Annotated in this window: 202 protein-coding genes, 2 tRNA genes, 1 pseudogene and 1 riboswitch (2 of these 206 cut by a window edge); of the genes and pseudogenes, 103 read left to right on the top strand and 102 right to left on the bottom strand. The window is 64.7% G+C overall.

Annotation, left to right across the window (positions count from 1 at the left end; translation table 11 throughout):
- The 8 genes from TO66_RS02470 to TO66_RS02505 all read left to right on the top strand — a co-directional run.
- Positions 1-1047, top strand: partial view of a lipopolysaccharide kinase InaA family protein gene (locus tag TO66_RS02470; protein ID WP_044460830.1) — the 3' portion only. 408 nt of this gene lie to the left of the window's left edge; the window shows 1047 of its 1455 coding nt (coding positions 409-1455); its start codon lies beyond the left edge, outside the window; the stop codon is at positions 1045-1047.
- A gap of 207 nt (positions 1048-1254) precedes the next feature.
- Complete coding sequence (locus tag TO66_RS02475) at positions 1255-3012, top strand: carbamoyltransferase (RefSeq protein WP_044460831.1); 1758 nt, start codon at positions 1255-1257, stop codon at positions 3010-3012.
- Positions 2996-4126 carry a glycosyltransferase gene (locus TO66_RS02480; protein ID WP_044460832.1) on the top strand — a complete coding sequence of 377 codons (1131 nt, stop codon included), beginning with the start codon at positions 2996-2998 and terminating at the stop codon, positions 4124-4126. The genes TO66_RS02475 and TO66_RS02480 overlap by 17 nt, the downstream gene beginning before the upstream one ends.
- Positions 4126-5022 carry a GNAT family N-acetyltransferase gene (locus TO66_RS02485; protein ID WP_044460833.1) on the top strand — a complete coding sequence of 299 codons (897 nt, stop codon included), beginning with the start codon at positions 4126-4128 and terminating at the stop codon, positions 5020-5022. Before TO66_RS02480 ends, TO66_RS02485 begins: the two co-directional genes overlap by 1 nt.
- Positions 5019-6425: a PIG-L deacetylase family protein gene (locus TO66_RS02490; RefSeq protein WP_044460834.1), complete on the top strand. Its 1407-nt coding sequence runs from the start codon at positions 5019-5021 to the stop codon at positions 6423-6425. Before TO66_RS02485 ends, TO66_RS02490 begins: the two co-directional genes overlap by 4 nt.
- An 84-nt stretch (positions 6426-6509) precedes the next feature.
- Entirely contained in the window at positions 6510-7466 is a 957-nt protein-coding gene (locus TO66_RS02495; protein ID WP_044460835.1) for a glycosyltransferase, read from the top strand.
- A gap of 54 nt (positions 7467-7520) precedes the next feature.
- Positions 7521-8282 carry a hypothetical protein gene (locus TO66_RS02500; RefSeq protein WP_044465928.1) on the top strand — a complete coding sequence of 254 codons (762 nt, stop codon included), beginning with the start codon at positions 7521-7523 and terminating at the stop codon, positions 8280-8282.
- A 48-nt stretch (positions 8283-8330) separates the two neighbouring features.
- Entirely contained in the window at positions 8331-9428 is a 1098-nt protein-coding gene (locus TO66_RS02505; RefSeq protein WP_044460836.1) for a glycosyltransferase, read from the top strand.
- Here TO66_RS02505 and TO66_RS02510 read toward each other — a convergent pair.
- Positions 9420-10025, bottom strand: a complete 606-nt coding sequence (locus TO66_RS02510; RefSeq protein WP_044460837.1) for a toluene tolerance protein — start codon at positions 10023-10025, stop codon at positions 9420-9422. The two genes, TO66_RS02505 and TO66_RS02510, sit on opposite strands and share 9 nt — an antisense overlap.
- A gap of 108 nt (positions 10026-10133) precedes the next feature.
- Here TO66_RS02510 and TO66_RS02515 point away from each other — a divergent pair, with 108 nt between their 5' ends.
- The 5 genes from TO66_RS02515 (at position 10134) to hldE (ending at position 16167) form a co-directional block, all read left to right on the top strand.
- A complete protein-coding gene (locus TO66_RS02515; protein WP_044460838.1) occupies positions 10134-11306 on the top strand; it encodes an O-antigen ligase in 1173 nt (390 codons plus the stop codon).
- A gap of 15 nt (positions 11307-11321) precedes the next feature.
- Positions 11322-13130: a lipid A export permease/ATP-binding protein MsbA gene (msbA, locus tag TO66_RS02520; protein WP_044460839.1), complete on the top strand. Its 1809-nt coding sequence runs from the start codon at positions 11322-11324 to the stop codon at positions 13128-13130.
- Between the two features lie 202 nt (positions 13131-13332).
- The gene (locus TO66_RS02525; protein ID WP_044460840.1) at positions 13333-14037 is read left to right on the top strand and encodes a sulfotransferase family 2 domain-containing protein; all 705 of its coding nucleotides are present in this window, start codon (positions 13333-13335) and stop codon (positions 14035-14037) included.
- The gene (gene cysC, locus TO66_RS02530) at positions 14030-14641 is read left to right on the top strand and encodes an adenylyl-sulfate kinase (protein WP_044460841.1); all 612 of its coding nucleotides are present in this window, start codon (positions 14030-14032) and stop codon (positions 14639-14641) included. Before TO66_RS02525 ends, cysC begins: the two co-directional genes overlap by 8 nt.
- 101 nt (positions 14642-14742) lie before the next feature.
- Positions 14743-16167 carry a bifunctional D-glycero-beta-D-manno-heptose-7-phosphate kinase/D-glycero-beta-D-manno-heptose 1-phosphate adenylyltransferase HldE gene (gene hldE / locus TO66_RS02535; RefSeq protein ID WP_044460842.1) on the top strand — a complete coding sequence of 475 codons (1425 nt, stop codon included), beginning with the start codon at positions 14743-14745 and terminating at the stop codon, positions 16165-16167.
- Positions 16168-16221: 54 nt separating this feature from the next.
- Here hldE and TO66_RS02540 read toward each other — a convergent pair whose 3' ends face one another.
- The 4 genes from TO66_RS02540 to TO66_RS02555 all read right to left on the bottom strand — a co-directional run bounded on the left by TO66_RS02540 (position 16222) and on the right by TO66_RS02555 (position 19663).
- Positions 16222-17193, bottom strand: a complete 972-nt coding sequence (locus TO66_RS02540; RefSeq protein WP_044460843.1) for a hypothetical protein — start codon at positions 17191-17193, stop codon at positions 16222-16224.
- Between the two features lie 41 nt (positions 17194-17234).
- Positions 17235-18047, bottom strand: a complete 813-nt coding sequence (locus TO66_RS02545; protein WP_044460844.1) for an aldo/keto reductase — start codon at positions 18045-18047, stop codon at positions 17235-17237.
- Positions 18044-19219, bottom strand: coding sequence for an FAD-binding oxidoreductase (locus tag TO66_RS02550; RefSeq protein ID WP_044460845.1), 1176 nt, complete (start codon positions 19217-19219; stop codon positions 18044-18046). The genes TO66_RS02545 and TO66_RS02550 overlap by 4 nt, the downstream gene beginning before the upstream one ends.
- 111 nt (positions 19220-19330) lie before the next feature.
- Positions 19331-19663, bottom strand: a complete 333-nt coding sequence (locus tag TO66_RS02555) for a multidrug efflux SMR transporter (protein WP_007921448.1) — start codon at positions 19661-19663, stop codon at positions 19331-19333.
- 103 nt (positions 19664-19766) lie between these two features.
- Between TO66_RS02555 and TO66_RS02560 the strand changes: the two genes are divergently transcribed.
- Both TO66_RS02560 and waaA read left to right on the top strand, forming a co-directional pair.
- Positions 19767-20657, top strand: coding sequence for a LysR family transcriptional regulator (locus tag TO66_RS02560; RefSeq protein WP_044460846.1), 891 nt, complete (start codon positions 19767-19769; stop codon positions 20655-20657).
- 23 nt (positions 20658-20680) lie between these two features.
- Positions 20681-21958: a lipid IV(A) 3-deoxy-D-manno-octulosonic acid transferase gene (gene waaA, locus TO66_RS02565; RefSeq protein WP_044460847.1), complete on the top strand. Its 1278-nt coding sequence runs from the start codon at positions 20681-20683 to the stop codon at positions 21956-21958.
- Between the two features lie 131 nt (positions 21959-22089).
- Here the strand turns inward: waaA and TO66_RS02570 are convergent, their stop codons facing one another.
- Positions 22090-23529 (bottom strand): TolC family outer membrane protein, encoded by a 1440-nt coding sequence (locus tag TO66_RS02570; RefSeq protein ID WP_044460848.1) that lies wholly within the window; start codon positions 23527-23529, stop codon positions 22090-22092.
- A 197-nt stretch (positions 23530-23726) separates the two neighbouring features.
- Positions 23727-23831: riboswitch (TPP riboswitch) on the top strand.
- A gap of 174 nt (positions 23832-24005) precedes the next feature.
- On the opposite strand from TO66_RS02570, the gene thiC reads away from it, so the two are divergent.
- Together thiC and cytX are read left to right on the top strand one after the other, a co-directional pair.
- Positions 24006-25895: a phosphomethylpyrimidine synthase ThiC gene (gene thiC / locus TO66_RS02575; RefSeq protein WP_044460849.1), complete on the top strand. Its 1890-nt coding sequence runs from the start codon at positions 24006-24008 to the stop codon at positions 25893-25895.
- Positions 25896-26070: 175 nt separating this feature from the next.
- A complete protein-coding gene (gene cytX / locus TO66_RS02580) occupies positions 26071-27363 on the top strand; it encodes a putative hydroxymethylpyrimidine transporter CytX (protein ID WP_044460850.1) in 1293 nt (430 codons plus the stop codon).
- Here cytX and TO66_RS02585 read toward each other — a convergent pair.
- The gene (locus TO66_RS02585; RefSeq protein ID WP_044460851.1) at positions 27332-28078 is read right to left on the bottom strand and encodes an RsiV family protein; all 747 of its coding nucleotides are present in this window, start codon (positions 28076-28078) and stop codon (positions 27332-27334) included. The two genes, cytX and TO66_RS02585, sit on opposite strands and share 32 nt — an antisense overlap.
- 224 nt (positions 28079-28302) lie before the next feature.
- Between TO66_RS02585 and TO66_RS02590 the strand changes: the two genes are divergently transcribed.
- The 9 genes from TO66_RS02590 to TO66_RS02630 all read left to right on the top strand — a co-directional run bounded on the left by TO66_RS02590 (position 28303) and on the right by TO66_RS02630 (position 37614).
- Positions 28303-28920: an NUDIX domain-containing protein gene (locus TO66_RS02590; RefSeq protein ID WP_044460852.1), complete on the top strand. Its 618-nt coding sequence runs from the start codon at positions 28303-28305 to the stop codon at positions 28918-28920.
- Entirely contained in the window at positions 28911-29363 is a 453-nt protein-coding gene (locus tag TO66_RS02595) for a DUF1249 domain-containing protein (protein WP_044460853.1), read from the top strand. Before TO66_RS02590 ends, TO66_RS02595 begins: the two co-directional genes overlap by 10 nt.
- A gap of 99 nt (positions 29364-29462) precedes the next feature.
- Entirely contained in the window at positions 29463-30278 is an 816-nt protein-coding gene (gene cpdA / locus TO66_RS02600; protein WP_044460854.1) for a 3',5'-cyclic-AMP phosphodiesterase, read from the top strand.
- 116 nt (positions 30279-30394) lie between these two features.
- The gene (locus TO66_RS02605) at positions 30395-31003 is read left to right on the top strand and encodes a YqiA/YcfP family alpha/beta fold hydrolase (protein ID WP_044460855.1); all 609 of its coding nucleotides are present in this window, start codon (positions 30395-30397) and stop codon (positions 31001-31003) included.
- A gap of 42 nt (positions 31004-31045) precedes the next feature.
- A complete protein-coding gene (parE, locus tag TO66_RS02610; RefSeq protein WP_044460856.1) occupies positions 31046-32953 on the top strand; it encodes a DNA topoisomerase IV subunit B in 1908 nt (635 codons plus the stop codon).
- Positions 32953-33936 carry an esterase-like activity of phytase family protein gene (locus TO66_RS02615; protein ID WP_044460857.1) on the top strand — a complete coding sequence of 328 codons (984 nt, stop codon included), beginning with the start codon at positions 32953-32955 and terminating at the stop codon, positions 33934-33936. The genes parE and TO66_RS02615 overlap by 1 nt, the downstream gene beginning before the upstream one ends.
- Positions 33933-34451, top strand: a complete 519-nt coding sequence (locus tag TO66_RS02620) for a TIGR02281 family clan AA aspartic protease (RefSeq protein ID WP_044460858.1) — start codon at positions 33933-33935, stop codon at positions 34449-34451. Before TO66_RS02615 ends, TO66_RS02620 begins: the two co-directional genes overlap by 4 nt.
- A gap of 10 nt (positions 34452-34461) precedes the next feature.
- On the top strand, positions 34462-36720 hold the full coding sequence (gene parC / locus TO66_RS02625; RefSeq protein WP_044460859.1) for a DNA topoisomerase IV subunit A: 2259 nt from the start codon (positions 34462-34464) through the stop codon (positions 36718-36720).
- 180 nt (positions 36721-36900) lie between these two features.
- Positions 36901-37614 carry a membrane integrity-associated transporter subunit PqiC gene (locus TO66_RS02630; protein ID WP_044460860.1) on the top strand — a complete coding sequence of 238 codons (714 nt, stop codon included), beginning with the start codon at positions 36901-36903 and terminating at the stop codon, positions 37612-37614.
- A 207-nt stretch (positions 37615-37821) separates the two neighbouring features.
- Here TO66_RS02630 and TO66_RS02635 read toward each other — a convergent pair whose 3' ends face one another.
- Positions 37822-39360 (bottom strand): AhpA/YtjB family protein, encoded by a 1539-nt coding sequence (locus TO66_RS02635; protein WP_044460861.1) that lies wholly within the window; start codon positions 39358-39360, stop codon positions 37822-37824.
- A 134-nt stretch (positions 39361-39494) separates the two neighbouring features.
- Here TO66_RS02635 and serB point away from each other — a divergent pair, with 134 nt between their 5' ends.
- Positions 39495-40709: a phosphoserine phosphatase SerB gene (gene serB, locus TO66_RS02640; RefSeq protein ID WP_044460862.1), complete on the top strand. Its 1215-nt coding sequence runs from the start codon at positions 39495-39497 to the stop codon at positions 40707-40709.
- A 70-nt stretch (positions 40710-40779) separates the two neighbouring features.
- Here the strand turns inward: serB and asd are convergent, their stop codons facing one another.
- The 3 genes from asd to TO66_RS02655 are packed head-to-tail and all read right to left on the bottom strand — an operon-like array spanning position 40780 to position 44054.
- Complete coding sequence (gene asd, locus TO66_RS02645; RefSeq protein WP_044460863.1) at positions 40780-41640, bottom strand: archaetidylserine decarboxylase; 861 nt, start codon at positions 41638-41640, stop codon at positions 40780-40782.
- 16 nt (positions 41641-41656) lie between these two features.
- On the bottom strand, positions 41657-42472 hold the full coding sequence (gene rhdA, locus TO66_RS02650; protein ID WP_044460864.1) for a thiosulfate sulfurtransferase: 816 nt from the start codon (positions 42470-42472) through the stop codon (positions 41657-41659).
- Between the two features lie 43 nt (positions 42473-42515).
- Positions 42516-44054 (bottom strand): HDOD domain-containing protein, encoded by a 1539-nt coding sequence (locus TO66_RS02655; protein ID WP_044460865.1) that lies wholly within the window; start codon positions 44052-44054, stop codon positions 42516-42518.
- Positions 44055-44220: 166 nt separating this feature from the next.
- Here TO66_RS02655 and motA point away from each other — a divergent pair, with 166 nt between their 5' ends.
- Together motA and motB are read left to right on the top strand one after the other, a co-directional pair.
- On the top strand, positions 44221-45072 hold the full coding sequence (gene motA / locus TO66_RS02660; protein ID WP_044460866.1) for a flagellar motor stator protein MotA: 852 nt from the start codon (positions 44221-44223) through the stop codon (positions 45070-45072).
- 3 nt (positions 45073-45075) lie between these two features.
- Positions 45076-46116, top strand: coding sequence for a flagellar motor protein MotB (motB, locus tag TO66_RS02665; RefSeq protein WP_044460867.1), 1041 nt, complete (start codon positions 45076-45078; stop codon positions 46114-46116).
- Positions 46117-46189: 73 nt separating this feature from the next.
- On the opposite strand, the gene rsgA is transcribed toward motB, so the two are convergent.
- Positions 46190-47221, bottom strand: coding sequence for a small ribosomal subunit biogenesis GTPase RsgA (gene rsgA / locus TO66_RS02670; RefSeq protein WP_044460868.1), 1032 nt, complete (start codon positions 47219-47221; stop codon positions 46190-46192).
- 107 nt (positions 47222-47328) lie between these two features.
- Between rsgA and orn the strand changes: the two genes are divergently transcribed.
- Both orn and TO66_RS02680 read left to right on the top strand, forming a co-directional pair.
- Entirely contained in the window at positions 47329-47871 is a 543-nt protein-coding gene (gene orn, locus TO66_RS02675) for an oligoribonuclease (protein ID WP_044460869.1), read from the top strand.
- A gap of 174 nt (positions 47872-48045) precedes the next feature.
- Entirely contained in the window at positions 48046-48660 is a 615-nt protein-coding gene (locus TO66_RS02680) for a trimeric intracellular cation channel family protein (RefSeq protein ID WP_171820144.1), read from the top strand.
- Here TO66_RS02680 and queG read toward each other — a convergent pair.
- Complete coding sequence (gene queG, locus TO66_RS02685) at positions 48642-49721, bottom strand: tRNA epoxyqueuosine(34) reductase QueG (RefSeq protein WP_044460871.1); 1080 nt, start codon at positions 49719-49721, stop codon at positions 48642-48644. The genes TO66_RS02680 and queG overlap by 19 nt on opposite strands.
- A gap of 63 nt (positions 49722-49784) precedes the next feature.
- Between queG and TO66_RS02690 the strand changes: the two genes are divergently transcribed.
- From TO66_RS02690 to TO66_RS02745, 12 genes are all read left to right on the top strand, one after another.
- Complete coding sequence (locus tag TO66_RS02690) at positions 49785-50645, top strand: NAD(P)H-hydrate dehydratase (RefSeq protein ID WP_044460872.1); 861 nt, start codon at positions 49785-49787, stop codon at positions 50643-50645.
- Complete coding sequence (tsaE, locus tag TO66_RS02695) at positions 50633-51103, top strand: tRNA (adenosine(37)-N6)-threonylcarbamoyltransferase complex ATPase subunit type 1 TsaE (RefSeq protein ID WP_044460873.1); 471 nt, start codon at positions 50633-50635, stop codon at positions 51101-51103. Before TO66_RS02690 ends, tsaE begins: the two co-directional genes overlap by 13 nt.
- 3 nt (positions 51104-51106) lie before the next feature.
- Positions 51107-52534 (top strand): N-acetylmuramoyl-L-alanine amidase, encoded by a 1428-nt coding sequence (locus TO66_RS02700; RefSeq protein WP_218187728.1) that lies wholly within the window; start codon positions 51107-51109, stop codon positions 52532-52534.
- Positions 52531-54441, top strand: a complete 1911-nt coding sequence (gene mutL / locus TO66_RS02705; RefSeq protein ID WP_044460875.1) for a DNA mismatch repair endonuclease MutL — start codon at positions 52531-52533, stop codon at positions 54439-54441. The genes TO66_RS02700 and mutL overlap by 4 nt, the downstream gene beginning before the upstream one ends.
- On the top strand, positions 54441-55412 hold the full coding sequence (miaA, locus tag TO66_RS02710; protein ID WP_044460876.1) for a tRNA (adenosine(37)-N6)-dimethylallyltransferase MiaA: 972 nt from the start codon (positions 54441-54443) through the stop codon (positions 55410-55412). The genes mutL and miaA overlap by 1 nt, the downstream gene beginning before the upstream one ends.
- Positions 55413-55505: 93 nt before the next feature.
- Positions 55506-55766, top strand: coding sequence for an RNA chaperone Hfq (gene hfq, locus TO66_RS02715; RefSeq protein WP_007921378.1), 261 nt, complete (start codon positions 55506-55508; stop codon positions 55764-55766).
- Between the two features lie 12 nt (positions 55767-55778).
- Entirely contained in the window at positions 55779-57080 is a 1302-nt protein-coding gene (hflX, locus tag TO66_RS02720) for a ribosome rescue GTPase HflX (RefSeq protein WP_044460877.1), read from the top strand.
- Positions 57081-57176: 96 nt separating this feature from the next.
- Entirely contained in the window at positions 57177-58346 is a 1170-nt protein-coding gene (gene hflK / locus TO66_RS02725) for an FtsH protease activity modulator HflK (protein WP_044460878.1), read from the top strand.
- The gene (hflC, locus tag TO66_RS02730) at positions 58346-59215 is read left to right on the top strand and encodes a protease modulator HflC (protein WP_044460879.1); all 870 of its coding nucleotides are present in this window, start codon (positions 58346-58348) and stop codon (positions 59213-59215) included. Before hflK ends, hflC begins: the two co-directional genes overlap by 1 nt.
- Before the next feature lie 314 nt (positions 59216-59529).
- Positions 59530-60717 carry an ATP phosphoribosyltransferase regulatory subunit gene (locus TO66_RS02735; RefSeq protein WP_044460880.1) on the top strand — a complete coding sequence of 396 codons (1188 nt, stop codon included), beginning with the start codon at positions 59530-59532 and terminating at the stop codon, positions 60715-60717.
- Positions 60718-60771: 54 nt separating this feature from the next.
- Positions 60772-62064 carry an adenylosuccinate synthase gene (locus TO66_RS02740; protein ID WP_044460881.1) on the top strand — a complete coding sequence of 431 codons (1293 nt, stop codon included), beginning with the start codon at positions 60772-60774 and terminating at the stop codon, positions 62062-62064.
- Between the two features lie 139 nt (positions 62065-62203).
- Positions 62204-64138, top strand: a complete 1935-nt coding sequence (locus tag TO66_RS02745) for a methyl-accepting chemotaxis protein (RefSeq protein ID WP_044460882.1) — start codon at positions 62204-62206, stop codon at positions 64136-64138.
- A gap of 60 nt (positions 64139-64198) precedes the next feature.
- On the opposite strand, the gene TO66_RS02750 is transcribed toward TO66_RS02745, so the two are convergent.
- The 4 genes from TO66_RS02750 to TO66_RS02765 all read right to left on the bottom strand — a co-directional run bounded on the left by TO66_RS02750 (position 64199) and on the right by TO66_RS02765 (position 67332).
- Entirely contained in the window at positions 64199-65764 is a 1566-nt protein-coding gene (locus TO66_RS02750; protein WP_044460883.1) for an iron ABC transporter permease, read from the bottom strand.
- Entirely contained in the window at positions 65764-66789 is a 1026-nt protein-coding gene (locus tag TO66_RS02755; protein ID WP_044460884.1) for an extracellular solute-binding protein, read from the bottom strand. Before TO66_RS02755 ends, TO66_RS02750 begins: the two co-directional genes overlap by 1 nt.
- A gap of 203 nt (positions 66790-66992) precedes the next feature.
- Positions 66993-67079: transfer RNA gene (locus TO66_RS02760), tRNA-Leu, on the bottom strand.
- A 166-nt stretch (positions 67080-67245) separates the two neighbouring features.
- A tRNA-Leu gene (locus tag TO66_RS02765) sits at positions 67246-67332 on the bottom strand.
- 225 nt (positions 67333-67557) lie between these two features.
- Here TO66_RS02765 and rnr point away from each other — a divergent pair.
- The 12 genes from rnr to TO66_RS02825 all read left to right on the top strand — a co-directional run bounded on the left by rnr (position 67558) and on the right by TO66_RS02825 (position 81938).
- Positions 67558-70164, top strand: coding sequence for a ribonuclease R (gene rnr / locus TO66_RS02770; protein ID WP_044460885.1), 2607 nt, complete (start codon positions 67558-67560; stop codon positions 70162-70164).
- Positions 70161-70928, top strand: coding sequence for a 23S rRNA (guanosine(2251)-2'-O)-methyltransferase RlmB (gene rlmB / locus TO66_RS02775; protein ID WP_044460886.1), 768 nt, complete (start codon positions 70161-70163; stop codon positions 70926-70928). Before rnr ends, rlmB begins: the two co-directional genes overlap by 4 nt.
- A 234-nt stretch (positions 70929-71162) precedes the next feature.
- Complete coding sequence (rpsF, locus tag TO66_RS02780) at positions 71163-71588, top strand: 30S ribosomal protein S6 (protein WP_022641809.1); 426 nt, start codon at positions 71163-71165, stop codon at positions 71586-71588.
- Between the two features lie 28 nt (positions 71589-71616).
- On the top strand, positions 71617-71847 hold the full coding sequence (gene rpsR / locus TO66_RS02785; protein WP_002551829.1) for a 30S ribosomal protein S18: 231 nt from the start codon (positions 71617-71619) through the stop codon (positions 71845-71847).
- Between the two features lie 36 nt (positions 71848-71883).
- A complete protein-coding gene (locus TO66_RS02790; RefSeq protein ID WP_044460887.1) occupies positions 71884-72783 on the top strand; it encodes a hypothetical protein in 900 nt (299 codons plus the stop codon).
- A 21-nt stretch (positions 72784-72804) separates the two neighbouring features.
- Complete coding sequence (gene rplI / locus TO66_RS02795; protein ID WP_044460888.1) at positions 72805-73251, top strand: 50S ribosomal protein L9; 447 nt, start codon at positions 72805-72807, stop codon at positions 73249-73251.
- 133 nt (positions 73252-73384) lie between these two features.
- Positions 73385-74782 (top strand): replicative DNA helicase, encoded by a 1398-nt coding sequence (gene dnaB / locus TO66_RS02800; RefSeq protein WP_044460889.1) that lies wholly within the window; start codon positions 73385-73387, stop codon positions 74780-74782.
- A gap of 177 nt (positions 74783-74959) precedes the next feature.
- The gene (locus TO66_RS02805) at positions 74960-77260 is read left to right on the top strand and encodes a YgiQ family radical SAM protein (RefSeq protein WP_044460890.1); all 2301 of its coding nucleotides are present in this window, start codon (positions 74960-74962) and stop codon (positions 77258-77260) included.
- A gap of 107 nt (positions 77261-77367) precedes the next feature.
- A complete protein-coding gene (locus TO66_RS02810) occupies positions 77368-77886 on the top strand; it encodes a hypothetical protein (RefSeq protein ID WP_044460891.1) in 519 nt (172 codons plus the stop codon).
- A 252-nt stretch (positions 77887-78138) separates the two neighbouring features.
- Positions 78139-80625, top strand: coding sequence for a circularly permuted type 2 ATP-grasp protein (locus TO66_RS02815; protein ID WP_044460892.1), 2487 nt, complete (start codon positions 78139-78141; stop codon positions 80623-80625).
- Complete coding sequence (locus TO66_RS02820; protein WP_044460893.1) at positions 80625-81530, top strand: transglutaminase family protein; 906 nt, start codon at positions 80625-80627, stop codon at positions 81528-81530. The genes TO66_RS02815 and TO66_RS02820 overlap by 1 nt, the downstream gene beginning before the upstream one ends.
- A 30-nt stretch (positions 81531-81560) precedes the next feature.
- Positions 81561-81938: an NUDIX domain-containing protein gene (locus TO66_RS02825; RefSeq protein ID WP_044460894.1), complete on the top strand. Its 378-nt coding sequence runs from the start codon at positions 81561-81563 to the stop codon at positions 81936-81938.
- Between the two features lie 27 nt (positions 81939-81965).
- On the opposite strand, the gene TO66_RS02830 is transcribed toward TO66_RS02825, so the two are convergent.
- Positions 81966-82553 carry a TIGR00730 family Rossman fold protein gene (locus TO66_RS02830; RefSeq protein WP_044460895.1) on the bottom strand — a complete coding sequence of 196 codons (588 nt, stop codon included), beginning with the start codon at positions 82551-82553 and terminating at the stop codon, positions 81966-81968.
- 351 nt (positions 82554-82904) lie between these two features.
- On the opposite strand from TO66_RS02830, the gene azu reads away from it, so the two are divergent.
- The gene (azu, locus tag TO66_RS02835) at positions 82905-83351 is read left to right on the top strand and encodes an azurin (RefSeq protein WP_044460896.1); all 447 of its coding nucleotides are present in this window, start codon (positions 82905-82907) and stop codon (positions 83349-83351) included.
- Positions 83352-83510: 159 nt separating this feature from the next.
- Here azu and nadE read toward each other — a convergent pair whose 3' ends face one another.
- The 3 genes from nadE to TO66_RS02850 all read right to left on the bottom strand — a co-directional run bounded on the left by nadE (position 83511) and on the right by TO66_RS02850 (position 86707).
- Positions 83511-84338 carry an ammonia-dependent NAD(+) synthetase gene (nadE, locus tag TO66_RS02840; protein ID WP_044460897.1) on the bottom strand — a complete coding sequence of 276 codons (828 nt, stop codon included), beginning with the start codon at positions 84336-84338 and terminating at the stop codon, positions 83511-83513.
- Positions 84339-84341: 3 nt separating this feature from the next.
- A complete protein-coding gene (gene pncB, locus TO66_RS02845; protein WP_044460898.1) occupies positions 84342-85568 on the bottom strand; it encodes a nicotinate phosphoribosyltransferase in 1227 nt (408 codons plus the stop codon).
- A 233-nt stretch (positions 85569-85801) separates the two neighbouring features.
- Positions 85802-86707 carry a LysR family transcriptional regulator gene (locus tag TO66_RS02850; protein WP_044460899.1) on the bottom strand — a complete coding sequence of 302 codons (906 nt, stop codon included), beginning with the start codon at positions 86705-86707 and terminating at the stop codon, positions 85802-85804.
- A gap of 163 nt (positions 86708-86870) precedes the next feature.
- Here TO66_RS02850 and TO66_RS02855 point away from each other — a divergent pair, with 163 nt between their 5' ends.
- The 9 genes from TO66_RS02855 (at position 86871) to TO66_RS02895 (ending at position 98035) form a co-directional block, all read left to right on the top strand.
- The gene (locus TO66_RS02855) at positions 86871-88361 is read left to right on the top strand and encodes an aldehyde dehydrogenase family protein (RefSeq protein ID WP_044460900.1); all 1491 of its coding nucleotides are present in this window, start codon (positions 86871-86873) and stop codon (positions 88359-88361) included.
- 126 nt (positions 88362-88487) lie between these two features.
- Positions 88488-89771 (top strand): FAD-binding oxidoreductase, encoded by a 1284-nt coding sequence (locus TO66_RS02860; RefSeq protein ID WP_044460901.1) that lies wholly within the window; start codon positions 88488-88490, stop codon positions 89769-89771.
- A gap of 362 nt (positions 89772-90133) precedes the next feature.
- Positions 90134-91270: a branched-chain amino acid ABC transporter substrate-binding protein gene (locus TO66_RS02865; RefSeq protein ID WP_044460902.1), complete on the top strand. Its 1137-nt coding sequence runs from the start codon at positions 90134-90136 to the stop codon at positions 91268-91270.
- A gap of 182 nt (positions 91271-91452) precedes the next feature.
- Positions 91453-92367 (top strand): ABC transporter permease subunit, encoded by a 915-nt coding sequence (locus TO66_RS02870; RefSeq protein WP_044460903.1) that lies wholly within the window; start codon positions 91453-91455, stop codon positions 92365-92367.
- A gap of 2 nt (positions 92368-92369) precedes the next feature.
- Positions 92370-93665: a high-affinity branched-chain amino acid ABC transporter permease LivM gene (livM, locus tag TO66_RS02875; RefSeq protein WP_044460904.1), complete on the top strand. Its 1296-nt coding sequence runs from the start codon at positions 92370-92372 to the stop codon at positions 93663-93665.
- Positions 93662-94537 carry an ABC transporter ATP-binding protein gene (locus TO66_RS02880; RefSeq protein WP_044460905.1) on the top strand — a complete coding sequence of 292 codons (876 nt, stop codon included), beginning with the start codon at positions 93662-93664 and terminating at the stop codon, positions 94535-94537. Before livM ends, TO66_RS02880 begins: the two co-directional genes overlap by 4 nt.
- Entirely contained in the window at positions 94534-95253 is a 720-nt protein-coding gene (locus TO66_RS02885; RefSeq protein ID WP_044460906.1) for an ABC transporter ATP-binding protein, read from the top strand. The genes TO66_RS02880 and TO66_RS02885 overlap by 4 nt, the downstream gene beginning before the upstream one ends.
- Positions 95254-96117: 864 nt before the next feature.
- Positions 96118-96885: an SDR family oxidoreductase gene (locus TO66_RS02890; RefSeq protein WP_044460907.1), complete on the top strand. Its 768-nt coding sequence runs from the start codon at positions 96118-96120 to the stop codon at positions 96883-96885.
- A 244-nt stretch (positions 96886-97129) separates the two neighbouring features.
- The gene (locus TO66_RS02895) at positions 97130-98035 is read left to right on the top strand and encodes a cation diffusion facilitator family transporter (protein ID WP_044460908.1); all 906 of its coding nucleotides are present in this window, start codon (positions 97130-97132) and stop codon (positions 98033-98035) included.
- A gap of 111 nt (positions 98036-98146) precedes the next feature.
- On the opposite strand, the gene TO66_RS02900 is transcribed toward TO66_RS02895, so the two are convergent.
- The 7 genes from TO66_RS02900 to TO66_RS02930 form a co-directional block, all read right to left on the bottom strand.
- A complete protein-coding gene (locus TO66_RS02900; RefSeq protein ID WP_044460909.1) occupies positions 98147-99280 on the bottom strand; it encodes an AGE family epimerase/isomerase in 1134 nt (377 codons plus the stop codon).
- A gap of 187 nt (positions 99281-99467) precedes the next feature.
- Positions 99468-100040: a HupE/UreJ family protein gene (locus TO66_RS02905; protein ID WP_044460910.1), complete on the bottom strand. Its 573-nt coding sequence runs from the start codon at positions 100038-100040 to the stop codon at positions 99468-99470.
- Positions 100041-100077: 37 nt separating this feature from the next.
- A complete protein-coding gene (ureG, locus tag TO66_RS02910) occupies positions 100078-100692 on the bottom strand; it encodes an urease accessory protein UreG (RefSeq protein WP_044460911.1) in 615 nt (204 codons plus the stop codon).
- Positions 100693-100730: 38 nt separating this feature from the next.
- A complete protein-coding gene (locus TO66_RS02915) occupies positions 100731-101405 on the bottom strand; it encodes an urease accessory protein UreF (protein ID WP_044460912.1) in 675 nt (224 codons plus the stop codon).
- Positions 101402-101902: an urease accessory protein UreE gene (ureE, locus tag TO66_RS02920; RefSeq protein ID WP_044460913.1), complete on the bottom strand. Its 501-nt coding sequence runs from the start codon at positions 101900-101902 to the stop codon at positions 101402-101404. Before ureE ends, TO66_RS02915 begins: the two co-directional genes overlap by 4 nt.
- Positions 101903-102163: 261 nt before the next feature.
- Positions 102164-102796 (bottom strand): TetR family transcriptional regulator, encoded by a 633-nt coding sequence (locus TO66_RS02925; RefSeq protein ID WP_044460914.1) that lies wholly within the window; start codon positions 102794-102796, stop codon positions 102164-102166.
- A 217-nt stretch (positions 102797-103013) separates the two neighbouring features.
- Entirely contained in the window at positions 103014-103436 is a 423-nt protein-coding gene (locus tag TO66_RS02930) for a hypothetical protein (protein ID WP_044460915.1), read from the bottom strand.
- Between the two features lie 389 nt (positions 103437-103825).
- On the opposite strand from TO66_RS02930, the gene TO66_RS02935 reads away from it, so the two are divergent.
- Entirely contained in the window at positions 103826-105901 is a 2076-nt protein-coding gene (locus TO66_RS02935) for an AsmA family protein (protein WP_044460916.1), read from the top strand.
- 119 nt (positions 105902-106020) lie between these two features.
- On the opposite strand, the gene TO66_RS02940 is transcribed toward TO66_RS02935, so the two are convergent.
- Positions 106021-106932 carry a LysR substrate-binding domain-containing protein gene (locus TO66_RS02940; protein ID WP_044460917.1) on the bottom strand — a complete coding sequence of 304 codons (912 nt, stop codon included), beginning with the start codon at positions 106930-106932 and terminating at the stop codon, positions 106021-106023.
- A gap of 142 nt (positions 106933-107074) precedes the next feature.
- On the opposite strand from TO66_RS02940, the gene TO66_RS02945 reads away from it, so the two are divergent.
- The 3 genes from TO66_RS02945 (at position 107075) to TO66_RS02955 (ending at position 109198) form a co-directional block, all read left to right on the top strand.
- Positions 107075-107713 (top strand): FMN-dependent NADH-azoreductase, encoded by a 639-nt coding sequence (locus tag TO66_RS02945; protein WP_044460918.1) that lies wholly within the window; start codon positions 107075-107077, stop codon positions 107711-107713.
- Positions 107714-107722: 9 nt separating this feature from the next.
- Positions 107723-108028 carry a multidrug efflux SMR transporter gene (locus TO66_RS02950; RefSeq protein WP_044460919.1) on the top strand — a complete coding sequence of 102 codons (306 nt, stop codon included), beginning with the start codon at positions 107723-107725 and terminating at the stop codon, positions 108026-108028.
- Positions 108029-108307: 279 nt separating this feature from the next.
- Positions 108308-109198 carry a triacylglycerol lipase gene (locus TO66_RS02955; RefSeq protein WP_044460920.1) on the top strand — a complete coding sequence of 297 codons (891 nt, stop codon included), beginning with the start codon at positions 108308-108310 and terminating at the stop codon, positions 109196-109198.
- Positions 109199-109256: 58 nt separating this feature from the next.
- Here the strand turns inward: TO66_RS02955 and TO66_RS02960 are convergent, their stop codons facing one another.
- Positions 109257-110144 carry a DMT family transporter gene (locus tag TO66_RS02960; protein ID WP_044460921.1) on the bottom strand — a complete coding sequence of 296 codons (888 nt, stop codon included), beginning with the start codon at positions 110142-110144 and terminating at the stop codon, positions 109257-109259.
- Between the two features lie 95 nt (positions 110145-110239).
- Between TO66_RS02960 and TO66_RS02965 the strand changes: the two genes are divergently transcribed.
- The 3 genes from TO66_RS02965 to TO66_RS02975 all read left to right on the top strand — a co-directional run bounded on the left by TO66_RS02965 (position 110240) and on the right by TO66_RS02975 (position 112584).
- Positions 110240-111028: a helix-turn-helix transcriptional regulator gene (locus TO66_RS02965; protein ID WP_044460922.1), complete on the top strand. Its 789-nt coding sequence runs from the start codon at positions 110240-110242 to the stop codon at positions 111026-111028.
- A 71-nt stretch (positions 111029-111099) separates the two neighbouring features.
- A complete protein-coding gene (locus TO66_RS02970; protein WP_044460923.1) occupies positions 111100-111411 on the top strand; it encodes a PsiF family protein in 312 nt (103 codons plus the stop codon).
- Positions 111412-111573: 162 nt separating this feature from the next.
- Complete coding sequence (locus TO66_RS02975; RefSeq protein ID WP_044460924.1) at positions 111574-112584, top strand: AI-2E family transporter; 1011 nt, start codon at positions 111574-111576, stop codon at positions 112582-112584.
- Positions 112585-112691: 107 nt separating this feature from the next.
- Here TO66_RS02975 and TO66_RS02980 read toward each other — a convergent pair whose 3' ends face one another.
- Positions 112692-113957 (bottom strand): Hsp70 family protein, encoded by a 1266-nt coding sequence (locus TO66_RS02980; RefSeq protein ID WP_044460925.1) that lies wholly within the window; start codon positions 113955-113957, stop codon positions 112692-112694.
- Positions 113958-114255: 298 nt separating this feature from the next.
- Here TO66_RS02980 and TO66_RS02985 point away from each other — a divergent pair, with 298 nt between their 5' ends.
- Positions 114256-115194 carry a DnaJ C-terminal domain-containing protein gene (locus TO66_RS02985; RefSeq protein ID WP_044460926.1) on the top strand — a complete coding sequence of 313 codons (939 nt, stop codon included), beginning with the start codon at positions 114256-114258 and terminating at the stop codon, positions 115192-115194.
- Positions 115195-115249: 55 nt separating this feature from the next.
- Complete coding sequence (locus tag TO66_RS02990) at positions 115250-115552, top strand: chaperone modulator CbpM (protein ID WP_044460927.1); 303 nt, start codon at positions 115250-115252, stop codon at positions 115550-115552.
- A 92-nt stretch (positions 115553-115644) separates the two neighbouring features.
- On the opposite strand, the gene TO66_RS02995 is transcribed toward TO66_RS02990, so the two are convergent.
- The 26 genes from TO66_RS02995 to TO66_RS03120 all read right to left on the bottom strand — a co-directional run bounded on the left by TO66_RS02995 (position 115645) and on the right by TO66_RS03120 (position 141814).
- Entirely contained in the window at positions 115645-116787 is a 1143-nt protein-coding gene (locus TO66_RS02995; protein WP_044460928.1) for a sensor histidine kinase KdpD, read from the bottom strand.
- Positions 116788-116936: 149 nt separating this feature from the next.
- A complete protein-coding gene (ureC, locus tag TO66_RS03000; protein WP_044460929.1) occupies positions 116937-118637 on the bottom strand; it encodes an urease subunit alpha in 1701 nt (566 codons plus the stop codon).
- Positions 118638-118774: 137 nt separating this feature from the next.
- The gene (locus TO66_RS03005; RefSeq protein WP_044460930.1) at positions 118775-119080 is read right to left on the bottom strand and encodes an urease subunit beta; all 306 of its coding nucleotides are present in this window, start codon (positions 119078-119080) and stop codon (positions 118775-118777) included.
- Positions 119077-119610 carry an N-acetyltransferase gene (locus TO66_RS03010; RefSeq protein ID WP_044460931.1) on the bottom strand — a complete coding sequence of 178 codons (534 nt, stop codon included), beginning with the start codon at positions 119608-119610 and terminating at the stop codon, positions 119077-119079. The genes TO66_RS03005 and TO66_RS03010 overlap by 4 nt, the downstream gene beginning before the upstream one ends.
- Before the next feature lie 2 nt (positions 119611-119612).
- Positions 119613-120149: a GNAT family N-acetyltransferase gene (locus TO66_RS03015; protein WP_044460932.1), complete on the bottom strand. Its 537-nt coding sequence runs from the start codon at positions 120147-120149 to the stop codon at positions 119613-119615.
- 9 nt (positions 120150-120158) lie between these two features.
- Positions 120159-120461 carry an urease subunit gamma gene (ureA, locus tag TO66_RS03020; protein WP_044460933.1) on the bottom strand — a complete coding sequence of 101 codons (303 nt, stop codon included), beginning with the start codon at positions 120459-120461 and terminating at the stop codon, positions 120159-120161.
- A 138-nt stretch (positions 120462-120599) separates the two neighbouring features.
- A complete protein-coding gene (locus tag TO66_RS03025; protein WP_044460934.1) occupies positions 120600-121439 on the bottom strand; it encodes an urease accessory protein UreD in 840 nt (279 codons plus the stop codon).
- Positions 121440-121481: 42 nt separating this feature from the next.
- Entirely contained in the window at positions 121482-122180 is a 699-nt protein-coding gene (urtE, locus tag TO66_RS03030; protein WP_044460935.1) for an urea ABC transporter ATP-binding subunit UrtE, read from the bottom strand.
- A 146-nt stretch (positions 122181-122326) separates the two neighbouring features.
- Positions 122327-123187, bottom strand: coding sequence for an urea ABC transporter ATP-binding protein UrtD (gene urtD, locus TO66_RS03035; RefSeq protein ID WP_044460936.1), 861 nt, complete (start codon positions 123185-123187; stop codon positions 122327-122329).
- Positions 123184-124263: an urea ABC transporter permease subunit UrtC gene (gene urtC, locus TO66_RS03040; RefSeq protein ID WP_044460937.1), complete on the bottom strand. Its 1080-nt coding sequence runs from the start codon at positions 124261-124263 to the stop codon at positions 123184-123186. Before urtC ends, urtD begins: the two co-directional genes overlap by 4 nt.
- Positions 124263-125765 (bottom strand): urea ABC transporter permease subunit UrtB, encoded by a 1503-nt coding sequence (gene urtB, locus TO66_RS03045; protein WP_156162034.1) that lies wholly within the window; start codon positions 125763-125765, stop codon positions 124263-124265. Before urtB ends, urtC begins: the two co-directional genes overlap by 1 nt.
- Before the next feature lie 112 nt (positions 125766-125877).
- Positions 125878-127143, bottom strand: a complete 1266-nt coding sequence (gene urtA, locus TO66_RS03050) for an urea ABC transporter substrate-binding protein (protein ID WP_044460939.1) — start codon at positions 127141-127143, stop codon at positions 125878-125880.
- Positions 127144-127451: 308 nt separating this feature from the next.
- Positions 127452-128462 carry an iron ABC transporter permease gene (locus TO66_RS03055; protein ID WP_044460940.1) on the bottom strand — a complete coding sequence of 337 codons (1011 nt, stop codon included), beginning with the start codon at positions 128460-128462 and terminating at the stop codon, positions 127452-127454.
- The gene (locus TO66_RS03060; protein ID WP_044460941.1) at positions 128459-129430 is read right to left on the bottom strand and encodes an ABC transporter substrate-binding protein; all 972 of its coding nucleotides are present in this window, start codon (positions 129428-129430) and stop codon (positions 128459-128461) included. The genes TO66_RS03055 and TO66_RS03060 overlap by 4 nt, the downstream gene beginning before the upstream one ends.
- Entirely contained in the window at positions 129427-130215 is a 789-nt protein-coding gene (locus TO66_RS03065; protein WP_044460942.1) for an ABC transporter ATP-binding protein, read from the bottom strand. The genes TO66_RS03060 and TO66_RS03065 overlap by 4 nt, the downstream gene beginning before the upstream one ends.
- 131 nt (positions 130216-130346) lie before the next feature.
- Entirely contained in the window at positions 130347-132476 is a 2130-nt protein-coding gene (locus TO66_RS03070) for a TonB-dependent siderophore receptor (protein ID WP_044460943.1), read from the bottom strand.
- Positions 132477-132632: 156 nt separating this feature from the next.
- On the bottom strand, positions 132633-134015 hold the full coding sequence (locus tag TO66_RS03075) for a PepSY domain-containing protein (protein ID WP_044460944.1): 1383 nt from the start codon (positions 134013-134015) through the stop codon (positions 132633-132635).
- A gap of 134 nt (positions 134016-134149) precedes the next feature.
- A complete protein-coding gene (locus TO66_RS03080) occupies positions 134150-136285 on the bottom strand; it encodes a TonB-dependent copper receptor (protein WP_044460945.1) in 2136 nt (711 codons plus the stop codon).
- A gap of 94 nt (positions 136286-136379) precedes the next feature.
- A complete protein-coding gene (locus TO66_RS03085; protein ID WP_044465929.1) occupies positions 136380-136733 on the bottom strand; it encodes a DUF2946 domain-containing protein in 354 nt (117 codons plus the stop codon).
- Between the two features lie 105 nt (positions 136734-136838).
- A complete protein-coding gene (locus TO66_RS03090) occupies positions 136839-137333 on the bottom strand; it encodes a copper chaperone PCu(A)C (RefSeq protein WP_044460946.1) in 495 nt (164 codons plus the stop codon).
- Between the two features lie 48 nt (positions 137334-137381).
- Positions 137382-137780 carry a DUF2946 domain-containing protein gene (locus TO66_RS03095; protein ID WP_044460947.1) on the bottom strand — a complete coding sequence of 133 codons (399 nt, stop codon included), beginning with the start codon at positions 137778-137780 and terminating at the stop codon, positions 137382-137384.
- A 113-nt stretch (positions 137781-137893) separates the two neighbouring features.
- Positions 137894-138217 (bottom strand): DNA-binding protein, encoded by a 324-nt coding sequence (locus TO66_RS03100; RefSeq protein ID WP_044460948.1) that lies wholly within the window; start codon positions 138215-138217, stop codon positions 137894-137896.
- 4 nt (positions 138218-138221) lie between these two features.
- Positions 138222-138557 carry a type II toxin-antitoxin system RelE/ParE family toxin gene (locus tag TO66_RS03105; protein ID WP_044460949.1) on the bottom strand — a complete coding sequence of 112 codons (336 nt, stop codon included), beginning with the start codon at positions 138555-138557 and terminating at the stop codon, positions 138222-138224.
- 207 nt (positions 138558-138764) lie between these two features.
- Positions 138765-139478: a cobalt-precorrin-6A reductase gene (locus TO66_RS03110; RefSeq protein WP_044460950.1), complete on the bottom strand. Its 714-nt coding sequence runs from the start codon at positions 139476-139478 to the stop codon at positions 138765-138767.
- The gene (locus TO66_RS03115; RefSeq protein WP_044460951.1) at positions 139475-140572 is read right to left on the bottom strand and encodes a cobalt-precorrin-5B (C(1))-methyltransferase; all 1098 of its coding nucleotides are present in this window, start codon (positions 140570-140572) and stop codon (positions 139475-139477) included. The genes TO66_RS03110 and TO66_RS03115 overlap by 4 nt, the downstream gene beginning before the upstream one ends.
- Before the next feature lie 36 nt (positions 140573-140608).
- Positions 140609-141814 (bottom strand): bifunctional cobalt-precorrin-7 (C(5))-methyltransferase/cobalt-precorrin-6B (C(15))-methyltransferase, encoded by a 1206-nt coding sequence (locus TO66_RS03120; protein WP_044460952.1) that lies wholly within the window; start codon positions 141812-141814, stop codon positions 140609-140611.
- A 137-nt stretch (positions 141815-141951) separates the two neighbouring features.
- Here TO66_RS03120 and cobG point away from each other — a divergent pair, with 137 nt between their 5' ends.
- The 5 genes from cobG to TO66_RS03145 all read left to right on the top strand — a co-directional run bounded on the left by cobG (position 141952) and on the right by TO66_RS03145 (position 147300).
- Complete coding sequence (gene cobG, locus TO66_RS03125; RefSeq protein WP_044460953.1) at positions 141952-143265, top strand: precorrin-3B synthase; 1314 nt, start codon at positions 141952-141954, stop codon at positions 143263-143265.
- Positions 143258-143884, top strand: a complete 627-nt coding sequence (locus TO66_RS03130; protein WP_044460954.1) for a precorrin-8X methylmutase — start codon at positions 143258-143260, stop codon at positions 143882-143884. Before cobG ends, TO66_RS03130 begins: the two co-directional genes overlap by 8 nt.
- On the top strand, positions 143884-144615 hold the full coding sequence (locus tag TO66_RS03135; protein ID WP_044460955.1) for a precorrin-2 C(20)-methyltransferase: 732 nt from the start codon (positions 143884-143886) through the stop codon (positions 144613-144615). The genes TO66_RS03130 and TO66_RS03135 overlap by 1 nt, the downstream gene beginning before the upstream one ends.
- Positions 144615-146312: a precorrin-3B C(17)-methyltransferase gene (cobJ, locus tag TO66_RS03140; protein ID WP_044460956.1), complete on the top strand. Its 1698-nt coding sequence runs from the start codon at positions 144615-144617 to the stop codon at positions 146310-146312. The genes TO66_RS03135 and cobJ overlap by 1 nt, the downstream gene beginning before the upstream one ends.
- Positions 146313-147039: 727 nt before the next feature.
- Entirely contained in the window at positions 147040-147300 is a 261-nt protein-coding gene (locus TO66_RS03145) for a hypothetical protein (RefSeq protein WP_044460957.1), read from the top strand.
- Between the two features lie 56 nt (positions 147301-147356).
- On the opposite strand, the gene TO66_RS03150 is transcribed toward TO66_RS03145, so the two are convergent.
- The 16 genes from TO66_RS03150 to TO66_RS03225 all read right to left on the bottom strand — a co-directional run bounded on the left by TO66_RS03150 (position 147357) and on the right by TO66_RS03225 (position 166553).
- Entirely contained in the window at positions 147357-147944 is a 588-nt protein-coding gene (locus tag TO66_RS03150) for a CPCC family cysteine-rich protein (RefSeq protein WP_044460958.1), read from the bottom strand.
- Between the two features lie 98 nt (positions 147945-148042).
- Positions 148043-148720 carry a hypothetical protein gene (locus tag TO66_RS03155; RefSeq protein WP_044460959.1) on the bottom strand — a complete coding sequence of 226 codons (678 nt, stop codon included), beginning with the start codon at positions 148718-148720 and terminating at the stop codon, positions 148043-148045.
- A 3-nt stretch (positions 148721-148723) separates the two neighbouring features.
- Positions 148724-149524, bottom strand: a complete 801-nt coding sequence (locus TO66_RS03160; RefSeq protein ID WP_256242433.1) for a hypothetical protein — start codon at positions 149522-149524, stop codon at positions 148724-148726.
- Positions 149525-149681: 157 nt separating this feature from the next.
- Entirely contained in the window at positions 149682-150278 is a 597-nt protein-coding gene (locus tag TO66_RS03165) for a MarC family protein (protein WP_044460961.1), read from the bottom strand.
- A 63-nt stretch (positions 150279-150341) separates the two neighbouring features.
- Positions 150342-153125 carry a hybrid sensor histidine kinase/response regulator gene (locus TO66_RS03170; protein ID WP_044460962.1) on the bottom strand — a complete coding sequence of 928 codons (2784 nt, stop codon included), beginning with the start codon at positions 153123-153125 and terminating at the stop codon, positions 150342-150344.
- A 100-nt stretch (positions 153126-153225) separates the two neighbouring features.
- A complete protein-coding gene (gene purD, locus TO66_RS03175) occupies positions 153226-154521 on the bottom strand; it encodes a phosphoribosylamine--glycine ligase (RefSeq protein WP_044460963.1) in 1296 nt (431 codons plus the stop codon).
- A gap of 189 nt (positions 154522-154710) precedes the next feature.
- Entirely contained in the window at positions 154711-156318 is a 1608-nt protein-coding gene (gene purH, locus TO66_RS03180) for a bifunctional phosphoribosylaminoimidazolecarboxamide formyltransferase/IMP cyclohydrolase (protein ID WP_044460964.1), read from the bottom strand.
- Positions 156319-156400: 82 nt separating this feature from the next.
- Positions 156401-156721 (bottom strand): DNA-binding transcriptional regulator Fis, encoded by a 321-nt coding sequence (gene fis, locus TO66_RS03185; RefSeq protein ID WP_007921650.1) that lies wholly within the window; start codon positions 156719-156721, stop codon positions 156401-156403.
- Complete coding sequence (dusB, locus tag TO66_RS03190; RefSeq protein WP_044460965.1) at positions 156718-157731, bottom strand: tRNA dihydrouridine synthase DusB; 1014 nt, start codon at positions 157729-157731, stop codon at positions 156718-156720. Before dusB ends, fis begins: the two co-directional genes overlap by 4 nt.
- A 196-nt stretch (positions 157732-157927) precedes the next feature.
- A complete protein-coding gene (locus TO66_RS03195; RefSeq protein ID WP_044460966.1) occupies positions 157928-159157 on the bottom strand; it encodes a DUF3426 domain-containing protein in 1230 nt (409 codons plus the stop codon).
- A 30-nt stretch (positions 159158-159187) separates the two neighbouring features.
- Complete coding sequence (gene prmA / locus TO66_RS03200) at positions 159188-160066, bottom strand: 50S ribosomal protein L11 methyltransferase (protein WP_044460967.1); 879 nt, start codon at positions 160064-160066, stop codon at positions 159188-159190.
- Positions 160067-160312: 246 nt separating this feature from the next.
- Positions 160313-161668: an acetyl-CoA carboxylase biotin carboxylase subunit gene (gene accC, locus TO66_RS03205; RefSeq protein WP_044460968.1), complete on the bottom strand. Its 1356-nt coding sequence runs from the start codon at positions 161666-161668 to the stop codon at positions 160313-160315.
- Between the two features lie 17 nt (positions 161669-161685).
- On the bottom strand, positions 161686-162147 hold the full coding sequence (accB, locus tag TO66_RS03210) for an acetyl-CoA carboxylase biotin carboxyl carrier protein (RefSeq protein ID WP_044460969.1): 462 nt from the start codon (positions 162145-162147) through the stop codon (positions 161686-161688).
- Positions 162148-162194: 47 nt separating this feature from the next.
- Positions 162195-162647, bottom strand: coding sequence for a type II 3-dehydroquinate dehydratase (aroQ, locus tag TO66_RS03215; protein WP_044460970.1), 453 nt, complete (start codon positions 162645-162647; stop codon positions 162195-162197).
- A gap of 225 nt (positions 162648-162872) precedes the next feature.
- On the bottom strand, positions 162873-164837 hold the full coding sequence (locus TO66_RS03220) for a methyl-accepting chemotaxis protein (RefSeq protein WP_044460971.1): 1965 nt from the start codon (positions 164835-164837) through the stop codon (positions 162873-162875).
- Between the two features lie 51 nt (positions 164838-164888).
- Entirely contained in the window at positions 164889-166553 is a 1665-nt protein-coding gene (locus TO66_RS03225) for a PleD family two-component system response regulator (protein WP_044460972.1), read from the bottom strand.
- Positions 166554-166846: 293 nt separating this feature from the next.
- Between TO66_RS03225 and TO66_RS03230 the strand changes: the two genes are divergently transcribed.
- From TO66_RS03230 to speA, 4 genes are all read left to right on the top strand, one after another.
- Positions 166847-167914, top strand: coding sequence for a DUF2333 family protein (locus tag TO66_RS03230; protein WP_044460973.1), 1068 nt, complete (start codon positions 166847-166849; stop codon positions 167912-167914).
- Positions 167915-167917: 3 nt separating this feature from the next.
- On the top strand, positions 167918-168454 hold the full coding sequence (locus TO66_RS03235; RefSeq protein ID WP_044460974.1) for an NUDIX hydrolase: 537 nt from the start codon (positions 167918-167920) through the stop codon (positions 168452-168454).
- A 200-nt stretch (positions 168455-168654) separates the two neighbouring features.
- Positions 168655-169026, top strand: a complete 372-nt coding sequence (locus tag TO66_RS03240) for a translation initiation factor Sui1 (RefSeq protein ID WP_015634001.1) — start codon at positions 168655-168657, stop codon at positions 169024-169026.
- 222 nt (positions 169027-169248) lie between these two features.
- A complete protein-coding gene (speA, locus tag TO66_RS03245) occupies positions 169249-171162 on the top strand; it encodes an arginine decarboxylase (RefSeq protein ID WP_044460975.1) in 1914 nt (637 codons plus the stop codon).
- A 63-nt stretch (positions 171163-171225) separates the two neighbouring features.
- Here the strand turns inward: speA and TO66_RS03250 are convergent, their stop codons facing one another.
- Positions 171226-172572, bottom strand: coding sequence for an MATE family efflux transporter (locus TO66_RS03250; RefSeq protein WP_044460976.1), 1347 nt, complete (start codon positions 172570-172572; stop codon positions 171226-171228).
- Positions 172573-172876: 304 nt separating this feature from the next.
- On the opposite strand from TO66_RS03250, the gene TO66_RS03255 reads away from it, so the two are divergent.
- Positions 172877-177781 carry an alpha-2-macroglobulin gene (locus TO66_RS03255; RefSeq protein ID WP_044460977.1) on the top strand — a complete coding sequence of 1635 codons (4905 nt, stop codon included), beginning with the start codon at positions 172877-172879 and terminating at the stop codon, positions 177779-177781.
- 54 nt (positions 177782-177835) lie between these two features.
- Here the strand turns inward: TO66_RS03255 and TO66_RS03260 are convergent, their stop codons facing one another.
- Positions 177836-178129, bottom strand: a complete 294-nt coding sequence (locus TO66_RS03260) for a hypothetical protein (protein ID WP_044460978.1) — start codon at positions 178127-178129, stop codon at positions 177836-177838.
- A 219-nt stretch (positions 178130-178348) separates the two neighbouring features.
- On the opposite strand from TO66_RS03260, the gene pbpC reads away from it, so the two are divergent.
- From pbpC to TO66_RS03290, 6 genes are all read left to right on the top strand, one after another.
- Positions 178349-180661, top strand: coding sequence for a peptidoglycan glycosyltransferase PbpC (pbpC, locus tag TO66_RS03265; RefSeq protein ID WP_409077179.1), 2313 nt, complete (start codon positions 178349-178351; stop codon positions 180659-180661).
- A gap of 78 nt (positions 180662-180739) precedes the next feature.
- Entirely contained in the window at positions 180740-181042 is a 303-nt protein-coding gene (locus TO66_RS03270) for a MazG-like family protein (RefSeq protein ID WP_044460979.1), read from the top strand.
- Complete coding sequence (locus TO66_RS03275; protein WP_044460980.1) at positions 181042-181791, top strand: methyltransferase domain-containing protein; 750 nt, start codon at positions 181042-181044, stop codon at positions 181789-181791. Before TO66_RS03270 ends, TO66_RS03275 begins: the two co-directional genes overlap by 1 nt.
- A gap of 12 nt (positions 181792-181803) precedes the next feature.
- Complete coding sequence (locus TO66_RS03280; RefSeq protein ID WP_044460981.1) at positions 181804-182415, top strand: DUF4136 domain-containing protein; 612 nt, start codon at positions 181804-181806, stop codon at positions 182413-182415.
- A 41-nt stretch (positions 182416-182456) separates the two neighbouring features.
- Entirely contained in the window at positions 182457-183014 is a 558-nt protein-coding gene (locus TO66_RS03285) for a DUF4136 domain-containing protein (protein ID WP_044460982.1), read from the top strand.
- 165 nt (positions 183015-183179) lie between these two features.
- Positions 183180-185105, top strand: coding sequence for a pilus assembly protein TadG-related protein (locus tag TO66_RS03290; protein ID WP_044460983.1), 1926 nt, complete (start codon positions 183180-183182; stop codon positions 185103-185105).
- On the opposite strand, the gene TO66_RS03295 is transcribed toward TO66_RS03290, so the two are convergent.
- Together TO66_RS03295 and TO66_RS03300 are read right to left on the bottom strand one after the other, a co-directional pair.
- Complete coding sequence (locus TO66_RS03295; protein ID WP_044460984.1) at positions 185090-187855, bottom strand: PAS domain-containing sensor histidine kinase; 2766 nt, start codon at positions 187853-187855, stop codon at positions 185090-185092. The two genes, TO66_RS03290 and TO66_RS03295, sit on opposite strands and share 16 nt — an antisense overlap.
- A complete protein-coding gene (locus tag TO66_RS03300; RefSeq protein ID WP_044460985.1) occupies positions 187852-188292 on the bottom strand; it encodes a TadE/TadG family type IV pilus assembly protein in 441 nt (146 codons plus the stop codon). Before TO66_RS03300 ends, TO66_RS03295 begins: the two co-directional genes overlap by 4 nt.
- A 74-nt stretch (positions 188293-188366) precedes the next feature.
- Here TO66_RS03300 and TO66_RS03305 point away from each other — a divergent pair, with 74 nt between their 5' ends.
- Positions 188367-188837 carry a prepilin peptidase gene (locus TO66_RS03305; RefSeq protein WP_044460986.1) on the top strand — a complete coding sequence of 157 codons (471 nt, stop codon included), beginning with the start codon at positions 188367-188369 and terminating at the stop codon, positions 188835-188837.
- A 109-nt stretch (positions 188838-188946) separates the two neighbouring features.
- Positions 188947-189750 (top strand): response regulator, encoded by an 804-nt coding sequence (locus tag TO66_RS03310; protein WP_409077180.1) that lies wholly within the window; start codon positions 188947-188949, stop codon positions 189748-189750.
- Positions 189751-189846: 96 nt separating this feature from the next.
- On the opposite strand, the gene TO66_RS03315 is transcribed toward TO66_RS03310, so the two are convergent.
- From TO66_RS03315 to cpaB, 5 genes are all read right to left on the bottom strand, one after another.
- The gene (locus TO66_RS03315) at positions 189847-190731 is read right to left on the bottom strand and encodes a type II secretion system F family protein (RefSeq protein ID WP_044460987.1); all 885 of its coding nucleotides are present in this window, start codon (positions 190729-190731) and stop codon (positions 189847-189849) included.
- Between the two features lies 1 nt (position 190732).
- Positions 190733-191617, bottom strand: coding sequence for a type II secretion system F family protein (locus TO66_RS03320; protein ID WP_044460988.1), 885 nt, complete (start codon positions 191615-191617; stop codon positions 190733-190735).
- 13 nt (positions 191618-191630) lie between these two features.
- Entirely contained in the window at positions 191631-192902 is a 1272-nt protein-coding gene (locus tag TO66_RS03325) for a CpaF family protein (RefSeq protein WP_044460989.1), read from the bottom strand.
- Positions 192899-194092: a pilus assembly protein gene (locus tag TO66_RS03330; RefSeq protein WP_044460990.1), complete on the bottom strand. Its 1194-nt coding sequence runs from the start codon at positions 194090-194092 to the stop codon at positions 192899-192901. The genes TO66_RS03325 and TO66_RS03330 overlap by 4 nt, the downstream gene beginning before the upstream one ends.
- Positions 194093-194210: 118 nt before the next feature.
- A complete protein-coding gene (gene cpaB / locus TO66_RS03335; protein ID WP_044460991.1) occupies positions 194211-195155 on the bottom strand; it encodes a Flp pilus assembly protein CpaB in 945 nt (314 codons plus the stop codon).
- Positions 195156-195481: 326 nt separating this feature from the next.
- Here cpaB and TO66_RS03340 point away from each other — a divergent pair, with 326 nt between their 5' ends.
- Both TO66_RS03340 and TO66_RS03345 read left to right on the top strand, forming a co-directional pair.
- Positions 195482-195688 carry a Flp family type IVb pilin gene (locus TO66_RS03340; RefSeq protein ID WP_044460992.1) on the top strand — a complete coding sequence of 69 codons (207 nt, stop codon included), beginning with the start codon at positions 195482-195484 and terminating at the stop codon, positions 195686-195688.
- Positions 195689-195768: 80 nt separating this feature from the next.
- Positions 195769-196182 (top strand): response regulator, encoded by a 414-nt coding sequence (locus TO66_RS03345; RefSeq protein ID WP_044460993.1) that lies wholly within the window; start codon positions 195769-195771, stop codon positions 196180-196182.
- A 108-nt stretch (positions 196183-196290) separates the two neighbouring features.
- Here TO66_RS03345 and TO66_RS03350 read toward each other — a convergent pair whose 3' ends face one another.
- A complete protein-coding gene (locus tag TO66_RS03350) occupies positions 196291-197958 on the bottom strand; it encodes a ShlB/FhaC/HecB family hemolysin secretion/activation protein (RefSeq protein WP_044460994.1) in 1668 nt (555 codons plus the stop codon).
- 197 nt (positions 197959-198155) lie between these two features.
- Positions 198156-199832 carry a collagen-like triple helix repeat-containing protein gene (locus TO66_RS03355; RefSeq protein WP_044460995.1) on the bottom strand — a complete coding sequence of 559 codons (1677 nt, stop codon included), beginning with the start codon at positions 199830-199832 and terminating at the stop codon, positions 198156-198158.
- Between the two features lie 369 nt (positions 199833-200201).
- Between TO66_RS03355 and TO66_RS03360 the strand changes: the two genes are divergently transcribed.
- Positions 200202-200651 carry a DMT family transporter gene (locus TO66_RS03360; RefSeq protein ID WP_044460996.1) on the top strand — a complete coding sequence of 150 codons (450 nt, stop codon included), beginning with the start codon at positions 200202-200204 and terminating at the stop codon, positions 200649-200651.
- Between the two features lie 3 nt (positions 200652-200654).
- On the opposite strand, the gene TO66_RS03365 is transcribed toward TO66_RS03360, so the two are convergent.
- Both TO66_RS03365 and TO66_RS03370 read right to left on the bottom strand, forming a co-directional pair.
- The gene (locus TO66_RS03365; RefSeq protein WP_044460997.1) at positions 200655-201509 is read right to left on the bottom strand and encodes a MaoC/PaaZ C-terminal domain-containing protein; all 855 of its coding nucleotides are present in this window, start codon (positions 201507-201509) and stop codon (positions 200655-200657) included.
- Between the two features lie 2 nt (positions 201510-201511).
- On the bottom strand, positions 201512-202864 hold the full coding sequence (locus TO66_RS03370) for a 3-oxoacyl-ACP reductase (RefSeq protein ID WP_044460998.1): 1353 nt from the start codon (positions 202862-202864) through the stop codon (positions 201512-201514).
- Positions 202865-203096: 232 nt separating this feature from the next.
- On the opposite strand from TO66_RS03370, the gene TO66_RS03375 reads away from it, so the two are divergent.
- Positions 203097-204374, top strand: coding sequence for an acetyl-CoA C-acetyltransferase (locus TO66_RS03375; protein WP_044460999.1), 1278 nt, complete (start codon positions 203097-203099; stop codon positions 204372-204374).
- A gap of 78 nt (positions 204375-204452) precedes the next feature.
- Here TO66_RS03375 and TO66_RS34220 read toward each other — a convergent pair whose 3' ends face one another.
- Positions 204453-205220, bottom strand: a complete 768-nt coding sequence (locus TO66_RS34220) for a methyl-accepting chemotaxis protein (protein WP_409077181.1) — start codon at positions 205218-205220, stop codon at positions 204453-204455.
- A 90-nt stretch (positions 205221-205310) separates the two neighbouring features.
- Positions 205311-206399, bottom strand: a pseudogene (locus TO66_RS34225) (cache domain-containing protein); the annotation flags it as partial.
- Between the two features lie 468 nt (positions 206400-206867).
- On the opposite strand from TO66_RS34225, the gene TO66_RS03385 reads away from it, so the two are divergent.
- Positions 206868-207764, top strand: a complete 897-nt coding sequence (locus TO66_RS03385; RefSeq protein ID WP_044461001.1) for a PA4780 family RIO1-like protein kinase — start codon at positions 206868-206870, stop codon at positions 207762-207764.
- Between the two features lie 51 nt (positions 207765-207815).
- Here the strand turns inward: TO66_RS03385 and cueR are convergent, their stop codons facing one another.
- The 3 genes from cueR to TO66_RS03400 form a co-directional block, all read right to left on the bottom strand.
- Positions 207816-208217 carry a Cu(I)-responsive transcriptional regulator gene (cueR, locus tag TO66_RS03390; protein WP_044461002.1) on the bottom strand — a complete coding sequence of 134 codons (402 nt, stop codon included), beginning with the start codon at positions 208215-208217 and terminating at the stop codon, positions 207816-207818.
- Entirely contained in the window at positions 208214-210610 is a 2397-nt protein-coding gene (locus TO66_RS03395; protein ID WP_044461003.1) for a heavy metal translocating P-type ATPase, read from the bottom strand. The genes cueR and TO66_RS03395 overlap by 4 nt, the downstream gene beginning before the upstream one ends.
- 153 nt (positions 210611-210763) lie before the next feature.
- Positions 210764-211147 (bottom strand): hypothetical protein, encoded by a 384-nt coding sequence (locus TO66_RS03400; RefSeq protein ID WP_044461004.1) that lies wholly within the window; start codon positions 211145-211147, stop codon positions 210764-210766.
- Between the two features lie 146 nt (positions 211148-211293).
- On the opposite strand from TO66_RS03400, the gene TO66_RS03405 reads away from it, so the two are divergent.
- Entirely contained in the window at positions 211294-211491 is a 198-nt protein-coding gene (locus TO66_RS03405) for a heavy-metal-associated domain-containing protein (RefSeq protein ID WP_044461005.1), read from the top strand.
- A gap of 107 nt (positions 211492-211598) precedes the next feature.
- A complete protein-coding gene (locus tag TO66_RS03410; RefSeq protein WP_044461006.1) occupies positions 211599-212795 on the top strand; it encodes a multidrug effflux MFS transporter in 1197 nt (398 codons plus the stop codon).
- On the opposite strand, the gene TO66_RS03415 is transcribed toward TO66_RS03410, so the two are convergent.
- From TO66_RS03415 to TO66_RS03425, 3 genes are all read right to left on the bottom strand, one after another.
- A complete protein-coding gene (locus TO66_RS03415; RefSeq protein ID WP_044461007.1) occupies positions 212796-212975 on the bottom strand; it encodes a hypothetical protein in 180 nt (59 codons plus the stop codon).
- 144 nt (positions 212976-213119) lie between these two features.
- A complete protein-coding gene (locus tag TO66_RS03420; protein ID WP_044461008.1) occupies positions 213120-214133 on the bottom strand; it encodes a zinc-binding alcohol dehydrogenase family protein in 1014 nt (337 codons plus the stop codon).
- A 31-nt stretch (positions 214134-214164) separates the two neighbouring features.
- Positions 214165-214458: a putative quinol monooxygenase gene (locus TO66_RS03425; protein WP_044461009.1), complete on the bottom strand. Its 294-nt coding sequence runs from the start codon at positions 214456-214458 to the stop codon at positions 214165-214167.
- A 120-nt stretch (positions 214459-214578) separates the two neighbouring features.
- Here TO66_RS03425 and TO66_RS03430 point away from each other — a divergent pair, with 120 nt between their 5' ends.
- Entirely contained in the window at positions 214579-215508 is a 930-nt protein-coding gene (locus tag TO66_RS03430) for a LysR family transcriptional regulator (RefSeq protein ID WP_044461010.1), read from the top strand.
- A 110-nt stretch (positions 215509-215618) separates the two neighbouring features.
- The gene (locus TO66_RS03435; RefSeq protein ID WP_044461011.1) at positions 215619-216995 is read left to right on the top strand and encodes an MFS transporter; all 1377 of its coding nucleotides are present in this window, start codon (positions 215619-215621) and stop codon (positions 216993-216995) included.
- Between the two features lie 53 nt (positions 216996-217048).
- Here the strand turns inward: TO66_RS03435 and TO66_RS03440 are convergent, their stop codons facing one another.
- The 3 genes from TO66_RS03440 to TO66_RS03450 form a co-directional block, all read right to left on the bottom strand.
- Positions 217049-218002: an adenosine deaminase gene (locus TO66_RS03440; protein WP_044461012.1), complete on the bottom strand. Its 954-nt coding sequence runs from the start codon at positions 218000-218002 to the stop codon at positions 217049-217051.
- Between the two features lie 206 nt (positions 218003-218208).
- A complete protein-coding gene (locus TO66_RS03445; RefSeq protein WP_044461013.1) occupies positions 218209-219174 on the bottom strand; it encodes a 2-oxoglutarate and iron-dependent oxygenase domain-containing protein in 966 nt (321 codons plus the stop codon).
- A gap of 60 nt (positions 219175-219234) precedes the next feature.
- The gene (locus TO66_RS03450; protein ID WP_044461014.1) at positions 219235-220317 is read right to left on the bottom strand and encodes a BMP family ABC transporter substrate-binding protein; all 1083 of its coding nucleotides are present in this window, start codon (positions 220315-220317) and stop codon (positions 219235-219237) included.
- 360 nt (positions 220318-220677) lie between these two features.
- On the opposite strand from TO66_RS03450, the gene TO66_RS03455 reads away from it, so the two are divergent.
- Positions 220678-221769 carry a calcium:proton antiporter gene (locus tag TO66_RS03455; protein WP_044461015.1) on the top strand — a complete coding sequence of 364 codons (1092 nt, stop codon included), beginning with the start codon at positions 220678-220680 and terminating at the stop codon, positions 221767-221769.
- Here TO66_RS03455 and TO66_RS03460 read toward each other — a convergent pair.
- From TO66_RS03460 to TO66_RS03470, 3 genes are all read right to left on the bottom strand, one after another.
- The gene (locus TO66_RS03460; protein WP_044461016.1) at positions 221766-222773 is read right to left on the bottom strand and encodes an SUMF1/EgtB/PvdO family nonheme iron enzyme; all 1008 of its coding nucleotides are present in this window, start codon (positions 222771-222773) and stop codon (positions 221766-221768) included. The two genes, TO66_RS03455 and TO66_RS03460, sit on opposite strands and share 4 nt — an antisense overlap.
- A gap of 114 nt (positions 222774-222887) precedes the next feature.
- Entirely contained in the window at positions 222888-224246 is a 1359-nt protein-coding gene (locus TO66_RS03465; protein ID WP_044461017.1) for an 8-oxoguanine deaminase, read from the bottom strand.
- A 213-nt stretch (positions 224247-224459) separates the two neighbouring features.
- The gene (locus tag TO66_RS03470) at positions 224460-225143 is read right to left on the bottom strand and encodes an SDR family oxidoreductase (protein ID WP_044461018.1); all 684 of its coding nucleotides are present in this window, start codon (positions 225141-225143) and stop codon (positions 224460-224462) included.
- A 185-nt stretch (positions 225144-225328) separates the two neighbouring features.
- Here TO66_RS03470 and TO66_RS03475 point away from each other — a divergent pair, with 185 nt between their 5' ends.
- Positions 225329-225766: a hypothetical protein gene (locus TO66_RS03475; protein WP_044461019.1), complete on the top strand. Its 438-nt coding sequence runs from the start codon at positions 225329-225331 to the stop codon at positions 225764-225766.
- Here TO66_RS03475 and TO66_RS03480 read toward each other — a convergent pair.
- A complete protein-coding gene (locus TO66_RS03480; RefSeq protein ID WP_044461020.1) occupies positions 225763-226689 on the bottom strand; it encodes an ABC transporter permease in 927 nt (308 codons plus the stop codon). The two genes, TO66_RS03475 and TO66_RS03480, sit on opposite strands and share 4 nt — an antisense overlap.
- Positions 226689-226892, bottom strand: the 3' portion of a protein-coding gene (locus tag TO66_RS03485; protein ID WP_044461021.1) for an ABC transporter permease. 903 nt of this gene lie beyond the right edge of the window; 204 of the gene's 1107 nt are visible here — the last part of the coding sequence; its start codon lies off the right edge, out of view — the gene reads right to left on this strand; the stop codon is at positions 226689-226691. Before TO66_RS03485 ends, TO66_RS03480 begins: the two co-directional genes overlap by 1 nt.

Here is a 226892-nt window from a genome sequence, read left to right on the forward strand (position 1 = left end):
GCCTTGGCGGCCATCGCCGAATTGCACAGCAAGGGCTTGTGGCAAGAGGATCTGCACCTGGACAACCTGCTGCGCCACGCGGGCAAGCTGTACCTGATCGATGGTGCCGGGATCTGCGTGGAAGAGGCGGGCAAGCCGCTGTCCCGGCAGAAGGTGCTGGAAAATCTCGGGGTGTTTTTCGCCCAGTTGCCCAAGAGCCTGGAGCCCTTCACCGAAGAGTTGCTGGTGCATTACCTGCTGGGCAACGCCGAACATGCCCTGCCGCTGGAAGCCTTGCAAAAGCAGGTGGACAAGGTGCGTGGCTGGCGCTTGAAGGACTTTCTCAACAAGGTCGGTCGCGAGTGCACGCTGTTCAGTGTGCAGCGCGGCCCCTTTGCCCTGCGGGCGATTCGGCGCGAGGAAGAGGCCGCGATGCTGCCGGTGCTGGAGCAGGCCGATGCACTGCTCGACCAGGGGCACCTGTACAAGACCGGTGGCGCTGCCAGCGTCGGCCGTGTCGAGGTCGCGGGCCGCAGCCTGGTGGTCAAGCGTTACAACATCAAGGGCTTCGCCCATTGGCTCAAGCGCTTCTGGCGCCCCAGCCGGGCCTGGCATTCGTGGCGCGAGGGTAATCGCCTGGCCTTCCTCGGCATTGCCACGCCCAAGCCGCTGGCGGTGCTGGAGAAGCGCTTCCTCTGGCTGCGCAGCCGGGCCTACCTGGTGACCGAGCACCTGGCCGGGCCGGACATCATCGAGCGCTTCGCGCCCTATATCGACAGCGGCGCGGCGCCGGAGGTCGAACTCAAGGCGCTGGACCAGCTGTTCGCCGAGTTGATCCGCGAGCGCATCAGCCATGGCGATTTCAAGGGGCATAACCTGTTCTGGCAGCAGGATCGCTGGGCGCTGATCGATCTGGATTCCATGTGCCAGCACCCAAGCCTCGGCAGCTTCGCCCCGGCCTACGCCCGCGATCGGGCGCGCTTCATGCGCAACTGGCCGCAGGATTGCGCCTTGTATCGGGTGATCGACCAGCGCCTGCCGAAAACCGCCGAATCCATCCCGGGCTGATCGGCGGCCGCTACCGCAGGCGACAACGAGCGCGGCAAGCTCCCCTGGGGCCGGTCGCCGCCTGCGGCATCGGCGACAAATCCCAGGGATCATCCCGCGGCAGGTTTACGCTATAATCCCGCCCTTTAGCTGTTTCCCGCCCCTGGCGGAAGCACATTAATTCCAGGCGCACGTCGCCTGCATGCAGACTTAAGAGGCTAGACCCCTGTGGCATTGACGATTCTTGGCCTGTCCGGCGCCCTTAGCCATGATCCTTCCGCAGCGCTGTATATCGACGGCAAGCTGGTGGCGGCTGCCGAAGAAGAGCGCTTCGTACGCGATAAACATGCAAAGAACCGCATGCCCTACGAATCGGCGAAGTTCTGCCTGGAACAGGCCGGCATCAAGCCTTCCGACGTTGACGTGGTGGCGATTCCGTTCGCCCCGATCAGCCTGTTCGGCAAGGCCCGCTGGCACTACGCCAAGCGTTACTGGTACGCCCCGGACCGCGCCTTCGATGCGATCCTGATGGGCAACCGCCGCTACAAGCGCTATCGCAAGAAGATCGTCTGGTGCCTGGAGCAACTGGGCTTCGATCCGAAGAAGATCAAGATCGAGCCGGTCGAACACCACTTGGCCCACGCTTCCAGCGCCTACCACTGCTCCGGCTTCAAGGAGAAGACCGCGATCCTGGGGATCGACGGCAAGGGCGAGTACGCCACGACCTTCTTCGGCTACGGCGAAAACGGCAAGATCCACAAGATCAAGGAATTCTACGACCCGGACTCCCTGGGCGGCCTGTACGGCGCGATCACCGAGTTCCTCGGCTTCGAAATGCTCGACGGCGAGTTCAAGGTCATGGGCATGGCGCCTTACGGCGATGCCAGCAAATACGATTTCTCGCGCCTGGCCAGCTTTGAAAACGGCGAGCTGGTGATCAACACCGACTACGCCAACGTCATCGGCCTGCGCCGCTATAAAGAGAAGGGCAAGGGGTTCTACTTCTCGCCGAAGCTCATCGAGTGGCTGGGTCCGAAGCGCGAAGGCGATATCGCCGACGAGCCGTACATCCATTACGCGGCCAGTATGCAGGCGCTGTTCGAGAAGCTGGCGCTGCAGATGATCGACCACTACCTGGGCGACATCCTCAAGGAAACCGGCAAGCTGGCCTTCGCCGGCGGCTGTGCGCTGAACGTCAAGCTGAACCAGAAGATCATCGCCCGTCCGGAAGTCAAGGAGCTGTTCGTGCAGCCGGCTTCCGGCGACGCCGGGACCGCGGTCGGTGCCGCGGCCTATGTATCCCACGCGCGCGGCGTGCCGGTGGAGAAGATGGAACACGTCTATCTCGGCCCGTCCTACAGCAACGAAGACGTGATCGCCGCCTGTGCCCGGCATCCGAACAAGCCGGCCTGGCGCCAGATCGACAACACCCCCGAGCGTATCGCCAAGATCATGGTCGACGGCAACCCGGTGGCCTGGTTCCAGGGGCGCATGGAGTTCGGCCCGCGGGCCCTGGGCGGCCGTTCGATCATTGGCTGCCCGAGCGCGACCGGCGTGGCCGACCGCATCAACGAGCAGATCAAGTTCCGCGAGCGCTGGAGGCCTTTCTGCCCGTCGATGCTCGACACCGTCGGCCCGCAGATGATCAAGGTCGATCACCCGGCGCCGTTCATGACCTTCACCTTCGAAGTGGCGGAAGAGTGGAAGACCCGCGTGCCGGAAGTGGTCCACGAGGACGGCACGTCCCGGGCCCAGGTGCTCAAGCGCGAATACAACCCGCGCTACTACGACATGATGAAGGCCCTGGAAGTCCTGACCGGCAACGGCGTGTCCCTGAACACCTCGCTCAACCGCCGTGGCGAGCCGATGATCTGCTCCCCGACCGACGCCCTGAACATGTTCTTCGGCTCCGACCTGCAGTACCTGATCATGGAAGACATCCTGGTGGTCAAAGACGGCGTGGACCCTTATGACACGCTCGGCTGAGCGCCGCGTCCTGCAGTTCTGCCACGGCTATGACGGGCCGTTCCTGGACTGTGCCCGGCAATACGCCAGCCTGTTCGCCGGCAGCGGTTATCGCGTGACCACGGTGTTCCTCACCGGGGTCGCGGATGCCGAAGTCGCCGCCGGCTGCGCCAGCGACGAAGTGCTGTTCATGGAGTACAGCTCCAAGGCCATCCGCGGCCTGAAGCTGGGGGCGATTCGCGACCTGCGCAGGATCGCCGCCTCGCGCAACTTCAGCTTCTGTATCGCCCATCGCTTCAAACCGATCTACATCGCCCTGCTGGGCACTTCGTTGCCGGTGATCGGCGTGCATCATGCGTTTGGCGACTATCGGCGCGGCAGTCGCCGGCTGTTTGCCAAGCTGTTCCGCCAGCGCCTGAGCCTGCTCGGCGTGTCCGACGCGGTGCGCGACGACATGCGCGCCTGCCTGCCGCAATGGCCGGCGCAGCGGATCCAGACGCTGTACAACCGGATCGATGTCGAAGCCTTGCAAGCCACCCAGTTGCCCAAGAATGCCGCGCGCCAGGAGCTGGGGCTTTCGGCGTCCGCCTGGATCGTCGGCAATGTCGGGCGCCTGCACCCGGACAAGGACCAGGCCACCCTGTTGCGCGGCTTTGCCGCGGCATTGCCGGGCCTGCCCCGCGATAGCCAGTTGGCGATCATGGGCAGCGGGCGCCTGGAGCAGAAGCTCAAGGACCTTTCCCGCGAGCTGGGCATCGCCGATCGTGTGCTGTTCCTGGGCCAGGTGGCAGAGGCGCGGCGTTATTTCCGCGCCTTCGATGCCTTTGCCCTGAGTTCCGACCATGAGCCGTTCGGCATGGTGCTGCTGGAGGCCATGGCCGCTGGCGTGCCGCTGTTGGCTACCGCCTGTGGCGGGGCCAAGGAAGTGGTCGAAGGCGTCGGCATCCTGTTTCCGCTGGGCGATGCCGAGCATATGGCCCAGGGGCTGCAACACCTGGCCGCGATGGACGAGAACCAGCGCCTGCTGTGCGCCGAGCTGATGTTCGAGCGGCTGCGCGAGCGTTTCTCCGACCGCGCCGTACGCGATGCTTTCTGGCGTCTGCCGCAAGTCACCGACCTGACCGCGAGGCCCTGATGCTCAATCGATTCCAAGGCTGGCGCGAGCGTGGCTGGTCGGTCGTCGACGCCTCGACTTATGCCGAAGCCTGGCAGCGTTTTGGCGGCAGCGTCGCGACCCATCCGCTGGTGGTGGAGCGCCTGGCGAACCTGGCAGGCATCCCGGTGCGTTACCTGGCCTGGGAGCAGGCCGGCGAAGTCCGCGCGGCAATCCCGACCTGGGGGCGCGACCTGGCGCTGTCCAAGGATGTGCTCAAGCGCCGAGGCAAGAAAGGCCTGTTCGACCTGGGCAACGCCGAGCTGATCCTGCCGGCCGCGCCTGAGGCCGCTGCGCCACTGCGTCATCGCGGGCGTTATCTGTCGGCCTTGAGCGAGGGGCGTTTCAGTACCCTCAAGCCCCAGGCCGAACAGCTGGCCATGGCCCGCACGCCGGAAGAATTGTCGAAGAAGTTCCGCTACAACCAGCGCCGCGAACTGCGTCTGCTGGAAGAGGCGGGTGGCGTGGTACGGCCGGTCGGCGAATTCTCCAGCCAGGAGCTGGCGGCCACTTATTGCGATCTGTTCCAGCGCCGCTGGGGCTTTGCCGCCACGGGCGCCGAGCGCATGGCCGAGGTCCTCGAACTGCTGCGCGAATTGTTGATCGGTTCAGTGATTTTTCTCAACGATGCGCCGATTGCCATTCAACTGGTGTATCGGGTCGAAGCGCCGGAATGGATCAGCGTCGAATACATCAACGGTGGCGTCGACCCCGAGACCCGTGAGTTCAGCCCCGGCAGCGTGTTGAGTTTCCTCAATACGCAAAGTGCCTGGGAGCAGGCGCGGGCCCTCGACAAACCGCTGCGCTTCTCCTTCGGTCGCGCCGATCGCGAATACAAGGACCGCTGGTGCAACCCCGTTCCGGTGTTCACGGTATGAATCAGCCACCGAGCCGCAAGCAGCAGTTGCTCAAACGCCATCGTCGGCGCAAGCGCCTCGGCCTGCTGATCGGCCTGCTGGTGCTGGTCGCCGTCGGCGTGCTGGTGGCCTGGTGGCTGCCGCTGCTGCTCGCGCTGCTGGCCTGGGTAGCGCATGAGGCCTGGTTTGCCGACCATCTGTTCTATTCGCCCCGCGACGATTATCAGTACAGCTTCCCGTTCGGCACCGAGCAGCCCAAGGTCCGCCTGGACAAGGAGCGCCTGGTGCTGGACCAGGCCATCGACCTGGCGGGCGACGAAACCCTGATCCTGGCCGTCCAGGTCAAAAGCTCCTGGCTGGGGCGTTTTTTCGACCCTTCCATCGCTTTGGCGGGGCAGGACCGGCAGACGTTCGAGCGTGGCGTTAACGGCCTGCGTTATCTCAATCTCAGCGGGCTGGCACGGCCTCTGGCCGGCGGCGAGCTGCAACTGCGCGGACGTTTCTGCCGGGTGCGCGGCGAGCCGTTGCTGTCGGTGTTCCGTGAACCGGACTATCGCCGCCAGCGGGTGATGGTCATCGCTCCGCACGCCGACGATGCCGAACTGGCGGCGTTCGGCCTGTACAGCCAGGCCGACGAGGCCTGGATCGTCACGCTGACCGCCGGCGAGATCGAGGCCGAGCATTACCGGCAGATGGGCATGAATGAGGCTGACGCGGCGCGGATCAAAGGTCGTCTGCGGGCCTGGGACAGCATTGCGGTGCCACGTTGGGCCGGGGTTGCCGAAACACGCTGCGTGCAACTGGGGTATTTCTGCCTGCAATTGCCGGCCATGCAGGCTGCGCCGAACCGGCCCGTAGCGTCCCGCGAGGCGCAGTTGTCGGATATTCGCCTGTTCCGCCAGTTCAACCCGTTCCCCCTGCCAGCGGATACCGATGGCGCGCCCACCTGGAACAATCTCCTGGCCGACCTGCGGGCGCTACTGCTCAAGGCTCGTCCGGAAGTGATCGTACTGCCGCACCCGACGCTCGACCCGCACCCCGACCATATCTGCGCCAGTCAGGCGGTGATGGAAGCCTTGCAGGGGCTGGAGTGGCAGCCGACCACCTTGCTCGGTTATGCCAACCACCTGCACGACAACGACCGCTGGCCAATGGGCGACTCCGGCGCGGGCATCGCCCTGCCACCGGTGTTCGACGCGGCCCAGGTGCTCAGGCCCTGCAGCCTGCCGCTGACGCTCGAGCAACAGCGTGACAAGGCGATGGCCCTGGGCATGATGCACGACTTGCAGCCGCGTCCGCCGTTCAAGCGGCGCTTGCGCCGGGCCTTGCAACGGGTGCTGGCCGGTCGCGCCGATTCGCCTTATGGCGAGAACGAGTTTTTCCGCAAGGCGGTACGCCGGCATGAATTGTTCTGGCGTTTGTAAATTGGTATTGCCTGACACCCTTTCGCCTGCCGATCAGGGTAGTTTCGCTCTTTTGTCGGGTTGCTCACGGCTGCAAGGAAGATGATGAAGGTTCTATTTCTGGTGCAGAAAGAACAGCGGGCCATCCTGGACCGTCTGTACGAAGGCGTTGCCGCCCATTGCGAATGCGACCTGCGGTGGTTGAGCAGCGAGGAGCAGCGCAACCTGCGTGGCTATTTCCGCCGCGAGGTGGACGTGTCGCGTTATGACCGCATTGTGTTCTTCCTGCGCTTCAAGCAGGAAATCCGCCAGGCGAGTTTTATCCGCAGCATTCCCAACCTGGTGATCCTCGAGCACGACGCCTACCAGAACTACATCCCCTGCAAATACACCGGCAAGTTCAGCGCACATTACCGCCGCCTGCCGTGGGTACGGGTGATCAGTTCGGGGTTCATGGTCAGCGAGCGCCTGCGCCAGGAGGGATTCGACGCGGTTTTCGTGCCCAAGGGCTACGACCAGAGCCTGTTGCAGGACCAGAGCCGCGAGCGGGATATCGAGCTGGCGTTCGTCGGCAGCACCAACAGCGTGGCCTACAGCGGTCGCAAGGCGTTGCTCGACGAACTCGGCCAGGTCGAGCCGCTGGTCGTGACGCGGACCAAGTCGGGCGAAGAATATTGCGACACCCTCAACCGCATCCGTTTCTTCGTCAGTGCCGATGTCGGCATGGGCGAATACATGATCAAGAATTTCGAGGCCATGGCCTGTGGCTGCGTATTGCTGGCATTCGACCAGGGCGAGGCAGAAAATCGCGCCCTGGGCCTGCAGGACATGCACAACGTCGTGTTTTACCAGAACATCCCGCAACTGCAGGAGAAGCTCGCCCAGTTGCGCGCCGATCCGGCCCTGGCCCAGAGCATTGCGCAGAACGGGCGCGACCTGGCCGTTTCGCAGTTCAGCTTTGCGCGAATCGGTGAGCGTATTGTCGAGGAGCTGCAACCGGCACTGCGCCCGCGTGCCCCCCTGAGTTTTATCGAGCGCCTGCGTTCAAGGCTGGGTGTTTGACAGCTGTTGTCCAGCCATTGATAGTTGGCGCACTTTTGCATGGATGAGAATCAAGTGCAGTTTAGTCAGGAAAGCGACATCACCCTGGTGGTTACCAGTTGTGGCCGTCTGGATCTGCTCAAGCTTACGCTGGAGAGTTTCGATCGCTTCAACACGGCCCCGATCCGTGAAGTCTTCATTACCGAGGATGCCGGCGACGAGCGGGTGCGTGCTGCGGTGCCCGCGCACTGGAAGGATCACTGCACCTTCTTCGTCAACCGGCCCAAGCTCGGGCAGTTGGCTTCGATCGACCTTGCCTACGAACAGGTCAAGACCCCCTACGTCTTTCATTGCGAAGACGACTGGGAGTTCTACCGCCCGGGTTTTGTCGAGGACTCGAAGACGATTCTCGAACAGCGCCCGGACATCCTGCAGGTCTGGCTGCGCAGTTATGCCCATGACTTGCGGGTCCACAGCCCGTACATCCATCTCGGAGCCCGCGAGCTGATCGGCGGCGTGCCGTGCTACCCGCTGATTTCCGACAAGCCCGAGTGGCAAAGTTTCTCGCTGAACCCCGGTTTGCGCCGCATGGAGCAATATCGACTGTGCGCGCCCTTTGCCGGGCACGGTGGCGAAAAAGCGCTGTCCAAGCGCTATGCCGAGCTGAATCTGACGGCTGTCAGCCTTGAAGGCGACGCAGTGCTGCACACTGGTTTTGGCCTGCATGTGGAGACGTCTGTGGAGCGCGAGCGCAAGGCGCGCCGCAGTCGTCGCGAGCAGATCAAGCTTGTTCTCGTCCTGTTGCTTGGAGTCGCTATTGGCTGGTTCATCAATTAACCGTACCGATTCCATGTTCCCGGAGCTTGCGAAAGGGCTGTGTGCCCAATGAGCATTCTCAACGTCATGTGGGCGGGGGGCAGCGCCTTCGCCTCTGTCCACAAGGTCCATCAGCAGATCCTTTCCCAGGCCGCGCCGGGTACGGTGATCAAGACCTGGCTGCTGCGGGGGCCCGCCACCGGCTGTGTCGCCGAAGTGGGAGAGTGCCGGGAGTGGAACCTGTCGTCGGCGCGCCTGAAGGGCAAGCATGCCTGGCGCCTGCTTTCCCCCTGGCTACGGGCCAGTTTTCGCAAGGCGTTGCAAGACAGCGATGCCCAGGTGCTGTTGCTTGATGGCCTGGGAGTGGCGCGTACCCTGCTGCCGGTGCTCAAGTCCCTGCCGCATATTCGCGCGGTGGTGGTGATCCATGGGTCCACACGCCTGCATCGCCAGGACCGAAAACTGTTCCTTCAGCTCCCCGCCTCGCAACTGACCCTCGCTGCCGTGTCGCAGACACTGGCAGCCTGCCTCGAAGACGATTTGCAAATGCCGGTAACCACCCTGCGCAGTGCGTTCGATCCGCAGGCCTTCAACGCCAGGTTGCTGCCGCGCGCCGAGGCCCGCGCCGCCCTGGGCTTGCCCGCGAGCGATGTGCCGGTGTTCGGGGCGGTCGGCCGTCTGGTGGATGACAAGGGGTTTGCCTGCCTGCTGGAGGCCTTCGCCAAGGCCCTCGCCAGCCAGCCGGACATGCGCCTGGTGATTATCGGCGAAGGCGCGAATCGGGCGGCGCTCGAAGCGCGCGTCGATCTGCTGGGCTTGCGAGACAAAGTGTCGCTGCCTGGGCACCTGAAGCATGCCGCGACGCTTTACAAGGCGTTCGACTGGGTGGCCATTCCCTCCCTGGATGAGGGCCTGGGGCTGATTCTCCAGGAGGCGGTGATGTCCGGCGTGCCGGTGTTGACGAGCGACCTGCAGGTCTTCCGCGAACAACTGGCCGATACCGGGCGTTATGCCCCGGTGAATGACATCGACGCCTGGCAGCACGCCATTCTCCAGGCGTTGGACCTGCCTGCTCGGGACATCGCGGCCGAGCAATACGTTGCGCTGGCGCCTGACCTGGCCTGGCAACGCTTCAGTCGGGCGGCCGCCAGCCTGCTGTCATGCTGACAGCAGGGCTTGCTCCAGGGCCTGCATCGGAAAGCTCCCGTTCAGCTTCTCCCGGGCAATATAGCGGGCGAAGTGTTGCAGGTTGCGTTTGACCAGATGGCGCGGTAGCGGCCCACGGAAGAAGCGCATGTCAGCCACGTCGATCAGGCCGAAGCGGTGGTCCGGGGTGATGACGATATTGCCCAGGTGCAGCGAGCGGAAATAAATCCCCGAGGCGTGCAGATTGCGGATCAACCCGATCAGGTCCGGCAGGGTCTGTTGCCAGTCGAAGCCGTCCTTGCCGGCCACCTGGCGCAGGGTTTCGCCTGGCAGCGGCTGGTAGAGCACCGCGGTCATGCCGGGTTGTTCCAGGCGATAGAACTTGAGGACCTGCAGGGTCGGAACGCCGAGCTGTTCCAGGCGCGCGGCATTGTCGATGAAGCGCTTTGAATAAGGCCGAAACAATGCGGATGAAAAAAGACGCTTGCGCCGGAACAGTTTCAGGATATTCCCGTCCTGCAACAGGTAGACTTTCGGGCCGTAACTGTCGGCCTCCAGAATCCTGGCGCCTTCAATCATCTGATTCAAAGTGGCTTGGGGAAGCCGGGAGCATTGCATCGTAGGAAGCCTTGTCGAAGTGGCGGGCACAGTGGCGGGCAATGATGCCGAAAAGTTGTCGTTTTAACCATGCCGGGTTGGCTGGGTGAATAAATTAGGAGCGAATGAATGCACGCCACACGCTGGGCGCAAGTATGGATGACGATCGGATTGCTATGGTTTTTGCTGGCCATCGCCCTGGCACCCACCAACAAGCTCTATCAGCAGGGGCTGGTCGCCTTCCTGTGGTTGCCGGCGATGGTCCTGGCCTGGTCCGCGCGCGAGCGCCTGGTGCAATGGTGGCAAGCCCAGCGCTGGCTTGGGCTGGCCCTGCTCGGGTTGGCGGTCTGGGGACTGATCAGCCTGTTCTGGACCCAGGCCGAGGATCCGTCGCGCGAGGCCAAGCGCCTGTTGTATATAGCGGTGTTCCTGCTGTTCTTCCCGATTTACGCCAATGCCCGGCCCGAGCGGATCATCAAGGTCATGCAATGGGGCGGATTGGGGCTGGCGGTGATCGCGTTGCTGGCCATCATCCAGTTCTACGGGATCAAGGGAAATGTCTGGTGGGCGCGCCTGGAGGGCTTGGGTGAGTTGGCTCATCCCATCCTCGGTGGTTATGTCATCGGCCTGACTGCTATCTGGCTGCTTCACTGGGCGCCCGATACCCGTCCTCTCCAGGCGGTATGGCTGGTCGCGTTGGTGTTGCTCGGCGGGTTCGTCGTGCTGTGTCAGAGCCGGGGTGCAGCGTTGGCCCTGTTCCTGACGGTGGTGGCGATGCCGATCTGGTGCCGGGACCGGCGCAGCCGGATCTTTGCTGCAGCGGCGCTACTGGTGGCGATGCTGATCTTCTGGTTTCTCGAACCCCTGGTGCTGGAACGCGGTGTTTCCTATCGACCACAGATTCTCATGGCCAGCCTGCAAATGATTGCCGAGCATCCATGGACAGGCCTGGGGCTGGGCTCGGGTTATAGAGTGGCGGCCGCAGGAGAGGTGTTCGACCATGCCCATAACCTGTTCAGCCACGTTGCCATCGAGCTGGGGATTCCCGGATTGCTGCTGTGGGGAGCGGTCTGGTTGATGGTCCTGCGCGAAGCCTGGCGCGCCCGCGAGACGCTCTATGGCCGCGGTGTCATCGGAATCTGGCTGTTTTCCTTCCTGGCCATGGAATTCGATGCCGCGAGCCTGACCGGGACCCCTCGGGCCGAATGGTTCATCAGCTGGCTGCCCATCGGCCTGGCGACTGTTTTGGTCTGGGCACGGGGCAGTCATACAGGCTGTGATAAAATCCCGCGTTCCTCCTAACCAGTGAGCTCTACGATGAGTGAAGCACCGCCCAAAGCGGACCAGGATTCCAGCCTGAAGATCTATTTCCGGCTGTTGGGGTATGTGAAACCCTACATAGGCATTTTCCTGCTGAGTATCGTGGGCTTCGTGATATTTGCTTCCACCCAGCCGATGCTGGCGGGCATTCTCAAATATTTCGTCGACGGCTTGAGCAACCCCGAAGCGGTGCTCTTCCCCAACGTTCCCTATCTGCGCGACTTGCAGCTGTTGATGGCGGTGCCGCTGCTGATCATCCTGATCGCGGCCTGGCAGGGGCTTGGCTCCTTCCTCGGCAACTACTACCTGGCGAAGGTTTCCCTGGGGCTGGTGCACGACCTGCGGGTCGAGCTGTTCAACAAACTGCTGGTATTGCCCAACCGCTATTTCGATACGCATAACTCCGGGCACCTGATTTCCCGCATTACCTTCAACGTCACCATGGTCACCGGCGCCGCCACCGATGCGATCAAGGTGGTGATCCGCGAAGGCCTGACGGTGGTGTTCCTGTTCGTCTACCTGCTGTGGATGAACTGGAAGCTGACCCTGGTGATGCTGGCGATCCTGCCGTTGATCGCAATGATGGTCGGCAACACCAGCAAGAAATTCCGCAAGCAGAGCAAGAAGATCCAGGTGGCCATGGGCGATGTGACGCACGTCGCCTCCGAGACCATCCAGGGCTATCGCGTAGTGCGCAGTTTCGGCGGCGAAAGCTACGAACAGCAGCGTTTCGTCGACGCCAGCCAGAGCAACACCGACAAACAGCTGCGCATGACCAAGACGGGCGCGGTCTACACGCCGATGCTGCAGCTGGTGATCTATTCCGCCATGGCGGTGCTGATGTTCCTGGTGCTGTTCCTGCGGGGCGATGCCACGGCGGGCGACCTGGTGGCCTACATCACCGCCGCCGGCCTGCTGCCCAAGCCGATTCGCCAGCTCTCGGAAGTCAGTTCGACCATCCAGAAGGGCGTGGCGGGCGCGGAAAGCATTTTCGAACAGCTGGATGTCGAGCCCGAAGTCGACCTGGGCCAGGTCGAGCGCGAGCGTATCGACGGTCGCCTGGAAGTGCGCAACCTGAGCTTCACCTATCCGGGCACGGACCGCGAAGTGTTGAAGGACATCAATTTCACTGCCGCGCCGGGGCAGATGATTGCGCTGGTCGGTCGTTCCGGCAGCGGCAAGTCGACCCTGGCCAGCCTGATTCCACGCTTCTATCACCACGAAACCGGGCAGATCCTTCTCGACGACGTGGAGATCGAGGACTACCGCCTGCGCAATCTGCGCCGGCATGTGGCCCAGGTGACCCAGCACGTGACCCTGTTCAACGACAGCGTGGCCGCCAACATCGCCTATGGCGACCTGGCCGGCGCGCCGCGGGAAGACATCGAGAAGGCGGCGACGGATGCCTACGCCATGGACTTCATCTCGCAGCTGCCCGAAGGCCTGGACACCCAGGTCGGCGAGAACGGCGTGCTGCTCTCCGGTGGCCAGCGTCAACGCCTGGCGATTGCCCGGGCCCTGTTGAAGAATGCGCCGCTGCTGATTCTCGACGAGGCTACCTCGGCCCTGGACACCGAGTCCGAGCGGCATATCCAGGCGGCCCTGGACAAGGTCATGAAGGGCCGCACCACCCTGGTGATCGCGCACCGCCTGTCGACCATCGAGAAGGCCGACCTGATCCTGGTCATGGATCAGGGGCGGATCGTCGAGCGGGGCACCCATGTCGACCTGCTGGCGCAGAACGGCTACTACTCGCGCCTGCATGCCATGGGCCTGGACGAGCCTGCCTCCGAAGGCATCGCCTGAACCACGCACCAGGATGGGCGCCTGCCCATCCTGGTGCGGTCCCCGGCGTGCAAGGCGCCGGGCTCGTTGTATCAGCCTTTTTGTATCCAGCCTCTTACCATCTTGACCAAGCCTAAATAATCCAGCGTTTCGCCCTTGTTATGGTGCCAGCCTCAATCGTCGGCGGAATCGAGGGGGGCAACCCCGTCGCGCGGGTGCTGGAATGTTGCAACGTTATCTGTGGAAATTGCTGCCCAAGTCGCAGCGGGCATTCTTGCTGGGGCGTCTGCCGGTGGTGGACCGCCAGGTGGTGAACAAGTCGATGTCCGCCAACGTGCGTTTTCCGACGCCGTTCCGCGAGCATGGCTGTGTGTTCATCCATGTGCCCAAGTGTGCAGGAAGCAGCCTGTGTGCGGCCTTGTTCGACGGTTGGACGCCCGGGCACTTGCCGCTGTACTGGTACGAGCAACAGTTTCCCCGGCAATTCGCCAGCAGTTTCAAGTTCGCGGTGGTCCGCGACCCTCTGGAGCGGGCCTATTCGGCCTATGCCTTTTTGCGCGGCAACCAACTCAGCCGCCGCGACCAGGCGGCCCAGCGGCTGGTCAGCCACTATCGCGATTTCGACGACTTTGTCGGTCGCTGGCTGCATCCGGAAAATATCCACAGGCAATTGCACTTCGCCCCGCAGACCGACTTCCTGGTGGACTCCATGGGGCGCCTGGGCATGGATTTCATCGGCTATCAGGAACACCTGCAGCGCGATTACCAATTGCTCAGCGAACATCTGGGGGTGAGCCGCTCCCTGCCGCGCCTCAACGAGTCGCAGCAGCGGCACGAGGCACCGGCCCGAGACTTTTGTTCGGTGCGCACCCGCCGCTTGGTACGCCGGGCCTACCAGCGCGACTACGAGCTGCTCGGCTATGAGTGAGCCCCTGGCGCCGCCTGGCCCGCCGGCCGGGGTTCATCCCTGCAGCCTGTCCCTGACCGCGCTCGAGCGAGCGGCGCTCAAGCACCAGCGTCCATGCTGCATCTGGCTGACCGGCTTGTCCGGCGCCGGCAAGTCGACCCTGGCCAATCTGCTGGAGTTGCGCCTGAACGGGCGGGGCCTGCACACCTTCGTCCTGGACGGCGACAATGTGCGCGGCGGCCTGTGCCGGGACCTGGGCATGGACGCCGAGGCCCGCAAGGAAAATACCCGGCGGCTGGCCGAAGTGGCGCGGCTGATGGTGGAGGCGGGGCTGATCGTGATCGTCTGCGCGATTACCCCATTTCGCGCCGAGCGCGCCGCGGCACGGGCCTTGTTCGCCGAGGGCGAGTTTTTGGAGGTCTATGTCAGTACCTCCTTTGCCGCCTGTGCCCGGCGCGATCCCAAAGGCCTGTATCGGGCTGCGAGCGAAGGGCGCATCCGCGATTTCACCGGCCTCGACAGCCCCTATGAAGCCCCGTTGGACCCTGACTGCGAAATCGACACCGAAACGCTCGGGCCGGGCTGCGCGACCGATCGGCTCATGGCGCTTTTGCTCAATAAATGAACAGCGCATGGCGATCGCGAATACTGGTGCAGCGGTAGAACTAGGCAGCGTTCACCCTGTGTTAATATCGCGCCCCTGTTCATTTTGTATGTGGGATCTCCATGAAGTTGTCCATGCCGCGATTCGATCAAGCCCCCGTCTTGGTGGTCGGCGATGTCATGCTCGACCGCTACTGGCATGGCGGTACCTCACGGATTTCCCCTGAGGCGCCGGTACCGGTAGTCAAGGTCGAGCAGATCGAGGACCGCCCGGGCGGTGCCGCGAACGTTGCCTTGAACATCGCCGCGCTCGGCGCGCCGGCTTCGCTGGTCGGCGTCACCGGCGACGACGAGGCTGCCGACAGCCTCTCCAACAGTCTCGAAGGCGCAGGCGTACGCGCCTTGTTCCAGCGCATCGCCCATCAGCCGACCATCGTCAAGCTGCGGGTCATGAGCCGGCACCAGCAATTGCTGCGTATCGATTTCGAACAACCCTTCGCCACCGACGCCCTGGCGTTGGGCGCCGAAGTCGACCGGTTGCTGGACGGCATCAAGGTGCTGGTGCTGTCCGACTACGGCAAGGGTGCCCTGAGGAACCATCAGGTGCTGATCCAGGCCGCGCGCGCGCGCGGCATCCCGGTGCTGGCGGACCCGAAGGGCAAGGACTTTTCGATCTATCGTGGCGCCAGCCTGATCACCCCGAACCTCAGCGAATTCGAAACCATCGTGGGCGGTTGCGTCGACGAACACGACCTGGTCAGCAAAGGCGCGAAGCTGATGCACGACCTGGAGCTGGGCGCCTTGCTGGTGACCCGTGGCGAACATGGCATGACCCTGTTGCGCCCCGATCACCCGGCGCTGCACCTGCCAGCGCGGGCCCGTGAAGTGTTCGACGTCACCGGTGCCGGCGACACGGTGATCTCCACCCTGGCGGCGGCGATCGCGGCGGGCGAGGAATTGCCACACGCGGTGGCCCTGGCCAACCTGGCGGCCGGCATCGTGGTCGGCAAGCTGGGAACCGCGGCCATCAGCGCTCCGGAGCTGCGTCGCGCGATCCAGCGTGAAGAAGGTTCCGAGCGTGGTGTGTTGAGCCTCGACCAGTTGCTGCTGGCGATCGACGACGCGCGGGCGCACAAAGAGAAGATCGTGTTCACCAACGGCTGCTTCGACATCCTCCACGCCGGCCATGTGACCTACCTCGAACAGGCGCGGGCGCAAGGCGACCGGCTGATCGTGGCGATCAACGACGATGCGTCGGTCAGCCGCCTGAAAGGGCCGGGGCGGCCCATCAACAGTGTCGACCGGCGCATGGCGGTACTGGCCGGCCTCGGTGCGGTGGACTGGGTCATCAGCTTCCCCGAAGGCACGCCGGAAAACCTGCTGGCCCAGGTCCGGCCGGATGTGCTGGTCAAGGGCGGGGACTACTCGGTCGACCAGGTGGTCGGCGCCGATATCGTCAAGGCCTATGGCGGTACCGTGAAGGTGCTGGGCCTGGTGGAGAACAGCTCCACCACCGCCATCGTCGAGAAAATCCGCAAGACCGAATGAGGTCTGCCGCCAGCCCGCCTGCTCCAGGGAAACCTGCAGCGGCCGGGCTGGTCTTCAGCGCTGTCGGCTGGCCTTGGCCGGTACGATCTTGCGCAGTATCTGCCGCGCCTTGCCGGTAAAGCGCGTGAGCTTCGAGTCCTGTTCCGGTGCGCTCAAACCCTGCTGCTTCAACCAATCCTTCCAGCGAATCCGTTCCTCGCGCACCAGCCAGCCGTGCTGCTGGGCGAAGCTTTCGGCCAGGTACAGCCCGCGGGTGCTCGCCGGCTGCAATTGATCCTTTTTCAAGGTGTAGAGCTCGGCGCACGGCTGCCCGTCCTTGAGCGGCATCAGGTACAGGTCCGGGCGCTTGCGGTCCAGGCGCGCCACCAGCTGGTCGCCCTCCAGGCGTTCGTCGACATGGAACAGGCTCAGCGACTTGGCCTCTTTCGGCACGTCCAGGCGCAGGTCATAAATCAGTTGCAGCGAAGCGGTGGGCAAGTGCACGTACGCTCGCGGCCGTTCGAGCAACTGCAGGTTGGCGCAGCGCACCGGCCGGGCCGCGCCCGACAGCGGCGTCAGGCGAAAGGGCAGGGCCTCGCGATAATGCAGGGCGGCGGAGTAGGGGGCGGGTAGCCAGGTGTCGTTGAAGCGCCCGCTGAGCCAGCCTTCCGGGGTTTCCAGCAGGCACTCCTCGGCGATTTCCTGGATAGCGGTGTGCAGCGGCAGGTTCAACTCGTGGGCCGGGACGTAGCCGGAAATCAGCTTGAGCACCACGTCGCCGCGATCCTGGCGGCGCTGGCGGACCAGCACCCAATAGTCACGGTTCTGCCAGTGCAGGGTCAGGCGCACCGAAACGCCGAGGTTGGCCAGTTCCAGGGCGAAGCGCTCGGCGTCGGCCACCGTGACCGGCCGCCGGCGTTGCAGGGTCTGGGCGAAGTTCAGCGGCATGCCGACGCTCTGGTAGCTGAGGCCCTCGGGCGTCGCTTCGACGAACAGCGGCAGCGTCTTGAAGTTGCTGGGGTTCTTTCTTATGAGCGTACGCGGCATGTCGGCTCCTTCTTGCGTCGGGGTCGGCCGCGTGGGCGGCATCAGTTCTTGCGCAGTACCTGCGCGACAGTGGCGACATTATGGGCCAGGTGCAGCGGGTTGATGGTCCCGACAATAGCACTGGCGACGCCCGGCTGGTCGAACAGCAGTTCGAAGCTGGCGCGCACCGGATCCACCCCCGGACTCAGGCAGACATGGCCGCTGGCCAGGGCCTTTTTCACCAGGATGCCTTTGCCGTGGGCAGCGGCATAATCGATGACCGCGCGCTCGTTCTGCTCGTTCAGATTGTAAGTGACCATGGCGCAGTCACCTTGTTCCAGAGCCTTGAGGCCGCCCTCGACGGTCTTTCCGGAAAAGCCGAAACCGCGGATCTTGCCCTCTTGCTTGAGCTCGGCCAGGGCCTGGTAGACCTCGCATTGTTCGAGAATGTGCAGGTCGTTGCCGTCGGAATGCACCAGTACCAGGTCGATGAAGTCGGTTTCCAGGCTTTGCAGGCTGCGCTCCACCGACAGGCGGGTGTGCGCGGCGCTGAAGTCGTGGCGCGACTGGCCGTTTTCGAATTCCTCGCCGACCTTGCTGACAATCACCCAATCCTGGCGCTGGCCGCGCAGCAGCGGGCCGAGGCGTTCTTCGCTGCGGCCATAGGCGGGCGCGGTGTCGATCAGGTTGATACCCAGATCGCGGGTCAGCTTGAGCAGCATGCGGGTTTCGGCGTCATCCGGAATCTGGAAACCGTTGGGGTACTTCACCCCCTGGTCGCGTCCGAGCTTCACGGTGCCCAGGCCCAGGGGCGATACCCACAGCCCGGTGCTGCCGAGGGGGCGATGCAGGTCGTGCAGGGTCGCTTGGCTCATGGCAGCAGTTGCTCCCACGCCGGTTGCGCGATGGTCGGCTTCGGCAACGCCGGCAAGGCGCTCGCCGGGCCGGGCCGGATGCCGTCGCGTTCCAGGGCGGCAAGCACCCGGTCGGCGAAGTCCGGGGCCAGGGCCAGCTTGGTCGGCCAGCCTACCAGCAGGCGTTCCTGTTCGGCGAGGAAGGCGTTGTCCGGCCGGGTCAGGCCCGATTGTGCGGGTTCGGCCCGATCCACCCGCAAGGTGGCCCATTGCGCCTGGCTGAGGTCGATCCAGGGCAGCAGGTTGTCGAGTTCTTTGCGGGCAGCGGCAATCTGCGCCGCCGGCTCGCGAGCCACTCCTTCGGCTTCGGCGATGTCGCCGCCGAGGTACCAGACCCATTGGCCGTCGGCCGCCGGGTGGGTGGTCACGGTGATGCGTGGTTTCGGTCCGCCGCCCAGGCAGTGGGCGTACAGCGGTTTGAGGCTTGGCCCCTTGACGATCACCATGTGCAGCGGCCGGCGTTGCATGGCCGGCTGGCTCAGGCCAAGGCTGCCCAGCAGGTCGGCGTTGCCGGCCCCGGCGCTGAGCACGATGCGCTGCGCACGGATTTCCCGTTCGTCGACCCGCAGCCCCACCAACTGCCCATTTTCCAGCAGGGGTTCGATCTTCTGGCCGGCCAACAGGCTGTCGCCGCCCAGTTCCGCCAGGCGCCCGATCAGGCTCGGCACGTCCACCACCAGTTCGGCCAGGCGATAGACCTTGCCCTTGAAACGGCGGTCCTGCAGGGCCGGCGGCAACTGGTCGCCCTTGACCTGGTCGACGCGGCCGCGCACGGCCTTGCTGGCGAAGAAACTGGTGAGGTTGCCGGCCAGGGTGCCGGGGGACCAGAGATAATGCGCCTCGGACAGCAGGCGTACGCCGGACAGGTCCAGCTCGCCGTTGCCGGCCAAGGCCTCGCGCCAGCGGCGCGGCATGTCGGCGATGGCTTCCGAGGCGCCGGTCAGGGCCCCGTGCAAGGCATATTTGGCGCCACCGTGAATGATTCCCTGGGACTTGACGCTTTGTCCGCCGCCGAGGCTGGCGCTCTCCACCAGCACGGTGGAAAAGCCCTGGCGACGCAGGCGGGCGTTCAGCCAGAGGCCGGCGACTCCGGCGCCGACAATCAGCACGTCGGTGGAAATAACGGATGGCATGCAGCGACCTCAGAGAACAAATCGAAGCCGCAAGTTTCAAGCCTCAAGCCTCAAGCTGCAAGCGTGATGCTCATCTACACCGCTTGCAGCTTGTAGCTTGCCGCTGCTTTTTTAGTGTCCGGCGGTCTTCGAAAACAGCTGGATCACCACCACGCCGAGGACGATCAACGCCATGCCGAGCATTGCCGGGATATCCAGTTTCTGTCCGTAAAGGAACAGCGCGGCCACGCTGACCATGACGATGCCCATGCCGGCCCAGACGGCGTAGGCCACGCCCACTGGCACGGTGCGGACCACCAGCGTCAACATCCAGAAGGCCACGCCGTAGCCGACGATGATCAGCAGCAGGGGCAGCGGGGTACTCAGGCCCTTGACCGCCTTCATCGAAACGGTGGCGATCACTTCGGCGCAAATGGCGATGGCCAGGTAGGTGTAAGCGTTCATGGGAGGGTCCTCGTGTCTGGGCGTGCTTGATGAGGTCGGCATTCTAGAGATTCTTCAGATGGGGTAAAGTCATTACCTATCTGAATCAGAGATAGGTTGAGCCATGAGCACACAGTGGAATCTGGAGCAGTTGCGCCTGTTTGTCAGCGTGGCGCAACAGTGTTCGTTCTCGGCGGTGGCCCGGGATCGGCGCAAGGCGCAATCGGCGATCAGCGGCGCCATTGCCTTGCTGGAGGCCGACCTGGGGGTGAGCCTGTTCGAGCGCAGCAGCGGTCGCCAGCCGAAACTGACCGAGGCCGGCGGGGCCCTGCTGGAGGAAGCGCGGGAGGTGCTGCGCCAGTGCGAGCGCCTCAATGGCCGGGCGCTGGCCCTGGTACGTGGTGAGGAAGCGCGCCTGCGCCTGGCCCAGGATGAAGCGATGCCCTATCAGCCGGTCATCGACAGCCTCGAGGCCCTGGCCGAGCGCTTTCCCAGCCTGGAGGTGCAACTGACCAGTTCCGCCCAGGGCGACGTGGCGCGCAAGCTGGTGGAGCGCCGGGCCGACCTTGGCCTGCTGTTCTATCACGACCAGATTCCCGAGGCCCTCGAGCGGCGGGTGCTGGGCAGCATCGAAATGGTCACGGTCTGTGGTGTCGGCCATCCCCTGGCCCGCGAGGCCAGGGTGGATTGCCAGCAACTGGCGCAGCACCGGCAGTTGCTGATGGCGACCCAGTCGAGCGTCTACCCCGGCAGCGAGCCGGCCAGCCCGCAGGTCTGGCGCGCCGACAGTTTTTACGTGATGGCCGAGTGGCTGACCCGCGGCCTGGGTTGGGCCTGGTTGCCGCGGCATGTGGTGCAGTACCCGACGTACCAGGGGCAGATGGTCGAGCTGGTCAGCGAATGGACCCCGCCGGCGCTGGTGGTGGAGCTGGTCTGGCGCCGCGACGATCCCCTGGGGCCGGCGGCGCGCTGGCTGGCGGAGCGTTTTGCCGTGCACTTGCGGGCGATTGGCTGAAAAAGCCGATAAACTCCGCCGCCATGAATAGAACTCTCTACAGCGCGCTGTTTTACCTGGGGCTGCCATTGGTGGCGATTCGTCTATGGCTGCGGGCACGCAAGGCGCCGGCGTATGCCCGGCGGATCGGCGAACGTTTCGCCAGGGGCTTGCCGGCGATGCAGCCGGGCGGGATCTGGGTGCACGCGGTGTCGGTGGGCGAGAGCATCGCCGCCGCGCCGATGATCCGGGCCTTGCTGGCGCGTTATCCGCAGCTGCCGATCACCGTCACCTGCATGACGCCCACCGGTTCGGAGCGCATCCAGGCCATGTTCGCCAACGAACCGCGCATCCAGCATTGCTACCTGCCTTACGACCTGCCTTGCGCCGCCGCGCGTTTTCTCGATCGGGTACGACCGAAGCTGGCGGTGATCATGGAAACCGAGCTGTGGCCCAATCACATCCACCAGTGCGCCAAGCGTGGGATTCCCGTGGCGCTGGCCAATGGGCGGTTGTCGGAGCGTTCGGCCAGGGGCTACGGGCGTTTTGCCAAGCTCACCGGGCCGATGCTCGCCGAGATGAGCCTGTTCGCGGTGCAGACCGCCGCCGAGGCCGAGCGCTTCCGCCAGTTGGGCGCGCGAGCGGAAACGGTCGAGGTGACGGGTTCGATCAAGTTCGACCTGAGCATCGATCCGCAGCTGCTGGTGCGGGCCAGCGAGTTGCGCCAGCAGTGGCACGCCAGCGAGCGCCCGGTCTGGATCGCCGCCAGCACCCATGAAGGCGAAGATGCCGTGGTGCTGGATGCCCATCGCCAGTTGCTGGCCAGCTACCCGAATGCCTTGCTGATCCTGGTGCCGCGCCACCCGGAACGGTTCACCCCGGTGTTCGAGCTGTGCCGCCAGCAAGGTTTCGCCACCGTTCGCCGTTCCCGGGACGAACCGGTCAGCGCCGAGACCTCGGTGCTGCTGGGCGACACCATGGGCGAATTGCTGTTCCTCTATGCCTTGGCGGACAGCGCCTTTGTCGGCGGCAGCCTGGTGCCCAACGGCGGCCACAATCTGTTGGAGCCGGCGGCCCTGGCCAAGCCGGTGCTGAGCGGGCCGCATCTGTTCAATTTCCTGGAAATCGCCGCGATGCTGCGCGAGGCCGGAGCCCTGCAAGAGGTGGACGATGCCCACGGCCTGGCCGTGGCGGTGCAGCGCCTGTTCGAGCTGCCGCGCGATGCGCAGAAGATGGCCGAAGCCGGGCTGAAGGTGATGCGCAGCAACCAGGGCGCCTTGCAGCGCCTGCTCGACGGCTTGGATCGTCTGCTCAAGGATTGATCCGGAACCCTTGCCGCAGGCTGTGACCCTGTCCGTGGGACAGACAAAAAAGCCACCGCGATTCTATTGAATGGCGGTGGCTTTTTTATGCTCGTTGCGGTCGCTCGACGCCTGGGCTGGCGCCTGCAAGTTTACTCCCCCGAGCGGGCCTTGAGCTGCTCGGCCGCGGCCTTGGCCAGGTCCGGCGGGAGGAAGTCGCGGTCCGGGTTGTAGTCGGCTTTCAAGTAGCGCGACAGGTCCTGCAGATCGCCCGGGTTGAGGGTGCCGGCGGCTTGCTTGAGGCGCAGGTTGTCGAGGATGTAGTCGTAGCGGCTGTTGTTGTAGTTGCGCACCGAGGTGTACAGCTGGCGCTGGGCGTCGAGCACGTCGACGATATTGCGCGTACCGACCTGATAACCGATTTCCGTGGCTTCCACGGCGCTCTGGTTGGAGATGATCGACTGGCGCCGGGCCTGGACCTGTTCGACGTCGGTGTTCACCGCACGATGCAGGTTGCGGGTGTTCTCCACCACCTGCCGGCGCAGGGCTTCGCGGCGCTGCTCGCTCTGGCTCAGGCGCGAGTAGGATTCGCGCACCTGCGAGCTGGTCAGGCCGCCGCTGTAGATCGGAATGTTCAACTGCAGGCCGACGCTGCGCTGTTCGACATCGCTGCCGTAGCGCTGGCCCAGGGGCCCCGGGTTGCTGAAACCGAGGGCGTCGTTGTCGCCTTTCTTGTACTGCGCCACCGCATCGAGGGTCGGGGCGTGGCCGGCCTTGCGCTGCTTGAGGGTTTCCTCGGCGGCGCTGACCGCGTAGTTGCTGGCCTGCAGGTTGAGATTCTGCCTGGCGGCGGTATCGACCCAGGCCTTGGCGTCGTTGGGCGTCGGCGCCAGCACCGGCAGGCTGTGGACGATGCCCTGGATCGAGTTGTACTGGCGGTTGGTCAGGGTGATCAGCGCTTCGAACGCATCCTCCACCTGGCGCTGGGCGAGGATCCGGTTGGCCCGCGCGGTGTCGTAGCTGGCCTGGGATTGCAGGACGTCGGTCTTGTCCGACAGGCCGACGTCGAAACGCTCGTTGGATTGGTCCAGCTGACGCTTGAAGGCAGCTTCCTCGGCCTTGGTCGAAGCCAGGTTGTCCTGGGCGCGCAGCACTGAGAAGTAACTCTCGGCGCTTTGCAGGATCAGGTTCTGCTCGGTGGCCGACAGCTCCAGCGCGGCTTGTTCGTTGACGTCCTTGGCGGCTTGCAACTGGAACCAGCGGTCGGCGCGGAAAATCGGCTGGGCCAGGGTTGCCTGGTACACGGTGCCGCTGCGGCTGGCGGTCATCGACGGCTCGTCGAACTTGGTCCGGGTGTTGTTCAGGTCGGCACCGGCCGAGAGATTGGGCAGCAGGCCGGCGCGGGCCTGGGGCACGACTTCCTTGCGGGCATCGTAGTCGGCGCGGGCGGCGGCGAGGTCGGCATTGTTGTCGACGGCCTCCTGATAGACGCTGACCAGGTCGGTTTTATTGGTCAAGGGCGCTTCTGCTGCCCAGGCCATTCCATTGGACGCACAAGACACGGCGACGGCCAGTGAGAGTTTGCGCAGCATTCGACGATCCCTAGAGTTGATATTACGAGGATAATTTCGGCGCTCAGGCTAAGTCTCGGCCTGGGCAGCGTCAAGATTAGACGCAACTTGAGCGAGTGTAGATGTGCCTGTAGAGGGCAACAATCCTGCATTTACGCCATTCATCACGCTGTTTGCCGTGGGGTTGGCGTTCTGTGCGGGCTTTGTCTAGACTGGCCGGGTTCTTGTCGGGGTGCCTTGCTATGAGGCTGAGATCGGATAATCCGGATCCCGTTGAACCTGATCAGGTTAGCGCCTGCGTAGGGAACAAGATTTCTCGTCACCCGGCGAGTCCTCTTGTGCTTCGTCCGGGATGTTGTTCGACAATCGAACACCCCTCGAGCACCAAGCACTGCAGCAGCTGGTTTTGCCTCTGGCTCCAGCCCTGGCTGCGTCCGTTCGTGACAGGTTCGCTCCGACAAAAATCCACTGCCTGGATGCTGTCTGGAGAGCCCGTGATGACCATAAAAGCAAAAAACGCGATCAACCTGAGTGACTCGGCCAAGGTCGACGAACAGTCGGTTCAGCCCTTTACCCGCTCGCAAAAAATCTATGTCCAGGGCTCGCGTCCGGATATCCGCGTGCCGATGCGCGAAATCAGCCTCGACGTGACCCCCACCGACTTCGGCGGCGAGATCAACGCGCCGGTCACCGTCTACGACACGTCCGGCCCCTACACCGACCCCAACGTGGTGATCGATGTGCGCAAGGGCCTGGGCGACGTGCGCTCGGCCTGGATCGACGACCGTGGCGACACCGAGCGCCTGAGCGGCCTGAGTTCCAACTTCGGCCAGGCGCGCCTCGCCGATCCCGAGCTGACCAAGCTGCGCTTTGCCCACGTCAACAACCCGCGCCGGGCCAAGGCCGGGGCCAACGTCAGCCAGATGCACTACGCGCGCAAGGGCATCATCACCGCCGAGATGGAATACGTCGCCATCCGCGAAAACATGAAGCTGCAGGAGGCCCGTGCTGCCGGCCTGCTCGACCAGCAGCACGCCGGCCACAGTTTCGGCGCCAGCATCCCCAAGGAAATCACCCCGGAGTTCGTCCGCGAGGAAATCGCCCGTGGCCGCGCGATCATTCCGGCCAACATCAACCACGTCGAACTGGAACCGATGATCATCGGCCGCAACTTCCTGGTGAAGATCAACGGCAACATCGGCAACAGCGCCCTGGGCTCGTCCATCGAAGAGGAAGTGGCGAAGCTGACGTGGGGCATCCGCTGGGGTTCGGACACGGTCATGGACCTGTCCACCGGCAAGCACATCCACGAAACCCGCGAATGGATCATCCGCAACTCGCCGGTGCCGATCGGCACCGTGCCGATCTACCAGGCGCTGGAGAAGGTCAACGGCGTGGCCGAAGACCTGACCTGGGAGCTGTTCCGCGACACCCTGATCGAGCAGGCGGAGCAGGGCGTGGACTACTTCACCATTCACGCCGGCGTGCTGCTGCGCTATGTGCCGCTGACCGCCAAGCGGGTGACCGGCATCGTCTCCCGCGGCGGTTCGATCATGGCCAAGTGGTGCCTGGCGCATCACAAGGAGAACTTCCTCTACACCCACTTCGAGGAAATCTGCGAAATCATGAAGGCCTACGACGTCAGCTTCTCGCTCGGCGATGGCCTGCGTCCGGGCTCGGTCGCCGATGCCAACGACGAGGCGCAGTTCGGCGAGCTGGAGACCCTGGGCGAGCTGACCAAGATCGCCTGGAAGCATGACGTGCAGTGCATGATCGAAGGCCCGGGCCATGTGCCGATGCAACTGATCAAGGAAAACATGGACAAGCAGCTGGAGTGCTGCGACGAGGCGCCGTTCTACACCCTGGGCCCTCTGACCACCGACATCGCCCCGGGCTACGACCACATCACCTCCGGTATCGGTGCGGCGATGATCGGCTGGTTCGGTTGCGCCATGCTCTGCTACGTGACGCCCAAGGAACACCTGGGCCTGCCGAACAAGGATGACGTGAAGACCGGGATCATCACCTACAAGATCGCCGCGCATGCCGCCGACCTTGCCAAGGGCCACCCGGGCGCGCAGATCCGTGACAACGCGCTGTCCAAGGCGCGTTTCGAATTCCGCTGGGAAGACCAGTTCAACCTTGGCCTGGACCCGGACACCGCACGTGCCTACCACGACGAGACCCTGCCCAAGGATTCGGCCAAGGTCGCGCACTTCTGCTCCATGTGCGGGCCGAAGTTCTGCTCGATGAAGATCACCCAGGAAGTCCGCGAGTACGCCGCTAACCAGCGCATCGAAGCGGTGGACGTGGACGTCGCCCAGGGCATGGCGGCGCAGGCCGAGCGCTTCAAGCAGGAAGGCAGCCAGCTGTACAAGAAGGTCTGATCCTGCACTGCCGATCGCCTCGCAAGAGGCGATCTTTCACCGTCCGTAGGAGCGAGGCTTGCCCGCGATAGCGTCGTGTCAGGCACAACGTCATCGCGGGCCAGTCGGATCGCCGCCCGCTCGCTCCTACGGGTGGATGGTTTTTCCCAACCCTGTCCCTTCGAGATAGCACCCCTTGAACACAACCAGCAGTACCTATTCTCCCGATCTCGCGGTCCCTGCCGAGCGACGCGTATTCGGCGCGCGCGATCTGTTTTCCCTGTGGTTCTCCCTCGGCATCGGCCTGATGGTGTTGCAGACTGGCGCGCTGCTGGCGCCGGGCCTGGGCCTGGCTGGTGCCTTGCTGGCGATCCTGCTCGGTACGGCGGTCGGAGTGTTGCTGCTTGCCGCCGTGGGCGTGATCGGCAGCGATACCGGGCTGGCGTCCATGGCGGCGCTCAAGCTCAGCCTCGGCACGCGCGGCGCGAGCCTGCCGGCGCTGCTGAACCTGTTGCAATTGGTGGGCTGGGGCGCATTCGAGATCATCGTCATGCGCGATGCCGCCAGCCTGTTGGGCGGTCGCGCGTTCAGCGAAGGCAGCCTGCTGGCCAGTCCTTTGCTCTGGACCCTGTTTTTCGGTGCGCTGGCGACCCTGCTCGCGGTCAGCGGGCCACTGGCTTTCGTGCGCAAGATCCTGCGCAAATGGGGTATCTGGCTGCTGTTGGCGGCCTGCCTTTGGCTGACCTGGAACCTGTTCGCCAAGGCCGACCTGGCCGCGCTCTGGGCCCAGGCCGGCGATGGTTCGATGCCGCTGGGCGTGGGTTTTGACATCGCCATCGCCATGCCGCTGTCGTGGCTGCCGCTGATCGCCGACTATTCGCGGTTCGGCCAGCGTGCGCGCCATGTCTTCGGCGGTACGGCGCTGGGGTTCTTCATCGGCAACCTGTGGCTGATGAGCCTGGGCGTGGCCTACACCCTGGCCTTCGCCCCGAGCGGCGAGGTCAACGCGCTACTGTTGGCCCTGGCCGGCGCGGGCCTGGGGATTCCGCTGTTGCTGATCCTGCTGGACGAGTCGGAAAACGCCTTCGCCGATATTCACTCGGCGGCCGTTTCCAGCGGCATCCTGTTGCGCCTGAAAGTCGAGCACCTGGCCCTGGCAATCGGTCTGCTCTGCACCCTGATCGCCTGCCTGGCGCCGCTGGCCCAGTACCAGAACTTCCTGTTGCTGATCGGTTCGGTGTTCGCCCCGCTGTTCGGCGTGGTGCTAGTGGATCACTTCATCCTGCGCAAACGCCGTGCGCAAGGAGCGGCGGTGGGGTTGCGCTGGCCGGCGTTGCTGGCCTGGCTGGGTGGGGTCAGCACCTATCACCTGCTGGCCAACTTCTACCCGGATGTTGGCGCAACCCTGCCGTCGCTGGTGCTGGCAGGGCTGCTGCAAGGATTGCTGGGGCGGGCTTTCAGCGGCGACCGGGAAACAGCTCGGGCTTGAGAATGCCGTCGAGGCGGTTGTAGGGGATCTTCAGTTCGATGTGGCCCAGGGCGTAGGGCGCGATCACCGATACGTTGTACTTGAGGATCACGCCGCCGTAGGTCAGTGCCACGTTCGGGGTTTTCTGGAAGGGCCAGGTCTTGATGAAGTCGGGCTCCTGGTCCAGCTTGGTGCTGATCAGCCAGCTGTTGTGGGCCACCTGGGCGGCCTTCCAGAACGCGCCTTCCTGGCCCGGGCGCAGCATGTCGGACAGCGTCAGTTCCTTGTGCTGCTCGCGGGAGTAGTTGATGAAGCCGCGGCCGGGCGTGCCGTGGGCGCCGCCGGTGTCCAGGTAGCTGGCCAGCTCGATGATCACCAGGCCGTCATGCTGCTCCCGTACCTTGGCTTGCAGGTACATGCTGTGGCGGCTGGGGGCCTCGCGCAGGAACTGCTCACGATAGGCGTTCAGCGTGGCGGGAACCGCCTGCTGCGCGGTGTCGCGGGTCATCTGCAGCAGGCGCTTTTCGATCAGCGCATCCAGTTGCGGCTCGTCGGCGAAATGCACGGTATCGATGTTCACCAGCGGGCAATCCTGATTGTTGCAGCCGGGCTTGATCTGTTCCGACTTGTCGCTGGTGCTTTGCAGGGGCTTTTGATGGCTGGGTTGGAACAGGCTTTGGCAGGCGCCCAGGGTCAGGGCCAGGCAAGCCACGGAAGCGATTTTAAGAAGCGACATGTGCGTCCTTGATAAACCAGAGGTAGGCAAAAGTTACCGGCTTCGACTGCCTGCGGGGCAATCAGTTCGCCACTAAGCTCAATACAGGCAATTAGATTAGGTTTGCCCCCTTGCCGTCTATCCCGCTGATGGCAAAGGGGCTGCATCATCGGTCGCCCGCGCGTTAGGATGGCGCGAATATCGAGGGGGAGCCTCGGATCGGACAGCAGGATACGAGGATTCTTATGACGGACTTTGCCAACAGCACGCCGACCACTGTCGAGATCGTTCGGCGCGAAAAATGCTACCAGGGGTTTTACCAGCTCGACCGGGTGCAACTGCGCCATGAACTGTTTGCCGGGGGCCTGGGGCGCGAGATCAGTCGTGAAATATTTGTGCGTCATGATGCTGTCTGCGTGCTGCCGTACGATCCGCAACGTGACGAAGTGGTGCTGATCGAGCAGTTTCGCGTCGGCGCCATGGGGAAAACCGCGAACCCCTGGTTGATCGAACTGGTCGCCGGTCTGATCGACAAGGCGGAGCAGCCGGAAGAAGTTGCCCACCGTGAAGCGCAGGAGGAAGCTGGGCTGACCTTCTCCGCGTTGTGGCCGATGACCCAGTATTTCCCGTCGCCGGGGGGCAGTACCGAACTCGTGCACCTGTACCTGGGGCGCTGCGACAGCAGCGGTGCCGGTGGCCTGCACGGGCTGGCGGAAGAGGCGGAGGACATTCGCGTCTCGGTCTGGGCTTTCGAAGACGCCTTGCAGGCGGTGCGGGATGGGCGGATTTCCAACGCGGCGAGCATCATTGCCTTGCAATGGCTGGCTTTGAACCGCGTTGAAGTGAGGGGGCTATGGTCGTAAACAAAGCGCGCGATCGCTACCGGGTCGACCTCGTGGGGCTGCAAGCGTCCTGCGAGGCCAACTATGCCCGGCTGATGCGCCTGCTGCCCGATATGCGCAACCAGCCGACGGCGCGGCGGATCGCGGTGACCCAGGGCGACCAGATGCTCGGCGTACTGGCGCTGGAGGTGCTGCTGGCCTGCCCCTACACCACCACCTTGCAGGTGCGCCAGGAGCACAGCCTGCCCTGGCTACCGGTGCCGCAACTGGAAGTCCAGGTCTACCACGACGCGCGCATGGCCGAGGTCATCAGCGCCGAGCACGCCCGGCGCTTTCGTGGCATCTACCCCTATCCGAATGCCTTCATGCACCAGCCGGACGAGAAGGCCCAGCTCAACGTGTTTCTCGGTGAATGGCTGAGCCACTGCCTGGCCTGCGGCCATGAGTTCGAGGCCGTGCGTTAGATGTGAACTGCTTCCGCTTCGCCGGTTTCCTCTTTTGCCCATCCCCCAGCATAATTGCCCCCATTCCTCACTTCCCGTGACACCCCCTGGGAGGCCGCCTTGCCGAGCGTATCCACTCTGACCACCAGCGATTCCGTGTTGCTGGTGCAGTTGTCCGACAGCCATCTGTTCGCCGAAGCGGACGGCACGCTGCTGGGCATGAATACCTGCGACAGCCTGCAGCGGGTGATCGAACTGGTGCTGCGGCAGCAGCCGCGGATCGACCTGATGCTGGCCACGGGCGACCTGTCCCAGGACGGTACGCTGGAGTCCTACCAGAGATTTCGCGACATGACCCGGCAGATCCCGGCGCCGGCGCGCTGGATTCCCGGCAACCACGACGAACCGCGGATCATGGCGCAGGCGGCGTTGCAGAGCGCGCTGCTGGAGCCGGTGTTGGACATTGGCAACTGGCGGATCACCCTGCTCGATTCGGCGGTGCCGGGTTCGGTGCCGGGCTACCTGCAGGACGAACAACTGGAGCTGCTCGCCCGCGCCCTGAGCGAAGCCCCCGAGCGTCATCACCTGGTGTGCCTGCACCATCATCCGGTGTCCATCGGTTGCGCCTGGATGGAGCCCATCGGCCTGCGCAATCCGCAGGCGCTGTTCGCGGTCCTGAAGCGGTTTCCCCAGGTGCGCGCAGTGCTCTGGGGGCATGTGCACCAGGAAATCGACCATCGGCAAGACGATCTGCGCCTCATGGCGTCGCCTTCGACCTGCATTCAGTTCGAGCCCGGCAGCGAGGATTTCAAGGTGGGCGATACCCCACCGGGCTATCGCTGGCTGCGCCTGCTGCCCGATGGCGGCCTGGAAACCGGGGTCGAGCGCGTCACCGGCTTCGACTTCCAGGTCGACTACGGCAGCGACGGTTACTGATCGCACGTCCCGGACCGGGCTGGCGGCGCCAGGACAAAGGGATACACCTGAACACAAGTCAAGCGGCGATACACCCTGTAAACTGCGCCTTTTTGCACGCGGCAAAGGGAGTGCGCATGTCCGGTTCGATCCTCTATATCCACGGCTTCAACAGCGCCCCGGCGTCGACGAAAGCCAGCCAGCTGGTCGCTGTCATGGAGGCGATCGGCCGCGGCGAGCAACTGCGGGTGCCGGCCCTGCATCACCATCCGCGCGAGGCCATTGGCCAGTTGGAACGGGCGATTGGCGAACTCGGGCGGCCACTGCTGGTCGGCAGCTCGCTCGGCGGCTACTATGCGACTCACCTTGCCGAGCGCCATGGCCTGAAAGCCCTGCTGATCAACCCCGCGGTCAGTCCGCACCGGATGTTCGACGGTTTTCTGGGCACGCAGACCAACCTCTACACCGGGGAAACCTGGGAACTGACCCACGACCATGTGACGGCCCTGGCCGAGCTGGAAGTGCCGGCGCCCCAGGACCCGCAGCGGTTCCAGGTCTGGCTGCAGACAGGTGACGAGACGCTGGACTATCGCAGCGCCCAGCTGTATTACCGAGCCTGCGCCTTGCGCATCCAGGCCGGCGGCGACCATAGTTTCCAGGGTTTTGCCGGACAATTGCCGGCGTTGTTGAATTTTGCCGGCATCAGCCCGGATCAGTACCAGGCGATCGATTTCACCTCGCTGTGAACCCTCGCTTCTATTTCATTGAACGACTGACGACGAGACCCCATGGCCACTCCCAGCGCTAGCTCTTATAACGCAGACGCCATCGAAGTCCTCTCGGGCCTCGACCCGGTGCGCAAACGCCCGGGCATGTACACCGACACCACCCGGCCGAACCACCTCGCCCAGGAAGTCATCGACAACAGCGTCGACGAAGCCCTGGCGGGGCACGCGAAGTCGATCCAGGTCATCCTGCATGCCGACCATTCCCTGGAAGTATCCGACGACGGTCGTGGCATGCCGGTGGACATCCACCCCGAAGAGGGCGTGTCCGGGGTCGAGCTGATCCTCACCAAGCTCCATGCGGGCGGCAAGTTTTCCAACAAGAACTACCAGTTCTCCGGCGGTTTGCACGGGGTGGGTATTTCCGTGGTCAACGCCCTGTCGACCCAGGTGCGGGTGCGGGTCAAGCGTGACGGCAACGAATACCAGATGACTTTCGCCGACGGCTTCAAGGCCACCGAGCTGGAAGTGGTCGGCAGCGTCGGCAAGCGCAATACCGGGACCAGTGTGTACTTCGCCCCGGACCCGAAATACTTCGACTCGCCAAAATTCTCCGTCAGCCGCCTCAAGCACGTGCTCAAGGCCAAGGCCGTGCTGTGCCCGGGGCTGCTGGTCAGCTTCGAAGACAAAGGCACGGGCGAGAAAGTCGAGTGGCATTACGAAGATGGCCTGCGCTCCTACCTGGTGGACGCAGTCAGCGAATTCGAGCGCCTGCCGTCCGAACCCTTCTGCGGCAGCCTGGCAGGTAACAAGGAAGCGGTGGACTGGGCGCTGCTGTGGTTGCCCGAAGGCGGCGACAGCGTGCAGGAAAGCTACGTCAACCTGATCCCGACCGCTCAGGGCGGTACCCACGTCAATGGTCTGCGCCAGGGCCTGCTGGATGCGATGCGCGAGTTCTGCGAGTTCCGCAACCTGCTGCCGCGCGGCCTGAAACTGGCGCCGGAAGACGTCTGGGAGCGCATCGCCTTCGTGCTGTCGATGAAGATGCAGGACGCGCAGTTCTCCGGTCAGACCAAGGAGCGCCTGTCCTCCCGCGAGGCCGCGGCTTTCGTTTCGGGAGTGGTCAAGGACGCGTTCAGCCTGTGGCTCAACGCCAACCCGGAACTGGGCATGCAACTGGCGGAGCTGGCCATCAGCAACGCCGGTCGCCGCCTGAAGGCCAGCAAGAAGGTCGAGCGCAAGCGCATCACCCAGGGCCCGGCCTTGCCAGGCAAGCTGGCGGACTGCGCCGGCCAGGACCCGATGCGTTCCGAGCTGTTCCTGGTGGAAGGCGACTCCGCCGGCGGTTCGGCCAAGCAGGCGCGGGACAAGGAGTTCCAGGCGATCCTGCCGTTGCGCGGCAAGATCCTCAACACCTGGGAGGTGGATGGCAGCGAAGTCCTGGCCAGCCAGGAAGTGCACAACATTGCCGTGGCCATCGGCGTCGACCCGGGCGCCGAGGACATGAGCCAGCTGCGCTACGGCAAGATCTGCATCCTCGCCGACGCCGACTCCGACGGCCTGCACATCGCCACCTTGCTGTGCGCGCTGTTCGTCCAGCATTTCCGCCCGCTGGTGGATGCCGGTCACGTGTATGTGGCGATGCCACCGCTGTACCGCATCGACCTGGGCAAGGAAATCTACTACGCCCTCGACGAAGCCGAGCGCGATGGCATTCTCGATCGCCTGGTGGCCGAGAAGAAGCGCGGCAAGCCGCAGGTCACCCGATTCAAGGGCCTGGGCGAAATGAACCCGCCGCAACTGCGCGAAACCACCATGGACCCGAACACCCGGCGCCTGGTCCAGCTGACCCTCGGTGACGACTACGCCGCCACTTCGGAAATCATGGACATGCTGCTGGCCAAGAAGCGTGCCGGCGATCGCAAGACCTGGCTCGAATCCAAGGGCAACCTGGCCGAGGTTCTGGCCTGATGCGCAAAGGCTTTGCCCTGGCGTTGCTGCTGTTGGCGAGTTCGGCGATGGCCGACACCGTGCCCGAGCTGAAGCTGCTCGCCGAGCATCCGGTCGACGGCATGCGCGGCGGCAACCTGTCGGGGCTGGCGCAGTGCGGCAAGGAGTTGTGGACGGTCTCCGACCGCGACGATGACCAGATCTATCGGCTCGATACCAGCGACCGCGTCTGGCAGGCCGAAACCGTGCGCATCGATGTGCCGCCGGTCCCGGACAGCGGCCTGCCCTGGGGCTTGAGTTCGCGCACCTGGGTGGCTTCGTTCGTGCGTGGCGGCGACCTGGATTTCGAGGGCATCACCTGCGACAGCGCCGGCAACAAGTATGTGGTCAGCGAGTCCCATGCGGCGGTGTTGCAGTTGGCGCCGACGGGGTCGGCCGCCTGGCTGAAGATCTCGCCGATCATGGTGCGCGAGGCGCGGGCCAGCGGCATGTTGCTGCATTTCAATGCGCTGTTCGAAGGTCTGGCGGTCAACCCGGCCGGCGACAGGATCTGGCTGGCCGCCGAGCGCGAGCGTCGCGGCCTGCTGTTGATCAAGCGCCAGCAGAGCGTCTGGGACTGCGACGGTGGTTGTGTGCTGCTCAGCGAAGCCGGGCTGGAAATGCAGCCGCCACAGATGCCGGAAGCCAAGGCTGTCTCGCGGGATTTCGCCGACCTGTCGCTGTTCGAGGGCAAGTTGTTCACCCTCGAGCGCAACGCGTTCCAGGTCTGCCGCCGCGATGCCTTGACGGCCAAGGTCGAGCGTTGCTGGTCGTTCGCCGCCGAGGCACTGCAGGAGCATCGGCGTTATTCACAGGCCTATGGCCTGACCGAGGCGCTGGTGGTGGATGCCGACGGGGCCTGGATCGGCGTGGATAACAACTTCGGCGCCCGTGCCGATGGCGAAAAACGTCCGATCGTCTGGCGCTTTGCCGCGCCCGAAGGCGGCTGGAGCGCCAAGCCTTGAGCCAGCCACCGGGCAAGCGTGCCGGACGCGTGCTGCTGGTGCTGGCCTGGGGCGCCGGGTTGTTCCTGGCGACGCGGTTTTTCGGCGAGTGGGAACAGCGCCAGGAGAATCCCAACGCTGTCGTCACTTCGCAACAACATGAGGGTTACATCGAAGTGAAGCTGGTCGGTAACGGCCAGGGGCATTTCGTCGCCAGCGGCCAAATCAACGGCCGGCCGGTGGATTTCATGCTCGATACCGGAGCGACCGATGTGTCGATTCCGTCCGGGCTGGCCGAGCGTCTCGGCCTGGAGAAGGGCGCGCCCGTGACCCTGAGCACCGCCAATGGTCGCAGCGAGGGTTACCGGACCCGCCTCGACAGCCTGCAACTGGGCGATATCGTCCTGCGGGACGTCCGGGCCCTGGTGGCGCCGGGCCTGGGGGGCGAGCAGGTACTGCTGGGCATGAGCGCCTTGAAAAAACTTGAATTTACCCAGCGTGGCGGCACTTTGCTGCTGCGCCAGACAACGAACTGATGAGGCCCGCATGAGCGACTCCCTGGATCTCAGCCTGGATGGCGTAGAACGCCGATCGCTGGCTGACTTCACCGAAAATGCCTACCTCAACTACTCCATGTACGTGATCATGGACCGTGCTCTGCCGCATATCGGCGACGGCCTGAAACCGGTACAGCGGCGTATCGTCTACGCCATGAGTGAGCTGGGGCTGGATGCCGATTCCAAGCACAAGAAATCCGCCCGTACGGTCGGTGACGTGCTGGGTAAGTTCCACCCCCACGGCGACTCGGCCTGCTACGAAGCCATGGTGCTGATGGCGCAGCCGTTCAGCTACCGCTACACCCTGGTGGACGGCCAGGGCAACTGGGGTGCGCCGGACGATCCCAAGTCCTTCGCCGCCATGCGCTATACCGAGGCACGCCTGTCGCGTTATTCCGAAGTCCTGCTCAGCGAGCTGGGCCAGGGCACCGCGGACTGGGGGCCGAACTTCGACGGCACCTTGCAGGAACCCCTGGTATTGCCGGCACGTTTGCCGAATATCCTGCTCAATGGCACCACCGGCATCGCCGTGGGCATGGCCACCGACGTGCCGCCGCACAACCTGCGCGAAGTCGCCACGGCCTGCGTGCGCCTGCTGGACGAGCCCAAGGCCACGGTCGAACAGCTCTGCGAGCACATCCAGGGGCCTGACTACCCGACCGAAGCGGAGATCATCACCCCGCGTGCGGACCTGCTGAAAATCTACGAGACCGGTCGTGGTTCGGTGCGCATGCGCGCCGTGTATCGCGTCGAGGATGGCGACATCGTCGTTACCGCGCTGCCGCATCAGGTGTCCGGTGCCAAGGTGCTGGAGCAGATCGCCGCGCAGATGCAGGCCAAGAAGCTGCCGATGGTCGCCGACCTGCGGGACGAGTCCGACCACGAGCATCCTTGCCGGATCGTGATCATTCCGCGCTCCAACCGAGTCGATCCCGACGAGCTGATGCAGCATCTGTTCGCTACCACCGAGCTGGAATCCAGCTACCGGGTCAACGTCAACATCATCGGCCTGGACGGCAAGCCGCAGTTGAAGAACCTGCGTGCCCTGCTGGTGGAGTGGCTGGAGTTCCGCGTGCTGACCGTGCGCCGCCGCCTGCAGTTCCGCCTGGACAAGGTCGAGCGGCGCCTGCACCTGTTGGACGGCTTGCTGATTGCCTACCTCAACCTGGATGAAGTGATCCATATCATCCGTACCGAGGACCAGCCGCGGGCCAAGCTGATCGAGCGTTTCGCCCTGAGCGAAGTGCAGGCCGACTACATCCTCGATACCCGTCTGCGTCAATTGGCGCGCCTGGAAGAGATGAAGCTGCGCGCCGAGCAGGATGAATTGCTCAAGGAACAGGCCAAGCTGCAGGCCTTGCTCAACAGCGAAGCCAAGCTCAAGAAACTGGTGCGTAGCGAGCTGCTGCAGGACGCCGAAACCTACGGCGACGACCGTCGTTCGCCGATCGTCGAGCGGGCCGAGGCCAAGGCCCTGTCGGAAAACGAGCTGATGCCGACGGAGCCGGTCACGGTCGTTCTGTCGGAAAAAGGCTGGGTGCGTTGCGCCAAGGGGCATGATATCGACGCCACTGGCCTGTCCTACAAGGCTGGGGACGGTTTCAAGACGTCGGCTATCGGCCGCTCCAACCAGTTCGCGGTGTTTATCGACTCCACCGGGCGCAGCTATTCGGTGGCCGCGCATACATTGCCGTCGGCCCGTGGCCAGGGCGAACCGCTGACCGGGCGCCTGACGCCGCCGCCGGGCGCGAACTTCGAATGTGTATTGCTGCCGGACGACGAAGCGCTGTACGTGATCGCCTCTGACGCAGGCTACGGTTTCGTGGTCAAGGGCGAGGACCTGCAAGCCAAGAACAAGGCGGGCAAGGCGCTGCTGAGCTTGCCGAACAACGCCAAGGTCCTGTTGCCACGCCAGGTGAGCGATCGTGAGCAGAACTGGCTGGCCTCGGTGACCACCGAAGGGCGTTTGCTGGTGTTCAAGATCAGCGACCTGCCGCAGCTGGGCAAGGGCAAGGGCAACAAGATCATCGGCATCCCGGGTGAGCGGGTGGCCAGTCGCGAAGAGTTCGTGACCGATATCGCGGTGTTGCCAGAGGGCGCGACGCTGGTGCTGCAGGCCGGTAAACGCACCCTGTCGCTCAAGGCCGACGACCTCGAACACTACAAGGGAGAACGCGGCCGTCGCGGTAACAAACTGCCACGAGGTTTCCAGCGAGTGGATGCGTTGTTGGTAGAGACTCTCAATTAGTGGGAGACAGAGCGTCCGATCTGCGATTTAACCCGTAGATCGACGCTACAACACTGGAGTCATGGCGCATATTCACGGATGATATGCGCTTTCAAGCGCCGGCGTGGCTGAGCGTTATTCAGGGTTATTTTTGAGTATTTGCACTGTGGCTAGCCTTGTGGCCGCCACCTGGATGGAATGATGACTGTTCTGCGCCTTCCTTTTGTTTTCTTGCTCGCCGGCGTTCTTGGCCTGGCGGGTTGCAGCGTGCACCAGCCGGTGTCGCTGTATCAGCTGGACAGCGGAAGTCCAGCGCAACCGGCGCAAAGCGCCGGTATGGCTGTACTGTTGGGGCCGGTGCTGGTAGCCGACTACCTGCAACGCGAAACCTTGTTGCAACGTCAGAGCGACGGCAGCCTGCAGGCGGCGACCGACGGTCGTTGGGCGGGCAGCCTGTCCGCCGATATCGATCAACTGCTGTTGCGTCAGGTCGCCGGCCAGCTGGATAGCCAGCGGGTCGTGCTGGCGCCGGCCAGTACCGGCTTCACCCCGGATGTGCAGGTGCTGCTGTCGATCACTCGCCTGGATTCGGGCGCCTCGCAGCCGGCGGTGCTCGATGCGCAATGGCGCTTGATCGATCGTCGCGGGCAGGTGCGTGACAACCGTATCGTCCATCTGCAGGAACAGCATGCGGGTACAACCGCGTCCCAGGTCCAGGCCCAGGGTGTGCTGCTGCAGCGCCTGGCCGAGCAGCTGTCCGGGGCGATCAAGCCGCTGGCCAACCAGCCTGCGGTCGCTGAAGTGCCACGCAAGGCGGCTCCCGCCCCGGCGGCAAAGCCGGCCGAGCAGGAGAAGCAGCCGAAGATCCCGATGGCCACGCCTATCCGCACGGATATGGAAGTGTTCCGCTTCTGAGTGTTGTGGTTCCAGGACAAAGCCCGCTAATTAGCGGGCTTTGTCGTTTCTGGGGGAGGGCAGGCACGGCCTTGAGTTTATCGCGAGCAAGCTTCGCTCCTACAGAACGTATGCAGTGTCCTTGCAGGGGCGAGCTTGCTCGCGATAGCCGTTACCCTGCCCCAACAAAAAGCCCGCATCGCTGCGGGCTTTTTGTTGGGGCAGGGTTCAGAGCTTGGCCCGGCTCTCGTGCATCCGCGCCAGTTGCCGTTCCAGCATCGATGGATAGGGCTCCATCAGGCGTTCGACGCAGCAGGCGCCTTCGGGGCTGGCAATCGGACGAATGCGCGCGCGCTGGCGGATCAGGACGTCGTCGCTGATCTTGCGTTCGACCAGCAGCAGGTTGCGGCTGTGCTGGGACAGCGCCAGGGCATCCTGGGCGGTCTCGGTCAGCAGCAGGTCGATCTGGCTCAGGCCGAACAGTTCTTCGCCCAGGGTCAGGCCCAGTTGCAATTGCAGGGTGATGCCGCTGTCGGCCACTTCGATCTGCAGGGCGTGGCCCAGGGCGCGCAACAGCTCGCCGCAGCAGATGGCGTTGGTCAGGTAGTCGTCGCCGCTGTCTTCGCTGTGGAACAGCATCAGTGTGCTGCCATCGTTCAGGGTGTGCAGTTCGCTCTGGTAGAGCGAGGCGGCCTGGTCGAGGCAATCGCGATAACGTTCCAGCAATTCCGTCAGGCGGGCACGGGGCAGGCGGCGCAGTTGGTCCTGGGCGCCCAGTTGCACGGCCAGTACGGCGCTGTGCTGCGGCTGAGCCGGCGCCACCGGTTTGGCCAGGGGCTGGGCGGCGGTCGCGGAGGAGCTGTCGCGAAGATCGGCGAACGGATCTTCGTCGTCCTGATCCTCCTCGGCGTGGACCACATGCCGCGGCGCGGCCTTGAGGCCGGCGACGGGAGCGCTTTCATCGAAGCTTGGATCACGCAGGTTGCGTACTTCGAAGCTCGGTTCCGCGTCCTCGGTATCGTCGTAGTCGGTGTCGTCGATTTCCGCTTCCGGCTCGGGCTCCGGTTCGATCTTCTCCGGCGCGAAGCTGGTGTGCAGCTGGCGCGCCAGGTCGCCGATCTCGTCCTGGCGCTGGGTGGCCGGGGTGTGCTCGTCGATATCCCGCAGCCAGACCCGCAGTTGCAGCAGCGGCGTGGAGATATGCCGCCCCAGGCGCAGGCTCAACGCCAGGGCCAGGGCCAGCAGGATGGCACTGAGAATGCCCATGCTCTGCAGGCTGATGGTCATCGGCTGCTGGAATTGTTCCATGTCCAGGCTGATGCGCAGGTTGCCGGCGGTCACGTCCTGGAAGGTGATCTTGGTCTGGTAGACGCCTTCGGTTTCGCCCAGCAGGCTGCTTTTCGGACGCTGGCCGGCTTCGGCGAGGATGCGGTTGTCCACGCTGTAGATCGCCGCGTGGGCCACCAGCGGGTTCTTGGTCAGGTTGTTCAGCAGCACGTTGAGGCTGAGGATGTCGTTGGACACCAGCAACTCGGTGGCCGAGGTCGCGGTCTGGGTGGTCAGGCTCTGACCCAGGGCGTCGGCTTGCTCGTGCATGGCCTGCTTGAATTGCAGCCCCATCACGCAGGCATAGATCACCAGGGCCAGGGCGACCAGGATCACGTTATGGCTGGCGATGCGCAATGCAATCGGTACACGGCGGTGACGCAGTGCACGGAAGATCAGCAGGAAGAAGTTATCGGTTTTAACTGGCGTGGGCCGGTTCACTGAGCTCGGCTCTTTTGTCCGTGAAGTTGAGGCGCAGTATAGCGACAGGCCCTAGACCGGCAAAGCGCTGGCTGTGCCCGATGGTCACTGAAAGTGGGTAGAATGCGGTTTTTTTCCACCTGCGGGGGTGCGCCTTGCGCGAAATCGTCTTGATAAACATCACCGGTGAAGACCGTCCGGGTCTTACCGCGGCCATTACCGGCGTCCTGGCCCAGGGTGGTGTGAACATTCTCGACATCGGTCAGGCGGTGATTCACGACACTCTGTCGTTCGGCATCCTGGTTGAAATTCCGGAAAGCGAGCAAGGCTCGTCGGTGCTCAAGGATATTCTGTTCACCGCCTATGAGCTGGACCAGCAGGTCCGTTTCACGCCGGTTTCCGAAGAGGACTACCAGCAGTGGGTCGGCGGCCAGGGCAAGAAGCGCCATATCGTCACCTTGCTGACCCGCAAGGTCACTGCCGAGCAATTGCAGCGCGTCAGCTCGATCACCGCCAAGTACGGCTTGAACATCGATCACATCGACCGCCTCTCCGGGCGCATGCCGCTGGATACCCCGGCCGACAAGGGCAAGGGCTGCATCGAGTTTTCCGTGCGTGGCGAAGCGGCCGATCCGCAGGCGCTGCGCGCCGAGTTCCTGAGCGTCGCGCAGGAGCTGAACGTCGATATCGCCTTCCAGGAAGACTCGCTGTTCCGCCGCAACCGCCGCCTGGCGGTATTCGACATGGACTCGACCCTGATCGAGGCGGAGGTCATCGACGAGCTGGCCAAGGCGGCGGGCGTAGGCGGTCGGGTGGCGGCAATCACCGAGCGGGCCATGGCGGGCGAACTGGATTTCCGCGCCAGCTTCAAGGAGCGCCTGGCCTTGCTCCAGGGCCTGGATGTCGAGGTGCTGGATTCCATCGGCGCAACGCTGCGCCTGACCGAAGGGGCCGAGACCCTGTTCGCCGAACTCAAGCGCCTGGGCTACAAGACCGCCATTCTGTCGGGCGGCTTCACCTACTTCGCCAAGCAATTGCAGGCCAAGTTGGGGATCGACTACGTATTCGCCAATGAGCTGGAAGTGGTCGACGGCAAGGTGACCGGTGTCGCGGTCGAGCCGATCGTTGATGCCCAGCGCAAGGCCGATCTGTTGCGTGAACTGGCGGCTAGGGAAGGCCTGCGTCTGGAGCAGACCATTGCCGTGGGCGATGGCGCCAACGACCTGCCGATGCTGGCGATTGCCGGCCTGGGTGTGGCTTTCCGTGCCAAGCCGCTGGTCAAGCAGTCGGCCAAGCAGGCGATTTCCACCCTGGGGCTGGACGGCGTGCTTTACCTGCTGGGTTTCCGCGACCGCGACGGGCAACTCTGAAGCGAATCGCAAGCATAAAAAAACGCCGCAGATCGCGGCGTTTTTCATGTCTGGTCTGTATGCCCGGATATCAGGCCTTGGCCAGGCCCAGGCCTTGGCCCATCTGCACCGGCGAGCCGGCACCCAGGCTTTCGGCCCACTGCACCTGGTCCGGACCGAACAGCACGATCGCGGTGGAGCCCAGCTTGAAGCGTCCCAGCTCGGCGCCTTTCTCCAGGTGGATCGGCGCGCGGGCCGCTTCGTCGTAGCGCACGGTCTTGAGTTCGCGCTTCGGCGGCGTCACCAGCCCGGCCCAGACGGTTTCGATCGAGGCCACGATCATGGCGCCCACCAGGACTACGGCCATCGGGCCACGCTCGGTATCGAATACGCACACTACGCGTTCGTTACGGGCGAACAGCTCGGGTACGTTTTCCGCGGTGGTCTGGTTGACCGAGAAGATGCGTCCTGGCACGTAGACCATTTCCCGCAAGGTGCCGGCCAACGGCATGTGCACCCGGTGGTAGTCCTTCGGCGACAGGTAGACAGTGGCGAAGTCGCCGCCCATGAAGGGGGCGGCCAGCGCCGAGTCGCCACCCAGCAGCTCAAGCACGCTGAAGCTGTGGCCCTTGGCCTGGAATACCCGGCCATGCTCGATCGGGCCGAGTTGGCTGATCGCGCCATCGGCGGGGCTGAGGATCGCACCCGGGGTCTGGTCCAGCGGACGGGCGCCGTCTTTCAGGGCGCGGGTGAAGAAGGCGTTGAAGTGCTCGTAGGCGGTCAGGTCCTCCACCAGTGCCTGCGACATATCCACCTGATAACGCTTGGCGAACCAGGCGGTGAAGGCATTCTTGAACCAGCGCACGCGGCACTCGGCGATGCAGCCGGCCAGGCGCGACAGCAGGTGGTGGGGCAGCAGGTACTGGCTGAGGATAAACAAACGCTTTTTCATTAACTGTCCTTAAACCTTAAATCTCTACGGGCGTATCGGGGTGGTTGCCCCATTCGCCCCAGGAACCGGCGTAGCCCTTGACTCGCGGATAACCGAGGGCCTTGGCCACCAGGTAGGTGAAGCCAGAGCGGTGGTGAGTCTGGCAATGGGTAATCACTTCTTTGTCTTTGCTGATGCCAAGTCGCTCGAGAATCTGCGGCATGTCGCGGCGGATCCGCAGGCTGCGTGCCTGATCCATGCCCGCCGTCCACTCGAAGTTGATCGCGCCGGGAATATGCCCACCCTTGGCGGCGAGGACTTTCTCACCTGAATACTCCAGCGGGCCGCGGGCATCCCAGATCGCCAGGTCGGCGGCACCCAGACGGCTTTGCAGGTATTCCCGGGTGGCGGTCGGCTCGTCGTGCAGGGTCAGGGCGACGGGGCCGCCCACGGCGGCCGGCACCTCGCTCGACACTGGCAGGCCGTCGGCCAGCCAGGCGGGCAGCCCGCCATCCAGGTAGTGATAGCGGGAGTGGCCGATCACATCCAGCAGCCAGATGAAGCGCCCGGCCCAGCCACCGCCTTCGTCGTCGTAGACCACATAGACCGCCTCCGGGTTGTGCCCGAGCTCGCCGAACAGCGCTTCGAGCGCCGCTTGCGGTGGCATCAGCCCGGGCGCTGGCGCCTGACCCAGCTGAGTACGCTTGGGATCAACGAAATGCGCGCCGGGAATATGCCCTTCGGCATAGCGGGCGGCGCTGGTCAGATCCACCAGAATCAGTTCGCGGGCGTCGAGGCGAGGGAGCAAGTCGCTCGGCTCGATCACCAGCGGCAAGCCAGAGAAGTCAGGCATGTGAGGTCTCCAGGGCACAAAGGAGGGGATTGTAGCGCAAGCGTCAGCGGCTGCGGTTGGTAAAGCTGTGCAGGGCCTTTTCGATGCACTGCGCGGTCTTGCCGAAAGCCTGTACGGAGATCTCCGAGAAGGGTTGGCCACCCTGGTCGGCGACAATCAGCATGATCACCCGGCCATTGCTCGGGACCGAACGCAGCAGCAGGTGTTCGCCGCGGAACAGGCTGCGCAGGCTGTCGGGCAGGCGGGCGGAAAACTGCGCAGTGTTGGCAGGTGTCAGGCGCACTTGCGCCGGAGCGTCGAGCAAGCGTTGCAGCACGCTGCTCTGACTGATCTCCAGCGACAGGCTGGCGGCTTGCGCGGGGAGCCCGGCGAGCTGATGCACCCGCAACTGGGTTCGCGTGCGATCGACCATCAGCAGCATCACCCGACGCATGCCGCAGGCCACCAGGGCATTGCAGGCCTGGGTAGTCAGATGCATGGCATTGCTGAAGCGGCTGGGCTCGACCAGCAATTCGCTGCACTGCTTGCGCCATTTGGCCAGGTCTTCGGCGGTCGGGCCGGGAGCTGGAAGTTCACCGCTGTGCTCGCGATCGCTGCCCCAGGGCCAGAGCAGTGCCTCGGCCGGATGCCACAGGTCGGCCATGCTGTGCTGTCGCGCGCTCTGCGCGGCTTGCTGGTGCAACTGTTGCTGCACGTCGTCCATCGGCAGTTGCAGGTACAGGCTGGTGAGGTATTGCCAGCGCAGGCAGTGCGCGCCGGTCCAGGATTCTTGCGCCGAGAGGGCCAGGGCATTGGCCAGCAAGACGCTGTTGGCCGGTTGGTTCAGCCAGCGTTGCAGGGCCGGATCGGCATCCAGGCATTGCTGCTGGTGCAGCGGATGGGCGTTGTCGCGGGCGATATGCAGGGCTTTGGCCAGGTGATCCTGCTCGTCGATCAGCAGGCGGTAGCCTTGCTGGACCCAGATCGGCAGATGCCAGATGTCCACCAGCGCCTGGCACAGCCGGAGCAGGCTGACGCCGAACAATTCCTGCTCGACCTGCCGGGCCGGCTCGGCCTGGTGGACGACGCGCCGTTGCCATTCTTCGAGCAGCTTCGGATAGGCCAGCGCCATGGGCCACAGCGGCGAGAGAAACAACAGGCTGCCCCAGTGGATGTCCTGCCAGAGCCGGGCCAGGCGCCCGGCGAAAAAACCATTGGCCTGTTGGGTCGCATGCTGGCTGATCATTTGCAATTGACGCAGCCCGACGGGGATCTGCTCCTCGGGCTGGGCCGGCAGGCGGTCGATCAGCTCTTCGGTGCGCTTGAGCCCGAGGCGATTGAGGGCAATCTCCAGATTTTCCGCCGGCTCGCCCATGCTGCCATGGGTATGGAGATTGGCTTCGCGGATCACGCTCAGGGCCAGCGCGGGGCTGTCCTGCATCAAATCGGCGATATCGCGCAAGGAACTGCGGTTGTCCCGGATGGCCCGGCAGACCCGGTCGTGGCTGGCCTGCGGCACTGGCAAGCGGACTGAGTCGAGCCGCTTTATCCAGGCTTCGAGGGAGTTGGGAATAGTCGTTGGGACTGTCGTTTCATTAGACATGGCTGGGCGCAATCATCGTCTGCTGTAAACACGCCCAGAGCGGGCCAAACTGGCTTTTCGCCTTAACGGCCTATAGTCTGGCGCAGTTTTGTCGATAAGTAGAAGAAGAGATTTAAGAACTTCCGAATAAGACCTTGAACCCGACTCAGTAAGTACTTTCCTACCTATGGCTAAAATTATCGGCATCATCGTCGTGTTCGCGAGTGTTCTCGGCGGATACGTGCTTTCTCACGGCAAGATCGCAGCCCTGATCCAGCCCTTCGAGGTCATGATTATCGGTGGCGCCGCGCTGGGGGCGTTCCTCCAGGCGAACCCTGGCTACATGACCATGCACGTGCTCAAGAAGTCCCTGGGGATGTTCGGCTCGCGCTTTTCCCAGACCTTCTACCTGGAAGTGCTGGGGCTGATCTACGAGATCCTCAACAAGAGCCGCCGTGAAGGCATGATGGCGATCGAAGGCGATATCGAAGATGCCGCCGCCAGCCCGATTTTCGCCAAGTACCCGGCCGTGCTCAAAGACGAGCGCATGACCGCGTTCATCTGTGACTACCTGCGCATCATGTCCTCCGGCAACATGGCTCCCCACGAGCTCGAAGGCCTGTTCGACATGGAGCTGTTCAGCCTCAAGGAAGACCTCGAACACCCCTCCCATGCGGTCAACGGCATCGCCGATGGCATGCCGGGTTTCGGTATCGTCGCGGCGGTACTGGGGATCGTGGTGACCATGGCATCCCTGGGCGATGGCGACCAGAAGTCCATCGGCCTGCACGTAGGTGCGGCGCTGGTCGGTACCTTCTTCGGTATTCTCGCGGCCTACGGCTTCTTCGGCCCATTGGCCCATTCCCTGGCGCACGATGCCAAGGAAGAGCTGAACGTCTACGAAGCCATCAAGGCTTCCCTGGTGGCTTCGGCTTCCGGCATGCCGCCATCGCTGGCCGTGGAGTTCGGGCGCAAGGTGCTGTACCCGGCGCACCGTCCAAGCTTTGCCGAGCTGGAACAAGCGGTTCGCGGTCGCTAAGCCATGGAAAACAATCAGCCGATTATCATCAAGCGCGTCAAGCGCTTTGCCGGCGGGCATCACGGCGGGGCGTGGAAGATCGCCTTCGCCGACTTCGCCACGGCGATGATGGCGTTCTTCCTGGTGCTGTGGCTGCTGTCCACGGCCACGCCGGAACAGAAGATCGCCATCGCCGGTTACTTCAAGGACCCGATCGGCTTCTCGGAAAGCGGTACGCCCTACATCATCGACCTGGGCGGTTCTCCCGAGCTGGCGCCGGACAATACGCTCAACCCCGAGATCAAGTCGCAGCCTCAGCCAGACAAGGTCACGGTGGATACCGATCAGGTCGAGAACATGGCCGAGCAGGTTGAAAGAGAGCGTCTGGAACTGCTGCTCCAGGAGTTGCAGAACAAGGTCGAAGAGAACCCGCAGCTGCAGAAGTTCAAGGACCAGATCCTGTTCGAGATCACTCCGGACGGCCTGCGCATCCAGATCATCGATTCGGAAAACCGGCCGATGTTCGACTCCGGCAGTGCGCGCCTGAAGCCGTACTTCGAGGACATCCTGCTGGCCATGGCCGACACCATCAAGGCGGTGCCGAACAAGATCAGCATCAGCGGCCATACCGATGCCAAGCCTTATGCGGGCACTGGCGACTTCGGCAACTGGGAGCTTTCGGCCAACCGCGCCAATGCCGCGCGTCGCGCGCTGGTGGCGGGCAGCTACCCGGATGGGCAAGTGGCACGAGTGGTGGGTTATGCCTCGTCGTCGCTGTTCGATCGCAAGGACCCGTTCAACCCGGTCAACCGGCGTATCGACATCGTGGTGCTGACCAAGAAGGCCCAGCGTGCCATCGAGGGTGAAGTTGCCCCCGATGCCCCGGCACCGACCCAGGGCCAGGGCGCGCCGGGCGAAGTGCCGGCGGATCCGAACGCCTTGCCGCCGGAGCAGGAGCCGTTGCCGGCGCATGAGCTGCGTGAGCGTTTGAATCTTTTCGAGGATGCAGCACCGAAGACCGGAGGAGCGACCGCGCCGGCGGCCGCTCCTCCGGCGGCGCGCTGATCGGCAAGCGACAGTGCTCCATGAAAAAGGCCGCGATCATCGCGGCCTTTTTGTTTCTGCGTGGTGCTGCCTGTTAATAGCTGCTATCCGGCAGGCTGGCGATGATCGAGCGATAGCTGTTCATCCGTTGCTGCTGGATGCGGCCGTCTTCCAGGGCCTTGAGCAGGGCGCAGCCCGGTTCGCGGTCATGTTTGCAGTCGCGGAAGCGGCAGGTGCCCAGCAGGTCGTTGAATTCGATGAAGCCTGCCTCGACATCGGCGCGGCTGACGTGGCCCAGGCCGAATTCGCGAATCCCCGGGGAGTCGATCAGTTCGCCACCACCCGGAAAGTGGAACAGGCGCGCGGTGGTGGTGGTGTGGGTGCCCTGGCCGGACAGTTCCGACAAGGGGCCGACGCGGGTTTCCACGTTGGGCAGCAGGCTGTTCACCAGCGACGACTTGCCCACGCCCGACTGGCCGACGAACACGCTGATGCGCCCGTCCAGTTGCGCTTGCAACTGCTCCATGCCATTGCCGTGGTGAGCCGAGACTTCCAGCACCGGATAGCTCAGTTGCCGATAGACCGCCAGCAAGGCGTTCAGGGCCGGTGCGTTGTGCTCGTCGATCAGGTCGAACTTGTTGAGCAGCAGCAGCGGACGGATGCCGGCGTGCTCGGCCGCTACCAGGTAGCGGTCGATCAGGTTGGCATGCGGCTCGGGCAGCGGGGCGAAGACGATTACGATCATGTCGACGTTGGCCGCGACGGGCTTGAGCTGGCCGCGGCTGTCCGGGCGGCACAGCTCGGTGTGGCGCGGCAGTTGCGCGACGATCACCCCGATGCCCTGGTTGCCCGGGCGCCAGACCACCTGGTCGCCGGTGACGAGGGCCGGCAGGTTGGCGCGCAAGTGGCAGCGGAACACCTGGCCGGCCAGTTCGCCTTCGCGTGCCTCGACCTCTACCTGGACGCCGAAGTGGGCGATCACCAGGCCGGTCTGTTCCGGGCCGAGATCGCCGCCTTCCAGTGCTTCCACGGCGGAGGATTCACGCTTGGCGGCGCGGGCGGCGCGCTCGCCTTGAATCTTTTCGATGCGCCAGTTTTGGCGACGATTGAGCTGGCGTTTGGCCATTGGTGTTCCGTATCGATAATGCGGCGGTTAGGTAAAACGGCCGCGAGTTTAGCACGCCAGCGCGCCCCTCTAGGCTAAACTGCGCACCTACGCCGAGGAGCCGACACATGCAAAACCCGCAGAATCTGATCTGGATCGATCTGGAAATGACCGGTCTGAACCCTGACACCGACGTCATCATCGAGATGGCCACCATCGTTACCGACAGCAATCTCAATACCTTGGCGGAAGGCCCGGTCATCGCCATCCACCAGAGCGATGAAATCCTCGCGGGCATGGATGAGTGGAACACCCGCCAGCACGGCGGCTCCGGTCTGACCCAACGGGTGCGCGAAAGCCGCATCAGCATGGCCGAGGCGGAAGCGCAGACCATCGCCTTCCTCGAGCAGTGGGTGCCCAAGGGCAAGTCGCCGATCTGTGGCAACAGCATCTGCCAGGACCGGCGTTTCCTGTATCGCCATATGAAGACGCTGGAAAGCTACTTCCACTACCGCAACCTGGACGTTTCCACCCTCAAGGAGCTGGCCGCCCGTTGGGCGCCGGAGGTGCGCGACAGTTTCAAGAAAGGCAGCACCCACCTGGCGCTGGACGACATCCGCGAATCCATAGCCGAGCTGCAGCATTACCGCAAGCACTTCATCAAGCTCTGATGGTTCGGTGTTGAAGCCATCGCGGGCAAGCCTCGCTCCTACGGATCACGCGGACTTGTAGGAGCGAGGCTTGCCCGCGATAGGCGCGCTGCGTTCTCCAGCAATTCCAGCCGGCGCCCCCTTTTGGTGCCTGCATCAACTGAGTAGACTGCGCGCCTTTCCGTAAGGACCGCCATCATGCTGCTGATGCTCTACCTGATTGCCATTACCGCCGAAGCCATGACTGGCGCGCTGTCTGCCGGGCGTCGCGGCATGGACTGGTTCGGTGTGGTGCTGATCGCCTGCGTCACGGCCCTGGGTGGCGGTTCGGTGCGCGACGTGCTGCTGGGGCATTATCCGCTGACCTGGGTCAAGCACCCGGAATACCTGGTGCTGACTTCGGTCGCGGCTCTGGTGACGATCTTTATTGCCCCCCTGATGCGCCATCTGCGCTCGCTGTTCCTGGTGCTCGACGCCGTGGGCCTGGTGGCGTTTACCCTGATCGGTTGCATGACCGCCCTGGAAATGGGCCACGGCATGCTGGTGGCCTCGGTCAGCGGAGTGATCACCGGGGTGTTCGGCGGCATCCTGCGGGACATTTTCTGCAATGACATCCCGCTGATCTTCCGGCGTGAGCTGTATGCCAGCGTCTCGTTCGCCGCGGCCTGGTGCTACATGCTCTGCATCTATCTGCAGTTGCCGGGCGAACAGTCGATCCTCATCACCCTGTTCGGCGGCTTTCTATTGCGCTTGCTGGCGATCCGGTTTCACTGGGAAATGCCCAAGTTCGTCTACAACGACGAGCAGTGACGGCTGGCGTGCTGCTCCAATGCCCACTCCACGTGTTCGCGCACCAGGTCCGAAGGGTAGTCGCGACGGGCTTTCAGGGCCTCCAGCACCGGAATGCTCGACGGCGCGTTGCCGAGCCCCACTGCCAGGTTGCGTAGCCAGCGCTCGTAGCCGGCGCGGCGCAGCGGCGAGCCTTCGGTACTGCTGAGGAACTTGTCCTCGTCCCACATGAACAGTTCGGCCAGTTCGGCATTGTCGAGGTTGTGCCGTGGCTTGAAGTCGCCTTCGCCGGAAGGGCGGGCGAAGCGGTTCCAGGGGCAGACGATCTGGCAGTCGTCGCAACCGAACACCCGGTTGCCGATCAGCGGGCGCAGATCTTCGGGAATGGCGTTTTTCAGCTCGATGGTCAGGTACGAGATGCAGCGTCGGGCGTCCAGGACATAAGGGCCGACAAACGCCTTGGTCGGGCAGATATCCAGGCAGGCGCTGCAGCGGCCGCAATGTTCGGTGGCGTGGGGTGCGTCCACCGGCAGGGGCAGGTCGACGAACAGCTCGCTGAGGAAGAAGTAGCTGCCGGCCTTGCGGTTCAGGACCAGGGTGTTCTTGCCGATCCAGCCGAGCCCGGCCTGTTCGGCGATGGCTTTTTCCAGTACGGGCGCGCTGTCGACGAAGGCGCGGTAGCCGAACGGGCCGATTTCCTTCTGGATGCGCTCGGCCAGTTGCTGCACGCGCTTGCGGATCAGCTTGTGGTAGTCGCGGCCCAGGGCGTAGCGCGAGACATAGGCCTTTTCCGGCTGGGCCAGGCGTTGCGCCATCTGGGTGTCGCCGGGCAAGTAGTCCATGCGCAGCGACACCACGCGCAGGGTGCCGGGAACCAGTTCCTCGGGGTGGGAGCGTTTGCTGCCATGGGCGCCCATATAGTCCATCTCGCCGTGGTAGCCGGCCTCGAGCCAACGCTCCAGATGCTGTTCATGCTCGGCCAGGTCCAGGCCGCTGATGCCGACTTGCTGAAAACCCAGCTCGCGGCCCCAATCCTTGATCAACTGGGCGAGGGCGGGCAGGTCGGTGGTGATGGCGGGCATGAGACGAGAGAAACCGGGGCTGAGGTGCGTATAATTCTGCCAGACATCGGAGCCCGAAGACGCATGCCGCAGACAAAACACCCTTTACCCGACATTCAGTTGTTGGCGCCCGGCACCTTGCCGCGGCTCGAGGCCCGTTCGCCAAGCGCTCATAAAGGCCAGTTCGGACACCTGTTGCTGATTGGCGGCGATCGCGGTTTTGGCGGCGCGGCCCTGCTCAGTGCCGAGAGTGCGCTGCGTAGCGGCGCCGGAATGGTTTCGCTGGCGACCCGCAGCGAGCATGTCGCCGCCGCGCTGGCACGGATTCCCGAGGTCATGGCCCAGGGCACGGATTCGGCCAACCAGTTGATGGGGTTGCTGGATCGGGCCTCGGTGATCGTCGCGGGCCCTGGACTCGGTCAGGCCGCCTGGGGGCGCAGCCTGTTATCGGCCGCGGCCAATGCGCCACGGCCCCAAATCTGGGACGCCGACGCGCTCAACCTGTTGGCCGAGGGTGGCCTGGCCTTGCCCCCGGGAGGCGTCATCACCCCGCATCCGGGGGAGGCGGCGCGCCTGCTGGGCATCAGCACCGCGCAGGTACAGGCGGATCGCCCGGCCGCGGCTCGAGCGCTGAGCAAAAAATACACAGTCGTGGCCATCCTCAAGGGGGCCGGCAGCCTGATTGCCAGCCCGGATGGGCGCCTGGCCCGTTGCGAGCGCGGGCATCCGGCCATGGCCACCGCGGGGCTGGGCGATGTGCTGGCCGGCCTGGTCGGCGCTTTGCTGGCGCAAGGCATGCCGGCGTTCGACAGTGCGTGCCTGGCGGTGTGGCTGCATGCCGTCGCCGGCGAGCAGCAAGGTAAATTGGGCCGGGGGCTGGCGGCCAGTGATTTGATTCCAGCCATTCGTCAGTTGCTGGAGGAGCAGTCACCGTGTCTGAAATAACCCTGTATCTGGCGGACGAAAACGCCATGGTTGCCTTTGGTGCGCGCCTGGCGCAGATCACCCAGGGGCTGGGCGTGATCTTTCTCGAGGGTGACCTGGGGGCGGGGAAGACCACACTGTCGCGAGGGCTGATCCGTGGCCTGGGGCATGTGGGAGCGGTGAAAAGCCCGACCTTTACCCTGGTCGAGCCTTACGAAATCGGCGATGTGCGGGCTTTCCACTTCGATCTTTACCGCCTGGTCGATCCTGAAGAGCTGGAGTTTCTCGGCATCCGCGATTATTTCGAGGGTGATGCATTATGTCTGATCGAGTGGCCCCAGCGTGGTGCAGGCTTTTTGCCAAAGCCGGACCTGACCATTACCATTAGCCCGCATAACAGCGGGCGTTCCCTGCACTTGTTGTCGCAAGGCTCGCGTGGCGAGTCCTGGTGTGCCGCTTTGGCGTTGGAATTCAAATAATTGATGGGGTTAGGTATGCGCATTCGCGCGTTGGTTACTGTCGTAGGACTGTTGCTTACGGCATTGGCCGTCGACGCTCTGGCCGCTACACAGGTCCGCAGCGTTCGCCTGTGGCGGGCACCGGATAACACTCGACTGGTATTCGACCTGTCCGGTCCGGTCCAGCACAGCGTCTTCACCCTGACGGCCCCCGATCGTCTGGTGATCGATATCAACGGCGCGACCCTCGGCGGGCCGCTGAATGTCGCCACGGCGAATACGCCGATTACCGCCATGCGCTCGGCCCAGCGCACGCCCACCGACCTGCGGGTGGTCATCGACCTGAAAAAGGCCGTCACCCCCAAGAGTTTTACCCTGACGCCCAACGCCCAATACGGCAATCGCCTGGTGGTCGACCTGTTCGATAACCCGGCCGATGCCGCGCCGCCGCCACCGCCCGCGCCCAATGTCGCGACCGTGCCGGCCGTGCCCGTGACCCCGAGCAAGCCTGAGATCAAGCTGCCACCGGCCCCGGCCGGCAAGCGCGATATCGTCGTGGTCATCGACGCCGGCCATGGTGGCGAAGACCCGGGGGCCTCCGGCTCTCGCGGCCAGCATGAAAAAGACGTGGTCCTGTCCATCGCCCGTGAACTGCAGCGCCAGGTCAACGGCCTGAAAGGCTTCCGTGCCGAGTTGACCCGTACTGGCGACTATTTCATTCCGTTGCGCGGACGCACCGAGATCGCCCGCAAGAAGGGCGCCGACCTGTTCGTGTCGATCCACGCCGACGCCGCGCCTTCCACGGCGGCCTTCGGGGCCTCGGTGTTCGCCCTTTCCGATCGTGGCGCCACGTCTGAAACCGCTCGCTGGCTGGCGGACAGTGAAAACCGTTCCGACCTGATCGGCGGGGCCGGCAATGTCAGCCTGGACGACAAGGACCGGATGCTGGCCGGGGTGCTGCTCGACCTGTCGATGACCGCCTCGCTGACGTCCAGCCTCAATGTCGGGCAGAAAGTGCTCAGCAACATCGGCCGGGTCACTCCGCTGCACAAGCAGCGTGTCGAGCAGGCCGGCTTCATGGTGCTCAAGTCGCCGGACATTCCATCGATCCTGGTGGAAACAGGCTTCATCTCCAACGCCAACGAAGCCTCCAAGCTGGCCACCGCCAGTCATCAGCAGGCATTGGCGCGCTCCATCAGCAGCGGTGTGCGGCAGTTCTTCCAGCAGAACCCACCGCCGGGCACCTATATCGCCTGGCTGCGCGACTCCGGAAAAATTGCCCAGGGGCCGCGCGACCATCGCGTGAGTCCGGGGGAGACCCTGGCGATGATCGCCGTGCGTTATCAGGTGTCCGCCGCCACGTTGCGCAGTGCCAACAAGCTGAGCAGCGATGAGTTGAAAGTGGGGCAGACCCTTACCATCCCGGGTACCGAACTGGCGGCCAAAGAATGAACGACGCAGTCATCAACCGCGCCCGAATCGAACTGCTCAGCCCGCGCCTGGCGAACCAGATCGCCGCGGGTGAAGTGGTCGAGCGCCCGGCCTCGGTGATCAAGGAGTTGCTGGAAAACAGCCTGGACTCTGGAGCCAAGCGCATCGACGTGGATGTCGAGCAGGCCGGCGTCAAGTTGCTGCGGGTGCGCGATGACGGCGGCGGTATTTCCGCGGACGATCTGCCGCTGGCCCTGGCGCGTCACGCCACCAGCAAGATCCGCAATCTCGAGGACCTGGAACAGGTCATGAGCCTGGGGTTCCGCGGGGAAGCCCTGGCCTCCATCAGCTCGGTGGCGCGCCTGACCCTGACTTCCCGTACCCGCGACGCCGATCAGGCCTGGCAGGTGGAGACCGAAGGTCGCGACATGGCGCCCCGCGTGCAGCCGGCGGCCCATCCGGTCGGCACCTCGGTGGAAGTGCGGGACCTGTTCTTCAATACCCCGGCCCGACGCAAGTTCCTCAAGGCTGAAAAAACCGAGTTCGACCACCTGCAGGAAGTGATCAAGCGCCTGGCCCTGGCGCGTTTCGATGTGGCCTTTCATTTACGCCACAACGGTAAAAGCGTGCTCAGCCTGCACGAGGCCAACGACGATGTGGCGCGTGCGCGGCGGGTGGCGGCGGTGTGCGGTTCGGGCTTTCTCGAACAGGCGCTGCCGATCGAAGTCGAGCGTAACGGCCTGCACCTGTGGGGCTGGGTAGGGCTGCCGACCTTTTCCCGCAGCCAGGCGGACCTGCAGTACTTCTACGTCAACGGCCGCGCGGTACGCGACAAGCTGGTGGCCCACGCGGTACGCCAGGCTTACCGGGACGTGTTGTTCAACGGCCGGCACCCGACTTTCGTGCTGTTCTTCGAAGTCGACCCGGCGGTGGTCGACGTCAACGTGCACCCGACCAAGCACGAAGTGCGCTTCCGTGACGGACGCATGGTCCATGACTTTCTTTATGGCACCTTGCACCGTGCCCTGGGCGATGTGCGTCCGGAGGATCACCTGGCCGCACCGGCCGCGGCAGCAGGCATCGTGCGACCGACCGGCATCGAGGCGGGTGAATTCGGCCCCCAGGGCGAAATGCGCCTGGCGGCGAACCTGACGCTGGAGCAACCGCAGACCCAACCGGCTTTCACCCCTTCGAATGCGGGCGCGGGATCGGGTTATCAGTACCAGTACACGCCACGTCCGCAGCCGACGCTGCCAGCGGCCGAAGCGCAGGCGGCCTATCGTGAGTTTTTCGCGCCATTGCCTGAAGCCGGGGCCGCGGCCCTGCCGGATGCGCAAGGCGATATCCCGCCGCTGGGCTACGCCCTGGCGCAGCTCAAGGGCATCTACATCCTTGCGGAAAACGCCCAGGGCCTGGTGCTGGTGGATATGCACGCGGCTCATGAGCGGATCATGTACGAACGGCTGAAAGTGGCGATGGCCAGCGAAGGGCTGAGCGGCCAGCCGCTGCTGGTGCCCGAGTCGATCGCTGTCAGCCAGCGCGAAGCCGATTGTGCCGAAGAGCATGCCAGCTGGTTCCAGCGGCTGGGGTTCGAGCTGCAGCGGCTGGGCCCGGAATCCCTGGCGATCCGCCAGATTCCGGCCCTGCTCAAGCAGGCGGAAGCCAACCGCCTGGTGCATGACGTCCTGGCCGACTTGATGGAGTACGGCACCAGCGATCGCATCCAGGCGCATCTCAACGAGTTGCTCGGCACCATGGCCTGCCATGGGGCGATCCGGGCCAATCGCCGCCTGGCCTTGCCGGAAATGAACGGTTTGTTGCGCGACATGGAAAACACCGAGCGCAGTGGCCAATGCAACCATGGCCGACCGACCTGGACCCAATTGGGGCTGGACGATCTGGACAAACTGTTCTTGCGCGGTCGTTGATGAGCCAGCTTCCTCCGGCGATTTTCCTGATGGGCCCGACTGCCGCCGGCAAGACCGATCTGGCCATCGAACTCAGCAAAGTCCTGCCCTGCGAGCTGATCAGCGTCGATTCGGCGTTGGTCTACCGTGGCATGGACATAGGCACGGCCAAGCCTTCCAGGGAAATCCTGGCCGAGTTTCCGCATCGGCTGATCGATATTCTCGATCCGGCCGAGAGCTATTCGGCGGCAGATTTCCGTACCGATGCGCTGGCGGCCATGGCCGATATCACCGCGCGGGGCAAGATTCCGCTGCTGGTCGGCGGCACGATGCTTTATTACAAGGCTTTGCTCGAGGGCTTGGCGGACATGCCGCCAGCCGATCCGCAGGTGCGCGCCGAGCTGGAAGAAGAGGCGGCGCGCCTTGGCTGGCAAGCGCTGCATGACCAACTGGCGGCGATCGATCCCGAGTCGGCGGCGCGAATTCACCCCAACGACCCGCAACGCCTGACCAGGGCACTGGAAGTCTATCGGGTCAGCGGCCTGAGCATGACCGCCCACAGACTGCGACAATCTGCGCAAAGTACTGAAGCAGCCGCTTCGGGACGGGGACAATTGCCCTATACTGTTGCGAACTTGGCCATTGCTCCGGCGAACCGTCAGGTGCTGCATCAACGTATTGCACAAAGATTCACAATTATGTTGGAACAGGGATTCGTCGACGAGGTCGTAGCTCTGCGCTCAAGAAGTGACCTGCATGCCGGGTTGCCGTCTATACGTGCTGTAGGCTATCGACAAGTCTGGGATCACCTGGATGGCAAACTGACGTTCACCGAGATGCAGGAGCGCGGCATCATCGCCACGCGCCAATTGGCGAAGCGCCAGTTCACCTGGTTACGCAGCTGGGCTGATTTACACTGGCTTGACAGCCTGGATTGCGACAATCTGCCACGCGCCTTGAAATACCTGAGGACGGTCTCCATATTGGGCTGAGTCCTTGCAATTGCCGTCTATCCTTGGGGGTGTGGCGGCTTGAGCCATCTGTTTTCCGATTTTTTATTATTGATCCTTAAAGGAGTGCGGCACATGTCAAAAGGGCATTCGCTACAAGACCCTTACTTGAATACTTTACGTAAAGAGAAAGTTGGGGTTTCCATCTATCTGGTTAACGGGATCAAGCTGCAAGGCACGATCGAGTCTTTCGACCAGTTCGTCATCCTGTTGAAAAACACCGTAAGCCAAATGGTTTACAAGCACGCTATCTCGACAGTGGTTCCGGTTCGTCCAATTCGCCTGCCTAGCGCATCCGAATCCGAACAGGGTGACGCTGAGCCAGGTAACGCCTGATAGGAGTCTCCTTTGTTCTTTGAGCGCCACGGTGGTGGTGAACGTGCAATTCTCGTTCACTTGGATGGTCAGGACCCTGAGGCGCGCGAAGATCCGCAGGAGTTTCAGGAGTTGGCAACATCGGCCGGCGCCGAGACCGTCGCGTTTGTTAACGTGCCGCGTCATCGGCCAACCGCCAAGTACCTGGTTGGCAGCGGCAAGGTCGAGGAATTACGCGACCTGGTCAAAGCCGAACAGGTCGACCTGGTAATTTTCAACCATATCCTCACGCCCAGTCAGGAACGTAACCTCGAACGAGTTTTCGAGTGCCGCGTGATTGACCGCACGGGTCTGATTCTCGATATTTTCGCCCAGCGCGCCCGCACTCACGAAGGCAAGCTCCAGGTAGAACTGGCCCAGCTTGAGCACATGAGTACGCGCCTGGTTCGTGGCTGGACTCACCTTGAGCGGCAAAAAGGTGGTATCGGTCTGCGTGGCCCGGGTGAAACCCAGCTCGAGACCGACCGGCGACTGCTGCGGATTCGCCTGCGGCAGATCAAGGCCCGCCTGGAGAAGGTTCGCAGTCAGCGCGAGCAGGCGCGTCGCGGGCGCAAGCGCGCCGATATTCCTTCGGTGTCGTTGGTGGGCTACACCAACGCCGGCAAGTCCACCTTGTTCAACTCCGTGACCGAGTCCGATGTCTTCGCGGCCGATCAGCTGTTCGCCACCCTCGACCCGACCTTGCGCCGGCTCGAGCTGGACGACCTCGGCCCGATCGTACTGGCCGATACCGTGGGTTTCATCCGGCACCTGCCGCACAAACTGGTCGAGGCGTTTCGGGCTACGCTCGAAGAGTCGAGCAATTCCGACCTGCTGTTGCACGTGATCGACGCCCATGAGCCCGAGCGTATGGCGCAGATCGAGCAGGTCATGGTGGTGCTGGACGAGATCGGAGCCCAGGACTTGCCGATACTGGAGGTCTATAACAAACTCGATTTGCTCGAGGGCGTGGACCCGCAGATCCAGCGCGATGCCGACGGCAAGCCGCAGCGGGTCTGGTTGTCGGCTCGCGAGGGGCAAGGGCTGGACCTGCTCAAGCAGGCCATTGCCGAGTTGCTGGGCGACGATTTGTTTGTCGGCACCTTGCGCTTGCCGCAGCGTTTTGCTCGACTGCGAGCGCAGTTCTTCGAGTTGGGCGCGGTACAGAAAGAAGATCACGACGAGGAAGGCGTCAGCCTGCTCGCTGTTCGCTTGCCGCGAGTCGAGTTGAATCGGTTGGTAAGCCGCGAAGGCATGCAACCGTCGGAGTTCATCGAGCAACACACTTTGCAATAAAAGCCTGAAAAAGCGGTTGTGCCGCTGTAGCAGGCATTCTGTAGCATTGGTCGGCGCGCCGTGGGTGCGTCTTTGCTTTATCAGATGGAGAGCGCTATGGCTTGGAATGAGCCGGGTGGCAACTCGAATAATCAGGATCCTTGGGGTGGTAAGCGCCGCAACAATGGCGACCGCAAGGGGCCACCGGATCTCGACGAGGCCTTCCGCAAGCTGCAGGAAAGCCTGAATGGGTTGTTCGGTGGTGGTAAGAAACGTGGTGACGATGGCGGCAGTGCCGGCAAGGGCGGTGGTTTCGGCCTGCTCGGTATCGGCCTGGTCGTGCTGGCGGCCGTGTGGCTGTACAGCGCGGTCTATGTCGTGGACGAGCAGGAGCAGGCCGTGGTGCTGCGCTTCGGCAAGTACTACGAGACCGTCGGCCCGGGCCTGAACATCTACTTCCCGCCGATCGACAAGAAGTACATGGAAAACGTCACGCGCGAGCGTGCCTACACCAAGCAGGGGCAAATGCTGACTGAAGACGAAAACATCGTCGAAGTGCCGTTGACCGTGCAGTACAAGATCAGCAACCTGCAGGACTTCGTGCTGAACGTCGATCAGCCGGAAATCAGCCTGCAACACGCTACCGATAGTGCCTTGCGCCACGTGGTGGGTTCCACCGCGATGGACCAGGTGCTGACCGAGGGTCGTGAGTTGATGGCCAGCGAAATCAAGGAGCGCCTGCAGCGTTTCCTCGATACCTATCGCACGGGTATCACCGTCACCCAGGTGAACGTCCAGAGCGCTGCGGCGCCGCGTGAAGTCCAGGAAGCCTTCGATGACGTGATCCGCGCCCGCGAGGATGAACAGCGTTCGCGCAACCAGGCTGAAACCTATGCCAACGGCGTTGTGCCGGAAGCCCGTGGCCAGGCCCAGCGCATCATCGAGGATGCCAACGGTTATCGCGATGAAGTGGTTTCCCGGGCCAAGGGTGAGGCTGACCGCTTCACCAAGCTGGTGGCCGAGTACCGCAAGGCGCCTGAAGTCACCCGCGAGCGTCTGTACCTGGACACCATGCAGGAAGTCTTCAGTAGCACCAGCAAGGTTCTCGTGACCGGCAACAAGAATGGCCAGAGCAACCTGCTCTACCTGCCGCTGGACAAGATGGTCGAAAGCGGTCGCAGCACCAGCACCCCGGTGACTGGCGCGGCAACCGGCAGCAACGAAGCGAATGCGCGTGCGGCAGCTGATCTGCAGCAACAGCAGGCGCGTACCAGGGAGAGTCGCTGATGAGCAATAAATCGCTGATCGCCCTTATTGTCGGCGTCGTCGTGGCGATCGCTGCCTGGAACTGCTTCTACATCGTCGCTCAGACCGAGCGCGCGGTGTTGCTGCAGTTCGGACGTGTGGTCCAGGCTGATGTTCAGCCGGGCCTGCATGTGAAAGTGCCCTATGTGAACCAGGTGCGTAAGTTCGACGCTCGCCTGATGACCCTGGATGCACCGACCCAGCGTTTCCTGACGCTGGAAAAGAAAGCCGTGATGGTCGATGCCTATGCCAAGTGGCGCGTGAAGGATGCGGAGCGTTTCTACACCGCGACTTCCGGCCTCAAGCAGATCGCCGACGAACGTCTTTCCCGTCGCCTGGAGTCGGGCCTGCGTGACCAGTTCGGTAAGCGCACGCTGCATGAAGTGGTTTCGGGTGAGCGCGATGCGCTGATGGCGGACATCACGGCTTCGCTCAACAAGATGGCCGAGAAAGAACTCGGTATCGAAGTGGTCGACGTCCGGGTCAAGGCCATCGACCTGCCGAAGGAAGTGAACCGCAGCGTCTTCGAGCGGATGAGCACCGAACGTGAGCGTGAGGCTCGCGAGCACCGTGCCAAGGGTAACGAGCTGGCGGAGGGCATTCGTGCCGACGCCGATCGTCAGCGCCGTGTGTTGCTGGCCGAAGCCTATCGTGAATCGGAAGAGATTCGCGGTGACGGCGATGCCAAGGCAGCGGCGATCTACTCCAAGGCCTACGGTCAGGACCAGGAATTCTATGGTTTCTACCGTAGCCTGCGGGCCTATCGTGAAAGCTTCGCGAACAAATCCGACGTCATGGTTCTTGACCCAAGCAGCGACTTTTTCCGCTATCTGGAAAAGGCCAAGCCTTGATGCGACGTTGACCTGAATCACCCCGCCCGGCGGCTAAAATGTCTGGCGGGGTGATCCTTTGGGAAAACGAGTGTATGATGCGGCAGCCGGGAAATTCCCGGCTTTTTTGCGTCTGCACGTTTGATTGTGGTTGTTGGTGCAAGACGGCGAGTTGAACGACTCGACAGCTTTTTTCGAGGAAAGTGAGTGGCGAAGCCGGTTCCAGGCTTTTCGTCGCGTCGCCCATGCGCGTGGTTTGCGTATGGGCCGGTCATTTTCTGCTTCACTCAAGGCCCGCCCATAGGCAGGCCGCCTGGTCACAGGGGAATGGCGTAATGGCAACGGTAGACCGCTGGCTGCTGCCAGATGGCATCGAAGAAGTACTGCCACCTGAGGCGGCGCGTATTGAAGTCGCGCGTCGTCAGGTGTTGGATCTGTTCCAGAGCTGGGGTTACGAGTTCGTCGTGACCCCTCATATCGAGTACCTGGAATCCTTGCTGACTGGCGCGGGCCAGGACCTCGATCTGCGTACCTTCAAGGTCATCGATCCGCAATCGGGTCGGCAGATGGGTTTCCGCGCCGACATTACGCCACAGGTGGCCCGTATCGATGCGCATACCCTGCGTCGCGAAGGCCCGAGCCGCCTGTGCTACGCCGGCAGCGTGCTGCATGCCCAGCCGCGTGCCTTGTCGAATTCGCGCAGCCCGATCCAGTTGGGCGCCGAGTTGTATGGCGATGCCAGCCCGAGCAGCGACGTGGAAGTCATCAGCCTGATGCTGGCGATGCTGCAACTGGCCGATGTGCCCGATGTGCACATGGACCTGGGGCATGTTGGCATCTACCGCGGCCTGGCCCAGGCTGCCGGCCTGTCCGGCGCCGCGGAGCAGCAATTGTTCGACGCCCTGCAACGCAAGGCGATCGATGAAGTCATCAGCCTGACCGAAGGCCTTCCCGGCGATCTGGCGGACATGCTGCGTTCCCTGGTGGAGCTGTGCGGCAGCCGTGAAGTGTTGAGCGAGGCCCGCCGCCGCCTGGCGGGTGCGCCGACCCCGGTGCTGGTGGCCCTGGATGAGTTGCTGACGATCGCCGAGCGCTTGTCGGTGCGTTTCCCGGATTTGCCGCTGTACTTCGACCTGGGCGAATTGCGCGGTTACCACTACCACACCGGTGTGGTGTTTGCCGTGTTCGTGCCGGGTGTCGGCCAGTCCATTGCCCAGGGCGGTCGTTACGACGACATCGGCGCCGACTTCGGTCGCGCTCGTCCGGCAACCGGCTTTTCTACCGATTTGAAAACCCTGGTGACCCTGGGGCGTGCTGAGATCGAGCTACCGTCTGGCGGTATCTGGATGCCGGACAGTACGGATGCAGCCCTCTGGCAGCAGGTTTGCCAGTTGCGCAGTGAGGGTCAGCGTGTCGTCCAGGCCTTGCCTGGGCAGCCATTGGCCGCCGCCCGTGAAGCGGACTGCGACCGGCAATTGATTCAGCAGAACGGGCTTTGGCAAGTATTGCCGCTGGCTTCTTGAGTTTTCCCGCCGGCCGTTGCCGGCACCAAGTTTGCGCGAATGAGGACAAGTGTTATGGGTAAGAATGTCGTAGTCCTGGGCACCCAGTGGGGTGATGAGGGCAAAGGCAAGATCGTTGATCTGCTGACCGAACATGCTGCCGCCGTAGTGCGCTACCAAGGTGGCCACAACGCTGGCCACACCCTGGTGATCGACGGCGAGAAAACCGTCTTGCACCTGATCCCGTCGGGTGTGCTGCGCGAAGGCGTCCAGTGCCTGATCGGCAACGGCGTGGTGGTCGCGCCGGACGCCTTGCTGCGTGAGATCGTCAAGCTGGAAGAGAAAGGCGTACCAGTGCGTGAGCGCCTGCGTATCAGCCCCTCCTGCCCGCTGATCCTGTCCTACCACGTGGCGCTGGACCAGGCCCGTGAAAAAGCCCGTGGCGAGCAGAAGATCGGTACCACCGGTCGCGGCATCGGCCCGGCTTACGAAGACAAGGTCGCCCGTCGCGGCCTGCGTATCGGCGACCTGTTCCACCGCGAGCGTTTCGCCGCGAAGCTGGGCGAGTTGCTGGATTACCACAACTTCGTGCTGGTCAATTACTACAAAGAGCCGGCCATCGACTTCCAGAGGACTCTGGACGAGTGCATGGAATACGCCGAGCTGCTGAAGCCGATGATGCTGGACGTGACTGCCGAGCTGCACCAGCTGCGCCGCGACGGCAAGGACATCATGTTCGAAGGTGCCCAGGGCTCGCTGCTGGACATCGACCACGGCACCTATCCGTACGTCACCAGCTCCAACACCACCGCCGGCGGCATCGCCACCGGTTCGGGCGTGGGGCCGATGTACCTGGACTACATCCTGGGTATCACCAAGGCCTACACCACTCGCGTGGGCTCCGGTCCGTTCCCGACCGAACTGTTCGACGACGTGGGCGCCTTCCTGGCCAAGCGTGGTCATGAGTTCGGCGCAACCACCGGTCGTGCCCGTCGCTGCGGTTGGTTCGATGCCGTCATCCTGCGTCGCGCCATCGACGTCAACAGCATCTCGGGCCTGTGCCTGACCAAGCTGGACGTACTGGACGGCCTGGAAACCATCAACATCTGCGTGGGCTACAAGAACCAGGATGGTGCGGTCATCGACGCGCCAACCGACGCCGACAGCTACATTGGCCTGGAGCCGGTGTACGAGCAGATGCCGGGCTGGAGCGAGTCGACCCTGGGCGCCAAGACCCTGGAAGAACTGCCAGCCGCGGCGCGTGCCTACATCAAGCGTATCGAAGAGCTGGTCGGCGCGCCGATCGACATTATTTCGACAGGCCCGGACCGCAACGAGACCATCGTTCTGCGTCATCCGTTCGCGTGATAAGTCGTTGATGTAAAAAAACAAAGGCCCCTCTCGAGGGGCCTTTGTCGTTTCTGCCTGCCGAGCGGCACGACCCTTGCTGTGAAATCTGCTTCCTGAGTGCCATCATTTTAGTGGCCTCGAAGTAGAGGGATTTCCTGTGTCGGCCGTTCTCTCACTGTTACAAAGCCGTTTGCTACGGCCTGTGTTCGTTACTCTTGGTATCGCCCTTTTGGTGCAGGTGTTGGTGGCTGTGGCTCTGACACGGAGCACGGTGACCGCGCTGGAGGCCGATCTGGCCGCTCGTCTGGGTGTCGACAGCCAGAAGCTGTCCGGCGAACTGGAGCAGGCGGCTCGCGAAGTCACCACGAGCCTGGAAAGCCTGTCTGGCAATACCCGACAGCGCCTGACGGAGGGGTTGTCTTCGCGCCTGAAGGAAGAGCAGGCGCAATTGCGTTCGGCGCTGGAGAAGGATCTCAAGGACTCGGCCAACGATATGGCCCAGTTGCTTGCTTCGGTGGCGCCGCGTGCCATGTGGGACAGCGACGTCCCGACCCTTTCCGAATTCGCCCGGCGCGCGCAGCGCAATCCCAACGTGCTGTTCGTGGTGTATGACGATGCCGCTGGCGAGCACTTGACCCGTTACCTGAACCGGGAAAACCCGATCAACCAGGCGTTGCTGGAAAAGGGCAAGGGCGAGCGGGCCCTGGACAAGGTGCTGGACGCGGCCAGGAGCGACCCTTCGGTCTACTACCTGGAGGCCTCCATCAACCCCAATGGTGTGGAAATCGGCAAGGTGCTGATGGGGGTTTCCACGGCGTCGGTAGAGGCGGACATCGCCGCCCTGGACAAGCGCTTTGCCGCCTTGATCGCCAGCGGCGACCAGTTGGTGGGCGACAGCCTCAAGGGCGCCTCGGCGGACAGCTCGGCGGCCATGCGTGCCCGGCTGCAATCGGCGCAGACCACTGCCTCGCAGATGCAGGCCAATACTGCCGGCGCTGTGCAGGATGCCGCGGCAACCCTGCGCTGGCAGATCGGCATGGGCCTGGCGCTGGTAGGTTGCGGCGTCTTGCTGTTACTGGCGGTGGTACTGGGGCGGCGCGTGGTCAGCAAGCTGCATCTGTTGATCGCTGCGCTGAACGATCTTGCCGCGGGCGAGGGCGATCTGACCAAGCGGGTGCAGCTCAGCAGCAATGACGAGATCGGCGACATGGCATCGGCGGTCAACCGCTTTGTGGATAAGTTGCAGCCGATCGTGCGTGAGGCGGGTGACGTGGCGCAGCGTACCGGTGTTGAAATTGGCGCGATGAGCCAGCGCAACGCTGGCGCGGATGCCGCGGCCGAGGCCCAGCGCGATGAGGTGGCGGAAAGCTTACGCGCCCTGTCGCAAATGGCCGACGAGGCCCAGGCGGAAAGCCAGGCGATGCAGGCAGCCTTGCAGCAGGTGGTGGAGATCCGCCAGGCGACCGATGAAAACACCCGGACCTCGGCTCAGGTGGGGAGCCTGATCGAGGCGTTGGCGGGGCAAGTGGATACCGGTGCCAAGGTCATCGAGCGGCTGGCACAGCAGAGTGAGCAGATCGAGGTGGTGCTGACGGTGATTCATGGCATTGCCGAGCAGACCAACCTGCTGGCCTTGAACGCGGCCATCGAAGCGGCGCGAGCCGGGGAAACCGGCCGCGGCTTCGCGGTGGTGGCCGACGAGGTCAGGGCGCTGGCCAGCAAGACACAAAGCTCCACGGGAGATATCCAGGCGCATATCGGGGCGCTGCAGCAGGGCGCGCGCGAGGCGGTGGCAGCGATCGGGCTGGCCGGTAGGCAGGCCAATGAAGGTTTGCTGGTGCTGCGCGACAGCGCGCGGTTGCAGCAGTCGGTGCAGTCGTCGGTGGAGCAGGTGCATGCGGCGATCGGCCTGGCGACCCAGGCGGCCGCCCATCAGGCCCAGGGAGCGCAGGCCGTGCGTGGGCGGGTTGAAACCATTCATGCGCAGGCCGAGCGTGCGGCCCAGGCGGTGGTGGAGACTACGGCCAGCGGCAAGATACTGGACAGCCTGGCCGCGCAACTGAAGGCCAGCCTGGGGCAGTTCCGGGCTTGAGGGGCTGGCCGTGACTGCTTCGCTCCTGCAGGTTCCAGGCTTGCAGGAGCGACAGCGCCCTCAGCGGCTTAGATACATCCGCGTCGTCAGCAGATAGACCGGTAGCCCCGACACCAGAATCAGCAGTGCTGCATAGGGCGCTGCAGCAGCGAACTCCACGTTCGCCGTATGCGCCCAGACTTCCGTCGCCAGCGTATTCAGCCCGGTGGGGCTGAGTAGCAGTGTGGCTGTCAGTTCTTTCATGGCATCCAGAAACACCAGGGCAAAAGCTGCCCCCAGCGCCGGGAAAATGATGGGCAGGGTCACCCGGCAAAACGCGCTGAACGACGATGCGCCAAGGGTCCGGGCGGCCTCTTCGAGTTGCGGTGCGGCCTTGTGCAATGCGGTGCGGATTGGCGCCTGTGCCAGGGGCAGGAACAGCAAGGCATAGGCAATCAGCAACAGGGCCGAGGTCTGATACAGCGCCGGTACGTAATGCAGGGCGAAGAACACCAGTGTCAGGGCGATCACCAGGCCAGGCAGGGCGTGCAGCAGGTAAGGCAGGCGTTCGGCCCAGAGCGCCAGGCGACCCTTGTAGCGCACCACCAGCAGCCCGACCGGTATCGCCAGTACCAGGCATAACCCCGCGCCACCCAGCGACAGTGCCAGAGAGGAGAGCAGTGCCTCGCCAATGGCAGCCACCGGGAAAGCGGCGGACGAGCCGACAGCCAGCCAGTACGCCAGCATGCCCAGTGGAATGCCGCTGCCGATCAGGGCTAGCAGTGCGCAATAGAGCTGCCCGCCAATCGCCCACCGTCCGAGGCGTACCTGTTCGGCTTGGCGCGCGGCACCTTGGCCAGTCCGCACGTGGCGGCCTTTGCCGCGAATCCGCAACTCCAGCCACAGCAAGGCCAGGCAAAGCATCAGCAGCACGGCGGAGAGCATGGCCGCGTTGGCGTTGCTGAACTCCAGTTCGAATTGCTGATAAATGGCGGTGGTGAAGGTCTGCAGGCCGATGATCGAGAGGGCGCCGAACTCCACCAGCATATGCAGGGCGATCAGCAGCGAGCCAGCCAGTAATGACGGCCAGAGCAGGGGCAGGGTAATCCTGAAGAACACTCCCTGGCGATTCTGCCCGAGGGTGCGGGCCGATTCTTCCAGGGATGGATCGAGATTGCGCAGGGTGGCCGCGACGGGCAGGAACACCAGCGGGTACTTGGACAGGCTCATGACCAGGATCGCTCCGCCCAGGCCCTCGAAGCTGGCGCTCAGAGAAACCCAGGTGAAGCTGCTGACAAAAGCCGGTACGGCAAACGGCAGGCACAGAATTACGCCCCAGAGGCGCCGTCCCGGCAGGTCACTGCGCTCCAGCAGCCAGGCCAGGGACAGGCCGATCAGGGCACAGGTGGCCGTCACGCCGACAAGCAGAAGCAAGGTATTGCGCAGCAAGCCGAACACGTAGGGTCGCCATAGCAGGTGCAGGGCCTCGGCCCAGCCGGCCTGCCAGGCCTTGAGGCCGACATAGAGCAGGGGCAACAGGCTGAGCCCGACCAGCAGCAGGACCGGCAGCAATAACCAGATCGAGGGCTTTTTGCCGCGTGGTAAATAGCCTGTGGGGGCGGTCGGGGTGGACAGCGACGAGCTCATCAGTTCAGGCCGACTTCACGTTCCAGTTCCAGGGCTTCTTCGGCATTGCCAAGATCGGCCGGGGTGACTTTTGGCGCTTGCAGTTCACTGAACGGCTTGAGCCCGCGGTCCGACTCCAGCCCTTTGCGCAATGGGTATTCGGCCGTGGTCTGGGTGATCACGCGCTGGCCTTCCTCGCTGGTCATGTAGGCGAGGAACTGCTGGGCTTCTTTGGGATGCTTGCTGGATTTGAGTACCGCGGCACTGGATACGGTGATCAAGCCACCGGCATCGCCGCCGGTGAAATAGTGCAGTTTCGAATCCAGTTGGCCTTTCTCGCGTTGCAGGGCGAACCAGTAGTAGTTATTCACCAGTACGGTAGCGATTTCGCCGTTTTCCACGGCTTTCAATGCCACCATATTGTTGCTGTAGGTCTTGCCGAAGGCGCGCAGGCCCGTCAGCCATTCCTCGGCGGCGTCCATTCCATGCAGCTTGATGATTGCCACCGCCTGTTCCTGGAAGGCGCCGCTGGTGGGGACAAAACCGACCTTGCCTTGCCATTGGGGCTGGGAGAATTCCAGTACCGAGGCCGGCAAATCCTTTTCATCAATCAGCTTCGGGTTGTATGCCACGACGCGAACGCGGGCGGTGATGCCGACCCAGGTGTCGTTGCTGGCGACGTACTCCTTGGGCAGGACTTGGAGCGTGGTCGCATCGGTCTTGGCCAGTAGACCTTGCTCGCCGAGTTTGTTGAGGGGCGGCGATTCTTCGGAATAGATCACGTCGGCCGGGGAGCGCTCGCCTTCTTCCACGATCTGGCTTGCGAGCTGATTGCTGCTGCCTTTGCGTACATTGACGTGAATACCGGTCTTGGCTTCGAAGGCCTTGGCGATAGCCTCGCCCACTTCCTTGTGCTGGCCGTTGTAAAGCGTCAGGGAAACCGGGTCGGCGGCCTGGACAAGGGAAGACGCCAGGCTCAGGCCTAGCAAAGTGATGGTCAAGCCACGCAGAAGGGATGTTGAAAGGGCGGTGTTTCTAAACATCATTCGCAGGGTTCCTCACTGTTGTGCCGCAAAAACTTGTAACAATCATAAACGATATTGGTTCTCATGTGCCTTGCGAAAGGGGTAGAGAGTGAGGGGAGAGGAGGAAGGCGTTGGGATCGTTGATTATTCAAACCCCAAAAACACAAAAACCCGCTTTCGCGGGTTTTTGGGAGGCTTCACAGCACTGCTATGAAGCTTGAATATGGTGCCCAGAAGAAGACTCGAACTTCCACGGCCTTGCGGCCACCAGCACCTGAAGCTGGCGTGTCTACCAATTTCACCATCTGGGCAGTATCAGCAACGTCGCCGTTGTTGATGGGGCGAACTATACGGAGCCTCTTTGGATCTGTAAAGCCCTGTTTTGACTTAGATTCGATAAATCAAACACTTAGAATGCAAAAACCCGCTTTTGCGGGTTTTTGTGAGGCTTCACAGCTATGCTGTGAAGCTTGAATATGGTGCCCAGAAGAAGACTCGAACTTCCACGGCCTTGCGGCCACCAGCACCTGAAGCTGGCGTGTCTACCAATTTCACCATCTGGGCAGTATCGACAGCGTCTGCGTCGTCGATGGCGCGCACTATACGGACCACCTTTTGAACTGTAAACCCCTGATCTTGAAAATATTGAAAAATTTCTCATGGAGAAGGGATGAAGGATTTTTCTGGGTTGGAGCAGGGATTTTTCGGATGCTGAAATGCCCTGAAATTTCCCGTTTCAATACGCGTATGCCAAACTAACCCGCATATAGACAAGGTGAAATTTATCTAATGGCCGATTGGCAGTCCCTCGATCCCGAGGCCGCTCGTGAAGCGGAAAAATATGAAAACCCTATCCCTAGCCGCGAACTGATCCTTCAGCACCTTGCTGATCGGGGTTCGCCTGCCAGCCGTGAGCAACTGGTCGAAGAGTTTGGTCTGACCACCGAAGACCAGATCGAGGCGCTGCGCCGCCGCCTGCGCGCCATGGAGCGCGATGCTCAATTGATCTACACGCGCCGCGGCACTTATGCGCCGGTGGACAAGCTCGACCTGATCCTGGGCCGTATTAGCGGTCATCGCGATGGCTTCGGTTTCCTGGTTCCCGACGATGGCAGCGATGACCTGTTCATGAGCCCGGCGCAGATGCGTCTGGTGTTCGACGGCGACCGCGCGCTGGCCCGGGTTTCCGGCCTGGATCGTCGTGGCCGTCGCGAAGGCGTGATCGTCGAAGTGGTGTCCCGTGCCCATGAGAGCATCGTGGGTCGTTACTTCGAGGAAGGCGGTATCGGTTTCGTCGTGGCGGACAATCCCAAGGTCCAGCAGGAAGTACTGGTGACCCCTGGCCGCAACGCTGGCGCCAAGATCGGTCAGTTCGTTGAGGTGAAGATCACCCACTGGCCGACTCCGCGTTTCCAGCCCCAGGGCGATGTGATCGAAGTCGTGGGCAACTACATGGCGCCCGGCATGGAAATCGACGTTGCCCTGCGCAGCTACGATATTCCTCACGTCTGGCCCGACGCCGTGCTCAAGGAAGCCGGCAAGCTCAAGCCGGAAGTGGAAGAAAAGGATAAAGAGAAGCGCATTGACCTGCGCGATCTGCCGTTCGTCACCATCGACGGTGAAGACGCCCGCGACTTCGACGACGCTGTCTACTGTGAAGCCAAGCCTGGCAAGCTGCGCCTGTTTGGCGGCGGCTGGAAGCTGTATGTGGCGATTGCCGACGTTTCCAGTTACGTGAAGATCGGTTCGGCGCTGGATGCCGAGGCTCAGGTACGTGGCAACTCGGTGTATTTCCCCGAGCGCGTGGTGCCGATGCTGCCCGAGCAGCTGTCCAACGGCCTGTGCTCGCTGAACCCGAAAGTCGACCGCCTGGCCATGGTCTGCGAGATGACCATTTCCAAGTCCGGCGAGATGACCGACTACCAGTTCTACGACGCGGTGATCCACTCCAAGGCGCGGCTGACCTACAACAAGGTCAGCACTATGCTCGAACACCCGAAAACCAGCGAAGCCAAGCAGCTGCGTAGCGAATACGGCGATGTCGTACCGCACCTCAAGCAGCTTTATGCGCTGTACAAGGTGCTGCTGGGGGCTCGACACACACGCGGCGCCATCGATTTCGAGACTCAGGAAACCCGGATCATTTTTGGTTCCGAGCGCAAGATCGCGGAAATTCGCCCGACGACCCGCAACGATGCGCACAAGTTGATCGAGGAGTGCATGCTGGCGGCCAACGTGGCCACCGCGGAATTCCTCAAGAAACACGAAATTCCTGCGCTCTACCGCGTGCACGACGGCCCGCCACCGGAGCGTCTGGAAAAGCTGCGGGCATTCCTCGGCGAATTGGGCCTGTCGCTGCATAAAGGCAAGGAAGGCCCGACGCCGAAGGATTACCAGGCGTTGCTGGAGAACATCAAGGATCGTCCGGACTACCACCTGATCCAGACCGTCATGCTGCGCTCACTGAGCCAGGCGGTGTACAGCGCCGATAATCAGGGCCACTTCGGCCTGAACTACGAAGCCTATACCCACTTCACTTCGCCGATCCGTCGTTACCCGGACCTGCTGACGCACCGGGCGATTCGCAGTGTCATCCACTCCAAGCAGAACACGCCTCATGTGCGTCGTGCCGGGGCGATGAGCATTCCGAAGGCGCGCATCTATCCGTACGACGAGGCGACGCTCGAGCAACTCGGCGAGCAGTGCTCGATGAGCGAGCGGCGCGCCGACGAGGCGACTCGCGATGTGGTGAACTGGCTCAAGTGCGAGTTCATGAAGGATCGGGTTGGCGAGTCGTTCCCGGGCGTGATCACCGCGGTGACCGGTTTCGGTCTGTTCGTCGAGCTGACCGATATCTATGTGGAAGGCCTGGTGCACGTCACGGCGCTGCCGGGCGACTACTACCACTTCGATCCCGTGCACCACCGTTTGGCCGGTGAGCGTACCGGTCGCAGTTTCCGCTTGGGCGATACCGTGGAAGTGCGGGTCATGCGCGTGGATCTGGACGAGCGCAAGATCGATTTCGAGATGGCGGAAAAAACCATCAACGCGCCAATCGGTCGCAAAAAGCGCGGTGCTACCGATGCGCCGCCTGCCAAGGCCGCCGCCGAGCCGGCTCCGGCCAAGGCCGGGCGCCGTGGTTCGGCCAAGGAGAAGCCGGCCGAGGCTTACCGCTCGAGCGACGCTGCGGCGAAAAACGCCGAAGTACGCAAGAGCCGTGAAATGAAGAAGGCGTTGCTGGCCGAAGCCAAGAGCGGTGGCAAGGTGGCTTCGGGTGGCAAATCCGGAAAGCCCGCGTCCAGCAAGCCAAGCAAACATCGTAAAGGTCCGCCAAAAGCGGGCGCGGGTCCGGCTGCGAAAAGCGGCGGGGCACGTAAACCCAAGGTCAAGTCATGAGTCAGTTGGAAAAAATCTACGGCGTGCACGCTGTAGAAGCGTTGCTGCGTCACCATCCCAAGCGCGTCAAGCAGATCTGGCTGGCCGAGGGTCGCAGCGATCCGCGGGTGCAGGTGCTGGTGGACCTGGCCGGGCAGAACCGCGTAGCGGTCGGCCAGGCGGAGCGTCGGGAAATGGACGCTTGGGTCGAAGGTGTGCACCAGGGGGTGGTGGCTGAGGTAAGCCCGAGCCAGGTGTGGGGCGAGGCGATGCTCGACGAGTTGCTCGACCGCACCGAAGGCGCGCCGCTGTTGCTGGTGCTGGACGGTGTGACCGACCCGCATAATCTTGGCGCCTGCCTGCGTACCGCCGATGCGGCCGGGGCGCTGGCGGTGCTGGTGCCGAAAGACAAGTCCGCCACCCTAACGCCCACGGTGCGCAAGGTGGCCTGCGGCGCGGCGGAAGTGATTCCGTTGGTGGCCGTCACTAACTTGGCGCGCACCCTGGAAAAGCTCCAGCAGCGTGGTCTGTGGGTTGTCGGTACTGCCGGCGAGGCCGAGCAGGAACTGTACGACCAGGACCTGACCGGGCCGACCATCCTGATCATGGGCGCCGAAGGCAAGGGCATGCGCCGCCTTACGCGCGAGCACTGTGATTTCCTGGTGCGCTTGCCGATGGCCGGCAGTGTCAGCAGTCTCAACGTATCGGTGGCTACCGGCGTGTGCCTGTTCGAAGCCACGCGTCAGCGCGCGGCCAAGGCCAAGGGCGCCGTCAAGAAGGCCTGATCCTGGGCTTTGCGGGGGCGGGCCGACTCGCTCCCGCGGGTTTGGCCGCCTCCGCCGCTCGATTGTTCAAATAATCACCAATTGCCTTGCGTCGCTGTTCCCCCTTCTCTACAATTGCGCCCCTTGCCGTTGCGGCAGGCGCATATGTGCCTATCTCTGGCAAGACACACCAGTGTCATTCACTCCTTGTCTGACCGCTTTTGAGTGGCAGGCTACAACCCGTAAGGAGCATTCATGCGTCATTACGAAATCATCTTTCTGGTCCACCCTGACCAGAGCGAGCAAGTCGGCGGCATGGTTGAGCGTTACACCAAGCTGATCGAAGAAGACGGCGGCAAAATCCACCGTCTGGAAGACTGGGGCCGTCGTCAACTGGCCTACGCAATCAACAATGTTCACAAGGCTCACTACGTGATGCTGAACGTTGAGTGCACCGGTAAAGCCCTGGCTGAGCTGGAAGACAACTTCCGTTACAACGATGCTGTGATCCGTAACCTGGTCATCCGTCGCGAAGAAGCCATCACTGGCCAATCCGAGATGCTCAAGGCTGAAGAGAACCGCAGTGAGCGCCGTGAGCGTCGCGACCGTCCTGAGCATGCTGACAGCGCCGATGGCGACGACAGCAATGACAGCGACAACAGCGACAACGCTGACGAGTAATCCACGGACCTTTTGAGGAGCCAATTACATGGCACGTTTCTTCCGTCGTCGTAAATTCTGCCGCTTCACCGCTGAAGACGTGAAAGAGATCGATTACAAAGATCTCAACACTCTGAAAGCCTACGTATCCGAGACCGGCAAAATCGTTCCAAGCCGTATCACCGGTACCAAAGCTCGTTATCAGCGTCAGCTGGCCACCGCTATCAAGCGCGCCCGCTTCCTGGCCCTGCTGGCCTACACCGACAGCCACGGCCGCTGAGACCGGGTCGTCGACAAGTAGTAAGGGATTGAATGCATGCGCGCCTTAGCTGAGTTCATCATGCGCGGCCGTATGCAGGCCACTCTGGTAGTGGCCGGATGTGCGGCATTGCCGTTGTTGTATTGGTTGGGTGCTGCTGCGGGAAGCCTGGTGCTCCTGCGGCGCGGTTTGAGCGACGCCCTTGGTGTCCTCGCCCTGGGATTGCTGCCGGCCTTGTTCTGGTGGCTGTATTCCGACGATCCACGCGCACTTCTGGTGCTGCTGGGGTCTTCGGGCCTTGCGTTGGTTTTGCGCGCAAGCGAATCCTGGAACCGCGTGCTGCTGGTCAGCGTAGCGCTGGGACTGGTGTTTGCTGGAGTGCTGGGTGTGGCTTACCGCCCCCAGATCGAGATGCTCTCGCAGGAGTTGGTAAAAATTCTGCCGATGGCCCTCGGTGATCTCTACCAGCAGTTGTCGGTTGAAGAGCGGGCTCGTCTCGCCTCGCTGATTGCACCGGTCCTGACCGGCCTGATTGCGGCCTTGTTGCAGATCGTCAGTGTGCTGAGCCTGATTGTCGGGCGCTACTGGCAGGCGTTGTTGTACAACCCGGGTGGTTTTGGTCGCGAGTTTCGCGCGATCAAGCTCCCGCTGGGACTGGCGATGTTGCTGCTGGCCTGCATGCTGCTGGGACCGAATTTCGGTCCGCAGATGGCGATGCTGACGCCGTTGTGCAGCGTACCGCTGGTGTTCGCCGGGCTGGCCCTGATTCACGGGCTGGTGGCGCAAGGGCGACTGGCCAGGTTCTGGCTGGTGGGGTTGTACGTAACGCTGTTGCTGTTTATGCAGCTGATCTATCCGTTGCTCGTGGTGTTGGCCATTGTCGACAGCCTGATTGATTTTCGCGGTCGTTTGGCGCCGAAAGACGCTGATAACGGCTCTGCGAACGGTGAAGGTTAAAAGTTAAGAGGTTATTACCAAATGGAACTGATCCTGCTGGAAAAAATCGCCAACCTGGGCAACCTGGGCGATAAGGTAAACGTTAAGGCTGGTTACGGCCGTAACTACCTGCTGCCTTTCGGCAAAGCCACCGCTGCTACCGCTGCCAACCTGGCTGCGTTCGAAGCGCGTCGTGCCGAGCTGGAAAAACTGGCTGCAGAGAAGAAGGCTTCCGCCGAAACTCGCGCTGCTCAACTGGCTGAGCTGGAAGTGACCATCACTGCCACCGCTGGTGACGAAGGCAAGCTGTTCGGTTCGATCGGCACCCACGACATCGCTGATGCCCTGACCGCCTCCGGCGTCGAAGTGCAGAAGAGCGAAGTTCGTCTGCCGAACGGCACCATCCGCAACGTAGGTGAATTCGACGTAGCCGTGCACCTGCACGCCGAAGTTGAAGCCACCGTACGCGTTGTCGTGGTAGCAGCTTAAGCAGTACTTGTCGGCTGGCACCCTCGGGTGCTTGCCGGTAACATCGGGCACGATCCTGTTTACAGGTCGTGCCCTTTGTCTTTCTGTATCCTCAGTTTTTCAAACTCCTGCTTCTCCTAAAAACCAAGTGGCCATGAACGATATCTCCGCTCCCGAGCAATACGATCTGCAAACCGCTGCCCTGAAGGTGCCGCCGCATTCCATCGAGGCCGAACAGGCCGTGCTCGGTGGTCTGATGCTGGACAACAACGCCTGGGAACGAGTGCTCGATCAAGTCTCCGATGGCGATTTCTATCGACATGACCACCGCCTGATCTTCCGTGCGATCGCCAGGCTGGCCGACCAGAACCTGCCGATCGACGTCGTGACCCTGTCCGAGCAACTGGACAAGGAAGGCCAGACCGCCCAGGTCGGCGGCCTGGGCTACCTGGGCGAACTGGCGAAGAACACGCCGTCGGTCGCCAACATCAAGGCCTATGCGCAGATCGTTCGCCAGCGCGCGACCCTGCGCCAGTTGATCGGCATCAGCAACGAAATCGCCGACAGCGCCTTCAACCCGGAAGGCCGTACCGCCGAAGAAATCCTCGACGAGGCCGAGCGGCAGATTTTCCAGATCGCCGAAGCGCGGCCCAAGACCGGCGGCCCGGTCGGGGTCAACGAGCTGTTGACCAAGGCCATCGACCGCATCGATACCCTGTTCAACACCTCCGACGCGATCACCGGCCTGTCCACCGGCTACACCGACCTCGACGAGAAGACCAGCGGCCTGCAGCCGGCTGACTTGATCATCGTCGCCGGCCGTCCGTCCATGGGTAAGACCACCTTTGCGATGAACCTGGTGGAAAACGCCGTGCTGCGCAGCGACAAGGCGGTCCTGGTGTACTCCCTCGAGATGCCAGGCGAATCGCTGATCATGCGTATGCTGTCGTCCCTGGGGCGTATCGACCAGACCAAGGTCCGTTCCGGCCAGCTGGACGACGACGACTGGCCGCGCCTGACCTCGGCGGTCAACCTGCTCAACGATCGCAAGCTGTTCATCGACGACACCGCGGGCATCAGCCCCTCGGAAATGCGTGCGCGCACCCGCCGCCTGGTGCGTGAGCACGGCGACATCGCACTGATCATGATCGACTACCTGCAGCTGATGCAGATCCCGGGTTCCAGCGGCGACAACCGGACCAATGAAATTTCCGAGATCTCCCGTTCCCTCAAGGCCCTGGCCAAGGAATTCAACTGCCCGGTGGTGGCCCTGTCCCAGCTCAACCGCTCCCTGGAGCAACGGCCGAACAAGCGTCCGGTGAACTCCGACTTGCGGGAATCCGGAGCGATCGAGCAGGACGCCGACGTGATCATGTTCGTCTACCGCGACGAGGTGTATCACCCCGAGACCGAGCACAAGGGCATTGCCGAGATCATCATCGGCAAGCAGCGGAACGGCCCGATCGGCTTTATCCGCCTGGCCTTCATCGGCAAGTACACGCGTTTCGAGAACCTCGCGCCGGGCAGCTACAACTTCGACGACGACGAGTAACGCTCGCCGTCCCGATCGCGGGCGGCTCCTGTAGGAGCGAGGCTTGCCCGCGATTACCGCCTCCACCAATTTCCGACCATGGTCGTCGGAATTGGTCATTTTTTGTGCTATATTCCGCGCCCGCGAATTTCTCTGTAAATAAACGCGCCCTTATCTACACCTATACCGGTCATCGACATGCAAGCAGCCAAGCCGTTATTTGACTATCCCAAGTACTGGGCCGAATGTTTCGGCCCGGCGCCGTTCCTGCCGATGAGCAGGGAGGAGATGGATCAGCTCGGCTGGGATTCCTGCGACATCATCATCGTTACCGGGGATGCCTACGTCGATCATCCGTCGTTCGGCATGGCGATCATCGGCCGGCTACTGGAGGCCCAGGGCTTCCGCGTCGGGATCATCGCCCAGCCCAACTGGCAGTCCAAAGACGACTTCATGAAGCTGGGCGAGCCGAACCTGTTCTTCGGCGTCGCCGCCGGCAACATGGACTCGATGATCAACCGCTACACCGCCGACAAGAAAATCCGCTCCGACGACGCCTACACCCCGGGCGGTGTGGCGGGCAAGCGGCCGGACCGTGCCAGCCTGGTCTACAGCCAGCGCTGTAAGGAAGCCTACAAGCATGTGCCGATCGTCCTCGGCGGCATCGAGGCCTCGCTGCGCCGCATCGCCCATTACGACTACTGGCAGGATCGGGTGCGCAACTCGATCCTGATCGACGCCTGCGCCGACATCCTGCTCTACGGCAACGCCGAGCGGGCGATTGTAGAAGTCGCCCAGCGCCTGTCCTATGGGCACAAGATCGAAGACATCACCGACGTGCGCGGCACCGCGTTCATCCGTCGCGATACGCCGCAGGGCTGGTACGAAGTCGACTCCACCCGTATCGACCGTCCGGGCAAGATCGACAAGATCATCAACCCCTACGTCAACACCCAGGACACCGCCGCCTGCGCCATCGAGCAGGAGAAAGGGCCGGTCGAGGACCCTCAGGAAGCCAAGGTCGTGCAGATCCTGGCCAGCCCGAAGATGACCCGGGACAAGACCGTGATCCGCCTGCCGTCCATGGAGAAGGTGCGTAACGATCCGGTGCTCTACGCCCACGCCAACCGCGTGCTGCACCTGGAAACCAACCCGGGCAACGCCCGCGCGCTGGTGCAGAAGCATGGCGAGGTCGACGTCTGGTTCAACCCGCCGCCCATCCCGATGACTACCGAGGAAATGGACTACGTGTTCGGCATGCCTTACCAGCGCATCCCGCACCCGGAGTACGGCAAGGAGAAGATCCCGGCCTACGAGATGATCCGTTTCTCGGTGAACATCATGCGCGGCTGCTTTGGTGGCTGTACTTTCTGCTCCATTACCGAGCACGAAGGGCGGATCATCCAGAACCGTTCCGAAGAGTCGATCATTCGCGAGATCGAAGAAATTCGCGACAAGGTTCCCGGCTTTACTGGCGTGATCTCCGACCTCGGCGGCCCGACCGCGAACATGTACCGCATCGCCTGCAAGAGCCCGGAAATCGAATCCGCGTGCCGCAAGCCGTCCTGCGTGTTCCCTGGCATCTGCCCGAACCTGAACACCGACCATTCGTCGCTGATCCAGCTGTATCGCAGCGCCCGCGCCCTGCCAGGGGTGAAGAAGATCCTCATTGCGTCCGGCCTGCGCTACGACCTCGCGGTCGAGTCGCCGGAGTACGTCAAGGAGTTGGTGACCCACCACGTCGGCGGCTACCTGAAGATCGCCCCGGAACACACCGAGGAAGGTCCGCTCAACCAGATGATGAAACCGGGCATCGGCACCTATGACCGGTTCAAGCGCATGTTCGAGAAGTATTCCAAGGAGGCGGGCAAGGAGCAGTACCTGATCCCGTACTTCATCGCCGCGCACCCGGGCACCACCGACGAAGACATGATGAACCTGGCCCTGTGGCTCAAGGGCAACGGTTTCCGCGCCGACCAGGTGCAGGCGTTCTACCCCTCGCCGATGGCGTCCGCCACCGCGATGTACCACTCGGGCAAGAACCCGCTGCGCAAGGTCACCTACAAGAGCGACGGGGTGACCATCGTCAAGAGCGAGGAGCAGCGCCGCCTGCACAAGGCGTTCCTGCGCTATCACGATCCGAAGGGCTGGCCGATGCTGCGTGAAGCCTTGCAGCGCATGGGCCGTAGCGACCTGATCGGGCCGGGCAAGCACCAGCTGATCCCGCTGCACCAACCGTCTACCGACAGCTACCAGAGCGCCCGTCGCAAGAATTCGACGCCGGCTGGCAGCCACAAGGTGGCCAAGGAAACGACGAAGATCCTCACCCAGCACACCGGCCTGCCACCGCGCGGCAGTGACGGCAGCAACCCGTGGGACAAGCGCGAACAGGCCAAGGCCGCGGCGATGGCGCGTAACAAGCAGGCCGCCAAGGAGCGCGCCGATGCGTCCAAGGGCAAAGGCAAGAAGCCAGCCCGCAAGCCGGTCGTGCCCCGCTAAGGTCGCGCCCGCCACAATGCACAACGCCAGCCTTCGGGCTGGCGTTGTGCATTGTGGCGCTTGGGTTTGATAAGGTGCGCCCCCGCACTCACTCAAGGAAGAGCCCCGTGTCACGACGCAGGAAAACGCCGCAACAACGGCAGGTCGAAGAGCAGCTGTTGCGCCTCAGGACCGCCGAATGGCTTGCCTGGCAGCCCTATGTACGGCGTTTCGGGCTCATTCACATCGCGGTGATGATGCTCACCCTGTTCAGCATTTCCCTGGCGGCCGCACAGGTGCCACACCTGTATTTTCCTCGGGATTACCAGGCCACCCACTACGCGACACTGGCGATGTTCGCTGCCGGCCTGCTGATCAGCCTGAGTTTTCTGCTGGTGATCCGCGGTTTTGCACGCGCTGCCTGGGCGCTGTTCGCAGTGCTGGTGGCGTGCCTCGCCTGCGCAGTACTGGTGCTGCTGGACACCCGCCAGCGGCTGTTCCCGGCCCTTGTCTTGGGGCTGCCGCTGGTCGGGCTGTGGCTGATGAGCACCCGGCGTTATCAGCGCGGGCTCAAGGTGCTGCAAGTGGCGGCGCGCAAACGCCGGCGCCTGCAACGCCTGGAGGCGGACCTGAAGCGGGTGCGCTGAGCCGGGCCTGGTGGACGACTCGGTTGGCCGTGGCGCCTCATCGAGGTGCAGCCTGGCGAGGATGGGGCAGGCGCTGCGCTATTTCGGTGCCTGGGCAGGCGCTGGCGGTCCGGGTGGGACTGGGCGCAGGCTCTGGCATAAGTCTTGCCCTTTCAGCGAGGCCCAGGTTGGCCGTGGCGATCCTGCTTTCGCATATCCGGATGTCATGTGTCTGCGCTAACCTGACTGACCTTGCCGCTCGCCGAGCTTGCCATGCCTGACCTGCTTGCCCATTACCCGCTGACGGCGGATACCTACCACGAGCTGCTCGACGCCAGCGGCACGGTACGCCCGCATTGGCAGCGGCTCTTCGACCAATTGCAGCGCAGCACGCCGGCGCAGTTGCGCCAGCGTCAGGCGCTGCTCGGCCGGCAGATCCAGGAAAATGGCGTCACCTACAACATCTACGCCGACCCCAAGGGCGCCGATCGCCCCTGGGAGCTGGACCTGCTGCCGCATGTGATCGCCGCCGACGAATGGCAGCAGCTGGCTGCCGGGATCGCCCAGCGGGCCCGCCTGCTCAATGCGCTGCTGGCCGACCTGTATGGCCCGCAACGCCTGATCAGCGAAGGCCTGCTGCCGGCCGAACTGATTTTTGGCCATAACAATTTTCTCTGGCCGTGCCAGGGTATCCAGCCGCCGGACGCGACCTTCCTGCACCTGTACGCGGTCGACCTGGCTCGTGCCCCGGACGGGCGCTGGTGGGTCACCGCCGACCGCACCCAGGCGCCGTCCGGTGCCGGCTATGCCCTGGAAAACCGCATGATCGTGTCCCGGGCCTTTCCCGAGCAGTACCGCGACCTGCAAGTGCAGCACCTGGCCGGATTCTTCCGGACCCTGCAGCAAACCCTGGCCGACCAGGCGCCACGGGACGCCGAGGCGCCCTTGATCGTGCTGCTGACCCCGGGGCGCTTCAACGAAAGCTATTTCGAGCACCTGTACCTGGCGCGCCAGCTCGGTTATCCGCTGGTGGAGGGCGGCGACCTGACGGTGCGCGACGCCACCGTCTATCTCAAGACCCTGAGCGGCTTGCGCCGGGTACACGCGATCATGCGCCGACTCGACGACAGCTTCTGCGACCCGCTGGAGTTGCGCACCGACTCGGCCCTCGGCGTACCAGGCTTGCTGGAGGCGGTGCGCCGGGGCCGGGTGCTGGTGGCCAACGCCCTGGGCAGCGGGGTGCTGGAGTCGCCGGGCCTGCTGGGGTTCTTGCCGAAGATCTGCGAGCAGCTGTTTGGCGAGGAACTGATCCTGCCGTCCATCGCCACCTGGTGGTGCGGCGAGGCTCCGGTGCTGGCCGAGGCCCTGGAAAAGCTCCCGCAGTTGTTGATCAAGCCGGCGTTCCCGTCCCAGAGTTTCGCCCCGGTGTTCGGCGGCGACCTCAGCGAACCGCAGCGCCAGGTCCTGGCCGAGCGCATACGGGCCCGGCCTTACGCCTATGTCGCCCAGGAACTGGCGCAACTGTCCCAGGCACCGGTCTGGCAGGCCGAAGACGGGAAGTTGCAACCGCGGGCCATTGGCATGCGTGTGTACGCGGTGGCCAGCCGCGACGGTTACCGGGTGCTGCCGGGCGGCCTGGCCCGGGTGGCGGCGGTTGCCGATGCCGAAGCGGTGGCGATGCAGCGCGGCGGCGCCAGCAAGGACACCTGGGTGCTGGGCGAGCGTTCGCCCAGCGGCGAACAGTGGAAGGGCCAGCGCAGCATCGGCGTGCACGACCTGGTGCGCAGCGACCCCTACTTGCCGTCGCGGGTGGTGGAGAACCTGTTCTGGTTCGGTCGTTACTGCGAGCGTTGCGACGGCAGCGCACGGCTGTTGCGGATCATGCTGGCGCGTTACCTCGACGGCAGCGATCCGCAGGCCCTGCAGGCGGCGGTCGAACTGGGCGAGAGCCTGATGCTGTTGCCGGACGCCGGCGAACTGCCTGAGCGCTTGCTGGCGGCCCTGCGTGGCGCCGATTGGTCTTTCAGCCTGCGCTCCGATCTGCAGCGCCTGCAGTGGGCTGCGTCCCAGGTGCGCGGCAAGCTCTCGCGGGAAAACTGGCAGGCGCTGGTCGAATTGCAGCACGACGCCCTGGCGCTGGAGGCCGGCGAGCCGGATTTCGGCGAGTTGCTGGACTTCCTCAACCGGCTGGTGATGTCCCTGGCGGCGCTGTCGGGGTTCGCCCTGGACGATATGACGCGCGACGAAGGCTGGCGTTTCCTGATGATCGGCCGGCGCATCGAGCGGTTGCAGTTTCTCAGCAGCAGCCTGGCGGCCTTCCTGCGCGGTTCCGGCGCATTCGACCAGGCCGGGCTGGAGTGGCTGCTGGAACTGGGCAACAGCAGCATCACCTACCGTTCGCGCTACCTGGCGGTGGCGCAACTGATCCCGGTGCTCGACCTGTTGCTGCTCGACGAACAGAACCCGCACGCGGTGCTGTTCCAGTTGAAACTGGTGAGCCGCACCCTCAACCGCTTGCACGACGACTTCGGCGTACCGCGCGAGGTGGCCCTGTCAGGCCTGGTGGGGCGCCTGGCAGCGTTCGACCTGGGCTGCCTGGAACATCCGCTGTTCGGCGAGGCCAGCGTGCGCGCGGCGCTCGAAGGCCTGGCCGACCTGCTGCAGGGCATCGCCGACGCCAGCGGCGAGGTGTCCGACCGCCTTGCGTTGCGGCATTTCGCCCACGTCGATGGGGTCAGCCAACAAACGGTGTCTGTCTGATGAACGCTCACTACCAGGTCTTTCACGATACCCACTACCACTACGACAGCCCGGTCTCCCTGGCCCAGCAACTGGCGCACCTGTGGCCGCGCGCCTGTTCCTGGCAGCGTTGCAGCCGCCAGGAACTGCTGATCAGCCCCGAACCGAGCACGCGCCGCGATGAACGGGATGTGTTCGGCAACCCGCTGACCCGGCTGGCGTTCGAGCGGCCCCATGACGAGTTGCTGGTCAATGCGCAACTGACGGTGGAGGTGCTGGCCCGGCCGCCGCTGGATTTCGCCCGGTCGCTCCCCTGGGACGCCACCCGCAGCGCCTTGAGCTATAGCGGTCAGGCGCTGTCCGCACCGTTGCTGGAGGCTTGCCGCTACCGCTTCGAGTCGCCCTATGTGCATCTCAAGCGCCGCTTCGTCGAGTTTTCCGCCAGCTGTTTTCCCGCCGGCCGTCCGGTGTTGCTCGGGGCGCGGGCGTTGATGGAGAAAATCTTCAGCGAGTTCACGTTCGATGCTGCGGCCACCCAGGTGGCGACGCCGTTGCTGGAGGTGCTGGAGCGGCGGCGCGGGGTGTGCCAGGACTTTGCCCACCTGATGCTGGCGTGCTTGCGCTCCCGGGGGCTGGCCGCGCGTTATGTCAGCGGCTACCTGCTGACCCAGCCGCCGCCGGGCCAGCCCCGGCTGATCGGCGCGGATGCCTCCCATGCCTGGGTGTCGGTGTTCTGCCCGCAGCTTGGCTGGGTGGATTTCGACCCGACCAACAATGTGCAGCCGGCGCTGGAGCACATCACCCTGGCCTGGGGCCGGGACTTTTCCGATGTGTCGCCGTTGCGTGGGGTCATCCTGGGCGGCGGCAGCCACGACCCGGACGTGCGGGTGACGGTGCTGCCGTTGAACGAACAGATCACGCTGTAGCCGCTACACAGGCTCGACAGGAGTTTTTCCATGTTTCCGGTATCGATCAAGGGCGTGCTGCAATCCCCCGAGGGGCTGGTGGTGCTGATGCTCAACGAACGCGACGAGTGGGAGTTGCCCGGTGGGCGGATCGAACTCGGGGAAACGGCGCCGCAATGCCTGGCGCGGGAAATCGAGGAGGAGCTGGCGGTACAGGTGGCGGTGGGCGAGGCGCTGGATTCCTACCTGTTCGAGGTTATCCCCGGCAAGCATGTGTTTATCTCGACCTATCGCTGCCGGCTGCTGGGGGGCTTCGTGCCGACCGTCAGCCATGAGCACAAGGAAATCGGCCTGTTCGCCCCGGGCGAGTTGCCGGCCAACCTGCCATCGGGTTATCGCGACTCGATCGTCAAGGCCCTGGGGCTCTAAGGGGCGGGCGGACCGCCCCAATGGCCGTCAGTCGGGCTTCTGCTCGGCCCATTTGGCGGCGACCGTGGGTTGCCAGGATTCCAGGGCGTCGAGCAGCTCGCTCGGCGACTCGTTCACTTGCAGCATGTCGCGGTGCGCAGCGCGGACGAAGCCTTCGCCGACTATGTGGTCGAGAAAACCGGTGAGTTTGCCGTAGAAGCCGTTCACCTCCAGCAGGCCCAGCGGCTTGGCGTGATAGCCCAGCTGGCCCCAGGTCCAGACTTCGAACAACTCTTCCAGGGTGCCCAGGCCGCCCGGCAAGGCGATGAAGGCGTCGCTCAACTCGGCCATGCGCGCCTTGCGGGCATGCATGCCGTCGACCACTTCCAGGCGCGTCAGGCCCGAATGGCCGATTTCCTTGTCCTTCAGGCTCTGGGGAATGATGCCGATGACCTCACCGCCAGCCGCCAGGGCGGCATCGGCGACGATGCCCATCAAGCCGACTGCGCCGCCACCGTAGACCAGGGTCAGCCCACGCTCGGCCAACTGGCGCCCGAGGGCTTCGGCGGCCGCGCGGTAGGCCGGGTTGGTGCCGGTACTGGCACCGCAGAATACACAAACAGACGCTAAAGACATGCCTTGCTCCGGGGTGGTTGGGGGCCACAGAGTAATGGCTGGCCGCCCCGGCTCCAAGGGTCAATCCTCGCGGCCGGGACTTTCGTAGGTTCCGCTGGCGCCACAGGCGTAGGCGGCGAGCAGGCTGCGGAACAGGCTGTTGAGAGGCATGGCGGACGCTCCGTTCAATGGGGTGTGGCGAGCATAGGGCCGGCGCTGGCGGCTGGCTGTTTGATTCTCTCGATCAGGCTGATAGCGCAAAGTTGTATACAATTTCTTGATGTAAATCATTTGAACTTGGGAAAAATTCAGGCAGTCTTCACCTCCATGGATTTCAGATGGATTTTGTTAACCCTGCCTTGGAGATTCACCATGTTTGCCAAACTCGTCGCGGTATCCCTGTTGACACTGGCCAGCAGCCAGCTGATGGCCGCCGAATGCAAGGTCGATGTCGACTCCACCGACCAGATGTCCTTCAACACCAAGGAAATCACCATCGACAAGAGCTGCAAGACCTTCACCGTGAACCTGACCCACTCCGGCAGCCTGCCGAAGAACGTCATGGGCCATAACTGGGTACTGAGCAAAAGCGCGGACATGGCCGGCATCGCCACCGACGGCATGGCCGCCGGCATCGACAAGAACTACCTGAAGGAAGGCGATAGCCGCGTCATCGCCCACACCAAGATCATTGGTGCCGGCGAAAAAGACTCGGTGACCTTCGATGTGTCGAAGCTGACCGCTGGCGAAAGCTACGAGTTCTTCTGCTCGTTCCCTGGCCACAACTCGATGATGAAAGGCGCCGTGGTGCTGAAGTGATCGGTTGATCCTGCAGAATAAAAAAGCGCCCTTCGGGGCGCTTTTTTGTGGGCGGGCTTTCGTAGGAGCGAGGCTTGCCCGCGATAGCGTCAGCCCGGCCAACCGCCAACAAAAAGCCCGCCGAGGACTTCCTGAGCGGGCTCTTGCATCACCATTGATTCAAGGCGCGAACGGCATCACACGCTTGTGGTGGGTCTTGTTGTAGGTATTGCAGATGATCTTGAACGCCTCTTCGCGCACCGGCTGGCCGTGGAGGAAGGCATCGATCTCGGCGTAGGTCACGCCGTGGGAGGCCTCGTCCGGCTTGCCGGGGGAGAGGTCCTCGAGGTCGGCGGTGGGGATCTTCTCCACCAGCGATTCCGGCGCGCCGAAATGCCGGGCAATCGCCCGCACCTGGTTTTTCACCAGGCCGCTCAGCGGGGCCAGGTCGCAGGCGCCGTCGCCGAACTTGGTGAAGAACCCCATCACCGCTTCGGCGGCATGGTCGGTGCCGATCACCAGGCCGCCGGCGGCGCCGGCGATGGTGTACTGCGCCACCATGCGCATGCGCGCCTTGGTGTTGCCGAGCACGAAGTCCCGCGACACGGCCTGCTGGCCTTCGAAGGCTGCCACCTCGTTGGCCAGGGACTTGACCGCCGGGCCGATATTCACGGTATGGCGCTCGTCGGGCTCGATGAAGTCCACCGACGCCTGGGCCTCATGTTCGTCGAACTGCACCTCGTACGGCAGGCGCACGGCGATGAAGCGATAGGCCGGGTCGCCACTGCTTGCGCGCAGTTCGCGCACGGCCCGCTGGGCCAGCAGCCCCGCGGTCAGGGAGTCGACGCCACCGCTGATGCCCAGCACCAGGGACTTGAGCCCGGAATTGCGCAGGCATTGCTGGATGAAAGCGACCCGCCGGGCGACTTCTGCCTCGAGATCGGCCTGGTCCTTGAAAGGTGGTTGGACCTTGAGCTGTTCAGCAATCTCACGCTGTACGGCTTGCATGATTCACTCCTTGCTTGATGTGCCAGAAAGGGCGGCAGGTACTTGGAAAACGTGGCGCAGATAAGCGACGAAGTTGGGATCCTTGCAATGGGTCTTGCCCGCTTCGTCGGAGATCTTGGCGACGGGCTGGCCATTGCAGGCGGCCATTTTAAGCACGATGCTCATCGGCTCGACACCGGGAATGTCGCACGTCAGGTTGGTGCCGATGCCGAAGCTGACATTGATCCGACCGCGCAACGCCCGAAAGATCTCCAGCGAGCGGGGCAGCGTCAGGCTGTCGGAGAACACCAGGGTCTTGCTCATCGGGTCGATGCCCAGCTTGATGTAGCGGGCGATGGCCTTTTCCGCCCAGACGATCGGGTCGCCCGAGTCGTGGCGCAGGCCGTCGAACAGCTTGGCGAAGTACAGATCGAAATCGTTGAGGAAGGCGTCGGTGGTGATGCAGTCGGTCAGGGCGATACCCAGCAGGCCACGATACTCGCGGACCCAGCAGTCGAGGGCGGCGATCTGGCTGTCGATCAGCCGCGGCCCCAGCTGCTGGTGGGCCATGATCCATTCGTGGGCCATGGTGCCCAGGGGTTTCATGTCCAGCTCGCGGGACAGATGAACGTTGCTGGTGCCGACGAAACGCCCGGGGAAATCGTGCTTGAGCACATTCACCACTTCTTCCTGGACCCGGTACGAGAAGCGCCGGCGGGTGCCGAAATCGGCCACTTGCAGCTGCGCCAGCTCGTCGGCGCTGGCGTTGGCGGTCAACCAGTCGAACTTGCGGTACAGCTGCTCGCGGGCCTGTTCCAGGACGATTTCGCGGTAGCGATAGCGATTGCGCACCTCGCTGACGATCGCCAGCATCGGCACTTCGAACAGGATCACATGCAGCCAGGGGCCGCGCAGGCGGATGAACAGCTCGCCGTTCTCGATGCCGGTGTAGACGTAGCGCAGGTTGAAGCGGAACAGCCCGAGAAAGCGCAGGAAGTCCGGTTTCAGGAAGCTGATGCGTTCGAGGAAAGCCAACTGGTCGGCGCTCAGGCTCAGGTCGGCCAGGCGCTCGAACTGGTAGCGGATCTCCGCCAGGTAAGGGCGCAGGTCTTCGCTGTTGCGGCAGCGGAATTCCCATTCGACTTCCACATTGGGGTAGTTGTGCAGCACCGCCTGCATCATGGTCAGTTTGTAGAAGTCGGTGTCGAGCAGGTTCTGCACGATGCGATCGGCAAACACACTCTCGCTCATAACGGGTATCTCCAGGCTGGCCGCGATGAAAGACGCGGCTTTGCAGCTTTTTTCAATGAAGGCGGTAGTGGCGCATATCCGCTGTGGGTTTTGCCAGTGTTTTTTGTTTGGGGGCGGTGCCAGGGCTGATGGCCTCATCGCGGGCAAGCCTCGCTCCTACAAGAGCAGCGCGGCTTTTGGTTGGAGCGAGGCTTGCCCGCGATGGCGTCCGTAAGGCCTGTACCTATCCCGGATCAGGCCGGCGCCGGGCTGTCGATCTGTTCCAGCATCCAGCGGATGAAGTCCCGTACCTTGGGCACTTCGGCCGCATGCTCGGGGTAGGCCAGGTAATAGGCGTCGCGACTGGGCATGGCATGTTCCCAGGCCAGCACCAGCTTGCCCTCGGCCAGTTCTTCCTCCACCAGGAACCGCGGCAGCAGCGCCACGCCGCAGCCGACCTGGGCGGCGCGGATGCACATGTAGAAGGTTTCGAAGCGCGGGCCGTGATAGCTGTGCTCGGTGTGGTAACCCTGGCTGTCGAACCAGTCGTGCCAGGCCTGGGGCCGCGAGGCCAGTTGCAGCAGCACCAGTTCGGCCAGTTGCGTCGGCTCGGTGAACGGCTTGTCCGGCAGGCTGCTGGGGGCGCAGACCGCCACCAGTTCCTCGCCGAACAGCTTCAGGCACTCGGTGCCGGGGCGCGAGCCCTGGCCGAAGTAGAACGCCATGTCGCTGCGCCCCTGCAGCAGGTCGTCGGCCTCCTGCTCGTTGCACAGGTCCAGGTGGATCTGCGGGTGGCGCAGGCGCCAGCCCTTGAGGCGCGGCACCAGCCAGCGGGCACCGAAGGTCGAGGGGGTAGAGACGCGCAGCACTTCGGTTTCGCCGCCGTAGGAGCGCAGGTAATGGGTCGACATCTCGATCTGCGAGAGGATCTTGCGCACTTCCACCAGGTACAGGTCGCCGGCGGGCGTCAGTTGCAGGCGCCGCCGCACTCGGCGAAACAGCAGGTGCTGCAACAGCTCCTCCAGTTGCGCCACCTGCTTGCTGACGGCGCTCTGGGTCAGGTTCAGTTCCTCGGCGGCGCGGGTGAAGCTCAGGTGCCGGGTGACGGCCTCGAAACACTGCAGGGCAGTGATCGAGGGCAGGTAGCGTTTGTTCAGCATCGAGGGTTCCTTGTTCTTGTCCCGGCTGCTCAGCATGAATAAACGGAATGATATCTCGCCTAATCGTCGTTTGTTGGCAAGTCTCGGGCCGGCTACAACTACAGTCCTGGATGGCTGTGCCAACGGCCACGACTTTTTGCTTTCAATTTGTAAGGAGTGACCCATGGTTGCCGCATTGCTTGATCGTCTTGGTGTGAACCCGGCCCTGTATCAGTCGGGTATGCAGCCCGTGCATTCGCCGATCGACGGCAGCCGCATCGCCTCGGTGAACTGGCAGGGCGCGGCCGAGGTGGAGCAGCAGGTCAGTCGCGCGGAGCATGCATTCGCCTTGTGGCGCCAGGTGCCGGCGCCGCGCCGCGGCGAGCTGGTGCGCCAGTTCGGCGAAGTGTTGCGCGAATACAAGGCCGACCTCGGTGAGCTGGTGTCCTGGGAGGCCGGCAAGATCACCCAGGAAGGCCTGGGCGAAGTGCAGGAGATGATCGACATCTGCGACTTCGCCGTCGGCCTCTCGCGCCAGCTGTACGGCCTGACCATCGCCTCCGAGCGCCCGGGCCACCACATGCGCGAAACCTGGCACCCGCTGGGCGTCGTCGGGGTCATCAGCGCGTTCAACTTCCCGGTCGCGGTCTGGGCCTGGAACACCACCCTGGCGCTAGTCTGCGGCAACCCGGTGATCTGGAAACCTTCGGAAAAGACTCCGCTGACCGCCCTGGCCTGCCAGGCGCTGTTCGAGCGCGTGCTGAAGAACTTCAGCGACGCCCCGGACTACCTGAGCCAGGTGATCATCGGCGGTCGCGACGCCGGCGAAGCCCTGGTGGACGATCCGCGCGTGGCGCTGATCAGCGCCACCGGCAGCACCCGCATGGGCCGCGAAGTGGCGCCGAAAGTCGCCGCGCGCTTCGCCCGCAGCATCCTCGAGCTGGGCGGTAACAACGCGATGATCCTGGGCCCCAGCGCCGACCTGGACATGGCCGTGCGCGCCATCCTGTTCAGCGCCGTCGGCACCGCCGGCCAGCGTTGCACCACGTTGCGCCGGCTGATTGCCCACGAATCGGTGAAGGAGGAGATCGTCACCCGTCTCAAGGCCGCGTACTCCAAGGTGCGCATCGGCCATCCGCTGCAAGGCAACCTGATCGGCCCGCTGATCGACAAGCACAGCTTCGACAACATGCAGGACGCGCTGGAGCAGGCCCTGAGCGAAGGCGGCCGGGTGTTCGGCGGCAAGCGCCAGTTGCAGGACCAGTTCCCCAACGCCTACTACGTGTCGCCAGCGATCGTCGAGATGCCGGAGCAGAGCGACGTGGTTTGCAGCGAGACCTTCGCCCCGATTCTCTATGTGATCGGCTACAACGATTTCGCCGAAGCGCTGCGCCTGAACAACGCCGTGCCGCAAGGCCTGTCGTCCTGCATCTTCACCACCGATGTGCGTGAGGCCGAGCAGTTCATGTCGGCGGTGGGCAGCGACTGCGGCATCGCCAACGTCAACATCGGCCCGAGCGGTGCGGAAATCGGCGGCGCCTTCGGTGGCGAGAAAGAGACCGGCGGCGGTCGCGAGTCGGGCTCAGATGCCTGGCGCGCCTACATGCGCCGGCAGACCAACACCGTGAACTATTCGCTGGAGTTGCCACTGGCCCAGGGTATTACCTTCGATTGATCGAGCGGCCCTGGCGGGCCGTATCGCGAGCAAGCTCGCTCCTACAGGCCCGCTGCGTTTCTGTAGGGGCGAGCTTGCTCGCGATGCCGTGTTTTTGTTTGTTGGGTTTCACTCTGGAGCTTGGCAATGCCGTTACGCGAAGAATGCTTATGGGAAAAACTGACGCCGCAAAGGCCTGAAAACGCCGCGCTCAAGGGCGAGGTGACGGTGGATGTCTGTGTGATCGGCGCCGGTTTTACCGGCCTGTCGGCCGCCGTGCATCTGCTGGAGCAGGGCAAGAGAGTCTGTGTGCTGGAGGCCCATCGCACCGGCCATGGTGGTTCGGGGCGCAATGTGGGGCTGGTCAATGCCGGGCTGTGGATCCCGCCGGACGACATCGAGGCCGGTTTCGGCGAAGCGGTCGGCAGCCAGCTCAACCGCATGCTGGGGGCGGCTCCGGCCCTGGTGTTCAGCCTGATCGACAAGTACCGCATCGATTGCCAGCTGCGCCGCGAAGGCACCTTGCACATGGCGCACAACGCCCGCGGCGAAGCCGACCTGCGCAGCCGGGAGGCGCAGTGGAAACGTCGCGGTGCGCCGGTCGAACTGCTGACCGGAGCGGCCTGCGAAACCGCCACCGGCACCCGGAAAATCGCCGCGGCGCTGCTCGATCGCCGGGCCGGCACGCTCAATCCGATGGCCTATGTCAGCGGCCTGGCCAAGGCCGCGGCCGACCTGGGCGGCCAGTTGTTCGATCATTCGCCAGTCACCCGCCTCGAACGCCAGGGCCAGCGCTGGTCGGTGCAGACGGCGCAGGGCTCGGTGCTGGCCGAGCAGGTGGTGATCGCCTCCAATGCCTACACCGAGGGCGACTGGACCGAATTGCGGCGCAACTTCTTCCCCGGTTACTACTATCAGGTCGCGTCCACCCCGCTGACCGACGACGCCGCGCGGCGCATCCTGCCAGGCGGCCAGGGTTCCTGGGACACCCGCCAGGTATTGAGCAGCATTCGCCGCGATGCCGACGGGCGCCTGTTGCTGGGTAGCCTGGGCAACGGCAACCAGAAGCCGGCCTGGTTCCTCAAGGCCTGGGCCGACCGGGTGCAGCAGCACTATTTCCCGTATTTGAAAAAGGTGGAGTGGGAATGCACCTGGACCGGCTGCATCGCTTTCACCCCCGACCACCTGATGCGCCTGTTCGAGCCGGCGCCCGGCCTGGTGGCGGTCACCGGCTACAACGGCCGGGGCGTGACCACCGGCACGGTGGTCGGCAAGGCCTTCGCCGACTATCTGTGTAACGGAAATCCTGAGGCGCTGCCGATCCCCTTCGCGCCCATGCAGCCCCTGGCGGGCGTGGGCCTGCGCAGTTGCCTGTACGAGGCCGGGTTCTCGCTGTATCACGCGGGCCAGTGCCTGCGGATCGTTATCTGACGGAGGAAATATGTGGTGTGGAGCGGCGCTTTTCGGCGCAACGACTAGCCTGTAGTGGTGCGGGGCGTAGCAGTCCTGCACCAGCAGTGTGCAGTTCGGTTACGCAGGCTGTTACAGGCGGGTTGCACGTTGATTTGCATCGCGGTTGCAATGATGGCGCAGATGGGTTGCGCCTGATGCTTTATCAGGTTTCACCTTCCGCGGTTTAGACGGTTGCACGCCCAATGAAAAAGGGCCCGAAACAGTCGAAATAACAATAAAAGAGCGACTTTTTTCAGAATAAAAAACCAATGGCACGGCCCTTGCTCTGAGCATTCGGTGAAGTCGCAGTGCCAACTAAAAAAACCTTGGAGCACCACCTCATGTCCCAGACGTTTTACAAGAAAGGCTTTGTGGCCCTCGCAGTGGCAGCTGCGTTGGGCGTTTCTGCGTTTGCTCAGGCCGACCTCAAGATCGGCGTAGCGGGTCCCATGACAGGCGCCAACGCGGCATTTGGCGAGCAGTACATGAAGGGTGCACAGGCAGCGGCTGACGAAATCAATGCCAAGGGCGGCGTCAACGGCGAGAAGATCGTGCTGGTCAAGGGCGACGACGCGTGCGAGCCGAAACAGGCCGTGGCCGTGGCCAACCGCCTGGTCGACCAGGACAAGGTGGCCGGCGTGGTCGGTCACTTCTGCTCGTCGTCGACCATCCCGGCTTCCGAGGTCTACAGCGACGCGGGCGTGATCGCCATCACCCCTGGCTCCACCAACCCCCAGGTCACCGAACGCGGCCTCTCCGCCATGTTCCGCATGTGCGGCCGTGACGACCAGCAAGGCGTCGTCGCCGGCGACTACATCGTCGATGTGCTCAAGGGCAAGAAAGTCGTGGTGCTGCACGACAAGGACACCTACGGCCAGGGCCTGGCGGATGCCACCAAGGCGCAGTTGAGCAAGCGCGGCGTGACGCCGGTGCTGTACGAAGGCCTGACACGCGGCGAGAAGGACTTCAGCGCCGTGGTCACCAAGATCCGCGCCGCCGGCGCCGATGTCGTCTACTTCGGCGGCCTGCATCCGGAAGCCGGCCCGCTGGTCCGCCAACTGCGCGAGCAGGGCCTGAAGGACGTCAAGTTCATGTCCGACGACGGTATCGTCACCGACGAACTGGTGACCACCGCAGGCGGTCCGCAGTATGTCGACGGCGTGTACATGACCTTCGGCGCCGACCCGCGCCTGCTGCCGGACAGCAAGGCCGTGGTCGACGCGTTCCGCAAGGCCGGCACCGAGCCGGAAGGCTACACCCTGTACGCCTACGCTTCGATCCAGGCCCTGGCCGCCGGCTTCGGCGGCGCCAAGTCCAACAAGGGCGAGGACGCGGCCAAGTGGCTCAAGGCCAACCCGGTGAAAACCGTGATGGGCGAGAAATCCTGGGACGCCAAGGGCGACCTGAAGATCTCCGACTACGTGGTTTACCAGTGGGACAAGGACGGCAAATACCACCAGCTGGAAAAACAGAAGTGACATGAACGTTCGCGCGGGCCGGCCTTTCCCGTTTCCGGGGAGGGCCGCGACCCGCCGCAAGCGTATCCGTGCAGTACCTGTCTTTTCTCGTAGAGCTGCACAACTGTCGTGTTGCGCGGGTGGTTGAACCCCAGGCCGTCGTATCCGCTGTGTGCAGTCTCTCAAGTGCGTGAGATTGCGTTATGGATGGTATTTTCCTGCAGCAACTGATCAATGGACTGACCCTCGGGTCCGTCTATGGTCTGATCGCCATCGGCTACACAATGGTCTATGGCATCATCGGCATGATCAACTTCGCCCACGGCGAGGTTTACATGATTTCCGCTTACCTCGCGGCAATCAGTCTCGCTCTGCTGGCCTACTTCGGCATCGAATCCTTCCCGCTGCTCATTCTCGGAACCCTGGTCTTCACCGTCGTCGTGACGGGGATCTATGGCTGGGTCATCGAGCGCGTCGCCTACAAGCCCCTGCGCAACTCCACCCGCCTGGCGCCGCTGATCAGCGCCATCGGTATCTCGCTGATCCTGCAGAACTACGCGCAGATCAGCCAGGGCGCCAAGCAACAAGGTGTGCCGACGCTGCTGGCCGGCGCCTGGAAGGTCGAGGTCGGTAGCGGTTTCGTCCAGCTCACCTACACCAAGATCTTCATCCTGGTCGCGGCTTTCGCCGGGATGGCGTTGCTGACCTACATCATCAAGTACACCAAGCTCGGCCGCATGTGCCGGGCCACCCAGCAAGACCGCAAGATGGCGTCGATCCTCGGGATCAACACCGACCGGGTGATTTCCTACGTGTTCATCATCGGCGCCGCCATGGCCGCGCTGGCGGGCGTACTGATCACCATGAACTACGGCACGTTCGACTTCTATGCCGGCTTCGTCATCGGCATCAAGGCGTTCACCGCGGCGGTACTCGGTGGTATCGGTTCGCTGCCGGGAGCGATGCTCGGCGGGATCATCCTCGGGATCTCCGAATCGCTGTTCTCCGGTCTGATCAACTCCGACTACAAAGACGTGTTCAGTTTCTCGCTGCTGGTGCTGATCCTGATCTTCCGTCCCCAAGGCCTGCTGGGTCGCCCACTCGTGGCGAAGGTATGAGTATGTCTGCTGCCAATAAACCGATTGATATCAAAAAGAGCGTCGTCGACGCCGTGCTGGCCGGGCTGATCTCGCTGATCGTGTTCGGTCCCATCGTGGGCGTGGTGCTCGACGGCTACAGCTTCAACCTGCAACCGACCCGCGTCGGCTGGCTGGTAGCGATCGTGATGATCGGCCGTTTCGCCCTGAGCCTGTTCCTGCAGACCCCCAAGGGCCTGAAGATCCTACAGGGCTTCGAAAGCAGCGGCTCGGGCGTGCATGTGCGGCCGCCGGACTACAAGTCGCGGCTGCGCTGGGTGATCCCGGCGCTGATCGTGATCGCGATCGTCTTCCCGTTCTTCGCCAACAAGTACCTGCTGACCGTGGTCATCCTCGGCCTGATCTACGTGTTGCTCGGCCTCGGGCTGAACATCGTGGTCGGCCTGGCCGGCCTGCTCGACCTGGGTTACGTGGCGTTCTACGCCATCGGCGCCTACGGCCTGGCCCTGGGCTACCAGTACCTCGGCCTGGGCTTCTGGACCGTGCTGCCGCTGGCGGCCCTCGCCGCAGCGCTGGCGGGGTGCATCCTCGGCTTCCCGGTGTTGCGCATGCACGGCGACTACCTGGCGATCGTGACCCTGGGCTTCGGCGAGATCATCCGCCTGGTGCTCAACAACTGGCTGTCGTTCACCGGCGGCCCGAACGGCATGCCGGTGCCGTCACCGACCATTTTCGGCCTGGAGTTCGGGCGGCGGGCGAAGGATGGCGGGGTGCCGTTCCATGAGTTCTTCGGCCTGGAATACAACCCCAACCTGAAGTTCCTGTTCATCTACATCGTGCTGTTCATCGTGGTGTTGCTGGTGCTCTACATCAAGCACCGGCTGACCCGCATGCCGGTCGGCCGGGCCTGGGAAGCGCTGCGCGAAGACGAGATCGCCTGCCGCGCCATGGGCCTGAACCACGTGCTGGTGAAGCTTTCGGCGTTCACCATCGGTGCCTCCACCGCGGGCCTGGCCGGGGTGTTCTTCGCCAGCTACCAGGGCTTCGTCAACCCGTCGTCCTTCACCTTCTTCGAGTCGGCGCTGATCCTCGCCATCGTGGTGCTGGGGGGCATGGGCTCGACCGTGGGCGTGGTGATCGCGGCGTTCGTGCTCACCGTGGCGCCGGAGCTGTTGCGCAGTTTCTCCGAGTACCGGGTACTGCTGTTCGGCATTCTCATGGTGTTGATGATGATCTGGCGCCCCCGGGGCCTGATCCGTATCAGCCGCACCGGCGTGACCCCGCGCAAGGGTGCCTTGACCGAGAGGAGCGCGCCATGAGCGATGAAGTCATCCTGAAGGTAGAGAACCTGATGATGCACTTCGGTGGCATCAAGGCCCTGAGCGACGTCAGCCTGCAGGTCAAACGCAATTCCATCTTCGCCCTGATCGGCCCCAACGGCGCCGGCAAGACCACCGTGTTCAACTGCCTGACCGGGTTCTACAAGGCCACGGGCGGGCGTATCACCCTCGATACCCGGGGCACGCCGACCAACGTCATCAAGCTGTTGGGCGAGCCGTTTCGCGCGACCGACTTCGTGTCGCCGAAGCGCTTTGCCAGCCGGCTGTTCTACAAGATGTTCGGCGGCACCCACCTGGTGAACCGGGCGGGCCTGGCGCGGACCTTCCAGAACATTCGCCTGTTCAAGGAAATGTCGGTGCTGGAGAACCTGCTGGTGGCCCAGCACATGTGGGTCAACCGCAACCTGCTGGCCGGCATCCTCAACACCAGGGGCTACCGCAAGGCCGAAAGCGATGCGCTGGACCACGCGTTCTACTGGCTGGAAGTGGTGGACCTGGTGGACTGCGCCAACCGCCTGGCCGGCGAGTTGTCCTACGGCCAGCAGCGCCGCCTGGAGATCGCCCGTGCCATGTGCACCCGGCCGCAGATCATCTGCCTCGACGAACCGGCCGCCGGCCTCAACCCCCAGGAAACCGAAGCGCTCAGCGAGATGATCCGGCTGTTGCGCGACGAGCACGACCTGACCGTGGTGCTGATCGAACATGACATGGGCATGGTGATGAGTATTTCCGACCATATCGTGGTGCTCGACCACGGCAACGTGATCGCCGAGGGCGGCCCCGAGGCGATCCGCAACGACCCGAAAGTGATCGCCGCCTACCTGGGTGCGGACGAAGAGGAGCTGGTATGACGACTGGACCCATACTCGAGCTCAAGGACCTGGACGTGTACTACGGGCCCATCCAGGCCCTGAAGAAAGTCTCGCTGCACATCAACGAAGGGGAAACCGTGAGCCTGATCGGCTCCAACGGCGCGGGCAAATCCACGCTGCTGATGTCGATCTTCGGCCAGCCGCGGGCCGAGTCCGGGCAAATCCTCTATCGCGGCGTGGACATCACCCACAAGTCCTCGCACTACATCGCCTCCAACGGAATCGCCCAGTCGCCGGAAGGGCGGCGGGTGTTTCCGGACATGACGGTGGAAGAGAACCTGCTGATGGGCACTATCCCCATCGGCGACAAGTACGCCAGCGAAGACATGCAGCGCATGTTCGAGCTGTTCCCGCGGCTCAAGGAGCGCCGCACCCAGCGGGCCATGACCATGTCCGGCGGCGAGCAGCAGATGCTCGCCATCGCCCGGGCGCTGATGAGTCGTCCCAAGCTGCTATTGCTGGACGAACCGAGCCTGGGGCTGGCGCCGATCGTGGTGAAGCAGATCTTCGCCACGCTGCGCGAGCTGGCGGCCACCGGCATGACCATCTTCCTGGTCGAGCAGAACGCCAACCACGCGCTGCGGCTGTCGGACCGTGCCTATGTGATGGTCAACGGCGAGATTCGCCTGAGCGGCACCGGCAAGGAACTGCTGGTCAACGAGGAGGTGCGTAACGCCTATCTGGGCGGTCACTGAGCCTGCTGGTGCTGGATCGAAGATGCCCTGCCGGTTTATGCCGGCGGGGCATTTTTTATCCACACCCTGTTTTGTAGGAGCGAAGCTTGCTCGCGATGGACGGTAACGCGGTGTACCGAACGGACGTGGTGACTTGATCGCGGGCAAGCCTCGCTCCTACTGGGGAGGGGCTTGTCCACAGCTGAGGGTGGAAATTGTGGAAAACATTCTGCTCAAGCTGGCAAAGCGCGGCATAAAGCCGCTGCAAATAGTTGTTTTGCCACGGTTTTGACTTGTCCCCGTTTGCTGTGGAGCGGGCTGTGGGTAACGTGGGAGTAGCTGGCTGCAGCCCTTAAACGACGTGGCTTGCGAGGCGTTGGTGGTTTTTTGATCAGGCGTTTTTGCGGGGCCGCGAGCCGTCGTTGTCAACCTTTTTATTGTCGCAGGCTCGGGCTGGCGGACGCGGGGATAAGCCTGTGGATAAGTCTGTGATTAAACTCTGGAAAGACTCGGCGAAGCGGCGTAGTTGCTGGCTCGAAGCCATCCCTGGCCTGACTGCCCGGTCGGCGTTTTCCAACGGGGCTGCATGGACGCCAGGGGCGGGTCAAGCAAAAAACTTTCTGAAATCGGCTGCAGCCCCTGTGGACAGCGGCTTGCAGGTTTTTGCACTTGCCCCCAAAGACTGTGGACCGGCTTGTGGATAAGGTGCGTGCATCTGGCTACGAGCCAGGCGGGCCGGGGCTTGGAGTGTGTTGATCGTTTTTTGTACAGTTTGCGGGCCCGGCGGGCCATGAAACCTGCGGTTGCCGCTGGGATTCAGGCCGGGCATGCTGCGAAACGTTTTTTCATTTCCACGGCGGTTCCACGCCCAGCAAGGAGAACACCATGACTTCCACCCTGTTTATCACCGGCGCGACCTCCGGTTTTGGCGAAGCCTGTGCCCGTCGTTTTGCCGAGGCTGGCTGGTCGCTGGTGTTGACCGGTCGCCGCCAGGAGCGTCTCGAAGCCTTGTGCGCCGAACTCTCGAAGCAGACCGAAGTGCATGGCCTGGTACTGGATGTGCGCGACCGCAAGGCCATGGAAGAGGCGATCGCCAACCTGCCGCCGTCCTTCGCCAAGCTGCGCGGCCTGATCAACAACGCCGGCCTGGCCCTGGGCGTCGACCCGGCACCCAAGTGCGACCTGGACGACTGGGACACCATGGTCGACACCAACATCAAGGGCCTGATGTACAGCACCCGCCTGCTGCTGCCGCGCCTGATCGCCCATGGCCGTGGCGCCAGCATCGTCAACCTCGGCTCCATCGCCGGCAACTATCCGTACCCGGGCAGCCACGTGTATGGCGCGAGCAAGGCGTTCGTCAAACAGTTCTCCCTGAACCTGCGCTGCGACCTGCAAGGTACCGGCGTGCGGGTGACCAACATCGAGCCGGGCCTGTGCGAAAGCGAGTTCTCGCTGGTGCGCTTCAACGGCGACCAGGCGCGTTATGACGCCACCTACGCCGGCGCCGAGCCGATCCAGCCGCAGGACATCGCCGACACCATCTTCTGGGTGCTCAACACGCCGGCCCACGTCAATATCAACAGCCTGGAGCTGATGCCGGTGAGCCAGACCTGGGCCGGTTTCGCCATCGAGCGCAACGCCAGGGGTTGAGACCGCGGCGCGGTCTATCGCGGGCAACTCAGATCGCCGCCCGCTCGCTCCTACATGCGATTTCTGTAGGAGCGAGCAGGCGGCGATCCGACGTGCGTTCTATCCTGCAACACCTCACGGGCCGATGCTTTTGGCAACACAGCCGTTCAGGCCACCATCAGCCCGCACAAGGTAGACTCCCGCTCCGCAACCCACCGCGACCCTGGCTCAGGGGCGCGATTTCAAAGGTTCTCGAGGAGGAATCGTGAGTAACCGAGGTGAGCAGGCCCTGCTCAAACAATCGACCATCCTGATGTTCGCCGTGGCGATCGCCGGGATAGTCACAGGCTTCGTTTCCGGAGCCGAATCCATCCTGTTCGATGGTTTCTTTTCGCTGATCGCCACCTTTATCAAGGTCCTGATGCTGATCACCGCCAAGCTGATCGCCAAGCAAAGCAACCATCGCTTCCAGTTCGGCTTCTGGCACCTGGAGCCCATGGTGCTGCTGATCGAAGGCAGTTTCCTGTTGCTGATCGCCATCTATGCGCTGCTCAACGGGGTGTTCGGCATCCTCAACGGCGGGCGCGAGATCGAGCTGGGGATGGTGATCGTCTACGCGGCGGTGTTCACCGTCGTCGAGTTCGCCTACTTCTTCTATGTCCGGCACCGTAACCGCCGGCTCAAGTCGTCGCTGATCCAGTTCGACAACATCAGCTGGCTGGTGGACGCCATGCTGTCGGTGGGGCTGCTGGTCAGCTTCGTCACGGCCTTGTTGCTCAAGCAGTATGGGCACGGCGAGTGGGCGGTGTATGTCGACCCGCTGATCCTCATTGTGCTGGCGCTGAGCATGCTGCCGCCGGCGTTCAAGATTCTCCGGCCGGCCCTGCGCGATGTGCTGGGCATCGCCCCGGACCAGCTGGACGACAAGGTGCGCAGCGTGATGGACGCCGCCAAGGCCCGGCACGGTTTCGACGACTACATCTCGTATGTGCAGAAGCACGGGCGGGCGCGCTTCATCGAAATCCACATCGTGCTGCCGGCGGGTTATCCCCTGCACGGCGTGGCGACCCTGGACGTACTGCGCGAAGAGATATCCACAGCCCTGGGCCAGGCCGATGCCGCGCGCTGGCTGACCATCAGCTTTACCGGCGACCGCAAGTGGATTGCCTGAGGGCTTCCTGAATCCTGAGCGCAGCTGCCCATCGCGAGCAAGCTTCGTTCCTACAGGAGAATGTCTGTTTCTTTGTAGGAGCGAAGCTTGCTCGCGATGGCGTATCGAAGATCAGCCGAAGTATTCGGCCAGGCCGAGATAACAGGTCGCCAGGTGATAAGGCGTGGTCGACGGCATGTCCCGACGGCTGACCGCGCCGCTGCCGTCCAGGCATTCGTTCCAGCCTTTGGTGTGGAGGAAGTGTTGTTGCAGCGCCAGCAACTGGCGTTGCAGGCGTTCGGCGCCGTCGTGGCGCAAGGTCAGGGCGCGCAGGTATTCGGCCTGGGCCCAGATACGCTGCGTGGCGTCGAGCACGCCGCCGTCGAGGCTCAGCATCCCGCTCACCGCGCCGCTGCGGTTATCCACACCGGCCTGCTCGGCGTAGGCGAAGGCCCGTTCCAGCGAGGCGTGCAGCGGGCTGCCGCGCAGCAGGGGCGAGGATTGCAGCAGGAAGAACCACTCGAACTGATGCCCCGGCTCGAACCAGTTATCCACAGTGCCGAGCGGCTTTTCCATCATGACCCCATGACCGGGCTCGATGAAACGCTGCTGCAGGGCCTCGCACAGTGCCTCCAGCGCCTGCTGCACCGCTGCGTCGTCACGCACGGCGAGGGTGGCGAGAAAGGCTTCGGCCAGGTGCATCAACGGGTTCTGCAGGGGGCCGCTGGCCAGGGACGACCAGTCCTCGGCGAGCACCGCTTCGTACAGGCCGTCGCCGCTGGCGAAACGTTCGCCCACCACTTTCAGCGCGGCATCGAGCACCGACTCCACCAGCGGTTCGCGGACCCTGGCCCAGTAATGGGCGCAGGCAAAGATGATGAAGGCGTGGGTGTAGAGGTCTTTGCGCCGGTCCAGCGGCGCGCCCTGGGCATCGATGCTGTAGAACCAGCCACCGTGCTCGGCGTCGTGGAAATGCCGCTGCAGCGAGCGGAACAGTGCCGCCGCGCGTTCTCGGGCCTGCGCGGTCTGCCCATCGTCGATCAGGCTGGAAAACAGGTACAGCTGCCGGGCGCAGGCCATGGCCCGGTAACGTTGCGGTGGCAGCGGGGCGTTGTCGCCATCCAGCGCCTCGAAGGGCAGCGCCAACTCGGGATTCCAGCCCGGACCCTGCCAGAGCGGCACGATCACCGAGTGGAAATGCTGCTGTACGGCCTTGAACAGAGCGGTCGGTTCAGACGGGGAAGTGGGGCGGGAAACATCGGGCATTGGCTGGCGTCGTCACGGCAGGGTGGAATGCGCGACATGGTAGCAGAGAAGGCCCCCGGGATCGTGGTGCGCGCCGGTGGACGCTGGTTGTAGGAGCGAAGCTTGCTCGCGATGAACGATAACGCGGTGCGCCTACGCAAACGCGGAGCCCCTATCGCGGGCAAGCCTCGCTCCTACCAGGGTGGTTTCAGCCCGCCAGCAACCACACGCCGGTGGCGGCCGACGCCGCACCCGCCAGACGTACCAGCGGCGCCGCGGCCTGGGGCAGGACCCGCACCACGGCATAACCGGCGGCATGCAGGGCCGCGGTGGCGGCGACGAAGCCGGCGGCATAGGCCCAGGGGCTGGACATGGCCGGCAGTTCCAGGCCGTGGGCCACGCCGTGGAACAGGGCGAACAGCGCAGTCGCCGCCACGGCCAGGCTCAGCGGTGGGCGCACCGCCAATGCCACGGCCAGGCCCAGGGCCAGTACCGAGGCGGCGATGCCGCTTTCCAGGGCCGGCAGGTTGAGCCCCTCGAAGCCCAGCAAACCGCCGATCAGCATGGTGCCGACGAAGGTGCAGGGCAGCGCCCAGCGCGCCGCGCCTTGCTGTTGCGCGGCCCAGAGGCCGACCGCGAGCATCGCCAGCAAGTGGTCGAGGCCACCGATCGGGTGGCTGATGCCGGCCACCAGGCCATTATCGCCGTGGCCCGGATGGGCGAAGGCCAGGGCTGGAGCGGACAGCAGGACGAGCGTGCCGAGAATGCGTTTGAGTGTCATGAACAGGCTTCCTTGTTGAGCTTCTTGAAAAGGGCGATCAGGCCGCGGTCAGCAGACCCTGGCGTTCGATGAAGGCGATGATTTGCTCCAGGCCCTGGCCGGTCTTCTGGTTGCTGAAGACGAACGGCTTGCCGCCGCGCATGCGCTGGGTGTCGCTGTCCATCATCTCCAGCGAGGCGCCCACCAAGGGCGCCAGGTCGATCTTGTTGATCACCAGCAGGTCGGACTTGCAGATCCCCGGGCCGCCCTTGCGCGGCAGCTTGTCGCCGGCCGACACATCGATCACGTAGATGGTCAGGTCGGACAGTTCCGGGCTGAAGGTGGCCGACAGGTTGTCGCCGCCGGATTCCACCAGGATCAGGTCGAGGCCGGGAAAGCGCCGGTTCAGCTGGTCCACCGCCTCGAGGTTGATCGAGGCATCCTCGCGGATGGCCGTGTGCGGGCAGCCGCCGGTTTCCACGCCGATGATGCGTTCGGGCGCCAGCGCCTGGTTGCGCACCAGGAAGTCGGCGTCTTCGCGGGTATAGATATCGTTGGTCACCACCGCCAGGTTGTAGCGTTCGCGCAGGGCCAGGCACAGGGCCAGGGTCAGGGCGGTCTTGCCGGAGCCCACCGGGCCACCGATGCCGACGCGCAGGGGTTGTGTGTTCATGTGCTTCTCCAAAATGACAGGCACCCAAGTAAAAGGATTTATGAACGGAACAGACGGCTGTACTGGCGCTCGTGGGCCATGCACACCAGGGACAGGCCGAAGGCGGCGCTGCCGTAGTGTTCGGGGTCGAGGTTCGCGGCATCGTGCTGGGCCTGCTGCAACAACGGCAGCAGCTCGCTGGTCAGACGCTGCGCGGCCTGCTGCCCCAGGGGCAGGGTTTTCATCAGCACGGCCAGCTGGTTTTCCAGCCAGCTCCACAGCCAGGCGGCCAGGGCATCCTGCGGGCTGATCCGCCAGGCGCGCGCGGCCAGCGCCCAGCCCAGGGCCAGATGCGGTTCGGCGATGGTGGCGAGAAAGGCCCGGGCTGGCGCATCCAGCTCCGGCAGGCCGTTCAGCAGTTGTTGCAGGGAATAGCCCATCTGCCGGCTTTCCTGGTGCAGCTCGCGGGTTTCGCGGCTGGCGCGGTGTTCTGCGCAGCGTTGCAGCAGGCCTGGCCAGTCCTCGTCCGCGGCCGCCTGGCAGTGGGCCAGCAACAGCGGCGCCTCGAAGCGCGCCAGGTTTAGCAACAGTTGATCGCCGATCCAGCGTCGGGCGCTGTGCGGGTCATGGACCGTGGCTTGCTCCACGGCCATTTCCAGGCCCTGGGAATAGCTGTAGCCGCCAATCGGCAGCTGCGGGCTGGCCAGGCGCAGCAGGGCCCAGGCCGGGTTCATGGGCGGACGCCGAACTGATGCAGGCGCGGCGGATAGTTGAAGTCTTCGTCGCCATGGCGGGAGTGGTGATGGCCGCCGCCATAGGCACCGTGTTCCGGCTGGAACGGGGCCTCGAGGGTGATGGCGCTGGCACCGAGCTGTTCGAGCATGGCCTTGAGCACATAGTCGTCGAGCAGCCGCAGCCAGCTGTCGCCGATTTGCAGGGCGACATGGCGGTTGCCCAGGTGGTAGGCGGCGCGGGTCAACTCAAAGGCATTGCGGCAGGTGACATGCAACAGGGTTTCCGGGCGGGCGCAGACCTTCACGATCCGGCCGTCTTCGGCTTGCAGGCATTCGCCGTCGTGCAGCGGCGGCTGGCCACGCTCCAGAAACAACCCGACGTCTTCGCCATCGGCACTGAAACAGCGCAGGCGGCTTTTGCTGCGGGCTTCGTAGGTCAGGTGCAACTCGGCGGCCCACTCGGGTTGCGGCTCGATTCTGCGATGAATCACCAGCATTGGACGGCTTCCAGCTATGAGCGATGCAGGGGTAGAGCAAGTGCCTTGCCAATCGCCCGGTCCGATCGGAAACAGCTGGGAAGTGCCTGAAAATGGGGCAAAACCGCTGTTTTATTTTGTTACAAATACAGGGGGTGCGCTGATTTATAGCACTGACTTGGTGCGTCGTGCGTTTTTTTGATGCGCGGCAAAGCGCCGCTCCAGTGCGGGCCAGAGCGGTTGGCGATTTATTCGGTGTGGCGTATCAGCGGTGCGGCCGGCTCATTCCGTGCTGCCCAGCCCCTGCCAGTGCTTGAGGCCGATAAAGATGAAGCGCAGCTGCTGGGTGATTTTCGCCTGGGGCGTGAGGTGCTCGGGCAGGGCCTGGGCGGGCGGGTCGATGATGTCCGGCAAGGTGGCGAACACACTCTTCACGATCAGGTCGGCCATCACCGTCAGGTCGGCGATGTTCAGGTGTTGCAGCTTGGGCATCAGGGTCAGGTCGGCCGCGAGGTCGGCGCTGATGTTTTCCCGCAGGTGGGCGATCGCCTGGCGCACCGGCAGCGAGCCGCCGTACTGCTCGCGGGCGAGAAACAGGAACTGCGAACGGTTGGCCGCCACCACATCGAGGAAGATTCGCACCGAGGCGTCGATGATGCCGCCCATGACGAATTCGTTGTGGCGCACCAGGCGGATGGTCTCGCGGAAGGTCTGGCCGACTTCGCTGACCAGTTCCAGGCCGAGCTGGTCCATGTCGGCGAAATGGCGGTAGAACCCGGTCGGTACGATGCCGGCGGTCTTCGCTACTTCGCGCAGGCTCAGGCTGCCGAAGCCGCGGCCGCATTCCATCAGGTGGCGGGCAGCGTCCATCAGCGCGTGGCGGGTCTGTTGTTTCTGTTCGGCGCGAGGCAGCATCGGCTGGCGGATTTTCTGATCAAGAGAGAGCGGCGCACTCTAGCAAATCAACTTTGCCGGCGTCGAACCCGAGGGCATGGGCCTGGAGCGGCGCTGACCGCGAAGGGGCGGGTATCAGGCAAAAACAAAGCCCGATCCAGGGACCGGGCTTTTCGGTAAAGGCATCATAGGCTTGACTCACAGCTGGGTTGCATTGGGCCAAACGGTCGTTGCCGTCTTAAACCAGACCTTTCTCTTCCAGGCGATCACGGCCGCCTTCGGCTACTGCTTCGCCCAGGGGAGTGCGATCGAAACCGTCTGCCGCCAGGGTCTGGCCTTGTGGGGTACGGTCGCTACCGTCGGATGCCAGGGTTTGGCCTTGTGGGGTGCGGTCGCTGCCGTCTGCCGCCAGGGTCTGGCCTTGTGGGGTGCGGTCGCTGCCGTCGGAAGCCAGGGTCTGGCCTTGTGGGGTGCGGTCGCTACCGTCTGCTGCCAGGGTCTGGCCTTGTGGAGTGCGGTCGCTGCCGTCGGAAGCCAGGGTCTGGGAGAATACCGAGGTGCTGGATTTGACTTGTGGGGTAGCCTGTTCGGCGGCTGGCAGGGCAAAAGCGTTGGCTGCCAGAATCGAGAGGGTCAGGCTGAGCAGTAATTGGCGTTTCATGATGGGTTGCTCCTTGGGAGGGCGATAAAGTGGGTACGGAGCCAATGTTACGCGCGATAAATCGATATAAAAGTTCATAACTACAATGGTAATAATCAATAGAATTGATTGTTCTGCTCCGAGGCTCTAGATCGGGCCTTTCCGAACAGCGGCGCGTGCACCGCGGTGGGTATTTTCGACCCACTTGCGCCTTGCGAAGGGGCGCTGGGGGTAACGCCAACCTGGCGCTTCGGTCAAAAAAAATCGTGCTATTGCAGCCGATTCGCGGGTTTGGGTTAAACCTGAGGGCCGTTTGCCAGTCGTAGTTTCCATGACCGGGGATTTCAACCCCGGCAGTTCACAAGGGCGTCGCCATCCAGGCGCCCGGTAGTAGTCAGGAGCCCCGTGCAATGACGCGCACTCGTAAAATTTTCGCCTGGACGGCCGGCAGCCTTTTCCTGCTGCTGGCGGTACTGGTACTGATCATCGCGTTCTTCGACTGGAACCGGATCAAGCCGCCACTCAATGCCAAAGTCTCCGAAGAATTGCATCGTCCCTTCGCCATCAACGGCAACCTGGCGGTGCTCTGGCAGCGCGAGCCCGACGAAGGCGGCTGGCGCGCCTGGGTGCCGTGGCCTCATGTGGTGGCCGAAGACCTGACCTTAGGCAATCCCGAATGGTCGAAGACGCCGCAGATGGTCAGCCTCAAGCGCGTCGAGCTGCGCATTTCGCCCCTGGCCCTGCTGGCACAGCGGGTGCGCATTCCGCGCATCGACCTCACCGAGCCGAACGCCGCCCTGGAGCGCCTGGCGGACGGTCGCGCCAACTGGACTTTCCAGTTCGATCCCGCCGACCCGCAGGCCGAGCCGTCCAGCTGGGTGGTGGACATCGGCGCCATCGGTTTCGACAAAGGGCATGTGACCCTCAACGACCAGAGCCTGAAGACCCGCCTCGACCTGTTGATCGACCCGCTGGGCAAGCCGATTCCGTTCAGCGACATCGTCGGCGACAAGGCGGCGAAGAAAGCCGAGGAGAAGGGCGCCGCGCCGCAATCCTATGCCTTTGCCTTCAAGGCCAAGGGGCAATACCACGGCCAGGCGCTCGCCGGGTCCGGCAAGATCGGCGGCCTGCTGGCGCTGCAGGATGCGGCCAAGCCGTTCCCGCTGCAGGTCCAGGCGAAGATCGGCGATACCCGCGTCGAGCTGGCAGGCACCCTGACCGACCCGCTCAACCTCGGCGCGCTAGACCTGCGCATGAAGCTGGCCGGCACCAGCCTGGGCAATCTCTACCCGCTGACCGGCGTGACCCTGCCGGATTCGCCGGCCTACGCCACCGATGGCCACCTGACCGCGCAATTGCGCGATCCGGCCGGGGCGACCTTCAGCTACCAGGACTTCAACGGCAAGATCGGCGACAGCGATATCCACGGCAACCTAAGCTACGTCGCCAGCCAGCCTCGGCCCAAGCTGAGCGGTGCCCTGGTGTCCAACCAGCTGCTGTTCAGCGACCTGGCGCCGCTGATCGGCGCCGATTCCAACGCCGAGCAGAAAGCCCGCGGCGGCGACAGCAAGCAACCGGCGGACAAGGTGCTGCCGGTGGAAGAGTTCCGCACCGAGCGCTGGCGCGACATGGACGCCGACGTCGAATTCACCGGCAAGCGCATCGTCCACAGCGCGGAGCTGCCGTTTACCGACCTGTACACCCACCTGGTGCTCGACGACGGTCGCCTGAGCCTGGAGCCACTGCGCTTCGGCGTGGCCGGCGGCAAGCTGGACGCGCAGATCCGCCTCAATGGCCAGACCACGCCGCTGGAAGGCCGGGCCCGGCTGACCGCGCGCAACTTCAAGCTCAAGCAGCTGTTCCCGACCTTCGAACCGATGAAAACCAGCTTCGGCGAACTCAATGGCGACGCCGATATCGCCGGGCGCGGCAATTCGGTGGCGGCCCTTCTGGGCAGTGCCAATGGCGACCTGAAGATGCTGATCAACGATGGCGCCATCAGCCGCAGCCTGATGGAGATCGCCGGGCTCAACGTCGGCAACTATGTGGTCGGCAAGATGTTTGGCGACAAGGAAGTGAAGATCAACTGCGCCGCCGCCGACTTCGGGATCAAGACCGGCCTGGCCACCAGCCGCCTGTTCGTGTTCGACACCGAGAACGCGATCATCTACATCGACGGCACGGCGAACATGGCCAGCGAGCAACTGGACCTGACCATCACCCCGGAATCCAAGGGCCTGCGCTTGTTCTCCCTGCGTTCGCCGCTCTATGTACAGGGCAAGTTCATCAAGCCGTCCGCCGGGGTCAAGGCGGTGCCGCTGATGTTGCGCGGCGCCGGCATGGTGGCGTTGGGCGTGATCGCCGGCCCGGCGGCCGGGCTGCTGGCGCTGGTGGCGCCCAGCGGCGACGAGCCGAACCAGTGCGCGCCGCTGCTCGAACAGATGCGCTCGGGCAAGGCGCCGGTGACGGTCAAGCCGACCCGCTAACCGCCGCTGCCTTTCTGTAGGAGCGGCCGGTCGACGCTCGATTGCTCGCGATGAATGCTGACGCGGTGTGCCTGCATAGCCGCGGCGCCTTTATCGCGGGCAAGCCTCGCTCCTACAGGTCAACCTGCGGCGAGCAGCGGATGCCCGGCCGCCTCGGCTTCTTCGCGCAACCACTGGAAGAACGCCCGCACCGGCGGGTGCCGTTCGCGCCCCGGCACGCACAGCGCGCTGTAGCCGGCACCGTCGACGTGGACGTCCGGGCGGTACGGCACCAGCAGGCCGCTGCCCACGCTTTCCGAAACCAGGATGTTGCTCGCCAGCACCAGGCCCTGGCCGGCGATGGCCGCCTGCAGGGCGTAGTGTTCTTCGTCGTACTCGCGAAACACCGGCTGCTCGCCCATCCAGCTTTCCCCGGCCTTGTCGCACCAGGCTTGCCAGCCATGGGCATAGAGCTGGGAGTTGTGCCAGCGCACGCTGATCAGCGTTGGGGTGTGCTGGTGGGCCTGGGCCACCTGTTCGGGCGAGCCATACACCGCGAAGCACTCGTCGAACAGGCACAGTCCGTAGAGGCTCGGGTAGTCGTCCAGGCTGTAGCGGATCACCAGGTCGACGCTTGCGTCCTGATGCAGGTCGATGACGGCGCAGTTGGTGTCCAGGCGCAGGTTGATGGTCGGGTGGCGGGCATAAAAACGCCCCAGGCGCGGCACCAGCCACAGCGCGGCGAAGGCCGGCGTGGTGGAGAGCATCAGGTTGGCGCCGCTGCGTTGCGGGCGCAGGCTGTCGACGCTCTGCGCCACGTCGAGCAAGGCGCCATGCAGGCTGTGGAACAGGCGTTCGCCACACTCGGTCAGGCGTACCTGGCGCGGCAGGCGTTCGAACAGCGGTACGCCGAGCCAGCTTTCCAGGGTGCGGATCTGGTGGGAAATCGCGGTCGGGGTCACCGACAGTTCTTCGGCGGCGGCCTTGAAGCTCAGCAAGCGCGAGGCGGATTCGAAGGCGCGCAAGGCGGTCAGCGGCAGATTGGCAAACATAAGGGGCACCTTATGGATGAAATGAATTCACCCTGATCAACTATTGCTCATTTGTTCCACGGCAGCGCCGTCACTAGCTTTGCTCCTCACCAGGGAGGCCTTTGCGGGCTTTCCGCGGCTAATCCCGGATGAGGAAGGACAGATGAGCAGAATTCTAGCAGTACATGGCAGCCCCCGTGGCGAGCGCTCCCATTCGCGGCGGCTCGCCGAGCGCTTTCTCCAGGCCTGGGGCGAGGCCAATCCGCAGGGCCAACTGACCCGTCGGGAAGTCGGCCGGGCCTCGCTGCCCCACGTCAGCGAAGCCTTTGTCGCCGCGGCGTTCTATCCCGAACCCGAGGCCCGGCCGCTGTCGATGCAAGCCGACCTGGCCCTGAGCGACGAGCTGGTGGCGGAGTTACTGGCACACGACCTGCTGGTGATCTCGGCGCCGATGTACAACTTCAGCGTGCCCAGTGGCCTCAAGGCCTGGGTCGACCAGATCGTGCGCCTGGGCCTGACCTTCAACACAGTCCAGGACAACGGCATCGCCCAGTACCAGCCGCTGGTCCTGGGCAAGAAAGCGCTGATCGTCACCAGTCGCGGCGGCTTCGGCTTTGGCCCCGGTGGCGAGCTGGAGGCCATGAACCATGCCGACCCCTGGTTACGCACGGCGCTGGGGTTTATCGGCATCGACGATGTGACGGTGGTCGCGGCCGAAGGCGAGGAATCCGCCGAGCGCACCTTCCAGGTGTCTTGCGCCGAGGCCGAGCAACGCTTGCTGACCCTGGCGCGGACCTTCTGAGGAGGCAACATGGCCTGGTTATTCCTGCTGGTCGCCGCGGCCTTCGAGGTTACCTTCGCCATGGGCATGAAGTACGCCGAGGGTTTCACCCGCCTGTGGCCGTCGCTGCTGACGGTGGTGGCCGCGGTGGGCGGCATCTACTTCCTGACCCTGGCGATGCGTGAGCTGCCGGTGAGCATCGCCTATCCGATCTGGACCGCCATCGGCTCCCTGGGCACGGTGTTTCTCGGTTTTGCCTTGCTCGGCGAGAGCCTGACCCTGGTCAAGCTGGTGTCGGTGGGGCTGATCGTGGCCGGGGTGGCGGGGTTGAAATAGCCTGGCGGGCAATCTGAATCCCCTGTAGGAGCGAAGCTTGCTCGCGATGGCGGCTGTGCAGACGACGAATGTCTCTCGGTAGAACTGCGTCGGGTTTGGGGGCCGCTGCGCGGCCCATCGCGAGCAAGCTTCGCTCCTACGGGTGGGGCAGGGAGAGTCGGCGCCGGTGAATGTCATGAAAGGGTCGCTAAGCTGTCATCTTGGCTGTCGATGCTTCTGGCTGACTTGCATCCAGCCTTGGCTGTTTCCCGGCACCGGCCCGATCACAAGGATGTTCCCATGTCCCAAGAGCTTGCCACGCGTTACCCGCTGGTCCTGGTCCCCGGCATGCTCGGGTTTGTCCGGCTGGTGGTGTATTCCTACTGGTTCGGCATCGAGGCGGCGTTGCGTCGCGGCGGCGCAACGGTGATCGCGGTGCAGGTCTCGCCGCTGCACAGCAGCGAGGTCCGCGGCGAACAACTGCTGGCGCGGATCGCCGAGATACGGCGCGAAACCGGCGCGGACAAGGTCAACCTGATCGGCCACAGCCAGGGCGCGCTCACGGCCCGCTACGCGGCGGCCAAGCGGCCGGAGTGGGTGGCCTCGGTAACCTCGGTGGCCGGCCCCAACCATGGCTCCGAACTGGCCGACTATATCGAGCGCCATCACTCCATCGACACCCTGCGCGGGCGCCTGCTGAGCCTGCTGCTGCGTGGGCTGGCGGTACTGATGCGTTGGCTGGACACCGGTTATCGCGGGCCGCGACTGCCGGCGGATATCCATGCCTCGCACCGTTCGCTGACCAGCGAGGGCGTGGCGCTGTTCAACCGCCAGTATCCCCAGGGCCTGCCGTCCACCTGGGGCGGGCAGGGGCCGGAGGAGGTCGGCGGGGTGCGCTACTACTCCTGGTCCGGCACCTTGCAGCCGGGCAAGACCAACCGTGGGCGCAACCTGTTCGACGGCACCAACCGCAGCTGCCGGCTGTTCGCCAGAAGCTTCGTCCGCGAGGCCGGGCAGTGCGACGGCATGGTCGGTCGCTACAGCTCGCACCTGGGCACGGTGATCGGCGACGACTACCCCCTCGACCACTTCGATATCGTCAACCAGTCCCTGGGGCTGGTGGGCCGGGGCGCCGAGCCAATCCGCCTGTTCGTCGAGCATGCGCGACGGTTAAAGGCGGCCGGGGTGTAGCCAGCGGGCATACCGATACCCCTTCGTAGGAGCGAGGCTTGCCCGCGATGACCATCGATCAGGCAACGCTGACCTTACGCCCCAACACCCTGGTCCAGCGCTCCGACAGAATCACCCCACCCAGGGTCAGCACCCCGCCCACCAGGTGATACAGCGCCAGCTGTTCATGCAGCACCACGGCGGCGATCAGTGCGGTGATCAACGGCAGCAGGTTGAAGAACAGGGTGGTGCGGCTCGGCCCCAGGCGTACCACCGCCTGCATCCACGCCAGCGGCGCGAGCATCGAGGCCAGCAGGCAGGCATAGAGCACCAGGGGGATGTTGTGCAGGGTCAGGCCGGTTTTCGGCGAGGCCAGGAACAGTGGCAACAGCACCACCACGGCCACCAGCACCTGCAGGTACAGCAGCACCAGCGGCGGCAGGCGCAGCTGCCATTTCTTCAGCAGGGTGCTGTAGATGGCGTAGGCCAGGGTGGCGACCAGCATCATCGCGTCGCCCAGGTTCACGCCGTGCTCCAGCAAGGCGCCGAGGCTGCCGGACGACACCACCACCAGCACCCCGGCGAACGACAGCAGCGCCCCCACCAGGGCCCCGGCGGTCAGGCGCTGGCCGAGGCTGGCGATCGCCATGGCCAGCGACATCAGCGGCATCAGCGAAAGGATGATGCCCATGTTGGTGGCCGAGGTCAGGGTCGCGGCGAAGTAGGCCAGGCTCTGGTACACCGCCATGCCCAGCACGCCGAGGATGAAGATCTTGCCCAGATTCGGGCGGATCACCGCCCAGTGGGCCACCACCGCCTTGAGCAAGAACGGGGTAAACAGCAGACCGGCCAGCAGCCAGCGATAGAAACCGATTTCCGCGGGGAAGATCGCGCCGACCGCCAGCTTGTTGATCACGGTATTGCCAGCCCAGATAAAGATGGCCAGTAACGGATAAGCGTATTGCATGAGGACAACCAGAACGTTGATGAAGGGGGATTATCCACTGTCTGGATCCACGCCTATACTTCGATCCAGACAACCCGCCCCTGGATCCGGACAGCATGAGCAAAAAACACATCGACCTGCTGCCCTTCAGCGGCCTGCCGGCGCCGGTGTATTTTCGCTACGCCGATTTCGACGCCCACAGCCATGCGCTGGAACACCGTCACCCCTGGGGCTGCCTGGAGTACTCGGCCCACGGCGTGATGCACATGGAGATCGCCGGCCAGCGTTTCATGGCGCCGCCGCAGTACGCCATCTGGATCCCGCCGGACACCGAGCATAGCTTCTACAGCCCGCAGCCGATCGTGTACCGCGCCGTGTGCCTGGCCCCGGAACTGTGCCGGGCGCTGCCCGCGCAAGCCTGCACCCTGGCCATCAGCGACATCCTCAAGGCGATCCTCAAGGACTTCGCCGCGCGCGACGTGCAGATCCCCGAGCAGGAGAGCGACAGTCGCCTGGCCCAGGTGATGCTCGATCAACTGCGGCAGGCGCCGGTGCATCACGGCTACCTGCCCTACGCCAGCAGCCCGGCCCTGCTCGGGGTGCTGGAAGCGTTGCAGGCCGCGCCGGGGGATAACCGCGCGCTGGCCGACTGGGCCCGGCAGATCCATGTCAGCGAACGCACCCTGGCGCGGCAGTTCGTGCGCGAGCTGGGTATGAGCTTCGGCGAGTGGCGCCAGCGCCTGCGTTTCCTGGCTTCCATCGAAGCGCTGGACAGCCCGCGGAGCATCCAGGAAGTGGCCTTCGACATGGGCTACAGCACCGCCTCGGCGTTCATCGCGATGTTCCAGCGCCAGGCCGGTTGCACCCCCGAGCAATACCGGCGGACCAGCCTACGGAACAGGTGAAGCTGTAACAGGGTTTGTCTACACTGCGTTGGAGGCCGTGCCCGTCGGTACGGTAACAAGGAGAAAACTCCATGAAGATGCTGCGTATCCCGTTGTTGATGGTCGGTCTGCTGCTCTGCTCCCAAGGATTTGCCGCCACGGCGGCCCAACAGGCCCAGCAGGACAAGATGAAGTCGTGCAACGCCGAAGCCACCGCCAAGACCCTCAAGGGCGATGAGCGCAAGGCGTTCATGAGCACCTGCCTCAAGGCCACTCCTGCCGCGGCCGCCGTGCCCGCCACGCAACAGGAAAAAATGAAGACCTGCAACGCCGACGCTACCACCAAGGCGCTCAAGGGCGATGAGCGCAAGACCTTCATGAGCACCTGCCTGAAGAAGCAATAAGCGTCTCCCTCGCAGGCGCGGGGGGCTCTCGATCCGGTGGCGGCGGCCAGTCCGACACACCCTGTATCTTGATCGCCAGCCAACTCGCGCCTGCCGGCCTCGCCACACCCTTGCAACGCTGGCAGACTGCCAATCCTTTCACGCTGTTTGTCTTGAGGCTGTATGCCAACGTTTTCTCAGCGTCACCTGTTGTTGATCAGTTGGGTGATCATTTTCGGCGGCCTGTTGCTGCTGATTCCCCTGCGCTTGTTGCCCAGCCTGCTCGCGGGCTTGCTGGTGTTCGAGCTGGTCAACATGCTCACCCCGCAATTGCAGCGCCTGATCGAAGGGCGGCGGGCGCGCTGGCTGGCGGTCGCCCTGCTCGGCACCCTGGTGGTCAGCGTGCTGACGCTGCTGTTCGCCGGCGCCATCAGCTTCCTGCTGCACGAAGCGGAAAACCCGGGCGCTTCCCTGGACAAGTTCATGACGGTAGTGGACAAGGCGCGGGGCCAGTTGCCGCCGTTCCTCGACTCCTATCTGCCGGCCAGCGCGGCGGAGTTCCAAGTGGCCATCGGTGCCTGGGCCAGCAAGCACCTGAGCGATCTGCAACTGGTGGGCAAGGACGCGGCGCACACCTTCGTGACGCTGCTGATCGGCATGGTGCTGGGGGCGATCATCGCCTTGCAGCGCGTGCCCGACCTGACCAAGCGCAAGCCGCTGGCGGCCGCGCTGTTCGACCGCCTGCACCTGCTGGTCCAGGCCTTTCGCAACATCGTGTTCGCGCAGATCAAGATTTCCCTGCTTAACACCTTTTTCACCGGGATCTTCCTCGCGCTGATCCTGCCGCTGTTCGGCGTCAAGCTGCCGCTGACCAAGACCCTGATCGTGCTGACGTTCCTGCTGGGGCTGTTGCCGGTGATCGGCAACCTGATCTCCAACACCCTGATCACCATCGTCGGGTTGTCGCTGTCGATCTGGGTGGCCGCGGCGGCGCTGGGCTACCTGATCTTCATCCACAAGCTGGAATACTTCCTCAACGCGCGGATCGTCGGTGGGCAGATCAGTGCCAAGTCCTGGGAGCTGCTGCTGGCGATGCTGGTGTTCGAGGCGGCGTTCGGCCTGCCGGGGGTGGTGGCCGGGCCGATCTACTACGCCTACCTGAAGAGCGAATTGAAGCTGGCGGGGTTGGTCTGACCTAGGCGGACCGAGCTGACGCTATCGCGGGCAAGCCGGATCGCCGCCCGCTCGCTCCTACATGTAGGAGCGAGGCTTGCCCGCGATGGACGCGCCGCTATTCTTGATCAGCCGTAACGCTTCTTCGCTTCGATCGCCAACCCGCTGCCGATGCTGCCGAAGATATTGCCTTCGACGTGACGGGCGTTGGGCAGCATGGCCGCCACGCTCTGGCGCAGCGCCGGGATGCCGCTGGAACCGCCGGTGAAGAACACCGTATCGACCTGGTCGACGCCGACGCTGGCCGTGCCCAGCAACTGGGTGACGCTGTCGCGGATGCGCTCCAGCAGGTTGTCGATGGACGACTCGAACAGCGCGCGGCTCAGGTCGACGTCAAGGCCCGCCTCGATCCGGTCCAGGGGCACCACGCGGTTGTCGGCGTGGGTCAGCTCGATCTTGGTCTGCTCCACTTCCATGGCCAGCCAGTGCCCGGCGCGTTGCTCGATCAGCTTGAACAGGCGGTCGATGCCGCCGGTGTCCTCGATGTCGTAGCGCATGCTGCCCAGGGCCAGCTGGGACTTCTGCGAATACACCGAGTTGATGGTGTGCCAGGTCGCCAGGTTCATGTGGGTGCTGGTGGGCATGTAGGCACCGCTCTTCATCCGGCTGCCGTAGCCGAACAGCGGCATCAGGCCGGCCAGCGAGAGCTGTTTGTCGAAGTCGGTCCCGCCGATGTGCACGCCGCCGGTGGCGAGGATGTCCTCGTGGCGGTTGTCCAGGCCACGGCGCTCGGGCGACAGGCGCACCAGGGAGAAGTCCGAGGTACCGCCGCCGATGTCGACGATCAGCACCAGCTCTTCGCGCTCCAGGGTCGACTCGTAGTCGAAGGCCGCGGCGATCGGCTCGTATTGGAACGACACTTCCTTGAAGCCCAGCTTGCGCGCCACTTCGGCCAGGGTGTCTTGGGCTTCCTGGTCGGCCGCGGCGTCGTCGTCGACGAAAAACACCGGGCGGCCCAGCACCACTTCCTCGAACTCGCGGCCGGCGGCGGTTTCGGCGCGGCTCTTGAGCTGGCCGATGAACAGGCCCAGCAGGTCCTTGAAAGGCATCGCCGTGCCCAGCACGCTGGTGTCGTGCTTGATCAGCTTGGAGCCCAGCAGGCTTTTCAGCGAGCGCATCAGCCGGCCTTCGTAGCCTTCCAGGTACTCGTGCAGCGCCAGGCGGCCGTATACCGGACGGCGTTCCTCGAGGTTGAAGAAGACCACCGAGGGCAGGGTGATCTTGTCGTCTTCCAGCGCAATCAGCGTTTCCATGCCGGGGCGCAGCCAGCCGACGGTGGAGTTGGACGTGCCGAAGTCGATGCCGCAGGCACGGGCCGCAGATGCGTTTTTCATGTCTTTCGAGTTCCGGTTAAAAAACGGCCGCGCAGTGTATGCCAGTCGTTCGCAGAATCGAAGGCCGGTTATCCGCTAAATAGAAACCCGGCAGCCTTGAAAGACTATTCTTCACCCCAAACTTGCAGGCATGGGCCGGGCAGCCATCGGGCGGTCGCAAGAACCGCCGCCAGCTGCCGATAAACTTCTGCCGCGCCGCGTGAGTCACAAGTATTGAGATCGGTCAGCCCGGGCGCTGATCCAGGGTGCATGCTGTACGTCACGCCGCGCGCTATTGATAACGGATGGTGATCCTTAGATGGACTTCAAAGACTATTACAAGATTCTCGGGGTGGAGCCGACGGCGGACGACAAGGCGATCAAGGCCGCCTATCGCAAGCTGGCGCGCAAGTACCACCCGGATGTCAGCAAGGAAAAAGACGCCGAAGCCAAGTTCAAGGATGCGTCGGAAGCCTATGAGGCGCTCAAGAGCGCGGACAAGCGGGCCGAGTACGACGATCTGCGGCGCTATGGCCAGCACGGCCAGCCGTTCCAGGGCCCGCCGGGCTGGAAGGGCCGCGCGGACGCGGGCGGCTTTGGCAATGGCGGCGACTTTTCGGACTTCTTCAGTTCGATCTTCGGCAATCGCGGGCCGGGTTTCGGCGGTGGACAATCTCGCAGCGCCGGGCGCCGGGGGCAGGACGTGGAAATGGAATTACCGATCTTCCTGGAAGAGACCCTGTCGACCGAGTCGAAGAAGGTCAGCTTCCAGGTGCCGCAGTACAACGCCGCGGGCCAGCACGTCAGCAACACCAGCAAGAGCCTGAACGTGAAGATCCCGGCGGGCGTCGCCGACGGCGAGCGGATCCGCCTCAAGGGCCAGGGCGCGCCGGGCGTCGGCGGCGGGGCCAACGGCGACCTGTACCTGACCATTCGTTTCGCGCCTCATCCGAAGTTCGATATCGAGGGCGAGAACCTGATCATCACCTTGCCGCTGGCGCCCTGGGAGCTGGCGCTGGGCACCGAGGTCGCGGTGCCGACGCTCACCGGCAAGATCAACCTCAAGGTGCCGGCCGGCAGCCAGAACGGCCAGCGCATGCGCGCCAAGGGCCACGGCCTGCCGAACAAGGCCGGGCAGCGCGGTTATCTGTTCGTGCAACTCAAGGCCGTGATGCCCAAGGCGTCCGGCGAGGACGTCAAGGCGCTCTGGCAGGAGCTGGCGAAGAAAGCCGCCTTCGACCCGCGGGAGAATTTCTGATCCGCGACCACGCCTGACCTGAAACATCTGACCTGAAACAGAGGAGTCGCCGACCATGAGCACCCTGATCGTTCAGCTGGATATGGAAGAGTTCTGCGAGGTGGCCGATCTGCCGGCTGCCTATGTGATCGAAATCGTCGAGCACGGGATCCTCGATCCCCATGGCTCGGCGCCCCGGGACTGGCGCTTTACCGACTACGAACTGGCGGTGGCCAAGCGCGCCGCCAAGTTGCGGCATGACCTGGAACTGGAGTGGGAAGGCGTCGCCCTGGCGCTGGAACTGCTCGACGAAGTCCGCGAGCTGCGCAACGAAAACCAGATGCTCAGGCAACGCCTGGGGCGCCTGCTGGCCGATTGACCAAGCCTGTAGGAGCGAGGCTTGCCCGCGATAGGAACACCGCGTTTGCGCCTGCACACCGCGTTATCGTTCATCGCGAGCACGCTTCGCTCCTACAGCGATTCGACGCGGGACACGCGGGGCAGGATTACGGTGAAAGTGGTGCCTTCGACGTCGCTGGAGCTGACCTCGATGCTGCCCTGGTGGGCATTGACCACTTCCTTGACGATGAACAGGCCCAACCCCAGGCTGGTGGGCGACCCACTGGACTCTTCGCCGGAGCTGCGCACCAACGGATCGAACAGCGTGTTCAGCGCCTCCTTGGGAATCGGCTGACCCTGGTTGTGGATGGTCAGCCGTACCTGCTCGGCACCGCCAATGATGGCCACGGTCACTGTGCGATTGTCGCCACCGTGTTGCAGGGCGTTGCCGATCAGGTTCTGCAACATCTGTTCGATGCGCCGGCGATCCCAGATGCCATGGCTGGCGCCTTGCACGCTGAGCTTGGGCGTACTGCCCGGCCGGCCGGCGCAGGCTTCGTCGAGGGCCGCTTTGGCGGCGCTGGCCATGTCCATCGGCGCCGGCTCGATGGGCAGGCCGCTGCCCAGGCGGCTGCGCACGAACTCCAGCAGGTCGCCGACCATCGTCGTCATATGCCGGGAGCCGCTCTGGATCCGCGATACGTAGACCTGCGCGTCGGCGTCCAGCGCGACTTTGCGCGCCAGCAACTCGGTGGACATGCTCACCGCCTGCAAGGGCGCCCGCAGGTCGTGGCCGAGAATCGCCAGGAAGATATCCCGCGAGCGGTCGACCTGTTCGGCATAGGCCGTGGTGGATTCGGTCATCGCCTCGTCGATGGCTTCGTTGAAGCGGATCAGGTCCTGGAAATGCACGATGTCCGGCGACCCCAGTTCGGCCAGCCAGAGGCGGATCACACAGGCGCGCAGGTGGCGGAATTCCGAGGTGGTCTGTACCAGGTTGAAACCCACGTTATGGCGCAATTCGCCATGGCTGGCGGCGGCCGTATCCAGGCTTGAGCTTTTCTCCGGTGCCTGGCCCCGGGACTTGGCCGCCTGCTCGCTGTCGGTCTGGGCGCTCTGCATGTCGCGCGCGGCGGCGAGCAGGATGGATTTTGCGTGATCGCGCAGTTGCAGGTGGCTCAGGGCGTTGGCCTGCGGGGCGATGGACCTGGCGAACCGCTCCCATTCGTCGACGATGTGATCGACCTGTTGCACGATAAAGTCGGGTAGACGCATGGCCAGGGACCTTTTCAGGCGGCAAGAGAAAGGAAGAAGGAAAGGCGTTTCGATTTTAGTCGTACTTCGGCGTTTCGACACGCCGCGGCAGCGGGATTTCTTGACCGGCGGACGCCCAGGCCGGGCGCCCGCCACCAGCGGGGGGGGGGCTAGAAGAGGAAGTAGCGTTGTGCCATCGGCAGCACCTGCGCCGGTTCGCACCACAGCAGCACGCCGTCGGCCTTGACCTGGTAGGTCTGCGGGTCGACCTCGATGTTCGGCAGGTAATCGTTGTGGATCAGGTCGGTCTTTTGCACGTCGCGACAGCCCTTGACCACCGCGATCTGCTTTTTCAGCCCCAGTTGCTGCGGCACCCCGGCTTCCAGCGCGGCCTGGCTGATAAAGGTCAGGCTGGTGGCGTGGCGGCTGCCGCCGTAACTGGCGAACATCGGCCGGTAATGCACCGGCTGCGGCGTCGGGATCGACGCGTTGGCGTCGCCCATCAGGCTGGTGGCGATGGCGCCGCCCTTGAGGATCAGGGTCGGCTTGACCCCGAAGAACGCCGGGCGCCAGAGCACCAGGTCGGCCCATTTGCCGATCTCGATGGAGCCCACTTCGTGGCTGATGCCGTGGGTGATCGCCGGGTTGATGGTGTATTTGGCGATGTAGCGCTTGACCCGGAAGTTGCTGTTGCCGGCGCCGTCGCCCGGCAGCGGGCCGCGCTGGCGGTGCATCTTGTCGGCGGTCTGCCAGGTGCGCGTGATGACCTCGCCGACCCGGCCCATGGCCTGGCTGTCGGAGCTGATCATCGAGAAGGCGCCGAGGTCGTGGAGAATGTCTTCGGCGGCGATGGTTTCGCGGCGGATGCGGCTTTCGGCGAAGGCCACGTCCTCGGCGATGCTCGGATCGAGGTGATGGCAGACCATCAGCATGTCCAGGTGTTCGTCGATGGTGTTGTGGGTGAATGGCCGGGTCGGGTTGGTCGAGCTGGGCAGCACGTTGGGCAGGCCGCAGGCCTTGATGATGTCCGGGGCGTGGCCGCCGCCGGCGCCTTCGGTGTGATAGGTGTGGATGGTGCGGCCCTTGAAGGCGCCGAGGGTGGTTTCGACGAAGCCGGACTCGTTGAGGGTGTCGGTGTGGATCGCCACCTGCACGTCGTACTGGTCGGCGACGCTCAGGCAGTTGTCGATGCTGGCCGGGGTGCTGCCCCAGTCTTCATGCAGCTTGAGGCCGATGGCCCCGGCCCTGACCTGCTCGATCAGCGGCTCCGGCAGGCTGGCGTTGCCCTTGCCGGTGAAGCCGATGTTCATTGGGAAGGCGTCTGCCGCCTGGAGCATGCGCGCCATGTGCCAGGGCCCCGAGGTGCAGGTGGTGGCGTTGGTGCCGGTGGCGGGCCCCGTACCGCCGCCGATCATGGTGGTGACGCCGCTCGCCAGCGCCTCCTCGATCTGCTGCGGGCAGATGAAGTGGATGTGGGTGTCGATGCCGCCCGCGGTGAGGATCATGCCCTCGCCGGCGATCACTTCGGTGCTGGCGCCGATGGCGATGGTCACGTCCGGCTGGATATCCGGGTTGCCGGCCTTGCCGATGGCTTTGACGCGCCCGTCCTTGAGGCCGACGTCGGCTTTGACGATGCCCCAGTGATCGATGATCAGGGCATTGGTGATCAGGGTGTCGACCACCTCGGCCGCCAGCAGCTGGCCCTGGCCCATGCCGTCGCGGATCACCTTGCCGCCGCCGAACTTCACTTCTTCGCCATAGGTGGTGAAGTCCTTCTCGACCTCGATCCACAGCTCGGTATCGGCCAGGCGCACCTTGTCGCCGACGGTGGGGCCGAACATGTCGGCGTAGGCTTGTCTTGAAATCTTCATGTACTGGCCCTGGGATTCAATTGGATTTGAGACCGCTCGCGTAGCTCGCTATCGCGGGCAAGCTCGCTCCTACACATACAGCGCGATCCCGTAGGAGCGAGGCTTGCCCGCGATGGCGTCAGAACAGGCAATGCACCTTAAAGGTCGCCCATCACCCGCCCGGCAAAGCCGAACACCCGGCGATGCCCGGCCAGCTCCACCAGTTCCACTTCGCGGGTCTGGCCCGGCTCGAAGCGCACGGCGGTGCCGGCCGGGATATTCAGGCGCATGCCACGGCTGGCGGCGCGGTCGAAGCTCAGGGCGTCGTTGGTTTCGAAAAAGTGATAGTGCGAGCCCACCTGGATCGGTCGGTCGCCGCTGTTGGCGACGCTCAGGCTGAGGGTGCGGCGGCCGGCGTTGAGTTCGATGTCGCCGGGCTGGATCTGGTATTGGCCTGGAATCATACGGGTTGCCCCAGAGTCTTGAAGTAAATGGCGGTCGGGCTGTAGCTGCCGTCCGGGCTTTGGCAATAGTTCGGCAATTCGCCGACCCGGGTATAACCCAGGGCGCTGTAGAAGGCCTCGGCGTCGGAGCCGGCCTCGGTGTCCAGGTACAGCAGGCCGCGCTTATGCTGGCGCGCCGCGTGTTCCACGGCGTTCATCAATTGCTGGCCCATGCCGCGGCGGCGGGCGTCGTGGCGCACTTGCAGCTTCTGCACCTCGGCGCGGTTGAGGCCGTTGGGCTTCTGGCACAGGGCCAGTTGCACGCTGGCCAGGACCACCTCGTCCTGCACCACCACCCACAGCAGCAGGCTGCCGTCGGCGATGCTGGCCTGCACGCCGTTGACGTAGGCGCTGGCCTGTTCCTGGTCGAGGTCGGCCATGAAACCGATCGAGGCGCCGTGACCCACGGCGTCGAACAACAGATCAATCAAGCCCTGACGATAATGGGCAAAGCTCTCCGCATGGACTCGACGCAAATGGGCAGTGTTCATCACTAGTTCTCTGGGTGGGTGGAGGGCGGTGGCGCCCCCGGATCGAGGGTCAGTTGCATGAAGGTCAGGTCCAGCCAGCGGCCGAACTTGGTGCCCACCTGCGGCATCTGTCCGGTGGTGACGAACCCCAGGCGTTCGTGCAGGCGGATCGAGGCGCCATTGCCGCTTTCGATGGCGGCGACCATCACGTGCTTGGCGCAGTGGCCGGCCCGTTCGATCAACGCGCGCATCAGTTGCGGGCCCAGGCCGTTGCCGCGCTGGTCGCTGCGGATATACACCGAGTGCTCGACGGTATGGCGAAAGCCTTCGAAGGGCCGCCAGTCGCCGAACGAGGCATAGCCGAGCACGCTCTGCCCGGCGTCGACCGCCACCAGGATCGGATAGCCCTGGGCCTGCCGGGCGCTGAACCAGGCCTGGCGGTTGCCCAGGTCCACGGGCTGTTCGTTCCAGATCGCGGTGGTATTGAGCACGGCGTCGTTGTAGATGTCGCGGATCGCCGGCAGGTCGGCGTGCACGGCATCGCGGATGGCATAGGTCATGGCGTGGGCTCAGGCGATCGGTTGATGGACGGTGACCAGCTTGGTGCCGTCCGGGAAGGTCGCTTCCACCTGGATATCCGGGATCATCTCCGGGATGCCCTCCATCACTTGCTCGCGGGTGAGCAGGGTGGTGCCGTAGTGCATCAGCTCGGCCACGGTCTGGCCGTCGCGGGCGCCTTCGAGCAGCGCCGCGGAAATATAGGCGATGGCTTCCGGGTAGTTGAGCTTCACGCCACGGGCCAGGCGGCGCTCGGCCACCAGGCCGGCGGTGAAGATCAGCAGCTTGTCTTTTTCGCGTGGGGTCAGGTCCATCGTTCGAAATCCGTTGTTGGCAATTTGAAAAAACATGGGTAGGAGCGAGGCTTGCCCGCGATCCAGGCACCGCAGCGTTGCAGGCATACCGCGTTATCGTTCATCGCGGGCAAGCCTCGCTCCTACAAATATCGGTGTTCATGTGTTCCAGATCCTCGGTGGCAGTGCCTCGCGCCCCAGCAGGGCGGGGCGCAGCAGGCGCCACAGGTCGATCAGCCAGGCCCGGGCCAGCAGCGTTTCGCTGGCCAGGCAACGGGCCACCAGCAGGCCCGGCAGTTGCGTCAGGTCGCCGCGCACGGCGTGGCCCAGCGAGCGGCAGCGTTCCAGCAGCTCGGCGTCGATTTCGCCGCTGGCCAGCAAGGTGGCGAACACCGGCTGGCCGTCCAGGCCGATCGGCGAGTCGAGCAGGCCGTCGCCGCCGACAAGACGCTGGCGTTCGTGCCAGAGCAACTGGCCGTCGCGGCGGATGTCCAGGCGCGAATGGAAATGCCCCTGCTCGAACCGCTCGTCGCTGGCGGGCCGGCCCAGCGCCACCACGTCCCAGTAGAACAGCCGGGCGTCGCCTTGCAGCTCGATGCGGGTGCTCAGCTCGGCCTGGGCGGCGCTGAACACAATGGTTTCCTGGGGCAGCCATTCCAGTGTGGCACCGGTGGCGATAGTCAATTCCAGGGTCTGATAGGCGGGCCCGGTGGCGCGATACCACTTGGCCGCGCCGGGGCTGGTCAGTTGCGCCCAGGCATCGCGGTCGACGCTGGCGCGGATCTGCAGGCGGTCGCCGCCGGCGATACCGCCGGGCGGATGGACAATGATGTGCTGGCAGACCTCGGGGCCTTCGGCGTACAGGTGCTTCTGCACCCGCAGCGGGCCCTGGTGCCGGCGCAGGACCGGGCGCGTGCTGTCGCCGTAGCGGGCATAGCCGAGTTCCAGCTCGGCGTGCCAGCTGGGCGTGAACAGGGCGGTGGAAGCGGGCAGGTTCATGATTCGTGCTTACAGTCCGGACACTTCGGGCTAGATCCTAACCTAGATGGCTACCAGGCCGCGTACACCTTCTGCTTCCATGTGCTGGCCCTGGCCCTGCTGGACGATTTCGCCACGGGACATCACCAGGTAGCGGTCGGCCAGTTCGGCGGCAAAATCGTAGAACTGTTCCACCAGCAGGATGGCCATGTCGCCGCGCGCCGCGAGTTGCTTGATCACCGCGCCGATTTCCTTGATCACCGACGGCTGGATGCCCTCGGTGGGTTCGTCGAGGATCAGCAGCCGCGGCCGGCTGGCCAGGGCCCGGCCGATGGCCAGCTGTTGCTGCTGGCCGCCGGACAGGTCGCCGCCGCGCCGCTGTTTCATTTGCAGCAGCACCGGGAACAGCTCGTAGATGAAGGCCGGGACCTCCCTGGCTTCTTTGGCGGGAAACCGCGAAAGCCCCATCAGCAGGTTCTCCTCCACGGTCAGGCGGGCGAAGATCTCCCGGCCCTGGGGCACGTAGGCGATGCCGGCGTGCACCCGCTGGTGCGGTTTGTAGCCGGTGATGGCCTGGCCTTCCCAGGTCACCGCGCCTTCCCTGGCGGGCAGCAGGCCCATCAGGCATTTGAGCAGGGTGGTCTTGCCCACCCCGTTGCGCCCGAGCAGGCAGGTGACTTCGCCGACCTTCGCCTCGAAGCTCAGGCCCCGCAGGATGTGGCTACCGCCGTAGTACTGGTGCAGCTTGTCGACTTGCAGCATGTCCGGTTTCCTTTAAACAAACTGCAGGAGCATGGGGGGACGCCCAGTCCTTGCCCGCGAAGAACCTGAAAGCGATGCGTTCATTCAGGCAGCACGCGTCATCGTTAACGTCCATCGCGGGCAAGCCTCGCTCCTACAGATAGCCATCAGCGGCCGAGGTAGACCTCGATCACCCGTGGGTTTTCCTGCACCTGTTCCAGCGACCCTTCGGCCAGCACGCTGCCCTGGTGCAGCACGGTCACGTGGTCGGCGATCGCGCCGACGAAGCCCATGTCGTGTTCCACCACCATCAGCGAATGCTTGCCGGCCAGGCTTTTGAACAGCTCGGCGGTGAACTCGGTCTCGGCGTCGGTCATGCCCGCCACCGGTTCGTCGAGTAGCAGCAGTTGCGGGTCCTGCATCAGCAGCATGCCGATCTCCAGGAACTGTTTCTGGCCGTGGGACAGCAGGCCGGCCGGGCGTTGCGCCGAGGACGTCAGGCGAATGGTCTCCAGCACTTCGTCGATCCGGTCTTTCTGCTCCCCGGAAAGTTTCGCCCGCAGGCTGGCCCACACCGACTTGTCGGTGTTCTGCGCCAGCTCCAGGTTCTCGAACACGCTCAGGGCCTCGAACACCGTGGGCTTCTGGAACTTGCGGCCGATCCCGGCCTGGGCGATGCGCACCTCGCTCATCTGCGTCAGGTCCAGGGTCTCGCCGAACCAGGCCTTGCCCTGGGTGGGGCGGGTCTTGCCGGTGATCACGTCCATCAGGGTGGTCTTGCCCGCGCCGTTGGGGCCGATGATGCAGCGCAGCTCACCGACGCCGATGTAGAGGTTCAGGTCGTTGAGCGCCTTGAAACCGTCGAAGCTGACGCTGATGTCTTCCAGGGTCAGGATGGTGCCGTGGCGGGTGTTCAGGCCCTGGCCCGCCGCCTGGCCGAGGCCGATGGCGTCGCGGCCGCTGCCGGCATCTTTATTGCTGTCGAGGATGGGTTCGAGCATGAAGTCCGCCGTCGGTGTGATTCTCATGATTCGCCCCTTTTCTTCAGCAAGCCGATCACGCCCTTGGGCAGGTACAGGGTCACGCCGATGAACAGCGCGCCGAGGAAGAACAGCCAGTATTCCGGGAAGGCCACGGTGAACCAGCTCTTCATGCCGTTGACCAGCCCGGCGCCGAGCAGCGGCCCAACCAGCGTGCCGCGACCGCCCAGGGCGACCCACACGGCGGCCTCGATGGAGTTGGTCGGCGACATCTCGCTGGGGTTGATGATGCCCACCTGCGGCACGTACAAGGCGCCGGCGAGGCCGCACAGCACCGCGCTCAGCACCCAGACGAACAGCTTGAAGCCGCGCGGGTCGTAGCCGCAGAACATCAGGCGGTTCTCGGCGTCGCGCAGGGCGGTCAGCACCCGGCCGAACTTGCTCCGGGCCAGGCGCCAGCCGATGTACAGGCTGGCCACCAGCAACAGCACGGTGGCCAGGAACAGCACCGCGCGGGTGCCCGGCTCGGTGATGCCGAAGCCGAGGATGCTGCGGAAGTTGGTGAAGCCGTTGTTGCCGCCAAAGCCGGTCTCGTTGCGAAAGAACAGCAGCATGCCGGCGAAGGTCAGGGCCTGGGTCATGATCGAGAAATACACGCCCTTGATCCGCGAACGAAAGGCGAAGAAGCCGAACACCAGCGCCAGCACTCCCGGCGCCAGCACCACCAGGCACAGCGCCCAGAGGAAACTGTCGGTGCCGGCCCAGTACCAGGGCAGTTCGCTCCACGACAGGAAGGTCATGAACGCCGGCAGGGCGTCGCCCGCCGCCTGGCGCATCAGGTACATGCCCATGGCGTAGCCGCCGAGGGCGAAGAACAGCCCGTGGCCCAGGGACAGCAGCCCGGCGTAGCCCCAGACCAGGTCCAGGGCCAGGGCGACTATGGCGTAGCAGAGGATCTTGCCCACCAGGGTCAGGGTGTAGGCCGAGATGTGCAGCGCGCTGTCCGCCGGCAGCAGCGACAGCAGCGGCAGGGCAATCAACAGCGCAAGCACCGCGGCGCCGAGGGCCATCGTGAGTTTCGGGCCAGCCTTTTGGGTGGCTGTGACTAAGAGGGGCTGGTTCATCAGTCGATCACCCGTCCTTTCAGTGCGAAGAGGCCTTGCGGACGTTTCTGAATAAACAGAATGATCAGCGCCAGGATCAGGATCTTGCCGAGCACGGCGCCGATCTGCGGTTCGAGAATCTTGTTGGCGACCCCCAGGCCGAAGGCGGCGAACACACTGCCGGCCAGTTGGCCGACGCCGCCGAGCACCACCACCAGGAACGAGTCGATGATGTAGCTCTGGCCCAGGTCCGGGCCGACGTTGCCGATCTGGCTCAGGGCCACGCCGCCGAGGCCGGCGATGCCGGAGCCAAGGCCGAAGGCGAGCATGTCCACCCGGCCGGTGGGCACGCCGCAGCAGGCGGCCATGTTGCGGTTCTGGGTAACGGCGCGCACGTTCAGGCCCAGGCGGGTCTTGTTCAGCAGCAGCCAGGTCAGCACCACCACGAACAGCGCGAAGGCGATGATCACGATGCGGTTGTAGGGCAGCACCAGGTTGGGCAGCACCTGGACCCCGCCCGACAGCCAGGCCGGGTTCGCCACCTCGACGTTCTGCGCGCCGAAGACCAGGCGTACCAGCTGGATCAGCATCAGGCTGATGCCCCAGGTGGCCAGCAGGGTTTCCAGTGGCCGGCCGTAGAGGTGACGGATCACCGTGCGCTCCAGGGCCATGCCGATGCCGGCGGTGACGAAGAACGCCACTGGCAGCGCGAGCAGCGGGTAGAACTCGATGGCCTGCGGCGCATAGCGCTGGAACAGCCACTGCACCATGTAGGTGGCGTAGGCGCCGAGCATCAGCATCTCGCCGTGGGCCATGTTGATCACCCCGAGCAGGCCGAAGGTGATCGCCAGGCCGAGGGCCGCCAGCAGCAGGATCGAACCCAGGGAGAGGCCGCTGAACGCCTGGCCGAGCACTTCGCCCACCAGCAGCTTGCGCTTGACCTGGGCCAGGCTGGTTTCGGCGGCGGTACGCACCCCGGCATCGGCTTCGACGCCGGGGGCGAGCAGGCTTTCGAGGCGGGTGCGCGCCAGCGGGTCGCCGGTCTCGCCCAGCAGGCGCACGGCGGCCAGGCGCACGGCCGGGTCGCTGTCCACCAGTTGCAGGTTGGCCAGGGCCAGGCCCAGGGCGTCGTGCACGCCTGGGTCGCGTTCGGCGGCCAGGGCGCCGTCGAGGAATTTAAGCTGCGCCGGCCGGGCGCTCTTCTGCAATTGCCGGGCGGCGGCCAGGCGGACGCCGGGATCGGCGGCGAGCAGTTGGTGGCTGGCCAGGGCATTGTCGATCAGGCCGCGCAGGCGGTTGTTCAGGCGCAGGGGCTTGGTTTCCCCGGCGATGTTCAGTTGGCCTTGCTGCAAGGCGCCGAGCAGTTCGATGCGCGCCGGGTCGGGCTGTGCGGCCCAGGCTTCCAGGAGCCGGGCCTGCTCGCCGGAATTGCCGGCAACGAAGTCTTCGGCATCGCCGGCGTGGGCGGCGAGCGGCAACAGCAGGAGGCAGGCCATAAGCAGACGATAAAGCGACATGGTCACGTCCTTGAATACGACAGAGAACCCTGTAGGAGCGGAGCTTGCCCGCGATAGCGGTATTCCTGACCCACCGCTATCGCGGGCAAGCCTCGCTCCTACAAAAAGGGGGCGGCGGTCAGTTGCTCTTCACCGCGTAGTCCGGCTTCTTGTCGTTACCCGGGATGAACGGGCTCCACGGCTGGGCGCGGATCGGCCCCTCGGTCTGCCAGACCACGTTGAACTGCCCGTCGGGCTGGATCTCGCCGATCATCACCGGCTTGTGCAGGTGATGGTTGGTCTTGTCCATGGTCAGGGTGTAGCCCGACGGCGCGGCGAAGGTCTGCCCGGCGAGTGCCTCGCGGACCTTGTCGACGTCGGTGGACTTGGCCTTCTCCACTGCCTGGGCCCACATATGGATGCCGACATAGGTGGCTTCCATCGGGTCGTTGGTCACGGCCTTGTCGGCACCCGGCAGGTTCTTGGCCTTGGCGTAGGCTTTCCAGTCGGCGACGAACTTCTGGTTCACCGGGTTCTCCACGGACTCGAAGTAGTTCCAGGCCGCGAGGTTGCCCACCAGCGGCTTGGTGTCGATGCCGCGCAGTTCTTCCTCGCCCACCGAGAAGGCCACCACCGGCACCTCGGTGGCTTTCAGGCCCTGGTTGGCCAGCTCCTTGTAGAACGGCACGTTGGAGTCGCCGTTGACCGTGGAGATGACCGCGGTCTTGCCGCCGGCGGCGAACTTCTTGATGTTGGCGACGATGGTCTGGTAGTCGCTGTGGCCGAACGGCGTGTAGACCTCTTCGATGTCCTTGTCGGCCACGCCCTTGGAATGCAGGAACGAGCGTAGGATCTTGTTGGTGGTGCGCGGGTAGACGTAGTCGGTGCCCAGCAGGAAGAAGCGCTTGGCGCTGCCACCGTCTTCGCTCATCAGGTATTCCACCGCCGGGATCGCCTGCTGGTTCGGCGCCGCGCCGGTGTAGAACACGTTCGGCGACATCTCTTCGCCTTCGTACTGCACCGGGTAGAACAGCAGGCCGTTGAGCTCCTCGAACACCGGCAGCACCGACTTGCGCGACACCGAGGTCCAGCAGCCGAACACCACGGCGACCTTGTCCTGGGTCAGCAGCTGCCGGCCTTTCTCGGCGAACAGCGGCCAGTTGGAGGCCGGGTCGACCACCACCGCTTCGAGCTTTTTACCGTTGACCCCGCCCTTGGCATTGATCTCATCGATGGTCATCAGCGCCATGTCCTTGAGCGAGGTTTCGGAGATCGCCATGGTCCCCGACAGCGAGTGCAGGATACCGACCTTGATGGTCTCGGCGGCCTGGACCGTCCAGGTCATGCCCATCGCCGCAATGCTTGCGGTGAGTGTGAAAGCCTTGATCAAGCTGCGACGCTTCATTGTGCGATCTCCATGAACTTATGAGTTTTCTGATGGGCAGATGCGGACTACTGAAGGGCTGTTTTGCAAGGGGTGTGCCGAGTCGGCGCGAGGCAGGGAAATGTCGCTTTTAGCGCGGTGGGGGAGAAAGCCGGCGCACCATTGCGGGGCCGGGGGGAGTCTTTGGTGCGGGCGAATGCGCTTCGTTGGTGCTGATGGGGCCGTGCGCGTTTTTTGTAGGAGCGAGCGGGCGGCGATCCGACTTGCCCGCGATAGCGGTGTACCTAATGCGCCGCCATCGCGGGCAAGCCTCGCTCCTACAACGGCCCTTAGCGGCGGCGCATCAGGCCGATGAAGAACAGGCCGCCGATGGCCGCGGTGGCCACGCCTATGGGCAGGTCTTCGGGGGCGATCAGGGTGCGGGCGGCGACATCCACCCAGACCAGGAACAGGCTGCCCAGCAGCACACAAACGGGCAGCAGCCGACGATGCTCGGCGCCGACCAGGCGCCGGGCGATGTGCGGCACCATCAGCCCGACAAAGCCGATGGAGCCACTGATGGACACCAGCACCCCGGTCATCAGCGAGGCGATCAGGAACACCCGCAGGCGCACGTTGCGGGCACTCAGGCCCAGGGTCACGGCGGTCTGTTCGCCGGCCATCAGCGCGTTCAACGGCCGCGCCATGCCCAGCAGCAGGCCCAGCCCCAGCAGCACGCTGGCCGCTGGCACCGCAAGCAGTTCCCAGCGCGCCAGGCCCAGCCCGCCGAGCATCCAGAACATCACCGCCGAACTGGCGCGGTGGTCGCCCATGAACAGCAGCAGGTTGGCCACCGCCATCATCACGAACGACACCGCCACCCCGCACAGCAGCAGGCGGTCGCTGTCGAGCCGGCCATGGCGCGCGGCGATGCCGAGCACCAGCAGCATGCTCGCCAGGGCGCCGATGAAGGCGGCGATGGGCAGGGTCAGCAGGCCGACGATTTCCCCCACATGCAGCACCACGATCACCGCGCCCAGGGTGGCGCCGGACGTCACGCCGAGCAGGTGCGGATCGGCCAGCGGGTTGCGCGTCACCGCTTGCAGCACCGCGCCGATCAGCGCCAGCCCGGCGCCGACCAGGGCGCCGAGCAACATGCGTGGCACGCGGATCAGCCAGACGATGTGTTCCTGGCCGGTGCTCCAGTCCACTTCGCCCAGGCCCAGGGTCTTGTGCAGCAGGATGCGCCACACCACGTCCACCGGCACCCGCGCCGAGCCGAAGCCCAGGGACAGCACGCAGGAGGCCAGCAGCAGGGCGCCGAGGACGATGAGCAAGCCGGCATAACGACGATCGATCATGCGCCGTGGAAACCCTTGGCCAGGGTTTCCACCGCCTCGACGTTGTCGATGCCCGGCGTGGCCTGCACGTAGGGGATCACGATAAAGCGCTGGTTCCTGATCGCGTCCACCGATTGCAGCGCCGGGTTGTCCAGCAGGAACTGCTGTTTCTGCTCGGCGCTGATTTCGCTGTAGTCGACGATCACGATCACCTGCGGATTGCGTTCGACCACGGTTTCCCAGTTGACCCGGGTCCAGCTGGCGTCGATGTCATCGAGGATGTTGCGTCCGCCGGCGGCGTCGATCAGCGCCTGCGGCATGCCCAGGCGGCCGGAGGTCATGGCGCGGTCCTCGCCGCTGTCATAGAGGAACACCCGCGGTTTTTCCGTGGGCAGGCCCTGCCGGATCGCCGCGACCTGCTGCTGCATGTCGGCGATCAACTGGTTGGCGCGGTCTTGCACGTCGAAGATCTTGCCCAGGTTGCGCAGGTCGTTGTAGGTGTCGTCGAGGGTCGCCGGCGGGCGCTTCATCACGAAGGCGCAGGACTCGGTCAGCTCCAGCACGTTGATGCCCAGCGGCGTCAGGGTTTGCGGGGTGAGGTCGCCGCCGACGCGCATGCCGTAGTCCCAGCCGGCGAAGAAGAAGTCGACGTTGGCGTCGAGCAGGGTCTCCACCGACGGGTACTTGGCCGCCAGCTCCGGCAGGCCGTCGAGGATGTTGCGCATCTCGGGCGTCACCGCTTTCCAGCCGCTGATGCCGCTGTAGCCGACCATGCGCGATTTGAGGCCGAGGGCGAGCATCATCTGGGTCATGTTGATGTCGTGGCTCAGGGCGTGCTTCGGCGCTTCCTTGAAGGTCACCTCGCGGTTGCAGCTGTGGACGGTCAGCGGGTAGCGGGTGGCTTCGGCGAAGGCCGGGGCGACGGTCAGCGACAGGGCAAGCAGCAGGCCGGAGCGAAGCAGGCGGTGGAGTGAGACGCGCGGGGTCATGGTTGGGTTATCCAGGTGATTCGTGGGTAGCCGGACAGCGGGTGTTCGTCGACCAGCGCCTCGACACCGAACACCCGGTGCAGCAGCTCGCGGGTCAGGACTTCGGCCGGCGTGCCGCTGGCGACGATGCGCCCGTGATCGAGCACGTACAGGCGGTCGCAGAAGGCCGCGGCGAGGTTCAGGTCGTGGATGCTGGCGAGGGTGCCGATGCCCAGGCGCTTGACCCGTTGCAGCAGCTCCAGCTGGTAGCGCGGGTCGAGGTGGTTGGTCGGTTCGTCGAGGATCAGCAGTTGCGGTTGCTGGGCCAGGGCGCGGGCCAGGATCACCCGCTGCTTTTCGCCGCCGGACAGCGTCGCGAAGGCATGCGCCTCGAAGCCCAGCAGGCCCACCGATTCCAGGGCCTGGCGGGCGATCTCGCGGTCCTGCGCGGTGTCGCCGTCGAACAGGCCCTTGTGCGGTGTGCGGCCCATGGCGACCACTTCTGCGACGGTCAGGCCGAAGGCTTCGGGAAACTCCTGCAACACCACCGCGATGCGCTGGGCGCACCAGCGCGGCGTCTGTTGCCACACGTTGGCGTGATCGAGCAGGACCTCGCCCTGTTCCGGTCGGCTGAAGCGATAGCTGCAACGCAGCAGGCTGGTCTTGCCGCTGCCGTTGGGGCCGATCAGGCCGACGAACTCGCCCGGCGCCACCCGCAGGCTGGCCTCACGCAGTTGGAACTGGTGATGACAGTGGCCCTGGCCCTGGGGCGTCCAGGTCAGGTTGGCGAGGTTCAGCGAGGTCATGCGTTCACTCTTGATATAGGGGGTGTTGCTACGGGCGTTATCGCGGGCAAGCCTCGCTCCTACAAAAGCGACGGCGGACCTGTAGGAGCGAGCGGGCGGCGATCCGACTTGCCCGCGATAGGGCCGTGGGTTCAGAACTGATAATCGGCGGTCACGAAAAACGAGCGCGGTTCGCCGAGGATCCATTGCTGGCCCTCATTGTATTGGCTTTGCGCGTACTGCCGGTCGAACAGATTGTTCAGCTGCAAACCGAAGGTGGTATTGCGCAAGGCCTGCCATGACAACACGGCGTCGACCACGGTGTAGCCGGGCAGCTCATTGCGGTTGGCCAGGTCGGCATAGCGAGCGTCCACATAACGCAGCCCGGCGCCGGCCCGCAGCTTATCGGTCACGGCCTTGTTCAGCCACAGGTTGGCGGTGCGGCGCGGTACATCCACCGGCCGGTTGCCGCTGCGCGAGACGAATTGATTGCCGACCTGCTCGTCGAAATCGTCGTACCGGGCCCGAACGATGGCGGCGTTGGCCTGCAGTTGCCAGGCGTGCGGCAGTTGCAGCTCGAGGCTGGCCTCCAGGCCGTCGGACGATTGCTGGCCAACCTGCTGCTTGAGCGTGGGATTGCCGGGATCGTCGGTCAACAGCTTCTTCTTGACGATGTGGTAGGCGGCCAGCGTCCATTCGCCGCGCTGGTCCCAGAACAGCTGCTTGAGGCCGATCTCGCTCTGCCGGGCCGTGGCCAGGTCGTATTGCTGCTGGCTCGGGCTCAGGGAAATCAGGCCGCCGACGCCGTCGGTGCTGGTGGCGTACTGGCCGTAGAAAGAGGTGTCCGGAGTCAGGGCGAACACCAGGCCGACCTTCCAGTTGTTGCCGGTCAGGGTCTTGTCGCTCTGGCTGCCGTCTACCAGGTTGTCGCGGTCCACGTGCACGTAGTCGCGGCGCGCACCGGTCACCAGCGACCAGCGCTCGCTGAGCTGGGTGCGGTTTTCGGCGAAGGCCGACATTTGCCGGGTGGTGCTCTGGAACTGCGCGCGATAGGCCGAGGCGCTGTCGAAACGGCCCGGATTGGGATGGTGCAGGTCCAGCGGCTCGCCGTCTGGCAGCCGGTCGTTGAACGGCGAGTTGCTGTTGAGCTGGAAGCGGATGCGGTTGTAGTCGATGCCGGTCACGGTCTGGCTGTCGAGGCCGAACAGGCTGTGCTTGAAGGTCAGGGTCTGGCGGTCGCCGAGCTGTTCCTGCTGGTGCTTGATCGCGAAGTTGCCGCTGCGCAGCAACTGCTGGTTGCTTGGGCTGAAGCTATAGTTTTCGGCGTTCTGCCAGCGGCGCTGGGCCTTGAGGTAATACAACTCGTTGCTGGCGCTGACGCTGTCGGAAAGCTGCCATTCGCTGGTCAGGCGGGTCCACTGATCGTTGTAGTGCTGCTTGTCGTTGCCGATGTTGTAGTTGTTGTTGCGCAGGCCCTCGTGGAAACGGCCATTGATCAGCGGCGTACCGAAATCGTTCATCGGCTGCTGGTCGCCGTAGTCGTGGGCGAGGGTGAAGGCCAGGTCGTCCGTGGCCTGCCAGCGCAGGGCCGCGCTGACGAAGTCGCTGGCGCTGTCGCCGCGGTCGATCCAGCCATTGCTGCGTAGGCGGTTGAGGTTCAGGCGGTAACTCAGGGTGTCGCTCAGCGAGCCACCGCTGTCGAGGGCCTGCTGCTGGCGGTCATGGGAGCCGTAGCCCAGGCGCAGGTGGTTTTCGATCTCGCCGGCGAAGGGTTTCTTCGGAATCACGTTGACCACCGCACCGGTGGCGCCTTCGCCGTACAGCACCGAGGCCGGGCCGCGCAGCACGTCCACCCGCTCCACCGACCAGGTATCCACCGGGAAGGTCACGGTGCCCATGCCGCTGTACATACGATTGCCGTCATACAGCTGCATCACCGAACCCTGGCCGGTGAAGCCGCGGGCCTGCAACGAGGTGCCGCCGTCGCCCGGGGTGCCGGTGCGGCTGATGCCGGTGCCGCGCGACACCGCGTCCTGCACGCTGCGGTCGCCGCGTTGGCGGATCCGTTCGCCGCTCAGGCTCTCGGTGCTGGCCGGGGTTTGCAGGGCGCTCAGGCCCAGGCGCGAGCCGGCGGTGGTTGGGGTTTGCAGGCCGATTTCCTCGAGCGCGATCGCGGGCGCGCTGATGGTGCCCACGGGCAGGGTCAGGGGCGCTTCATCGGCCTGGACGGTGGGATTCAGGGCCAGCAGGCAGAGGCTGGAGGCAAGGTAGTTGTTCTTCATCGGGGCGGTGCGATCGCTTCTTCGATAGGGTTACCCGCAGCGTGGCGGCTGCGGGTAGGGATCTTACACGTTAGTGTTATAAAGTAACATTATGCGTGTTCAAAATTGAAGCGACAGCAGTCTACCGATGGCTCTGAATCCTGCATCTCGGCTGATTCATGATGAAGATGAAGCCGATTCAGCCGAGCGGTTCCAGCGCGACAGCAGCCCCTTGTCCAGCAGCCACACCGCCACCAGCGAAGCCCCGACCAGCGGGAAAATCACCGCCAGCGCGAGCATGATCGCCATCGCGGTTTTCCATTTCGGCAGGTCGTGGCGCAGCGGCGGCACACCGAGGCGTCCCTGTGGCCGGCGCTTCCACCAGATCACCAGGCCGCTGACGGCGCTCAGCAGGATCATCAGGCAGATCAGCAGCACCACGATCTGGTTGACCGGGCCGAACATCTTGCCTTCGTGCAGCATCACCCCGATCTCGGTGGCGCGGGCCACATTGCTGTAGTGCTCGAAACGCACGTCGGCCAGGACCTTGCCGGTGTACTGGTCGACATGCAGGGTGGCGTCGTTGCGCGGGTCGTCGGCGAACACGGCGATGGTGAACACGCCGCTGGCGGTGGTCGGCAAGGTGATGCTGTAGCCGGGCTCGACCTGGCGCTGGGTGGCGATGTCCTGCACGTTCTGCAGGCTGATCGCCGGGGCCGCGGGACCTTCGTGCGCAGCGCCGTGGGCCATGTGTTCGGCATGGTCGCCGGACATCGGCATGGGCGTATTCTCCATGGCCCAGGGCACGGTCTGGCGGCTGGCGCTGTTGAGCTCGCCGGCCTGCTGGTCGGACTGGGGCACGTCGTTCCACATCGCCGCCGGAAAGCGGTTCCACAGCTCGGCGTATTGCTTGCCCCAGAAGCCGGTCCAGGTCATGCCGCTGAGCAGCATCACCAGCAGGAACGCTGCGCCCCAGAAGCCGACCACGGCGTGCAGGTCGCGCCACAGCACCCGGCCGCGGCTGCTCCAGCGCGGCCACAGCACGCCGGCCGCAGACTTGCCGCGCGGCCACCACAGGTACAGGCCGGACACCACCAGGACGATGCCCCAGCCCGCCGCCAGCTCCACCAGGCGGTCGCCCAGGGTGCCGATCATCAGCTCGCCGTGAATGGCCCGGGCGATGGCCTGCAGATTGTTCTTGGCGTCCTGCTCGCCGAGGATGTCGCCGTGGTAGGGGTCGACGAACACATTCAATTCGCGGCCATCCTTCTGCACCACGAACTGCGCGCTGCGCCTGGCGTCGAGGGGCGGCAGGTACTGTTTGACCTGGCCCTGCGGGTAGGCGACCCGGACGCGTTCGAGCTGCTCGTCGGCACTGAGGATGTGGTGCCCCGCCGGCACTTGCAGCAGGCCGCCGTACATCAGCGGATCGAGCTGGGGCTTGAACAGGTAGATGATCCCGGTCAGGGACAGCATCACCATGAACGGCGCGACGAACAGCCCGGCATAGAAATGCCAGCGCCAGGCCAGGTTGTAGAAAGACACTTTGGGTTGGCTCATCAGGAAAGGCTCCGCATGGGCAATGGATCTGTTTTTGTCGGTGTACGCGGCGGTTGTGCCGCCTCGATCGCGAGCGAACTCGCTCCTGCATGGCCGGTAAGGTTCTGTAGGAGCGAGCTTGCTCGCGATGCCGTTTAGAAGCTCAAGTCCACCTTGGTCCAGAGCGTGCGTCCCGGTTCGTTGATGGCTTGCGGGTCATTGGCCGGGTAGCCGAACCCGGCGTTGCCGGCCAGGTTCAGGTGCTCGGCATAGGCCTTGCCGAACAGGTTGTCGACGCCGCTGCTGACCTTCAGATTCTTGTTGATCCGATAGGCGCCGTTGAGCGAGAACACGCCGAAGCCGCCGCTCTTGCCGAAGTCCTTGCCGACCACGTTGCCCTTGTTTTCGTCGATGCGGTTCTGCGCGGCCACGACCCGCCACAGGGCACCGGCACTCCATTTGTCCTGGCTGTAGGTCAGGCCGAAACGCGTGTCCAGCGGCGGCATCTGCGGCAACGGCGAGCCGTCGCTGCTGTTCTTGCCCCAGGCGTAGGCCAGGGTGGCATCGGCCTTCCAGTTGTCGGTCAGCTTGTAGGCTGCGCCGAGTTCGCCGCCCATGATGCGGGCGTCGATGTTCTCGGCCTGGGAGGTCATGCCCATCATGCCGGGGCGGTAGTTGAACAGGATGTAGTCGCGTACCTGGCCGATGTAGCCCGAGGCCCAGGCTTCCAGTTCGGCGGTCTTGTATTGCAGGCCGAAGTCGAGCTGGGTGGTCTTTTCCGGCTTGATCGAGTCGAAGGCGTTGACCGATCCGGCCGGCCCCATCTTCGGCGAGAACAGCTCCCAGTAGTCCGGGAAACGCTGCGCATGGCCCAGGCCGACGTAGGCCGTGGCGGGGAGGTCGGCCAGGTCGTGCTCGTAACGGACGAAACCGCTGGGCAGGGTATCGGCGCGGGTATCGCCGGCGGTCGGGTTGGGCCGGGCCATCATCCCGGAGCCGATGCTCTGGCGGTAATCCTTGGCCGTGGCGCGGTCGACCCGGGCGCCGGTGATCAAGCGCTCGCGGTCGGCGGCGTACCAGGTCAGCTCGCCGAACGCACCGTAATTGTGGAAGTCGGCGTCCTTGGTGCGCGGCTGCTCCTTGTAGGTATCGATGCCCATGCCGCTGCGCTGGCGGTGCTCGTTGGTCTGCGCATCGATGCCGCCGATCAGTTGCACATCGGCCCAGCGCCAGGTGGCCTTGATCCGCGCGCCGAGCGTGCGACGGTCGACGTTGCTGGCCATGGGGCCGGCCATCATTCCGGTGCCCGATGGCGTGCGCAGGCTGTAGTTGTCCATCACGTGGTCGGCGTAGTTGTAGTAGACCTGCGCCTCGACCTTATCCAGCACCTCGCCGAGATTGGATCGCTCGAAGCGCAACCCCAGGCTTTCACGCTTGAACTGCGAGCCGTCCATGCCGCGCCCGGCGTATCGCGCCTCGCCGTCGCCCTTGCCGGCGGTGAGTTCCAGCAGGGTGTCGGCGTCCGGAGTCCAGCCCAGGGCGATGTCGCCGTTCCACTTCTCGTAGCGCGACGGCACGGTGTCGTTGTTGCCGTCCTTGTAGTCGTCGGAATGAGCCTGGTTGCCGATCACCCGCACGTAGCCCAGCGGTCCGCCGGCGGCGGCATCCACCACCTTGTCGAAGCGGCCGTTGGAGCCGGCCAGGAGGCTGGCATTGACCCGCGTGCCCAGCTCGCCGAAGTGCTCCGGCTCGCGGTCGAAGAGAATGGTCCCGGCCGAAGCGCCCGGGCCCCAGAGCACGGTTTGCGGGCCCTTGATCACCGTCAGCTGGTCGTAGGTTTCCGGCGAGATGTAGGAGGTCGGCGCATCCATGCGGCCGGGGCAGGCGCCGAGCATCATGCCGCCGTTGGTGAGGATGTTCAGGCGCGAGCCGAACATGCCGCGCAGCACCGGATCGCCATTGGTGCCGCCGTTGCGTACCAGGGCGAAGCCGGGGATGGTCTTGAGGTAGTCGCCACCGTCGCTGGCCGGGACGGGCTGGCGCGGGTCCTTGGGGTTGGTGACCACGGTCAGCGGCGAGCTGGGGGCGATGGCGGTGATCACCGTCGGGCTCAGTTCCTCGCCGTGCTGGCTATGGTCCATGGGCGGTTCGGCCGCCAGGGCCAGCGGTGTAAGCAGGGTGCCGCAGAGAACGGCAATGGCGTGGTTGAAGCGCACACGGGGTGGGTTCAGGGCAAAGGTAGCGGGTGCCTGGGCAGAGCACAGGCGAGTGTCAGCAGAAAACCTGGACATAAAGGTTCCATCGATCATTTCGTAAACAACACGGCCAGCAGCCTGCGGCTGTCTTTTCTACAGTCGGCCGGGTGAAGTGCAGTTGGGAGGAGGCTTACGCAATGATCGGTGGCGCGCGGGTGCGGGCGCCGGGGAACACCGTTTGCCGGGCATGGCCCAGGCGCGGCGAAGGGGTGAGGAAGTGGCTGGACGGCGCGCTGTCCAGCGCCGTGAACGCCAGGCTGCCAGGCAGCGCCGGGCAGTTGAACAGCAGGCCGCAATAGCCGCATCTTTCCCAGAGCCCGTGGTGATCGCCCTGGGCTTTGTCGTACGGCTGTGCGTGCGGGGTTTCCCCGTGGCAGCCGGGCTCGTCCATGCGCATGTCCATCGACATGGACATGTTCATCGGCATGGCCCGATCCATCGGCATCGACTGGGAAATCAGCGGACCGATAAAGATCATCAGCATGGCGAACAGGCTGATCCAGCTGCCGCGCCGTACTTTCAGGGGCGTGCGCAGGGATCGCCGGTTGCCGGGCGAGCGCAGGGAATTCACGGGAGTGACGGCCGGTGCTTATGGCGCGTGCATGTGTTCCTGGGTGCCCGCGGGCGCCTGTTTCTGCACCGCGACATCGACCGTGACGTCGCCGGATTTCTCGAAGTGCAGGGTCAGCGGGAAGCGCTTGCCATCGCTGAGCAGGCTGCGGTCCTTCAGCTCCAGCAGCATCACGTGATAGGCCATGGGCGCGAAGGTGACGGTCGCGCCGGGGGCGATCGCCACGTTGGCCACCTGCTGCATTTTCATCAGGTCGCCCTGCTGTACGTGCTCATGCAGCTCGGCCTTGGCGGAGATCGGCGAGTCGACCCCGAGCAGGCGATCGGCCTGCTTGCCGGTGTTGTGAATGACGAAATAGGCGGCCACCGTCGGGGCGTTCGGCGGCAGCTCCTGCGACCAGGGATGGGCAATCTGCAACTCGCCCACTTTGTATTCGTGGGCGGCGGCAAAACCGGTAGGCAACAGCAGGGCGGCCAGCAGCAGGGCTTGCAGGGCCGGGAGGGATTTCAACATGGCAGTTCTCCAGAACGATTCGACACGCAGTTCACCTGCGAGGTGGAATCAGACCAGAGGTGAGGCTCGGGGATTGAGGCTCGGCCATTGCTGGCGCGGCGTGGGCAGGGCCAGCACCGGCGGCGCGACGCTGCGGTTGGACTCGAAACGGGCGAAATACAGCTGCGGCATATGGCCCGGCAGCGCCACCAGGGGCGCCGAGCCGGAACAGCACCAGCAGTGCTGCATGTTGGAATGATCGTCGTTCTGCGGGGCCTGCTGCTCCAGCTTGCCCAGGGATATCGCCACCAGCCTGGTGCCGCTGGACGAGCAGAAACTGCCCCACAGCAGTTGCTCGGCGGGCGCCCGGTCAGTGGCTTGCTGGGCTCCCGAAAGCGGCATGGCAAGCATGTTGAACAGCACTGCGAAGCAGGCGATCCAGGCAAATGCGAGCCGTTGTCGGGACATGGTGACGATCCGTCAGGTTGAGCGAACAGGGAGGTATTTAGCCTGATCGCTGTGGATAAGTAAAAAGCCGCCGTGCGGTGTGGTGTCGCAGCGCGCTGTGGCTTGGCCCTGGCTCAATGGGCCGGGACCGCTCGGACCTCGATGGCGACGCCGAGCTGGACGCGGATGGCGGCGAAGATCGCGGCCAGGTTGTCCATGCTCGGGTTGCCGTGGGCGGACAGCATGCGGTGCAGGCTCTTGCTCGGCCTGGCGGTCTCCCGCGCCAGGGCTTCGAAGCCGACGGTGGCGTTGACCAGGTCGCGCAGAATGATCCGCGACATCTCCGGTTCGCCGTTGAGGAACAGCGTAGCAGCCTCGTCCAGCAGCGCCTGGGAAAACGCCGGGTCGCGCTCGGCCCGTTCGGCGATGCTGTGCTTGAAGCTTCGGGTCAGTGCCATGGGGTCACCTCGTTTTCAGTTCGGCCCGCTTGCGGTGATGGAATTCGACGATCAGTCTTTTCGCCTGGCGGATGTCCGCCTGCTGGGTGGACTTGTCGCCACCACCCAGCAGGATGACCAGGTGCTTGCCGTCCCGGATCAGATAGATTCTGTAGCCCGGCCCCCAATCGATGCGGTATTCGCCCAGGCCGTCGAACCATTTGATATTGGACGTGTTGCCCATTTCCAGGCGTAGCAGCGCGGTGGAAACCTTGACGGCTGCCTGGGTATCCAGCGTGGCGAACCAGCGGCCGAAGGGGCTGCGCTGGTTCTCTTGCTGGTATTCCTCGACTGTGATCATCGTCGGCCTAAAAGGTAACAAATAAGTTACTTTGTGGATAGGCCTGTGATCGTGCCGCAAACCCTGTCCGGGGCCAACGCCGCAAGTGTTTCCTCTGTCTTCAATACGCAAAGGCCCCGTGGCACGGCGGCCCGGGCCGAGCCTTACCGTTCGGCGGAAGATTTGGTAACCCGATGTATCGGCCCGCGCGTGCGTCGGTGCCCGGCGTCAGGCAAGGGCCTGGAGCAGCGCGTCCACGTCATGGAACTCCCGATCGACGGCCGGCAGCGGCGGCCGTTGCAGGATCAGCACCGGCACCCCGCGCTCGCGCGCCACTTCCAGCTTGGGTTCGGTGGCGCTACTGCCGCTGTTCTTGCTGATCAGCACATCGATCCGGCGGCGCTCGAACAGTTCGCGCTCGCTGTCGATCAGGAAGGGGCCGCGGGCGCCTATCACTTCGCAGCGCTCGTTGCCGGGATACGAGTCGAGGGCGCGCAGGGTCCAGAACTGTTCGTCGGGGATTTCCTGCAGATGCTGCAAGGGCTCACGGCCCAGGGTGAACAGCGGGCGCTTGAAGGGCTTCAGCGCCTGGACCAGCCCGGCCCAGTCGCGGACTTCGCGCCAGTCGTCGCCCGCCTGCGCCTGCCAGGCGGGCCGGCGCAGGGCCCAGCAGGGAATGCCCGCCAGGCGCGCGGCGCTGGCGGCGTTCTGGCTGATCTGCGCGGCATAGGGATGGGTGGCGTCCAGCAGCAGTTCGATGCCCTGTTCCCGGATGAACCGGGACAGGCCCTCGGCGCCGCCGTATCCGCCGACCCGCACCTGGCAGGCCAGGTCATCGGGCACGCGACCGATGCCGGCCAGGCTGTAGATATGTTCCGGGCCCAGGGTCCGGGCGATGGCCAGGGCTTCGCTCACGCCGCCCAGCAGCAGGATGCGCTTCATCGAAAGGCTCCGGCATGGCCGACGACGCCGCCCTGGCGGTCGATGGCGAAGACTTCGACCTGGACCTCGCGTGGCACCACGCTGCGAGCGAAATCCAGGGCGTGCCGGCACACCGCGTCGCCTAGGGCGACCCCGGCGGCGCTGGCCATGGCCAGCGCCTGCTGGCTGGTGTTGGCGCCGCGGATAGCGTTTTGCAGCGCCTGATCGGCGCCCACCGCCGCGGCCCATTCGGCCAGTTGCGGCAGATCGATGCTGGAGTGGCGGCTGTGCAGGTCCATGTGCCCGGCGGCGAGCTTGCTGATCTTGCCGAAGCCGCCGCACAGGCTGAGTTTTTCCACCGGCACCTTGCGCAGGTGCTTGAGCACCGCGCCGACGAAGTCGCCCATTTCGATCAGGGCAATTTCCGGCAGGCCGTAGACCCGGCGCATGGTGTCTTCGCTGGCGTTGCCGGTGCAGGCGGCGATGTGCTGGTAGCCGTTGGTCGTGGCGACATCGATGCCCTGGTGGATCGAGGCGATGTAGGCCGCGCAGGAAAACGGCCGCACGATGCCGCTGGTGCCGAGGATCGACAGGCCGCCGAGGATGCCCAGGCGTGGGTTCATGGTCTTCAGCGCCAGGGCTTCGCCGTCCTCGACGTTGACCGTGACGTCGAAGCCGCCCTGATAGCCCCTTTCCCGGGCCAGCGCCGTGAGGTGTTCGCTGATCATCCGCCGTGGCACCGGATTGATCGCCGGCTCGCCGACCCCCAGCACCAGGCCCGGGCGGGTCACGGTGCCCACCCCGGTGCCGGCGAAGAAGCGGATGCCGCTGTCCGGGCTCAGGCGCACCTGGGAATAGAGCAGGGCGCCGTGAGTCACGTCGGGGTCGTCGCCGGCGTCCTTGAGGGTGCCGGCCTCGGCGCCGCCGTCGGTGAGGCGGCAGAACTCCAGGCGCATCCGCACCTGCTTGCCCTTGGGCAGGACGATCTCCACTGCATCGGCGCTGGCGCCGCCCAGCAACAGGCGCGCCGCCGCCAGGCTGGTGGCGGTGGCGCAGCTGCCGGTGGTCAGGCCGCTGCGCAGCGGAGCGGGTTGCTCGGCGGTTTCTTCACGCATGGGAACGCGCCACTGGCAGGAGAGATGGCTGGGCAGTCATAGCGGCTTGACGAGATCGAGCAAGGTAATGGGCAGCGCCTGGCGCCAGGTGTCGAAGCCCCCCAGCGGCTGGGCCTGGGCGATGTGGATGCGGGTCAGCTCGCCGCCATGCCGTTCGCGCCAGGCCATCAGGGTGGTTTCGCTTTGCAGGGTCACGGCGTTGGCCACCAACCGCCCGCCGGGCTTGAGCCGGGCCCAGCAGGTGTCGAGCACGCCTTCGCGGGTCACGCCGCCGCCGATGAAGATCGCGTCCGGCGCTTCCAGGCCGTCCAGGGCCAGGGGCGCGCTGCCGCGGATCAGTTGCAGGCCCGGTACGCCAAGGGCGTCGCGGTTGTGTTCGATCAACTGCTGGCGCCCGGCGTCGGCCTCGATGGCCAGGGCCCGGCAGCTGGGGTGCGCGCGCATCCATTCGATGCCGATCGAGCCGCTGCCGGCACCCACATCCCACAGCAGCTCGCCAGGAATCGGCGCCAGGCGGGCCAGGGTGATGGCACGCACATCGCGTTTGGTCAGCTGGCCGTCATGCTGGAAGGCCGCGTCCGGCAGCCCGGCCAGGCGCGATAGGCGTGGGGTCCCGGGCTCGGCCAGGCATTCGATGGCCACCAGGTTGAGGTCGGCGATGGCCGGGGCGCTCCAGTCGCTGGCAGTGCCGTCGATGCGGCGTTCGGCGTCGCCGCCCAGGTGTTCCAGCACGCTGAGGCGGCTCGGGCCGAAACCGCGCTCGCGCAGCAAGGCGGCGATGGCCGCGGGGCTGAGGCCGTCATTGCTCAGCACCAGCAGGCGCACGCCGCTGAACAGCTGGGCCGCGAGGGCGGCCACCGGGCGGGCGACTACCGAGAGTGTCACCACCTCTTGCAGCGGCCAGCCCAGGCGCGCCGCCGCCAGGGAGTAGGACGAGGGCGCGGGCAGGACCTGCATTTCGTCCTGGGGCACCCGCCGCGCCAGGCTGGCGCCGACACCGAACAACATCGGGTCGCCGCTGGCCAGCACGCACACCGGCTCGCCGCGCAAGGCCAATACCGGCTCCAGGGAAAAGGGGCTGGGCCACAGCTGCCGTTCGCCGCGGATGCACACCGGCAGCAGGTCCAGCTGGCGCTGGCCGCCAACGATCCGCGAAGCGCCCAGCAGGGCCCGCCGGGCGTTCTTGCCCAGGCCCTTGAAGCCGTCTTCACCGATTCCCACTACCGTCAGCCAGGGCGACATCTCTCTTCCTCGAACGCAAAACTGTTCTTCCGACAGGCAGGCTTTTCATGCCTTCGGACAAAGCAGGCATAATACCGCGCCTTCGCCCGCGAAGCGCCTTTCCCACACAGCCGGCCGCCCCCTTGAACGAACGCCCGATGTCCACCGCCCTACGTCCCTCGGCTTGTCCGGGGTTGCTGCGTATCGTGCCGGCATTGGATGGCGGTATCTGCCGGATCAAGCTGGCCGGCGGGGCGATCAGCGCGGCCCAGGCCCGCGCGGTGGCCAGGGCGGCCGAGCGGTTTGCCGGTGGGGTGATCGAGGCGACCAACCGCGCCAACCTGCAGATCCGCGGGATCGGCGCCGAGCATCGGGCGCTGATCGCCGAGCTGCTGGCGGCGGGCCTGGGGCCGACCACCGCGGCCGGTGACGACGTGCGCAACCTGATGCTTAGCCCCACGGCCGGGATCGACCGGCAGATGATCGTCGATACCCGCCCCCTGGCCGGGCAGATTCTCGCCACCTTGCAGAGCCACCCGCGTTTTCATGAACTGTCGCCCAAGTTTGCCGTGCAGCTCGACGGCGGCGAAGCCCTGGCCATGCTCGAACACCCCCATGACCTGTGGCTCTCGGCCTTCGACAGCGCGGGCGAGCTCCGGCTGGCGTTCGGCCTGGCCGGCTGCCCTGGGGATCTGCCTCTGGCCAGCGTGGCCCGGGAAGAGGGGCATGCCCTGGTGGTGGCGGTGCTGGAACTGTTTCTCGATCTGGCCCGACCCGAACAGACGCGTATGCGCCAATTGCTGGCCGAGCACCCGGCGGATGAGCTGCTGGCGCGTTTGTCCGCCCGCCTGCCGGGAGCGCTGGGCGCGGTTGACGAATGGGCGCGCGCGGCGCCGGCCGAGCCGCTGCATATCGGCAGTTATCCACAGCGCGAACCGGGCCGGGTGTATGTCGGCGCCGTCGCGCCCCTGGGGCGGCTCGATCCCGGCATGCTGCGCGGCGCAGCCGAGCTGGCCGAACAGTGGGGCGACGGCAGCCTGCGTCTGACCCCCTGGCAGAGCCTGCTGCTGCCGAACCTGCGGGCAGAAGATGCGCCAGCGGTCATCCAGCGCCTGGAGTCACTGGGCCTGCTCTGTGCGCCGCAGCAGGCCCTGGCCCATCTGATTGCCTGCACCGGTTCCAGCGGCTGTGGCAAAGCCCTGGCCGACACCAAGGGCGATGCCCTGCAACTGGCGGCGCTGTTCCAGCGCCGGGGCCGCTGCGTGGATGTACATCTGTCCGGCTGCGCGCGTTCCTGCGCCGCCGCCCATGTGGCGCCGGCCACCTTGCTGGCGGTCGCCCCCGGTCGCTACGACCTCTATTTTCGCGATGCCGCGCAGCCGGGTTTCGGCACGCTGCACGCACGCCAACTTTCCCTAGAAGCGGCCGGCGCCTTGCTCGATGCCCGCCCACGGAGCAACACCGATGATTGATTACATCCGCGACGGTCAGGAGATCTATCGCAACTCCTTCGCCATCATTCGCGAAGAGGCCCGGCTCGAGCGCATTCCCGCGGACCTTGAAAAACTCGCGGTGCGGGTGATCCATGCCTGCGGCATGGTCGAGGCCGTCGACGGCCTGCAATTTTCCGCTGGCGCCGGCACTGCCGGGCGTGCGGCGCTGGCCGCTGGTGCGCCGATCCTCTGCGATGCGCGCATGGTGGCCGAGGGCATCACCCGCGCCCGCCTGCCGGCGAACAACCAGGTGATCTGTACCCTGCGCGACGAGAGCGTGCCGGAGCTGGCCCGGGAGTTGGGTAACACCCGCTCGGCGGTGGCCCTGGAACTGTGGCGCCCGTACCTGGAAGGCAGCGTGGTGGTGATCGGCAACGCCCCGACTGCGCTGTTCTACCTGCTGGAAATGCTCGACGCCGGAGCGCCGAAACCGGCGCTGATCCTTGGTTTCCCGGTGGGCTTCGTCGGCGCGGCCGAATCCAAGGCGATGCTCGCCGCCGACAGCCGCGGCGTGCCTTTCGTGATCATGCAAGGTCGCCTGGGCGGTAGCGCCATGGCCGCCGCCGCCGTCAACGCCCTGGCCACGGAGATCGAATGATGCAGCAACCTGGACGTCTGATCGGCCTCGGCGTGGGCCCCGGTGACCCGGAACTGATTACCCTCAAGGCCCTGCGCCTGCTGCGCGAGTCACCGGTGGTGGCGTACTTCGTGGCCAAAGGTAAAAAGGGCAATGCGTTCGGCATCATCGAAGCGCACCTGCAAGACGCGCAGACACTGCTGCCGCTGGTCTACCCGGTGACCACCGAAGCGCTGCCGGCGCCGCTGTCCTACGAACAAGTGATCAGCGACTTCTACGACGCTGCCAGCGAGCAATTGGCCGAGCATTTGAACGCGGGCCGCGATGTGGCGGTGATCTGCGAGGGCGACCCGTTCTTCTACGGCTCCTACATGTACCTGCACGACCGCCTGGCCGAGCGCTACCCGGCCGAAGTGGTGCCCGGGGTGTGCTCGATGCTCGGTGGCGCCTCGGTGCTGGGTGCGCCGCTGGTGTATCGCAACCAGAGCCTGTCGGTGCTCTCCGGCGTGCTGCCCCATGACGAGCTCAAGCGGCGCCTGGCCGATGCCGATGCGGCGGTGGTGATGAAGCTGGGGCGCAACTTCCCCAAGGTGCGCCAGGTGCTCGCCGAACTGGGCCTGGCCGAGCGCGCGCTGTACGTAGAGCGGGCGACCATGGCCAACCAGAAGATCGTGCCGCTGGATGAGGTGGACCCCATGTCTTCGCCGTACTTCTCGCTGATCATCGTCCCGGGCGAAAGGTGGCAAGGTTGATGGCCCGTTCCGCGCCGGTCATCGTCATCCTGGGCCAAGGCAGCCTGGCGACTGCCCGCAAGTTGCAGCAACTGTATCCGGACGCACTGATCCATGGCTTGGCCGAGCGGGTCGAGGGCGCCGACCGTTCGTACCGGGAATTCGGCGCGACCCTGCGCCAGCTGTATCAGCAGGACACGCCGATCATCGCCCTGTGCGCCGCCGGCATTGTGATCCGCACCCTGGCGCCCTTGCTGCTGGAGAAGGGCGCCGAGCCGCCGGTGCTCGCGGTAGCCGAGGACGGCAGCGCCGTGGTGCCGCTGCTTGGCGGCCTGGGCGGGGTGAATGTCATGGCCCGGGAAATCGCTGCCGGCCTGGGCGTAGCAGCAGCCATCACCACCAGCGGCGAGCTGCGTTTCGGCACCTGCCTGCTCAACCCGCCCAGCGGTTACGCCCTGGGCGACCTGGAGCTGGGCAAGCGCTTCGTCTCCGACCTGCTGGGCGGTGAAAGCGTGCGCATCGAAGGCGCCGCGCCCTGGCTGGCCGAAGCCAAATTGCCGCAGCACCGGCAGGCGCGGCTGACGATCCGCGTCGGTTCGGCCGAGCGCGAGCCCACTGCCAACGAATTGCTGATCTACCCACGCAGCGTGCTGATCGCCTGCAACGGCAACATCGCCGGCGCCGATGCGCTACGCGATGCCTTGCGCCAGAAGAAAATTGCTGTGCAATCCGTCGCCTGCCTGCTCGCCGCTGACACTGAAATGGCCAGCCCGATCTTGCGCGAGGCCGCCGCCGAGTTGGGCGTACCCCTGCGTTTCGCCCCGGCGGCCAGCAGCGTGGCCGAACTGGCGCAGCAGGCCGTGCCGCAATTGCTGCCGCCGCTCAGCGTGGGCGAGGACATCGCCATTGCCGTGGCCAGCCAGCCGCTGGACCCGCAACGGATCGGTCGCCCCCGTGGCCGGCTGGCGGTGATCGGCCTGGGGCCTGGCGCGGCCGAGCTGATGGTGCCGGCGGTGAAAGCCGAACTGGCGCGGGCCAACGATATCCTCGGTTACGAAACCTATGTGCGCATGGCCGGGCCGTTTCGTGCCGACCAGGTCATGCACTGCACCGACAATCGCGAAGAAATGCAGCGAGCGCGGCATGCCTTCGAACTGGCAGCGCAAGGTCGTTCGGTGGTGGTGGTGTCTTCCGGTGATCCGGGGGTCTTTGCCATGGCCGCGGCGGTGCTCGAAGCGCTGCATGAGTCCAGCGAGCCCGGCTGGCATCGGGTCGAGCTGGAGATCCTTCCCGGGGTCTCCGCGTCCCTGGCCACCGCCGCGCAGGCGGGTGCGCCTTTGGGGCATGACTTCTGCGTGCTGTCGCTGTCGGACAACCTCAAGCCCTGGGACATTATCGAGAAACGCCTGGACCTGGCCTCCCAGGCCGATCTGGCCCTGGCGTTCTACAACCCGATCTCGCGCTCGCGGCCGTGGCAATTGGGGCGCGCCCTGGAGATCGTGCGCCAGCACCGCACGCCACAGACGCCGGTGGTGCTGGGGCGGGACATCGGGCGGCCGGGACAGACCCTGCGGGTCATTACCTTGGGCGAGCTGACGCCGGAGCAGGTGGATATGCGGACCATGGTGTTGGTGGGGTCGTCCACTACGTGCGTGTTCCCTAAAGCCGAAGGGGGGGAGTGGGTGTATACGCCTCGTTGGTATGGCGAGAAGCCGTAGGCCTGCCTTGCTTTTTGTAGGAGCGAGCGGGCGGCGATCCGACTTGCCCGCGATGGCGCCCGTTCTGGCGCTGCATGCTTTGGACGGTGTACATATCCATTCCTGCGGTAACGGCGGCCTATGGTTCCGCCCTTACGGCGGGTCACTTTTGGCAAACGCCCCAAAAGTAACCAAAAGGTCTTGCCCCTAGCGTACGGCCCTCGCTGCGCTCGGGTTCCCTCCCTCCGGCGTCCATCAGGGGGGCATCGCCGCCGGCGATGTCCTCGACTTCGTCGAGGGGCGCTACGCGCCATCCCCCTGATGAACACCTCCACTCGGCCTGCCGATGGGGCGGGTAGATCAAAAGCAAGATCAAAAGCCAAAGCCAGCGGCGGAGCCGGAATCGGCGCCCGGCGCGACCTACCGGTCGGCGCTAAACCTGTAGCCGCTGTCGAGCTCTAGCGAGGCTGCGATCGACCGCGAAGCGGGCGCAGGATCTGGAAATCGCTGGAGGACCTTCGGTCCTATCGCAGCCTCGCCGGGGCTCGGCAGCGGCTACAGAAGGTATGGGGTCGCCCCAGGTCGCTGAGGCAGTCTGGTTTGGCGGAAGGCAATGGCAACACTTTGACGGTTGCCGCTGGTTTTTTGCACAGCCATAGTTGCCCGGTCGCCGACGCATCGGCGGCCGATCTTAGCCGGTCGGAAAGCAACTCTATGAATACAGAAATGCTGACCATGGAGCTTTCCAATGACCGACTTCACCCCCCTACAAAGCAATCTCACCCCCACCCCGGTTTTCCACCTCGACCGCAACGCGCCCGCAGCGGACCTGCATGGCGGTGCGGTACAGCGCATCAAGGCCTCGCGCGATCTGATGCATAGCCTCAACTGCCTGAGCCTCAAAGGCGTGAGCGAGCGCGACCTGAGCCACTTCGTCAACGCCGCCCACCTCCTACTACAAGACGGCTGCGACGCCCTGGATGCCTTGCAGTGGCGTTTCGACGGTTAAGGCAGTTGGCGCCGGCCGCTCCCGGAAGGGGCGGTCGGTCTGCTGGCGATGAGGTTTCAGGTGGTGGGGGATCCGTCTTGCGGGTCTCCGGTCTTCGGTCGTCCGGTGATGGGGGCCGCGCGGGGCCATTTATCCAGAGGCAGATCGCTCATGGTTCGGGCGAATTGCTCCCGCGCTTGGTCCAAGGATTTATGGTTGGGGCCACTCAGCGCATTCGGGGTGTCGCTGCCGTCATCTTCCCAGTGGCACAGGTCGCAGATCTCATACTGACCCCGGGCTGACAAGGTTTGAAAACCGCAGCAAGGGCAGACCTCCAGGAGCTCGATCTGCGGATCGACGCTGTAATCTCCAAGCCCGGCTTCATGCAAACACCGCATCAAGTACAGGTGACTGACGCCGCGGTATTGCGCGCGCAGGGCGATCAGCAGCAGTTCGTCGTAGCGCGGGTCCAGCACGTCTTCTGGAGGTTCCGGTTGGGTCAGGATCTGTTGTTGCAGGTCGGGTGAAAGTGTCGCGAACTCAAGGTCGTCATGGTCTATCCCCCACCAGTTCAGGAGGTGGCAAGCCCGGGCATTGGCGTCGAGGCGGGGCAACCTGTGGCGGCTCAAAAGGTCGAGGGCGGCAGTGGCGGTGATTGTTTCCATGGGGCTCGGCGTGTTGAGGGCAAGGTCAAGGGGGCGAAGCGCAGTAGGGGGCTTGTACCCTCACCCCCGCAAGGCAATCAACCAGATCAGGAGGGGGGCTACAGGTTCGAGACTTGACGGAAACCAGAGTTGTAGGCGCATTGCCCGGCATACTCCGGGCGCGCATCGCAGGCTTTTAGGCAGCCCTGGGTACCTTTGGGAAAGCGCGCCGCCACCGACATCGCGAAACCATAGGTCGGCGTCGTCACTGCAAAGCTGTTGTTGCAGGCCACTTGCGTGCTGTAGGTGAAAGTCATGGCCTCGCGCCGGCCGTTGTGGGCGAAGGCCACCTCGAAGCTGTCGAGGCTGTTCCAGCCCGACAGCGGCAGGACTACAAAGCGGTAGCGGGTGCCGTCCAGGCGTTGGCCGATGACCCGCAGGTTTTGGGTGGAAGAATCGGCCTTGGGCGAGGGGTAGGGCAGGGCGAGCAGCGCCCGCGGGTCACCGATCACGCGGAGTTCGAAGCCGATACCCTTCTGGTAGAACGGAATCTGCAGCGCCGGGGCACCCTCGATCTTCACGTACTGGCTGGATGCATAGGGGCCGCTGGTTACGGGCTTGTAGTCCGGTGCCCGGGCGAAGCGGACCTCAAGCTCCAGTACCGCGTCTGCCACTTTGGCGTCTTCGGTGCGGATGTCGCTGGGGTGCTCGCTACCGTGGCTGGCGCAGCCGGCCAGCGCAAGGACCGAGGTCAGTTGCAGCAACTGTCGGGCGTGCCATGGGCGTAGAACACTCATCACTCAATGCTCCTTCTTCAGCGGGCTGGATGTCAGTCCCAGGCCCTTGAGTTGCCAGGTACCCTCTACCTGCTGCCAGCTGAACTGACGGCCGACCCAGTCCACTTGCAAGGCATGATGCAGGCGATTCTGGTCAATGCGCCGGCCTTCGCCCAGGGCCTCGCGCGCGCGGTCGCTGGCTTGGTTGAACAGCGGCCATAGCTGGCTCAGGTTCATCTCCTTGCTGATCGGCAATTGGGCGTAGACGCCCTCTTGCGCCGAACTGAGCAGCAGCCCTTCCTTGCCCAGGAAGGCGGCGCTGCTGTTGTCCGGCGACACTGACACCAGCATGGCGTAGTGCGAGAATCCCCAGCCGGGCAGTCGCTCATCGAACCATAGGACTTGACCGGTGGAGGGCACCAGGGCCCGTGCACCTTCGGGGAACAGCAGCAGGTCGCTGCGCCCGGGTTGTGGCTGGCCCCAGTCGGGTTCGCTCTTGCTCTTGACCGGGCTGAGGATACGGGCCAGCGGAGTGTCGTTCTGCACCGCTATCAGCACTGTGCCGACGCCCATCCATTCGATGGTGGTAGCCAGCAGTACGGGTTGCCCGCCCTGAATCGCCCCGGTGGGTTTTACCTCGGTGATCTGCCAGGCGTTCAGCGGCCGATAGAGCTGGCCCTTGTAGGTGATTTCCCGGGGACTGCTGCCATCCCGGCGGTGGTACACCTGGAAGTCGCCAAAACGCTCACTGGATTCACTGGTCTTGTCCAGCCAGGCCGCAAGCTTGGCTTGGGGCGATTCGGCAGCCAGCGCCGGCAGAGACATGAGCACTCCGGCCAGCAAGCAGCCGAGGCCGCGCCCGATCTGCGCAAGGCCCTGGCCACGTGCCCGAGCGGCGCCTGTGCCAGAGGGTGGTTGAAGAGCCTGCATTCCGTTGCCTATTCAATGATTTCTATGGTGCCGGGCTGTTTGCCGGATGGGTCTAGGGGACTAGATAACCCTTCACTCCGGTAAAGATGATCTGCGCTGCCAGGGCGCAGACGAACAGGCCCATCAGGCGGCTGACGATCTGCAGGCCTTGTTCGCCGAGGAGGCGTTCGATGCGGTTGGACAGGTAGAGCACCACGCCGACGGTGAAGCTGGCCAGGGCGATGCTGAGGATGGCGGTGATCTTGTCGTCCCAGTGCGGCTGGCCGACGCCCATCACCAGCAGGGCGCCGATGGTGCCGGGGCCGACGGTGAGGGGGATGGTCAGCGGCACGATGGTCACGTCCTGCTGCACGTTGTCGGTCTGGATCGCTGACTTGCCCTGGGCCATGCCCAGCGCCGAGATGAACAGCACGCTGCCGGCACCGATGCGGAAGGCGTCGACGGTGATGCCGAACACGCTGAAGATCACCCGGCCGAACAGGTAGAGCAGCACGCTGGACACCAGGGTCGCCAGCGCGACGTTCCAGGCCAGGCGTCGACGTTCCTTGCTGGAGTAACCGCGAGTCAGGCTGATGAAGCAGGACAGGACGAAGAAGGGGCTGTAGAGCACCAGCATCTTCAGGTAAACGCTGAACAGCACATGGAGCATGGCGCGAACTCGCAGCGAGGGAGGGCGAGCGGGAGTTTAACAGGCGTTTGTCGCGCTGTCGGCTCAGGAGGTCGGGGCCGTGGAGCGGTTCTGCTGGTCGCGCTGGGCGACCCAGTGTTCGATCAGCTCGCGCAGTTGCGACAGCTCCACCGGCTTGGCCATGTGCCCGTCCATGCCGGCCTGGCGCGCGCGTTCCTTGTGTTCGGTGAGGATGTGCGCGGTCAGCGCCACCACCGGCGTGCGCACGCGCTGGTTGCCGACTTCCCAGGCCCGCAGTTGCTGGGTGGCGGAGAAGCCGTCGAGGATCGGCATCTCGCAGTCCATCAGCACCAGGTCGTAGCGCTGGGCCTTCATCGCCTGCAAGGCTTCTTCGCCATTGCTCGCGGTGTCGGGCTGCAGGTTGAGCTTGCCGAGCATGCCGCGGATCACCTTGGTCGAGATGCTGTTGTCTTCGGCCACCAGGATGCGGAAGTCGCTCGGCACCTTGACCGGTGCCGGCACCCCGCTCAGGGCGTGGGGCGCGTGCGGGACGAACTGGCCCTTGTTGCGCTGGGTCAGCTCGTCGGCCAGGGTGGTCTTGAGGGTATAGCCGGCCACCGGCTTGGCGAGGATGCGCTTGACCCCGGCGTTGCGCGCGATGACCTTGCTCGGCGCGTTGCTGATGCCGGTGAGCATGATCAGCAGGATGTCGTGGTTCAGGCTTGGGTCTTCCTTGATCTTGGCCGCCAGTTGCATGCCGGTCATGCCGGGCATGTTCTGGTCGAGCAGGACCACGTCGAAGTAGTCGCGCAGGTGCGCCTTGGTGCGCAGCAGGGCCAGGGCTTCCTTGCCCGACGGCACGGCGCTGACGTTCAGGCCCCAGGCGCTGCATTGCTGCACCAGGACCTTGCGGCAGGTGTCGTTGTCGTCCACCACCAGCACCCGGGCGCCTTGCAGCGGGCCGTCGAGGTCGGAGGTCGGATGCTCCAGGCGTTCCGGGTCCAGGGGCAGGGTCAGCCACAGGGTGCTGCCCTGGTTGGCGCTGCTCTTGATGCCGAATTCGCCATGCATCAGCAGGATCAGCTGGCGGGCGATCAGCAGGCCCAGGTTGCCGCCCAGGCGGGTCGCGGACAGGAAGTTCTTGCTGTGCAGTTCCGAGTGCAGCAGGGCATCGCGCTCCTCGGCTTCCATCGGCTGGCCGCTGTCCTGCACGGCGATGCGCAGGCGCGGCTTGCTGGTGCGTTCGTCCAGCGCCACCACCACCAGGATCTCGCCTTCGTCGGTCTTCTTCAGGGCGTTTTCCAGCAGGCTGAGCATGGCCTGGCGCAGGCGGGTCGGGTCGCCGCTGATTACCCGCGGCACCTGGGGCTGGATGAAGCTGATCAGCTCGACATTCTGCTGCTCGGCCTTGGCGCGGAAAATACTCAGGCAATCCTCGATCAGCGCATTGAGATCGAACTGCACGTCGTCCAGTTCGATCTGCCCGGACTCGAGCTTGGAGATGTCGAGGATCTCGTTGATCAGGGTCAGCAGCTCGTTGCCGGCGCTGTGGATGGTCTGCACGTAGTCACGCTGCTTGACCGACAGCGGCGTGCCCAGCAGCAGTTCGGTCATGCCCAGCACGCCGTTCATCGGGGTGCGGATCTCGTGGCTGATCTTGGCCAGGAACTCGGCCTTGGCGTTGACCTCGGCGTTGCTGGCGGCGAGGTCGCGGCTGACGCTGAATCGGTCCTCGGTGATGCTGCGCTGGCGCTCGCCCAGGGCGACGCTCATCGCCAGGCCGCTCAGGCACATGGTCACCAGCAGGGTGACGATCAGCCCCTGGGGCGCGACCAGGGTCAGCCCCAGCAGCGCCGGCAGCACGATCAGCGCGCCGATGTTGAAGATGGCCATGCCGGCCACGAAGAAGCGCGCCGGGCGGTAGCCCTTGTGCCAGTGATAGGCGCCGATGAACAGCATGCTCAGGCCGACCAGCGCCACCAGGCCGTAGGTGATGAGGTTCAGCGGCAGCGAATCGAGGAACATCAGCAACAGGGCGCACAGGCCGACCATCAGGATGTCGGCCAGCAGCAGTTTGTTCAGCGGGTGCGGGCCCAGAGGGGCGAAGAAGCGGTAGACGAACATCAGCCCGCACGGCGTGGTCAGCAACAGCGCCAGGTAGGCGCCGGGGGTCTGGATCGCGTGCCAGTCCGGCAGCCAGGGGCCGAACAGGTTGAGCATCAGCGCCAGGCTGAGCATCACCAGGGCTTCGCAGGCCGCCACCCACAGGCTGCTGCGCGAACGGGTGTAGGCGTAGCGCACGAGGTTGTGCAGCATCAACATGCCCATGCAACCGAACAGCAGGCCGTAGAGCAGGCTCTGGCCCTGGTTGGCCGCGGTCATGACCGCCGGTTGCAGGGTGATATAGGGGCGCAGTTGATGGTCGGAGACCAGGCGCAGGTAGACGTCGAGGGTTTTCGGGCTCTGGGGCAGCGGCAGCATGAAGTCGCTGCTGGGCAGGGGCCGCTCGGCCTGGGGCTGCTGGGTGCCGGAAGTCAGTTGCTGGATCTGCTTGTCGCCGTCGAGTACATACATGTCCAGACGTGACAGGTCGGGGGCGAAGATCCGCAGCAGTTGTTCATGCTCGCCCGGTTGCAGTTTGAAACGCAGCCATAACGCGCCTCCGGGTTCGGCGGCGGTGATGCGTTCCAGTTCGATCGGGCTGAATTGATTGGTGTAGCGCGGGGAGCGGATATCGCTCAGTTGCAGGTCGGCCTGTTCGTCGAGCAAAACGGCCCAGTTACTGCCTTGCGCGGCCTGGGCCGGGGTCAAGCAGAGCAGGGTCAGCAATGTGACGGTGAAACCTATGGCAGTCCTGAGCCAGCGCACGGCGAAATCCCTTCGTAGGTTGATGCCAGATGATAACTATGCGCGGCGCCGGAGCCGTCCGGCAAGGGCCTGGGGGCCCCGGCCGGTCGGGAAGGCAGGATTATTCCTGATTTTCGCCGCGCTCGCGGGCAATGGCCCGGTAACCGATGTCTTTGCGGTAGAAGCAACCTTGCCAATCGATCTTAGCTGCCAGTTGGTAAGCCTGCTGCTGCGCGGCACTCACGCTGTCGCCCAGGGCGGTGGCGCAGAGCACACGGCCGCCGGAGGTTACCACCTGGCCGTCCTTGAGCGCGGTGCCGGCATGGAAGACTTTGCCTTCCAGTGCCGCGGCGGCGTCCAGGCCTTCGATCACGGCGCCCTTGGCGTAGTCGCCCGGATAGCCGCCGGCCGCCAGGACGATGCCCAGGCTCGGACGTGGATCCCACTGCGCCTCGACCTTGTCCAGGGCCTGGGCCAGGGCGGCCTCGACCAGCAGCACCAGGCTCGATTGCAGGCGCAGCATCACCGGTTGGGTTTCCGGATCGCCGAAGCGGCAGTTGAACTCGATGACTTTCGGATTGCCGGCTTTGTCGATCATCAGGCCGGCGTAGAGGAAACCGGTGTAGACGTTGCCTTCCTCGGCCATGCCACGCACGGTCGGCCAGATCACCTGGTCCATCACGCGCTGGTGCACGTCGGCGGTGACCACTGGCGCCGGGGAGTAGGCACCCATGCCGCCGGTGTTCGGGCCGCTGTCGCCGTCGCCGACGCGTTTGTGGTCCTGGCTGGTGGCCATTGGCAGCACGTTCTTGCCGTCGACCATGACGATGAAGCTGGCTTCCTCGCCGTCGAGGAATTCTTCGATCACTACCCGCGAACCGGCGTCGCCGAAGGCGTTGCCCGCCAGCATGTCACGCACCGCGTCCTCGGCTTCGGCCAGGGTCATGGCGACGATCACGCCTTTACCGGCGGCCAGGCCATCGGCCTTGATCACGATCGGCGCGCCCTTTTCCCGCAGGTAGGCCAGGGCCGGCTCGATCTCGGTGAAGTTCTGGTAGTCGGCGGTCGGGATCTTGTGGCGAGCCAGGAAATCCTTGGTGAAGGCTTTCGAGCCTTCCAGCTGCGCGGCACCGGCGGTCGGGCCGAAGCAGTCCAGGCCACGGGAGCGGAACAGGTCGACCACCCCGGCCACCAGCGGCACTTCCGGGCCGACGATGGTCAGGGACACATTCTTCTCGGCGAAGTCTGCAAGCTGCTCCAGGGCCAGGACGTCGATGGCCACGTTCTCGCACTTGGCTTCGATGGCGGTGCCGGCGTTGCCCGGGGCGACGAAGACTTTCTCGACCCGTGGGTCCTGAGCCACTTTCCACGCCAAGGCGTGTTCGCGGCCACCGCTGCCAATGATCAACACATTCATTTCAAAAACCTCGGATGACGCAAATTCTGTTTTAAGACCTAAAGCGCTTCACGCCGTAGGAGGTTGCAATGACGCCGGTAGATGCAAGGCGGAGCCCACCTCGATGAGCGGAGTTGCCTTCTGGCAATGAGCATCATCGAGGTGGGCTCCAACGCGGCAGATGCCGGCGTCAGTGCGACCGCTGCCGTATTAGTGGCGGAAGTGGCGCATGCCGGTGAACACCATCGCGATTCCTGCTTCGTCTGCCGCAGCGATCACTTCGCTGTCGCGCATCGAGCCGCCTGGCTGGATCACCGCGGTGATGCCGACCTTGGCCGCGTTGTCGATGCCGTCGCGGAACGGGAAGAACGCATCGGAGGCCATGACCGCGCCCTGCACTTGCAGGCCGGCGTGTTCCGCCTTGATCGCGGCGATGCGGGCGGAGTTCACACGGCTCATCTGGCCGGCGCCGACACCGATGGTCTGGCGGTTCTTGGCGTAGACGATGGCGTTGGACTTGACGAACTTGGCCACTTTCCAGGCGAAGATCAGGTCGTGGATTTCCTGTTCGGTCGGGGCGCGTTGGGTCACCACTTTCAGGTCGTCGGCGCCGATCATGCCGATGTCGCGGCTCTGCACCAGCAGGCCACCGTTGACGCGCTTGTAGTCCCAGGCCGGAACGCGGTCCGCCGACCACTGGCCGCAGGCCAGCAGGCGCACATTGGCCTTGGCGGCGACAACGGCACGGGCTTCGTCGCTGACCGAAGGGGCGATGATCACTTCGACGAACTGACGCTCGACGATGGCTTTCGCGGTCTCGGCGTCCAGCTCACGGTTGAAGGCGATGATGCCGCCGAACGCCGACTCGGTGTCGGTGGCGTAGGCCAGTTCGTAGGCCTGGCGGATGCCGCCCTCGGCGTCCGGGCTCACGGCCACGCCGCACGGGTTGGCGTGCTTGACGATGACGCAGGCCGGCTTGACGAAGCTCTTCACGCATTCCAGCGCGGCGTCGGTGTCGGCCACGTTGTTGTAAGACAGTTCCTTGCCTTGCAGCTGGGTGGCGGTGGCGATGCCGACTTCGGCAGGCTTGGCTTCCACGTAGAACGCCGCGCTCTGGTGCGGGTTCTCGCCGTAGCGCATTTCCTGGGCCTTGATGAACTGGCTGTTGAAGGTGCGCGGGAATTCGCTGCGACCTTCGGTCGACAGGGTCTCGGCGGCCTGGTTCACGGTGCCCATGTAGTTGGCGATCATGCCGTCGTAGGCGGCGGTGTGCTCGAAGGCCTTGAGCATCAGGTCGAAGCGCTGGGCGTAGGTCAGGCCGCCGGCCTTGAGGTTTTCCAGCACCTGGGCGTAGTCGCCGGCGTTGACCACGATGGCCACGTCTTTGTGGTTCTTGGCCGCCGAGCGGACCATGGTCGGGCCGCCGATGTCGATGTTCTCGATGGCGGTCGGCAGGTCGCAGCCTGGCTTGCTGATGGTGGCTTCGAACGGGTAGAGGTTGACGGCTACCAGGTCGATCGGCTTGATGCCGTGCTCGTTCATGATGGCGTCGTCGATACCGCGACGACCGAGGATACCGCCGTGGATTTTCGGGTGCAGGGTCTTCACCCGGCCGTCCATCATTTCCGCGAAACCGGTGTAATCCGCGACTTCCACTGCGGCCACGCCGTTGTCCTGCAGCAGTTTGAAGGTCCCGCCGGTGGAGAGAATCTCCACGCCCAGGGCTTCCAGCTCCTTGGCGAATTCGAGGATCCCGGTCTTGTCGGAAACACTGATCAAGGCACGGCGGATCGGCAGGCGGGTAGTCTGGTCGGTCATCTCAATTTCCATCACAAAGCAAGGGAGTCAGCAAAAAAGGCGACCGGTTTTACGCGGGCGCCTTTCTGGTTTGATTGAATGCTTACAGCAAATCGTACTGCTTGAGTTTCTTGCGCAGGGTGCCGCGGTTCAGGCCGAGCAGTTCGCTGGCCTTGGTCTGATTGCCCTTGACGTAGTTCATCACGCTTTCGAGCAAGGGAGCCTCGACTTCGGAGAGCACCAGGTTGTACACGTCCGTGACGGCCGCGCCCTCAAGGTGGGCGAAATAATTGTGCAGCGCCTTCTCGACACTCCCGCGAAGGGTCTGGCCTTCTTCGCTCGGTGTATTGAGGTGCTGTTTCAAATTCACGTTGTCGCTCACGGGTGCTGTTCCACTCACTAAAGTCTCGGTCATCATCGTCATGCGGCCACCCCCTCTCCGTCCCCTGTCACCAGGCTCTTGTAACGCTCGGCAAAGAACTCACGAACGTTGGCGCACTGTGCTTCCGTATCTTCCAAACGATTGAAGTGGGCGCGGAACTCCCTGGCGCCCGGCAGGGTTGCGAGATACCAGCCCACATGCTTGCGAGCGATGCGTACGCCCATGACATCCCCATAGAAGGCATGCAGCGCGGCCAGGTGCTCAAGCAGAATACGTTCCACCTCGAACAGCTCCGGTGCCGGCAGGGTTTGACCGGTACGCAGGAAATGCTCGATTTCACGAAAAATCCATGGCCGCCCCTGGGCGGCCCGGCCAATCAACAGCCCGTCGGCACCGGTCGCGTCGAGGACGTGGCGGGCCTTGGCGGGCGAGTCGATATCGCCGTTGGCGAAGACCGGAATCGACACCGCCTGCTTGATCGCGGCGATGGTGTCGTACTCGGCCTCGCCGGTGTACAGGTCGGCCCGGGTCCGACCATGGACCGCCAGTGCCGTGATACCCGCCTGCTCGGCGATCTTCGCCACCGTCAGGCCGTTCTTGTTCTCCCGGTCCCAGCCGGTGCGGATCTTCAGGGTGACCGGCACATCGACTGCGGCCACCACGGCCTGCAGGATCTCGTTCACCAGATCTTCGTCTTTCAGTAACGCGGAGCCGGCGGCCTTGTTGCAGACCTTCTTCGCCGGACAACCCATGTTGATATCAATAATCTGTGCGCCCAACTCGACGTTGGCGCGGGCGGCGTCTGCCAGCATCTGTGCGTCGCCACCGGCGATCTGTACCGAGCGCGGCTCGGGATCGCCTTCGTGGATCATGCGCAGGCGCGATTTGCGACTGTTCCACAAGCTCATGTCGCTGGTGACCATTTCCGAGACTACAAGGCCTGCACCCAACCGCTTGCAAAGCTGACGAAAGGGCTGGTCGGTGACACCCGCCATCGGGGCGAGAATCAAGCCGTTGTGCAATGTATATGGGCCGATGCGTACCGCCGACATAGGACTTCCCTGTTGTGGGGCCGGATCATGAGAGTTCGAAAAAGGGTTGGCATGATACCCGCTCTCGATGACCGGATAAAGGCTGAATTGGATAAAATCTGAACAGCTGTCCGGTTATTGCCAAGGGTTTGATCCGCCGGGCGGCAGCCGGCAAACCGCCGTCAATCCGTCGCAGCCTTTGGTCGGATGGCGCGACTTACTCGGGGGAATGGAAGCTCAGGCTGTAATTGACGGCCTTGGGGCCCGGATCGAGGATGTCCAGCGCGATATGGATCGGGGTCTGCGGCGGCATTTCCGCCACGCCTTCGAGCTCGCCCTTGACGTATTCGCCGGGTTTGAAGCGACGACTGGCGATCAGGTGGCCGTTGAGGTCGGCGAAGCGCAGTTCCAGCAACGGGAAGGGCTGGGAGAACGGCGCGCGGTTGTAGATGATCGCGTCCACGACCAGCGCACCGCTGAAATCCGGGTGGCTGCGCACCACCAGGTTGCTGCTCTTGATGCGGTCGATGTCGACCTTCGACGGCACCGAGCAGCCAAGCTGCGGGCACAGTTGCTGGAACCAGGGGCGGTACTGGTCCTGGCGCGCCAGTTCGTCGAAGTGATAGGCAATGTACTGGCCCGCCAGGCCCGCGGCGGCCAGCAGGATCAACAGGCTCCAGAGCAGGCGCCGGCCCCAGGGCGAGCGGCGCTTTTGCCAGTCCAGCTGGAGCGGATCGTCTTCCAGGTCGCGCAGCGTGGCCTCGGGCGATTCGGCTTCATGGCGCCCGCGCTTGCCGCGCGGTGCCGGGCTGACAGGCGGTTCGTCCTCGGGGTGGTCGTCGACCACCAGGGGCGTGGGTTCCAGATCGTCGTCCAGGTGCAGGGAAGGCACCTTGGGCTCGTCTTCCAGGTCGTCCAGGCTGAAGGACAGCGACGGTTCGGTACGCCCGGGCTTGCCACGGTCGGCCGGCGCCTGGGCGGCCTGGCCGGGATGTTCGTCAAGCTCGTCGCCGCTGCCGGGCGCCTGGCTGAACAGGCTGTCGGGCCAGTGTTCCTCTTCGCCATCGGGCTGTTCGCGGCGGGCGCTGAGGCTGTCTTCCCGGGGCGCGCGTTCCTGGCCAAAGGTCTTGGCCGGCTGGATCTCCCGCTGTTCGAGCTTGGCCAGCTCCTCGTCCAGGTCGAGGTTATCCAGATCGAGTTCGGTGGCGCTCCACTGCTTCTGGCTGATCGCCCGTTGCACGGGTGGGGCCTCGGGTTCCGGCGCGGCCGCCGCAGGTGGCGCCGGCGTATCCTTGCCGGCGCGCTGCTCGAGCAACTGCCGTGCGGCGTTGAATACCTGCAAGCACGAGCCGCAGCGCACCACGCCACGGGCCACGCTCAGTTGAGCGTGGCTGACGCGGAAGCTGGTCTGGCAATGCGGGCACTGGGTGACGAAACTGTCGGTCATGCGGCGATCCGGTTTATGCAGGCGGCCATTCTAGCGCCGACGGCCGGTGATGCGTACCCAGCCATCGAGATTGGCGATCGGATCCAGGTCGAAGTCGCCAGCATAGGCGGCCGCCACCTCTTCGCCCTGTTCGGCGAGGATGCCCGACAGCGCCAGGCGTCCGCCGCTCTTGACCAGCGTGGACAGCTGCGGCGCCAGGGCCACCAGCGGACCGGCGAGAATATTGGCCACCAGCACATCGGCCTGGACCTGCGGCAGGTCCTCTGGCAGGTAGAGCGGAAAGCGTTCTTCGGCGATGTTGTTGCGCCCGGCGTTGTCGCGGGAGGCTTCCAGGGCCTGCACGTCGATGTCGGTCCCCACGGCCAGCTTGGCGCCCAGCAGCAGGGCGGCGATCGCCAGGATGCCGGAGCCGCAACCGAAGTCCAGCACGTTGCAGTCCTTCAGGTCCTGGCCGTCGAGCCACTCCAGGCACAGGGCGGTGGTCGGGTGGGTGCCGGTGCCGAAGGCCAGGCCCGGGTCCAGCAGCAGGTTGACCGCCTCTGGCTCGGGCGCGGCATGCCAGCTCGGGACGATCCACAGGCGCCGGCCGAAACGCATCGGCTGGAAATTGTCCATCCAGCTGCGTTCCCAGTCCTGGTCTTCGATCACTTCGCTGTGATGTTCGGGCAGCGGGCTGCCGGTCAGCAGCTCGAGGTGCGCGAGCACGCTGGCGGCTTCGGTGCCGCCCTCGAACAGGGCCAGCAGATGAGTGTGGTTCCACAGCGGGGTGGTGTTGAGTTCCGGCTCGAAGATCGGCTGATCCTCGGCATCCATGAAGGTCACCGAAACGGCGCCGACTTCGAGAAAAGCGTCTTCGTAGGTTTCGGCTTGTTCTGGGCTGATGGCGAGACGGACTTGCAGCCAAGGCATGGCGGGCACCTTTGAAATATGTAATGTGCAGCCTAGCGGGCCGCGAGAAGCGCGCAAGTTTACGCGAGCAGCACGCAGAAGACGACAGCGACAAGGCAGGCAGACATTTGTAGGAGCGAGGCTTGCCCGCGACTGACGGTTACAGGGTATGTGCAGATACCGCGGCGCCTGTATCGCGGGCAAGCCTCGCTCCTACGGAAACGACAAGGCCGCTCGAAAGCGGCCTTGTCGTGTTCCGGTTGCAGCTTAGTGCTGGCCAGACAGCTTGTGCTCGAGGTAGTGAATGTTCACGCCCCCTTTGCAGAAGCCTTCGTCGCGGGTCAGGTCGCGGTGCAGTGGGATGTTGGTCTTGATCCCGTCGACCACGATTTCGTCCAGCGCATTGCGCATGCGCGCCATGGCTTCCTCACGGGTAGCCCCGTAAGTGATCAGCTTGCCGATCAACGAGTCGTAGTTCGGTGGAACCGCGTAACCGCTGTACAGGTGCGAGTCGACGCGCACGCCGTTGCCGCCCGGAGCATGGAAATGCTTGACCGTGCCTGGGCTTGGCATGAAGGTTTTCGGGTCTTCGGCGTTGATCCGGCATTCCAGGGCATGGCCACGGATGACCACGTCCTTCTGCGAGATCGACAGCTTGTTGCCAGCGGCGATGCTCAGCATCTCCTTGACGATGTCGACGCCAGTGACCATTTCCGATACCGGGTGCTCTACCTGCACGCGAGTGTTCATCTCGATGAAGTAGAAACGACCGTTTTCGTACAGGAACTCGAAGGTGCCCGCGCCGCGGTAACCGATGTCGATGCACGCCTTGACGCAGCGGGCGAAGACTTCCTGGCGAGCGGTTTCGTCGATGCCCGGGGCCGGTGCTTCTTCTAGCACCTTCTGGTGACGACGCTGCAGCGAGCAGTCACGGTCGCCCAGGTGGATCGCGTTGCCCTGGCCGTCGGACAGCACCTGGACTTCCACGTGGCGTGGGTTGGTCAGGAACTTCTCCAGGTAGACCATCGGGTTGCCGAACGCTGCGCCCGCTTCGGAGCGGGTCAGCTTGGCCGAGGCGATCAGGTCTTCTTCCTTGTGCACCACGCGCATGCCGCGACCACCACCGCCGCCGGCGGCCTTGATGATCACCGGGTAGCCGACTTCACGGCCGATGCGCAGCGCGGTTTCTTCGTCTTCCGGCAGCGGGCCGTCGGAACCTGGAACCGTCGGTACGCCGGCAGCGATCATCGCGTGCTTGGCCGATACCTTGTCGCCCATCAGGCGAATGGTCTCGGCTTTCGGGCCGATGAAGGCGAAGCCGGAGTTCTCGACCTGTTCGGCGAAGTCGGCGTTTTCCGCGAGGAAGCCGTAGCCTGGGTGAATGGCGGTGGCGCCGGTCACTTCGGCGGCGGCGATGATCGCTGGAATGTGCAGGTAGGATTGCGCGGCGGAAGCCGGGCCGATGCAGACGGATTCGTCCGCCAGGCCCAGGTGCATCAGTTCCTTGTCGGCCTTGGAGTAGACGGCGACGGTCTTGATACCCATTTCCTTGCAGGCCCGCAGGATCCGCAGGGCGATTTCACCGCGGTTGGCGATCAGAACTTTTTCCAACTTCGCAGACATCGTTGGCTCTCCGCGGTTCAAACGATGGTGAACAGCGGTTGGTCGTACTCAACCGGCTGGCCGTCTTCGACGAGGATGGATTCGATCACACCGCTGGTTTCGGCTTCGATGTGGTTCATCATCTTCATGGCTTCGACGATGCACAGGGTGTCGCCCTTCTTCACGCTCTGGCCGACTTCGACGAAGGCTGGCGAGGTTGGCGAGGACTTGCGGTAGAAGGTACCTACCATCGGCGAACGGGCAACGGTGCCGTTCAGCGCTGGCGCGGCAGGTGCTGCTGCCGGAGCGGCAGCGGCGGCCGGGGCGGCGGCAGGTGCGGCAACCGGGGCGGCTACTGGCGCCGGTGCGTAGTACTGCTGGGCTGGAGTCTTGCTGTGACGGCTGATGCGTACGGACTCTTCGCCTTCCTTGATCTCCAGCTCGTCGATGCCGGACTCTTCCAGCAGTTCGATCAGTTTCTTGACTTTACGAATATCCATGAATCATCAACTCCCAAGGGTCGGTCAGGGGCGTTTAGCTTGTTTGTTCAAGCTGTTGCTTGTCGTTCAAGTTGTTCTAGCGCGGCCTCCAGGGCCAGCCGGTAACCGCTGGCGCCAAGGCCGCAGATCACTCCCACCGCAACATCGGAGAAGTAGGAGTGATGGCGGAAAGGTTCGCGTTTGTGCACGTTGGACAAATGCACTTCGATGAATGGGATGCTCACCGCCAGCAGCGCGTCACGTAATGCGACACTTGTATGCGTAAAAGCTGCGGGATTGATCAGAATGAAGTCCACGCCTTCATCGCGGGCGGCGTGGATGCGGTCGATCAATTCGTACTCGGCGTTGCTTTGCAGGTAGAGCAAATGGTGGCCGGCCTCGCGTGCCCGGCGCTCCAGGTCCTGGTTGATCTGGGCCAGGGTGACGGCGCCATAGACGCCCGGTTCGCGGGTGCCGAGCAGGTTCAGGTTGGGTCCATGAAGGACCAGTAGGGTCGCCATCTGCCGTTCCTTGTTATCGCGCAGTTATTCGAGAGTGCTGTTATCAGAACCCGGCGACTATGCCGCAAAGCCTTTGTGACTGTCCAGTTCTCTGCAATAGCCGGCACGATGACCGATGTTCAGCCTAAAAATATGACTAACTGACTAAATCCGGTCATTCGCCGCCGCAACCCGTTCGGCGCCGTTCGCGGCGCCGATTTAGCCGATAACCGGACATCGACCCGTTCAGACGCGAAATGCCTGCACCGCCGTGTGCAACTGGCCGCCCAGGGCCAGCAGGTGCTCGCCCTGTTCGCGGCCTTCGCCGATGCGTTGCAGGTTGTCCCCGCCCAATTGATGGATGCGCTCGCTGTGGTCGCGGATTTCGCTGACGGCGCCGCTTTGCTGGGCGGTGACATCGGCAATGCGCACCGCGGTGTCGGAAATGGTCTGGATCGCACCGACGATTTCATCCAGGGCGCCGTCGGCGGCCTGGGCCTGGCTGGCGGTGGCCTCGGCATGTTCGACCTGGGCGCGCATGCCCTCCACCGACTGGCGGGCCGCGGTTTGCAGGCCGGCGATCAGGACCTGGATTTCCGCTGTGGCACCCGCCGTGCGTTGCGCCAGGGAGCGCACTTCCTCGGCGACCACGGCAAAACCGCGGCCCATTTCCCCGGCCCGCGCGGCCTCGATGGCGGCGTTCAGGGCCAGCAGGTTGGTCTGGTCGGCAATGGAGCGGATCACCGTGAGCACGCCGCCGATGGTCGCCGACTCTTCGGCCAGTCGTTCGATCATTTGCGCGTTGCCCTGGACCTCGCCGACCAGGGCGTGCAGCCCGGTCAGGCTCAGGCCGATCACTTTCTGCCCTTGCTCCACGGCCATTCCGGCGCTGCGGCTGGCGTCGGCGGCCTGGCTGGCGTCGCCGGCGACCTGCTGGATGGTCGCCTCCAGCTCGCCGAGGGCGTCGCGAATCTGCGCGGTGTCCCCGGCCTGACGCTCGGCGCCGCCGTGCAGGCCGCTGCTCAGTTCCGCCAGGGCGCGGCTGCTGCCGGCGACCTGCTCGGCGTTCTGCCGGATGGTGCCCACCAGATCCACCAGATAGGCGCGCAGCCGGTTCAGCGATTCCTCGATGTCATGCAGCTCGCGGTTGGTCCGGCCCAGCTGGATATCGCGGCTGAAATCGCCTTCGGCCCAGGTCGACAGCGCCGGCGCCAGGTTGGTCAGGACCCGTGCCAGGCGGCGCTGCAAAGTATCGATGAGCAGCGCGATCAGCAGGATCAGGCCGATCATCAGGCCTTGCATCAAGCGCACCTCGCCCTGGATCTGCCCGTGCTGGGCACGCACCGCCGGCTCCAGTTCGGCGATGGCTTGTTGCACGGCGGTGATCTTCAGGTGGGTGGCGGCGCTGAGGTCGGCGCGTTTCTGGATCTGCCCGCGGGTCCGCTCCAGCTCGGCGGGGTAGCGGCCCAGCAGGCTGTTGAGTTCGCGCTTGAGGCCGATGCCGGCGTCTTCGGCGGTGCCCTTGTCGGTGTTTTCCAGGCCCATCATGGCGGCGAAGTCATCGGTGTTCGACGCACTGCTGGCGGCGACCCCCAGCAGCGGCAAGGCATCCAGCCGTTCGGCCTGGGCGCGCATGCTGCTGACTTCGCGCTCGACGTCGGCGGCCAGTTCGCTGCGGCCGCTGCTGACCAGTTTGTCCCGGGCCAGGGACAACTTGCCCAGGTGCTGGGAGGCGCTCAGCAGCAGCGGCAGATAGGCCGCGGCCTGTGGATTGCCGGCGGCGCCGGTGGCGTACTGGCTCAGTTGCTCGACACTGGCCGCCAGCTCGCGCTCGGCTTGCAGCAACAGCGCTTGCGGATCGCCGGCCAGCTTGCCGGCGGCCAACAGGTCGGTCTTGCTGAACTCGTCCAGGCTCGCCAGGCTCGGGCGCAGGCCTTGGGCGAGTGTCGCGGGCAACTCATCGAGCTGGGCCTGCTGGGTTTCGATGGCCTGGCTGGCGCTGCTCAGGCGCAGGGCGTCGCCGCTGGCCAGGTAGTCTTCGATATTGCGCGCCACCTGGTTCTGGAACTGCTGGGACAACCCCAGGTAGCGCTCCATCAGCAGGTAGGGCCGCTCGAGGGCGCGTTGCGACCACCAGAGCGTCGCGCCCAGGGCCAGGCACACGGCAACTAATAGCAGGGTATTGAGATTGGTCAGCAGCTTCAGGCGCATTGCGTCTACCAACGACTTGAATGGTAAGCGCCTGAATTTATTGCGTTTGTATTACAGGGTTATGACCGAATCGGTGGGGTCCGCGGAAAAAGTGGCATTTTGATGGCGTGCCGCCTGGACGCGGTTACGCCCGCCTGCCTTGGCGCGATAGAGCGCTTCGTCGGCCTGGCTGGCCATCATCAGACTGTCGGAATCTTCCCGCAGCTCGACCACCCCCGCGCTGAAGGTGCACCACAGGTCCTGCGGCTGGGCCGGGTAGTGGATTTCGGCGAAGCGCTGGCGGATTTCGTCCAGTACCTTGCAGGCCGCTTCCAGGTCGGTGTCCGGCATGACGATGGCGAACTCCTCGCCGCCGTAGCGGCCGATGAAGTCGGTCTTGCGCAGGCGTTGCTTGAGAAACAGCGCCAGGCTCTTGATCACCCGGTCGCCCATGGGATGGCCGTGGCTGTCGTTGACCCGCTTGAAGTGATCGATGTCGAGCATGGCGAAGCTCAGCGGCTTGTTCTCGCGGCGCGCGCGAAAGCTGCAGTCTTCGAGCAATTGCAGGATATGGGTGTGGTTGTACAGCCCGGTCAGGCTGTCGCGGACCATGCGCGCCTTGAGGTTGCGCGCCCGCGCGGCGCGGTTGCGCACGGTGGTGATCAGGTGGCGCGGCTTGATCGGCTTGGTCAGGAAGTCGTCGCCGCCTTCGCTCATGGCGTCCAGTTGCTTGTCCAGGTCATCCTCGGCCGACAGGTAGATGATCGGCACGCTGACATAACGGTCGTTGTGGCGGATCACCTTGGCCAGCTCGGTGCCGGTACAGGCCGGCATGTACATGTCGAGAATGATCAGGTCCGGCTGGAAGTCGGCCAGCTCGGCCATGGCCTGGATCGGCTCGATCAGCGTCCGGGTGATGATCCCGGCGCTGTTGAGCAGGCGCTCGGTGTGCAGGGCCTGGGCGCGGGAGTCGTCGATGATCAGCACTTTATAGGGCTCGTACTGGGCCACGCAGGTGAGGATTTCGATTTTCTCCAGCAGGCTGGAGGCTTCCAGCGTACCGGTGAGGAACTCCTGGCCACCGGCGCGCACGGCGGCCAGGCGGGTCGGGGTGTCGGTTTCGTGGAGGCTGAAGAACAGCAGCGGCAGCTTCTGCTCCAGGCCTTCCTGGGCCTCGGCGGCCAGTTGCAGGCCCATGCCGCTGCCACAGAAATCGACGTCGATGACGATCGCCGCAGGCAGGCGCTCGACCATCGAGGAACGGAACGCGGCGATGCTGTCCAGGGACTGGGCGCTGAGGCCGAAGAATTCCAGTTGCTTGGCCAGGCGTTCGCCGCGGTCGTGGTCTTGCAGCATCACGTAGATCGGCTTGCGCAACGGCGGCAGGAAGGTCTGGTCCAGCTGGTCGCCATGGCGCAGGCCGGTGCGCGACAGGCGTTGCATCAGGCGGTTGAGGTCGGTGATCAGGCCGCTGCTCAGGCGACCGCGGTTGGCGTCCACGGCGGTCAGCGAATCGCTGATGCTGCGGGCCAGCTGGGTATGTTCGGGTTGCTCGAAGCGTTCGGCGAAACGCAGCAGGCGCAGGTTGGCCTCATTGAGTTCGGACATGTCGGCGGTCGACCATTCGCTGCGTTGCAGGCGCTGCCATATCTCGAGGATCTGACGAGCCTGGTGAATTACCCGCTGGGCAAAGTGGTGCTTGAGGCGCTCACGGCTGGGGTCTTCTGGCTCGGTCATATCCTGACTACTAGTTAGGGTGCATGCTGAGGTCGACTGGTGGCTCTATGCTAGCACCTCTTGTGAGTTGTACGAGTGTCGTACGTCAACAATCTGCAAAGCGACCTTATTCAGTTTCCGACCGACTGGTCGCATAGGTTCTGCGCTGTGCTTCATTTATAGTGGCCGCTCGATATGCACCCCGGCAGGTGGCGCCTTGGGGGGCGGATGGTCTTTAATCCGCCTGGTTCGAGGCACGATGGCGAAGGGCTGTGGTCGAACCGATGAACCCAAGTGATTGAAAGGATATAGCCATGCTGGACTGGAAGAACCGCGCAGGCAGTGCGCCGGAGCGTGCTACCGAACCCAAGTCGGCGACACGCAGTTATTTTGGCGGCCTGTTGTTCAGCCGCGCCCTGGGCACCCTGGTGGGCTTGTACCTGCTGGTAGCCGGCGCCCTGGGCTGGTACTGGAGCCAGGAGCCGTCGCTGTTCCCGGTTCAGCAGAACGCGCAGGTGGCCGCCGAGAAGGAAGGCAAGCAGATGGTCGTGGGCTACACCACGGTGGAAACCCTCAAGACCGTCGCCGGCACCTTGCTCAACAAGCCGGGTGGCTATATCTCCAACGACCGTTTCCCGCCGGGCCTGTGGATGGACAACATGCCGAGCTGGGAATACGGCGTGCTGGTCCAGGTCCGCGACCTGACCCGCGCCCTGCGCAAGGACTTCGCCCGTTCCCAGTCGCAGTCCGCCGAGGACGCCGACCTGGCCAAGGCCGAACCGCGCTTCAACTTCGACAACAAGAGCTGGGTGCTGCCCTCCAGCGAGTCGGAGTACCAGGAAGGCATCAATTCCCTGAGCCGCTACCAGGCGCGCCTGTCCGATCCGAACCAGAAGGGCGCGCTGTTCTATGCCCGCGCCGATAACCTGAACAACTGGCTGGGCGACGTCGGCACCCGCCTGGGCTCGCTGTCCCAGCGCCTGTCGGCCAGCGTCGGCCGGGTCAAGCTCAACACCGCGCTGAAAACCGAAACCCCGGCGCCGGGCGAGTCGCCGCAGGTGGACGAGGAAGTGGTGGAAACGCCATGGATGCAGATCGACAACGTGTTCTACGAAGCGCGCGGCCAGGCCTGGGCCCTGTCGCACCTGTTGCGGGCGATCGAGGTCGACTTCGCCGATGTGCTGGCGAAGAAGAACGCCACGGTCAGCGTGCGCCAGATCATCCGCGAGCTGGAAGCCTCCCAGGAAACGCTGTGGAGCCCGATGATTCTCAACGGCAGCGGTTTTGGCGTACTGGCCAACCACTCGCTGGTGATGGCCAACTATATTTCCCGGGCCAACGCGGCTGTCATCGATCTGCGTCAATTGCTCAACCAGGGTTGATTCATGGTGGTTACCTCCAATGAAGCCGCGCATCGCGCGGCCTCCGATGCCGAACAAGTCGCCTGGGTCGATGGCGAAGACCAGTTGCTGGGTTCGCTGGCCCGCGCGGAATTGCGCGAGCGCGGCCTGATCGGGCGCGGCACCTACATCCTGTTGTTCAATTCCGCCGGCGAGTTGTGCGTGCACCGGCGCACCTTGAGCAAGGCCATCTATCCCGGCTACTGGGATGTGGCCGCGGGCGGCATGGTGCAGGCCGTCGAGACTTATGCCGAGTCGGCGGCCCGCGAGCTGGAGGAAGAACTGGGGGTGAGCGGGGTGGAATTGACCGCCCATGATCATTTCTTCTACGAGGACTCCGACATCCGCCTCTGGTGTTCGGCGTTCTCCGCGGTCTGGGATGGCCCGCTGTACCTGCAACCGGAAGAGGTGCTGGAAGCACGGTTCATTTCGATCGACGAAGTGATGCGGGAAATCACCGAAAAGCCCTATTGCCCGGACTCGCTGGCAGCCTTGCAGCGCTATCTGGCGCGGCGTCGCTAAAGTTGTATAAATTGGCGCGGTTTGGCTCTTAGCAAGTCGGCTTTTTGCCGTTACACTGCGCGACCTTTTCAAGCTGGACCGGTATTGCTCCCACAGGGGGTACCGGTCCAGTAGCGCTGCCCCTGCCTGAGTGGGGCTTCGCGGTCGATGGCACAGGCCCTGTGCTTCGACCAGTCTTTGTCCTCCCAAGAGGATTGCCGGTGGCCAAAAAAGCCGCATCCTTCGCCGCCCTTGGTGGCCTGGTGTTTTCCACCGACGCAGGTCGACATTGCCCGGACTGTAGCCAGCCGGTGGCAGCCTGCATCTGCAAACAAACCGTTATCCCGGCCGGCGACGGCATCGCTCGCGTGCGCCGCGAAAGCAAGGGGCGCGGCGGCAAGACGGTGACCACCATCACCGGCGTGCCCCTGGCCGAGGATGCTCTCAAGGAGCTGGCCACCACGTTGAAGAAACGTTGTGGTACGGGTGGCGCGCTGAAAGACGGCGTCATCGAGATCCAGGGCGACCATGTCGAGCTACTCTTGGCAGAGCTGGTCAAGCACGGTTTCAAGGCGAAGAAGTCCGGCGGCTAGCAGCCTCTGTGAAAACCACCCCGACTTGATGCAGCCCTGGAGCGATTCGGGCCTGGCGTCGTCCTCATGGTTTTCACAGAGCCTGTTCATGACCGGTTTCTAAACTCAGCCTTGCAAATGAGGTCTACCCCCTCGTTGCAGGCTAATCGTCATTTTCATTCTTTAGACTGCGCCAGCCCCGGACCGGGGTGGCGCTCTATGACTTCTTTATAGGGGACTTCGATGTCCGTACGACGCACACGCAAAGACGATGGCAGCCAATGGACAGTTGCGGACAGCCGCAGTGTTTATGGGATTCGCCATTGGGGGGCCGGGTATTTCGCGATCAATGACGCCGGTCGCGTCGAAGTTCGTCCGAACGGCCCGAACAGTTCGCCTATCGACCTGTACGAGCAGGTCGAGGAGCTGCGCAAGAGCGGCTTGTCCCTGCCGCTGCTGGTGCGCTTCCCGGATATCCTGCAGGACCGCGTGCGCCAGCTGACCGGGGCCTTCGATGCCAACATCGAGCGCCTGGAATACCAGAGCAAGTACACCGCCCTGTACCCGATCAAGGTCAACCAGCAGGAAGCGGTGATCGAGAACATCATCGCCACCCAGAACGTGTCCATCGGCCTGGAAGCCGGCTCCAAGCCCGAGCTGCTGGCGGTGCTGGCGCTGGCGCCGAAAGGCGGCACCATCGTCTGCAACGGCTACAAGGACCGTGAGTTCATCCGCCTGGCGCTGATGGGCCAGAAGCTCGGTCACAACGTGTTCATCGTGATCGAGAAGGAATCCGAAGTCGGCCTGGTGATCGAAGAGGCTGCTTCGCTCAAGGTCAAGCCACAGGTCGGCCTGCGCGTGCGCCTGTCGTCCCTGGCGTCGAGCAAATGGGCGGATACCGGCGGCGAGAAATCCAAGTTCGGCCTGTCGGCGGCACAGTTGCTGTCGGTGGTCGAGCGGTTCCGTGGCGCCGGCCTGGACCAGGGCATCCGCCTGCTGCACTTCCACATGGGCTCGCAGATCGCCAACCTGGCGGACTACCAGCACGGCTTCAAGGAAGCCATCCGCTACTACGGCGAACTGCGCAACCTCGGCCTGCCGGTGGACCACATCGACGTCGGTGGCGGCCTGGGCGTGGACTACGACGGCACCCACTCGCGCAACGCCAGTTCGATCAACTACGACATGGACGACTACGCCGGTGTCGTGGTGGGCATGCTCAAGGAATTCTGCGATGCGCAGAGCCTGCCGCATCCGCACATCTTCTCCGAGAGCGGCCGCTCGCTGACCGCGCACCACGCCATGCTGGTGATCCAGGTGACCGACGTCGAGAAGCACAACGACGACGTACCGCAGATCGAGAACAAGGAAGCCCTGCCGGAAACCGTGCAGTGGCTGGTGGACCTGCTGGGCCCGACCGACATCGAGATGGTCACCGAAACCTACTGGCGCGCCACCCACTACATGAGCGACGTGGCCGCCCAGTACGCCGACGGCAAGCTGACCCTGGCGGAAAAAGCCCTGGCCGAGCAGTGCTATTTCGCCGTGTGCCGGCGCCTGCACAACTCGTTGAAGGCCCGCCAGCGCTCGCACCGCCAGGTGCTGGACGAACTCAACGACAAGCTGGCCGACAAGTACATCTGCAACTTCTCGGTGTTCCAGAGCCTGCCGGACACCTGGGCGATCGACCAGGTACTGCCGATCATCCCGCTGCATCGCCTGGATGAAGAGCCGCTGCGCCGCGCCGTGCTGCAAGACCTGACCTGCGACTCCGACGGCAAGATCAACCAGTACGTCGACGAGCAGAGCATCGAGACCAGCCTGCCGGTGCACGCCCTGAAAGAGGGTGAGGACTACCTGCTGGGCGTGTTCCTGGTCGGCGCCTACCAGGAAATCCTCGGCGACATGCACAACCTGTTCGGCGACACCGACTCGGTGAACATCTACCAGAACCCGAACGGCACCGTGTACCACGCCGGGATCGAGACCCACGACACCATCGAAGACATGCTGCGCTACGTGCACCTGTCGCCGGAGGAGTTGATGACCCACTACCGCGACAAAGTGGCCAGCGCGCGGATCAGCGTCAGCGAGCGTACCCAGTTCCTCGACGCCCTGCGCCTGGGCTTGACCCGTTCGTCGTACCTGTCTTCCTGAAAGCTGGTCCCTTCGATGAAAAAAACCACCGCTTGCGGTGGTTTTTTTATGCCCGGTAAAGCCTCAGCCGGCAGGGGCGAACCAGCCGTCGTGGCGACGCAGGCGCAGGGCGAAAGCCAGCAGCGTCAGGCTGCGCACCAGCATGAACAGCAGGAACGTCAGCCACAGTCCGTGGTTGCCCAGGCCTTGCAGGGCCCAGGCGCAGGGCAGGGCGATCAGCACGCTGAGCAGCATGCCGTTGCGCATTTCCCGGGCGCGGGTGGCACCGATGAACAGGCCGTCCAGCAAGTAGCTCCAGACCGCGATCAACGGCAGCGCGGCAAGGTAGGGCAGGTAGAGGAAGGCAGTCTGGCGCACTTCGGCGATGTCGGTCTGCATCTCGATGAACAGGTGCCCGGCGCACAGGAACAGCGCGGCGAAACCGAGGCTGGCGAGCAGCGACCAGCCGCCGGCCACCACCAGCGAGCGGCGCAGGGCCAGGCGGTCGCGGGCGCCGATGGCGTGCCCGCACAGGGCCTCCACCGCATGGGCCAGGCCGTCCAGGGCATGGGCGGTGAGCAGCAGGCCGTTGAGCAGCAGGGCGTTGGCGGCCACGGTCGCGTCCCCCAGGCGGGCGCCTTGCACAGTGATCAGGAAGAACACCGACTGCAGCGCCAGGCTGCGGATGAAGATGTCGCGATTGACCGCCAGCAGCGGCCGCCAACTGGCCCAGCGGCGCAAGGTGGCCCAGGCGATTCGTCCCGGGTAGGCGCGCAGGGCCGGGCGGGTCAGCGCCAGGCCGATCAGCGCGCCGGACCATTCGGCGATCACCGAAGCCCTGGCCGAGCCGGCCACGCCCCACTCCAGGCCCAGCACGAACCACAGGTTCAGCGCGATATTGATCAGGTTGGTGCCGAGCAGGATCGCCAGCGGCGCGCGGGCGTTCTGGGTGCCGAGGAACCAGCCGACCAGGGCCATGCTGGCCAGCGCCGCCGGCAAGCCGAACAAGCGGGTGTGGAAGAAGGTCCGGGTCATCTCGTCCAGTTCGGCCGACGGCTGCATCAACCCCAGGGCCACGCCACTGAGCGGCACGCCCAGGGCGCTCAGCAGCAGGGCCAGCACCACGGCCAGCAGCAGGCCCTGCACCAGGATCTGCCGCAGCGCCGCACCGTCGGCGCGTCCCGCGGCCTGGGCGGCAAAGCCGGTGGCGCCCATGCGCAGGAAACCCATGGCCCAGGCCAGGACGGTATACAGGCTGGCGCCGACCGCCACCGCCCCAAGCTGATGAGCGTGGGGCAGATGGCCGATGACGGTGCTGTCGACCAGCGCCACCAGCGGCACGGAAATATTGGAAAGAATCATTGGCGCGGCCAGTGCCCAGACCCGGACGTGGGTAGGGCGATGGCGCCAGGCACAGATCAGGCTGGACATGCAGGCTCCTTGCGAGAGCCGGCATTGTAGCCACATGCCTGCCACGCCACGCCATCCCGATCACACCGCAAATCCTGTAGGAGCGAAGCTTGCTCGCGATTGGCGTCGGTATGCTCTCCCATTTCTTACGGATCTGCTCAGATAGCGCAAGCGCCGCTTCGCGGCTGATCGCGAGCAAGCTTCGCTCCTACATAGTGGTGGTCGCCGTCACATCCTCTATCAGTCAATGTGCGCCACACCACAGCCAGCCGGACGGCGGTGATATATAGTTCACCCCTTCGATACTCCTGCCAACGAGTGCCCCATGCTTAACAAAGGATTGTTCCTGGCCTGTGCGCTGGCCTTGCTCAGCGCTTGCGATTCGTCCACCCCCGACAAGGCGACGACCACCCCGGCTCCGGTAGCGGCGGGGTCCGAGGCCAAGGCCCGGCCCGTGCAGGATGTCGCGGCGCTCAAGCAGCGCTACGCCGGCCGCGAGCTGAGCGTGGTGGATGTGTCCGAGGTGCAGCTCGACGGGGCCAGCACCCTGTCGGTGAGTTTCTCGGTGCCCCTGGACCCGCAGCAGAAATTCGCCGACAAGCTGCACCTGGTGGACAGCAAGAGCGGCAAGGTCGACGGCGCCTGGGAGCTGTCGGACAACCTCATGGAATTGCGCCTGCGCCACCTGGAGCCGCAGCGCAAGCTGGTGCTGACCGTCGATGCCGGGCTGCGCGCCGTGAACGACGCAACGCTCGCCGCCGAGTACGTCAGCCGCCTGGAAACCCGCGACCTGCAAGCCACCGTTGGCTTCGCCAGCCGCGGCACGCTGCTGCCGACCCGTCTCGCCGAAGGCCTGCCGGTGATCGCGCTGAACGTCGACAAGATCGACGTCGAGTTCTTCCGCATCAAGCCTGAGTCGCTGCCGGCGTTCCTCGCCCAGTGGGGGCGCAGCACCAGCCTGCAAAGCTACGAATCCCGCGAACTGTTGCCTATGGCCGACCTGGTGTACGGCGGCCGCTTCGACCTCAACCCGGCGCGCAATACCCGGGAAACCCTGCTGCTGCCGATCGCCGGGCTCAAGCCGCTGCAACAGCCGGGCGTCTACCTGGCGGTGATGCGCGCCTCGGGCACCTACAACTATTCGCAGCCGGCGACCTTGTTCACCCTCAGCGATATCGGCCTGTCGGTGCACCGCTACCAGAACCGCCTGGACGTATTCACCCAGGCCCTGGAAGGCGGCAAGGCGCTGGACGGGGTCAGCCTCGAACTGCTGGACGGCGAAGGCCGCGTGCTCGGCCAGGGCAAGACCGAAAAGGGCGGCCACGCCGAACTGCCACTGCCGAAGAAGGCCGAGGTGTTGCTGGCCCACCAGGGCGAGCAGACCAGCCTGCTGCGCTTGAACGGCGCCGCCCTGGACCTGGCCGAATTCGACATCGGCGGCGCCGGCGCCCATCCGTTGCAATTCTTCGTGTTCGGCCCGCGCGACCTGTACCGCCCGGGCGAAACCGTGCTGCTCAACGCGCTGCTGCGTGACAAGGACGGCAACGCGGTCAAGCCGCAGCCGGTGAGTGTCGAGGTGCGTCGGCCGGATGAACAGGTCAGCCGCAAGTTCGTCTGGGACGCCGATGCCTCGGGGCTCTATCAGTACCAGTTGCAACTGGCCGGCGAAGCGCCGACCGGGCGCTGGCAGCTGGTGTTCGACCTCGGCGACGGCAAGCCGCAGCTGTACGAATTCCTGGTCGAGGACTTCCTCCCCGAGCGCCTGGCGCTGGAGCTCAAGGGCAGCGACACACCGATCAAACCCGCCGATACCGCCGAAATCAGCGTCAATGGCCGTTACCTGTACGGCGCTCCTGCTGCGGGCAATCGCCTGAGTGGCCAGGTGTACGTGCGCCCGCTGCGCGAGGCGGTCAAGGCCTTGCCGGGCTACCAGTTCGGCTCGGTGACCGAACCGGAGTTGAGCCAGGACCTGGAGCTCGAAGAGTCGGCGCTGGACGCCGACGGCGAAGCGGTGATCGCTCTTGAAAGCAAATGGGCCGAGGTCCGTTCGCCGCTGCAACTGATCGTCCAGGCCAGTTTGCAGGAATCGGGCGGGCGTCCGATCACCCGGCGCCTGGTGCAGCCGGTGTGGCCGGCGGAGCGCCTGCCGGGGGTGCGCGCGCTGTTCGACGGCACGGAAACCGACGGCGATGGCCCGGCCGAATTCGAATTGCTGGTGGCCAATAGCGAAGGCCGGAAGCTGGCGGCGGACAACCTCAAGGTGCGCCTGGTGCGCGAACGCCGCGACTACTACTGGAACTACTCCGACAGCGACGGCTGGAGTTATCACTTCAACGAGAAATTCCTCACCCAGGACGAAGAAACCGTGAGCATCAAGGCCGGCGCCACGGCCAAGATCAGCTTCCCGGTAGAGTGGGGCCCTTATCGCGTCGAGGTCGAAGACCCGCAGACCGGGTTGGTCAGCAGCCTGCGCTTCTGGGCCGGCTACCGTTCCCAGGACAACGCCGAAGGCGGCGCAGTAAGGCCGGACCAGGTCAAGCTGGCGCTGGACAAGCCGCAGTATGGCGACGGCGACACGGCCAATGTCACGGTGACCCCGCCGGCGGCCGGCAAGGGTTACCTGCTGGTGGAGTCCAGCGACGGCCCGCTGTGGTGGCAGGAAATCGACGTCCCCGCCGAAGGCAAGAGCTTCGCGGTCAAGCTCGATCCGAAATGGGCGCGGCATGACCTGTACGTCAGCGCCCTGGTGATCCGCCCGGGCGAGCGCAAGGCCAATATCACTCCGAAACGCGCGGTGGGCGTGTTGCACCTGCCGCTGGACCGCACCCAGCGCAAGCTCGGCCTGACCCTGAGCGCGCCGGAAAAAATGCGTCCCAAGCAGCCGCTGAAGGTCAAGATCCAGGCGAAGAACGCCGACGGCAGCGTGCCGAAGCAGGCCCATGTGCTGCTGGCGGCGGTGGATGTGGGCATCCTCAATATCACCGAATACCCGACCCCGGATCCGTACTCCAGCCTGTTCGGGCGCAAGGCCTATGGTGCCGACCAACTGGATATCTACGGCCAGTTGATCGAAGCCGGCCAGGGCCGCCTGGCCAGCCTGGCCTTCGGTGGCGACGCCGCGCTGGCCAAGGGCGGCAAGCGCCCGGACACCAGCGTCACCATCGTTGCCCTGCAAAGCGCGCCGGTGACCCTCAACGAGCAGGGCGAAGGCGAAGTCAGCGTCGACATTCCCGACTTCAACGGCGAGCTGCGGCTGATGGCCCAGGCCTGGACCGATGATCGTTATGGCATGGCCGAAGGCAAGACGGTGATCGCCGCGCCGCTGATCGCTGAACTGTCGGCGCCGCGCTTTCTCGCCGGCGGCGACCAGACCAGCCTCGCGCTGGACCTGTCCAACCTCTCGGGCAAGGCGCAGAAACTCGATGTGCAACTGAGCGCCGAAGGCCAGTTGGCGCTGGTCAACGAGACGCACCAGAGCGTGCAACTGACCCAGGGCCAGCGCACCACGCTGCGCATTCCGGTGCGGGCGCTGGGCGGCTTCGGCCAGGGCAAGGTCAAGGTGCTGGTCAATGGCCTGGACCTGCCGGGCGAGAACCTGCCGCCGTTCAGCCGTGAATGGACCCTGGGCGTGCGTCCGGCCTATCCGGCGTTGCTCAGGCATTACCGCGCGGTGCTCAAGGAGCAGCCGTGGAGCCTGCCGGAGGGCGAACTGGCGGCTTTCGAACCGGCCGGGCGCGAAGCGCTGCTGAGCCTGTCGAGCCGGCCACCGTTGAACCTCGGTGAACAGATCCGTGCCCTCAAGGCTTACCCCTACGGTTGCCTGGAGCAGACCACCAGCGGCCTGTACCCGGCGCTGTACGCCGACGCCGTGAGCCTGAAGCGCCTGGGCCTGGAAGGCGAGCCGGATACCGAGCGCAAGCGCAAGATCGAGCTGGGCATCGAGCGCCTGCTGGGCATGCAGCGCTACAACGGCAGCTTCGGCCTGTGGGGGGCCGATGGCGAAGAGGAGTTCTGGCTCACCGCCTACGTCACCGACTTCCTGTTGCGGGCTCGCGACCAGGGCTTTGCGGTGCCGGCCGATGCGCTGAAGAAGGCCAACGAGCGGCTGCTGCGTTACCTGCAGGAGCGCAACCTGATCGAGGTCAACTACAGCGAAAACGCCGAGCACACGCGCTTCGCCGTACAGGCCTACGCCGGCCTGGTGCTGGCGCGCAGCCAACAGGCGCCGCTGGGCGCGCTGCGCAGCCTGTTCGAGCGGCGTACCGATGCGCGTTCCGGCCTGCCGCTGGTGCAACTGGCCATCGCCCTGCAGAAGATGGGCGACCAGCCGCGGGCCGAGCAGGCGCTGATCGCCGGTCTCGCCGCCTCGCGCAGCAGCAGGGACTGGCTGGCCGATTACGGCAGCCCGCTGCGCGACCAGGCGCTGATCCTGGCGCTGCTGGAAGAAAACGACCTGGCCAAGGGCAAGCGCGAAGAGCGGCTGTTCGAGCTCTCCGATCAACTGGCGGCCAGCCCGTACCTCTCGACCCAGGAACGCAACTCGCTGTTCCTCGCCGGTCGTGGCCTGCTGGGCAAGCCCGAGGCGAACTGGAGCGCACGACTGAACAGTGGCACTGAAAGCCGCGAGCTGAACAACGCTCAGCCGGGCCTGAAGCTGGAAGGCGCGTTGCTGGCGTCGCCGTTGTCGGTGAGCAATCAGGGCGGCGCACCGGTGTACCAGCAATTGACCATTTCCGGTTATCCACAGCATGCGCCGGCGGCCGGGGGCGAAAACCTGAGCATTCGTCGCGACTATTTGGGGCTGAATGGCCGGCCGCTGGATCTGCGGTCCCTGGACAGCGGCGACCTGGTGCTGGTGCACCTGGCGATCAGCGCCAGGCAGCGGGTGCCGGATGCCCTGGTCGTGGACCTGCTGCCGGCCGGCCTGGAGCTGGAAAACCAGAACCTGGCGCAGAGCGCCGCCAGCCTGGAAAACGCCAGCAGCCAGGTCAAGGAGTGGCGCGAGTCGATGCAGAACGCCAGCCTCAAGCACCAGGAATTCCGCGACGACCGCTATGTGGCGGCGCTGAACCTGGAGGGCTACGACAGCGTCACGCACCTGCTGTATCTGGCCCGCGCGGTCACGCCCGGCACCTATCGTGTGCCGCCGCCGCAAGTGGAGTCGATGTACCGGCCGAACTGGCAGGCCGTGGGAGATACCGTGCCGGAGATGGTGATCAAGGGGCGTTGAAGGGATATCGCAGCAAGCTTGCTCTAGTCGGAGCGAGCTTGCGCGCGATGTCTTTTAGTGCACCACCCAACTGAGCAGCCACAACCCCAGCAGCAACCAGATGATGCCCATGACGATCGAGGCGCGCATGAAGGCGCGGACCGCCGAGTACAGCAGCATCAGCCCGACGACCAGGGTGATGATGCTGACGATCGAGGTGTCCATGCCCAGCGTGCGCGACAAGCCGTCGACAAAGTTGCCGCCGGCGTTGGTCAGGGCGTTGAACAGGCCGCTGAGGCCGTCGACGATAAACCGGATGACCGATCCCAGCGCCTGGCCGAGCCATTCAAAGAAGCTTTCTACCTGCATGCGTGCATCCTGATGAAAAAAAGGTGGGCGTGCTTGCCAGACCTGAGCCTTGGGCCATCGATCGCGCTGGCGAGTTCCGTTCAAGCATAGAGGTTCGCGGGTTTGATTTTTCGATTAGTTGTATCGCGCCTGCGAGGTTGGCGGGGGCGATTATCCGCCGAGGCCACCCCATCCGGCCAGGCTTCGGCGCGCCCGGGCGGTGGCCGTGGCGGGCGCTTGCTGCGCGGCGTGCTGGTTGGCCTGGCGCTGCTGTGCGCCGCCCTCTGGCTGGCCGACCGCCTCTGGCCGCTGCCGCTGCCCAGGGACGATCTGGCGCGGGTGGTGCTGGCCGAGGATGGCACGCCACTGTGGCGCTTTGCCGATGCCGATGGGGTCTGGCGCTATCCGGTGCGGATCGACGAAGTCTCGCCCTATTACCTGGACGCGCTGCTGACCTACGAAGACCGCTGGTTCTACAGCCACCCGGGGGTGAACCCGATGGCACTGGTGCGGGCCGCCTGGCAGAACCTCGCCGGTGGGCGGGTGTTGTCCGGCGGCAGCACCCTGTCGATGCAGGTGGCGCGCCTGCTCGATCCGCATTCGCGGACCTGGCACGGCAAGCTGCGCCAGCTATGGCGCACCGCGCAACTGGAGTGGCACCTGAGCAAGCAGCAGATCCTCACGCTCTACCTCAACCGCGCGCCGTTCGGCGGCACCCTGCAAGGGGTGGCCGCGGCCAGTTGGGCGTACCTGGGCAAGTCGCCACAGCAACTGACCCATGCCGAAGCTGCGCTGCTGGCGGTCCTGCCCCAGGCACCGAGCCGGCTGCGTCCGGACCGCCACGCCACGCGGGCCCAGGCGGCGCGGGACAAGGTGCTGGAGCGCCTGGCGCAGTTCCAGGTCTGGCCGCAATCGGCGGTGGATGAAGCCCTGCAAGAGCCCTTGTTGCTGGCGCCGCGACTGGAACCGAGCCTGGCGCCCTTGCTCGCGCGCCGGCTGAACCGTCCGGACAGCCCGCCGCTGATTCGCACCACCCTGGACGCCAACCTGCAACGGCGCCTGGAAGACCTGCTGCTGGGCTGGCGCGCGCGCCTGCCGGAGCACACCTCGGCGGCGATCCTGGTGGTCGAGGAGCAGACCATGGCGGTGCGCGCCTACCTGGGCTCGGTGGACATCAACGATGCCCGGCGCTTCGGCCATGTGGACATGATCAGCGCCATGCGTTCGCCGGGTTCGACCCTCAAGCCCTTCTTGTACGGCATGGCGCTGGACGCCGGGCTGATCCATTCCGAGTCGTTGTTGCAAGACGTGCCGCGGCGTTACGGCGACTACCGCCCGGGCAACTTCTCCATGGGCTTCAGTGGCGCGGTGTCGGCCAGCACCGCCCTGGCTACCTCGCTGAACCTGCCGGCGGTGCAACTGCTGGAAGTCTATGGGCCGAAACGCTTTGCCGCCGAGATGCGCATCGGCGGCATGCCCCTGGCCCTGCCGGCGCTGGCGGAACCGAACCTGGCGCTGATCCTTGGCGGCGCCGGCAGCCGCCTGGAGGATCTGGTCAGTGGCTACAGCGCCTTCGCCCGGGGCGGCAAGAGCGCGAGCATTCGCCTGCAACCGGACGATGAGTTGCGTGAGCGGCCGCTGCTGTCCCCCGGTTCGGCGTGGATCGTGCGGCGCATTCTCAGCGGCCAGGCGCGCCCGGACCGCGACCCGCGGGCCGAGCTGGTGCAGCGCCCGGTGCTGGCCTGGAAGACCGGCACCAGCTACGGCTTTCGCGATGCCTGGGCGATCGGCGTGGGGCCGCGCTACCTGATCGGCATCTGGATCGGCCGTCCGGACGGCACCCCGGTGCCGGGCCAGTTCGGCCTGGCCTCGGCCGCGCCGCTGATGCTGCAAGTGCACGATGTGCTGATCAACCGCGACAGCCAGCGCGGCATCAGCGCGCCGGTGCAGCCGGTGCCGATGAATGTCGGGGTGGCGGCGATCTGTTGGCCGCTGGGCCAGCCCATGAGCCGCAGCGATCCGAACTGCCGCCGCCAGCGGTTCGCCTGGACCCTGGACGGCACCACGCCGCCGACCTTGCAGGCGGCGGATCAACCCTTGGGCGTCGGCCTGCTGGAAACAGTCTGGGTCAACGCCAAGGGCCTGCGGGTCGACGCCAAGTGCCCGGGCGCCCAGGCGCGGGATATCGCGCTATGGCCAGCGCCGCTGGAACCCTGGTTGCCGCGCATCGAGCGACGTGAAGCGCGGCTGCCGGCCAACGATTCGGAGTGCCCGGGGCCGGCCCTGGCCGCGGCCGCGCCGTTGTCCATCGTCGGCGTGCGCGAGGGCGACCGGCTGCGTCGTCCGGCGGCCAGCCAGGAGCTGCTGCGGCTCAAGCTCTCGGCCCTGGGCGGCAGCGGCCGGCGCTGGTGGTTCGTCAACGGCGAGCCGTTGGGCGACAGCGCCAACCAGGACAGCATCAACGCCAGCTTCGACCGGCCCGGACCCTACCAGCTCAGCGTGCTGGACGAAGGCGGGCAGACGGCGCGGGTCGAGTTCAGCGTCATCGATTAAGGAGCGGGCGGGTGGGCGCAGCGACAGCTTGCCTTCACTCGCCATCCCCCCGAAGCTATACGCCTTCAGGAGACCCCGATGAACCTAGACGAACTGACCCAACGCCTGCACGCCATTCGCGACCGCAATGACTGGCGGCAATTCCACAGCCCGAAGAACCTCGCCATGGCCGCCAGCGTGGAGATGGCCGAGCTGGTGGAAATCTTCCAGTGGCTGAGCGAAGACCAGTCGCGGCAGCTGCCGGCGGACCAGCTGGCCCACGCCGGCCAGGAGGTCGGCGACATCGTGCTGTACCTGTTGTTGCTGTGCAGCGAGCTGGGCCTGGACCTGGAGCAGGTGGTGCGCAGCAAGCTGGCCGACAGCGAACGGCGGTTCAGCTGATGAGCGACCGTCATTTCGACCAGTTGGCGACTCGCTTCGCGGAAAAAATCTACGGCGGCGCCAAGGGCGCGATCCGCCTGGCGGTGCTCCAGGCCGACCTGGCCGAAACCCTGCCGGACCGGCCGCTGCGGGTGCTGGATATCGGTGCGGGTCTGGGACACATGTCGCTGTGGCTGGCCCAGCGTGGCCACCAGGTGACGCTGGCCGAGCCGGCCGAACCGATGCTCGAGGGCGCGCGCCAGCGCTTCGCCGAGGCCGGCCAGGAGGCCAGCTTCATCCAGGCGCCGTGGCAGGAGCTGCTGGGCCAGCTCACCGAACCCTACGACCTGGTGCTGTGCCATGCGGTGCTGGAATGGCTGGCCGAGCCCCATGCGATCCTGCCCGTGCTGCATCAGCTGACCCGCCAGGGCGGCTGGCTGTCGCTGGCGTTCTACAACCGCGATGCACTGATCTACCGCAACCTGCTCAAGGGCCATTTCCGCAAGATGCGCAAGAACGACATGGCCGGCGAGAAGCAGAGCCTGACCCCGCAACAGCCGCTCGACCCACGGGAGCTGGCGGCGCAACTCGACGGCCTGTGGCAGGTCGAAAGCCAGAGCGGGGTGCGGGTGTTCCACGACTACATGCCGGTGGAGTTCCAGGCCCGCGCCGAACTGCTGGATCTGTTGGAAATGGAGTTGGCCCATCGTCGTCACCCAAGCTTTGCCGGGCTTGGGCGTTACTTGCACTGGATCTGTCGTCCGGTCTGAGCGGAGCCTTGAATGAAACCTCGTGCCGGTTTGCTTGTGATGTCCCTGGGGTTGGCGGCCTGCCAGAGCCCCAACCCTTATGTCGCCAGTTCCAATCCGCTGCCGCCTGCGCCCCCGCAAGCGGCCAGCACCTTCGACCGCAGCGCGTATCCGGCGCCGCAGCGCGACTATGGCCGCTATCGCAGTTGGGCCTGGCGCGACGGGCGCCTGCCCAACGGCTCGGCCTGGGCCGATTCGGCGCAAATCGCCGAGGCGGTCAGCAACGCCCTCGACCAGCGCGGCCTGCGCCCGTTGCACGACAACCGCCCGGCGGACCTGTGGGTCAGCGCCGACCTGCACCTGGAAAAACGCCTGCGCCAGGTGCAGGACGACTATGGTTACGGGTACGGAGGATATGGTTACAACCGTTACGGCCCCGGCTACGGCATGTACAACAGCGTGCCGGTGGTGCGCACCTACGAGGTGGACGTGCTGGTCGTGAGGGTCAACCTGTTCGACGGCGGCAATGGCCAGCCGGTGTGGAGCGCCAGCGCGGAAACCTCGAGCCAGGGCAGCCTGAGCGAGCGCTCCGATGCGCTACGCGAAGCGCTGGAGCGGGCCCTGGCGGCGTATCCTCCCAGCTAGCGACATTCCTTCAGGTGCACCTGCTCTTGTGGAGAACCATCATGTTCCGCCCGTTTGCTTCACTGGCCCTGGCCGCGCTGCTCAGCGCCTGCGCCGCCAACCAGGTCAACCATGACTTCGACGCCAGCCGCGACTTCGCGGCCTATCGCAGCTGGAGCTTCAAGGAGCCGGCGCTGCAGTACCGTCCCGACGATCCACGGATCAAGAGCGACCTGACCGAGCAGCGCATCCGCCAGGCGGTCAGCGAGCAACTGGACCAGCGCGGCCTGCGCCCGGCCGCCGCGGGCAGCAAGGCCGACCTCGGCGTCCAGACCTACCTGATCGTCGAGAATCGCCAGCAGCAGGTCACCACCAACTACGGCGGTGGCTGGGGCGGCCCGTGGAATGGCTACTGGGGCGCGCCGATGTACAACGAGACCCGCAACGTCACCTACAAGGTCGCCACCATCCAGATCGACCTGCTCGACGGCAAGGACGGCAAGCTGGTGTGGCGCGGCAGCGACGAGCAGATACTCAGCAGCACGCCCAAGCCCGAGGATCGCAGCGCGGCGATCCGGGAAACCGTCGGCCGGATCCTGGCGAACTACCCGCCCCGGTAAATCGCCACTTGCCGGCTCCGGGCGCAGGCCGCAACAGCCTGTTCCCGCCCGGGGCCTGTTGCCGCCACCGCAGCTGGCGAGTTGCCAGCGCGGTATTCCGCCCTTGACTACACTTCTTTCACCCAATGGAGGTCGCTCGGCGGCGCGCCGGCAAAGGAGTGCCCCATGTTTTCCCGCAGACAGTTTTCCGGACCGCACCGGCAGCGTGGCGCCATCGGCCTGATGGCGGCACTGGCGCTGGGCGTGGCGCTGTTGTGCACGGTGGTGGTGACCGACAGCGGGCGCCTGTACCTGGGGCAGCGCGAGCTGCAGCGGGTGGCCGACAACGCGGCGCTGGAAGCGGTGGCGCGCAGCGGCAACTGCCAGGCGGGGCTCAGCGCGGCGGCGTATGCGCGGCAAAGCGCGGCGCGCAACGGTTTCGTGGTGGCGGCCGACAAGCCCCTGACCGCGACCTGCGGCTCGCTGCTGACCGGTGCCGACAACCTGCGCCTCTTCAGCCCCGACCCCAACCAGGCCAGCGCCATCCAGGTGGTGGTCAGCGAGGCGGTGCCCACCAGCATCGCCGCGGGCATCGCCAGCCTGTTTTCCAGCGCACCCTTCAGCGCCACCACGACCCTGAGTGCCAAGGCCGTGGCGGCACAACCCCGGCCGCCGCTGGCGCAACTGACAATCCGCAGTACTGTGGTCGATGCCAATCTGTTGAACGGAACGCTCAGCGGCCTGGCGGGGAGCTCGGTCAATGTCAGCGCGCTCGGCTGGCAGGGCCTGGTCGATACCGATATCAGCCTGCTCAGTTACCTGAAACAGTTGGCCATCGACCTGAACCTGAGCGCCGGCACCTACAGCCAGTTGCTCGCCACCAACACCGACATCACCCAACTGATCCAGACCGCCATTACCGTGGCCCAGCGGAACGGCGCCACGGCCGAGGTGCTGACGGCGCTGGGCGCCATCAAGGTCGCCGCGATCAACACGGTTCCGGTGAAACTGGGCGACCTGCTGAAGTTGCAGACGGGCACCCCGGACGCCGGGCTGGATGCCAACCTGCAACTGTTGAACCTGATCGAGGCCTTCCTGCAGTTGGCCAGCAGCCAGAGCGCCGCGGCCGTCGAGTTGCCGGTGAGCGTGCTCGGGCTGGCCGGGGTCAGGACCCGGATCAAGATCGTTTCGCCTCCCGAGTTCGCGATTGGCAATCCGCAGCTGGCGGCGGCCGACCCACTGGGCCCCAACCGCATCTACGTGCGCACCGCCCAGGTTCGGGCTTTGCTGACGGTGGACCTGTCGCTGATCAACAGCGTGCTGCAACTGGTGAATACCCTGCTGTCACCGGTGATCGTCACGCTCAATACGGTGCTCAGCGCCAACCTCAGTTGCGTGCTCGGCGGTTCCTGCGTGAAGACCGACCTGATGATCCTGCCGGCGGGCGCCAACCTGGATGTCAGCCTCGAGGTCGGTGCGGGCGACAGCCATGTCACCGCCTACACCTGTGTCAGCGACAGCAACACCAGCCTTTCCGCCAATACCACGACGGCTGCGGTCAAGCTCAAGGTCGGGCAGGTGGACGCGACCAACTGGCTGTCCTCCAGTGCACAGGTCAGCGTCAGCCCGTTGCCGCTGGTGGACATCGGCGCGCGCACCTGCCAGGGGCTGCTGGGCCCTTGCGGGCCGCGGACTGCCTTTGCCGGCGGGGGAAGCGAGATCATGATCGACTCGCCGGTGGCCGGCACCAACGAACCCAATTTCACCTTCGTCAATCCGCCGAAAATGAAGCAGGACCTGACCGAGAACGATTGGCACAGCGTCACGGCTTCCAATGTGGTCAGCAGCCTGCGGGCGTCACTGACCGGGATCAACCTGATCCAGCATCCACCGACTATCGGCAGCCTGCTGGGGGCCGTGCTCAATACCTTGCTGTCGGTGTTGAACCAAGTCGTCGGCCTGTTGGCGACGGCTATCGGCGGTTTGCTCGGCCCGCTGCTGGACCCTTTGCTGAACAATGTGCTGAAGGTGCTGGGGATCGACCTGGCGAAGGTCGAGGTGGGCGCCAACCTCACCTGCGGCCAGACCGGACGGGCCTACCTGGTGATCTGATCGGCCTCGGCCCGTGGCAGTTCGATGCAGAAACAGGCGCCCTCGCCGGTGTTGCTCACGCTCAGGCGTCCGCCCATGTTTTCGACGATGCCGTAGCTCACCGAAAGCCCGAGGCCGGTGCCCACGCCGACCGGCTTGGTGGTGAAGAAGGGCTCGAAGATGCGGCCCAGCAGGCGCGGGTCGATGCCGCCGGCATTGTCTTCGACCCGCAGGCGCACCCACTGCGGATCATGCTCGGTGTATAGGGCAATCCAGGGATGCAGGTCCGGCTGGCGTTCGCGCCGTTCGAGCAGCGCGTCCCGGGCGTTGACCAGCAGGTTGATCAGCACCTGTTCCAGCTGATCGACATGGCCGCGCACCTGGGTTTCGACCTCGCTATGGGCGACGCGCAATTCCACGCCCTTGCCGCGCATGCCATCGGCCAGCAGCGACAGGCAGCCTTCCACCGCCTGGGCCGGGTCGAAGGGTTGCTGTTCGATTTCCGAGCGCCGCCCGAACACCCGCATATGGTCCACCACCCGCGCCGCCCGCTGGATCTGCCCCTCGATGCGCTTGAGCTTTTCCTCCAGGTAATTGCGCTCGACCTCGCCGTTGCCCAGGCGCTTGAGCACGTTGACGATGGCCATGCGGATCACGTTCAGCGGCTGGTTGATTTCATGCGCCAGGCCGGTGGCCATTTCGCCTAGGGTGGCCATCTTCGCGCTTTGCATCAGTTGCAGCTGGGCGCGACGGACTTCGGTGTTGTCGCGGCCGACGGCCTGGATCTCTTGCAGGCGCCCTTGGGGATCGAATACCCCGCGATCGGACCACACCCACCAGGCGTGTTCGCGCCCCGGCAGTTGCAGGCAGATTTGCGCGGTGCTGACTGGAAACTCCGGGGTCAACTGCGCGATGCGTTGCAGGAACGCGTCGTGCTGCTCGGCGGACAGCCAATCGCCAAGATTGCTGCCGGGCAACTGCTCGGGCTGGCATTCCAGGTAGGTCGCCAGGGGGCGGTTGCCGAAGGTCAGGGTCAGGTCGGGCAGGTAGCGGCAGATCATTGCGGGAGAGTCTTCCACCAGGATCCGGTAGCGTTCCTCGCTCTGGCGGATCTGCTCGCTGGCCTGGGTGGCCTCGGTGACATCCAGCCACAGGCCGACGGCTTCCACCGGCATGCCCAGGTCATCGCGCAGCAACCTGGCTTCATCGAGCACCCAGTGATACTCGCCCCGGCTGTCACGCAGGCGATAGCGGCTGCGTACCGCGCCTTCGCGCAGCAATTGCCGGGTGCGTTCGAAGTAGCGCTCGCGATCGTCGGCATGCACCCGCTCGGCCAGGGCGCTGGCGTTGCAGTCGCTCAGGCTCCAGCCCAGCAGCGGCTGCAGGCTGTCGCTGAAGAAGGTCGGTTGCAGCGCGCCCTCGACATACTGCTGGACATAGATCACCGCCGGCGAATGGGCGATCAGGTTGTCCAGCCGGGCATGGGCTGCGGCGGCCTGCTGCTCCTGGTTCTTGATATCGCTGATGTCCAGCATGAAGCCCACCAGGCGCTGGTTCTGGCCGATGCCCAGGGCTTGCCCCTGCAAGCGGTACCAGAGGGGCGGCTGGTGCGGATCGGTGCGTTGCAGGCGTACGCAGAGCAGCAGCGGCTTGCCCTCTTGCAGCTCCTGCAGGCGGCTGCGCAATTCTTCGCGGTCGGCGGGGTGGATCAGGTCCAGCCAGGCCGACAGCGGCACGCGTCGGGTCTGCGGCTCCAGCAGCAGGTTGAGGGCGAGCTGCGGCGCCAGCTGGATTTCCTCGTCCTGGGCAAACAGTTCCCACCAGCCGGTGCCGAGCAGGCCCTGCAAGGCTTCCAGGCGCTCCAGCTGGTTATGGTGCTGCTGTTCGCGCAAACGGGCGAGCAAGGGGCCGGCCAGGGCGGCGCCCAGGTGCAGCCAGTCGCGCTCGCCCATCTGCGGGGCCAGCTGGCGTACCGGGTAGCAACCGCAGAGCAGCCAGGCGGCGACGCCGTGGTCGTCGCGAAAGGGCACCACAAAGCCCTCGCGGTTGCCGAACAGCGTTTGCAGGCGTGGGGTCTCGCTCAAGCCCTGGGTGAAGGTCAGCGACTGCGGCGCGTTGCCGTGCAGGCTGTCCAGCACCGTGCCCAGGGCTTGCCCCTTGTGCCACAGCTGGGGCGCGTCATGGCCCTGGTACAGGCCGTGGATGTGCCAGCCCTGTTCCTGGTCGTCGAGCAGTGCCAGGGCGAGGCAGGGGATATGCCAGTGCAGGGCCAGGCCATGCAGTTGCTCGTGCAGCACCTCGGGCAGGCGCGAGAGGCTGCACAGGCGCAATTGCTCGCTCATCTGGGCGGCGAACTGCTGGCTGTCCTGGCGCTGTTGCGCCTGCTGGCGCTCCAGCAACAGGTCGCCGATGTCCAGCAGGTGCAGCAGCCAGCCCTGGGGCGCCGGTTGCACCCAGCCGCGCAGGTGCAGGGTCTGGCCGCCGCTGCCGCGCCAGTCCAGGTCCAGCGTCTGGCCCTGCCAGTCTTGCGGAGAACCCTCGACGCTCCGTGCGCTATGCGCCAGCAGATAATCCGCCAAGGCCGCCGGGTGCTCGCCGGACGCTGGCTGGGCCAGGGCATAGCGCAACGGGCCGGTCAGTTGCAGGACCCGGGCCTGGTGGTCCAGGTGTACCAGCAGGCCCACCCCGGGCGTCGGCAGGGGCGGTGCGGGGGGAGGCTGGAGCGTTGCACTGCCGCGAAAACGCCCGAACAGCCTGTCGCCCGAATTCAAAATTGCAGGCTCGACTGGGCGCTGAGGTTCTGCGGCAGGGCGGGCACGCTACCCACGCCGGGCAGTACCAGGAACGGCATGACCTGCCTCAGTTTGTCGGTGGAGTAGCTGATCTGCACCGTCAGCAGGCCGCCCGTGTAAGTCACCACCGCATCGGTATCGGCGTTGAAGTTGAAGGCCGAGGGGATCCAGGTCAGTTGCTGGCGCAGGGTGTTCCTGGCCAGTGTCGTCAGGGCCGTGCCGTAGCCCGGCGTCGCGGGGTCCAGGGCGACGCTGCGCCGCACGGCCTCGGCGGTGGCCTGGTTGAAGGACTGCATCATCAGCAGCGGCAGGGTATAGCTGACCAGGCCATAAAAAACGGCGAAAAAGACCACGAATACCGCAGCGAACTCGATCGCCACGGCACCTTTTTGCGTTCTGCGCAGGCTCGCTTTCATCCGTGTGTCTACCCTGACAATCACTACGTGCTTTGAGCATAGAATCATTCGCCGCAAAGGAAGGGTTTTTACCTATGGATGCTGCGCTCGTCTTCGGCTGGCTGACCCTGTGCGCGGCGCAGGATATCCATCAGCGCCGCATCGCCAACCTGCTGACCCTGGGTGTGGCGGCGCTGGCCCTGGCCTACCTGCTGGCGACGGGCAGCACCTGGTGGGGAGGCCGGGCTGCCCAGGGAGGCTGGGCACTGCTGCTGGCCCTGGCCTTCACCGTGCCCGGCTACGCCCTGGGCCGCATGGGCGCCGGCGACGTGAAGCTGATGGCCGCGCTGGGCCTGCTCACGGACCCGCTGCATGTGTTGGGGACGTTCATCGGCGCCGGGGCCACCAGCCTGCTCTGGTTCCTGGTCATGTCCAGGGGCTGGGCCTATCTCGGGCCAGGGCTCAGGACCCAGTTGCGCTACCTCGATCCGCAGCAGTCGGGACACTACGCTTTTGCGCCTTTCGCCTTGCTGGGCATGGCCCTGACGGTCCTCTGGATCCACTAGTCGCGAGGTGCCAGCACTTCTATGTACATAGTCGGAAAGTAGTCTACGTTTAATTTGAGCCTGCCTGCGTGCCGCCGGGCAAGGCATGGCGGTCTTGGGCATTCCGGGCATGGAGTTGGATGTGGACAGGGTGATCTCTCAGATGAAAGTACTTGTGGTCGACGACCAGCCGTTGATCGTTGAAGAGCTCTGTGAATTTCTTGAAAACAGTGGTTACCGGTGCGTTCCCTGCGAATCCAGCCGAGAAGCCATCGAGCGTTTCACTGAAGACACCGAGATCAGCCTGGTGCTGTGCGACCTGCACATGCCGGACATGGACGGCATCCAGCTGGTCCAGGAGCTGCAACGGATCGCCGGCAAGCTGCGCGTGTTCGAAGCCATCATGCTCACCGGGCGCGCCGACAAGCAGGACGTGATCAAGGCCCTGCGCGCGGGCATCGCCGACTACTACCAGAAACCGATCGAGCTCGACGAGTTGCTCGAAGGCCTGCGCCGCCAGGAAGTGGCGTTGCAGGAGCGGCAGAAGAACCTGCACCTGGGGCATCTGAACCAGAAGCTGCAGTTCCTCTCCGAATCCATCGACGACCTGTACCAGGACCTGGACAAGGTCCGTCGCCATCCGCAGCGCACCCAGGCCGCCGAGCCTGCCGGTGAACAGGGCGGCGAAACCGATCAGCTGGAAATCCCGGCGATCTTCAGCAGCCTCTCGCCACGCCAGCTGGACGTCGCCCGGCTGGTGGGCAAGGGTCAGACCAACTACCAGATCGCCTGTGAGCTGGGCATTACCGAGAACACGGTCAAGCTCTACGTCTCGCAGGTGCTGCGCCTGACCCATATGCACAACCGCACGCAACTGGCGCTGGCCCTGTCGCCGAGCAACTCCGGGCTGCGCCAGCGCGTGACCGCGCACTAGCCTGCCGACCCTCCCGCCTTCCATGGAAGGCGGGCCTTTCCCCGGCCCGATGCGGCCTTGTTTGTGGTTGCCCGATTGTTTCGGCGCGGGTGTTCGTCAGTACGCGAAGGCCCGGGCGATGGCGGTGAATCCTGGCCCGGCGAGGACGATCAGCAGGGCGGGGAAGAGAAACAGCATCATCACCACCGACATCTTGGCCGACATCTTCGAAATGTATTCCTGCTGGCGCGTCAGGCGCCGGTCGTCGAGCAGTTGCTTGAGGGTCAGCAGCGATTTCATCGCCCCGCCACCTTGCTGCAGCAGTTGCTGCAGGATGACGCAGGTATCGGTGAACTCATCGACCGCCAGCACTGCGGCGGCCTTGTGCAGTTCCTGGCCGAGTTCCAGGCCCGAGTCGACCCGGGCCAGGACCAGGCGCAATTCATGGGTCAGTTCCGGCAGCAACTGCCGTGCCTCGCTGGCCAGCACCCGCAGCGTCTGTTCCACGGCCATGCCGGACTCGAACAGGATGCGCAGCAGGGGAATGAAGGTGGAGATCTCCCGGGCGATGCTCTGTTGCCGGCGTTGTGCCGCGAACGCCAGCAAGCGCTTGGGCAACAGGTAACCCATGCCGATCCCCAGGACCGGCAGCAGCCATTTGTTCGTGGCGTCGGCGAACAACAGCTCCTGAAGGAACAGCAGCACGAAGGCCACCACGATCGGCATGCCGATCTGGCTGGCGGCATACAGCGAGCGCTGGCTGGCGCGGCGCCAGCCCAGGCGATTGAGCAGGGCCTGGGTTTCGCTGTCCATGGTCACCGAACGCTGGCCGAACCTGCTGTCGCCGAGGATCCGCAGCCAGCTGCTCAGGCGGTTTTCCCGCACCATGTGGCCCTGCAGGCGCTGGGCTACCTGGCGCTCCCGTCGCCGCCGCTCCAGCAGGCTGCTGGCGATCAGCAGAAAGGCGCCGAGAAACAACATCGCACTGGCCAGGAATGCCATCTCAGATACTCCGCAGCATGCGCCACAGCGCGAGGCAACCGCAGACCTGCAGCACCAGGGCGGCGATCAGCATGTGTTGTCCGGCCGGGTCGTGCCACATGCCGAGCATGTAGCCGGGGTTGGTCAGCATGAAGTAACTCACCAGCAGCACCGGCAAGGCCCCTAGCACCCAGGCGGTCATGCGGGTTTCGCCGGTCATGGCGCTGAGCTGGCGGGCTCCCTGCTCGCGTTCGCGGATCAGCTTGATCAGGTTTTCCAGCAGTTCGCTGGCATTGCCGCCGTAGCGATGGTTGACCTTCAGGCCCAGGGCGAACATGCGCAGTTCGTCCTCTTCGTACAGCTCGGCGAAATCGTGGATCGCCTCGGGCAGGTTCACGCCCAGGCTGACATTGCGCTGGACCCGGCCCATGGCGTTCTTCAGCGGCGGGCTGCTGGCCTCGATGCCCCCCAGGACCGCGTCGGCCAGGGTGCGCCCGGACTTCAGGCTGCGCACGGTGTGATCCAGCAGCGGCGGCAGTTGCGCGATCATGCGCTTGAGCCGCCGCTGGTACAGCCAGGCCACATACAGGCGCAGCAACAACGGCGGCAACAGCAGCAGGACCACGGCGCCGATCCAGCCGGCGAGGGCATAGCCAAGCAGGATCGACAGCACCCACAGGCACAGCCACAAGCCGATGCGCTCGGTCGGCCGGCCCAGCCCGGCGCGCAGGAACATGCGCTCCAGCGCCAGCCAGGAACTCTTGCGCGGCGCCGGCTCCGGCTGCCCCTGGGAGAGGCGGTTGAGGATCCTTTCGGTGTCGGTCTTGCGCAGGCCGTTGAAAAACAGCCAGCCCGACAGGCCCAGCAGGATCAGGCAGACCAGCGCCAGCAGCAGGGGAGCGATCATCGCGGGCTCCGTTTCAGTCAAGTATCAGGCCGGTGTCGCGGCGCAGCTTGTCGCCAGCGGGGTTGACCGCCTCGCGCAAGAAGCCGAAACCGCTATGCCGGTCGAGCCGGAACAGGGTGTTGGTGACGTAGATGTCTTCGCGCACACCCACCACCTCCACCACCTCGCTGACGCAGCGCCGGCCGTCGGGCAGGCGAGTCAGTTGAATCACCACGTCCAGCGCGGCGCAGATCATCTGCCGCAGGGTGCGCTCGGCCACCTGGCGTCCGGTCAGGCCGACCAGGGTTTCCAGGCGCAGCAGGGCGTCCTGGGCATTGTTGGCGTGCACGGTGCTCATCGAACCGTCGTGGCCGGTATTCATCGCGGTCAGCACATCGAGTACTTCGACGCCGCGGATCTCGCCGAGGATGATCCGGTCCGGGCGCATCCGCAGGGCGTTGCGGATCAGGTCGCTGGCCTTGACCTCGCCATGCCCCTCGGCGTTCGGCGGCCGGGTTTCCAGGCGCACCACATGGGGATGGCCCAGTTGCAGCTCGGCCACGTCCTCGATGGTCACCAGGCGCTCATGGGGGTTGATCAGCTGGCTGAGAATGTTCAGCAGGGTGGTCTTGCCGGTGCCGGTGCCGCCGCTGATCAGGATGTTGCAGCGCTTGCCCACCGCTTCCTGGACGAAGTCGAAGATGGCCTGGTCGATGGTCTGCATGGCCATCAGGTCGCTGCTCCTGAGCATGTCCTTGCGGAACTTGCGGATCGACAGGCAAGGGCCATCCAGGGCCACCGGCGGGATGATCGCGTTGACCCGGCTGCCGTCGGGCATGCGCGCATCGACCATCGGCGAAGACTCGTCCAGGCGCCGGCCCAGGGGTGCGAGGATGCGTTGCATGACCCGCTCCACATGGTGGGCGTCGATGAACCGCAGGTCGCTCTGGTGCAGTACGCCGTCGCGCTCGATGAACACCCGGTGCGGGCCGTTGACCAGGATCTCGGTCACCGCCGGATCGCGCAGCAGGACTTCCAGCGGCCCGAAGCCGGTGAGTTCGTCCACCAGTTCCTCGGCCAGGCGCTCCATCTCATAGCGGGAAATCGCCAGGTGCATGCGCGCGATGTACTCGGCCACCTTGTTGGTGACGAATTGCGACAGGTTCTGGCGCGACCCTTCCAGCAGGTTTTTTCCGGACTCCTCGATGGCGTCGATGATGTAGCGATGCATCACCAGCTTGAGGCCTTCGTGGTCGGTGTTGCCATGATTGCGCAGCGGCGCGCCGAACAGCTTTTCTCCGCTCATCGTCCGCCTCGCAACCGTTCCAGCCAGCCCAGCCGGTGCCCGGCCTGGTCTTTCTCCGAGCGCTTGGCCAGGCGCTCGCCCAGGGTCTTGAGGCCTTGTGTCAGCTGTTCGCGCGGCGCCATTTCAAACAGCGTCACGCCCTGGTTCTTGGCATTCATGCGTACCTCGGGGCTGTTGGCCAGGGTCGCGATGACTTCCAGGCCGAAGGTCTTGCCCAGGGTGTCGGCGTCCGGCGTGACCCCACGCAGGTAGTGGTCCACCAGCAGGTGCGCGTGCTCCAGCTTCATGCCGCGGTCGCGCCACAGGTTCAGCACCGCCAGGTTGCGCCGGCAGTCGAGTACGTTCTGGTCGACGCACCAGATCAGCTTGTCGCAATGGCTGACGAAGGTGCGCAGCGCCTCGCTGTCGGGTTGCCCGACCAGGTTCACCACAATGTGCTGGAAGTGTTGGCGCAGGGCGCTGAGGAGCATGTACAGCTCGGCGGCGCTGGTACGTTCCAGGGGCTCGTCGTTTTCGGCATAGGCGAGGATGCGCAGGCCGGCGTCGGCGCTGGTGAAGGCGCTGTCGATCAGGGTCGCGTCCAGGCGGCGCAGGTGCCGCAGGGCATCGCCGAAATGGAAGGAGCTTTCCAGGCCCAGCAACGCCAGGCTGTCGCCACGGGGCAGGCCGAGATCGAGCAACAGGGTCTGCTGCCCGAGCTTTTGCACCACCAGTGCCAGGTGATTGGCGATCAGCGCGCCGTCGACGCTGGCCTGGGCGCCATAGAGCACGGTAAGGCCGCCGCCCTGGGTGCTGGGCGTGACCGAGGGCAGGCGTTTGCTCAAGCGCCGCACCAGCCCGCTCACTTCGCTGGGGCGCGAGCCATAGGCGACGAAATCCCGGGCGCCGGCGCGCATGGCGTTGAGCACCAGCTGGTTGTCCATGCCGTCGCCGAGGGCGACGATGGCCAGCATCGGCTTGGCCTCCAGCGCACCTTCGATCAGCGCGCTCTGGGCCACTACATGCTCGCGATCGAGGCCGACGAACACCAGGCTGGCGAAGGTCACGTCGATCAGGGCCAGCAGTTCGTCGAGGCTACCGTTGCCGGCACTGACGACCTGCCCCAGGGGGGCCAGCGCGCTCTGCAACCACTCAAGGTCGGTGGTGTTGCGCGTGATGGCGAGAAAGGTCTGGCTCAGGTTTTGGCTCATTGCGATAACCCGCTGCGTTGAGCGAAGTCAGCGCCTTCCGGGAGCAGCGGCGTGGCCGGGGTCGGGGAAGGGCTGGAGGGCATGGAACGGCTGCGCATGGAAAGGCATCCTTGCTCGATCAGGGGGCACGTTGGGAGACCTGGTTGCCGCGGATGACCTCCACGGCCGGCCGCGATTCGCCTGCCGGACTGGACGGCGAAGGGCCTTTGGCGGCCCCGCCCAGTGCCAGCTGGGTGAACTGGAAGAGGTTGCTGTTGCTGGCCTTGAGGTGCGCGGCGGCTGCCGGTTCGCCGGCCCAGTAGCGGGCCAGCCGCTGTTCTTCGCTGCTGCGCACGGCCAGGCGCAACGTGCCGACCTGGGTGGCGAGCATCAGCCGGCTTAGCAGCGCTTCCGGTACGGCCAGCACCACGGTGCGGGCGGCGAGCCGACGCTGGTCCTGCTTGAGCTTGTCATCGGCGCTCGGGGCCGCGGAGGCCGGCGCGCCATCATTGGTGAGTCCCAGCTGTTCGCCGACGGCCAGCACACGAATGGCGGGCACGGCGACCTGGGCCGATTGCTGCAGGTTGTTGCTGTCCTGACGCAGGAACAGCAGGACGTCGACGTAGTCCCCGGGCACCAGCTGGCCCGCGGCGCCTATCACTTCATCCACCGCGACGGCCAGCGCACGTTCGTCCGGATGGATCATGCGTGCCAGGGAGCCCCCGGCAGTGAAGCTTTCGTCGTTGAGCCAGGTCCCGGCGCGCAACGGCCGCCAGGCGGTACGGCCAATCGCCTGGTCCAGGCTGGTGAGGCTGCCGGCGGGAGCGACCTGGAGTTTTTCCAGGTGCAGGTCGGCGGCGGTCAGGGCCACGAAGGGCGGTACGTCGCGGCTGAGCACCACGACAGGTTGGCGGGTCTGGTCTTCGGCGCCGGCGAGGGTCTTTTCCACGACTGTCGCGGCCGGCTGGGCGACGGCAGGAGGCGAGGGCTCCGGCTGACGGCTGAGCACCAGCCCCCAGTAGCCGAAAAAAAGCGCCCCGATCAAGAGCAGCCCGGCGAGGGCCATGGTAATGCGACTGTTCATGACGGCATTCCTTTCCGTTGCACCTCAGCCCAGGCTTTCAAATGAGTGGAACCGGCAATCAGGCAGCTATGAACATTCAACTATTTCGCTATTTGAAAGTAGTAGAGCTAGGACGAAATGCCATCACCGAAAAGAAATATCCCCTGCAAACAGGCAGAAGTGGCCATGGCGTCGATTTTTCGGCGTCAATTCTTCAATTAATACTTAGTGATTAGTTGGTTCTTACAGTTGTTGCTCCGAACTTTGTTGACAATGCTCTGGTGGCACAGAGCAACGCTGTTGCAGCGCCTTTACATCTGTGCCCCAGCGTTCCAAGGAGAAGTCTGATGATCCTTCAATATCTCTTGCTCAGAGCCCGTCTCTTCTTCAATCGCACCGAGGGTGCTTCCGCAATCGAATACGCGATCGTGGTGGCGATGGTCGCCGTCGTGGTCGTGGCTTTCGTGAGCCCGATGGGAGACCGGGTACTGGCGATTTTCAACAACGTTCTGACCTCCCTGGGTGGCGAAACCGTCGTTCGCCCAGCGCCCTGATGGACTGACACGAGGCTGGTTTGCCGTTTTGAGTGGCGCGCTATGTTCGGCTCGATAACCGATCCTCAAGGTATCTCCCCATGAGCTCCCCTCCAGCCCCCCGCCAGCAGCTTCTTCTTGTGGACGATGAGGAGGACGCCCTGCTTGAACTGGCGGAGTGGCTGGAGAGCGAAGGCTTCTGCTGCTTCACCGCGACCTCGGTCAAGCTGGCCCTGCAACACCTCACCCGTCACCCGGATATCGCGCTGGTCATCACCGACCTGCGCATGCCGGAGGAGAGTGGCCTGTCGCTGATCAAGCGGCTGCGCGAACACACCTCCCGCCAGCATCTGCCGGTGATCGTCACCTCGGGCCATGCCGACATGGACGACGTCAGCGACCTGCTGCGCCTGCAGGTACTGGACCTGTTTCGCAAGCCCATCTATCACGTACGCCTGCTGGAAACCCTCAACAACCTGTTCCCGCAGCCGCGCCTGCATCTGATCAATCCCTGAACCTTTACGCTCTTCTCTGCCGACACCTTCATCCCCAAGGTGCGCTATGACTTCTGACGCTCGCTCCCCCGACGACCCGCCTGCGAGCGGGTCGTTTTTTGCGGCGGCCTACAGCTGGTAGCTGAAGCTCAGGGTGTAGCGCGGGCGTCGGTTGTGGGTGTCCAGCGCCTCGTCGGACATGGCCTTGGCCGCTTCGAGGGAGATGTTGTAGTACTTGGCGTCGCCAAAGCGCAGGCCGACGGCCGCCGATGACAGGTCGTTGTCCTGGACCGGCAGCTCGTTGAACCAGCTGCGCGAACGGTCCAGCACCACATATGGCTGGAGGGTCCGCAGCCAGCGGCTCTCGCGATTGAAGCTGTAGTTCACCTCGTAGGCCACGCCCCAACCCTTGTCGCCGGATGCCTGGTCGTCGGGGTAGCCGCGGCCGAAGTTCTGCCCGCCGAATACCGCGCGCTCGCTGTCGGGCAGGGTGTCGCGGGTCCAGTACAGGGCCGCCGACAGCACCCCTTGCCAGTTATCGAAGAACTTGTTGCTCTGCACGCCGGACAGGCGTGTGCGGAAGAAGTCCAGGTCATACAGGCTGTTGTTGGTCTTTGCGCCCATGGCGTCCAGCCCCTGGTACACCCCGGCGCTGAGAATCCGCAGTTGGCGGGCGTCGGCCTTGCGCCATTCGCCTTCGAAGGCCAGGGCGCGGATATCGGTTTTCTCTTCGACGCTGAGCGGGTAGCCCTGGACCTGGTAGCGGGTCTTGTCGTTGACCGCGTACAGGCGCGCGCCCAGGTTCAGGATCTCGTTCGGAGAGGCGATCACCGGGTGGCTCAAACCGATGGAGAAGCGGTCGTTCTCCCGGTGCGGCTTGAGTTCCAGGCCGTTGTCGAGGCGCACGTTGGTCCCCGGGTCGGCGCGATAGCGCGTGCCGTACAGGCTCAGTTGCGTGCCCTCGGCATTGAGGAACTGGCTGTAGTCCAGGCGGTAGTAGTGCTCGTGGTCGTCGCCCGGCGGGAACAGGCCGCTGATGCTCACCTGCTCGCCCATGGCGGTTTGCGAGTTGCTGCTCAGGCCCAGCAAGGCCTGCATGCCGTTGCGATTGTCGTCGGTGGTGTTGAGGCTGCTGGTGAAGGGTTTGCGGCTGGCCTGGGCGATCAGGTAGGCGGCGCCGTCGGTGGTGCCCGGTGGCGGGACCTGGGCTTGCAGGGTGACGCCGGGGAGGCGGCTCATCAGCGTGGTGTAGCGCTCGAAGGTCTTGCGCGTCAGTGGCCGTTCGGCCTTGAGCTTTTCCACCAGCTTGCCGATGTAGGCCGACACCGGGCCGATATCGCCCTGCAATTGGTAGTCCTTGATGTAGCCCTCCACCAGGACCACGCGCACCTTACCCTGCTCGAAGTTCTGCTTGGGCAGGAAGGCGTAGGAGAGCAGGTAGCCGTCCTGCTGGTAGCGGCGGGTGATTTCCCGGGTGGCCTCGATCAGTTGCGCGATGGTGCTCTCATGGCCGATTAGCGGTTGGTAGATCGCTGCCAGCTCGTTGAGCGGATAGATGGTCCCGCCTGCGATCTGCACGGTGCTGACGTTGACCTTGGTCGTCATCGTCAGGGGCTGGGCCTGAGGCGCCGGCACCGCCAGTTTGGGCGCGGGCGTCGTGGGGCGATAGGCGTCGGCCGGCAGGTTGGGCACGGGCAGGTTGCGGATGGTTTCGTTGCTATTGAGAAAACTGGGAAGGTTGTCGGCGTGGACGTAGGAGCACAGGGACACGAACAGCAAGGGAGCCAAAGCGCGCATAGGACACTCCATGGTCAGATCGCAGCAACGCAGGAGAGACTTCAGTAGCGGCGCTTGTCAGGGTCTGGGCCTTGATCAAGGACTGCCAGCGTCATGCTCCAGGCAAGAAAAAGACGAGAGACCCAAGCGAATCTCTCGTCTCCAACCAAGCGTAGGCGCTGTAGGTAGGGCCGTCGAATCGGCCAGGTGCAAAACGCTTATTGGCTGCCGCCCAGGGTGCCGGTCAGTCCGCCGAGGACGCCACCCAGGCCGCCGGTGGTGGTAGTGCCGGTGCCGCTGCCGGTGGTGGTGCCGCCGGTGACCAGGCCGCCGACCGAGCCGACAGTGGCGCCGACGGTGTTGACGGTCTGGCCGACGGTGGCGATCACCGGGTTGGGTGCGGCGGTGGTGATGCTGGTGCCTACGCCGCTGACGGCGCCGCCCACCTGGGTCAGCAGCCCGGCGGTAGGGGTTCCCACGCCGGTGGCGGTGCCGGTCTGTTGAGTGAGGCCGGTGACGGTCGTGGTGACCGGGTTCAGGGCTGCGCCGACGGTGGCGCCGACCCCGGCCAGCGGAGCGGTGGTCGTGGTGTTGGCGACACCGGTGCCGCCCAGGGCGCCGCCTACCGAGGCCACTACGTTACCTGTCGATGTACCGCTGGTGCCGACCACACTACCCAGTGTGCTGGTATTGCCGGCATCCAGGCCGCTGCTCAGGTTGACAACCGCCCCGCCCACGGTTTCCAGCAGACCAGTGTTGGTGCCGGTACCGCTGGTAGTGGCCAGGCCGCCTGCCGTGCTGGTGGTGGTCGCGACGTTGTTCAGGGCTCCGCCGAGGGTTGTCGTTACCGGGTTGCCGCCACCGGTCGCGGTGATGTTGTTGCCGAGGGTGTCGACCACGCTGCCGACGCGGTTGACCAGGCCATCGACCGGGCCGCCCAGGCCGGTGGTCGTGCCCACTTGGCCAGTCAGGCCTTCCGCCAGGGTCACCACTGGCACCAGCAGGCCGTTGCCCACGCCGTCGGTTGCAGCGCCGAGCGGGCCGCTGCTGGTGACAGTGCTCAGGGTGTCGCCCAGCATGCTGACCCGGCTGCCGACGCCGTCGAGCACGGGGGCCACGCGGGTTACCACGCCGCCCACCAGGGGCACGCTGGTGGTGGCGGTGGCCAGCTTGCCGCTGATATCCGAGACGCCGTCACCGACATCCGTGACCACATTGCCGACCGTGGCCGTGGTCCTGCTCAGGGCTTGCGGGTTGCTGCCCAGCTGGCCGAGGCCGTCGGTCAGGCCGTCGCCCACGGTGCTGACGACGTTGCCTGTGGTGTTCACCGCGCTTTGCAGTACGCCACCCACGACCGGCAGCGGCTCCACGGCGTCGCCGATGGTGCTGACACCGTCACCGACACCGGTGATGGTAGTGCCGAGATCGGAGATTACGGTGGAAGTCACCAGCGGATTGGTAGGGTTCGTGGGGCCGGTCGGGTCCGTGCCGCCGCCGGTGCCACCGGTGCCGCCCGTTCCGCCGCCAGTGCCACCGCCAGTGCCGCCAGTGCCACCGCCGGTACCGCCTGTTCCGCCCGTGCCCGCGGTGCCGCCACCGGTACCACCTGTTCCGCCCGTGCCCGCGGTGCCGCCGCCAGTACCGCCCGTTCCACCGCCAGTGCCACCGCCGGTTCCATCAGTACCGCCACCCGTGCCGGCGGTGCCTCCGCCGCTGCCACTGCCGTCGCCGGAACCGGAACCACCGCTGGCGCCGCCATCGGCGCCCGCGGCGCTGTCAGTCGAACTGCCGGAGCTGCTCTTGTGGCCGCCACCGCCGCTGCTGCAGCCGGTGAGGCTGAGCGCCAGGATCAGGGCCAGTGCTGTGCTTGTTTTCAACCAGATTTGAGTTTTCATGAGAAAGATTCCTTGCACCTGTTACAACGTTTTGTTGTTTTCGATAACTCCCCAGTTCTGTCGCTGGGGATGTTTCGTCCGTTGTGTCCATAAAAGGCCCAGGTACTCTTTTCCACCATTCTCAACTTGGTATTAACAATATATATATCGGCTGTTTTTTCTCCTGCGCAGGGACTAATACCAAAGGTGTGAGCAAGCCATTGTTGATTTGAAATTCAATGTGAATCAGTGGCTTGGGTTTTCTCTTGGGAAGGTGTCGTGGCGCTTTAACGAAAGTTATATATATACAATTAATGGCCTTTCGAGTGCGTCGCGAATCTGGCGTCAACTTGTCTTATAATTCGCTACCTATTTTTTCTGGAGAACTTTATGCCTGCCCCTGTGTGGTGGTTGCTTTGTCTGCCGGTGGTTGCCGGTGCGTTCCTGCCGTTGCAGGCCGGTATCAACGGTCAATTGGCCAGGCAGGTGTCGAGCGTGCTGGCGGCGGCGCTGATCTCGTTTTTCGTCGGTACGCTGGCCTTGCTGATCCTGACGCTGGCCCAGCGCGAAGTGCCTGGCGTGAATGCCTTGAAAGGCCTGACCTGGTGGCATTGGAGCGGCGGCCTGCTCGGGGCGTTTTTCATCGCCACCGCGGCGTTCGCCGGCCCGCGGATCGGCGCCATGCTGTTCATGGCGCTGGTGCTCGCGGGGCAGCTGGGCATGGCCATGACGCTGGACCATTTCGGCTGGGCGGGGTTTCGCGAGGCGCCCATCAGCCTTGGCAAGGTGGGCGGGTTGCTGTTGATCCTGGCCGGGGTGTTCCTGATTCGTCGCGGCTGAGGCTCAGGCCAGCGGGCGCCAGTGTCCGATCATATGCTCCAGGCCGCCGGCGCCGGTCAGGCGCAGGTCGCCGCTGGGGCCTGCGGGGCTGGCCAGCAGACACACCTCGCTGGGCAGGCGCACCGGCTTTCTGAAGTCCACGGCGATCTCGATATTGGCCGCGGGTAACTCCTCGCCCAACGCCGCCAGGGTGCGAGCCTTGTTCCACAGGCCATGGGCGATGGCCTGGGGGAAGCCAAACAGGCGGGCGGTCATGGCACTCAGGTGAATCGGGTTGTAGTCGCCGGACACCCGGGCGTAGCGCCGGCCGATGTCGGCGGGTGCTTGCCAGCGCGCCAGCTCGCTGAGGCCGCTCTCGTTCGGGGAGGGCTCGGCGGGGGCTTCGCCCGGCAATTTCACGCCCCGACAGAGCATCTGGCTCTGTGCCTCCCACAGGGGCCCGAGCGCGTCGTCGACGTTGGTCAACAGGTCGAACACCGCACCTTTGGCATGGGGCCGCAGGTTGTCCACGCGCACCCCGATACTCAGGTCGCCCACGCCCCCCATGGGCCGCAGCACACGAATGCGGTTGGCCAGGTGGATCAGCCCCAGCAGCGGGAAGGGGAAGTCGCTGGCGGTGAGGAGCTGCATCTGCAGGGCGAACGCCAGTACATGGGGATAAGTCGGCGGCAGCAGGCCGTTTTCGGTAAACCCGCAGACCTGGCGATAGGCCGCAAGCTTCGCCGGTTGCACGCTTACCGGATACCGCAGGCCATCCGCGGGCAGTTCGGTGCCGGTGATCTTGCGGCGGGTGGCGGCTTTCCAGTACAGCTCGGGCAGGTTCGGCGGGGTGTTCAGGTCATGCCAGCGCTGGCTCATGGTCAGGCTCCCAATACGCTTTGCCCGCAAATGCGCAGGGCTTGTCCGGTCACTGCGCCGCTACCCGGCTGGCCGAGCCAGGCCACGGTTTCGGCGACATCCTGGGGCAGGCCGCCCTGGCCCAGCGAACTCATGCGCCGTCCGGCTTCGCGCAGGGCGAAGGGAATATGCGCGGTCATCTGGGTTTCGATGAAGCCCGGCGCCACGGCATTGATGCTGATGCCGCGCGGCTGCAACAGCGGCGCCCAGGCCTGGGCGAGGCCGATCAGCCCGGCCTTGCTCGCCGCATAGTTGGTCTGCCCGCGATTGCCGGCGATACCGCTGATCGAGGCCAGCAGGATCACCCGGCCGTTGTCGTGCAGCGTGCCGCTGTCCAGTAGCGCCCGGGTCAGCACCTGCGGGGCTTCGAGGTTGACCGCCAGCACCGCGTCCCAGAATTCCGGGGTCATGTTGGCCAGGGTCTTGTCGCGGGTGATCCCGGCGTTGTGCACCACGATATCGATGCCGTCCGGCAACTGTTCCACCAGCCGGGCCGCGGCGTCTTCGGCGCAGATGTCCAGGGTGATGGCGTGGCCGCCGAGGCGCGCGGCCAGGGCCTGGAGATCGGTCTGGGCGGCGGCGACGTCCAGCAGCACCACCTGGGCTCCGTCGCGGGCCAGGGTCTCGGCGATCGCCGCGCCAATGCCGCGCGCCGCGCCGGTGACCAGTGCCCGCGCGCCGGCCAGGGGCCGGGTCCAGTCCTGGACCTGCGCGCTGCAAGGGTTCAGGCGGATCGCCTGGCCCGACACATAGGCGCTCTTGGGCGACAGGAAGAACCGCAGCGCGCCTTCCAGCTGGCTCTCGGCACCCTCGCCGACGTACAGCAATTGCAAGGTGGCGCCGTTGCGCAGCTCCTTGGCCAGCGAACGGCTGAAGCCCTCGAGCGCGCGCTGGGCGCTGGCGGCGAACGGATCGTCGAGGGTTTCGGGCGCCCGGCCGAGAATTACCAGGTGGGCGCTGGGTTCGAGGTTTTTCATCAACGGCTGGAAAAACTCACGCAATTGCTTGAGCTGGTCGACCTGCAGGATCTCGCTGGCATCGAACACCACGGCCTTGAGCCGGGGGCTGTGACCGGGAATCCAGGCGGTGGCCAGGCTCGGGTCGGTGCCGTAGCTGTAGATGCTTTCGGTCAGCCGCGGGGCGATGGCGCTGACCTGTTGCGTCAGCGGGCCGCCGCCGATCAGCAGGGCCCCCTCGACCGGGCGCATGCGGCCGGCCTGCCAGCGCTCCAGGCGTACCGGCGACGGCAGGCCAAGGGCCCCGACCAGGCGGTGGCCGATGGACGAGTTGGCGAAGTCGATGTAGCGATCTGACATGGAACACTCTCCAGCAACTGGGGTTCAAAGGGTGGACCACGAAGGGCCTTCGGTCGTTCGATCCGCACGCTACACGCTCGGTTCTGTACCTGAGCTGCCAGCGCGTCGCCCAGGCTGCGCGGCGGGCGGCAAAGGCGCTACGCAGAAACAGGCCCGCCTGATCGCTGCTCGGCGACTTCTCGTACAGAACCTACGCTTGTCGGTGGTGCACTCACAGAATAGGGAGCTTTCCATGACTCAGCTGCGTCGTGTTGCGATTATCGGCGGCAACCGCATCCCCTTCGCCCGTTCCAATGGGCCTTACGCCACCGCGAGCAACCAGGCGATGCTCACCGCGGCCCTGGAGGGCCTGATCGAGCGCTACCGCCTGCACGGCCTGCGCCTGGGCGAAGTGGCGGCCGGTGCGGTGCTCAAGCATTCCCGGGATTTCAACCTGACTCGCGAATGCGTGCTCGGCTCGCGCCTGTCGCCCACCACCCCGGCCTACGATGTCCAGCAAGCCTGCGGCACCGGCCTGGAAGCGGCGCTGCTGGTGGCCAACAAGATTGCCCTGGGGCAGATCGAATGCGGCATCGCCGGTGGGGTCGACACCACGTCGGACGCGCCGATCGGCGTCAACGAGGGGCTGCGCAAGATCCTGCTGCAAGCCAATCGCGGCAAGACCCTGGGCGACAAGCTCAAGACCTTCCTGCAACTGCGTCCCGGGCACCTCAAGCCGGAACTGCCGCGCAACGGCGAGCCCCGCACCGGATTGTCGATGGGCCAGCACTGCGAGCTGATGGCGCAGACCTGGAACATTCCCCGTGCCGAACAGGACCGGCTGGCGCTGGAAAGCCACCAGAAAATGGCCGCCGCCTATGCCGAGGGCTGGCATGACGACCTGATGACCCCGTTCCTCGGCCTGAGCCGCGACAACAACCTGCGTGCGGACCTGACCCTGGAAAAACTGGCCTCCTTGAAGCCGGTGTTCGAGCGCAGCGACAAGGGCACCCTGACCGCGGGCAACTCCACGCCGCTGACCGATGGCGCGTCCCTGGTGTTGCTGGGCAGCGAAGAGTGGGCCAAGGCGCGCGGCCTGCCGGTCCTTGCCTATCTGCGCGACGGCGAGGCGGCGGCGGTGGATTTCGTCAACGGTGCGGAGGGCCTGCTGATGGCGCCGGCCTATGCGGTGCCGCGCTTGCTGGCGCGCAACGGCCTGACGCTGCAGGACTTCGACTACTACGAAATCCACGAAGCCTTTGCCGCGCAGGTGTTGTGCACGCTCAAGGCCTGGGAGGACGCCGACTATTGCAAGACCCGCCTGGGGCTGGACGCCCCCTTGGGCGCCATCGACCGCAGCCGGCTGAATGTCAAAGGCAGTTCGCTGGCCGCCGGGCATCCGTTCGCCGCCACCGGCGGGCGCATCGTTGCCAATCTGGCGAAGCTGCTGGAGGTGGCGGGGCAGGGGCGTGGGCTGATCTCGATCTGCGCCGCCGGCGGGCAGGGCGTGACGGCGATTGTCGAGCGTTGAGACGACCTCAATCGCGAGCAAGCTCGCTCCTACAGGAGCAGGTGATCCGTGTAGGAGCGGGCTTGCCCGCGATCGAGCTCAGGTCCTGAAGCGCCGCACCAGGGCGTCCAGCTCGTTGGACAGGCCCGCCAGGCTTTGCGAATCCAGGCGCGCCGAGTTGGCCAGCTCCGCCACCAGTTGCGCGTCGCCATGGATCTGGCTGATGTGCCGGTTGATGTCCTCGGCCACCTGATGCTGTTCTTCGGCGGCGGTGGCGATCTGGGTGTTCATGTCGCGGATCACGTCCACCGACTCACGGATCTGCCCGAAGCTTTCGCGGGCCAGGCCGATGCGGCTCACCGATTCCTGGGAGACTTCCAGGCTGGCATGCATCTGCTGGGTCACGGCGCTGGTACGTTTGGCCAGGTTGCCCAGCAGGCTGTCGATCTCGGCCGTGGAGTCGGCGGTGCGTTTGGCCAGCGCGCGGACCTCGTCGGCGACCACGGCGAACCCGCGGCCCTGCTCGCCGGCACGGGCGGCCTCGATGGCGGCGTTGAGGGCCAGCAGGTTGGTCTGTTCGGCAATCGAGCGGATGGTGCCGAGAATCGACTGGATGTCGTTGCTGTCGCGCTCCAACTGCTGCATCGACTGCGCCGACTGTTCGATTTCCTGGCTCAACTGATCGACGCTGTGTACCGCGGCATCGATCTGTTGTTGGCCTTCGCGGGCCTGGCGCTGGCCGCTGTCGGCCGACTCGGCGGCCTGGCTGCAGGAGCGCGCGACCTCGTTGGCGGTGGCGACCATTTCATGGAAGGCGGTGGAGACCATGTCCACCGCTTCGCGCTGGCGCCCGGCGGCTTCGGCCATGTCGCTGGAGACCTGGGTCGAACTGTGGGAGGTGGCGAGAATGCTGTGCGCTGCCTGGCCGATGCTCTGGATCAGGTTGCGGATGGCGGCCAGGAACTGGTTGAACCAGTTGGCCAGTTGCGCGGTTTCGTCGCGTCCGCGGATGTCCAGGTTGCGGGTCAGGTCGCCTTCGCCCTGGGCGATGTCCTCCAGGCCGCTGGCCACGCTGCGGATCGGCCGCACGATCAGGCTGGCGAAACTGGCGCCGACCACGGCGAAGACCAGCGCCAGGACCCCGGCGATGATCGCCACCAGCCAGGTCAGCTGGGTCGCCGAACTCATCACTTCGCTCTGCTTGATCAGGCCGATGAAGGTCCAGCCCAGTTGCTCCGACGGCCAGACGTTGGCCATGTAGCGCTCGCCGTCGAGCTCGACTTCCACCAGCCCCTTGCCGGCCTTGGCCAGTTGCGCGTAACCCTCGCCCAGGCTGCCCAGGGCCTTGAAGTTGTGCGCCGGCTGTTTCGGGTCCACCAGTACCGTGCCGCTGTTTTCCAGGAGCATCAGGTAGCCGGACTCGCCGAGCTTGATCTGCTTGACGATTTCGGTGAGCTGCTTGAGGGTCACGTCGATACTGACCACGCCGCCGGGGTTGCCCAGTTTGTTGGCGATGGTGCGCACGGTGCTGACGTAGGTCGCGTCGTCGGTGGCCCAGTAGTAGGCCGCGGTGCGGATCGGCTTGCCCGGGTTGGCCATGGCGGTCTTGTACCAGGGGCGCTGGCGCGGGTCGTAGTTGTTCAGCTTGGGATCGTCGGGCCAGGACACATAACCGCCGGCGTTGGTGCCGACGATGGCATAGGCGTAGGCCGGATGGCTGCTGCCCAGGCGTTCGAGCAGGGCGAACACCTGCTTGTCCATCTCGCCCTGGGGGATTTGCTCGGCGTTGGCGCTGCTGTAGTTCTTCAGGCTGTCGTCGGTGTTGACGATCAGCGGCTGGCTGGCCAGGTAGTCGACGTTCTGGCTGATGCCGTCGAAGAAGATCTGCATGGCATTGCTGACCTGGCGGATCTCGCGGCCGCTGCTGTCGACGAAATCATCCTTGGCGTCGCTGCGCAGGTTGAGAACCACCAGGGTGGCGACCAGTACCACCGGCAAGCAGGCGATGATTGCAAACGCCCAGGTCAGTTTCTGTTTGATGTTCATCCGCGCTCCAGATTTTTTCTTGTAGGCCCACGATGTGCGAATGACTCGCGGATTGGCGGCAGCCTTGAAACGTCAAGCGGCATGGCGTTCTGCTGGCCGATGCCGGGTAAACCCCTGTGGTGCTGATTTGTGTCAGGTTGTCGAACAAGCTCCTTTGGTTCTGATAACTTCGGCTGCCAAAAGGGAAAATTGAGGGCCGGCAAAAAGAAAAAGCCGCGGGGTAAAACCCCAGGCCCCGAACGACTGTCCCAACCTGTGCGGCCCTGCTCGACGGCCGCTCTGGTGTGCATTCGCGCTGATTGCGGATGGTCGGGCGGGACGACATGCCGCAATGGCCTGGCACATTGAGTGCATCCATCCGGTTGCAGGTCGGTAACCCCTCCCCGCCATGCGAGGATTGCCGTATAACGACTGACATTCGCGTGTTGGGTAACGTGTTGGGTAACAAAGGACCCCTTATAAAAGCTGATGAAGACTCCAAAACGCATTGAACCCCTGATCGAGGACGGTCTGGTCGACGAGGTGCTGCGCCCACTCATGAGTGGCAAAGAAGCAGCTGTGTATGTAGTGCGCTGCGGTAAGGAATTACGTTGCGCCAAGGTTTACAAGGAGGCGAACAAACGAAGTTTTCGTCAGGCGGCCGAGTATCAGGAGGGCCGCAAGGTACGTAACAGCCGGCAGGCGCGTGCGATGGCCAAGGGGTCCAAGTTCGGGCGCAAGGAGGCCGAGGACGCCTGGCAGAACGCCGAGGTCGCGGCCCTGTTCCGCCTGGCCAATGCTGGCGTGCGGGTGCCCAAGCCGTTCGACTTCCTCGAAGGCGTGCTGTTGATGGAGCTGGTGGCGGACGAGTACGGCGACGCCGCGCCACGCCTGAACGACGTGGTGCTGGAGCCGGAACAGGCCCGGGAATATCACGGCTTCCTGATTTCCCAGATCGTGCTGATGCTGTGTACCGGCCTGGTGCACGGTGACCTGTCCGAGTTCAACGTGCTGCTCGGTCCCGACGGTCCGGTGATCATCGACCTGCCCCAGGCGGTGGATGCGGCGGGCAACAACCACGCCTTCAGCATGCTGGAGCGGGATGTGGGCAACATGGCGTCCTACTTCGGGCGTTTTGCCCCGGAGCTCAAGCACACCCGCTACGCCAAGGAGATGTGGGCGCTGTACGAAGCCGGCACCCTGCATCCGGGCAGCGTGCTGACCGGCGAGTTCGCCGACCCCGAAGAGCTGGCGGACGTCGGTGGCGTGTTGCGCGAAATCGAGGCGGCGCGCCGCGACGAAGAGCGACGCCAGGCCATGCGGATGGCGGACGATGCGCCGCCCTCCAAGTCCGAGGAACCACCGCCGCCACCCTGGATGCAGTGATTCACGCACACAAAAAATCCGGCGACCGCCGGATTTTTTGTGCCTGCCTTATCAGGCGCAGCAACCGCCGGAGGCCAGGTCCTTGAGGATCGGGCAATCCGGGCGGTGGTCGCCGTGGCAATGCTGCACCAGGTCCTGCAGGGTGTCGCGCAGCCCGGCCAGCTCGGCGATCTTGCGGTCGAGCTCGTCGATGTGCTGGCGGGCCAGGGCCTTGACGTCGGCACTGGCGCGTTGGCGGTCCTGCCATAGGGTCAGCAGCTTGCCCACTTCTTCCAGGGAGAACCCCAGGTCCCGCGAGCGCTTGATAAAGGCCAGGCTGTGCAGGTCGTCGTCGCCGTACAGGCGGTAGCCGCTGTCGCTGCGATGGGCCGGTCTGAGCAAGCCGATGGATTCGTAGTAACGGATCATCTTGGCGCTCAGGCCGCTCTTGCGGGCTGCTTGGCCGATGTTCATCGTGCGTCCTCCAGGTCTTCGGGTTTCCAGGTTTTCAACAGTAGCGCGTTGCTCACCACACTGACGCTGGACAGCGCCATCGCGGCCCCGGCCAATACCGGGTTGAGCAGGCCGAACGCCGCGAGCGGGATGCCGACCAGGTTGTAGACGAAGGCCCAGAACAGGTTCTGGCGGATCTTCGCGTAGGTCTTGCGGCTGATCTCCAGGGCGGCCGGCACCAGGCGCGGATCGCCGCGCATCAGGGTGATCCCGGCGGCGTGCATCGCCACGTCGGTGCCACCGCCCATGGCAATGCCGATATCGGCGGCGGCCAGGGCCGGGGCGTCGTTGATGCCGTCGCCGACCATCGCCACCACGCCGTGCTTCTTCAGTTCGGCGACGGTGGCGGCCTTGTCGCCGGGCAGCACTTCGGCGTGCACGTCGGCAATGCCCAGGGCTTCGGCGACCACCTTGGCGCTACCGCGATTGTCGCCGGTCAGCAGGTGGCTGCCGATATGGCGCTCGGCCAGTTGCCGCACCGCTTGCAAGGCGCCCGGCTTGAGCGTGTCGCCAAAGGCGAACAGACCCAGCACCCGCGATTGGGGGTGTTGTTCGATCAGCCAGGACAGGGTGCGGCCTTCGATTTCCCAGGCCCGGGCCAATTCGGCCAGGTCGCCGGCCAGCAAGCCGCTTTCTTCCAGCAGGCGGCGGTTGCCCAGGGCCAATTGGCGTCCGTCCAGGGTGCCGGCGATGCCGCGGCCGGTCAGGGACTGGCTGGCGCTGACATCGGCCACCGCCAGTTGGCGTTCGTGGCACAGGTCGAGCACCGCTTTGGCCAGCGGGTGTTCGCTGCCGCGTTGCAGGGCGCCGGCCAGTTGCAGCAGGTGGTTTTCGTCGCCATCGACGGCCTGCAGGTGGGCAATGCGCGGGGTGCCGGAGGTCAGGGTGCCGGTCTTGTCGAAGACCACGGTGCCGACTTCATGGGCCCGCTCCAGGGCCTCGGCGTCCTTGATCAGGATCCCGTGGCGGGCGGCCACGCCCGTGCCGGCCATGATCGCGGTCGGCGTGGCCAGCCCCAGCGCGCAAGGACAGGCGATGACCAGCACCGCGACAGCGTTGATCAGCGCGGTCTCCAGCGGTGCGCCGTACAGCCACCAGCCGACCAGTGTCGCCAGCGCCAGCAGCAGGACCGCGGGCACGAACACTTGGCTGACTCGGTCCACCAGCTTCTGGATCGGTGCCTTGCCGGCCTGGGCGTCTTCCACCAGGCGGATGATCCGCGCCAGCACGGTTTCCGCGCCGAGGGCCTGGGTCCGCACCAGGAGGCGGCCCTCGCCATTGATGGCGCCGCCGGTGACCTTGTCGCCGGGCCGTTTCGGCACCGGCAGGCTTTCGCCGCTGATCAGGGCTTCGTCGGCGTGGCTCTGGCCTTCGACCACTTCACCGTCCACCGGGAAGCGCTCGCCGGGCTTGACCAGCACCAGGTCGTTCAGGCGCAGGGTATTGATCGCCACATCGCGTTCGCGGCCATCGACGACCAGGATCGCCCGTTCCGGGCGCAAGGCCTCGAGGGCGCGAATGGCGCTGGCGGTCTGGCGCTTGGCGCGGCTTTCCAGGTATTTGCCCAGCAGCACCAGGGCGATCACCACCGCCGAGGCTTCGAAGTACAGGTGCGGCATGCTGCCTGCGGGGGCGATGGCCCACTGGTACAGGCTCAAGCCATAGCCGGCGCTGGTGCCCAGGGCCACCAGCAGGTCCATGTTGCCGGCACCGGCGCGCACGGCTTTCCAGGCGGCCACATAAAAGCGCGCACCGAAGATGAATTGCACCGGCGTGGCCAGCACGAATTGCGCCCAGGCCGGCAGCATCCAGTGCAGGCCGAAGGGTTGCACCAGCATCGGCAGCACCAGCGGCAGGGCCAGCAGGATCGCCAGGATCATCGACCAGCGCTCGCGCTGCAGGCGCTGCTCCTGGTCGTGGCTTTCGGGTTGCTCGGCCTGGCGCAGGGTGGCGGAGTAGCCGGCCTTGTCGACGGCGGCGATCAGGCTGGCGCTGTCGACCTGCCCCAGCAGATCGAGGTGCGCCCGTTCGTTGGCCAGGTTGACGCTGACCCGGCTGACTCCCGGCACCTTGCTCAGCGCCCGCTCCACACGCCCGGCGCAGGAGGCGCAGGTCATGCCGCCGATGTTCAATTCCAGGCTGTGGGCCGGCACGCTGTAGCCGGCATCCTGTACGGCGGCCACCAGCGCCGGCAGGCTGTCGCCGGGGGCCTGGACGCGCGCCTGTTCGGTGGCGAGGTTGACGCTCACGCCCGCCGCGCCGGCGACCTTGCTCAAGGCGCGCTCCACGCGCCCGGCGCAGCTGGCGCAGGTCATGCCGGCGATCGGCAGGTCGAAGGTGGTTGTTCCAGACATCACGGGCCTCCCTGTAAACGGTTGCCTACAGGATCAACCTTGCCACGTTGGCAAGGTCAAGCGCCATGGCGCAGGGGGCTTAAATCTGTCTCGGGGGAGCCTGGGAGTCGCCCGCGCGGGTGCCGGCAAGAGCGCCGGCAGGGGCGCGAGGCTTTAGTATTCCAGGGCCGCGGGCTTGAGGTAGAGGCCGGAGGGGGTCATGGCGATACGGAACTTCAGCACATCGCCGGCCTTGAGGCTGATGTCCTGCGAACCTGGCGCCAGCATGCCCGGGTTGCAGCCCGGCATCTGCCCCGGCAGCAGTTTCAGGCGCAGCGAGACCTTGCCCGGCGGCAGGTTGAAGGATGTGGCTTGTTCCTGGAACAACCGGCCCGCCAACTGATCCTGGATATACAGGCCGATTTCGCAGGACGTGGCGACTTCCAGTCGTTCCCGGGAAATGATCAGGACGCCGTAGTCCTCGCCGGCGGCATTGACCGAAGGGGTGGCCGCGATCAGGCCGAGGAGGCTGAACAGGCTGATAACCGACCAGCGCATGGCTGAATCTCCTAGTGTCGTGTCATTGGGGGTGAAGCTTGGCCGAGAGCGCGGACGATTGCCAGCCCGGCAGATGCATCGGGAACTTGACCTTGCCATGGTGATAAGGTCGAGACTGCCTCCAACCTCATTACAGGAGAAGCGTCATGCAAGTGTTCAATGTCGAAGGTATGTCTTGCGGTCACTGCGTCCGGGCCATTACTCAGGCGGTGCAGAGCAAGGATCCGGCGGCCAGTGTCCAGGTCAATCTCGGGGCGAAGGAAGTGGGGGTGGAAAGCCGGTTGTCCGCCGACGAGGTGATCGGCCTGATCAGCGAGGAAGGCTACCAGGTCAAGCTGGCCTGAAGGGCGTCGACCGGTCTTTTTAATAGTTAGCGACCTATCGGAATGTTCAAGGCCTCCAGGCGCGGATAAACTGTCGGGCTGCCGCCCGACCTGCACCTGGATGCCTGATGAACCTTCGCACAATCCTGATCCTCGGCGCCCTGAGCGCCTTTGGCCCGTTGGCCATCGACTTCTATCTGCCGGCTTTCCCGGCGATGGCGCTGGCCTTTGGCACCGATGAAAAACACGTCCAGCTGACGTTGGCGGCCTACTTCCTCGGGCTGTCGATCGGCCAGTTGGCCTATGGCCCCGTGGCCGACCGTTTTGGCCGGCGTGTGCCGTTGCTGACCGGGGTCGGGCTGTTCACCCTGGCGTCCCTGGCCTGCGCCTACGCACCGAGCCTGGAGTGGTTGATCGCGGCGCGATTCGTCCAGGCGCTGGGCGGTTGCGCGGGCATGGTGATTTCCCGGGCGGTGGTCAGCGACAAGTGCGATGCGGTGGGCTCGGCCAAAGTGTTTTCCCAGTTGATGCTGGTCATGGGCCTGGCGCCGATCCTGGCACCGATGCTCGGCGGGCTGCTGGTGAATCTCCATGGCTGGCAGTCGATCTTCATCATGCTGACGCTGTTCAGTGCCCTGGCCGGCCTGGCGGTAGCGCTGGGCCTGCCGGAAAGCCTGCCGGCCCATGTGCCGCGCCAGCCGTTGTCCGGTGCGCTGCGCCAATACGGCCGGTTGCTGGCCGACCGGGTGTTCCTTGGCCATGCGCTGACCGGCGGCATCGCCATCGCCGGGATGTTCGCCTACATCGCCGGCTCGCCTTTCGTCTTCATCAAGCTCTACGGTGTGCCAGCCGAGCATTTCGGCTGGTTCTTCGGGATCAACGCCGGGGGCTTCATCCTGGTGGCGCAGCTCAATGCCCGTCTGCTGGCCAAGCGCGGGCCGGCGTTCCTCCTGGCGCGCACGGTATGGCTCTACCTGGCGGGCGGCCTGGCCCTGCTGGCGGTCAGTGCGCTGCACCCGGCCCAGCTCTGGCCGCTTTTGCTGCCGTTGTTCATCTGCATTGCCAGCCTGGGCTGCATCATTCCCAACGCTTCGGCCTGCGCCATGAATGGCCAGGGCGCGCGGGCCGGCAGTGCCTCGGCGATGCTCGGATGCCTGCAGTTCAGCGTGGCGGCTGGCGCGGCGGCGCTGGTCGGCGTGCTGCACGACGGCAGCGCCGTGCCGATGGCTACGGTCATCAGCCTGTGCGGGATCCTGGTGGTGACGCTGGCGATGGTCACCCGAAAATTGCAGAACGCCCGAGCGTTGCAAGCCGCCCAGCGGTAATCAGCTGGCGGCGCGTTGCTGGCTTTCGGGGAAGCGGTGGGGGGCGTGCAGACGCGTTTCAAGCGTATTGGCGAAGGCCCGGGCTTCGGCTTCGCTGCGGAAGGTCACCGCGTGCTGGTCGAGTTGAACCTGCCATTGGGTGCCGGTGGATTTTGCCAATTCTTTTATCAGGATCTTCATTGCTGACCTCCTCGGGTAAAAGATTGCAGTGCAAAGGCCCCCAGTGTAGACCCGAATACGGTCACAAGTATGACAAGGATCAACTGTCGGACTGACGGCGTCCCAGCGCTGCGCAGAGCCGGCGGGACGCCTTCAGGCCGGGCCTCAGAAGCCTTCCAGGACGATCTTGCCCTTGGCCTTGCCGCTTTCCAGCAGGGCATGCGCGCGCCGCAGGTTGGCCGCGTTGATCGTGCCGAAATGCTCGCCCAGGGTGGTCTTCAAGATGCCGGCGTCGATCAGCTCGGCGACGCGGTTGAGCAGCTTGTGCTGCTCTTGCATGTCCGCGGTCTCGAACAGCGAGCGGGTGTACATGAACTCCCAGTGCAGCGACAGGCTCTTGCGCTTGAGCTTGGTCACGTCGAGGCTTTTCGGGTCGTCGATCAGCCCCAGCCGGCCTTGCGGCGCGAGCGCCTCGACCAGTTGATCCAGGTGGGTATCGGTCTGGGTCAGGCTGGCCACGTGGGTGACGCTGGCCTGGCCGGCCTTCTTCAACTCCTCGCTCAATGGCCGGCTATGGTCGATCACCAGGCTGGCCCCCAGCTCGCGGACCCAGTCCTGGGTTTCGGCGCGCGAGGCGGTGCCGATGACCTTCAGGCCGGTGAGCCGGCTGGCCAGCTGGGTGAGGATCGACCCCACGCCGCCGGCCGCGCCGACGATCAGCAGGCTCTGCCCTGCATCGGCCTGGCCCTCTCTGATCTGCAGGCGCTCGAACAACAGTTCCCAGGCGGTGACCGCGGTCAGCGGCAGGGCGGCCGCTTCGGCGAACCCCAGGCTCTTGGGCATATGGCCGACGATGCGCTCGTCCACCACATGCAGCTCGCTGTTACCGCCAGCGCGGGCGATCGAGCCGGCGTAGAACACCTTGTCGCCAACCTTGAACAGGCTGGCTTCGCTGCCCACCGCCTTGACCACCCCGGCCACGTCCCAGCCCAGCACCTTGGCGGCGCCGGCTTCGGGCTGGACGTTCTGGCGGATCTTGGTATCCACCGGGTTGACCGAGATGGCTTTGACTTCCACCAGCAGGTCCCGCGGGCCGGCGACCGGCTCCGGCAGTTCGATGTCTTGCAGGGATTGCGGATCGTTGATGGGCAGCGAGGCGTAGTAGGCAATGGCTTTCATGACGGGTTTCCTGATGAGGATGAAGGTCGGGTCAAGGGATCAGCAGCAGGCGCTTGAGCTCGAAATGCTCTATCGCGTCGCGGGTCTGCCGGAGAAAATGCTGGAAGTGCGGTGTGTCGTTGTGAAACGCCAGGGCGGCTTCGTCGTCCCAGCGTTCCAGCACATAAAAGGTGCCCTGGTCTTCCGCGTCCTGGTGCAGGTTGTAGAACTGGCAGCCGGCCTCTTCCCGGCTTGGCCGCACCAGGGCCGAAAGTTCGCGCAGGAGAACGGCCTGCTGGCCGCTTTTCGCAACAAGGGTGGCAATGGCGGTAAAGGCGTGGGACATGGAGGCTTCCTTCGGGGCGAGAGAGGAGGAGCGCCGATCATTAGCCATTTCCCCGGAGGATAAAACCGGCTAAAAGAGCAGTCTCTTTCAATTTATTTTTGATAATGCCCGGTGAGCCCGATGCTGCGATTCGATGACCTGCAACTGTTCGTGCGTGCCGCCGACCTCGGCAGCCTGTCCGCCGCCGCGCGTGTCATGGACCTGTCGGCGGCGGTGGCCAGCGCCGCCCTCAAGCGTATAGAGCAACAGCTGGGGACCCGCCTGCTGGCGCGCTCGACCCGCAGCCTGCGCCTGACCGCCGAAGGCGAGGGTTTCCTCGAATACGCCCGTGCCGCCCTGGGCAACCTGGAGGAAGGGCGGCGCCTGCTGGCCAGCGGGCAGGACCAGGTCAGCGGCATTTTGCAGCTGTCCGCGCCCTCGGACCTCGGCCGCAATCTGTTGCTGCCCTGGCTCGACGAGTTCCAACAGGAGCACCCGCGGCTCACCGTGCGCCTGCTGCTGGGCGATCGCATCGCCGACCTGTTTCGCCAGCCGGTGGACATCGCCTTGCGTTATGGCGAGCCGGAAGACTCCAGCCTGGTGGCCCTGCCGGTGGTGCCGCAGAACCGCCGGGTGCTGGTGGCTGCGCCGGCCTACCTGGCCCGCCATGGCGAGCCGCGGCAACTGGAGCAACTGGCGCAGCACAATTGCCTGCTCTACATGCTGGGCAGCCGGGTGCACGACCACTGGAGCTTTCACGATGGCAAGCGCGAGGTGAGCCTGACGGTCAGCGGCGACCGGTTCAGCGACGACGCCGACGTGGTGCGCCTGTGGGCATTGGCGGGGCAGGGCATCGCCTACAAGTCCTGGCTCGACGTGGCGGCCGACGTGCTGGCCGGGCGGCTCAAGGTGCTGATGCCGGAACTGCTCTGCGAGCGCGCGCCGCTGAACCTGTTGTGCGCGCATCGAGCACAATTGAGCAAGCCGGTGCGGTTGCTGCGCGACCTGCTGCAGGTTCGCTGCGGGGAAATCTTCGCCCATTACCCGGGGGCCGCCGCGGCGCCGCCATGAGCCCGCGCCGCCAGCGTCGTTGCGGGGTGCGGGCAGGTCGTATCCAGCACTGAGCGACGGCGTCGATCTTGCACACTCGATTGCAGACCATTCAATCGGGGGGACGGGGCATGGCAAGTCAGGGATACAGTGCGGCGGAGCGTCTGGAGCGCTTGCCCATCAGCGGTTATCACCGAGTCATTTTCATCATCATCGCCCTGGCGTTTTTCTTCGACTCCATGGACTTGGCGATGATGACGTTCCTGCTCGGCTCGATCAAAGCCGAGTTCGGCCTGAGCACGGCCCAGGCCGGGCTGCTGGCCAGTTCGAGCTTCTTCGGCATGGTGGTCGGTGCGTCGCTGTCGGGCATGCTCGCCGACCGTTTCGGGCGCAAGCCGGTATTCCAGTGGAGCATCGTGCTCTGGGGCATCGCCAGCTACCTGTGCTCCACGGCGCAGACGGTGGACAGCCTGACCCTGTACCGGGTGCTGCTGGGCATCGGTATGGGCATGGAATTTCCCATTGCCCAGTCGATGCTGTCGGAGATGATCCCGGCCAAGCGCCGCGGGCGCTACATTGCCTTGATGGACGGCTTCTGGCCCCTGGGCTTCGTGGCCGCGGGAGTGCTCTCGTACTTCCTACTGCCGCTGATCGGCTGGCGCGACATCTTCCTGGTGCTGGCGATCCCCGCGGTGTTCGTGCTGGCGATCCGCTTTTTCATTCCCGAGTCGCCGCGCTGGCTGGAGCAGGCCGGGCGGCACGCCGATGCCGACCAGGTGCTGCGGCGGATCGAGGACAAGGTCCGTGTCTCGTTGCAGCGCGCGGACCTGCCGGAGCCGGTGCGGCTGCCACGGGTAGAGAGCACACCGGGGCACTTCTTCTCGGCCTTGCGCGAGATCTGGTCGCCGCTCTATCGCCAGCGCACGATGATGATCTGGAGCGTCTGGTTCTTCGCGCTGCTGGGCTTCTATGGCTTGACCTCGTGGCTCAGCGCGCTGTTGCAGCAATCGGGGTTCGCCGTGACCCAGTCGGTGTATTACACCGTGCTGATTTCCCTCGGCGGGATTCCCGGGTTCCTCATGGCCGCCTGGCTGGTGGAGCGCTGGGGGCGCAAGCCGGTGTGCGTGACCACCCTGCTGGGTGGCGGGATCATGGCGTTTTTCTATGGGCAGAGCGCGGTGTTCGGCGGCAACGTCGCGCTGCTGATCGGCTCCGGCCTGCTGATGCAGTTCTTCCTGTTCGGCATGTGGGCAGTGCTCTACACCTACACCCCCGAGTTGTACCCCACGTCGGCGCGGGCCACCGGGTCCGGATTCGCCTCGGCGGTGGGGCGCATCGGTTCGCTGCTCGGCCCTCTGGTCACCGGCGTGGTGTTCCCGATAACCGGCCAGGGTGGGGTGTTCGCGCTCGGCGCCTTGTGTTTTGCGGTCGCCGCGGCGGTGGTCTGGCTGTTCGGCATGGAGACCCGGGGCAAGACGCTGGAGGAGTTGAGCGAGGGAGGGGCCTGAGCGGCCACAGGTAATCGCGGGCAACCGGTTGGTTCGATTGCCCGCGATGGGGCTTACGGCTTGACCAGCCGTGCGTCCAGGCTGTTCTGCGCCAGGCGCTTGGCCTGGTCCTGGGTCATGCCCAGGTGGGTGTGCAGGGCATGGAAGTTCTCGGTGACGTAGCCGCCGAAATAGGCCGGGTCGTCGGAGTTCACCGTGACCTTCACCCCACGCTCGAGCATTTCCAGGATGTTGTGCTGGGACATGTGATCGAACACGCAGAGTTTGGTGTTCGACAGCGGGCAGACGGTCAGCGGGATCTGCTCGTCGATGATGCGCTGCATCAGGCGCTCGTCCTCGAAGGCCCGCACGCCATGGTCGATGCGCTGGATCTTCAGCAGGTCGAGGGCTTCCCAGATGTACTCGGGCGGGCCTTCTTCACCGGCGTGGGCGACGGTGAGGAAACCTTCGCTGCGAGCACGATCGAACACCCGCTGGAACTTGCTCGGCGGGTGGCCCATTTCCGAACTGTCCAGGCCGACCGCGACAAAGGCCTCGCGGAACGGCAGCGCCTGGTCGAGGGTTTTCTGCGCTTCGTCTTCGCTGAGGTGGCGCAGGAAGCTGAGGATCAGGCCGCTGGTGATACCCAGTTGCTGCTCGCCGTCCTTGAGCGCGCTGGCGATGCCGTTGAGCACCACTTCGAAAGGAATGCCGCGGTCGGTGTGGGTCTGCGGATCGAAGAAGGGTTCGGTGTGGACCACGTTCTGCTCTTTGCAGCGCAGCAGGTAGGCCCAGGTCAGGTCGTAGAAATCCTGGGAGGTGCGCAGCACATCTGCGCCCTGGTAGTACAGGTCAAGGAACTCTTGCAGGTTGTTGAAGGCATACGCCTTGCGCAGGGTCTCCACATCGCTCCAGGGCAGGGCGATCTTGTTGCGTTCGGCCAGGGCGAACAGCAGCTCGGGCTCCAGGGAACCTTCGAGGTGCAGGTGCAGCTCGGCCTTGGGCAAGGCATTCAGCCAGTCGTACATGGGTGTGATCTCATCAGGTGCTGCTGCGTGAACGTGTTGCGCTCCATCATCCTGCGGCGAAAAGCCCACCGCAAGCTGCGATGACAGGCGCTGGCCCCGGATTTCCCCAGGGCTGCGCGGGCGCGTCAGGTTCCCATCGCGCCCATAAGGGCGGGCATTCTACAGGCGCACGCGGACGATTCGGCAAAACCTGACCAACCGGCCGATCAGGACGCTTGCAGTTCCCGGCGATAGGCATAGGTATCGGCGAACCGCGACAAGAGGAACTCGGCGCAGGTGGTGGCCGGGTACTTCGGCGGATGCTCGGCATCCTGGCAACCGGGCAGGCATTCGATGCGGGTATCCGGATGAGGTTCGGCGAAGAACGGCATCGAGTAGCGGTCCACCCCCAGGGGGCTGATCACTCGGTGCGGTGTCGACAGGTAACGGTCGTTGCTCCAGCGCGCCATCATGTCGCCGAGGTTGACCACGAAGGTGCCCTCGATGGGCGGGGCGTCGATCCACTGGCCCTGGACGTTGCGCACCTGCAGGCCGCCGGCGCGGTCCTGGTAGAGCAGGGTGATGCAGCCGTAGTCGGTATGGGCGCCGGCGCCTTGCTGTTCGGCGCTGCTGGCGGTGTGCCGCGGTGGGTAATGGATCAGGCGCAGGACGCTGACCGGCTCCTGGAAGCGGCGGTCGAAGAAGTCGCGCTCGATGCCCAGGGCCAGGGTCATGGCCCGCAGCAGGGTCTGGGCCAGGGCCTGCATGTCCAGGTAGTGCTGCTCCATCAGGGTTTCCCAGCCGGCGATATCCGGGTGCCGGTTGCTGCCGCGCAGCGGTTTTTGCGCCAGCACCTCGGGATGGTCGGCCGGCAGGTGCAGGCCCATGTCGAAGGTTTCCTTGAGGTCGCTGGGCTTGTCCGGGTCCAGCTGCTCGGTGGCGATCGCACCGTAGCCGCGATGGTGGCGGGTCTGGGTGATATCGATCTTGAGTTTTTCGGCGGCCGGCAGGGCGAAGAAATGTCGGGCGGCGTCGAGCAACTGGCCGATGCGTGTGGCGCTGATCGGGTGGCCCTTGATATAGAAGAAGCCCCACTCGCGGCAGGCGCGGTCGATCTGCTGGGCGACGCTGTCCCAGCCGTGGGCGTCGTCGCCGTAGAGCGGGCTGATGTCGATGATTGGAAGCTGGTTCATATGGATGCTCTCAAGTTCCCCACAGTCGGGTAGCCGCTGGCGGCAGCGGCTACCGGCGGATCATTTCGGGATGTCGGCCTTCATGCCTTCCACGTAATAGTTCATCGACGCCAGCTCGGCATTGCTGGCGCTGACCCCGGCGGCGAGCTTCTCCACGCCGGCCTGATCCTTGATCGGCCCGGTGAACGGGTGGAAGGCGCCGCTCTTGATGTCGGCGATGATCTGCTCGGCCTCACGCTTGACGTCGGCCGGCACCAGGTCGCTGATCGGCAGTTCGACCGTGCCTTCCTTCAGGCCGCCCCAGTAGTCCTGGGATTTCCAGCTGTGGTCGAGCACGCCCTGGGTGGCCTGGATGTAGTGCGGGCCCCAGTTGTTGACGATGGAGGTGAGCACCGCCTTGGGCCCGAAGTGCGCCATGTCCGAGGCGTAGCCCACGGCATACACGCCACGGCGTTCGGCGGCCTGGATCGGCGCCGGGCTGTCGGTGTGCTGGAAGATCACGTCGGCGCCCTGGTCGATCAGGGCGTTGGCGGCGTCGGCTTCCTTGCCCGGGTCGAACCAGGAGTTGACCCACACCACCTTGATCTCGGTGCCGGGGTTGTACTTGTTCAGGGCCAACTGGATGGCATTGATATCGCGGATCACTTCCGGGATCGGGAACGAGGCGACGTAGCCGATCTTCTTGCTCTTGGTCATCTTCGCCGCGAGGAAACCGCCGACGTAGCGACCTTCATAGGTGCGGGCCAGGTAGGTGCCGAGGTTCTTGTCCTGCTTGTAGCCGGTGGCGTGTTCGAAGGTGGTCTTGGGGAATTGCCTGGCGACTTTCAGGGTCGGGTTCATGTAGCCGAAGGAGGTGGTGAAGATCAGGTCGTAGTTGTCCTTGGCCATGTTGCGGATCACCCGTTCGGCGTCGGCGCCTTCGGCGACGTTCTCCACATAGTTGGTCTTGATCCGCTCGCCGAACGTTTCCACCAGCGTCTTGCGGCCCTGTTCATGCTGATAGGTCCAGCCGTGGTCGCCGATCGGGCCGATATAGACGAAGCCGACCTTCAACGGCTCGGCGGCGCTGGCGCCCAGCGAGACGCTCAGGCCGATGGCCGCGGTGAGGGCGCACAGCAATTTTTGCAACGCACGTTTATGCATGAATCCGGACTCCATTTTGTTGTGGGGCGAGGCTGGGCCCTGGGGCTTGGAGGGCTCAATGCAAATAGCTGACCAACAGGACAACAAAATCTTCGGGGCCGGGGCGAAGCCTTCGCGGGCAATCGAGCGTCGACCGGCCGCTCCTACGGAATCGCGGCGATCACGGGATCCGGCATGGCGCAAATCCTGTAGGAGCGAGGCTTGCCCGCGATCAATCCCGAAGCCGCCCAAGAACTAACCCGGTGCGCCACGCCCACTCCATGCCAACCCCTGGTGCACTAAGGTGTAACGAAACGTTAGTGACTCCAGGCAGTCTTTAGCTCATCTCTACTGCTCGATTTATTCGGTCAAAGGACTGCAATGTTCACTTCACTCAAGCAAGAAAGTTTTCTGTTGCTGGCGCTGCTCGCGGCGCTGGTCGCCTACCCGCTGGAACATGCGCTGCTCGGCAGCGGGCAGGGCGTGGCCCTGGCCGCGGGGTTGGTGCTGATCGGCTTCATCGTCGCCGCCTCGATGCGTGTTGCCCATCACGCCGAACTGCTGGCGGAAAAGGTCGGCGACCCCTACGGCACCATGATCCTGACCCTCGCCGCGGTGCTGGTGGAGGTGGTGATCCTGGCGATCATGATGAGCAACGAAGCCTCGCCGACCCTGGTGCGCGACACCATCTATTCGGCGGTGATGCTCGACATCAACGGCATTCTCGGCCTGGCCGCGCTGATGGGCGGGATCAAGCATGGCGAGCAGGCCTACAACGACGATTCGGCGCGTTCCTATAGCGTGATGATCCTCACCGCCATGGGCGTGTCGATGGTGGTGCCGGAGTTCATTCCCGAGTCGAAATGGAAGCTCTATTCGGCCTTCACCATTGGCGCCATGGTGCTGTTGTACACCCTGTTCCTGCGCATGCAGGTCGGCGCCCACAGCTACTTCTTCAGCTACAGCTACCCGGAAAAACGGCGCAAGAAAGAGTCGGCGCAAGATCAGCCGGCGCCGGTCAGCCTGGCGTTCTCCATCGCCGCCCTGGTGTTCGGCGTGGTGTTGATCGGCGCCTTGGCGGAAGTGATGTCCAAGACCCTCGACCTGGGCCTGGAAGGCACGGGCGCGCCGCCGGTGATCACGGCGATCCTGGTGGCGGCGATTTCCGCGGCGCCGGAAATCCTCACGGCCTTGCGCGCGGCGTTAGCCAACCGCATGCAGTCGGTGGTCAATATCGCGCTGGGCGCGTCGCTGTCGACGGTGATTCTGACGGTGCCGGTGATGGAGGCCATGGCGCTCTATACCGGCCAGCCGTTCCAGATGGCCATGACCCCGGTGCAGACGGTCATGATCTTCATCACCCTGATCGTCAGCGCGATCAACCTCAACGACGGTGAGACCAACGCCATCGAGGGCATGACTCACTTCGTGCTGTTCGCGACCTTCATCATGTTGTCGCTGTTGGGCCTTTAAAGCGGTTGGGCGGACTGGATGGCGCAGCGAAAGCTGACGCCGGGGGCATTCCAGGCCGCCAGTGCCCCCCAGCGCCAACGGCGGACGGTGCTGGCCGAAGGCGAAAAGGTCGGGTCATTGGCAAACTCGTTGTTGGCGCCACGCTGCGCCCGAGAAATGCCTGTTGCAGGCCCTTGCGGGTTCTCCACGGGAGACTCGCGATAGTAGTGCTTGTCGTACCAGTCGTTGACCCATTCACTGGCGTTGCCGGTGAGGTTGTAGAGGCCAAGCGGATTGGGCACAAACCTGTCCACGGCGAAGGTTTGGTTGTCGTCCGGGGCCGGAAAGTTGCGGCCGTAGTCCAGATTGCCGTTGTCGGTCGCGAACATGACCGGCTGGCCGCGATTGCGCGCCGCATATTCCCATTGGGCCTCGGTCGGAAGATCGACGGGATAGCCGCTGAGCTCGGCCAGCCAGCCACAATAATCCTTGGCCTCTTGCCATTTTCGTGAAGCCGGTGCGGGCAGGTTCTCCCGGTAGAGATGCTTCATGTCTTCGCGCTTGCGCAGATCAGCGTCGAATGGCGGCTTGCCTTGCGCCAGGAAGAACAGATCGAAATCGCCCAGGGTGGTTTGCAGCGAGGACAGGTAATAGCTGCTCAATTTGACGGGGTGGACGAAGTCGTCATCGACGTCGAGGCTGATCCGCTCCATGTTTGCCGGATCCACGCCACAGGGCCATTGGCACAGGGCCTGTGGGTCGAAGCCACGGGGCCAGCCGAAATCCCCCATCTGGAATTCGCCCCCTTCAATCAGCACCATGTTGTCCATTGCACGCACGACCGTGTTGAGCACGGCATCGCGCAGGTGTGGGGAAAGCTCCGGGTATTTGTGCTGGATGGTCGACGCAATGCCAGCCACTTTTTCGGGTGACAGCGCCTTGCTGGCCGGGCCTGCGGTTCCCCGTTGCCCACAGCCTGAAATCAGCAGCACGATGCAGAGTGCCAGTCCGTACCTTTGTTTCACGTAATGTCCTTATAACGGCTCGTCGGAGGGGGAGGGAAACTAACACGTTTCCTCGAGCCGATTGCGCTCGACGCGCAGGCGAGGGATTCAATCCCTCGCCGCTGGAGCCGACGATCAGGTGCCGGCAATCAACTGGCGGGCCGCCTGGCTGTGATCGGCGATCAGGTGTTTCAGGTCCAGCCCTTCGACTTGGCCATCAATCACCCGCCACGTGCCGCCGATCATGACCCGATCCGCCCGATCCGCGCCGCACAACAGCAGCGCCGAAAGCGGATCATGGCTGCCGGAGAAGCGCAGTTCATCGAGCTTGAACAACGCCAGGTCGGCCTGCTTGCCCACGCTCAGCTCGCCAATATCGCTGCGCCCCAGCAACTGTGCCGAGCCCCGGGTGGCCCAGCCCAGCACCAACGCCGGGGTGATCTTCTCGGCGCCGTAACGCAGGCGCTGCAGGTACAGGGCTTGGCGGGTCTCGAGGATCATGTTGGAGGCGTCGTTGGAGGCCGAACCGTCCACGCCCAGGCCCAGCGGAGCCCCGGCATCGATCAGCTCCAGGGTGGGGCAGATGCCCGAGGCCAGGCGCATGTTGGAACTCGGGCAATGGCAGATGCCGGTGCCGGCAGCGCCCAGACGGGCGATTTCATCGGGGTTGAAGTGGATGCCGTGGGCCAGCCAGGTGCGCGGGCCGAGCCAGCCGACGCTGTCCAGGTAGTCCACGGTGCGCAGGCCGAAACGTTGCAGGCAGAAGTCTTCTTCGTCGAGTGTCTCGGCGAGGTGCGTGTGCAGGCGCACATCGAGCGTGTTCGCCAGCTCGGCGCTGGCCGACATGATTTCCGGGGTCACCGAGAACGGCGAGCAGGGCGCCAGGGCGATCTGGATCTGCGCGCCGTCGCCACGCTCGTGGTAACGGTGGATCAGGCGCTGACTGTCATCGAGAATCACCTGGCCTTCTTGCACCGTCTGTTGCGGCGGCAGGCCGCCGTCCTGTTCGCCAAGGCTCATCGAACCCCGGGTGAGCATGGCGCGCATGCCCAGTTCGCGCACGCTTTCGACCTGCACGTCGATGGCGTTTTCCAGGCCGTCGGGGAACAGATAGTGATGGTCCGCGGCGGTGGTGCAGCCCGACAGCAGCAACTCGGCCAGCGCCACTTTGGTCGCCAGGGCGAGTTTTTCCGGGGTCAGCCGGGCCCAGACCGGGTACAGGGTCTTTAGCCAGGGGAACAGCGGCTGGTTGACCACCGGCGCCCAGGCGCGGGTCAGGGTTTGATAGAAATGATGGTGGGTATTGATCAGCCCCGGCAGCAGCACATGCTCGCGGGCATCGAACACTTGTCCACAGGGCTGGGCGGGTTGCTGGCCGGCGCCGAGCACTTCGACGATCAGGCCGTGTTGCACGACCAGGCCGCCACGGGCGTCGAGGGCATTGCCGGTGAAGATGGCGAGGGGATTCTTTAACCAGGTACGGGTCGCAGGCATGGTGGCCGGCTCCTCTGAAAGTGGGTTCAGGTTAGCCAGCTCAGTGTTGCCCTGTCTGCTGATCCAGGGTCGCCACGGGGGCGAGGTGCGCAGTTTACGGGGAGAGCGCTGCGCGGTCTATCGCGGGCAAGCCTCGCTCCTGCACAGGGCGCTGACTGTAGGAGCGGCCGGTCGACGCTCGATTGCCCGCGATGGCGTCAGCCCAGGTATCGCTTACCAGGGAATGGTCTCGCCCTTGTAGTTGACGAAGTGGTGCCCGCCTTTGCCGGTGTAGGCATTGATCTGCTCGATCAGGCCGCGGGTGCTGGTTTCCACGTCGATGTCGGCGCCTTCGCCGCCCATGTCGGTCTTCACCCAGCCCGGGTGCAGCGATAACACAGTGAGTTTCTGCTCGAGCTGGGTCACGAAGCTGTTGGTCATGGAATTCAGCGCCGCCTTGCTGGCCTTGTACAACGCCAGCTCCGGCGCGTCGGGCATGGTCACGCTGCCCAGCACCGAACTCATGAACGCCAGCACGCCGCTGTCCTGGCGGATCTGCCCGACAAAGCGCTGGGCCAGGTTGATCGGGGCCACGGCGTTGGTGAAGAACAGCTGGCCGACTTCGGCCTGGGTCGCGTGGCCCGGCAACTGGTTGTCCGGGCCCTTGACCCCGGCATTGACGAACAGCAGGTCGAACACCTGATCCTTGAGCTTGTGGGCGAGGGCGATCACGGCTTGCTGATCGTCCATGTCCAGTTGTTCGATCTGCACCTTGCCCAGGGCTTGCAGGGCCTCGGCCTTGTGCGGGTTGCGCACGGTGGCAGTGACCTGCCAGCCGTCGTCGAGCAGGCGCTGGACCAGGCCGAGGCCCAGGCCCCGGGAAGCGCCGATGATCAGAGCGGTTTTTGCCTTGGACATGAGGAGGCTCCTTGAGAAATGAAGATCACGGATTCGATGGACAGGCTTGTCCGAGCCGCAGTGGCAGCTCCTGGCGCAAGTGGCCCGGTGCTCCCATGCGCATGCGAGGGTCTCGAAAGGGCTTGACCCTGGAGCATACTCCAGGCTTTAGCCTGCGCGCTCCTTGAATCGATGGAGCGACACTTATGTGGACGACCGAGCAGTATCGGAAATTGGTCCGGGCCAGCGGCTGGTATGACCTGCTGGTGACCCTGGCCTTTGCCACCCCCTGGAGTTTCATGGCCCTGCACGGGCTGCTGCAGGATACGGCCCTGGCCTTGCACCTGCCGGGCAGCCTGCCGCCGTTCGAACCGGTGCACATGCTGATGGCCAACCTGATGGGTTCGATTGTCTGTGTGTGGGCGGTGCTGCGGATTCGCGATCCGCAGCAGGCGTTTGGCCGCTATGACGCAGTGGGGCGCATTCTTTTCGCCAGCTGGCAGCTGTATGCCCTGATGCACGGCGCCACGGCGTTGATCGGGGTGACCCTGTTCTTCGAGCTGGCCTGGTGCGTGGCGCAGTTGTTGCCGGTCAAAGGCGTCGCCGGCAACCCGGCTCCTGCGGGGCGTGCGCCGATCGTTTAATGCCCCGCCTGCCAGGGCTGGCCCAGGGACACCGGCGCGTACAGGCGGGTGCGCAAGGCGTCCCGGGACAGCAGCACCAGCACCAGGATGGTCGCGGCATAGGGCAGCATGGCCAGCAGGTTGGCCGGAATCGCCAGCCCCAGGCCCTGGGCGACCAGGTGCAGGATGCTGGCCAGGCCGAACAGGTAGGCGCCGAGCAGCAGGCGCCACACGCGCCAGCTGGCGAACACCACCAGCGCCAGGGCGATCCAGCCGCGCCCGGCGCTCATGTTCTCGGCCCACATCGGTGTGTAGGCCAGGGACAGGTAAGCCCCGGCCAGGCCGGCCATGGCGCCGCCGAACAGCACCGCGAGCGTCCGCACCCGCAGCACCGGCAGGCCCATGGCGCTGGCGGCGTCGGGGCTTTCGCCGACCGCCTGGATGATCAGGCCGACCCGGCTTTTCAGGATCACCCAGGCCACCAGGGCGAACAGGGCAAAGGACAGGTAGACCAGCAGGTCCTGGGCAAACAGCATGCGTCCGATCAGCGGGATTTCGCTCAGCAGCGGAATCGCCATGGGCTCGAAGCCGGCCAGGGGTTTACCGACCCAGCTGGCGCCGACGAAACTCGACAGCCCGACGCCAAAGATGGTCAGAGCCAGGCCGGTGGCCACCTGATTGGCGTTGAACACCAGCGCCACCAGGGCGAACAGCGCCGACAGCAGCATCCCGGCGAGCATCGCCAGCAGCACGCCGAGCCACAGATTGCCGCTGTTCAGGGCGACGATAAAACCGATCACCGCGCCAAACAGCATCATGCCTTCCTGGCCGAGGTTGAGGACGCCGCTCTTTTCGCAGATCAGTTCGCCCAGGGCCACCAGCAGCAGCGGCGTGCCGCAGCGGATCATGGCGTAGAAAATATTGCTCAACAGATCGATATCCATCACAGCGCTCCTGCCTGTACGGAAGAGGTGGCGAGGCGACGTGTCCAGCGCAGGTTCAGGCGCGGCCGATAGAGAATCAGCACGTCACTGGCCAGCAGGAAGAACAGCATCATGCCCTGGAACAACTGAGTGATGGCTTGTGGCAGGTTGAGGCTCATCTGCGCGTTTTCGCCACCGATGTACAGCAACGCCATCAGCAGGCT

The sequence above is a fragment of the Pseudomonas sp. MRSN 12121 genome (assembly GCF_000931465.1).
Taxonomy (GTDB): Bacteria; Pseudomonadota; Gammaproteobacteria; order Pseudomonadales; family Pseudomonadaceae; genus Aquipseudomonas.

Bases quoted from the DNA above. Each gene is read 5' to 3' on its own strand.
- TO66_RS02480 (WP_044460832.1), top strand. From the start codon at position 2,996: ATGACACGCTCGGCTGAGCGCCGCGTCCTGCAGTTCTGCCACGGCTAT.
- TO66_RS02485 (WP_044460833.1), top strand. From the start codon at position 4,126: ATGCTCAATCGATTCCAAGGCTGGCGCGAGCGTGGCTGGTCGGTCGTC.
- TO66_RS02490 (WP_044460834.1), top strand. From the start codon at position 5,019: ATGAATCAGCCACCGAGCCGCAAGCAGCAGTTGCTCAAACGCCATCGT.
- TO66_RS02495 (WP_044460835.1), top strand. From the start codon at position 6,510: ATGAAGGTTCTATTTCTGGTGCAGAAAGAACAGCGGGCCATCCTGGAC.
- TO66_RS02505 (WP_044460836.1), top strand. From the start codon at position 8,331: ATGAGCATTCTCAACGTCATGTGGGCGGGGGGCAGCGCCTTCGCCTCT.
- TO66_RS02510 (WP_044460837.1), bottom strand. From the start codon at position 10,025: ATGCAATGCTCCCGGCTTCCCCAAGCCACTTTGAATCAGATGATTGAA.
- TO66_RS02515 (WP_044460838.1), top strand. From the start codon at position 10,134: ATGCACGCCACACGCTGGGCGCAAGTATGGATGACGATCGGATTGCTA.
- msbA (WP_044460839.1), top strand. From the start codon at position 11,322: ATGAGTGAAGCACCGCCCAAAGCGGACCAGGATTCCAGCCTGAAGATC.
- TO66_RS02525 (WP_044460840.1), top strand. From the start codon at position 13,333: ATGTTGCAACGTTATCTGTGGAAATTGCTGCCCAAGTCGCAGCGGGCA.
- cysC (WP_044460841.1), top strand. From the start codon at position 14,030: ATGAGTGAGCCCCTGGCGCCGCCTGGCCCGCCGGCCGGGGTTCATCCC.
- hldE (WP_044460842.1), top strand. From the start codon at position 14,743: ATGAAGTTGTCCATGCCGCGATTCGATCAAGCCCCCGTCTTGGTGGTC.
- TO66_RS02540 (WP_044460843.1), bottom strand. From the start codon at position 17,193: ATGCCGCGTACGCTCATAAGAAAGAACCCCAGCAACTTCAAGACGCTG.
- TO66_RS02545 (WP_044460844.1), bottom strand. From the start codon at position 18,047: ATGAGCCAAGCGACCCTGCACGACCTGCATCGCCCCCTCGGCAGCACC.
- TO66_RS02550 (WP_044460845.1), bottom strand. From the start codon at position 19,219: ATGCCATCCGTTATTTCCACCGACGTGCTGATTGTCGGCGCCGGAGTC.
- TO66_RS02555 (WP_007921448.1), bottom strand. From the start codon at position 19,663: ATGAACGCTTACACCTACCTGGCCATCGCCATTTGCGCCGAAGTGATC.
- TO66_RS02560 (WP_044460846.1), top strand. From the start codon at position 19,767: ATGAGCACACAGTGGAATCTGGAGCAGTTGCGCCTGTTTGTCAGCGTG.
- waaA (WP_044460847.1), top strand. From the start codon at position 20,681: ATGAATAGAACTCTCTACAGCGCGCTGTTTTACCTGGGGCTGCCATTG.
- TO66_RS02570 (WP_044460848.1), bottom strand. From the start codon at position 23,529: ATGCTGCGCAAACTCTCACTGGCCGTCGCCGTGTCTTGTGCGTCCAAT.
- thiC (WP_044460849.1), top strand. From the start codon at position 24,006: ATGACCATAAAAGCAAAAAACGCGATCAACCTGAGTGACTCGGCCAAG.
- TO66_RS02585 (WP_044460851.1), bottom strand. From the start codon at position 28,078: ATGTCGCTTCTTAAAATCGCTTCCGTGGCTTGCCTGGCCCTGACCCTG.
- TO66_RS02590 (WP_044460852.1), top strand. From the start codon at position 28,303: ATGACGGACTTTGCCAACAGCACGCCGACCACTGTCGAGATCGTTCGG.
- TO66_RS02595 (WP_044460853.1), top strand. From the start codon at position 28,911: ATGGTCGTAAACAAAGCGCGCGATCGCTACCGGGTCGACCTCGTGGGG.
- TO66_RS02605 (WP_044460855.1), top strand. From the start codon at position 30,395: ATGTCCGGTTCGATCCTCTATATCCACGGCTTCAACAGCGCCCCGGCG.
- parE (WP_044460856.1), top strand. From the start codon at position 31,046: ATGGCCACTCCCAGCGCTAGCTCTTATAACGCAGACGCCATCGAAGTC.
- TO66_RS02615 (WP_044460857.1), top strand. From the start codon at position 32,953: ATGCGCAAAGGCTTTGCCCTGGCGTTGCTGCTGTTGGCGAGTTCGGCG.
- parC (WP_044460859.1), top strand. From the start codon at position 34,462: ATGAGCGACTCCCTGGATCTCAGCCTGGATGGCGTAGAACGCCGATCG.
- TO66_RS02630 (WP_044460860.1), top strand. From the start codon at position 36,901: ATGACTGTTCTGCGCCTTCCTTTTGTTTTCTTGCTCGCCGGCGTTCTT.
- asd (WP_044460863.1), bottom strand. From the start codon at position 41,640: ATGAAAAAGCGTTTGTTTATCCTCAGCCAGTACCTGCTGCCCCACCAC.
- rhdA (WP_044460864.1), bottom strand. From the start codon at position 42,472: ATGCCTGACTTCTCTGGCTTGCCGCTGGTGATCGAGCCGAGCGACTTG.
- TO66_RS02655 (WP_044460865.1), bottom strand. From the start codon at position 44,054: ATGTCTAATGAAACGACAGTCCCAACGACTATTCCCAACTCCCTCGAA.
- motA (WP_044460866.1), top strand. From the start codon at position 44,221: ATGGCTAAAATTATCGGCATCATCGTCGTGTTCGCGAGTGTTCTCGGC.
- motB (WP_044460867.1), top strand. From the start codon at position 45,076: ATGGAAAACAATCAGCCGATTATCATCAAGCGCGTCAAGCGCTTTGCC.
- rsgA (WP_044460868.1), bottom strand. From the start codon at position 47,221: ATGGCCAAACGCCAGCTCAATCGTCGCCAAAACTGGCGCATCGAAAAG.
- orn (WP_044460869.1), top strand. From the start codon at position 47,329: ATGCAAAACCCGCAGAATCTGATCTGGATCGATCTGGAAATGACCGGT.
- queG (WP_044460871.1), bottom strand. From the start codon at position 49,721: ATGCCCGCCATCACCACCGACCTGCCCGCCCTCGCCCAGTTGATCAAG.
- TO66_RS02690 (WP_044460872.1), top strand. From the start codon at position 49,785: ATGCCGCAGACAAAACACCCTTTACCCGACATTCAGTTGTTGGCGCCC.
- TO66_RS02700 (WP_218187728.1), top strand. From the start codon at position 51,107: ATGGGGTTAGGTATGCGCATTCGCGCGTTGGTTACTGTCGTAGGACTG.
- mutL (WP_044460875.1), top strand. From the start codon at position 52,531: ATGAACGACGCAGTCATCAACCGCGCCCGAATCGAACTGCTCAGCCCG.
- miaA (WP_044460876.1), top strand. From the start codon at position 54,441: ATGAGCCAGCTTCCTCCGGCGATTTTCCTGATGGGCCCGACTGCCGCC.
- hfq (WP_007921378.1), top strand. From the start codon at position 55,506: ATGTCAAAAGGGCATTCGCTACAAGACCCTTACTTGAATACTTTACGT.
- hflK (WP_044460878.1), top strand. From the start codon at position 57,177: ATGGCTTGGAATGAGCCGGGTGGCAACTCGAATAATCAGGATCCTTGG.
- hflC (WP_044460879.1), top strand. From the start codon at position 58,346: ATGAGCAATAAATCGCTGATCGCCCTTATTGTCGGCGTCGTCGTGGCG.
- TO66_RS02735 (WP_044460880.1), top strand. From the start codon at position 59,530: ATGGCAACGGTAGACCGCTGGCTGCTGCCAGATGGCATCGAAGAAGTA.
- TO66_RS02740 (WP_044460881.1), top strand. From the start codon at position 60,772: ATGGGTAAGAATGTCGTAGTCCTGGGCACCCAGTGGGGTGATGAGGGC.
- TO66_RS02750 (WP_044460883.1), bottom strand. From the start codon at position 65,764: ATGAGCTCGTCGCTGTCCACCCCGACCGCCCCCACAGGCTATTTACCA.
- TO66_RS02755 (WP_044460884.1), bottom strand. From the start codon at position 66,789: ATGATGTTTAGAAACACCGCCCTTTCAACATCCCTTCTGCGTGGCTTG.
- rnr (WP_044460885.1), top strand. From the start codon at position 67,558: ATGGCCGATTGGCAGTCCCTCGATCCCGAGGCCGCTCGTGAAGCGGAA.
- rlmB (WP_044460886.1), top strand. From the start codon at position 70,161: ATGAGTCAGTTGGAAAAAATCTACGGCGTGCACGCTGTAGAAGCGTTG.
- rpsF (WP_022641809.1), top strand. From the start codon at position 71,163: ATGCGTCATTACGAAATCATCTTTCTGGTCCACCCTGACCAGAGCGAG.
- rpsR (WP_002551829.1), top strand. From the start codon at position 71,617: ATGGCACGTTTCTTCCGTCGTCGTAAATTCTGCCGCTTCACCGCTGAA.
- TO66_RS02790 (WP_044460887.1), top strand. From the start codon at position 71,884: ATGCGCGCCTTAGCTGAGTTCATCATGCGCGGCCGTATGCAGGCCACT.
- rplI (WP_044460888.1), top strand. From the start codon at position 72,805: ATGGAACTGATCCTGCTGGAAAAAATCGCCAACCTGGGCAACCTGGGC.
- dnaB (WP_044460889.1), top strand. From the start codon at position 73,385: ATGAACGATATCTCCGCTCCCGAGCAATACGATCTGCAAACCGCTGCC.
- TO66_RS02805 (WP_044460890.1), top strand. From the start codon at position 74,960: ATGCAAGCAGCCAAGCCGTTATTTGACTATCCCAAGTACTGGGCCGAA.
- TO66_RS02815 (WP_044460892.1), top strand. From the start codon at position 78,139: ATGCCTGACCTGCTTGCCCATTACCCGCTGACGGCGGATACCTACCAC.
- TO66_RS02820 (WP_044460893.1), top strand. From the start codon at position 80,625: ATGAACGCTCACTACCAGGTCTTTCACGATACCCACTACCACTACGAC.
- TO66_RS02825 (WP_044460894.1), top strand. From the start codon at position 81,561: ATGTTTCCGGTATCGATCAAGGGCGTGCTGCAATCCCCCGAGGGGCTG.
- TO66_RS02830 (WP_044460895.1), bottom strand. From the start codon at position 82,553: ATGTCTTTAGCGTCTGTTTGTGTATTCTGCGGTGCCAGTACCGGCACC.
- azu (WP_044460896.1), top strand. From the start codon at position 82,905: ATGTTTGCCAAACTCGTCGCGGTATCCCTGTTGACACTGGCCAGCAGC.
- nadE (WP_044460897.1), bottom strand. From the start codon at position 84,338: ATGCAAGCCGTACAGCGTGAGATTGCTGAACAGCTCAAGGTCCAACCA.
- pncB (WP_044460898.1), bottom strand. From the start codon at position 85,568: ATGAGCGAGAGTGTGTTTGCCGATCGCATCGTGCAGAACCTGCTCGAC.
- TO66_RS02850 (WP_044460899.1), bottom strand. From the start codon at position 86,707: ATGCTGAACAAACGCTACCTGCCCTCGATCACTGCCCTGCAGTGTTTC.
- TO66_RS02855 (WP_044460900.1), top strand. From the start codon at position 86,871: ATGGTTGCCGCATTGCTTGATCGTCTTGGTGTGAACCCGGCCCTGTAT.
- TO66_RS02860 (WP_044460901.1), top strand. From the start codon at position 88,488: ATGCCGTTACGCGAAGAATGCTTATGGGAAAAACTGACGCCGCAAAGG.
- TO66_RS02865 (WP_044460902.1), top strand. From the start codon at position 90,134: ATGTCCCAGACGTTTTACAAGAAAGGCTTTGTGGCCCTCGCAGTGGCA.
- TO66_RS02870 (WP_044460903.1), top strand. From the start codon at position 91,453: ATGGATGGTATTTTCCTGCAGCAACTGATCAATGGACTGACCCTCGGG.
- livM (WP_044460904.1), top strand. From the start codon at position 92,370: ATGTCTGCTGCCAATAAACCGATTGATATCAAAAAGAGCGTCGTCGAC.
- TO66_RS02880 (WP_044460905.1), top strand. From the start codon at position 93,662: ATGAGCGATGAAGTCATCCTGAAGGTAGAGAACCTGATGATGCACTTC.
- TO66_RS02885 (WP_044460906.1), top strand. From the start codon at position 94,534: ATGACGACTGGACCCATACTCGAGCTCAAGGACCTGGACGTGTACTAC.
- TO66_RS02890 (WP_044460907.1), top strand. From the start codon at position 96,118: ATGACTTCCACCCTGTTTATCACCGGCGCGACCTCCGGTTTTGGCGAA.
- TO66_RS02900 (WP_044460909.1), bottom strand. From the start codon at position 99,280: ATGCCCGATGTTTCCCGCCCCACTTCCCCGTCTGAACCGACCGCTCTG.
- TO66_RS02905 (WP_044460910.1), bottom strand. From the start codon at position 100,040: ATGACACTCAAACGCATTCTCGGCACGCTCGTCCTGCTGTCCGCTCCA.
- ureG (WP_044460911.1), bottom strand. From the start codon at position 100,692: ATGAACACACAACCCCTGCGCGTCGGCATCGGTGGCCCGGTGGGCTCC.
- TO66_RS02915 (WP_044460912.1), bottom strand. From the start codon at position 101,405: ATGAACCCGGCCTGGGCCCTGCTGCGCCTGGCCAGCCCGCAGCTGCCG.
- ureE (WP_044460913.1), bottom strand. From the start codon at position 101,902: ATGCTGGTGATTCATCGCAGAATCGAGCCGCAACCCGAGTGGGCCGCC.
- TO66_RS02925 (WP_044460914.1), bottom strand. From the start codon at position 102,796: ATGCTGCCTCGCGCCGAACAGAAACAACAGACCCGCCACGCGCTGATG.
- TO66_RS02930 (WP_044460915.1), bottom strand. From the start codon at position 103,436: ATGAAACGCCAATTACTGCTCAGCCTGACCCTCTCGATTCTGGCAGCC.
- TO66_RS02935 (WP_044460916.1), top strand. From the start codon at position 103,826: ATGACGCGCACTCGTAAAATTTTCGCCTGGACGGCCGGCAGCCTTTTC.
- TO66_RS02940 (WP_044460917.1), bottom strand. From the start codon at position 106,932: ATGTTTGCCAATCTGCCGCTGACCGCCTTGCGCGCCTTCGAATCCGCC.
- TO66_RS02945 (WP_044460918.1), top strand. From the start codon at position 107,075: ATGAGCAGAATTCTAGCAGTACATGGCAGCCCCCGTGGCGAGCGCTCC.
- TO66_RS02950 (WP_044460919.1), top strand. From the start codon at position 107,723: ATGGCCTGGTTATTCCTGCTGGTCGCCGCGGCCTTCGAGGTTACCTTC.
- TO66_RS02955 (WP_044460920.1), top strand. From the start codon at position 108,308: ATGTCCCAAGAGCTTGCCACGCGTTACCCGCTGGTCCTGGTCCCCGGC.
- TO66_RS02960 (WP_044460921.1), bottom strand. From the start codon at position 110,144: ATGCAATACGCTTATCCGTTACTGGCCATCTTTATCTGGGCTGGCAAT.
- TO66_RS02965 (WP_044460922.1), top strand. From the start codon at position 110,240: ATGAGCAAAAAACACATCGACCTGCTGCCCTTCAGCGGCCTGCCGGCG.
- TO66_RS02970 (WP_044460923.1), top strand. From the start codon at position 111,100: ATGAAGATGCTGCGTATCCCGTTGTTGATGGTCGGTCTGCTGCTCTGC.
- TO66_RS02975 (WP_044460924.1), top strand. From the start codon at position 111,574: ATGCCAACGTTTTCTCAGCGTCACCTGTTGTTGATCAGTTGGGTGATC.
- TO66_RS02980 (WP_044460925.1), bottom strand. From the start codon at position 113,957: ATGAAAAACGCATCTGCGGCCCGTGCCTGCGGCATCGACTTCGGCACG.
- TO66_RS02985 (WP_044460926.1), top strand. From the start codon at position 114,256: ATGGACTTCAAAGACTATTACAAGATTCTCGGGGTGGAGCCGACGGCG.
- TO66_RS02990 (WP_044460927.1), top strand. From the start codon at position 115,250: ATGAGCACCCTGATCGTTCAGCTGGATATGGAAGAGTTCTGCGAGGTG.
- TO66_RS02995 (WP_044460928.1), bottom strand. From the start codon at position 116,787: ATGCGTCTACCCGACTTTATCGTGCAACAGGTCGATCACATCGTCGAC.
- ureC (WP_044460929.1), bottom strand. From the start codon at position 118,637: ATGAAGATTTCAAGACAAGCCTACGCCGACATGTTCGGCCCCACCGTC.
- TO66_RS03005 (WP_044460930.1), bottom strand. From the start codon at position 119,080: ATGATTCCAGGCCAATACCAGATCCAGCCCGGCGACATCGAACTCAAC.
- TO66_RS03010 (WP_044460931.1), bottom strand. From the start codon at position 119,610: ATGAACACTGCCCATTTGCGTCGAGTCCATGCGGAGAGCTTTGCCCAT.
- TO66_RS03015 (WP_044460932.1), bottom strand. From the start codon at position 120,149: ATGACCTATGCCATCCGCGATGCCGTGCACGCCGACCTGCCGGCGATC.
- ureA (WP_044460933.1), bottom strand. From the start codon at position 120,461: ATGGACCTGACCCCACGCGAAAAAGACAAGCTGCTGATCTTCACCGCC.
- TO66_RS03025 (WP_044460934.1), bottom strand. From the start codon at position 121,439: ATGAACCTGCCCGCTTCCACCGCCCTGTTCACGCCCAGCTGGCACGCC.
- urtE (WP_044460935.1), bottom strand. From the start codon at position 122,180: ATGCTGCAAGTCGACAAGCTGCACCAGTACTACGGCGGTAGCCACATC.
- urtD (WP_044460936.1), bottom strand. From the start codon at position 123,187: ATGAGAATCACACCGACGGCGGACTTCATGCTCGAACCCATCCTCGAC.
- urtC (WP_044460937.1), bottom strand. From the start codon at position 124,263: ATGAACCAGCCCCTCTTAGTCACAGCCACCCAAAAGGCTGGCCCGAAA.
- urtA (WP_044460939.1), bottom strand. From the start codon at position 127,143: ATGAAGCGTCGCAGCTTGATCAAGGCTTTCACACTCACCGCAAGCATT.
- TO66_RS03055 (WP_044460940.1), bottom strand. From the start codon at position 128,462: ATGATCGATCGTCGTTATGCCGGCTTGCTCATCGTCCTCGGCGCCCTG.
- TO66_RS03060 (WP_044460941.1), bottom strand. From the start codon at position 129,430: ATGACCCCGCGCGTCTCACTCCACCGCCTGCTTCGCTCCGGCCTGCTG.
- TO66_RS03065 (WP_044460942.1), bottom strand. From the start codon at position 130,215: ATGACCTCGCTGAACCTCGCCAACCTGACCTGGACGCCCCAGGGCCAG.
- TO66_RS03070 (WP_044460943.1), bottom strand. From the start codon at position 132,476: ATGAAGAACAACTACCTTGCCTCCAGCCTCTGCCTGCTGGCCCTGAAT.
- TO66_RS03075 (WP_044460944.1), bottom strand. From the start codon at position 134,015: ATGAGCCAACCCAAAGTGTCTTTCTACAACCTGGCCTGGCGCTGGCAT.
- TO66_RS03080 (WP_044460945.1), bottom strand. From the start codon at position 136,285: ATGTCCAGGTTTTCTGCTGACACTCGCCTGTGCTCTGCCCAGGCACCC.
- TO66_RS03085 (WP_044465929.1), bottom strand. From the start codon at position 136,733: ATGCTGATGATCTTTATCGGTCCGCTGATTTCCCAGTCGATGCCGATG.
- TO66_RS03090 (WP_044460946.1), bottom strand. From the start codon at position 137,333: ATGTTGAAATCCCTCCCGGCCCTGCAAGCCCTGCTGCTGGCCGCCCTG.
- TO66_RS03095 (WP_044460947.1), bottom strand. From the start codon at position 137,780: ATGTCCCGACAACGGCTCGCATTTGCCTGGATCGCCTGCTTCGCAGTG.
- TO66_RS03100 (WP_044460948.1), bottom strand. From the start codon at position 138,217: ATGGCACTGACCCGAAGCTTCAAGCACAGCATCGCCGAACGGGCCGAG.
- TO66_RS03105 (WP_044460949.1), bottom strand. From the start codon at position 138,557: ATGATCACAGTCGAGGAATACCAGCAAGAGAACCAGCGCAGCCCCTTC.
- TO66_RS03110 (WP_044460950.1), bottom strand. From the start codon at position 139,478: ATGAAGCGCATCCTGCTGCTGGGCGGCGTGAGCGAAGCCCTGGCCATC.
- TO66_RS03115 (WP_044460951.1), bottom strand. From the start codon at position 140,572: ATGCGTGAAGAAACCGCCGAGCAACCCGCTCCGCTGCGCAGCGGCCTG.
- TO66_RS03120 (WP_044460952.1), bottom strand. From the start codon at position 141,814: ATGTCGCCCTGGCTGACGGTAGTGGGAATCGGTGAAGACGGCTTCAAG.
- cobG (WP_044460953.1), top strand. From the start codon at position 141,952: ATGTCCACCGCCCTACGTCCCTCGGCTTGTCCGGGGTTGCTGCGTATC.
- TO66_RS03130 (WP_044460954.1), top strand. From the start codon at position 143,258: ATGATTGATTACATCCGCGACGGTCAGGAGATCTATCGCAACTCCTTC.
- TO66_RS03135 (WP_044460955.1), top strand. From the start codon at position 143,884: ATGCAGCAACCTGGACGTCTGATCGGCCTCGGCGTGGGCCCCGGTGAC.
- cobJ (WP_044460956.1), top strand. From the start codon at position 144,615: ATGGCCCGTTCCGCGCCGGTCATCGTCATCCTGGGCCAAGGCAGCCTG.
- TO66_RS03145 (WP_044460957.1), top strand. From the start codon at position 147,040: ATGACCGACTTCACCCCCCTACAAAGCAATCTCACCCCCACCCCGGTT.
- TO66_RS03150 (WP_044460958.1), bottom strand. From the start codon at position 147,944: ATGGAAACAATCACCGCCACTGCCGCCCTCGACCTTTTGAGCCGCCAC.
- TO66_RS03155 (WP_044460959.1), bottom strand. From the start codon at position 148,720: ATGAGTGTTCTACGCCCATGGCACGCCCGACAGTTGCTGCAACTGACC.
- TO66_RS03160 (WP_256242433.1), bottom strand. From the start codon at position 149,524: ATGTCTCTGCCGGCGCTGGCTGCCGAATCGCCCCAAGCCAAGCTTGCG.
- TO66_RS03165 (WP_044460961.1), bottom strand. From the start codon at position 150,278: ATGCTCCATGTGCTGTTCAGCGTTTACCTGAAGATGCTGGTGCTCTAC.
- purD (WP_044460963.1), bottom strand. From the start codon at position 154,521: ATGAATGTGTTGATCATTGGCAGCGGTGGCCGCGAACACGCCTTGGCG.
- purH (WP_044460964.1), bottom strand. From the start codon at position 156,318: ATGACCGACCAGACTACCCGCCTGCCGATCCGCCGTGCCTTGATCAGT.
- fis (WP_007921650.1), bottom strand. From the start codon at position 156,721: ATGACGATGATGACCGAGACTTTAGTGAGTGGAACAGCACCCGTGAGC.
- dusB (WP_044460965.1), bottom strand. From the start codon at position 157,731: ATGTCGGCGGTACGCATCGGCCCATATACATTGCACAACGGCTTGATT.
- TO66_RS03195 (WP_044460966.1), bottom strand. From the start codon at position 159,157: ATGACCGACAGTTTCGTCACCCAGTGCCCGCATTGCCAGACCAGCTTC.
- prmA (WP_044460967.1), bottom strand. From the start codon at position 160,066: ATGCCTTGGCTGCAAGTCCGTCTCGCCATCAGCCCAGAACAAGCCGAA.
- accC (WP_044460968.1), bottom strand. From the start codon at position 161,668: ATGTCTGCGAAGTTGGAAAAAGTTCTGATCGCCAACCGCGGTGAAATC.
- accB (WP_044460969.1), bottom strand. From the start codon at position 162,147: ATGGATATTCGTAAAGTCAAGAAACTGATCGAACTGCTGGAAGAGTCC.
- aroQ (WP_044460970.1), bottom strand. From the start codon at position 162,647: ATGGCGACCCTACTGGTCCTTCATGGACCCAACCTGAACCTGCTCGGC.
- TO66_RS03220 (WP_044460971.1), bottom strand. From the start codon at position 164,837: ATGCGCCTGAAGCTGCTGACCAATCTCAATACCCTGCTATTAGTTGCC.
- TO66_RS03225 (WP_044460972.1), bottom strand. From the start codon at position 166,553: ATGACCGAGCCAGAAGACCCCAGCCGTGAGCGCCTCAAGCACCACTTT.
- TO66_RS03230 (WP_044460973.1), top strand. From the start codon at position 166,847: ATGCTGGACTGGAAGAACCGCGCAGGCAGTGCGCCGGAGCGTGCTACC.
- TO66_RS03235 (WP_044460974.1), top strand. From the start codon at position 167,918: ATGGTGGTTACCTCCAATGAAGCCGCGCATCGCGCGGCCTCCGATGCC.
- speA (WP_044460975.1), top strand. From the start codon at position 169,249: ATGTCCGTACGACGCACACGCAAAGACGATGGCAGCCAATGGACAGTT.
- TO66_RS03250 (WP_044460976.1), bottom strand. From the start codon at position 172,572: ATGTCCAGCCTGATCTGTGCCTGGCGCCATCGCCCTACCCACGTCCGG.
- TO66_RS03255 (WP_044460977.1), top strand. From the start codon at position 172,877: ATGCTTAACAAAGGATTGTTCCTGGCCTGTGCGCTGGCCTTGCTCAGC.
- TO66_RS03260 (WP_044460978.1), bottom strand. From the start codon at position 178,129: ATGCAGGTAGAAAGCTTCTTTGAATGGCTCGGCCAGGCGCTGGGATCG.
- TO66_RS03270 (WP_044460979.1), top strand. From the start codon at position 180,740: ATGAACCTAGACGAACTGACCCAACGCCTGCACGCCATTCGCGACCGC.
- TO66_RS03275 (WP_044460980.1), top strand. From the start codon at position 181,042: ATGAGCGACCGTCATTTCGACCAGTTGGCGACTCGCTTCGCGGAAAAA.
- TO66_RS03280 (WP_044460981.1), top strand. From the start codon at position 181,804: ATGAAACCTCGTGCCGGTTTGCTTGTGATGTCCCTGGGGTTGGCGGCC.
- TO66_RS03285 (WP_044460982.1), top strand. From the start codon at position 182,457: ATGTTCCGCCCGTTTGCTTCACTGGCCCTGGCCGCGCTGCTCAGCGCC.
- TO66_RS03290 (WP_044460983.1), top strand. From the start codon at position 183,180: ATGTTTTCCCGCAGACAGTTTTCCGGACCGCACCGGCAGCGTGGCGCC.
- TO66_RS03300 (WP_044460985.1), bottom strand. From the start codon at position 188,292: ATGAAAGCGAGCCTGCGCAGAACGCAAAAAGGTGCCGTGGCGATCGAG.
- TO66_RS03305 (WP_044460986.1), top strand. From the start codon at position 188,367: ATGGATGCTGCGCTCGTCTTCGGCTGGCTGACCCTGTGCGCGGCGCAG.
- TO66_RS03310 (WP_409077180.1), top strand. From the start codon at position 188,947: ATGGAGTTGGATGTGGACAGGGTGATCTCTCAGATGAAAGTACTTGTG.
- TO66_RS03315 (WP_044460987.1), bottom strand. From the start codon at position 190,731: ATGGCATTCCTGGCCAGTGCGATGTTGTTTCTCGGCGCCTTTCTGCTG.
- TO66_RS03320 (WP_044460988.1), bottom strand. From the start codon at position 191,617: ATGATCGCTCCCCTGCTGCTGGCGCTGGTCTGCCTGATCCTGCTGGGC.
- TO66_RS03325 (WP_044460989.1), bottom strand. From the start codon at position 192,902: ATGAGCGGAGAAAAGCTGTTCGGCGCGCCGCTGCGCAATCATGGCAAC.
- TO66_RS03330 (WP_044460990.1), bottom strand. From the start codon at position 194,092: ATGAGCCAAAACCTGAGCCAGACCTTTCTCGCCATCACGCGCAACACC.
- cpaB (WP_044460991.1), bottom strand. From the start codon at position 195,155: ATGAACAGTCGCATTACCATGGCCCTCGCCGGGCTGCTCTTGATCGGG.
- TO66_RS03340 (WP_044460992.1), top strand. From the start codon at position 195,482: ATGATCCTTCAATATCTCTTGCTCAGAGCCCGTCTCTTCTTCAATCGC.
- TO66_RS03345 (WP_044460993.1), top strand. From the start codon at position 195,769: ATGAGCTCCCCTCCAGCCCCCCGCCAGCAGCTTCTTCTTGTGGACGAT.
- TO66_RS03350 (WP_044460994.1), bottom strand. From the start codon at position 197,958: ATGCGCGCTTTGGCTCCCTTGCTGTTCGTGTCCCTGTGCTCCTACGTC.
- TO66_RS03355 (WP_044460995.1), bottom strand. From the start codon at position 199,832: ATGAAAACTCAAATCTGGTTGAAAACAAGCACAGCACTGGCCCTGATC.
- TO66_RS03360 (WP_044460996.1), top strand. From the start codon at position 200,202: ATGCCTGCCCCTGTGTGGTGGTTGCTTTGTCTGCCGGTGGTTGCCGGT.
- TO66_RS03365 (WP_044460997.1), bottom strand. From the start codon at position 201,509: ATGAGCCAGCGCTGGCATGACCTGAACACCCCGCCGAACCTGCCCGAG.
- TO66_RS03370 (WP_044460998.1), bottom strand. From the start codon at position 202,864: ATGTCAGATCGCTACATCGACTTCGCCAACTCGTCCATCGGCCACCGC.
- TO66_RS03375 (WP_044460999.1), top strand. From the start codon at position 203,097: ATGACTCAGCTGCGTCGTGTTGCGATTATCGGCGGCAACCGCATCCCC.
- TO66_RS34220 (WP_409077181.1), bottom strand. From the start codon at position 205,220: ATGGCCGAAGCCGCCGGGCGCCAGCGCGAAGCGGTGGACATGGTCTCC.
- TO66_RS03385 (WP_044461001.1), top strand. From the start codon at position 206,868: ATGAAGACTCCAAAACGCATTGAACCCCTGATCGAGGACGGTCTGGTC.
- cueR (WP_044461002.1), bottom strand. From the start codon at position 208,217: ATGAACATCGGCCAAGCAGCCCGCAAGAGCGGCCTGAGCGCCAAGATG.
- TO66_RS03395 (WP_044461003.1), bottom strand. From the start codon at position 210,610: ATGTCTGGAACAACCACCTTCGACCTGCCGATCGCCGGCATGACCTGC.
- TO66_RS03400 (WP_044461004.1), bottom strand. From the start codon at position 211,147: ATGCGCTGGTCGGTTATCAGCCTGTTCAGCCTCCTCGGCCTGATCGCG.
- TO66_RS03405 (WP_044461005.1), top strand. From the start codon at position 211,294: ATGCAAGTGTTCAATGTCGAAGGTATGTCTTGCGGTCACTGCGTCCGG.
- TO66_RS03410 (WP_044461006.1), top strand. From the start codon at position 211,599: ATGAACCTTCGCACAATCCTGATCCTCGGCGCCCTGAGCGCCTTTGGC.
- TO66_RS03415 (WP_044461007.1), bottom strand. From the start codon at position 212,975: ATGAAGATCCTGATAAAAGAATTGGCAAAATCCACCGGCACCCAATGG.
- TO66_RS03420 (WP_044461008.1), bottom strand. From the start codon at position 214,133: ATGAAAGCCATTGCCTACTACGCCTCGCTGCCCATCAACGATCCGCAA.
- TO66_RS03425 (WP_044461009.1), bottom strand. From the start codon at position 214,458: ATGTCCCACGCCTTTACCGCCATTGCCACCCTTGTTGCGAAAAGCGGC.
- TO66_RS03430 (WP_044461010.1), top strand. From the start codon at position 214,579: ATGCTGCGATTCGATGACCTGCAACTGTTCGTGCGTGCCGCCGACCTC.
- TO66_RS03435 (WP_044461011.1), top strand. From the start codon at position 215,619: ATGGCAAGTCAGGGATACAGTGCGGCGGAGCGTCTGGAGCGCTTGCCC.
- TO66_RS03440 (WP_044461012.1), bottom strand. From the start codon at position 218,002: ATGTACGACTGGCTGAATGCCTTGCCCAAGGCCGAGCTGCACCTGCAC.
- TO66_RS03445 (WP_044461013.1), bottom strand. From the start codon at position 219,174: ATGAACCAGCTTCCAATCATCGACATCAGCCCGCTCTACGGCGACGAC.
- TO66_RS03450 (WP_044461014.1), bottom strand. From the start codon at position 220,317: ATGCATAAACGTGCGTTGCAAAAATTGCTGTGCGCCCTCACCGCGGCC.
- TO66_RS03455 (WP_044461015.1), top strand. From the start codon at position 220,678: ATGTTCACTTCACTCAAGCAAGAAAGTTTTCTGTTGCTGGCGCTGCTC.
- TO66_RS03465 (WP_044461017.1), bottom strand. From the start codon at position 224,246: ATGCCTGCGACCCGTACCTGGTTAAAGAATCCCCTCGCCATCTTCACC.
- TO66_RS03470 (WP_044461018.1), bottom strand. From the start codon at position 225,143: ATGTCCAAGGCAAAAACCGCTCTGATCATCGGCGCTTCCCGGGGCCTG.
- TO66_RS03475 (WP_044461019.1), top strand. From the start codon at position 225,329: ATGTGGACGACCGAGCAGTATCGGAAATTGGTCCGGGCCAGCGGCTGG.
- TO66_RS03480 (WP_044461020.1), bottom strand. From the start codon at position 226,689: ATGGATATCGATCTGTTGAGCAATATTTTCTACGCCATGATCCGCTGC.